We start from the raw sequence: 230,686 nt of genomic DNA, 5'->3' as shown, positions 1-230,686 counted from the left end.
TTTCTGAATATTTTAGCCAGTTTTGGATTAAAATTAAAAATTTTAATCCAAAACTGAAGTTAACTAATGATAATAAAGTAAATATTCTTTGCTAAATCCATTACAATTGTGCTACATTCCGTAGTGCATTTCTCAATTACTATAAAATCATAGTTTTGAGATAACCTAACGTAAGAAAATTATTGATGGAATTAATTTCTTTGATTATTAATTATTTTCCAACTATCTAAAATATAGTATAATTTACAAGAAAATTAAGTAAAAATGTTTAACATTGCATCAAAAGATAAACAACTAGATAGAACTACAGTATCTAGTGTTTTTTATAAATTAGGACAAAAAGAAAAAAAAGAAAAGACTAGAATTAGTGAGTTATTAGTTGATTTTCATGAAAACGGTCTTCTATTAACGATACTTTTTTTTGCAATACCAGTTGCAATTCCGCTGCCGTATCCTCCAGGTTTTACTACTATAGTAGGTATTCCTTTGATGATTCTATCTATGCAGATGTTGCTTGGCTTTAGACAAGTTTCTTTACCATCCAAAATTAATAACTATCAAATTAGCAATGATATACTTATTAATATAAGTGACAAGATTGTACCAAAGATTAAATTTGTAGAAAAATATATACGACCAAGATTTGGTTTCGCAGCCTCTATATATTGTGAACAATTTATTGGTTTAATATCGCTGATTTGCTCTATTGCTATATCAATACCTTTACCTCTAACTAACGCTGTACCTGCACTGGGCATTACAATAATGGCATTAGGTCTTTTAAACCGAGATGGATTAACTATAGTTCTTGGATTTATTACCTCTATAGTTGGACTTATTATAGCTTTTATAGCAATCTCTGCTAGCTGGATTAGTATTAAATATTTATTTAATCTATTCTTCTGATATAATAAATATTAAATTTGTACAAAAGGTGAAAGCCGCTACTATAGAATCTTTTTCAAATGAAACAAAAATTATATCAAGGCTCAAGTAAAGCTCTTTATCAGTCACAAGAAGATTTTGCTTTTATTATGGCGTTTACTGACAAAATTACTTTAGAAAACGGAGAGATTTTTGATATTTCGGGTAAGGGGGTGCTGAATAATAATATTTCGTCCTTCATAATGAGCAGACTTGATATGGTAGGAATAGATAACCACCTAATTGAAAAAATTAACATGCGTGAGCAATTAATACAATCTGTAGATATTTTCCCCGTTCAAATATTAGTTTCTACAGTAGCTTGCGGTAGGTTTGTAAAAGAATTCTCTATGGAAGAAGGATACGTATTTGATCATCCAATTATCGATTTTAGAGTTAGAAGTAGTGAGTTAAAGCATCCTATAATTAATGAACACCAAATACTAAATTTTGGTTGGTTAAGTAAACAAGAAATTGATGAAGTAAAACATAAAGCCATAAGAACATACGATTTTTTAAGTGGATTATTTACAGGTATTGGTATAAGGCTTGTTGAATGCAAACTAGAATTTGGCAGAGTGTTTAATGGTGAGGAATTTATGGTAATGTTGGCTGATGAAATTAGCCCGGATAATTGTCGTTTATGGAATATGAATAATAATGAGAAACTTGGAGCAGAAATGATTGCCAGTGATCCAGAAAAAGCTCTGAAATCTTATCAGGCAATAGCTGATTTATTAAAAGATAGAACTTTTTAAGTACACTCAAATGCTTTGAAGAATTGGATTTGAAAATGAATGGCGAGCATGCAAATCCATGATATTTTCAAAAAACAATTTGTAGGAGCAGAAGAGTGTATATAGTATACCTAAAACCTTCTCTAGGAAGAAAAAATAAATTGTAAACATGCTTAGTGCTACAAATTTTTGGTGTATAATAAAATGAAAATAATTAGTTACCTGAAGTCTTTTTTTTTATTTGAAATAATCTCAGGGCTTAGTCTAACTTTGAAGTATTTCTTTAAGCCTAAAGTAACTATAAATTATCCCTATGAGAAGGGGCGGATAAGCCCGAGATTTAAGGGCGAGCATGCATTAAGGCGTTACGCCAATGGTGAGGAACGTTGTATTGCTTGTAAGTTGTGCGAAGCAATTTGTCCAGCTCAGGCTATTATTATTGAGGCAGAAGAAAGAGTAGATGGTAGTAGGCGGACCACTAGATATGATATTGATATGACTAAATGCATTTATTGTGGTCTATGCCAAGAAGCATGTCCAGTTGATGCGATAGTGGAAGGTCCTAATTTTGAATTTGCTACTATTAGTCATGAAGAATTGCTTTATGACAAAGAAAAATTATTGAAGAATGGTGATATGTGGGAACAAGAATTAGCAATTAAGCTACATAATGATTATAAATATAGATAATTATGGAGATGTTTTTTTATTTATTTGCCGGGCTAATGGTTATAAGTAGTTGTTTGGTGGTCATTAGTAAAAACCCTGTTTATTCTGTATTATGGCTGATCTTTACTTTCTGTAACGGTTCGGGGCTAATGATTCTGCTAGGAGCAGAATTTTTAGCAATGATGTTGGTTGTGATATATGTTGGGGCAGTAGCAGTATTATTTTTGTTTGTTATCATGATGCTGAATGTTCGTTTTACGGATATTATTGCACAATTCAAAAGAAACTTGTTTATTAGTATTGCTGTAGCACTCGTTATGTTTGCTGATCTTGTCCTGATAATTTGCTTAGGGGCTAAAGATATAGTTTTAGATAACAGCCAATTTGAGGTAACATCAGGTGTCACTAATACTCATGCTATTGGACAGGTACTATATACTGACTATATTTTACCTTTTCAAATCTCGGGTATTATTTTATTTATGGCAATGATATCTTGTATTACCCTAACTATTAGGCATCGTAGTGGAGTTAAGAGGCAGGATATTGCCAAGCAACATGCTAAAAACAAAGATAATAGCATATTAGTGGTCAAACCACGTTTAAATGCAGGAGTAGGAGAAATACAATATGATTAGTACTATTACTTTGGAGCATTATTTAATTTTGTCAGCACTGATTTTTAGTATAGGAATGGTCGGTTTGTTTATGCATCGTAAGAATGTCATAACAATCCTGATGTCAATTGAATTGATGCTGCTCGCTGTAAACATAAATTTTGTAGCATTCTCTACTTATGCACATGAGATATCTGGTCAAATTTTTAGTATAATAATCTTAACAATAGCAGCTGCCGAAACCTCAATAGGTCTTGCTATATTACTAGTTTATTTTAGAAATAAAGGTTCGATAGAACTGAGTGATATGAATCAAATGGAAGGGTAATTTGGGAACTGGTATGGTAGGTGTAGCAGCAATATTCACGGTAATATTACCGTTGATCTCTGGTATGATCAATGGTTTGTTTTGTCAGTGTTTTAGCAAGAAGCAAGCAGCTTTTATTGCCACTATTCCAATAAGTTTATCGGCAATATTAGCTAGCGTGATATTTTATAATGTAGCAGTACACAAAGTCATTATTCATCTAATTTTAGCAAAATGGCTAGTGGTTGGTGAGATCAACATAAATTGGGCAATTTATGTTGATCAGCTGACTGCTATTATGTTCATAGTGGTTACTTGGATTTCAGCTGTAGTGCATATTTATTCTCTTGGCTATATGGCAGACGATGATGGATTACCTAAATTTCTATCATTTCTATCATTATTTACCTTCTTTATGCTAGCTTTGGTGTCAGCAGATAATTTTGTCCAATTATTTTTTGGTTGGGAAGGAGTTGGTTTATGTTCGTACTTATTAATTGGCTTTTGGTATCAAAAAGAAACGGCAAATAAAGCTGCAATTAAAGCCTTTATTGTCAATAGGGTAGGGGATTTTGCTTTTATAGTGGGGATTATTACCATTATTGTTTATTTTGGGGCAGTTGATTTTGCTAGTGTATTTGATAAAGCACAGTTATTGTCTAATATGCAATTAAGTATATTGGGTTTTACTGCATCAATAATTGACATAGTCTGTTTGCTATTATTTCTTGGGTGTATGGGTAAGTCGGCACAAATTGGCTTGCATATATGGCTACCTGATGCCATGGAAGGACCAACGCCGGTCTCGGCACTTATTCATGCTGCAACCATGGTAACAGCTGGGGTCTTTTTAGTAGCTAGGTGTTCTTATTTATTTGAGTATAGTGTAGGAGTACTGAGCTTTATTGCTATTATTGGTGGGGTTACCTGTATATTTGCTGCAACTATTGCCATAGTTCAGAATGATATAAAAAAAATTATTGCCTATTCCACTTGTAGCCAGCTTGGTTATATGTTTCTTGCTTGCGGTGTGTCAGCTTATAATGCCGGTATCTTTCATTTAGTTACTCATGCGTTTTTTAAAGCTTTATTATTTTTATCAGCTGGTAGTGTGATTCATGCTTGTCATGAGCAAGATATTTTTAAGATGGGTGGTTTGAAAGACAAAATGCCAATTACTTATTGTAATTTCTTAATCGGTTCACTGGCACTGATAGGTATTTATCCTTTAGCAGGATTTTATTCAAAAGATGCTATTTTAGAGCTAGCATATAGTAGTGGTGGTATTGGTACTATCGTGTTTATTCTTGGAATTGTTGCTGCAGTCCTGACTGCCATTTATTCTATGAAAATTATCTTATTAGTATTTCATGGAAAAACTAGACTAACTATTGACATCAATCATGTCCATGAGTCACCCAATATCATGAATGGACCACTTAGTATTTTAGTGGCAGGTAGTTTTTTTGCAGGAATGATAGGTTATTATATATTGTTTTTTGACAAACCAAATGGTTATTTCCTTGATAGTATATTTAACATTCATATTTACCAAATACTAGCAATTCATCCTCCTCTTTATATAAAATTATTACCAATGGTTTCGGGACTAATAGGTATTGTTTTGGGGCTTTATTTTTATAGAAGAATCAAAGAAAAAATAAAAATAGGATTTATAGAAAAGCTGTTGGTACATAAATATTATTTTGATGAGGTTTATGACTTTGTGATAGTAAGATTAGTAACTAACTTAAGTAAGTTATGCAATTTGATGGATCAAAGAGTGATAGATAGATTTGGTCCAAATAGCTTTGCCAAAACGGTAAATTACTTTGGTTTTTTGGTGAGTAGATCGCAGACAGGTTACGTATTTAATTACACTTTATATATAGTTTTATGTATAGTTGTTTATATTACTTTCTTTATAATAGGAATATTGCGAACTGATTCTTTTTGGTAAGTTTGAAGGAGGGATAGCCATGATTTTTCCATACAAAATTATTGATCTCACACACACTCTTGATGAGCAGACTCCTTCGTGGAGTGGAGGTTGTGGGTTTAATATTGATGTTAAATTGGATTATTCTGACTGCCGACAGAATGAAGAATTTCGTGTGCAGCAGTTCAAAATGCATGCAGGGATTGGTATACTGCTCGTAAATGAAGAGTTGGTAGACGAAGGTCAACTTCAAGAAGAGCTAGGAGTGTCAAAGTCGAGCAGCGGAGCGTACATTAGTACGTGAGCAGCGGATATCTTTAGACACGACGACGTCAATTCTTGAAGTTCACCGAGTATACACATATGGATGCACCAGCACACTGTATTCCAGGAGTACTATCATTGATCAAATACCATTATCGCAGCTGGTTGTTCCTTGTGTTGTTATTGATGTATCAAGCTCTTGTCATGAGCGTTATAGTCTAAGCCTAACGGACATTGAACATTTTGAAGAACAATACGGAATGATCAATGAGGGAAGTTTTGTGATGATCAAAACAGGATGGGAAAAGTTTTGGGGTGATCCGGGAAAGTATAGCTATAATCACGTTTTTCCTTCTATATCAATTGAAGCAGCGGAGATACTGACAAAACGAGGTGTGTGCGGACTTGGTATTGACACTTTGTCACTAGACGCCAGCAGATGGATTTCCCGTCCATAAATTGTTTTTGAGCAATGGCAAATATATTGTTGAAAATGTTGCTAATTTGGCAAATATACCTATAACAGGAAGCTGTATCTTAGCTTTGCCAATTAAGGTAAGAGGGGCAACAGAAGCTCCGATAAGGCTTATTGGTTTAATAAAAGAAGAAACAAACTTAAATTTTTAGAAGGTATAATGAAAAAACTTATTTTATATTTAAGCATTGGGTTATTGTTTAACACATCTTCACTGGCAGATACCAAATGCTTTTTGGCTAAAGAAAATGATAAAATTATCAAACAAGAAGGTGATTGTGCATCACGCTATGCACCTTGCTCAACGTTCAAAATCGCCATTAGTTTAATGGGATATGAAGAAGGATTGCTAGTTGATGAGACTCATCCTGAGTTACCATTTAAAGAAGGTTATGTAGATTGGCTTGACAGGTGGAAACAGCCCCACAATCCAACAACATGGATGCAAAATAGTTGTGTTTGGTATTCTCAAGTTTTGACGCAAAAGCTTGGGATGAGTAAATTCAAAGACTATGTTATAAAATTTAACTATGGGAATCAAAATGTTTCAGGCGATAAAGGTAAAAACAATGGATTAACGAATTCATGGCTATCCAGTTCGTTGGAAATTTCACCTGAAGAGCAAGTCGTGTTCTTACAGAATCTTATTGATAACAAATTACCAATAAGTCTTAAATCTCATGAAATGACAAAAAATATACTCTTTGTGGAGGAACTACCAAACGGCTGGAAACTTTATGGGAAAACAGGCAACGGTTCTCAACTTAATAAAAATAGAACTAAAAAGTTAGACCTCCAGCAAGGATGGTTTGTTGGTTGGATTCAAAGAGATAATAGGACTATTGTATTTGTGAACCATATTACAGATGATAGTAAGCAAGACACTTATGCAAGCCTACGTGCTAAAGCAGAAGCAAAAGAAAAATTACTACATTTGATTAAAGACTGAGCAAAAATGATTTGAAAAATTAGGTTTCGTGAAGATTTTGTTTTTATGAGTAACTCTCTATACTCGAATGATCCTACAAATTAGAGTCGAAAATGAGGGGCAAGCGAACTAGGTGTACATTTAGTATATGAGTACGCGAGTTCCTGATATTTTCAAAAAACAATTCTTCAAAGCATTCGAGTATACTCTTCCAATTAATTTTCAGGTTGGGTAGTATTAGGCACAGGATCATATCCACCTTGACAGAAAGGATTACACCTAATTATTCTCTTAATAAATAACCATAATCCTTTAATATTACCATGCATTATTATTGCTGATCTAGCATATTCTGAACATGATGGATTAAAACGACAATTATCACCAAGTAGGGGGGAAATAAAGAATTGATAAAATCTAATAAGTATGAGTAACAAATTAAAGCGATGTTTCATTTTGATCATGGTTAGCTCAAAAAGAGTATAATCAAATAATTTAAAGAATTGTTTTTTAAAAATATCATGGGTTTGCATGCTCACCATTCATTTTCAAATCCAATTCTTCAAATCATTTGAGTATATTACTTACTTTGCAGTTTTTGGTTTTGAGTCTTTACGTCCATTGCAGGCAGATTTTAGTTTTTCACCAGCAGAGAACTTAGGTTGAACGTAAGCTTCAATTTTAAGAGGCTGACCAGTTCTAGGATTTTTGCCAGCTCTAGCTGCTACTTTACTAGAGTAAAACTTACCAAAGCCAATCAGTATTACGTCTTTACCTTCAGCAAGAATAGAAGTAACTGCATTGGTAAATGTATTTATAATCTTTTCAGCTTCAACTTTAGTACAATTTTGTTGGTTTGCTATATAATCAATGAATTCACCTTTGTGCATAAATTTTTCCTTTAAGTGAGTTAGTTTAATTTAATTCAGCTAATGATAGCTTGTCTATCAGGTAAAGATATAGATATAGATGTTGCAAATCAATAATTATTAGCTATTAAAGTTATCTATATTATAAAATATTTTCACTTTACGTTTCTTTTTGATATTATTAACACATATCTCTATTTGTTGTTACTGGCTGTCAAGCATCATCATATAAGCATTCAAGCAGGGCAGTTTAAAAGTCACAGCTAATGATAGAAAAGTTTGTTTTTTAAAATGCATAAATGTCATATATGGACGCCAATAAAAACACAAGTAAAAAAACAAAAAATAGTAGAAAAAATGAAGCAGTCATATATTCGGCATCAAAGTGCCATAATGGTTTCTGCATTCTGCTAAGATCCTGGAGAGATACACTCATCGCGGCGGTATCAAAGTACCATGACGTTACAACGGATTTTATCCAAAATGCTTATTTATTATCTCCTCAACTTATCGTTTTTATTTTTTACTTTGTTTTATTCATATTACTTATCAATTTTTATAGCACGCCACTAACCACCTAGCAACTTTATAACGTAAATTTGCACCAAATAACTATTATAGTACCTGATAGTTGCTATTACTTATCAAACAACCATAAGTTATTCTAGCTAATTTATTTGCTATGGCTACTGCCATTACATTAAACGATTTCCCTTTTTCTTTTAACCTTTCGATAAATTCTGATAACTTCCCTTGAGGCGGATTCTTTTTATAACTTCTCATTAATAAAGACCTTGCTCCTTGTATTAGCATTGTTCTTGCATATCTATCACCTTGTTTGGTTATTCTACCTAAAATAATCTTACCACCAGTGGTATTTTGTTTCGGTACAAGCCCCAAAGATGCGGCAAAATCCTTAGCAGAATCATATGCTTCAACCGGTTTAATGCTTAAAATACTTGCATTAATTGTGCCAATTCCTGGAATAGTTTCTAAAATTTTTGCTTTCTCAGAACACCTATTTCTTTCTGCTATTTCTTTATCTAACATTTGTTCCCGTACTATCAATTGGCTAATCTCCTTACAATCAAGCAACATTTGAACAGCAATAGTTTTGTTAATAAATCCCTCTTCTAGTGCAAGATTTACAAAATTTTGACAAGTTTTGGCAAATGTAGATTTTCCACATGTTACCAAATAGCCAAGCTCAAATAATGAGGTAATCAGAGCATTACTGCGCTGAATCCTTTGTTGTATTATATTCTGCCTTGCTTTATGCAGGTAAGATATTTCTTGCTCTACCACTGTTTTAGCTTTGACATGCATTAAATCCGGATCACAGGATGCTTTGCAAATTGCAATTGAATCATTAATATCATTCTTTTGACGAATTTTTGCATATGCCTTTACATCTTTAGGTTTAAGTAATATTGCTTTATGCCCCATTGATTCAAGCCTCTGAGCCATATAATGAGCTCCACCACAAGCTTCAAATACAAAAGTTTCTGACTTTGGAAACATTATTGATAAATTTTCAAAAAAGCTTTTTCTATCCATTGCTTTTTTTAATACAACTTTATTTTCTAAATTTATTGCAGCAAAATGTAATTTTCTTTTTGCCAAATCAATTCCTATTACTTTATAATCATTCATGGTATGGACCTCATAAAATTATTAAAAAAATACAAACCTATTTTAGGTTTTGGTTCTTTGATATTTTAATATCATTTGAAACCGTTGATAAGTTTTTTTTCTTTCTTATCATTGGCGTCCATACCATCATTGCGAAGAGCCGCAAAGCGGCGACGCGGCAATCCAATAAATGTGGATTGCCACGACCACTACGTGGTCTCGTAATGATGTCTTGTACTTTTCTACAATTTTTAAATTGCCATAGGGGTTATGCGTAAGGTGTGAGTAACTAATACTTAAATACTTCTTGTAGCACTTTAAACTCGATAATCTCAAGGCAAGTTTACACCAAAAAGGTATAAGCTAAAGTAAGAAAGGTAAAAAATGCAAATGAATCAGTTATGGTGGTTAAGAATACACCTGAGCCAGTGGCGGGATCAATATTTAAATAATGTAGAGTAATTGGTATTACTGAGCCAAAAAGACCAGCTATGAGAAACGTTAGGATAACGGCTATGGAGAAAATCAAGCTAAGATTTGGATCAGAAAGCATTGCTAAGCTTAATAGTGCCCCAACTAAGGCCAATATAGAGCCGTTAAATCCGCATACAGCTATTTCTTTAAGAATCACTCTCAGCACATTATTATGGTGAATATCTTTGTTGGCAAGTGCTCTAACTGTCACTGTCATGGCTTGTGTGCCGGCATTCCCTCCCATAGAAGCAACAATAGGCATAATAGCTGCTAGTGTTATAAGTTTTGAGATTGTAATACTAAACTGGTTAATAATTATCGATGTCATACAAGCAGTAATTAAATTGACAAATAACCAAGGGAATCTGTGTCTCACAGTATAAAATAGATTGTAAAATGTATCTTGAGTATGAACGCCACCGAGTGACATTATATCTTTTTCGGTTTGTTGTTCAATGATGTAAAGCATACTATCTATTGAAACGGTACCTATTAACTTGCCGCTTTTATTCACCACTGGTACAATTGTTAGAGCATATTGTTTAAAAATAAAACTTAACTCACTTAAATTAGTGAATACATCGGTAATTTTAAATTCAGGATTCATAAGATCTTTTACTAACTTATCCCCTTTATGCTTCAGTAAAGTGCTTAGAAGTATACTACCTATAGGTCGGTATTTACTGTCGAGTACAATAGCAGCATGAAAATCTTGTGCTATATGTTTGTGTCTAATAAAATCTATAGCCGTGGCTACTGTCCAATCTTCTTGAAATGACACAAAATTTCTTTCGATTACCCTACCAACAGTATCTTCTGGGTAAGTACAGCCTTCTATAATTTGCTGTCTTTTTTCTGCTTTGAGATTATTTAAGATCATTTCTTTTGTTAGATCATCAAGATCCTCGATAACTTCAACAGCATCTTCTATAGCAAGTTGATTAATTAGCTGTACACTTTTCTGTACACCTAAAATTTGCATTATAAGTGGTTTACTGTTCACGCTAAGCTGTACTAAAGTTTCAGGCTTTAGTGTATCCTGTAACAAAGGAAGAATTGTTTTATAAGTTTTCTGATTTATATTATCTAAAACATCTGCAAGATCTGCATAGTGAAGATTACTCATAATCTCTATTGCTTTGTCAAATTCATCATTATTCAGAAGATTATTAATGTACTCAAATGTTTCGTCAAATTGGTTTTGATGAACCGACAACATATTTTTTGATTGATTTTGCATAACTCCTCGTTTGAGTATACTGCTATGATTTCAAGAGTTAGTACGAAGGTCAACTTCAAGAAGAGCTAGGCAGTAGCAAAGTCGAGCAGCAGAGCATACATGAGTAACGGAGCAGCTTCGATTTTTAGATACGACGACCTTAATTCTTGAAGTTCACCGAGTATACTCAAATGATTTGAGTATATATACTGAATTTTCTAAAAGTACCCTCAATAGCCAAGAAGGATGAGTCACTTGTATTCTAACATGTTAGGTTTTATAAGACAACTAAGTTGAGAGTATATAGAAAACTGGTGCGGTCGAGAAGACTTGAACTTCCACTCTGTTAAGAACAGCCCCCTCAAAGCTGTGCGTCTACCAATTTCGCCACGACCGCAATTAATAATAAGTTTTTAATAAAATTATTCCAGTAGCCTAAATAATTTTGGTTAATCCAAATAGTGTATATAACAAATTATTCTACTAATATCAATATATATACTCGAATGATCCTACGAATTGGATTTGAAAATACACGAGCATCCGTAATGGAAGTCAATAAGAAAATAATAACTTACCATAAATTTTCATTGCAAGAAGAATTATTTTTGACAATAGAGTGCATAAAAGCTAGTAATTTACGCATAACAGCAACAAGAGCAACTTTTGCTGGTTTATGTTTAGCAATTAAGTGGTCATAAAAATTACGTAAACGCTTATTACATCGTAAGGCAGCTACTGCAGCCATATAAAGAACTCTTCGAAGATTACCTCTACCGGCAAAGATGCTTCTTCTACCTTTATAACTACCGCTTTCTCTAGCAAAAGGAGCAAGACCTACTAAAGCAGTTAAGTTTCTAAAAGTAATATTACCAAGTTCTGGTGCTTCACATATTACAGTGCTAGCAAGAGTAATGCCATTATTATAGTGTTTATAAGTATTGAAGATTTGGTTGAACGATAGCAAGAAAATTATAATATCGAAAATTGAAATAATAAATCTTGGTTGTAACAATATCACGGTTCTATAAACAAATTAGAAGGGGGGAAAGAGGTATTTGGTAAAAATATAGCCTGAGATCAAAGAGATGTTGATTATCAAAGTTGTATCGCATACGAGTAGAATATTGTTTATATTATGAAAAATAATTAATTTTTTTATTAAAATAAGTTGACTATTATTTTAGAATTGATTCTAATTAAAATATGGCAACATAAATCAACCTAATAGCATGGCAAAATATAAAATGGTTGATGATTTTGATAATGGGGATAAAGGTAACGGGAAAGAAGACAAGGTAAGTCTCGATCTGTTTAAGAGTGCAGTTTAGGAATATTTAAGAAGGATGCTACACGAGTCTATACTGATGTTTCTTCAGAGGTAGGGCAATGGGTTAATGCTATTAAGGCAATCACCACAAAATATCCTAACAAGGATGAAGAAATTTCTGTGTCTGCTTCAAGTTGGGCTGATAGACAATTAGAATAGCATTGTCAACAATTTCACTCATATCAGGGAGCATCTTCTTCCCAGCATAATGCTTCGTACGAAACTTGTCCTGATACGTCTGACTCGGAAGCAGATACCGTACTAGCTGGAAACTCCATATGTGTTATGAAATTATGTAGTATCAAACCCTAAAATTATAGTCCCATATGTCAAATTGACATGTGGGGTTTTTAAAACAGTTATATATAATTATAATTCTAGATAATATATAAGTAAGATTTAAACAACTATGAGCAAATTTGTACAAGCAGATGGTAGAGTTATATATACTCAAACCAATCTAACTAAACAACAAAAAGAAGCTATTGGATTACTCTCAATTGGCACGTTCTTAGAGTATTTTGACCTAATGCTTTATGTACATATGGCTGTTTTACTCAATAGTCTGTTTTTTCCCCAAAATGATCCAGATTCTGCCTCTTTTTTTACTGCAATTGCATATAGTATCACTTTTGTTTTTAGACCATTTGGAGCATTGCTGTTTGGTTGGATAGGAGACACTATTGGTCGAAAAATAACTATCATTGTTACAACCTTTATGATGGCAGCCTCGTGTTTTGTTATGGCTACCTTACCAACTTATGAACAAATTGGAATTACGGCTTCATGGATTATTAGTATATGTCGTGCAGTACAAGGTATATCTTCCTTAGGTGAGAGGGTGGGAGCAGAGTTATATTTAATGGAAATAACAAAACCACCAATACAATATCCAGTTGTAACGTTGATTACGGTTTGTGCCTCCTTGGGGTCAATGGTTGCATTAGGTTTTGGTTTTTTGATTACTAACTATGGATTTAATTGGCGCTATCTTTTTTGGTTTGGGATGATAATTGCCACTATAGGTACAGTTGCTAGAACTAACTTAAGAGAAGCACAAGAATTTGCTAATGCAAAATTATGATTAAAAACATTTTTTGATAACCATTTTATTGATAGAAAAATATTAAAAGGTGATCCGATTTTAGAAGAGAAAGTACAGAAAAAAACAGTATTCTATTATTTTTTAATTCAATGTGCTGGTCCAGTACCAACATACTTTGTGTGTTTTTATTGTGGTAATATACTCAGGAATTCTTTTGGTTATGGTATTGGAGATATCATTTATCATAACTTTTTTATTTCAATAATACAGCTATTCACTACGCTATTATTAGCGTATTTAAGTTATAGAATATACCCTTTAAAGATTATTAAAGTCAGGTGGGTAATTTTCTCTACTTTTATAATATTTTGCCCTTATTTTCTTTATAGGGTCAGCACTCCTATACATTTATTTATAATACAACTATTGATCGTGTTATTTGCACCTGACCCAGCTCCAGCTAGTGCAATTTTTTATAAATATTTCCCTATTTTTAAACGCTTTACTTATAGTAGTATTGTATACGCCTTAGCACATGCCACAATTTCTATTGTTACATCTTTTGGTTTTATATATTGTACAAAATATATGGGGCAGATAGGAATACTATGTATTATGTTGCCTATAGTAATAAGTTATGGATTTGGGATATTTTACTTTGCAAAGTTGGAGAATATAACTGTAACTAATAGTTATTAGTTTTATAATAATTATGTATTACTTTAGAACATAATTCTGCAAAATTTTGCTCAATTGTTGGTGTATTAAAATACATACTAAGGCTCATAAACCTACTAAGGGTTTCTATTATAATTTTTTTTGCTTTCTCCGGTGATTTAGTTTCTGGAGTTTGTATATTATGAGTTCGATCAAATAATTTAATCAATGCCACATCATATTTTTCTTGTTGAAGTAATATATCTAATGTTTCTGCCGAGCTAATCTTCCCGTGAGACTTGTTCCTGCTTAAGTCTTCTACTTGACTAGCAACCTGCTCCCCAAAATATAAGCAATCATCTTTTTGGTAAGTGTTGTATCCTCGATGGTATCATGTAGTATGCTGGTAACAATAATGTCAGTGCGAAAAAGATAATCAGAGATCATATATGCCACCTCTAGTGGATGGGAGTAATAAGGCTCGCCTGACTGCCGCATTTGGCTGCCATGATATTTCTTGGCGTAATAAATAGCCTTTCTAACCTCATCAATATCTATTGGTCGGTTTACTTCCTCATTCATCTTACGTAATTTGTCCAGTAACCTAGTAGCATATTGACAAGGTGCATACTTTGAGTTGTCCCAATAATTGATTTCTTCTTCCATAAAAAACCCTAAATATTTTTATATTCAATTTATAGGTTAAACTAAAATATAAATTATTACTAAAGATTTTTTATCTATTTTTACAAAAGATGAATATTTTTGCATTTTGTTGTTGTATAAATAGACAGCTACTTCCTTTATATTCACATATCCTATAAATCGTTGGGTAAACTGTAAATGACTAGACAAAAAAGTACCAGTAAAATTTATATTGTTATAGAACTCTTGCTAGAAAAAACTAGAGTAATATTTTAATAAGGTTGCCTTGGTGTAAATTGTTATATATTTATTATTTATTTCAGAGTATTTTTAGTTTATTTTCTAATTTTACCTATACACCTGAGTTCGATATAGGAGATCAGTTTAATAGTCTCGGTGCTGCTACGGCGGGGACTAAAAATAGCCTGAAAGGCTATTAAGTATCATGGATTTCTGCTTTTAGTTAGGAATGACATCACTTTTGCAGGGGGAATAATTATTCTTATATCGAACTCAGGTTCAGGTTATACTAAATCTAAAATGAGAATGTAATATATTGCCTGAATTAAAATTTGACGAAAAGCAGTTGCTTTTGCTCAGCAGAATTAAAGAGTTTGCTAAACAAATTGAAGATAAGTCGTTTTTTAGATTCTTTAATAGCAGTTTATTAGCAAAAAAAGCTATATATTTATATGGTAATGTAGGTAATGGTAAAACTGTATTAATGCAACATTTTTTCCAAATATTGCAAATTAAGAAATTAATGGTACATTACCAAAACTTTATGCAATCGGTACATAAAGATATTTATCAGTTGCAAGATAAATCACAATCTAAAAATAATATTATCAAAAGAATTGCTGCAAATTATGCAAAGCAGGTGGAAGTAATATGCATAGATGAGTTTGAAATTAAAGACATAACTGATGCTATGATAATAGGACCGCTGCTCCTTGAACTCATAAGACATAAGGTGTTTATCTTCATTACTAGTAATATAGAGCCAAAAGATTTGTATAAAGATGGTTTACAAAGAAATTCTTTTTTGCCAATAATTAAAGAGATTTATCAAAAGTTTGAAGTTATGCATTTGGATAGTGAGCATGATTATCGATTAGATAAAATTATACACATGACTAATAGACGCATAATATACCCCATTAATGAAGATAATAAGCTTGAGATACAGAATATTATTAGCAAGTTAAATAGTAATAACCGATTAATTTCTAAGGATATCCTAGTTTTTGGGCGTAAAATATCTTTTAAAATGGCTAGTGAAAAAATATTAGTGACAGATTTTGAAGAGCTATTTGTAAGAGAATTAGGTTATGTTGATTATGTAAATATTTGCCAAAAATTTTCTATCATAATAGTAGAAAATATTCGTATAATAAGTTCTGATAACACAGACTTAGCTGTTAGGTTTATTAATTTTGTTGATAATGCTTATTTTTATAAGGTTGTATTATTCATGACATTACAAGATGAACCTATAAAAATATATCAGAATGGTTTTCGCAAAGGTGAATTTAACAGAACTATTTCAAGATTATATGAAATGAATAGTGATAGCTATGTCAATTAAAAAGGGTAAATTTATTACGTTTGAGGGTGGAGAAGGGTGCGGTAAATCCACCCAAAGTAATATGTTATACCAGTATTTACTATCACAAAATATTTCAGCAGATTTAACACGTGAAGTAGGGGGGACTATTTCTGCGGAGAAGATGCGTGACATTTTAGTTAATCAAGATTTGCTACCTATGTCAGAATTGCTGCAAATCATGGCAGCACGTTATGAACATGTTCATAAAAGGATTATTCCTAAACTAGATTGTGGGATATCAGTTATTTGTGATAGGTTTGTAGATTCTACTGCTTGTTATCAAGGGCAAGATATAGGGATTGATTTAGTTTATGATCTTCATAAGTCTTTAATATCTGATGTGATGCCTGATATTACATTTTTTATTGATATAGATCCAAATATTGCCTTACCAAGGGCATTAGTACGAGGGAATAATAACAAATTTGAAAGCAAAAATATTGAATTTCATCAAAAAGTCTATGACGGATTTCAATATATATCAGCTAAATTTCCAAATAGAATAGTAAAAATAAATGCCTCAACTCTTAGTGTACAAGAAATTCATGATATAATAGTTGCGATGCTCGTTACAAAGGTTTGGTGAATAAGATGGAAGATAAAATAGAGAAAATATGTGTTATTGGTTCTGGAGTAATGGGGCTAGCAATAGCTTCCTTGATAGCTAACTCCTCTCACCAAGTTGTTTTACTAGATGTAGTAAGCAACGACCCTAATGACAGGAATGCAATCCTTACAAAGGCTCTAGAAAATATAGAGAAACAACAACCAGCTCCTTTATCGCATCCAAGTAAATTAGCGTTTATTACCATTGGTAATTTAGAAGATGATCTAAAGCTGATTACAGAATGTGATTTGATCATTGAAGTTATTATTGAAAAAATTGCAATAAAACATCTTCTATATGAGAAGATTCTAGCCTACCTAAAAGAAGATGCTATTTTAGCTTCTAATACTTCAACCTTACCTTTAAGGAAATTAAAAGAGCAAATGCCTGATTCTATAAAATCTACCATCAGGTCTAGATTTGTCATTAGTCACTTTTTTAATCCTCCAAGATATATGGAATTACTTGAACTTGTCCTGGATTCAGAGGTTAGCTCAGGGGTTATAGAGAGGATATCAGATTTTCTAACACGAGATTTAGGGAAAACTATTATTAAATGTCACGATACTCCAGGTTTTATAGCAAATCGAGTTGGTTGTTATCTACTTGAGCTGGTTGTTCGTAGTAGCATAGATGAAAATTTAAGTCCAGTAATTATCGATAAAATTTTTACTGATTTATTTAAATTACCAAGTACAGGAATCTTTGGCTTATATGATTTGATAGGTCACGACGTAATGAGATTAATTTCTACATCACTAGTTAATTCCCTACCGAATAATGATGATTATCACCAAGTTTACTTAGCATCTTCTATCCTTGATAAGATGATAGAGAATAACTTGATTGGTCGTAAAGCTTTAGGAGGTTTTTACCGTATATCAAAGATAAATGGCATAAAAACTAAAGAAGTCATAGATTTTACAACTTTAACTTATGCGGCATTTGAAGAGTCAAAGATTGAGTATAGTTCTATTGATCAGTTGTTAAATAGCAACTCTAGCTATGGTAAATTTTTTCATGAGATCCTAGTGAAGTTTTACTTATATATAACATCTTTAATTCCATCGGTTACTGATAATATTTACGATATAGATACAGCTATGAGGCTTGGTTATAGTTGGAAAATTGGTCCTTTTGAGTTGTTAATTAATCACATAGGAGGAGGATTTGAGTGGCTTAAAAAACAAGCAATGCTAATGAATTTAACATTACCGGAATATATCGCTAATAGTTCCTATGAAACTATTGAACTAAGTCAATTTCATTTGACTAGAGTCAGATTAGAAGAAAGTAAGATTTTATTGAAGAATGATTCGGCTCAACTAGTTCTGTATAAAAATAGGTTGGTTTTTACTATTAACACTAAAATGAATTGCCTCAATGAAAATGTTTTTAAACTTTTGTTAGAATCTGTTGATATTGCAGAAAATGAGAAGCAAACACTATATATTATGCCATTAACCAATAATTTTTCAGCTGGTGCTGACTTAAAATTCATTGCTTCCTGTATAAAAAATCAAGATTTTGCTAAATTAGAAGATTTCTTAAAACTTGGTCAAAAAACCATGATAAGGTTAAAATACTCGCATATTAATATTGTTAGCTGTGCTTTAGGTGCTGCGTTAGGTGGGGGCTGTGAAATATTGTTACATTCTGATTTTATTGTAGCTAATCAGGAATTAAATGCTGGTCTTGTTGAGGTATCGGTTGGCTTAGTTCCAAGTTGGGGAGGCATTAAGGAAATGTTTTATCGTGCAAGTAGCGATAAAAGTAAGTTGGTAAAAAATTTAAGAAATATCCTATTACCAAATAAATCAAGTTCTGCTGATTATTTTATAGCTGATTATGATATTACTAACGTGCAAGTAAATATGAATAAACATTTAATACTGCAAGAGGCTTTTGCCTTGGATTTGCCAAAAAAAATAAAGAAAGTAAGCAAGCAAGTTATTTTATCTAAAGTTACTTTAGCTGAAGAATTTGCAGAAACCAATTTTTTAAAGCAGAAGAGTATAGCTGAGTATGATAATTTTCAAGGATGGCTATTGTCAAAGTTTCAAGATATCATTTCCATGCAACAAATTGATGAGCAAAAATTATTGCAATTTGAACGAGAGATGTTTTTAGAACTTGCCAAAAACCCTAGAAAGATTTTTGGTTTTTAGAACACAGTTTACTATACAATACTATATCTTCCAATGAATTCCAAAAATTATCTCTGCTAGAAGGTGCATAGTACCCTACATTTTTCTATAATCGTCATAGCAAGGCTCTTTAGATGCCGTGGCGATCCAGGTAAACAGCGAAGCTGTTTTTTTAGAGTAACGCTTCGCGTATCCTGTATCGCCGCTTCTCGCAATGACGCTCGGAAGACCCCTTAACAGTAGTGAAATAAAAATGTAGGGTACTATGGTGGCAAACTAGGTTCACAGAACCTAGCAAAATTCTCAATAAACTTAATATAATCACAAATTTTTTTATTAAAAACACTTTGCATATTATAATATCTATTGTATTATATAAAAATACACATCTCTAAAACTAAAGAGAATTCCTATGTACCCATAAAATTAGACCAAGAGAATGTTATATCCAAGAACTAGTAGGATAAAATAACAATAGACCTCCTTCGAAACTCTACTTCTGCTGGTGATTTGGACAATGATGCGGCACTCGAATCCGTAACGGAATTAGGAGTACGCTGCGGTTCGAGGTGAAGCGTCTCCTTCAAATCCCTTGTGCATAAGCGAGTTTCGAAAGAGGTCTATTACTAAGTAATAAACAATCAAAAAAGTATACTTGAATATGCTCTTCTGCTTTGAAGAATTGGTTCTTGCAAATACTATCGGGTAATTCACGTACTGCTTACGTTCGTTCACCCCTTGTTTGTTGTCTCCATTCTCCAAAGCATTTGAGTATACCTGATGAATTTCAAGAGTTGGCTAGGCGTACGAGTGGCAAAGCGAACGGAGCGTAGTCAAACCGTTGTTCCTAGGCGAAGTCCCATCGTGCCACAACGCCAACACTTGAAAGGCGAAGGGTATATACCAATCGAGTATTCGAATGTATAGCTTATCTCGTGGAAGGCAATAAAAGGAGGAATGAAATGATTCAACTATTAGCAATTTCTTCAAGTATTTTAATCATTATTGAAATGCTATTGATAGTAATTCGTATTAAGTGGTTATATAGTATTAGGCTGGCATGTACCAATATTTGGCTTATGAGTCAGGATTTCTCAAATAGTTTCATTACAGCCAAAGAAGAAGTAATTTTGTTACATAAAGAATTAAAAGAGATAACCACTCTAACTACCAAGAAAGAACAGCATATTTTGCACATGACCATTCATTTAGATGAAGTAGAAATGGGCGTAAAAATGTTACTTGATGAGTTTAGGAGAATTAGCATACCCAAAGAGAATAGTGCATTACAGAAGATACTGGAAAAAACAGTCTTGCACAAATAAGATGAAGGCAATATTATATTAAGATGCAGATTACAGCAAATTATCTATATCAAACTGAATCAGAAACTTTGAAGAGATATCAACAAAGGTTAGAAGATTTAGTACTAATACTTAACAATGAAAAAGAGAAATTACATCATAGCATTGATGGTATAGATAAAGATAGTATAGAAAAACACATTAAATTTTTACAAGATGAAATAGATGAGTTTGATACAAAATTGGGTGAAGTAATAGGTGGATTAGTAGAAGTAGAAGATAAGGTAAAGATATTAGAGACTGTACCTTTATTAGACTTGCTGCATAAGTCAATCTAGTTGGTGATTTTGTCGTCGAAACTCGCCTCCGATCCTCACGTACGTCTGTGTACGCGAAGGTAGCCGGCTTCGTTTCTCCTAAAAATCCCTCAACTATCTTTGATTTATGCAGCAAGTCTATTGATAACTACCCCAATTCAGGATAAGAATTAGTTAATTCTTATCCCGAATTCGCATGTAACTAGTATACTCGAATGATTTGAAGAACGGGAACAACAATAGACACGGGGTGATTGAACGTAGTATATACTCAGGTAGAACTTCAAGAATTGGCGTTCCCGCGACCAAAGATCGAAGCTGCCTAGTTACTCATGTACGCTACGCTGCTCGACTTTGCTACTGCCTAGCTCTTCTTGAAGTTATACTATCGTCTACCAACTCTTCATTTACGAGCAGTATATGGACGGAGTCCATGCCATCATTGCGGAAAAGACCATAAGCCGACTAAGTAATCCAAAAAAGTAACCATAAGTGAATTGCTTCGTTGGCTTACGCCTGCTCGCAATGACAGAGCTTATAAGCCCACAATTTTAAACTGCCCATTATGACTTCTAAAACCGTTTCCTCTTCTAACTTTCGACAGCTATAGTTCTCGTAGGTAGCCACGTACTAAATGTCACACTGACTGAACAAAAAGGTTAGGTTGGTTGCACAAAGTGTAACTTAAACAATTTTATGATTAAGAAATCAAAAAATTGCTTAGAACGACTATAAGCTTGTTTAATTGATCTTATACCTAACTGTAGTACAGAATAACTCCTACATCCTAGCATTTTCTTCATTTTTATCGGTTGCTCTTGCTCTCCAATTGCTCCTATTTTTATTGCCATTGCATAATAGAGTATCACAGATTTTTTTGTGTTCAATCTAAAATACTCTATTTACTAGCTCTTTCAACCATACCATCTCTTTTGTCCAGTAGTGTGACTATATGTACGCTCCGCTCTCTCCTCGACTTGCTAATTCCCGCTACTATCATGATTTTGATTCTATCAACTCTTCATTTACAAGCAGTATATATAGGCTTCGCTCCATCGTTCCTGCTATCCAATTCTCCTGAATTGACTATAAATTAGGACTCTACCTTTTCTATAGTAATGGTTGAATCTGGCAGCTTAGTGATTTTTTCAATCTTTAAGCGAGCGGCTTGTAGTTTCTTTTCACAGTGATCTTTTAGTAAGACCCCTCTTTCAAAACTATTAATTGATGAATCTAAACTTTCTTCTCCCGTATCAATTTTTTTTACAATTTCTTTTAGTTCAGCTAAGGCAGCTTCAAAGCTCATATTCTCAATAGATGTTAAGTCTGACATCATGACCTCCCTAGTTCCTAACATATTTCCTATCTAGTTCGCTATATAACCTATAAATTGCTATTTCACGATCTTTAATCTTTTTACTAGCAATTTTTAGTAATCTTTCTGATGACTTTTCAGTTAATTGGATTGATGAATGTAGCTGTTCAGCAAGCTTCTTCAGTGATTCCTGAATTTCTATAAAAGATTTTTGTAACTGCACTTTAACCGATATAGAAGAATTTTCAATCTCATTAAGTTTTACATACACACGTTCTACTAGTTGATTAATTTTATCTTGCAGTAAACTTAATTGTTGTTTTCTGCCCTCTATTAGGTATTTACTAGTCTCATTTACTTTTGCTTGTATTCTAACTTCAGGTGTAACTTCTAAATTCCAAGCTAGCCCTAATTTACTCATCAGGTATATTATCCATTTATGGACATCAAAATGATACCACTTAGCACCATTACGATAATCTGATGGGAATGCATGATGGAAATTATGCCAATTTTCACCTAATAAGAATAAAGCCATCCACCAAATATCTCCGGCAGTACCTTTGTAATATTTCTTACTACCAACGAAATGACATAGAGAATTAACGCAAAAAGTTGCATGTTGTTGCAGTGCTCTACCAATACCAATAAACAAGAAACCAGCATAGGCAGAGATAATAGTACCACCTATTAAGTAACCTATTAATGCTGGAAATACAATATTCATAAACGCAGCAATTTGCCAATAATATTTTAATTGCCATCTTAGCAATTTGTTTCTACCAAGTTTAACCATAGTAATTCGGTCAATGGACTTATAGCTTCCATCAATGATCATCCACCCAATATGTGACCATAAAAATCCTAAAATTCTATTATCAAACTTCAATGGGCTATGCGGATCTTGATCTTTATCAGTATAAGCATGGTGTTTGAAATGATTAGATGCCCAGGACAATACTGGTCCTTGTAACGTACCCGCTGACATCATAACAAGAATAAATTCCACCATCTTATTTGTTTTAAAGGCATGATGTGACCACAGCCGATGCAACCCAACACCAACAGCAATATTAGAACCATAATAGCCAGCTATAAACAAACTTATCTCAAATACACCTATTTTATGGCTAGCATAGTATTTTATACCCAAATATGAAAGTATAATAGGGTATATAACTAGCACAAAGAAAATAGACCAAACGATTCTTTTTAGCATATATCTAATTTTTAATTAAATAATAATTTCTGAACATTATTATAGCATATTATATTGTAATATACAATAATTGTTGTGTTACATTTTACGTTTCCATAATTTGTTAAACATCCGTTGTCCGAAATAGAAACTAATAATACCGGCAAAAATAGCCTGATCGTCTATATTCCATAAAACATCAAGATATTCTACAAGGATCGCCGTACTCTGTATGGTTCTATATTGTACATATTTGATGTAGGCATACATAATAAAAAAACTATAGGCAAGGACGGGGCGAACTGACCCATTCAACGCGTCAACCCAATTAACGCCTGATTTATATGTTGAATATAAAGTATTCTTTTCAGCAATGTCTTTTGAAGCATCAAGCTCTGTCAGTAGCTTTGTATGTCCTAGTTTATTGATTTCAATTTGTCGATCTAAAAGATTAAGTGCATGTTTTTTATCATTTTGATCCTTTAGAATTTTTAAAATCTCCGGAATAATTGAGCTAATAAAGCCCGTTATTGAAGCAAGTAGTGTAATCATAAAATGCTCATTAAGTTTTAGTATAATATAATTATAGTAAAGTTTTTCTCTGCACTAATACTCGTCATCCACTTTTTTTAAATATTTTTTTATTAATTCTTTGAATCACATATATATACTCGGTGAACTTCAAGAATTGGCGTTGTCGTGTCTAAAGATCGAAGCTGCTCACGTACTAATGTACGCTCCGCTGCTCGACTTTGACACTCCTAGCTCTTCTTGAAGTTATACTATCGTCTACCAACTCTTCATTTACGAGCAGTATACGTCAAATAAGTCACAATAGATAAAAATTTGTAATTTGTTTATCAACTGTTTAAAACCTTCTTGACTCTATAATTATAGTACAATATCCTAAAAATTCCATATAATCCCAAATTATCCCAATTATAACCAAAAATTAGTTATAACTTAATTATGGGATAATATTTAAGCAATTTTGCTGTCATCTCAGTGTAGGCTGGGATCTGATACCCCATGTGGTAATTATTGAAAGGTAAAGGGTAAATGAATATTTTTTTGTCAAAATATATAAATAATCTTGATAAGAAAGGTAGGGTTTCAGTGCCAGCTAGCTATAGAGTCGCTTTGTCTGGTCAGTCGTTTAACGGAGTCATTGTCTATCCGTCTTTTAGAAATAAGTGCATTGAAGGCTGTAGTTTGAAGAGGCTTGAGGAGCTAAGTCAAATAATCCAAACCTTAGATCCCTATTCTGAGGAGCGAGATGCTTTCGAAACGATCATTCTTGGTGAAGCTATCCAGCTTAGTTTTGATAGTGAGGGAAGGGTGATTCTACCTAAATCTTTAATAGATCACGCTGGTATATCAGATCAAGCTTGCTTTGTAGGGAAGGGATTGGTCTTTGAAATTTGGCAGCCACAAAATTTTGAAACGTATCTTTCTTCAGCTCGGCAAATTGCCCAAGATAACCGTTTAACTCTTAAGAATATCAATAAGGATATATGATACAAGAATCCGCATCATCTCATACAGCTGTTCTGTTAAATGAAGTTAAGGAAGTCTTGTGTCCTAAAGATGGGGGGAATTATCTGGACTGTACTTTTGGTTTTGGTGGTTATAGTCGGATGATACTTGATTGTTGTAATTGTCAATTAGTGGCAATTGATCGTGATCCAAATGTTATAACCTACGCCAATCAATTGATAAATGATTATCCTGGTAAAGTGAGATTTATTCAGACAGGTTTTGCTGAAAGCTTTTCAAAATTAGGTTCGTTGAAATTTGATGGGATAGTTATGGATTTAGGGGTTTCTTCTATGCAACTTGATTCTGGAGATAGAGGGTTTTCTTTTACTCATGATGGACCACTTGATATGAGAATGAGTGGAATAGGGGAGAGTGCTGCAGATTTTATAAATAAGGCTGATGAACAAGAAATAGCTGATGTGATTTATAAATATGGTGATGAATCTTATTCTCGAAGAATTGCCAAAAAAATTATAGAACATAGGCGGTTAGAGCCTATTACCAATACAGCAAGATTTGCTCATATTGTTCGTAGTAGTATAGGTTTTCGCAAAGGTAAAATTGATACCGCTACTAAGACTTTTCAAGCAATTCGTATTTACATCAATGATGAATTGGGGCAATTAGAAAGGTTTCTAAGTAATAGCAAGAATATTTTAGCGCCAAATGGTCGCCTAGTAATTGTCTCATTTCATTCATTAGAAGATCGAATTGTTAAGAATTTTTTTAAAGCAAATTCTGCTAAATTAGTTGCTAGGTCTAAATATGCAGCAAAAATTCTAGTTGAAGAAAATTCTAAGGAGTGGCTTAAAATTCTTACAAAAAAACCATTATGTCCATCGTCTAGGGAAGTTGCACTTAATCCAAGAGCAAGATCTGCAAAATTAAGGGCTGGACAAAAAATAGATGGTACTACATATGGTAGTTAGAATATTTAGTTGTATAACAGTATGCACTATAATTTTTTCTATTTATGGGTTATTTAGAGTTAAAGATCAGGTTATTGCCTTGCATTATCAGCTTGGTGAGGTTTCAAAACAATTGACTGATGAGAGTGATAGAATTCACGTGTTAAAAGTCGAACAATCATACCTTACTTCTCCTGCTAGACTAAGAAAATTAGCATCACTTTATTTACAATTAGATACTGTTAAAGTTAAGCAAATGATTAGTGATCCTTTGCTACCTGAGAGTAAGAAATATGCAAAGTCTAACGAGGTAGGTGGTTCATATTTTAGTAAAACCAATGTTAAGTGGCGTTATAAAACAATTGCTAATAAATACATAAAAACCGTTTCAACTAGAAAATCAGAGTATATTCGATGAAAATCAACATTAGTATAGTACTTACATGGCAAAAAAGATGTTATCTTGTTTCGGTGCGGAATCTGAAAAAGTACCTTGCAAGACTATTCAGTATTATATATCCGCTACTTTTGCAGAATGACATACTAGTAAGCAATTAGCAGCAGTATGTAGATGGATAATAATATATTTTTATTAGCATTTATAAAAAATATTCTAACTAAAATGAAAAGAAATTTTAGTAGTATTATTTTATGGGATGTAGGTGCTAACAATACCAAAATCAGATTATTAATAGTTAGCTGTTGTTTTGCTATATTTTTTTGTGGTTTATTATATCGCTTAATAATTGTTGCGACCAATGGCTATGTTAAGCTAGAATACCAAGTAAAAAATAGTGACTTTAGGAAAGAGATAGTAGATCGTAATGGTAACTTATTAGCAGTCAATTTACCTTCCTCCTCATTGTTTGCTAATCCACAGAAAGTAATTAATCCTTCGCAATGTTTAGAAAGATTATCCAATATCTTGCCTGAGATTGATAAAATGAAGTTACTTGCAGAGTTACAAAGTAACAAAAGTTTTGTATGGATCAAAAGGGATTTATTGCCAAAAGAGCAAGAAGCGATATCAAATTTGGGAATGCCAGGTTTTAGTTTTGAACAAGAACAAAAAAGAATCTATACTTTTTCCAATTTATTATCACATATTATAGGATATGTGGGTAGGGATTTGGTTGGTCTTGCTGGATTAGAAAAAACCTATGATAAGTTTCTAACTAATTCTGACTTTATACAGCCGGATCAACTTAAAAAACCTCTTGAACTATCTATAGACGTAAGATTACAAAATATTCTAAGTGAAGAAATAGATAGGACGTTAAAGGAGTTTAGTGCAATAGGAGCAGTAGGAATAATTGTCAACCCTAATAATGGTGAGATTTTAGCTATTGTTAGTAAGCCGGATTTTAACCCACATTATCCGAGTAGAGCAAAGCCAGAAGAGCTATTTAATATGGCAAGTCTTGGTATCTATGAGATGGGGTCTGTATTTAAAACTTTGACTATGGCCGTAGCTTTTGATACTGATGCTATAGCAATGAATGATGCTTATGATATTAGCTATATGAAGGTAGGGGGGTTTAATATCAAAGATTATCATCCAAGGCAAGGGTGGCACAGTGTTCCAGAAATTTTCTTGCATTCGTCGAATATTGGTGTTAGTCAAATTATGCTTGAAGTTGGAAAGAATGATTTTAAAAATTATTTAAAGAAATTAGGTTTACTAGATCAGCTTAAAATTGAGTTACCAGAGAGAGGTACTCCTTTGTTTCCATCTGACAAGAGGTGGAGTGATCTTACTACTGCTGTCATGGCCTATGGTTATGGCATTTCAATTAGCCCTTTACACTTTATGCAAGCAGTATTGCCAATAGTAAATGGAGGGATATTATATGATCTGACTTTAATCAAAAGGTGCGATGAGCGTCTTGTTGGCACGCGTGTTTTTAGTGAGAAAACCTCTAAACAAATGAGTGAGTTATTTCGTTTGGTGGTAAAAGAAGGGACAGGACGTAGAGCCGATGTTAAAGGATATCTTGTCGGTGGTAAAACTGGTACTGCTGAAAAATTAACTTCAGATGGGCATAGCAAGAAAAAATATCTTAAAAATAGCAGAATGTCATCATTTTTAGGTTTATTACCAGCCATTGATCCGCAATATATTATTTTTATAATGTTTGATGAACCAAAAGGAACAAAAGAATCCTTTGGCTTTGCTACTGCTGGCTGGACTGCAGCTCCTGCTGTTGGAAGAGTTCTTGAGCGAATGGTAGCACTATATGGAATAGAGCCAGTTGAAAAAGGAGAGGGGTTATAATATTTTTCCTACAATAGTATCAATTATCTAAACCATATTCCAACTGATGATATTTTTTCTTTGCTAAATATCTTTTGTTAATATATACTTTATATATTAAATTATATTGAGGAATTATGAAAAATATTATCTTTTTAATTTTAACAATAATTCTATCATCTTGTGGTAGTACATCAAGTATACGTAACGCACAACCATCAGAGAGTCGGGTGGATATTAGTAATTATGATTACATAATTATTAATGATTTTAAGGATGGTACTAGCAAATCTTCTAATAATCCACATGTTATATCAGAAGGTAAGAGATTTGCCGATATGATAGCAAGTTCAATTAAATCTAAAAAATTATTCGACAAAGTTCAACGGAATATTGACTCTACAGATAGGGCTATACTTATTGATGGGAAAATAACTAAGTATTCTGAGGGTAATGCTGTTATGCGTACACTAATTGGTTTTGGTGTTGGTATCTCTCACTTTAACGCAAAAATTAATATAAAAGATAACGAGACAAAAAAATTGTTAGGTAGCATAGATGCTAATAAAATGAGTTGGGCACTAGGAGGGGTAATCGCTGGTTCTCAAGATGTTAAATCACATATGAATTCTGTTGCTTCTAACATCGCTTGTGAGTGTGAAATTGCTAAGAAAAAGAAGAAATAAGGCAAAAAAATGGTAGCCTAGGATTAATCCTAGGCTACTTGACCTTCCATATTTCGTGTGTTTCCTTAGTCTTCTTCAAATTCAAAAGTTGTTTTAATAATTTGTGCAGTTAGTTGAGGATATATGTATTTAGCCAGTTATCTCCTACCTTGGTTTCAACAATAAGTGGAATGGCTAATTTAGGTGAGTTCTCCATAGTGGTTTTGATTAGGTGAGTAGCTACTTCTATTTCATCAATAGGAGACTCAAAAAGTAACTCATCATGGATTTGTAGAATTAGTTTGGTTCTTAATTTTAATTTCCACATCTTACGGTCAAGATCAATCATTGCCACTTTTATGATGTCTGAACTAGTTCCTTGAATTGGAGCGTTGATTGCTGCCCTTTCGGCAAATTGCTGTAGGGAGTGTTTCTTATCATGTATTAAGGGAACAAAACATTTCCGTCCGAATAGGTTTAGGACATAACCATGTTCTTTGGCGTAGTTTTTTGTATATTCCATATATCTCTGAATTTCTGGATATTCTTCGAAATATTTCTTTATATATTCAGCTGCTTGTGAAGAGCTAATATGTAGCTGTTTTGCTAGTCCAAAGCTACTGATACCATAAATAATACCAAAATTTATGGCTTTTGCTTTACGCCTATGTTCTAGTGTTAAATCTTTTTCAGTAATTTTAAATATATTACAAGCTGTTTTACTATGAATATCCTCACCATTGACAAAAGCTTGTTTTAAGGATGGTATATCTGCCATGGCGCTTAAGATTCGCAATTCAATTTGTGAGTAGTCAGCTGAAATTAATTTGTGCTTATCTTCTGCAATAAAAGCTTCTCTGATTTTATTGCCTTCTTTCGAGCGAATTGGTACATTCTGTAAGTTCGGATCTTGAGAACTAAGCCTACCAGTGCTAGTTGAAGTTTGTAAAAATGTGGTATGTACCCTATTAGTTATTGGATTTACTTGCAGGGGTAAGCTATCCGTATAAGTATTTTTTAATTTAGTTAAATGACGCCATTTTAATAATAAATCGGCAATAGCAAAACCACTCTCGCTAATTTTTTCAAGTATTTCTGCACTAGTAGAATAAGACTTAGCTTTCGATGACAATTTACCAAAGGGTAGTTGCATTTTCTCAAACAAAATTTCCCCCAGTTGCTTTGGCGAGGCAATGTTAAACTTTGTCCCAGTAATGGTAAAAACTTCCTGCTCTAATTTAGTAATTTCATTACCAAATTCACTTGATAGCTGTTTAAGATACTGTGAATCGATTTTAACTCCGGCTTTCTCCATTTTATCTATTATATAGCATAAAGGTAAATCAATTTCTTTGTATAGCGCTAAGGCATGATTATCCTTTAACTCTAATAATAGTTTTTGATAATCAGTACTGAAGTTGCTAACCACTTCTGCTACACTTTCCAAGCTATCCTTCTGTACTCCATCAAATGGATTTTTCTGAGGTTTGCCAGCAGATATCAGATATTGCATCAGTTCAAGATCCTCACATGAGTATACCTCACTATCGACAAAGAATTTTAATAATGATTTAAGTTTATAAGTGATCTTCTTAATAGATTTGTTTTTTAGCAATTGAAGAATATCAGCCATAAACCACTGATGCAGATAATTTTGGCAAGAATCATCAGAAAGTAAATCAGACATATCGCTAGGGGTTCTAGCTGTAAACTTAATGTTGTAGCACTTATCATCAATAGATAAAATTATAGAAAGATTTTGTCCTAGATGATCTGATAGATAAATACTGATGACACCATGCTCTTCAGCTTTAATCATCACAGAATCAAGCTGTTGTTTAGAAGATATCTCCTGAACTATGATTTGCTTAATAGGCAAGGATTCATTGGTAATTTGTATTTGAAATAAATTTTCCACCCTTTTCTTTAGAGATTTAAAACCATACTCTGCTAGAAAATCAGAGATTTGCTTACTATCAGGTGGAGTATATTGCAATACACTAAAGTCTAAATCGATATCAACATTATAATCTAAACCAACTAGTTGCCAGGAAATTAATGCTAGATCCTTTGAGGAATTAATAATTTCTCTCTGACGATCGTTACTGATTTGATCTAGTGAATTTAACAGCTCTGCTAATGAACCAAACTGTTTTATAAGTGTTGCAGCAGTTTTAGGACCAATGCTTGGAACACCTGGTATATTATCTGACTTATCCCCAATCAAAGCCATTACTTCCCTGAGCTTATTTGGTTCTACACCAAATTTTTCTATCACGTCATCTTCAGATATGTATTTTGCTTTTATAGGGTCATACATTTTAGTATGCGAATTAATTAACTGCATTAAATCCTTATCAGAAGAAATAATGATAGTATTCTGTTGTAATGCAGAGGCTTTATGGGCTAAAGTTGCGATTATATCATCTGCTTCATAACCGGCTCTCTCAATTATTGGGAAATTTAGGATACTTGCTGCTAGACGAATAAGTGGTAATTGAGCCTTTAAATCTTCCGGTATAGGTGGTCTATTTGCCTTATATTGCTCATAAATTTGGTGACGAAAATTCTTCCCCCCAGAATCAAAAACGACAATAGCATGTTCTGGTTTAAAATCATTCAATAGTTTTAACAACATTGAAGTAAAGCCATAAAGTGCCCCAACAGCTAAGCCATTCGGAGAAGTTAATGGTGGCTGAACATGGTATGCTCTGAAGACAAATCCGTAACCATCAATTAGTAATAAAGTATTTTTGTTAATTGTTTCGTTGGTCATTTTGTTATTAGGACAAATGGTTATGTTTATGTAGTATACAACAATTATAATGTACACTAAGCTTTATTAGTAATATTTTAAAAATAGACTTACTGCATAAGTCAATCTAGTTGGTGATTTTGTCGTCGAAACTCGCCTCCGCTCCTCACGTACGTCTGTGTACGCTGCGGTGCTCGGCTTCGTTTCTCCTAAAAATCCCTCAACTATCTTTGATTTATGCAGCAAGTCTAATATTACTATTTAAGCTTAAACAGTCTTTTCCACAGGTCTATAGATTGATATTTGAGTTTTTGACTTTTTGGACAAACAGTAAAAGCCGATGATTCCGACAAGGCAACAAATTGGAACTATAGAAATTGCCATAATAAAATCAAAGCGACTATAAATAGGTACAGATGATTCATTTACTAGACCATCCCAGTTGTAAGATATTAAATTACTCATAATTTTATGGAAGAAATGTCCGAATGACATATTAATGCAATTGACTATCGCAATAGCAAGTCCAGCAGATTTATCTGTAACAAGGTTACCTACAACAGTAAAAATTAGAACTTGATAACAACAAAAAACTCCTAATAAAAACATTAGAGTACTACTAATAAAGAAATTTAATGAAGGACAATATAATAGGATACTAAAAATTGCTATCGTTAGCAATCCAGTTATTATAATTATAAAATTAGATGATTTTGATAAATTAGCAATAAGTGCAAGTATTGGACCACCAAAACACATGCCTATATAAACGAATGAGGTAACCAAGTTACTTTCCATATCATTCATTTGATAAACTTGTTTGAAGAATGGAATAGCCCATACGTCAGCAAAACCTTCTAATGTTCCTACCATTAGACCACCACAAACTCCAATAAATAAAATAGTAGGGTTTAATAATAGTTTCAATATTGAAGATTCAGGATCGCTAGTATTAGAATTACTTCTTATATCATCAGTTTTTACTAATAAAATCATTAGTCCAATGATAAATCCAACTAGAGCTAGACTATTAAAAGTTACGTCATAACCAAAATGTGTAAATAATAGCTTCATTGGAGTAATGCCAAATACTGCTCCAAGTAAGCCAAAGGTAAAGGAGAAGCCAAGCATTAAGGAATGATATTTAGTTGGGAAAGAGCTTCTAGTAATCTTAGCTACTGATAAAAAACCTACAGCAGAACCAGCTCCAATCATAAATCTACCAATGAGTAAGTAATTAAAATCAGTGCTAGCAACAAAAGTTAGAGTACCAAGAGAGGTAACTAAGATAGATAAGAATGTGACAATCCTAAAATTAAATTTATCTAGCATTATACCAATTGGTAATTGCATTCCTGCATAACCTAGATAATAATATCCAGCAAACGTGCCAAATGCTATGGTATCAATGGCAAATTTTTGTATAATTTCTTCTCTAAGAATTCCAGTTGAGAGTCTTAATATAAATTGAAAAGCAAAAAACAGGGTGGCAAGAGACCATAGCAAAAGTGGTTTTTTTAAGGATAAAGCTTTATTCACAGGAAAATTTAAATTATAATTATGTTGTATTTTAAGGTAGCAAATTATAGTATCGATAATATTTTGTCAAACCTATTATTTTTATAAACCAGTTTGAATTATGGGTCAGTTTGAGGCATATTCGTTATTATTTATTGATAGTTTAGTAGGTAATTTAGTTGTAAGTTTAGATAGTGAATTAATCGTTCACTCTATGAGGATATTTGGTGTTTATAATAATTTAATAATAGTTACTGTCGCTACCATTGCTTCATTATTTGCTACTAGTATAAATTATTTCTTTGGTTTGATATTATTGAAAATTTTTTATTATTCTAAAAATGAACAGGTTCATACTAACCACCAATCATTTTCCCAATTTTTTTTAAAATATAACATATTTATACTTTGGTTTATGATAATACCGTTATGGGGCAAATTTATTCCTTTAATTGCCGGTTTTACTAAAACAAAATTTTTAAGAGTTTTAGCTATTAGTGGTGCTGTCAAGTTATGTTATTATATTTGTATGATATAATGAGGGAATTTAATGAACCTTTATAGAGTCAATCCGTCTTCATCGTTTTTGGATATAGTAGCTGATTTTATTCTAGATAATTTTGCTAAAGAATCTATTAGCAATCTTAAAATTATATTGCCGAGTGGCTTTGCTTGTTTAAATTTACAAAATATTTTGATTAAGAAGCAAAATATTGCGATTTTACCGAATATTATCCCTTTTTCCAATATTATGGCTGAAGGTGAGGAAATATTTGGTATTACATCAGAAAATCTAGAACCTATAACGCTAGAGCCTATAACGTTTTTGCAAGAGAGAATTATATTAGCAGAAATCATCCATAATTACCCTAAGCTACAATTCAGTATAACACAATCTTTACAGTTTTGTTCAACAATAGCAGAGTTATTTTATCAGCTAGATTGTAATGATTTATCAATAGATTCTGTAAATGAAATAGAAAAAATGAATCCATCAAAACATTGGAATGTTATTTATGAATTTCTTAAATATACTCATCAGCAATGGAGAAAACAGATAAAATTGTTAGGATTGCTAGATCGTGTAAATTATCAAATAACTATGATGGAAGCAGAGATAGCACGGTTGAAAAGAGCTGATACCAATTTAATAGTAGCGGGTATCATGGGTCACAATCTTATATCATGGAATTTCTTAAAGAATGTTGCTAATTCACCATGTGGTTTTATAATTTTACCGCCTATTAGTAATAGATCTCTATTAGAATATGATAATCCTGAAGAAGATTATTTATATAGCCTAAAAAAATTACTGACAATTCTAAATAAAGATTTATCAGATTTTCAGCCTTTAGGTCAGGAACAACAACATCATTCTATTCTAGATCAGATAATTTTTGAAGATAAAGATTTAACACTTGCTAAGCAGGAACATTTAAATATTGAAGGAAATAGGGATGACATTGGTCTAGTAAAATATTTTGAGCTTGAGGATATTTTTCAAGAAGCAGAACAAATAAGCCTGATCTGTAAACAGTATAGTGATAAGAAGATAGCTATTATTGTTAATAATCAAACAAGCAAAAGTTTTTACTGTAATTTTTTGACCAAATATTCTTTGGAATTCCAAGATTTACTAGGTGATAATTTAACAAAAACGCTAGTTAGTTCTCTAATAATTTCTGTTAGTGAAATATTATGTAATGATTTTGAGATAAAAAAGTTATTCTTACTATTAAAGAATCCTTTTATTAATTGTAAATTAGTAGCAAAATTAGAACTCTTAATGAGCGGCAAGAACCGTTTCATACGGCAGCCTAGTCAGATGCTGTCTTTGGTAGAAAAAACCAATGATGATGCATTAATAAATTGGTGTAAGAAACTAATAGACTTACTTTATACAAATAGTGGTAGTAGTTTTGTTAAAATATTAAAATCCTCGATTAAGATTGCCGAAAAACTTTATCCAAATATTTGGTATGAACAACCGGCTACTGAACTATCAATTTTTTTATCTAGCTTAATCAAAGATAATTGCGATCTAACATTAAGTAATAAAAAATGCTTTCCAGAGTTACTTAAATCTTTAATGTTTAGTTGTAAGTATTTTGCACATAATAATTATTCTAAAAATATAATTATTGGTAAAGCTGAAGATTTGATGTTACTTAAATTTGACTTAGTAATTTTATCTGACTTTAATCAAGGGAGCTTAGCTTCGTCATCAGCTGTGAATCAGTGGATTAATGAGCAGACGCTTAAAAAATTACATATTGTTACTGGCTCTACCATGGATCAATATTATTTCTATTTATTTTTGCATAATGCTCAAGTGATAATTACTAGAGCAAAAAGACAAGATAGTAAAGCTGGTTTGTTACCATCAAATTTATTATTAAAATTGCAATTTATTTTACAGAAAAGTTTGATTTCAGAAAATAACTTAGTGGATGTACCAAATAATGTTAATATGGTTGAGTCAATTATAACTAATCCTATTAATATTAGTTCCAATTTACAGGATGATTTAAAAATCGTAGGGGAAATAAACTCTAATCCTCATTGCAAGGAGGTCGTAGAATCGACAAAGCAATCCAAGAAAACTTATACTAATCTAGATTGCTTCTTTGCTGCTAAAACAGTTCCTCGCAATGATGGTATGGACGTTAATTTACTTAGTTACGTTAGTAGTCCAATTTTTCCTGAGATAATCTCAGTTACTGATATAGAAATGTTGGTACGGAATCCTTATAGTTTCTATGCTAAGAAGATTTTGAATTTGAGAAGCAAGGATATGATAGGGCAGGAGCCTAAAATATCTGAATTTGGTAGTTTTGTTCATAAGGTCTTAGAACAATACTCTAAAAATTATGATAAGTTAGAAAATAACAAAGTTGGATTAATATTGGAGATTAGTAATAATATTTTACAGAATACTATTCTGCCAGCCTATACACAAAAAATTTGGCAAATAAAATTTATTCCTATTGCTGAGTCTTTTATTGAGTTTGATGAAAAACGCAGAAGTGATTTCCAATATGTTTATTCAGAATGTAGAGGAGAAATTTTGTTAAATATTGGAGGGCAAGAATTAACAATAATTGGAGTTGCTGATAGAATTGAGGTAGATAAGCTTGGGGCAGCTGTCATTATCGATTATAAGACTGGTAGCTTACCGAGTAAAAAAGATGTAGAAGCTGGATTATCTCCGCAGTTAATCATTGAAGGCTTAATGTTACAGGAAGGTGGTTTTGCTATGAAAGTTCATAGCGTTAAACAGGTTACTTATGTAAAAATTTCTAGCTCGAAGCCAATAATCCAAACTTTGGAAATAGACTTAACGAAAGAAGACTTAGATCGTCATAAACAGGGGATGATGCGAGTACTAGAATATTATGTAACGAATAAAAACTTTCCATATGATATTGATTTACTAAAGTATGACGACTATGCACATTTGGCAAGGAGAGATTTATGAAGAAAATAGCTCGGCGTCATTGCAAGAAGCTACTTTTAGTAGTGACTAAGCAATCTAATTAATGTGGATTGCCACTACGCTCACATGGTTTCGCAATGACGGGTTTTAACTTTCGCAGTTATGGCATAACCTAGGCTATTAAACCGATGTCTTACATCAATATTTGAGGTTATAATACACTAATTGTCTATTTGTTCTTGAATTTATTAGTTTAAAATGCTTATATAAAATCATTTTCAAAACCCACTATCCAAATCAGTGTATCATTATGTTAGAAGAAGATAGTTTTATTACTAATCTAGTAGATCAGGAATTTTCAGTTACTGAAATTTCTAGTAAGATCAAGGAGTTGCTAGAGAATAATTTTGGTTATATTAGAGTAAAGGGAGAAATTTCTGGTCTTAAGATAGCAACTTCTGGTCATGGTTACTTTAATCTTAAAGAAAATACAGCTATTCTAGCCTGTACTTGTTGGCGTCCTGTACTGGCAAAAATTAAGTTTGTACCAATTGATGGTATGGAAGTAGTAGCTAGAGGTAAGCTTTCTGGGTATGCAGGAAATTCACGATATCAGCTATCGGTAGAAGTCCTTGAACCTGCAGGTCTTGGTGCTATCATGCAAATTCTCAAGGAGCGGCAAGAGAGATTAGAAAAAGAAGGTATATTCAATAAACAAAAAAAGCCACTACCTTTTCTGCCTAATAAGATTGGGGTGGTTACATCAATGACTGGGGCGGTAATTAAGGACATTATACACCGTATTAATGACCGCTGTCCATCTCATATACTAATATGGCCAGTTGTTGTTCAAGGCGAAAATGCTGCAAGTGAAATTGCTAGTGCTATTTCAGGATTTAATGAATTAGATAAAGATATAAAACCTGATGTTATAATTGTTGCAAGGGGAGGGGGGTCTATAGAAGATCTGTGGGCTTTCAATGAAGAGGTAGTAGTACGGAGCGTATTTAATTCAGCTATTCCTATTATTTCTGCAGTTGGACATGAAGTGGATAATACTTTAATCGATTTGGTAGCTGACAGGCGAGCCCCCACACCAACTGCTGCAGCTGAATTTGCTGTACCTGTGCTTTCTAATTTACATTATACAATCAGTTCGTATTATGATGCATTATGCAGTCGTATTAATCAGCTAGTTAAATATGAACAGCAAGCAGTTAACTCTAATACTGACATTTTTAGGAGTATAACTACTTATATAGACTATAATCAACAACTTCTTGATGAACTCAGTTTTAGATTAACAGATTCTTTGCCTAACCTACTCAGATTTAAAGTGGCAAAACTTGACTCACTTAATATAGAAATATTAAATCCTCTAAAAATAGTTAATTATCAGTCGTTGGAATTAGTGCATCAATCTAATTATATGCTAAAATCTGTTAGCACTAAGTTAAAAAATTATGAGCATCAATTAAATTTAAATAATTTGCTACTTACAAGTCTAGATTATAAAACTGTACTAAAACGTGGCTTTGCGGTAATTAAATCAGAAAATGGAGAATTTATAACATCAAAAGTTGTTGCAAGCAAAAAACAAGAATTTAATATTAAGTTCTTTGACGGTGATATTAATGTATGCTGCAAAAACTTGGAATAGACCTTAATTTAGGAGAACTAATGCAAAATGCAAGTACTTAAAATTATCATTCCGATTATTATTATTGTGCAAAACTTTTTTACCTTTGCTAGTCCTGAGGGTAGTAATCAATTATCTAATATTCAGGACAAATATTTTACTCAATGTACTGAAGAAATGTCTGATAAAGATAATCTGCTTGTTGATTGGTATCCACTAGAACCCTACCAATTTAGTCATATAGCTAAAAATGGTCACTATTGTGTTACTGGCTTAGATATTGAATTAATTAATAGTATTAGTAGCAAAATTAGCATTGGCGTACAATATGCTGATTCTGTGTGGGAGCGAGCAATATCAAATATAGGGCAGGGTAGCAGTGATATGGTGGCGGGAGCTACTTATACTGCTGAGAGAGCAGACTTTGCCAATTTTTCTCTTCCATATCGATTTGAAGAAATTTCCTTATTTACTTTACGTTCAGCAAAAAAACATTTGAGTTTTAGTAATATAAATGAATTTTTAGCTCAGATACGTTTACTAAATTTTCGTCTTGGTATAATTAAAAAAGCTGTTTATGGTGATGCAAGAACGACTGATTACCTGAATCAGGTGAGTAATAACGATATTATCATTAAATATGGAAGTAATCTAGAGTTATTTAATGGGCTGCTAAGTAATGAAATTGACGGGTTTCTTGCTGACAGAATTTCAGGGGTAGCTCTTTCATTAAACTATATTAAAAAAGATCAAATAGAAGAAATCCCTACTGGTATTAAAACCCCTGTACATTTAATGTTCAGTAAGAAAACTGTAACTCCTAACATAGTTGCACGGTTTAAGGATTCAATAAAAGAATTTGTCGATAGCGATGAATATAAAAAAATCGTTAAAAGCTATATATATCATATTTTATTGCCAAAATCTATTGATTCAGAATGGTGTTATATTATTGGAGTTATCGGGAGTATAGCATTCGCGATTTCTGCTATCACTATATCCTCTAAAACAAATGCCACGTTGTTTGGTACTTTTGTATTAGCAATGTTACCGTCTCTATTAGGATGTATTTTACTCGATATTATAATAGTACACCATGGTTATAATATAAATCTTGTTTTGACTCCATATTATACTTTCCGTGTTTTTATAACGGTACTTATTGGCTTCTTTACCGTTAAACTCCTAGCTTATTATAATAAGCAGTTATATGAGGATAGTTTTATCCAAAAAATATGGAGTAATACTCTTGTTATTTGTGATTCTTTAGGGCAGGCATCCTTTATGATAATTGGCGTTGTAACCGTAATTGTACAAAGAATTGAACCGTTAGAGTTTTGGGGACCATGTTTTGCGTGTTTGACTTCTAGTGCTGGTATAATATTGCGGAATTTAATTTGTAAGCATGACAAGAATATGGAGTATATACCTAGAGAAGTTAATTTTGAAATATTTATATTATGGGGTGGAATTTTTAGTATATTATTAGATGCTTATGCTTATAACCCTAATTATAGTACAATAAAATATTCTATGATTACAGTAATTGCAGGTGCTTTTGTCAGTAGGTTTTTAGTTCACTACTATAATATTCCAAACTTAACTTTTCGTTCGGATAATGGGAGTACAACTGTTGAAAGTTAAAAACCATCATTGCAAGGAGGCATGAACCGACGAAGCAATCCACAAAAATATAATAAGTAATTTGGATTGCCGCGTCAGCACTAAAGCGGCTTCTCGCAATGGCGTTTAACTAAAAGTTGTATACATCTTACTAATTTTGTGTGCATCGCCTAGGGTAGTGGGGTCTAAAATAACCTGATTCGATGTAACTTGTTATATCAAATTCAGGTTAAGCTAAGATTAACATATGGCTAAAACCTTCTTAGGTTAACTATAAATAAAGGAGAATTAGATATGAGTAAAACAAATGATAAGGTATCAATTTTTACTAAAGCCGTTAAGCAAGTTTTTAAATCGGCTAATCATACTTTGAAAAATCTACAAGAAAATATTTATAAAAAAGAAAAAGAAGTATTAGATATAAAGAACCTCAAAGATAAAGAAAGAATTGCCAAACAATCAGCAAAAATAGAAAAAAAGATAAAAAAAATAGAGGAATATAAAAAATTAGTTGAGCAAAGGCAAGCGAATTTATTAGCAGAAATTACTAAGTATAAAGAGTTAATTGAATTAGCAAGGCAAAAACCTCAAGAAAAAAAGACAAGAGAACAACTGAAGTCATGGGAAGAAAAACTTAATGCATGCAACAAAGAGATAGAGGATTATAACAAGTTAGTTAACTCACATGACAAACAGCAAGCAGTAAAGGAGACAAAACAGGAACAAAAGCAAGAAGAGCAACAGAAAAAGCAAGAAAAAAAGGAGATAAAGCAACAGCAAAAGCGAGAACTTTCCTATCAAGAAGAAAAAGAAAAATTTTTTAAAATATGTAGCGATATTTTAAAAGATCAAACTCGTTTAGAGAAAATATTATCTCCTTTAGCAGAGCCTAGAACAAAAGAAAAAGGTATTGGTAAAGGTCAGGCATTTAAAGCTGCCATAGAGGGTATACAATTCGCAGTAAGTCATGCTAAAACAACTGTTGGCGTTATAACTTCAGGAGGGTTTTATGCTAAGGAAATAGAGAAATTACAGAAAATATTAAATGGTGAAGAAAAATATGATCCATCTAACCTTCCTTTCTTTATAAAATTGTTACAAGATCCTGATACAAAAACATTTCTTACTCAAAATGTTGAAATAATTAATGGATTAGTGGAAAATCTTGCTCCAATTCTTACCAAGATTGCATTAAAAGAGTTGGGGAAAATAGATGAGATACAAAAAGATTTTAACTCTAAAAAAGATGATATACAGAAATTACCGGAACTAGACAAAGAATTACAAGAGCTAAAATCGTCTACAATAAGAAAAGAACCTAAAATTAAAGAATTAGAAGAAAAAATTGATTCTTTAAAATCTCTACAAGCCAAGTATGATAGGGCTATTTTATTACAAGAATTAAAGAAAGCTGGTTTTGATGAAAAATATATAAACAGTCAATTATTACCTATTGTCAAAAATATCGTTGTTGAGATACTTAAAACCCCTGAAAATATTATAGAAATTGTGCAGCTAACTGCTGACAGAGCTTTATCTGACGACCCTCAAGTAAAAAAAGATTTACTTGGTACAATATTAGATAAAATAGATATTAGTGTACTTATAAAAAATGATATACTATCTAAATTCTTAATTAATGATGGAGAAAATATAGCAAAAGCATCGCAAATAATCATTGAATCCAATACAGAATTGCAGGGAACGCTTAGTAGCTTAGGAATAGGAAAAGAATTATTACCAAAAATAGTACCTGTACTTTCAGAACTTATTGGTAACGTTTTAGCAGACCATGAAGGGGTTAGTAATATATATGAAGCTTTAAAGCCAGTTATATTGAATGATACTGATGATAAAGTGCAAGAGGCTAAAACTATTTCGGAAGTAAGTCACCTAGATAAACAAGGTGGAGCTAAAAAACTTGCTATTATTAAACAGTTACCTAATATTTTGTTACAAGATGCAACCTTAACAACATTAAAGGAAAAATTGCCAGATGTTTTAGCAAAAAATAAAACAGAGATTGCCAATATTGCTGTTCAAGTTCTGCCAAAATTACTTGAAACACTAAAGAGTAATGCTAAATCTTTGGCTCAAAGCAATACTCAAAATTTAGAAAAGGAGGATATTTATAAAGTAGTAGCATCACCTATTATTCCAATTCTAGCTAATGTAAACCCTGAATTTTATGGGAAGGTAATTCCTATAGCTATTGATGTGCTACAAAATACTATGAAAGCGGTAAGTCTAGAACAAATAAAGGAACTTTATCAAGATATACAAACAATAACTCAAGACACTAGCGATATTGAGTTAAAAGATCAAGCTACAGGAAGAGTAATTAAACAATTTATAGGACTACTTGAAAATGCAGATATCCAGCAAAATATAAAGGAGGATTTGCCAAATTTACTTAGAGAAAATACAGAAACTATCAAGGCTATAGTTAATAATATTAGCAATAATAATCCTCAAATTGCAAGATATGCTGTACCACAAGAATTGATAGATGCTACAGTACCATTAATGGTCGATATAGTATCAACTGGTCTTAGTACAGTGCCAGAGCTAGTTGGAATTAATAGTAATTTAGCTAAGTACCAAAATGAAGCTAGTAATGAGGCTTCGCTAGGAATTTTGTCTAATATAATTGATGATGTAGGTAGGGTTGCTCAAAATATTACTCCTCTATTAACTAAGAGCATCCCTGCTTATTTACAACAAAATAAAGCTACTATTTTAGCAGTTACAAAGAATGTAACTGAGCAACAAGAGATTAAAGCTAGCCTAGATCCCGCTGGAGTTAAACCTGAGCTGGTATTAAAGATGGCTGAGTTAGCTATTGATACTGTTCCACAAATATTACCAATAGCAACTGATTTGGTTAATGCTACTTTAAAAGATAAAGAGGGGGTAACAACTATTATTACTAAAATTCAAGACCTAGTAAATAGTCCTGAAGAAGAGAAAATTGCTCAAGCTGTTACAGTAGCAGATTCTATTTTAGATTTTATAAATAAACCAAAAAATGCAGATGTGAGGAAAATAATTGATAAAGATATTCCAAAGTTTCTTGGCGAGAATGCTGAGCGATTTGGTGCTGTAGTTGATGAATTTCTCAATACAACAGTTGTGGGTAGGAATTTAAAAGTAAAAGGTCAGGAAATTATTGAATTAGCTGGCAACAAGATACCAGATTTAACAAAGATAGCCGAACAATTTAAGACTGGTAATTATAACATGGGTATGTTCGGGATATTCAAATTATTATCTGACAGGAAATTACTAGGAATAGTATCAGAAACATTAGTTGAAGGGGCTAGATTCCTAATACAAAGAAGTTTTACCTCATTGAGAACACGTAGACAAAAATGGAGTGAATCTTTAGGCAAAGTTCATTTTAGTTTTTCTGATAAAGATTCTCAACAGAGTTCTCAGCAAATAGATGGACAGAAACTTGATTTAAGTGAGTTACTGCAACAACAAGCTGATGCCACTGATATTGGTACAATCTCAAAAACTGTAGAATATTCTCTAATAAGTAAAGATTTCAGAGGTTTTGTTTTTGACAAAGAAAATCCGATACCTACTAAAAATGTTATAGTTAATGGGTTTAATTTTGATAAGGCGATATTTAAAGAACGTTCTTTTCAAAATAGCGAAATTAGCAATTGTTCTTTTAAAGGAGCTATTTTTAAAGATAAAATTAGTTTCGAAGGGACAACTATTGATGCAAAATCTTTAAAAACTCTTTTGCCTGCAATTAATCAATATAATAAAAATCATGCAAATAATAAAATAACTTTAGATAATGTTAAAATTGTTGGCGATATAAGTGGGCTAACATTTAAAGATATTTCTATGAAAGGCACGGATTTGACTGAGGCACAATTTACTTCAGAAGACTCTAAGAGCAAGACAATTAGTAAAGCTACGTTTGATCAGGTTAGTTTTGACGAGAGGACGAAATTACCTGAACATAAAAAAGATGTTCAAAGTGAGGCTAGAAAAATAGGTCAAGAAGCAACTAGTTATGTGGCAAAGAGTACTAAAAGCAAGAATAGTGAAATGGTCATTAATGATATAAAGGATAGTGTATCTAAACATGTTGTGCCAAATAGGACATCTAAAAGCGATATAAAACATTTGCCATCTCCCAAGTCTAAACAAACAGCAATTACTGGAAGCGTAATATAAACCTCAAGTATCGATGTAAGACATTGGTTTAATAGCCTAGGATGTCCCTGCGTAGGTAGCGGGATATAAAAAAACTTGATTATCGAGTATTAAATTATAAAACTACTTGACATGGTTTTTTTTATAGTTTAGGTTGCTTGGAAATGAGCATGGGTATTAAATGGATGCAGTAAATTCTTCTTGCAATATGTGGAATAGGGCTAGAAATAGTAAATTTAGACACGTTGTTTGGCCTATTAGATCTAACGAGTTAGTAAAGTTTATACCTATGGCTTTACTAATGTTTTGTATTCTCCTTAACCAAAATCTAGTACGTAGTATCAAAGATAGCTTGGTAGTAACATTAATTAGTACGGAAGTTTTAAGCTTTATAAAACTTTGGGGTGAGATGCCTATGGGTGTCTTATTTGTCATTCTTTACTCCAAACTTTGTAATATTATGACAACTGAGCAAGTGTTTAGGATAGTAGTATCTTTTTTCTTGGGATTCTTCATATTATTTGCTTTTGTGTTGTTTCCATACCGGGAATATCTTCATCCAGATCCTGAAGTAATAGAATATTATGTTACCGTACTTCCACATTTAAAATGGTTTATCATCATTTGGGGAAAATGGAGTATTGTGTTATTTTATATAATGGGGGAGTTGTGGCCAGTAATTGTATTTACACTATTATACTGGCAACTTGCTAATAAGATTACCAGTATTGAAGAAGCTCCAAGATTTTATACGTTTTTTTCCTTATTTGGTCAAACTAACTTACTAATATCTGGCAGTATAATTATATATTTTGCCAAAGGTGAACATTTTTTGTTACCTCTATTTTCCCATCTTAACGACAAAACAGAAATTCTCCTTAAATCGTTTATGCTAATCATTATAATTTCCGGCCTAATGTGTTTAATCTTGCATAGATTTGTTGAATTGAAAATTATAGAAACTACTAAAAATATTAGATTCAAAAATAAAAGAACCGATATACTAAAATTGGGGTTAGTTGACAGCAGCAAAATAATTTTTACATCTAAATATTTAGGAATTATTTGTGTATTAATGATTTCATATTCCATGACAATCAACCTAATTGAAGGATTATGGATGTCTAAAACCAAGCAATTATACCCTAGTACCCAAGCATTTATATCTTATACTGGTGAGGTGTTTTTTTGGACAGGAGTACTTACTTTAATTTGTGCTTTTCTAGGTAGTAGTTTAGTTAGGGTTTGTGGTTGGTTTTGGGGAGCAGTGATCACCCCTATCGTAACACTGTTATCAGGTATGATGTTTTTTACCTTTGTTGTACTAGAAAAACCTTTATTGGCAATTATGACTGGTCTTAGTTATTTTTCTCCATTAATGATAATTGTTTTTGTAGGTGGTTTGTGGCATGTTTTAGGGAAAAGCGTAAAATATTCATTGTTTGATTCTACTAAAGAAATGGTATATATACCTCTTGATAATGAAATGAAAACTAAGGGAAAGGCAGCAGTAGATGTACTTGGATACAAAGTAGGAAAATCTTCTGGAGCAATTATTCAATTCGTCTCTTTCAGTATTTTCCCAAATGCTGTACATAACGATCTAGCTGGTTTTTTGATGGTTGTTTTTCTTGTTGTTTGTGTAGCTTGGATTTTGGGTGTAAAAGTCTTAAATCGATATTACAAAAACTTACTAAACCTGAATTCGATGTAACTTGTTACATCGAATTCAGTGATATATATAGAAACAATCAGGTTTGAAGCGGCTGCCTACCTGATTGTTAAATATTAATTTGCTAATAATTTTATTTTTATACTTATAAAAATAAAATTATTAGCGGTAATAGATTAAAATGCATTCGTGCCAGCCGCTTCAAGAATGCATTTTTCATTATAAGAAGCCAATTCGATATAAGAATTAATAATTCTTATATCGAATTAAGGTTACTAAGGTCTAACAATTATAATCCTTAAAATTGATTATTTGTGCTGTCTTAATATCTATATTAGAGTGGGAGGTGTCCACAATAACTCCACCATTATTTGCTTTCAAAATAATCAAGTTATATAGTAATTCTTTGTTTTCTTGATCTAGGTTTGCTTCTACTTCATCTAATAGCCATAAATTTGACTGGCAAGCAATGAGTTTTGCTAAGGCAACTTTCTTTTGGTTACCAGCAGACAGCTTGTAACATTTCTCATGCAAAATATTATGTAACTTGAAATAGTATATAGAAGATTCTAAAGCTTCAAGGGAATCATAAATTGTAGACCAAAATTTTAGATGCTCTAATACAGTTATTTGGGATTTTAATCCAAGATTATGTCCAATATAATTACAATAAGGTTTCTTTAAATATTTACAGTTCAATGATCTATACAAAACATTGCCACTTGTTGGATTTTGTATATTAGCTACAATTCTAAGTAGTGAAGTCTTCCCGCAACCATTTGCTCCCTGTAAATAAACTATAGATGATGGTAAAAAAGTCATACTAATATTAGTGAAGATAGTTTTTTCGTCTATAATAAGAGTGAGTTGTTCAAATGACAGCATTTATACGATTCTAAGAAATTTTTTATATAATTTACTTCAAATATTTATTTTTTCAAGTTAAGTTAAATGAAAGGCTTAGTGGTAGGTATTTTTAAGTGTATACTCAAAGTATGCCAATTCGGGATAAGAATTAGTTAATCCTTATCCCGAATTGCCTTTAATATAAGGAAAAATACATTCTTAAAGCGGTTTTGCAAATGCATTTTAAACCTTTCTAAAGCTAAAAACATGATTTTAATTTTTTAAAATCATGTTTTTAGCAAAATATTAATTTAACAATCAGATGCAGAGCCGTCTCAAATCTGATTGTTTCGATAATTTCACCGAATTTGGTATAAGAATTGACAAATTCTTATACCAAATTCGCGTAAACCCTAATGATTAAAAAAATTGGAGGAACGGGAATGAATCCTGATTATCTTAAAGAAATATCTGTAGGAGATAATCTTTATAAAATTTTTGATATAAATAAAGCGGCAAGTGATATTAATCTTGAGTTAAAGCGTCTACCTTATAGCTTAAGGATATTATTTGAAAATGTCCTTCGTCTAACTGGTAATAAAAAAAACTTGTTACTATTTAAAGAATGGCTTAAGGCTAGAAAATCTGACGCTGAGATACCGTTTATGCCGGCTAGGGTACTAATGCAGGATTTTACTGGAGTTCCTGCTATTGTTGATTTGGCTGCTATGCGTGATGCTATAAAAAAACTAGGGGGTAATCCATTAAAGATTAATCCTCTGATCCCGGTTGACCTTGTCATAGATCATTCTGTACAAGTTGATTATTATGGTACAAGTGATTCTTTTGATAAAAATGTTACAATGGAAGTAACTAGGAATCTAGAGCGTTATGAATTTTTGAAATGGGGGCAAGAAGCATTTGATAATTTTAGAGTAGTACCTCCAGGAACAGGAATCTGTCATCAAGTTAATTTGGAATATTTAGCCAATGTTGTGTGGACTAAACAACAAAATGGTGTAACTTTCGCTTATCCTGATACATTAGTTGGCACAGATAGTCATACTACGATGATTAATGGTCTAGCAGTTCTTGGCTGGGGAGTCGGGGGAATTGAGGCTGAGGCGGCAATGCTCGGTCAACCTTTATCAATGATTTTACCAGAGGTAATTGGCTTTAAGTTAACTGGCTCTTTAAAGGGAATGATTACTGCTACAGATTTGGTGCTAACAGTTACTCAAATGCTCAGAAAGAAAAATGTAGTCGGCAAATTTGTTGAATTTTATGGAGATGGGCTAGATTCGCTGACATTGGCAGATAGGGCGACTATATCAAATATGGCTCCTGAGTATGGTGCTACTTGTGGGTTCTTCCCAATTGATAATGAGACTATAAAATATCTTAATTTTACAGCTAGAGATCAAAATAGAATAAAGCTAGTAGAGCAATATGCTAAGCTACAGTCATTATGGTTTGATCCAATAATTACTCCGGAATATACTGATATATTAGAACTGGATTTATCTACTTTAGAACCTTCCTTAGCAGGACCAAGACGGCCGCAAGATAGGGTTAACCTAAAAAATGCTGCTAGTAATTTTAAAACTGAACTACCTTCTCTAACTAGAGGTGATGTTGATATTGATAAAAAGTACCCTGTTGATGAGCAATATAGTATAGGGCATGGCGATGTCGTAATAGCTGCAATCACAAGCTGTACAAATACTTCGAATCCTACTGTGATGATTGGAGCAGGCTTGCTTGCTAAGAAAGCAGTAGAACTTGGGTTGATGAAAAAACCGTGGGTTAAGAGTTCATTGGCCCCTGGTTCAAAAGTAGTAACGGAATATCTGAAAAAAAGTGGACTTGACCAGTACCTAAATCATTTAGGTTTTAATCTTGTCGGCTATGGTTGTACTACTTGTATAGGCAATTCCGGTCCGCTTGTGCAGGAAATAGAAGAGACTATTGCCGGGAACAATCTTGTTGTTGCTTCGGTATTATCTGGTAACAGAAATTTTGAGGGCAGGGTACACCCTTTAACAATAGCTAGTTATTTGGCTTCTCCTCCCTTAGTCGTTGCTTATGCCCTAGCAGGTACTATGAACATTGATCTTGAAACTGACGTGATAGGTAAAGGTCATAATGGTAAGGATATATATCTTAAGGATATTTGGCCAACCCACCAAGAAATAAAAGAGTTAATAGATCAATCTATTAACTCTAAAATGTTCAAAGACAAATATAGTGAGGTATTTTTAGGTGATAAAGAGTGGCAAGATATTAAAGTAACTAAAACTGATACTTATAATTGGAGTAAAGATAGTACTTATATCAACAATCCTCCTTATTTTGAAGGTATTGAACATATATCTAGTAACTTGCACAATATAGAATCTGCTAGAATATTATCTATTTTTGGCAATTCTATTACTACTGATCATATATCTCCAGCCGGCAATATTAGTAAAACAAGTCCTGCTGCTAAGTATTTAACTGAGCATGGCATTCTACCTATCGATTTCAATTCTTATGGATCACGGCGTGGCAATCATGAAGTAATGATGCGAGGTACTTTTGCCAATAATAGGATAAAAAATGCCATGTGTCCCGGAATTGAAGGAGGGGTAACTATAAACCAACTAGGTAATCAAGAGAGTATCTATGATGCTGCAATGGATTATAAAGCTCATTCTGTGCCTTTAGTAATTTTTGCAGGTAAAGAATATGGCTCTGGTTCATCAAGAGACTGGGCAGCAAAAGGTACTAGTTTACTTGGAATAAAAGCAGTAATTGCTGAAAGTTTTGAAAGAATTCATCGATCAAATTTAGTGGGTATGGGTGTTTTACCGCTTGCTCTTGCTTCTTCTACTGTAAATGACTTAAAACTTGATGGTTCTGAGTATGTCACCATTACCGGCTTGAGTAATGAAATAACGCCTTATGAGCAACTTAATTGTATCATAAAGAGAAAAAGTGGTATAGTTGAGACTATCAAAGTAATATTACAAGTTTTTACAGATAATGAGATAGACTATATAAAACATGGTAGTATAATGCATCTAGTAGTTAAAAATTTAAGAGATGAACATGGATAAGGAGATTAAGAAATATATAAATGCAGGGAAAACAAACCTTATAGTAATTTATATATTATTTCTGTGCGGAGTAGTTGCACCGTTATTACCTATTATTGGAGCAGTTTTTGCATATATTAATAAGGATATTAAAGATGGACTTTTAGCTAGCCATTACACTTTTATATTACGTACTTTTTGCATAGGATTTATTGGTATTATAATATCTATGATAACCACTATAATACTAATTGGTCCGGTGTTATACGCATGCTTGTTTGTTTGGTTTATATTAAGAATCGCTATAGGTCTCAAATATTTGTTGAATGATACAGGACATCCAAACTATATGACTTACTGGATAAAATAATGTTTCTTGAAACCGTACTTGGAAAGCAAACTAAATATGCAGATTTGTATGACAATAGTTTACTACACCCAATCAGTCGTAAATTTGCTAGAGATAGCTTACAGATAGTAGGTTCTTTGCCGTTTAATGGATTTGACATTTGGAATTGTTATGAAGTTTCTTGGCTAAACCCAAGTGGTAAACCTGAAGTAAAAATATTGGAGTTCATGGTAAGTTGTGAGTCGCCTAATATTGTAGAATCAAAATCACTAAAGCTTTATTTAAATTCTTTTAATAATACTAAGTTTGATAATAGAGAGCAAGTAAAAGAATTAATTGCAAAGGACTTAAGTTTGGTATTTCAAGCACCTGTAACTGTTTCTATAAAAGATTTAGAATCATATGAGGGAATAAAGCTGCAGTCCTTTTCAGGCATAAATTTGGATAAACTGGAGGTGACAATTACTAGTTTTGAGACTAGTCAAAATTTGCTAAAATTGTCTGAAGACAATACGCAAGTAGTAAATGAAATACTATATTCTCACTTGCTAAAATCGAATTGTTTAGTTACTAACCAGCCAGATTGGGCATCAGTACAAATTAGTTATAGAGGCAAGAAAATTGATCATAGTTCTTTGTTAAAATATTTAGTATCATTCCGTAATCATAATGAATTTCATGAACAATGCGTTGAGAGTATTTTTTGTGATATTAATAAGTTTTGTACTCCCGATCAATTAACTGTTTATGCGAGATATACAAGACGTGGTGGCATAGATATTAACCCTATACGCTCCAATTGCAACCTAGAGGTTACAAAACTTAATAATATAAGACATATTCGTCAATAATAATGCTTAGTGGTAGTATCAATTTAGAGTATATTTATATTAAAATGGAGAAAATATGGGCAAAAATAAGTTAAACTCAAATAAAAAACTACCCCCGGATATTCAATTAAAGGACAATTCAGATAGTTCTGAAATGAAATCTGAAACAATAGACAATTTGGTTAGTCAATTATCGAGATTATCAAAAGAGTATACTGATATAGTAAATTCTGCAATTTCTAAAAATTTAGCAGTTGTTAATAGTCGTATTAGAGTAACCGAAGATATATTTAATCAACTCTTATCATCGATGAGTAAAGGGATGCAGGAGAATGTTGTACTTACTAAAGATTTGTTAAAATGTAAGGGGTTACCAGATTTAGCTTTGTTACAGCAGAAAATGTTTGAAATATATTGTACTAATATGATGAATTCTTCCATTGAGGTTGCTCGTAATATACGAAAATTTGAATAGGTAGTAAGTTTGGAACAATTCCAAAATTGAGGTTATTTAAGAGTGTTAAATGTTTGAGCAATTACTTGATTTTTCTTCTATATATTTTATTATGCAAGGGATGGTAGTAACACTGAAATACAGTATAGTTTCAGTGTTATTAGGGTTGATTATTGGTATCTTACTAGCAATTTGTAAGGTAAGTAAAAGTTGTGCGTTAAGACTGTTTGCTAATTTCTATACATCTGTTTTTCGTGGTACTCCGTTACTTATACAACTTAGCATAATTTATTTTGGTTTACCTAGTGTAATTGGCATTAAGCTTGGTGTCTTCGTTGCTGGTAGCATAGCTTTCTCATTAAACTCCGGGGCATATGTTTCGGAAATAATTAGAGCTGGAATTAATAGTGTTGATAAAGGACAGATTGAGGCAGCTAAAGCATTAGCTATACCCGAGAGATTAATGATGAAAGATATTATCTTGCCCCAAGCCATAAGAAATATCTTACCTTCACTGGTTAATGAGCTTATTAATTTAATCAAAGAATCATCGATTATATCAATGATCGGTGAAATGGATTTAATGCGTAGAGCTCAGTTAGTATCGATTGAAAGTTATACTTATTTTACCCCTATGTTAATAGCAGGACTTTGTTACTATGTTATGGTAATAATTATCAGTAAATTAGCTAAAATTATTGAAAAAAGACTAGTAATTGGAGTGGAGTAACCCCAATTCGGGATAAGAATTGACAAATTCTTATCCCAAATTTGCATAAGTAGGATTTATTTATAATATGTACTTAAGTGAAATATGTATAAAACGTCCAGTATTTGCAACAGTATTGAGTCTAGTGGTTGTTATTTTAGGGGCGGTATTTCTTACTAAACTGCAAATTAGAGCTATTCCCGATATTTCTTCTCCTGTAATAACAGTATATGCAAATTACCCTGGGGCAGATGCTCTTTATATGGAGAAAGAGATAACAACTCGTATTGAGAAAGCACTAAAAACTGTCAAGAACCTTGATACTATCACTTCACAAAGCTCTACAGGTAGCAGTCATATTACTTTAATATTTCTATCATCGGCTGATATAGAAACAGCCTTAAACGATGTTAGGTCTAAAATTTCTAATATAAGTTCCATATTCCCCCAAGGTATGAGCATGCCTTATGTTGCTAAGATGGATGCAGATAATTTCCCTAGTTTGTATTTAAGTATCAGTAGTGATGTATATGATGATTTACAATTAACCCAAATTGTTCAAGATAGCGTAAAAACCATTTTAGAAAAACTTGAAACAATAGGTCAGGTTGAGATATATGGTGCTAAAGAGTACTCTATGCGTATAGAACCAGACCCGGTAAAATTATATCAGCATAAAATGTCAGTGTTAGAAATGGAGAGTGCTATAAAAAAACAAAATATCTATTATCCAGCAGGAACTATTAAAACAGCTGCACGTGATTTTACTGTAAGATTAGATGGCTCTTTAAGTAAACCGGAAGAGTTTGAAAAAATTATACTAAAAGTGAAAGATGCTAATATATTAAAGTTACGAGATATTGCTAAAATATATTTAGCCCCTCCAGATACTGAGGTAATTTTTAGATATAACGGAAAAAACTCGATAGCACTTGGTCTTATAAAACAATCGAAGGCAAACATACTTGATTTATCCAAAGAGGTTAGATATTCACTAGATAAAATAAAAAAAAATCTACCTAAAGGTATAACAATTGATATAGCCCATGATTCATCAATTCCAGTTAGGGCTTCAATCAGATCAGTATTCTTCACTATCATGGAAGCATTAGTTTTGGTTATGGTAGTAATATATCTGTTCTTGGCATCAGTAAAAATCACCCTCATACCATTTGTAACTGTTCCGATATCATTAATTGGTACATTTATTGTTATGTATTATTTAGGATTTTCTATCAATATATTTACCCTTTTAGCAATGATATTAGCTATTGGCTTGGTAGTAGATGATGCAATAGTAATGTTAGAAAACATTTTTAGGTACAATGAGATGGGGCATTCTCCTATAGAAGCTGCCTTTCTTGCATCTAAGGAAATTGGTTTTGCCATTGTAGCGATGACTATAACACTTGTTTCAGTATTCTTACCAATAGGTTTGATAGATGGATTTATTGGTAAGTTATTCATTGAATTTGCTTGGACCTTAGCATTCTGCGTTTTATTTTCCGGTTTTGTGGCGATTACTTTAACGCCAATGATGGCAAGTCGCATGATTGGTAAAAATGATCGACCTCCTTTAGGGTTTTTAGTTAAATTTGATCAGTTCATTAAATTAGTACAAAGCAAGTATTTGTACTATTTAAATCTTGCTCTTGATCATAAAAAGAAATTCTCACTTATTATTGCACTATCTTTAGTTGTACTAGTTGTTAGTTTGATCTTTGTCAAAAAAGTTTTTATTCCCCAGGAAGATGATGGGTTTTTACAAGTTTTCTTCACTGGCCTTCAAGGTTCTAGTATTAAACAATCAGAGAAAACAGTAGTGGAAGCTGAAAAAATACTTAGTTCTCATAAAGATATAGCAGGTTATTTGACAATAATTGGCTCTGGAGCTAGTAACAGTGCTTTTGCTTTCGTACCTCTTAAAGATTGGAAAGAAAGATCAAAGTCACAAGAAGCTATAAAAAATATGCTTAATAAGCAATTTCAACAAATAGCAGGAATGTCAATTTTTGTTCAAAATCCACCTTCATTGGTTAGTGGTAATGCTAGAAATGCTGTCGAATTTACTTTACAGACCTCACTTGAATATGATGAGTTAGATCAAATATCACAGAAATTTGTTAATAGAATGAAGAAATATCCAGTTTTTATCAATGTAGGTAGTGATTTAAATTCTTCTATGCCGACAATTGACGTAATTGTTAACCGAGATAAAGCTTATCTGCTTGGTGTGAGTTTAGAAAATATAGGGATAACATTGCAATATTTGCTGGCAGGAAGAAAAATTGGTGATTTCAGAATGGGCAATAATCTGTATGATATAACTATGCAATATAACCTAAAATACCGTAATAGTACCGATCATTTTAGTAAGATACTGATACCAACCAATAAACCAACTAATAATTTGCTGCCATTAAGTGTAGTTGCTAATATGGTTGAGAAAGTGTCTATTGAGTCTTATAACCACTATAATAATTCTAGATCGGTAACGATTTCGTCAGGTTTAGCTCCAAACCAAAAAATTACCGATGCCATAAATTCGATAAATACTATAGCTGATGAATTATTGGATAGTAGAACAACTATATTAGAATATATTGGAGAGATTAAAAGAATGACAGAATCACAAAGTAATCTTATTGTTACTTTCTTATTTGCTTTGTTGTTTATTTATTTAGTGCTTTCAGCCCAATTTGAAAGTTTTACTGATCCTATATTAATACTTATTGCTGTACCATTCTCAATTACTGGAGGGGTATTAATGCTCTTAATATGTGGTAATACGCTTAATATGTATAGTAATATTGGTTTGATCACTTTAATTGGTTTGATAACAAAAAATTCTATTATGATAGTAGAATTTGCTAATAACTTAAGAGACCAAGGACTAAGTGTTAGAGAAGCTGTAACTAGAGCCTCTAGCTTAAGACTTAGACCTATTCTAATGACTACTCTAGCAACCATTTTTGGGGCAATGTCATTAGTGATTAGTTCTGGAGCAGGAGCAGCCGCTCAAAATTCTATTGGTTTAGTAATAGTTGGTGGAATGAGTATAGGAACTCTTTTCACTATATTTGTTATTCCAGTTTTATATCAAAGTTTTAAAAAAGGATGATTTAAGTGAAATATCTTAGGTATACAAAATGGTTTGCAGACATAGACAAACCTAACACATATTTAAGTTTGATTACATGAAAAAAATTAACATAGCAACCGTATTTAGTGGAATTGGTGCAATAGAACACGCATTGCAAAGATTGCAAATAGATCACCATATTGTTTTTGCTTGTGATATTGATAAATATTGCAAACAAACATATTTTGCTAATTATAAAATCAACGAAAATCAATGGTACAATGACATAAAAGTACTCGATGGCAATAAATATAAAAATAAAATAGATTTATTTGTTGGGGGAAGTCCTTGCCAATCTTTTTCAATGGTTGGAAAAAGGAAAGGGCTTGAGGACGATAGAGGAAATTTGTTCTTTGAGTTTGCAAGATTAGTTGACGAAATAAAGCCCAAGATTTTTATTTTTGAGAATGTAAAAGGTCTATTATCTCATAATAGTGGTAAGACTTGGGAAACAATTGAAGAAACCATAAAAGGACTAGGTTATACATATTATAAACAAGTTTTGAATTCAAGAGATTATGGCATACCACAAAATAGAGAAAGACTATTTGTTATTGGTTTTTTAGAAGAACAAAGTTTTGAATTCCCAAAACCGATCCCCCTTGAAATAACAATGCAAAATTTATTAGTTGATAACCCTGAGGTAAAATATTTTTTACCTGAAAAGGGTATTAAATTTGTTTCAGATAACAAGAACTTAAATAAGAAATATACACAAATTGACGGTAAAATTGCATTATGTCAAAAAGCCAATCAACAATTTAATTGGCACGGGGATTTTGTAATGGATAAATATTATCTTTCTGAGAAAGTAAAAAACTACGTTTTATCAAGTGGTACAAGGGATTTTTATTCAAAACCTGTAATAGATTTATCAATTGCAAGACCTCTTTTATCAACAATGGCAAAAATGCATAGGGCAGGAGTTGATAATTACATTACACGAGGCGATAAATTACGAAAACTAACCCCTAGAGAATGTTTAAGATTAATGGGTTTTTCTGATGAATTCAAAATTGTTGTTAGCGATACGCAAGCATATAAACAAACTGGTAATAGCATTGTTGTTGATGTATTAGTAAATTTACTTAAGTCTATTTATGGAAAATGAACTAACATTATTGGGGCAGAAATACATTAATATTAATACATTTGATAGTATTGTAATACCTGATTGTTTTGTGCATAGACGAAATAAACTTGATTATTCAAGAGGTAATGGAGAAGCAAAATTATACATCGGTTCAAGAAAAAGCATAGAAATACAATCGTTTTTTAAAAAAACCTCAATGACGGGATTTTTATTAAAAAGAGATTTATTAGAGTATTTGCAAGACGCAAAATTTGAATATGAGAATAAAGAACAAGTTTATCGAGAGAATATAACTGATTATTGGCTTGAAAATAACAAAATGCTTGAAAGAAAAGAACAGGTACTGTTTTTTGAATTTACTGAATCACCGGCAGGTGGAGATTCAAGATATTAAATCAGTTCAATGCGTGGAGACGTATTTTATAAAGAATTTAGAAAAATTGTTTTACCTGAAATTACTTATATATCAATCTTGAAACTGAAAAATATTGATAATAAAGAGGTTTTTTATTTTAGACCATATTTAAATTATTTTTATGATCCAAGGCATCATAGTGCAATTATAGCAGAAAAAGAAAAGGAAATTCAAGAAGATAAAACACTAGGACAAGATAAAAAGAAAGAAATTATTTATGCAAGAAAAGGACAAGGTAAATATCGTACTAGTGTTATTGATGAAATGGGTGAATGCTTAATAACAAGAGTAAATGATGAGAGAATGCTGATTGCAAGCCATATAAAACCTTGGGCGGTTTGCGAAAATGACAGAGAACGTATTGATAAATACAATGGATTACTTTTAACACCAACTTATGATAGGTTATTTGACCAAGGGTTTATAACTTTTTCAAATGAAGGTAAAATTTTTGTTTCACCTTATTTATCACCGTTGAATACAAAAAGATTGGGGTTGATTCCAAATAAGCAATATGATTTATCGTTGCATGCAAGACGTTCGGATTATTTAGAATATCACAGACAATGTATTTTTAAAAAAGGTTAATGAATAGATAATAAAAGATGTAAAACTTTATTATTCTGAAGTAATTTTACAAAAAATCTATTAGTGGGGGAATAATTTTGATTATACTAGGAATTGACCCATCTTTAGCTGGTATGGGATGGGGGGTAATCGATACCGATCCTCTGAAATATTTAGATAGTGGGGTCATAAAGACTAAATCAAGCGAAGCAATGCATAAAAGGCTAGCTTTCATTAGCTCGTCCTTGCAAAAGATAATAGTACAATATAAACCTGCTATTGTTGCTATGGAGGAGACATTTGTTAATATGAATAGTGTTTCATCGTTAAAATTGGGATATGCTAGAGGAGCAGTCATGTCACTTATAGGAGGATATGATATTGCTTTTCAAGAATTTAAACCTAATGTTATCAAAAAATCTGTAGTGGGTTATGGTCATGCTGAAAAAAATCAGGTTCTGCAAATGATTAAACTTTTACTACCAGGAGCAATTGCAATCAGTAACTTTGATGAAGCAGATGCCCTTGCAGTGGCTTATGTTTGTTGGGCTTATACCTCAGAACCTCCTATAATTGAATTATAGCAATTCTTTACCTTTTGCTTTTTTCGCTTTTTCTTCTTCTTTTTGCTTACCTTTAAATTTTGTCAGAAACTCATCTGTTATGTATATAAGACTCATACTAAAGCTAAGGAATGGAGAATCTAATATAATAGTACAACTACCATCGGCAAATCTAATCTCCTTATTACCTAAATTAGGGTTTTGGCTATGGGTGAGTTTGTATTTTTCTGCAAGTAACTCATAAAACTCTGTAAATTTATCGTTATTTATCGTTAAGATGATTGCTTGGATAATATTATCATCATTACATATTACTAATAATTCAGTCAGTCCCTCTAATTTGACCTCTCTAACATTAACATAATAATTATATCCATCCCAATGATTCCTCTCTTTTTTAGTAATCTGATATACTCGCTCTACATCTGCTATACTTGCTTTATTTAATTCAAAACCCAATGGAGCTGGATTGGTACTAGTATTTAAACTAAAAATTGAAATACATAATATGTAGAATAGTCTAGTGATCATAAAAGTTCCCTTTTTATATATTAAATAAGAAAGCTATAATATATAAACTATTATGATTTTCAACTAATTATTTCATTTAAGCAAAAATAATATACTATCCTCCTAACTACAGGATAAGAAACTAATTTGATGTAAAATAGATACAATTTTATTGAAATTAGATTATAAAATAATATATTCAAAAGTTCTAAAGAAGTCTCAGTTGCAGTCAATTTAGTGTTTGCTATAATCTAGCCAACGAGATATAACAAATCTTGCTGGTATGTTAGTATATATTCTTCTGCTTTGAAGAATTGTTTTTTTAATATCAAGGACGAACGTAACAACGTATCTTATGTACGCACCGCTTGTTCTTCATTTTCAAATCCAATTCTCTAAATCATTTGAGTATACTAAATACATTAATGTCTGAAATGTTAACAATTTATTTGGAGAGTTGAGCATATGAATAAAGGAGAATTAGTAGCATTAATGGCTGAAGCAGGTCATTCAAAAAGTGATGCAGAAAAGGCCCTTACTTGGGTTGTAGACAGTGTACTTAAAGCACTTAGTCGTGGTGAGGACGTTAACCTAGTGGGGTTTGGTTCTTTCCATATACAAAGTAGAGCTGCACGTGAAGGTCGTAATCCAAAAACTGGTGAGAAAATGCATATTGCTGCCTATAAACAACCAGTCTTTAGAGCCGGTAAGAAAATGAAGGAAGCTTGTAATAATTCGTAAGTTCGTATTTTACTTAGAACCTGCTTCTGTAAAATATTATAGTTTTTACCAAGGGTGCAAGTTTAAGTAACCTGAGTTCAATACAACAAAGCTAGTGTCATCCCTGCCTACGTAGGGATGACACTAGCTTTTGCCATACAAGTATCATTACTTACGTTGGCATTTCTGCCCCACAACTGTCGAAAGTCGAAAGTAGAGCGGGTTTTAGGCAGGGCAGTTTAAAAGTTGTATATGGTCAACGTCATTGCGAGAAGACCGTAGGTCGACGAAGCGATCCATAAAAGTAACCAAAAATGGATTGCTTCGTCGGCTTATACCTCCTCGCAATGACCTTGGTTATTTTTTTGTAACTTTTAAACTGCCATTATGACTTCTAAAACCGCTTCCTCTTCTAACTTTCGACAGATGTGGTTTCTGACCCATGTTGGCAAAGCCTAGAAACCTATTTTTTATTATACCATTAGCAGAATGATCAAAGAATATCTTGAATGTAGATTCAAACAGGCTAGGCTTTATAATAGTTGGCTGATTGATGTTGATGATACCGCAAAAGCTTTAGAAGATTTGCTTATATTTATAGAAAGCAGTTTGATTGTAGATAAAATTCAATTAATAAATCATCCAGATTATCGTTTAGTAGCTAGGGATAATTCTGTGACGAGCAGTGTCAAAGACATATCTATTGACCAAATTAGAGATTTACAGCAATTTTTTTATAGAACATCATCAATATCTAAATATAGAGTAGCTGTTATTTATCAAGCAGATTTAATGAATCTCAATGCAGCAAATTCCTGTCTTAAGCTTTTAGAAGATACGCCAAAGGATAGTTTTATTTTCTTGATTACCTCAAGGGCTGCCGGAATAATAAGTACTATAAGATCTAGATGTGCTAAAATTAACATAAAATCACAAAATCGCTTAGTGGGAAGCGATATATATGTTAAATTTACGACGTACATTGCTAACTATGCAAATCCTAAAGTGAAGTTAGATCTTATCGAAGAATTTACCAGTAAAAACAAGGAATTATGGGGAGATTTTGCTTGTAGCATGCTATATCTAGTTAATAGAATTACTAAAAAATCTCTCAATATCAATATTGAATTCAATGAATTAGAGAATAAAATATTTAATCAATTGCGTTCTAATTCCCCTGATTATTTGATAACAAAATTTGCAAATATCAAACGAATAATAAATAATACCATAGATTATGACCTAGATCTAAGGGTTAATACCATAGCATTAATAGAAGAGTTATGGTAATTTTGTCGTCAAAATTTGCTTCCGTTCTTATTCAGGATCACTAGTATGTCATTCCCGCTTTGGTGGGGAATCTAAAAAAATAGCCTATAGTAAGCTACTTTCGCAGGGGGTGATGACATCCTTAATAGTTAATACTACTACATATGCCAACTCTTGATTGTGGCTTTGAAACTGCCCTGAGAAGCAGAAGATATATTTTTATCTTGCATTGTTTGAATAAGTATGTTATAATCCGTCGCAATCGTAATATCCGTTTGATACGGAGGTAAGTTTTTTTAATTTTATAGAAAAATATAAGAACATGTCCCAAGATATTTTAACAGTAAATACAGTTACACTTGTTCAGGAAGCTTTTCCTTTAACAAAGGAAGTAGATAACACAGAATCTTCAAGCGAATTAGGTGTATCTAAAACGCCACAACAAGTGGATGATATTATTAGTAAGCTGAGGGAAAATAGTCTGCATGTTTTTGAGAAATATTTACGTAAAGAGTTTTTTAGCACAGTAGCTGGCAATCAAGGTGAAGTTGATATAACAAAGGATATTTTTCAGATAATGTGTCACTCATTATTATATAATGAGCAGAAAGGTGCACTAAGTCTATTTATGACGATAAAAGATATAAAGAAAAGACTTGATGAAATAGAGACAACATCAGAGGGTGCAAAAAAAATTAATAAGTTTAAAGAGGAAATTGAGCAATATAGAGCAGATGTAATTAAAAAATTATCAACTAATGAAGGAATCGCAGATATTGTTACTGGACGTTTACAAGATGATCTTGTTAGTATGATAGTTTTAAGAGACTCGAATGAAGAGGCTAGATTTAGTACAAAAGATATTGCTTCGGAAGTTACGAAATATATAACAATCCCTGATAAAGTGCAAACTTATATGTTAAAAAATGGTTATGGTGTGTCTCCATCTTTTAAGACAGTCATTAATAGAACCGGACTTAAGCATTTTGCAGTAGAAATAAACCAAGGCAAAAAGGGGGGAGAGTGGGGTTATTTTGATCAGGAGAAGTTCACTTCAAAGAATATTCATAAATTTGCTGATTCTGTGAATAGTATTGTTACCTCTATGGAAATAATATTATTATCAATTCAGAAGTTAAAAATAACCAAAACAACACAAAGTAAAAAACTGATAGCTAAATTATTGCCAGTATTAGCTGATTTTAATGATACATATTTAGAGAACAATAAGGATAAAATTGTAGTACAACTTACTGCAAATCTTACTAGGAAGTATAGTAAATGGGTCGATACTTCTACTAAAAAGTTAGAAAAGATATCTAAAGGAATAACTGAATCATATAATAAGGAAAAAGGGATTTATATTAAAGAAGAAAATACGGATTCTATAGATATTAATGATGAGTCAAGTGATATATCAATAACTTTCCTTGAAGCAATGGAGTCTCAACATGAAGACCATATTACAGATATTGATGAGCCAATAAATCAACTAGATTATGATATAGAACAGCAACCTGTGCCTACTGAGATATTTCATGTAGTAGAAAATTATGAAGAAACGATAGAAGAAGAAAAGATAGAGTCTATTACTGATGTTGAGGAGCTAAAAAATATAACAATAACTTATCCTGAAACAAGAGAGTTTCAAATGGACATAGCTACTGATCAATTAAGTTGTGATGTAGAAGCGGTAGAACAACATGATGTAGAACAGCAATCTAGCCCTATGCAAGAATCCCTAACTGAGTTTCAAGATTGTAATGATCAACAAGAAAAAACTAGCTCTATTAATATAGCAAGCGATAATCTTGATAATACAGAGGTAACAGTTTTAAATGAACAACATACTGTTGATAGTAATCAATCTGATATATCACCAAATGATAGAGGTTGTGATGTGCCTACAGAAGCATCTTATATAAATAGTACGGAAGCTACTACTACAGTGATTGATAGCACTAAATCTGAGATTGAGTCTTTAGAAGCTAATAATACAGAATTAGTAGAAAGCCCCATGGTTATAAGTCACATGTCTAGTTGGAATATATGGGCTATGTGGACTGCAGTTAAATCATATGTTAGTAGTACATTACATGAAATTAGTGATACCGTACTAACTTCTATAAAGCAGTGGGATCATCATCACTATGGAAGTTATGACTTAGGTCATCCTTATAAAAGTCATGGTCTAGGAGAAGAGGCAAGCCTAATAGGGGAGAATCCAGCCTTATTAGAAAGTGTAAAATATTTCAGCAATCTTGTAATTTAAAGACTATATAGCTAACTGTAGTTACTACACAGTAGCTGTCATTCTAAGCAATGGCGGGAATCTAAAAAAATAGCCTAAAAGACTATTAAACATTTTGAAACCCCAGCTATACTAAATGGTTGACACGGGAATCCTGCACATAAAATATCGTGAGGGGGTACATTTTGTTCGTGTACTTGTGTTATATAGTCAATTGATGAGAAGTTGGTGACGTCGTCACTCGTCGCTCGCCTATTACATATAGGCGTTGCTCCATCGCTCCTAGCACCAAATCCTCCTGAATTGACTATATATCCACCATCAATTTTATGATCACAGCTAAAATTAGCTCTATATGTTTTTAATGCCGATGTATCAATCTCGCTAGTGTAAACGCAGTTACCACCAACAGACTCAAATGATCTTCTTACACCACTAATCCCAGCAAATAAGTCAATAAAAGTAAAGTTATTATACATAAACCTCATTATAATGCAATTAACCACAATATTACAAATATATTCAATAGATATTTTTCGAAATTCTACTTCTGCTGGTAATTTATTTGTGCTACCGGTACTCTGCTTCTCACGTGCATCATAGTCCGCTGCGGGCTGAGGTTTCGTGGTTTCTTTAAATTCCTCAGCATAAGCAAGTTTGCTAAAGATATCTATTATTCATAGATATCTCAAGCGTATCTTTTGAAACATCTATTCCCATAAATATCTTGCTTTTTTTAGTCATTTGCTTTACCTATAATTAGTGGTTGTTTTGCAAAGTTTTGATACATGATTATAAATTCGATCTCTAAAGGATTCTGCTACCGTTCGTATCATACTTTGTGATTCAAGGGAGGAGGTCATCAAGATACCTTCGGTCTTTAAGGACCTATCTAATTTAAACTGTGTCATTCCTTCCTGACCATATTAACTCCATAAAGAGCTAATATTCAAGATACAATCCAAAAAATAACCTGCAAAGGTCGTTAGATAATATGGATTCCTCTACCTACGCGGGAATGACATTGAGTTAGATTACCTGCGTATGACATAAAACGATGTAGACCAACTACTTTTGTTATAAACAAAAAATAAGAGCAATTTCTATGCTAATTAGAAAAATTAAATTTAAAACATATAAACTCCTCTCTTACATAATATTGCTACTACCTTTAATAGCAAATGGTAAGATTATTGATGTTAATAGTTTAGACCAAATAAATAAGGACTACGAAGAATTATGCAATAATTATTCCCCTAAAGATATCTTAGTGGTCTTGGGTAGAGAAAAAGTTATATTCAAATCATTTTTCCCCCCAATTATCCAATTGAATAAAAATGAATTATCTAAGCTACATGAAATATTCAAAGCAGTTAGACCCTCAAAGGATGCTTATTTTGATACAATACTGCTTACAGAGTATAAAAATGAGTTATTAGATGTCAATTTGCCTAATTTTATAAAGAATATAATGGATAAAGGTAGCCCCGTAATTGTGAGTGATTATGGTTTAACTGGTAACTTTAACAATATAAAGAAGCTAGAAATATGGGAGGCTGAGTATTTAGAGAAATTTAATATTGATTTGTCCAACAGTTTCCCACAACATAATTATCTTATTTTTAATAATATGAAGCCTTTTGATAATACTTATCCGACATTTTATCAGGGTATATTAAGTAGTAATAATAATGCTTCATTTCAGTTGATATTAAATTTTTTAATAGAAGTGAAGTTTATGCCAAAAGTTTTAATAATGGTTGATGGAAATTCCAGTGAGTTGACTGCAATGGAAAGTCAACTAAGAAATTATGACGATAATGTGATGTTTATTGGCTATAATTATAAATTATCTGACCAAAAAGAATCAATATTCAATTCTCGTGATTTAAAAAAATCACTTAATGAATTGGTTAATAAGGTAAATGCAGTAAAGAGAAGCAACGACAAAATCAAAGTTAAGAATCAAGAGAGTGTAAATCCATATGATAATAAAAAATAACTTTTTATTAAAATTATTATTAATTTTTATCATGTTACCACATACAGGTTATGCAATAATTATTCCCACTTATTCTATAGATTCTGTTACGGTAAAAAATTTACTTGAAAAAATTGATGCATCTAGCTTAGTGCTAATCAATATTGATGATACAATAGTTACGCCTAAGTCTAAGATGTTTCGTTATGCTAATCCTTATAGAGGGTTTGTTGAAGAGCTGGCAAGTTTGGCAAAATATCATCCTAATGTGGATGAGATAATTGCTAAGTTGCTATTGCAAAGACAAGTTATGTTAGTAGAAGCTAGTTGGCCAAAATTTATCGATAAATTGAAAAGTTCAGGGGCTTTGGTTTTTGGGTTTACTAAAATTAACCCAGCATGTAGACTGATTAAAAATTATGAGGAATGGCAATATGAGCAGCTAAGTAGACTCGGTATTAAATTTACTGATAAAGTTAATAATAAAGAAATATTAAAATTTGATGAAACTGATAAAAGGTCACCAATTTTTCATAAAGGTATAATATTTACCGACTATCTAAATAAAGCTCAGGCACTACGTGAGTTTATGAGTATCACAAATATTTTACCTAATAATATTATAATCTTTGAGAATAAAAAAAGTGAATTAGATAACATAGATAATTTTCTAAGAACAATTGATCTAGATTGTTATGGGGTAGAATATTTAGCCGTTACAGAATTACAAGGTACTCCACAGGAGGATATAGTGAAATTTCAACAGGAAATATTATTAAAAACAGGAAAGTGGTTAGAAGATGATGAGGCTAAACAATTTATAACAAATAGCAAATGATAAATAACAAATGATGCTTAATTTAATTAAGTCTTTAAAAAGTTTAATTACTGAAGCTGGTGGGATTGCTTTAATTAGAAGAGATTTAGGGTTAATAGTTTCTTATAAAGATGATAATTCTCCCGTGACAAATGCTGATAAGGAAGTTAGTAGCTTTATATATAATGGTTTAAAGAACCTAGCACCTAATATTCCTGTAGTTTGTGAAGAAAGAGATATAATTGCTCTGAATGACAATCAATTTTGGTTGATTGATCCGATTGATGGCACAAAAAGTTATATAAAAGGTGAGGATACGTATACAGTAAATATTGCATTGATAAAAAATGGTATGCCTATTATTGGTTTTATCTATCAACCATCTGTGCAGAAATTATATTATACAGATGCTAATAATGCTTTAAGAATTGAACAAAATGGCGTAGAAACAAACTTCGATGCCTTACCTAAAACTCATTATAGGGCTGTTGTTAGCTCACGTTCGTCAAATTCAGATATCAAGGAATTCCTAAAGAAACATCTAATTACTGAAATAGTTACTATACCAAGTTCAATTAAATTATGTTTAGTAGCAGAAGGGAAGGCGGATATTTATCCTAAGTTTGGTCCAACTATGGAATGGGATATTGCAGCGGGACATGCGTTAATTAAAGCTAGTGGTGGAAATATTGTGGATATAGATGGAAATGAATTAGTTTATCAAAAGAAGAACTTCCAAAATCCTCATTTCTATGCTTATAGTCGATATTTCCCTATCTTTACTTCGTTTTGATATTGATTTATAATCTCAAGTATTGATGTAATAAATTAATAGTAGGCTCAAGTAATCATCGCCATTAGGGGTGATGTCACCCCTACGTAGGCAGGGGGCTAAAATAACTCAACACAAGCTATCTTGGTCATTTTTCTAGATTCCTGCTTACGCAGGAATGACATAACGCTTGCAAGGACGACACCGTAGGCTATTAAACCGATGTCTTACATCAAACTGATTTGTTTTAGGTTGAAAATCTTTACAGAAATCTAAAGCACTCTAGCGTAAATATAATAATCCCTATGTACTCCTTGAACAATTTCATATTTCTTAAGCAAACCCTCTTTGACAAAATTACATCGTTCTAAAACATTAATTGAACGTATATTGTCATTTATTACAGTAGCTTGGGTTCGAACAATACCAGCATATTCTATAAATCTTAAAATAGCTTTGATTGATTTTAGCATAATTCCTTTACCCCAAAATGCAGGATCAAGATCGTAGCTTATTTCTGCTTTGAGGTGCATTGTAGAAACAGTATTAAACCCAGCCGTACCTATAAGTTTATTATTATCTTTAAGGGAAATACCCCAGTAAAACCCTCTTTGGTGATGAAATAAGCTAGACCAATATTTTAGTTCATCAGCAGCTTGTGGAATAGTTGATGGAATGTTGTTATCTGTCAAGAAAGGACTCATCTCTAATTTATTCATATAACCAAAATAGTCTTCTGAATCATCACTAGTTAATTCTCTCAGTACTATGTTGTCTAGGTCTAACATAGGAAATTGATGATATATAAAACTGTTAAGCATGTGTAGAAGCGAATTTACTTTTATAATTAATCGGGTCAATTGTATTATTTTCTTCAAAGGCCTTAAGTCTAAGTAAGCAGGCATGACATGTTCCACAAGATAACCCATTATCTAATGGATCATAGCAAGAAATTGTTTTAGAGTAATCTACTCCTAATTCTAGACCAGTTTTGATAATTTGCCCTTTTGTCATATTTATTAAGGGAGCATGAATGGTAATTCGTGTACCCAATACTCCTACCGCAGTTGCAAGATTAGCAAGCTTCTCAAAAGCGTCTAGGTACTCTGGACGGCAATCTGGGTAATTAGCATAATCAGTTGCGTGTACCCCCATAAAAATATCAAAGGCTCCTATTATTTCACTAAATCCCAAAGCATAACTTAAAAATATAGTATTACGTGCCGGGACATAAGTGATTGGTATATTATCCCCTAAATCACTATGATCTTTATATTTTGGTACTTCTATGGCATCATCAGTAAGAGCTGATCCGCCAAAGCTACGTAAATCAATATTTACAATTTTATGTTGTTTAATATTATAGTTCTTAACTAACTCTTTAACTTTCTCAAGTTCAATATTATTATGTTGAGAATAGTTAAAACTTATGGCATGAATTTCGTAATTCATTTTTTCTATCATTGCTAGTACTGTAGCTGAATCTGCACCGCCACTAACTAAAACTACTGCCTTCTGCATAAAAATCTCCTATAAGTAAGCTTAATTCTTATATCGAATTGGCTTTGTTATTTTACGTCCCAATTTTCTTGTTATACCCACAGGTAAGATTAATTTTTAACACCTCCTGCCACACCTTATCCCAGCCTTTGGTATGAGTAATATTGGGGAAAATCTTTTGCTGTACACAATTTGAAGAACTAGCTTTTACATAGCCATGCATAATTTTACTCGGCACTATTTTATCCTTGCTTCCCGAAATATGCAATTGCGGAATATTATTGATTTTTATGGCATAATCTATGGGATTTAATGATTTTTTTAATGCATATATTCCATGATGTTTACTAAAATTCTCAATATCAAGATTACCCGCTACAGTTATTATATCATTAATATGCTTATTTCTTGCTGCCACCAAGATAGCAACTCCACCACCACCAGAAAAACCAACCAAACTAGCTGGATTACCATTATTTATACTATTTATTACTATATTTGTTGATTCTATCACCTCTTCAGCCATTCTTTTGTCTGTCCAATAGGCTTGATTACAGTTGGGATTAAGCTCCACTGGTGTATATTGGCATGGACGAGCTATATAAACTATATTAGGTCTAGTATCAAGGGTAGCAAGCTTAAATAACATAACCTTAGAAGGAGTTGGATTGTCTGCAATGGCATAGTGTCCTATACTAATACTCCCATCACCTTCAATATAAAATACGTAAGGACTATCTTTATCCGAAACACGTTGGTAAGTTGTAATAACAAAATCCCCTGCCTTAACAAGTTTCTTCTCAAACTTGTTTATTGAAGCTACCTTTTCTGCTTCCTTAACCCTTGTCTCTATAGACGAAGCACAAGAAGAAAGCAGAAGAGGGATAAAAAGTAGAGCAATTCTAGGCTTAGTGACTATGTTAACAAGATTAGCCACAGACAAACTTAGTCCATAAAAAGCATTTGTGCAGATTGATGTAACATCAAAAAATGTTAACATTTTCTTTATATCCTTTACTCAGGGTAATTTAAAGGTCACAATTATAGCACTTAACATATATGTTCATATATCATTTTAAACGTTCTACAACTTGCCTCAAATAAAGAATCTCTTTTATCTAATACTACAGTTGTAGATTTCAAAAACTAGAAACCATTATGACTAAAACTATGATACAGTTGCATATTTATACCTGAATTTTAGTAACAATTGTAAAGAAAACCCTCAAATTTTCTATAATTTATTCAATCTACAACTGTAGTGCTAGTTTATAAGAACGAACAACCGTCATCGCGAGCCACGAAGTGGCGTGGCGATCCAAATAAACAGCGTACTGTTGCAACTTTTGGATTGCTTCGTCGACCTACGGTCTTCCTCGCAATGACATCTCCTTGCCTAAAACAGCTTCCTCTTCTAACTTTCGGCAGCTGCACATCGATGTCATTCTTAGCAATGGCGGGAATGAATCGAGTGCATATTAAGCACTTTTTCCTTTCTCTACCAGTCTTGCAGCCCTACTTTTAAATTACCCTGCTTACTATCCCTCTAAAACGTCTCCTACTACCCCAACATGATCAACAGGAGGAAGAATTTCCCATACTGCTTCAACAAGACGAAGGGGAGCCTCATTAATGTGATTTACACCTTTTGTCCAGTATGGACCAAGTTTAATTACACAATTAGTCAATGGTCCGGCTATTTCCAATAGTTGTTCACTAGTATAAGCAGAAGAGAATAAATCAACCTTAGTAAGGGTGTTACTATGTGCTTCAACTACTCCTTTAAATACATTAAAACTTATGTTATTGCCATAAGGAATAGTAATCTCCTTGATTTTCTTAAAGCATTTAATTTTATCTGCTCCTGTATCAGATATACCATTGCATGACGCATTTAAAGATAAAAGATTAGGAAGATGTTTAGCTATTGCACCTACTCCTATATCAGTTATGGAATTGTTTTCCACATTAAGAGTTGCAATATTACAGAGCTTTTCAGCTATTTTTGCTATTTTTTCATCATCAATGTCACAGCCACCTAGATTGAGCTCAGTAAGCTTAGAAAGCTTAGATATTTCCTCCGCCATTTCAGGGCTTAAGGTATTGTTTTCAAAATTAAGAGCAGTAATATCACTATTACCTATTGCATCCATTAGTGACCGAAAATCATTTATGCCCATCTTACCAATACCCCACAGAGTTGCCTTAAATTCCGTAATATCTGGGGTAGTTTGTATAAATTTAACTAACTGTTTTATATCAAATATGTCTTCAAAACGGTTGAGCTTCACTTCTTCACTTTTGCTCTGCTCTTCTTTATTTTTGCTCTGCCCTTCCCTAATGGAGAATATGTTACCCTCTTGATTTAAATCTAGCACTCCATCTTTTAAATATGGAGAAAAATTTGTTAATGGCATAATCTATTACCTATATTAAAATTGTTGCTAACAATAAGAACGATACCGTTCATTAGATCATATTATATACTTTTTCTCTTCATAAAGCAATATTGTATTTATAGTAATCACAGGACGATTTAAAAGTTGCAACTAATGATAGAAAAATTTATTTTAGAAAATACATAAACGTCATTGCGAGGAGCAGCAAAGCTGTGACGTGGCAATCCAAAAGTTGCAGCAGAAAATAAAACTAGCCTGCTGTTTATTTGGATCGCCACGCCACTTCGTGGCTCGCGATGATGGTATGGACGCCAATGATAAGAAAGAAAAAAAACTTATCAACGGTTTCAAATGATATTAAAATATCAAAGAACCAAAACCTAAAATAGGTTTGTATTTTTTTAATAATTTTATGAGGTCCATACCATGAATGATTATAAAGTAATAGGAATTGATTTGGCAAAAAGAAAATTACATTTTGCTGCAATAAATTTAGAAAATAAAGTTGTATTAAAAAAAGCAATGGATAGAAAAAGCTTTTTTGAAAATTTATCAATAATGTTTCCAAAGTCAGAAACTTTTGTATTTGAAGCTTGTGGTGGAGCTCATTATATGGCTCAGAGGCTTGAATCAATGGGGCATAAAGCAATATTACTTAAACCTAAAGATGTAAAGGCATATGCAAAAATTCGTCAAAAGAATGATATTAATGATTCAATTGCAATTTGCAAAGCATCCTGTGATCCGGATTTAATGCATGTCAAAGCTAAAACAGTGGTAGAGCAAGAAATATCTTACCTGCATAAAGCAAGGCAGAATATAATACAACAAAGGATTCAGCGCAGTAATGCTCTGATTACCTCATTATTTGAGCTTGGCTATTTGGTAACATGTGGAAAATCTACATTTGCCAAAACTTGTCAAAATTTTGTAAATCTTGCACTAGAAGAGGGATTTATTAACAAAACTATTGCTGTTCAAATGTTGCTTGATTGTAAGGAGATTAGCCAATTGATAGTACGGGAACAAATGTTAGATAAAGAAATAGCAGAAAGAAATAGGTGTTCTGAGAAAGCAAAAATTTTAGAAACTATTCCAGGAATTGGCACAATTAATGCAAGTATTTTAAGCATTAAACCGGTTGAAGCATATGATTCTGCTAAGGATTTTGCCGCATCTTTGGGGCTTGTACCGAAACAAAATACCACTGGTGGTAAGATTATTTTAGGTAGAATAACCAAACAAGGTGATAGATATGCAAGAACAATGCTAATACAAGGAGCAAGGTCTTTATTAATGAGAAGTTATAAAAAGAATCCGCCTCAAGGGAAGTTATCAGAATTTATCGAAAGGTTAAAAGAAAAAGGGAAATCGTTTAATGTAATGGCAGTAGCCATAGCAAATAAATTAGCTAGAATAACTTATGGTTGTTTGATAAGTAATAGCAACTATCAGGTACTATAATAGTTATTTGGTGCAAATTTACGTTATAAAGTTGCTAGGTGGTTAGTGGCGTGCTATAAAAATTGATAAGTAATATGAATAAAACAAAGTAAAAAATAAAAACGATAAGTTGAGGAGATAATAAATAAGCATTTTGGATAAAATCCGTTGTAACGTCATGGTACTTTGATACCGCCGCGATGAGTGTATCTCTCCAGGATCTTAGCAGAATGCAGAAACCATTATGGCACTTTGATGCCGAATATATGACTGCTTCATTTTTTCTACTATTTTTTGTTTTTTTACTTGTGTTTTTATTGGCGTCCATATATGACAACCATTCGTTTCTGTAATTTAGCACTGACGAAGAAGCACTTAGAAAGGTATTTCATCATCTAGATCACTATGGTCAAAATTAGTAACCATATTTTTGGGTGCAACAGAATCTGGTGCTTGAGTACCACCCCCTTTAGAATCCAACAATATAAATTGTGAGTTAAAATTCTGTAGCACTATTTCCGTTGTATATTTTTCTTGCCCAAGGTTATCCACCCATTTTCTAGTTTGTAAATTACCTTCCAAGTAAACTTTAGTTCCTTTTTTGGCATAATTTTTTACAACAGATACCAACCCCTCATTAAATATTACTACTCTATGCCATTCGGTTTTTTCTTTCTTTTCTCCAGTAGCACGATCTTTCCACGTCTCAGAAGTAGCAACACTAAAGCTTGCTATCTCTTTACCATCAGCCGTGTGCCTAATTTCTGGATCACGTCCTAAATTACCTATTAATATTGCTTTATTTAAACTACCAGCCACAAATCATTACCTAACTTATTTAAAACTTTATTATTGCAATAGTAATTCAAAACAACTTATAATGCTACAAGTTTTTTGACAGTTCCTTAAAAATTTATAACAAAATCATTATGCAAGAATATATTAAAGTTCGTGGTGCTAAGGAGCATAATTTAAAGAATGTAAATGTTGATATTCCTAGAAATAAGTTTGTTGTCATTACAGGTCTTAGTGGTTCTGGTAAATCTTCACTAGCTTTTGATACTATTTATGCTGAAGGACAACGCAGATATGTTGAAAGTCTATCTTCCTATGCTAGGCAGTTCTTGCATCTTCAGGATAAGCCTGATGTTGAGTCAGTCTCTGGGTTGTCGCCGGCTATAGCTATTGATCAAAAAACTACATCTAAAAATCCACGCTCTACAGTTGGTACTATAACTGAGATTTATGATTATTTGAGATTACTATATGCACGGGTAGGAGTGCCATATTCTCCAGCAACGGGTTTACCAATAAAGAATCAGACTATATCGGAGATGATAGATGCTATTCGTGACCTTCCTAAGGGAAGTAAATTATACATTTTAGCACCCATTATAAGAGGGCAGAAAGGTGAATTCAGACGTGAAATGCTTGATCTTAAAAAACAGGGTTTTGGGCGATTATTTATTAACAATGAAATTTATGAGATTGATAATCTGCCAAAATTTGATAAGAATAAAAAACATAATATTGAAGTAATTGTTGATAGGATTTCTCTAGAAGATGATTTAGGTAACAGGCTTGCAGATAGTTTAGAAATAGCTCTTAAACTAGCAGATGGTATAGTATATATTGAAATTGTTGACTTGCCAAATGGATTAGAAACCAACCTTACTAAAGGTTCAAAAATCATTTTCTCAGAAAAATATTCTTGTCCAGTTTCTGGTTTTCAAATTACTGAAATAGAACCAAGAATTTTTTCCTTTAATAGCCCATTTGGTGCTTGTCCTAAATGTGAGGGTATCGGCACAGAATTGTGTCTTGATAAAGAATTAATTGTTCCAGATAAAAGAATTAGTATTAAAGATGGAGCTATAGCACCTTGGGGAAAAATATCCTCAAAGTTTTTTTTAGAAACATTAAAAGCTTTAGCGAGTCATTACGAATTTTCATTAGACACTCCTTTTGTAGAACTACCAAATATTATACAGCAAGTATTATTCCATGGATCAGGTGACGATGTTATAAAATTTCAATATCATGATGGTTCTAAATCTCAGGTGGTACAGCAACCTTTTGCTGGAATAATACCTAGCTTACAAGAAAAGGAGCGTAAGGCTGATTCTTCCTTAGTAAAAGAAGAATTATTAAAATACAAAGCAGAGTACAAATGCACATCTTGTGAAGGTTATAGACTAAAAATGGAATCTCTTTGTATTAAAATCGCTGATATGCATATTGGACAAGTATCTACCATGAGTATTTTACAATTACAAAAATGGTTTAATCAATTAGACAAACAGCTCAATAAAAGACAAATGACTATTGCTGAACGTATATTAAAGGAAATCAAGGAAAGATTACAATTTCTTATGAATGTTGGTCTTGATTATCTTGCCTTGTCTAGAGAATCAGGAACTCTGTCTGGTGGAGAAAGTCAGCGTATTCGCTTGGCATCACAAATTGGTTCAGGTCTTAGTGGTGTGTTGTATGTACTTGATGAACCCTCAATTGGTTTGCATCAACGTGATAATGCTAGATTAATAGAGACTCTAAAGAATCTTCGAGACCTTGGTAATACAGTGCTGGTTGTTGAACATGATGAAGAAACAATGTACGAATCGGATCACATCATAGATGTCGGACCAGGTGCTGGTATTCACGGTGGACATATAATAGCACAAGGAACAATTGAGGAAATTAAACAATGTCCCAATAGTATAACGGGTAGCTATTTAAGCGGTAAACAATCTATTGAAGTACCAACAAATACTAGAGTATCACCTGCGGGTAAGGTAATAGCATTAACTGGGGCTATTTCTAATAATTTACAGGATGTTAACATTACAATTCCTCTGAGCAGTTTTACAGCAATAACAGGGGTATCAGGTAGCGGTAAATCAAGTTTAATAATTCACACTTTATATAAAGCAGCTTTAAAATTTTTAGAACCCTCTTCAAAAAACTCTCCAGGAGAATATAAGTCAATTAAAGGTCTTGAATATATTGATAAGGTTATTGATATAAACCAATCACCAATAGGTCGCACACCAAGATCAAATCCAGCAACTTATACTGGTGCGTTTACCCATATTAGAGACTGGTTTGCTGAACTACCAACTGCAAAAGCACGGGGTTATAAAGTTGGTAGGTTTTCATTCAATGTTAAAGGTGGAAGATGTGAATTATGCCAAGGTGATGGTCTGATTAAAATAGAAATGCATTTTTTACCTGATATTTATGTAAAATGTGATGTTTGTAATGGAGACAGGTATAATAGAGAGACTCTTGAAATAAAATATAAAGATAAATCTATATCTGACGTCCTTAGGATGACAGTTGAGGATGCAATGAGTTTCTTTGCTAAAGTACCCCTAATTTACGAAAAACTTGTTACTTTAAATGAGGTAGGACTTGGTTATATAAAAATTGGACAATCTGCTACTACTTTGTCTGGAGGCGAAGCACAAAGAATAAAGTTAGCTAAAGAGTTATCAAAACGCTCAACCGGTAAAACTTTATATATACTTGATGAACCAACAACAGGGTTGCACATAGATGATATTAATAAATTGCTTAAAGTGCTGCATAAGTTAGTTGATATGGGTAATACTGTTATAGTTATTGAGCATAACCTAGATGTTATTAAAACAGCGGATTACGTTATAGATGTTGGACCTGAGGGTGGAGATAAAGGTGGTAGTATAGTAGCTACTGGGACTCCGAAGGATATCGCTGCTTGTAGTGAGAGCTATACTGGACAATATTTAAAGCATTATCTAGACCAGTGTTAAGGTAGCTACGATGAGCCGCCACTTTCATTAGCTAAGATTATTAGCGATAATAGATTAAAATGCATTCGTGCCAGTCGCTTCAAGAATGCATTTTTTTGATATTCTAGTCAGTTTTAACGCATTCGTAAAATGCACTAAAATCGAAGAATGGTGGGCAGTAGTGGACAATTTCAGAACCACGATAGACGTAAAATTACTGATTATTCAAACGCTTACAGTCTATTACTAAAGCTCTGTAACCTGATATTGTAAATCCATACTCTTACCGAAAAAAGCCATCGAAAGTTTAATGATTTTTTTGACGTGAGAATGTTCTTTAACCTTTACATCATATTGCTTATCTATAATTTGCTTTAATCCCATTTGGGCTACCAAGGCTAAATCTTCTGCATTTTTAGCTATCTTATACTCAATAATAATTGCCTTATCTCCTTTACCAGCTTTGGGGATCATGATAATATCAGCTCGTCCACTGCCTGACTCTTGTTCACTGGTTATGATGTAGGCAGAAGATAACATGTTAACAAGTCCTAGCATAAAACCACTATAAAATAACTCAGCTTTTTTATTTCCTGTTTGGTGAAAACTAGTAGCATTTAATAACAATTCCTGAAGCCGTTCTTTAAATGCTTCTATTTTACCTACTGGTAACAAGCTAACAAACGAATAATATCTAGAACTATCAATTTTTAACTGATCAGTTACCCATTGTAGCATCCGTACCTTATATATGTGCCTTACTTCCCGATTTGGTGCTGACAATTCATAAATATTTTCTTCTATATCTTGTCTATGTACTGGGTTTAAATATCCACTAAATAATAACAAACTAAATAGTCCTATTGGCTTATTGATGTCAGCAAAACTAATTTGTTTAGTAATAGGCGAAATAATACTTTTCCCGGCAGCTAGGCTCTGTAAATCTTCCTGCATTTCATCTGATAATAATACTTTATCTATCAAACCTGTCCCACCACTATCTAGCCAGTAATGATCAAGCTTACCTTTGCGTGCTAAACATTGCATTATTGACCACGGATTGTAAATGACCTCTCCACCAAATGTATAACCATTATACCAATTTTTAATTTCTTCAGGATTCGTTTCAATTGGAACGACGGTTAGTAACTCATCAACTTCTGCTTGGGTGAAGCCATAAAACTTAGAAAACTCATCATCTAGTAAGCTATATTCACTAACATTATTCAAACCAGAAAATAATTCAGCTTTGGCAATTCGTAAAATCCCGGTAATAACTCCCCGTTCAACTGGCAATTCTTGATCGCCACTTTCCCTTTTAAAGGTAGATTTCATGATTCCACGAAAAATGTCTAGTACATTTTGAAATTCTGTTTCATTAGTACCAAAACGCCTGTAAGCACTATTAATTGGCGTATCATATTCATCAATCAATACCCAAGGCTTTTTCTTGTAATGTTTGTACAGCAAGTGGCTTAAAATAGCCAAACTATTTTTGATATTGTCTAGAGTTACTTCCTCAAATAAATAGTGGTTGAAATCTGCTCGTTCATCTGATGCAAGCTTATCACTATTAGCTAAATACCTATGTGACTGAAATAATTTCCGTAACTGGCTTTTTACTCCTTGTTCGATATCGTGATAGCTTGAGCCTTCTACGCTTTTAAAAGTGATAAATATTACTGGAAATTGACCTTGACGCTTTATTATATTTTTATGAATGGATATTTTTAAAGGCTGTAGCTCTTTGGTTTCATCAAACCCCAAATCTACTTCTCCACCAGCAAATAATTTGATATTGTTCTGATACTCTAATGCTAACGGATTTCCCTGTTCATCTATTTCGATTTCTAAGAACCTCCTAATCATATCCATGTTCAAGCTCTTACCCCAACGCCTTGGTCTAGTGATTAGAACTACTTCACCATTGTCTTCTAGCAATTCTTTAATCATCAAGCTTTTATCAACAAACACATCACTATTTAACAATAATGTTTTAAAATCATCAGTACCTACCCTCATTCTAGGTGGATTACTATTATCCTTAACAGGATCAGTATCTTTAAATTGTATATTAGTATCAGAAAGTTTAACTATCATACTAGTTGATTATATTTGAAAATTACCATAAAGCCTTATATCTAACAAATTGTAGCACAAATAAGCTAGCATCACTAGTAATTTAAGCAAATACAGAATTACATCTCGTGACAACATCGCCTAATTTATCCATAATAAACGTCATATTGTACTCATTTTAAAAAAAATATTGGATAAGGATTAATATCTTTTTCTAAAGTAGGCTGCTTAATCCATCCCATTTTTACAGGCACGTCAAATAAACGACCCGGTGAAAAACTTCTGCCAAAATGCCGCAAGCCCGATACTATAACTTTATCAGACAAAACATCAGTAGAGCGTTCCGATAAAAACACTACTCCAAATAACTTTTAAATATTGGTATGAGAATCATTATATATTTTTATTAAATTATAAAACAAGACCATCGTAACATAATTATAACTTGCACTAAGTGTTTTATAAAAAAATAATTGTAGTAAAAATTAGCGTCCATGAACTACAATGGTTATCTTGTTCAAAAGTATTAGGCAGAAAGCAACTTAATTAAATGGTAAAATCGGTTAAACCTATAATAGTTGCTTCAAACTCGCTAAGTGGTGGCAAGTTCTCCGGGTGTTCAAGCCAGGCTAAAGCTTCAGGGAAATTATCTTTTGCTAAATCAATGGCACTTTTACCTTCTTTATTCTTGATAGTAGCAGAAGCTGAATGCTCTAGTAGATATTTTACCGCTGTTAGCCTTTTATCTGCTTCAGCTGTGTTTTCTGCATTAACTAAAAAATGCAAAGGAGTATTACCATCATTGTTAACTTCATTTATTGAGGCTCCATAATCAAGTAACAACTTCATCGCACTTACATCAGCTAAGTTGCTCGCCCGATGTATAGGTTGATCTCCAAAGATTGTTTTTGCATGAACATTAGCATTATGTTCTAGTAAAAATTTTGTAATCGCAAGTTTATAAGCTTGATGCCAATAACCCAAGGAATAATATAATGGTGATGCTCCATCTAGATTTGTCTTATTAATATCTGCCTTACATTCTTCTACTAAAACCTTTATTACTGGTAGATGGTTGTTGACTATTGCTGTTTGTAAAGCAGTAGTCCCATCACTCTGTCTTGTAATATTAACATCAGCACCAAGTTCTGCCAACCACTTGACTGTTTCAATATGTCCCTGTTGTGATGCTAACCACAAAGCAGTATATTGCCCAGCATCAGCTGTTTTTAAGTTTATGTCAGGATTTTTTAGGAAAAGTAATTGCATTATGTCTAAGAAGCCTTGATAACTAAGCCCGTGCCATAGATACCAACCCTCTTCACTCGGGATATTAACATCAGCTCCTCTAGCTAATAATTCTTTTACCACCGCTATCTGCTTTTTCTGCATCGCTACATACATAGGTGATGTACCATCCGTCGCTCGAATAATATTTAAGTCAGCTCCTAGATCTGCTAGCATTTTAACTATCTCTAACTTACCATCTTGAGATGCCAGCCATAAAGCAGTAATCTGATGTTCATCAGTAGTTCTAGCATTTATATCGCCATACTTAACTAATAAGTTAATTAGTTCTAATGAATTGTTATTAACAGCCAAATGTAATGGATGGCTACCATTTTTGGTTGAAATATTAGCATCGGCTCCTTTATTTAATAGAAATTCTACTGCAACCTTATTATTCTCATAAACGGCACTATATAAGGGTGTTCCACCACCACTATTTCTGCTATTAATATCAACACCCTTGTTTAAAATTAATTGTAAAATACTAGTATCTTCTAGAAGGGTAGCATAATGTAAAGCTGTCTGATCATTGAAATCTTTTATGCTAAAATCCAACCGAAATTGACTGACAAAGCAAGAAGCCAAATAGTTAAATTTATGAGTACAAGCCATAAAAAATGGTGTAAGTCCCTTATCGTTCTGTGCATTAATATCAGCTCCTCTGTCGGTTAGGAATTTGGTTATTCTTAAGGTTTTTTCTTGAGGAATAGGATAATCATTAGGATTTTGACCAACACCTGTTAATGTCACACCGCCACTCATAATATCAATATTTGTCATATTAGGTCCTACTAAAGAGCCAAGTATTAACTTTTCGTCATCACAAACTATTAATTTTGGATCCTCAGTTTTGGTAGAATCTCTGAAATCATTATTTAATTCACTAGAAAACATTATTTCCTTTGTATGGGATACAACAAGATGAAGAGCTGTACCACCTTCAAAGAGAGCGGCTTTATGATTAATATCAACGGTTTTCTCAGCAATTTGTTTTATATATTTTATATGAGGAATCTGAGCACAATATATCAAAGCATTCGCACCTTGCTTATCTATTAAATTAACATCCGCTCCTCGTTGTAATTGTAAAAGTTTATCAACCCCATAATAAAACCCATTAATAATCGCATGAATCAAAACGGTTTTGCCATCGCTATCTTGATAATCTAAATCTGTAATTTTGGCAAGTGCTAGATCAAAAGCGGCTGTGTGTTTAGATTTACTTGCTTCTTTAAGTACATCAGTATGAGCTAATTCTTCTGCAGAAATAGTTTTAGTTATTACTATCAAGGGGTTTAAAGCAATATTCTTTAATTCTCGATATGAATTGAATAAATACTTAAAAGTCTCATAAATACTTACTTGCTTTTGTAGTTGACTATTTAAAGTAGCCTGTTGTGTTAGAGCCTGACTTAATTGATTAGATAAATTCTCTAGGTTACTCTTACTCATAAATTATCACCTATATTCAACATTGTGCTAAATACATTTTATCACTATAATCACCCTAATCACCCTAATCACCCTAATAGTATCAGTAGGGTTCATTTAATTATTATGAATCCATACATAATCATTGCATCATCGTGTAATTCTAAAGATGCTTTATAGCCCACTATCTCAAAAGTTGTTAAAATGATTTTTGAGATAGTGAATAAATTATAAATTCAAAGAATCTTTAAACTATCCGTCATGATGTGAACTATCCCCTATCAAACTCTGAATGGCAGTTGGATCTGTTATATTTTCCGTATAGAGATGAGATGGAACTGAAACTGATTTGTTACCAATTGATACTGTACCGCCACCACCCCCAAAAAGATCTCCATCAACAACACAATTACCATCATGTTTATAATATACTTTAGCTATAGTTTGGTATTAGAACGTTGTTTGATAACCACACATTTTTCATATTCACTTCCTTATTTTCATAAAATTACTCCCATATTTTATTGTGTTAATCTAGCTGATCTATTTCTTCAGAGTTAGGTTGTTTGTTTCAACATCCATTACTACTGTGGTATTAATTATCTTTACACACTTCTAGCTTTAATAATAATAATTTGTATACTATTTATCATAATATTTATTTTATAGGTTGTAAATCTATCACAGTAAAAGTTTTTCTAGATACCTGTAGCCAATTAGATAAAATTTTGTAAAAAAATGTCATAAGTGCTAATATTAGCAAGCAGCAAAAAACTAATTTTGATATGTTTCAATCACTTAATAGCAAATATTTGTTAATCTCTTTGAGATGTATAAGGTTGGCAAGCTCTATGGGATTGAACTGTGTTATCTTATCTATAACAAGGTACTTTCAAGCTACTAGGAAAGCTTTACCTTTATCTCTAAAATAATATACTTTTTATAATACAAGGCATATCTTATATGTAAAGTATTTTTGATAAGAAAAGTAGAAAATGTTATTAATGATACTCTTACTATTCTGTTACATTTATTGTAGATAGCATAACAATAGGCTATAATGGTGCAAGAAAGTATAGACAGGCCGTTTCATTTTCTTCCAAAAAGTTACTATCTCTAGTATAGAAAATATATCGTATGCTAATGATAATGTTTCTATTTTTAAGAATTTCCCCTTGTAGATAACCCGATCCCTTCTAGAATCTAAGATTCTAATTAATAGGTCATTATTTTTTATCAAAAGTACTTTACATATAAAAATATTATATTATTTTATATAATATTAGATCGCTGCTTTTGTGTATACTCGATGAATTTTAAGAGTTAGCTAGAAGTGCAAGTGGCAGGCGGAATCCTAGGCGTACATATAAGTAATTTCTGATCTAGACTGAAAGGTACAAGAATATTTAATCTTCTATTAAATAGGAGGCTATTTTGACAAAACAACATATACAAGAGCTTTGTAACCAAAGAGCAGAAGCGGTTAATCATAGAAACAATATTAATAAGGAATCGTATTATTATTATGACACAATAGCAACAAAACATTATCACCATTGGTTGAGGGTATGGGAAAGTAATTATTGGACTTACGATAAGATAAGAAGATTTAGGCAAGGGGACTATGATCGGGATATAACAGCGGCAAATGAGAGAATTAACAACCTAGAAACACGAATTAATAGTTTAAGACAACAAGAAGCTGCTGAGGAACAGGTAAGGCAACAAGCATTGGCAGTTGAACAGGCAAGGCAACGAGCAATAGCTGAAGAGAAAGCAAGATTAGAATCTATTGAAAGGGCAAGATTAGATGCTATTGAGCAGGAGAAACAGCAAAAAATAGCTGCTGAAAAAGCAATATTGGCTGCTGAAGCTGCTGAAAGAGCAAGATTAGATGCAGTAAAACATGGCAATGATGTAATAAGTGCTAATATTAGCAAGCAGCAAAAAGCTAATTTTGATATGTTTCAATCACTTAATAGCAAACAACGGGCATTTTTCTTATCTGAACTATTTAGTAAGTCTGATAATGAATCAATGACGATGATTAGTATAATAAAATCTCTAGGTGTTGATGCTGATGCATTAGCATATTACGCCATCAAGAAAACACATAATGAGTTATTTGAATTAGCTCTACATTATGGGGCTAATTGTTGTAATTATCAGATTGAAGGTAAAACATTATTACAACAATTAGTACATAGTGGTAACGAAAGCTTTATTAAAAAGGTTCTAGCAACAGGACAGGATTTAACTTGTACGGTAGTGGATGCGATAAATCAAAATGATGTTGTTACTATTAGTAAATTATCATCTTATGATAGTAACCTTCTATCACAAAAATTTGTTGGGTACACATTGCTACAAATTGCCATATCTGCTCAAAAAACAGAAATAGTGTAGAAGATTTTACAACTAGGTAGTAACAGTGTAGAAATTTTAACTAATAACGCTGAATCAGCTCTAAAAATTGCTGTTAGATCAGGTAATGCAGAGATTTTAGAAATGGTAACTCGGCATAGCAATTTACAGACAGAAATAGCACAGCTTGGTCCAAAAGTTGAGCAGGCTCTAAAAGATAAGATATTAGAATACCAAGATATTGAAACTGTAATTAAACTGTTGAGAGGTGAAGAAATATCATTGCAGCAATATCTGCTTACCAAACAGAACCATAGCAGAACTACTGAGGAAGGAGTTGTTACAGTTGGAGAAGAAGCAAAGCTAGAAACAATGAAGCAGGCAAAACAACAAAAACAAGATTGTAATGATGAACAGCTAGTAAACAGTACAGCTTGCAAGAAGTAATACATATTGAATCCTTAGAATCCCAATTTGATAAAATACATCTAATAGGTGATAATGCAGATTGATTGCTGTCATAATTTTATAACCCAGGGTAAGTGTGTCTTCAGTAGTACCACAGGTGATCTAAAGGATTTTTAAAACCTTTAGATTATCTTATCATCTACATAAAGGCTTACATTTCAAACATTTAACTTCAGAAATATTAATTTTAACTATGCCAAATAGTTTACAAGGCACAGCAGTAACAAACCATGAAGGAGAAAGTGCAGAAGTAATAGGAATATTACCTTTAAATATTACTGAATCAACTATACTTGTTACTGATTGTAATAACGCAGCAATTGATAATGGGGTAATAGAGAATCCTTATGCTGGTTTATCCATAGAAGAAAGAGAATTATTAGATCCAGTTAAAAGGCAATTAGCCAGCAGCAATATATTAGAGTCTGTCAAAAATGGAAGTAAATTATCCTTACCAGTTATTAATATTTTTAGTCACCTGTTCGAAGATACAAATATTGAAGCAACTACCCGTGTTAATTCAGCTAGAGTTCTGTCTATTGCCAGTCAAGATCACTCATCATTAATGGCAAAATTAGATTATCATCTAGACGATGAAAATATAACGATTCAAAAAATAATAATGAATAGGTTTATATTGTCTGGCTATCCTTTTCAAAATATTCAGGCGATAGAAAAAGCATTATATATCCCAGCATTGAAGGATTCTGCATTACATGTATTAAATAGATCGGCTGATTGTAAAAACATAATGCACTTACAAAATTCAACAATCTCTCATTTGAATCAATTATTAGATGATACTGGGGAACGTGGAAATTTAAGTATGAGAATTCTGGCGAATAGACCACAGGATTTGATTACTAATTTTGAAGGTTTACATCAAATATTATTGACCGGAGACAATGAAACAAAATGCTGGATTTATAAAATCTTAGAAAATGTTGCGAATGCTGGCAAACCGATAGCAAGTAAAATATTAGATGAGTTCAGTAAGGTAAGTGGCAACCATTATGCTGCTTTGAAAGATCGTGAAGCTGGTTTAAGAATTTTAGAGCGACAAATAGCTAACAATATATCAGAGCTTGGTTGGTTTGATTATTCAAGTAATAATCTTCAGGATGAAAATCAATCTATCGCCGGCAAAAGCTTGAAGATATTAAAGATTAGTTTAGGGAGAGGGATTAAATTACAAAATAATATATTAGACAGTTTAGTAAGTTCATCGCCTATATTCTTACAAAATAGACAAACTAAAGATGATATTAATTATTGTTTAAACTTTATTGATAGATTAAAGCAACAACAATCTAATAGTGAATTAACAGAATATGATACCTCTACTGAAGGTGTCAACCAACAACCTGATAATCTGAGTACTGAGAATTTAAGTCAAGAGAAAGATTTAGAAAGCTTTTTAGGCGAGATAGAAACTCTTAATAAAAATAATCCGACAATAGCAGATTCTCTACTGACTAATAAACTATTAGAGACTAAATTTCTTGAAATTTTATCTGCCTATGATCATGATTCTAATTTAACTCCATTAGGTAAGAAGATCAGCCAATGGCAAAGAGATGATATTACTAATTGGTCTAATAATTTACTGCAAAACCACAGTAAAGCAGTAGATGATAATTTTTTGCCTGAGATGATGGCAGTGATTAAAAGAGCCAATCTGATAGACACCAATAACGATCCACGTCTTGCCCAAATTTTATCTGTTTTAATGTTGCTATTACATCAACCAGATAAAGGGTGCTTAATTCAAGTAGCTACTGGTGAAGGTAAATCAACTACTAGTGCCATGTTAGCCGTAGTTTTAGCTTTAAGAGGAGAGGAAGTTGATATTATCACTAGTTCGCAAGTTCTAGCTCAAAGAGATGCCTTAGAGAGAAAAGAATTTTTTGCCATGTTTAATTTAAAAGTTGATCATAATACTGGTGAAGAGAAAGGTAAACTTCCTCGGTATTGTTACTCAGCTAATGTAGTTTATGGAGATGTTGCTAATTTTCAAGCTGACTTATTAAGAGATGAGTATAAAGCTTACCAGACTAGAGGAGGTAGACCTTTTAACAGTGTGATCATCGATGAAGTAGATTCAATGCTGATTGACGATAATAGCAAGCTAGTGAGGTTAGCTGGTCATATAGCTGGTATGGAATATTTAGAGACTTTACTAGCTGCCATCTGGTCAGAGTTAGGACGACTAGATAATCATTTAATATATTCGGCAGAACAACAATCACATTACTTTATTCAAGGAGCTTTTAAATATGAGAATGGCGAGCTAACATTATTTAATAACGAGGATGGTGAAGAGTCGGTAGCATATCCAATTAATGATGCTAGTTTATTTTGCACAGAACATATTGAGTATTATATTCGTCAAATAATCGAACAAAAATCAGTTTTCATTCCTGAATATTTACAAGAGTTTGCTATAAGCCAAATAGAGAACTGGGCAAAGGCAGCGATTAATGCTAAGAATATGACGGAGAACAAAGATTATGTTATTAAAGACAAATCTGGTTATTCAGTTATAGCACCAGTAGATTACTACAATACTGGCATTGTACAGGATAAAACAAGTTGGCAAAATGGTCTACAGCAATTCTTGCAGTTAAAACATGTTTTAAGATTGACGGCTGAAAACTTCACTACCTGTTTTATCTCAAATATGGAGTATTTTCTGCGTTATGGTTGTAAAATCTATGGTATGACTGGTACATTAGGTTCACACGATGCCCAAGATTTGCTCAGCTCAATCTATCCAGTTGATTTAGCTGTTGTACCAACTTATAAGCCAAAACAATTTGTTGAACTAACTGGAATATTAGCACATAACTCAGAAGAATGGTTAGCCAAAATCGGTAATTCTATTATTGAAGAAACTAGCAAAAGTAGAGCTGTATTGGTCATTTGCCAAACAATTAGCGATGTATACAAAGTCAAAGAGAATTTGCTGAAATTTGGTTATCCAAGCAATAAAATTAAACTTTACTCAAGAAATGATAATGATGAATATTTAGCCGTTGGAACTAGTATTGAGGCTGGACAAGTTATTATCGCGACTAATTTAGCTGGTAGAGGTACTGATGTTAGAACTACTAAAGAAGTTGAAGCTGCTGGAGGGTTACATGTTTGCCTGACATTCTTACCAGATAACTTGCGGGTAGAAGAGCAAGCTTTTGGTAGAACATCGAGGCAAGGTAACCATGGCAGTGGTCAACTAATCATTGATCAATCAGAACTTGAGACAAAATTTGGCTCAGAAGCTAATTGTATTGATAATATCACAGACCTAAAGAATTTACGTGATGTCATTGAACATAATAAATTAGAGAAAGTCAAGACTAGCGGAGCAGATAAGATTCGAAGGAATGATAGACTATTTAGCGATTTTTGTAAATTCACTAATGAGTTGCGGAATAGCAATGATAATGAATTTAAATTAGCTCAATTAGAAGAATTATGGGGGATTAAGCTACAGCAAATTAGTGAGCAATGTAGAAAATTAGAGAAGACTGGTTGTAACAGTGCTATAGAGGAATATGCCTTTAGGGAACTAAACAACTTCAAAGCCGAGATGAGGGTACAATATTCTAATGGCCATAGTATCATGCGGAATCCAGCCTATTTGGTTAGGGAAGGCGTTAACAAACTTGGTGAGGGTAATCGCTATCAACAATCGAACGATTTATTTGATATGGCGATTAATCTGGATGCATCCTATAGTTTTGCTGGTTATTACAACAGAGCTTATGCCAAAATCAGTCAAGGTTATACTTTATCGATGCAAAGTGGTAAATTTGATACTAGCTGGCAGGCAAGTGCTTATTCTGATTTAATGGTGGCTAAAGCTCAAATTGAATCAGTTATTATTCCAGGATTAGTATCTATCCAAGTAATCTCAAATCATAAGCCAGATAGCGAATTATCTAAGCAAATACGAACCAAAATCAATCTGCTAAAAGAGCAGATTAACTATATTGAATCAGCTGCCAAGACCATTGAAAATTGTAAGAATGGTTGTGTTACCCAAGTTTCCAATCGAATATTATTGCCAGACTTATTTACTAGCGACGTACCAGATGATGAGATTCTTGAACTCAACATGTTTGGTATTCTGCAATTATTTGAGTTGGATACAGTTGAACCAGAATCATCGATATTTGATGGCTTGTTAGTTGCGGCACTTGGTGTGGCTCAAATTTTTGTTGGAGCATTATGTGTCGTTGCTGGTAACTATAAATGGGGCGTAGCTTTTATTACCGAAGGGCTGCAGGATTTATATAAATCAATAAACGCTATTCAATCGGGACATTTTAACTGGAGTAATTATTGGACTGAAAAAGGCATTACTTTAGCAGTAACCTTAGCGATGATGGGATGTGAGAATCTAGCTGGTAAACTTGGTGCAACTAAAACGCTGACTAAAGAAGGAATAAAAATAGGGGTCAAAGAAGAAGTAAAAAAACTAACAACTCAGGAACTAGTCAAGAAAGCTATAAAAGAATCTGCCATAAAGACTGTAGTGAATATTGGTCTTGATTACGCCGCAACAGGTCTCTCTAAAGCAGCAGTTAACGAATTTAAAGATGAAATACGTGATATTGTTAACAACAAAATCAGCAATTGCCTATTATCTGAGTACATGGTACGCAGCATAAGTCACATCATGATGGTCGATGATTTCAATCATAATGCTAAGGGGCAAAATGCCATTAATCAAGGAGTAGCAGATATATTGACCAGTAAACGCAATATTATTGGTGAGATTGCCAGCAAGCTATTAACTAGTTTAAGTCATAGTAATTATACTACAGTCAAAGTAGTGGCTTACGCAGCTAGAACAACTAATACGGCATATGATGTGTCAAAGCTACAAGATTTTGCCGATAGTTTTTGCCAGAGTTTAGAAGAGAAAATACGCTATATTGAGAGTAATCTGCCTAGCCTAGTTGAGCTACTATATAGTTCCTCAAACCCTCTAATCTCTATGGATGATGCTGCTGATATAGTAAAAACATTAGAACGAATTGGGGCAATCAACAATAATCAGTTTTGCTCAAATGCGGTAGAAATTATTAAGCAAAACCAACTTGGAGTAGGTGAAAAATATCGAGCTAAAATCAGCTCATTTGCCAGTAGAATGATTGCAAGTAGTGCGAAAGATTACAAATCAGCGATTAATCATTTAATTACTCAACAATCAGCACTGGTTAGTAAGAGTTTGATGGGTCATTACCAACATCAGCTAGCTAATCCGATAATACAGGAAGGAATGCATCAAGTATCTTTATCTGACAAAATCAGTGATACACTTCTTGGCGATTCTTATCGTTTGAATGATGCTATAAGAGACATACAAAGCCGAAATGGTCATAAAGTGATAAATCTAGCTGGTTCAAAAAGAGTAGCAATAGCAGCTGGTGATGATGATGGCACTATAATGATGCATGGTAAAAATAAGAACAGCAATAGAGAGCATGCTTTAAAACTTGATCCGCACAACACTAATGTTCAGCCTGGACTAACCATCGGGCAGCCGCAGAAACTAGATAAACGTCTTTTCGGCACAGGTGAGGAGTCAGCACAAGGAACATCTAGACAATTAGGTACGGTAGATTCCATTCTTCGCAGGAAGGATGACATTGAGTCGTTAGATTATGACAGATATTCTTTGTTAACTACCTCTATCATTCAGCCACCAAAAGTACCAATGTCTCTAGATACTCTCAATTACCTAAACAATGTACTGCAAATAAATCCGCCACAAAAAAATATGTTAAGCATTAACCCAAAATCACCAAGTGGCTCGGCATCAGGTGGGCAACCTATCTATAGCTTTAACACAGTTGGTAGTGGTGAGATAGTTCTACCACCAGAATTATTAGGAAAACCCGTACCATCCATTACTGTCCCCAAAGATGTAATACCTAGCAACAAGGCAACTGCTGACCCAAGCGAGTTTAAATGGACTGAAGAAGGCGTGGCACACTTGCTTGCCGCTAGTAAAAGCAAGGATAATACATTAATGCAGCAAGCTTATGCTATCGGTGGGGATATGGGGTCTATACCTAGACTTGTTGCACCAATGGAGGGACGTAAAACCACTGCAGATACTGATCGAAATATTTCTGAGTATTTTGATAATCCAAATAATAAATATGCTAACAACCAAATAATTAAAGGTATAGCACAAGCTGGAGAGGCAATAGAATTGGCAGGCAGTAATCTTGCTTATGGGATATCATGTGTGGAAGGTGGGCTGGAAACATTGCTAGCTGTAGGTACGGTTGTTGGTGGTGTAGTTGATGGGGTCAAGGATGTAGCTAAGGGTGTTGCAAAATCTGTATTGTCTAACGATGCATATGAAAATGCAGCAAAGAACTACAATAAATTGCCACGCGGAGCAAAAATAGCAACAGAATTTGTTGGAGATTGTGGTATTTTAGGTGGAGTAGGTAAGGTTGCAAAGCTCGCGGGTGGTGAAGTTATTAATGCTTTTAAAGGGGCAGCTGCCGAAGGTAGCATTTTAAGGAGTGTGGCTGGAGCTAGTGAAATATCTACTGGGCTTGGTGAGAATGTCCCAACCAAACCAATCCCACTGGAAATTAAGCCTACAGCATCGATACTATCCGAAGTTGGTGATTTGGGATTGGCTGAATTTGAGAGTAATGCTATAATACAAGAGATAGTAGGTACTAAACCTATGATTTCTGGTACCTCTCGTGAATTAGCAGCTCTTTATGCAAAACTAGCATCACAAGAACAAGGTACTGTAATAGCTGGTGTAGGACATGCTAGACCCATAAATGACATAAATAGATATAATGGACTGAAGAAAATGGACAAGAAAATAGAGTAAAAAGTTTCCTAATTAAGATAAAATAATAAGAAAAAATTAGGAGGAAAAATGACAAAAGAAAAAGCAAGAGTTTTTAGTGCTGAAGAAAAAACTAGGATAGTATTAGAAGTGCTGAAAGAAGAGAGTCCATTATCAGTGATAGCATCAAAATATGAGATAAACTCCAAGACAATTAGTAATTGGAAGAAACAATTTATATCAAATGCAGCATTGGCTTTTGAACCAGCAAAACTGGTAAGTAAATATCAGGAACAAATTAATATGCTGAAAGAACAAAATGATGAATTAGCGAAAACGCTTGGAAAAACAATAGTAGAGAGAGATTGGGCTGTGGGAAAGCTACAAAGCTTGGACTTATCAAATAGAAAAGAACTTGTCGATTTCAAGCTAGCAATGTTACCAAAGACAAGGCAATATGAATTATTAAAGATTAATCGTTCTTCAATGTACTATAAAGCAAAACCATTTAGTGGGTATAACTTAAATATTTTAAATAAAATAGATGAAATATATACTGATAATCCTGAATTTGGTTATCGTTATATCCATAGACAATTATTAGAAGATGGCTTGTTTATTGGTAAGGATCGGGTTCTAAAATATATGAATATGATTGGCATAGAGGCTATTTATCCAAAGAGGAAAAAGTTAACATTTGGAAAAGATAAACAGCATAAAATTTATAGTTATTTGCTTGATAAATATTGGACTAATCTAGGTACAACTAGGACTGTACACGTACCTAACGCTAACGAGGTTTGGAGCGGAGATATCAGTGTGCCGTGCCAAGAGGCTTGAGAGATGAAGGTAGGTCCTTCGCAGTCGATTTACAGGAATAGGCTGCAAACCACTGCATGCGGCAATTGTTTAAGGGCATTGTCGTGAGCGATGCAGAAAAGGCATCCTTGAGGTGTCAGGTATAGACTTAAGAAGACGAACAACAGTGAACCACCGTTCAAGTGTCGAAAGTGCTTCAGATGATGTCAAAACCAAGGAGGTGATGTTGCTTTGGGATAAATTTAGCGGGAACCTGTTTACTGGCTAGGTGGCATCCGGCATAGAGGTGGCGTGAGCTTAAGTCAAGGCTTTCAAGCTGAACACGGGAACCTGTGCAACGATGTTAAAGGAAAGGTACAAGCGGAAATAAAACCGTGAGGCTGATAGTACTGATGCGTATACACAGGGGCGGACAGACATGTAGTAATGATGAAGTTGCTGTAATGGCAATGGAGTGAAGGTGTCTGACCATTTTAGCTGTTCATCACAGTGTCAACTAAATTTATTTAGGAGGAGCTTATGAAGACAGTAAAGCCTTTTGAAATTTCTAAGCAATATGTATGGCAAGCATACCAATGTGTTAAGAATAATAAAGGTGCAGCAGGAGTTGAACAACAAACTATGGAAGAATTTGAGCGAAACCTAAAAGATAATTTGTATAAGATATGGAATCGTATGTCCTCAGGCAGCTATTTTCCTCCTGCAGTAAAAGCTGTGCCTATTCCAAAGAAATCAGGTGGAGAACGAATCCTTGGGATTCCAACTATTTCGGATAGAATAGCACAAACTGTAGTGAAGATGGTACTTGAGCCATTAGTTGAGTCCATATTTGACGAAGATTCATATGGTTATCGCCCAAAGAAATCTGCACATGATGCCATAGCAGTTACAAGAGCAAGATGCTGGAAATATGACTTTGTTGTTGAATTTGATATCAAAGGTTTGTTTGATAATATCGATCACAAACTATTAATGAAAGCATTGGAGAAACATTGTAAGTGCAAATGGGTACTACTTTACGTACAAAGGTGGCTTAAAGCACCATTGCAAGATAAAGATGGAAATATTATTATGCGCGATAAGGGAACACCTCAAGGAGGAGTGATAAGTCCAATATTAGCAAATTTATTTTTACATTATGTATTTGATGCATGGGTAAGAAGAGAAATGCCAAGTGTAGCATTTTGTCGTTATGCTGATGATGGTTTACTCCATTGTCAGAGTCAAGAACAGGCAGAATATGTGTTACAAGTTATTAGACAACGATTCCAGGAATGTGGCCTTACGATACATCCTGATAAGTCGGGTATTATATATTGTAAGGACAATAATCGTCGTGATGAATATGAACGAATCAGCTTTGACTTTCTCGGATATAGTTTTAGACCAAGAAGATGTGTAAACAAACAAGGCATGGTTCATCCAAATTTCTTACCTGCGATAAGTAATAACTCTAAGAAAGCAATCATACAAACCATAAGGAGTTGGCACATTCAGCTTAAGAATGACAAGTCCTTATCTGAACTTTCGGAAATGTTTAAAGCTGAGTTAAGAGGTTGGTATAACTATTATGGGCAGTTTTATCCATCGGCAATGCACAACATATGGAAGCACCTGAATTGGTATTTGGAGCGGTGGGTTAGAAGAAAATATAAGAAACTTGCATGGCATAAAAGACGTGCAAGAGAATATCTAAATAGATTAGCAAATCTTAATCCTGAAGCTTTTATACATTGGAAATTAGGAATATATCCAAAGGCTAAAATGGTGGGAGCGGTGTGAGCTGAGAGGTTCACGCACCGTTCTGAGAGGGGCTGAAGCTGCAATGCTTCAGTCTACTCACCCTTATGTTCGAACTAATTCGGGATTTATGTACATGGCGGCAATTATAGATTGGCATAGTAGAGCTGTGTTGAGTTATAAATTGTCAAATAGTATGGATGTAAGTTTGGTAACTGAAGTATTGCGGGATGCACTTAACAAATATCCTGCACCGCAGATATTTAATAGTGATCAGGGCAGTCAATATACTAGTCATGAACACATTGAAATTTTACAAGAGCATAACATTAAAGTTTCGATGAATGGTAAAGGAAGAAGTATTGATAATATAATAATGGAGAGATTTTTCCGAACTTTAAAATATAATTGTATATTTATTAATGATTTTAAAGATGTTAAAGAGCTAGAGCGTGGTATTGATGATTACATCAATCACTATAATTATAGAAGATTTCATTCAAGTATTGGTTACAAAAAGCCCATGAATGTCTATCTAAATTCTATGCAAAATTATGAACAAATTGCAGCTTGAAAAATGCAAAAATGGGAAACAAAATTATTATTTTTTTTGTCTTGATTTTTCAGTCCAGTATCGTCATCAAGGTTATTTGTGTCATTCTCATCTTCATTCTATTATTACCAATCCATTTTATTACGGAGTAATGCGAGTACTAAAAACTAAAAAAGAATACCCGCATATTTATCCACCAATCATTAGTAAGGAGTTATTTGATGCTTGTCAAGCAATACGCCTTGGTTGGAATAAAAAACCGTTTAAATATGGAGGAAAAGAGTATATATTTAGGGGGTTAATAAAATGTGCTGCTACTGACCGAATAGTCACTGCTGCTACTAAAAAGAAAACCTACATTAATTGTCAGATTGGAGAATGGACATATTTACGAACTTGGGATTCCACTAATTCTAATAAGATAATATACGTAAAAGAAGAAAAAGTATTAGAAGAAGTAGAAAAAGTCTTTGAATCTATGCATTTGAAACCACAGGTGTTAGCTAATGTGATATCACATATTAAAAGCGGTGTCAATGCGGAGCAAGAATATTATCAACAACGTATTAAGGAACTTAATTGTGAACATGCAAAGATTACGACACGTGTGGATAAATTGACTGATTTATTTTTAGATGGTGATATTGACAAAAATACTTATGAAGCAAAACATAAACAATTAATACAAAAACGTAAAGATATTATTAGAGAAATAGAGAATCATACAAATGCTGATGATAAATTTTCAGAACTCTTGATTAACCTAGTAGAACTGGCTTCTGGAGGGTTCGTAGCCTTCAAAGGTGCTACTATTGAGAGAAAACGTAAATTGATAAATTTAGTGTTTGGTAACCTAGAATTAAAAGACGGAAAGCTAGACTTTATGCTACGTTCACCATTTGATACATTCGTGAAATGCACTAAAATCGAAGAATGGTGGGCCCGGCAGGACTTGAACCTGCGACAACACCGTTATGAGCGGTGGGTTCTAACCAACTGAACTACAGGCCCTTTTATAATGGTCGTTAAGGTTTATATAATTATTAGCTTTCTAAGTCTAGTAAAAATTTTATAACACTTGAAAAAGTTTTAATTAATTTAGGACTTTTTGGTCCAATTTTTCTGATTATTTATTTTGTTTGCATAGCTATAACAATATATTGCTTTAAAAAACATGATCCCCAGCACCCAACTTGATATTATTAATTCCATTATTTTATATTTTGGGGCTAGTTCTAGATTTACAGCTCTCATATATCCAAAAAAATATTTTATTGAAAAAATGATAAGTATCAATATAAGAGGTTGCCATGAACCTGGAATAATTATTTAATTATTATTAACCTGTATAAGAGGTTTGTCACAAAATCGCCAATTAATAATAATTGAGATAATTAGCAATATACAAAATAATATTAAGTCTTGTACATTATTAGAAAATCCTTTTATATAAAGTAACAAGAAAATAACAGGAGCAATAAATAATCTTGATGGCAATATAACTGTTTGCTTAGTTGCTCTAATCCCTCTAAAAATTAAGTAACCAAATAATAAGTATACCCAAAATGGTGTAGCCTTTAAAAAATATAAGATTTGCATTGTATATAACCTAAACTTCTGAAAGTTTTCTTGCTTCATCAGCCGATATCAAAGCTTCAATAAAGTCATCTAATTGCCCGTTTTTTACAATATCTTCTATTTTATAAAGAGTTAAGTTAATTCTATGGTCAGAAACTCGACCTTGTGGAAAGTTATAGGTGCGAATTCTTTCTGACCTATCACCAGAACCAACTTGACCTTTACGCACTTCGGCTCTTTCCATATCTTTTTTATATCGCTCTGCTTCATAAACTCTAGAACGAAGAATTTTCATAGCCTTAGCTTTATTTTTATGCTGTGATTTTTCATCTTGTAAGGCAACAACAATACCAGTTGGTAAATGGGTAATCCTTACGGCTGATTCGGTGGTATTGACATGTTGTCCGCCAGCACCCGATGCCCGATATGTATCAATTCGTAAATCTTTGTCATCGATCTTAATGTCTACATCTTCTGCTTCAGGTAAGACAGCAACGGTAGCCGCAGAAGTATGTATTCTCCCACTTGACTCAGTCTCAGGAACTCTTTGTACTCGGTGTACACCTGATTCGAATTTAAGTTTGGAAAACACATCTCGTCCTTGAATTAGTGCTGACGCTTCTTTATACCCACCAATACCAGTATCTGAGATTGATAATATTTCAAAACGCCAGCTTTTTAATTCGGCGTATCTGTGATACATATTAAATAAAGTTGCAGCAAATAACGCTGCTTCTTCTCCACCACTACCAGCTCTTACCTCAATAATAGCATTTTTTTTATCAGCTTCATCTTTTGGCAACAAAGAGAGTTTTACTGCCCTTTCTAATTTAGGCATCAGTATCTCTAAACGATGCACCTCATCATATATCATCGTCTGTGTATCATTGTCCAAATTTGCTTCTTGAGCCATCTCTTTGATGTCATGCAATTCAGATACAGATTTATTATATTCATTAATTGTTTGAACAATAGGCTCTAGCTCGGCATATTCCTTCGATGCTTTTATAAACTCATCTCCGACTATACCAGTGGCCAACTTTTTCGATAATTCTTCATGTTTATTCAAGATTTTTGCTAGATTATCGGAAAAACTCATAATTTATTCTATGATTTAAGTTTTAAGTTATGGTGAGGGTAGGCTGTCAATCAAACGTTATATGAGCATTAACACAGGACTCTCCATAAATTTTTTAAATGAAGCTAAAAATTTAGCTCCAACAGCACCGTCAACGACTCTATGATCAGAAGAAAGAGTAACATCCATGATAGTAGCGACTTTTATCTGATTATTTTCAACTATTGCACGTTTTGAGCTTGCTCCTATTGCTAGGATACAGCTTTGTGGCGGATTTATTATAGCACTGAAGTTCTTAATACCGTACATACCTAAGTTAGAGACAGAAAAACTTCCACCCTGAAATTCTTCAGGAGTTAGTTTATTATCTCGAGCCTTTTTTATAAGAGTTTGTAATTCTTGCGATAATGTAATTATATCTTTTTGTTCGGCATTTCTGACTATAGGCGTTATAAGACCATTATCAATTGCCACAGCAACCGATACATCAACATTATTATAATACCGAATAGCAGACTCATCCCAGCTAACATTTGCTTCCGGTACAGCTTTTAAAGCTTTTGCCACTGCTAAAATAACAAAATCATTAACTGTAATTTTAATTTTCCTCTCTTCTACAAGTGATTTATTTATATCTTCTCTAATGTCCAATAACTTATCCATGTTACATTCTATTGAGAGATAGAAATGTGGGATGGTTTGTTTGGATTCAAGCAAACGTTTAGCGATGATTTTACGGATATTATTATTGGGGACTGATCTGTACTCCTCGTGATTTCTGTTCACCGCCCTAATCTTACCACTATTTGTTGGTTGCACTAAGTATGATAACACATCTTTTTTTATTATTCTGCCATGAGGTCCACTACCTTGAATATTTGACAGATCGATATTATCAATAGCAGCTAGTCTTTTAGCCAAAGGCGAAGCATATATCCTGCCTAAAGCTTTCACATTCATTGTTTGTGGTTGCTGATCGTACTTAACCGGCTTAGTTTCTTCTATAGATATTACTGCTCCTGTAGATGGTTTAGCAGAATTATCACTACTTGCTATAAAACTATCCAATAAGTTTGCATCTTCACCATCTTCAAGTAATACAGCGATAAGCGAACCCACCGGCACATTGTCTGTACCTTGCGGCACAATTATTTTAGCAAAAATTCCCTCTTCTACAGCTTCCACTTCCATAGTAGCTTTATCTGTTTCTATTTCTGCTACAACATCTCCTGGAACAACTTTATCCCCTTCTTTTTTAAGCCATTTTGCAATATTTCCTTCAGTCATAGTTGGAGATAAAGCAGGCATTAGAATTTTAATTGGCATAAATAGTTCTAATTAGTTGGTATTTTACTTGGATCAGGGCTGACTAACATAATTATCTGTTTACCTTCCATTTTAGGAGCGGAATCAATCTTAGCTAAGCCCTCTAGTTCTAACGATATGCGGTCAAATAACTTCATACCAATATCGTTATGGATAATCTCTCTGCCTTTAAACCATAGAGAAATTTTTACTTTGTCACCTTCCTTCAAAAAATCTTTGATCTTGCGAAGTTTCACATTAAAATCACCTTGACTAATGTTTGGCTTAAACTTCATTTCTTTAAGGACAACAACCCTTTGTTTTTTCCTACTGTCTTGGACACGCTTTTTACTCTCATATTTAAATTTACCAAAATCCAAAATCTTACAAACAGGTGGTTCGGCATTTGGTGAAATTTCTACCAAATCTAAACCAGCTTTTTCAGCTTGTTCTAGAGCATTCTTGATGCTAACGATGCCAAGCATCTCACCATTCTCATCGACTAAACGAACTTGACTAGCCCTAATTTCCCTATTAGCCTTCGGAAAATTACTATTCTTAATTCCAGAAATGATATTTTCTCCATAAAAATTGTTATTAGTTATTGTTGTGTTTTTGTGTACTTTTTACACGTACGACACAGTTGCTTCCATTATACCCCTGGGATAAGAATTGACAAATTCTTATCCCAAATTCGCGTATTTATGTTAAATAGCGAATATTCTGATCTTTTACAAGCTTTACTAGATTTTGTAGAGAAATAATTTCCTGCTGATCTGATCCTAGTTGTCTTATAGTCACAGTATTATTTAGCATTTCTTGTTTACCAACAACGGCTATTATAGGTACTTTATTATTAGAAAAATAGCGTATTTTATAATTAATCTTTTCAGGCGAAATATCGACATCTGACCGTATTCTTTCACTAATCAACAATTTGTGTACTTCCAATGCATAGTCATTTAAGTCACTTGTAATGGTGGCAATAGCTACTTGTACAGGGGCTAACCATAAAGGAAAACGTCCAGCATATTCTTCAATTAATATGCCAATGAACCGTTCAAAAGAACCAAGCACAGCTCTATGCAACATTACGGGTATTTTTTTCTCACCGTTCGCTGCAATATAGTAAGCATCAAGACGTTCTGGTAAGACAAAATCAACTTGTAGAGTACCACATTGCCATTCTCTACCTATTGAGTCTTTAAGGCAAAAATCTAGTTTTGGTCCATAAAATGCACCATCACCGGGATTTAATATGTAAGAATAACCGGCTTCTTTTACTGCTTCTTTCAGAGCATTTTCTGCTTTATCCCAAACTTCATCGCTGCCAGCCCGTACTTTAGGACGATCTGAGAATTTAATTTTAATATCAGAAAAACCAAAATCTTTATAAATCTCGGTTAAGAGACCACAAAATTTTACTGTCTCACTGTTAATTTGTTCCTCAGTACAAAAAATATGTGCATCATCTTGTCGAAAAGCCTTTACTCTCATCAGACCATGCAATGCACCAGATGCTTCATTTCTATGACATAAACCAAATTCAGACATACGTAGTGGTAAGTCTCGATAACTTTTGATACCCTGCTTAAAAATCTGCACATGACATGGGCAATTCATTGGTTTCATGGCTAATGTTTTATCATCAGCAAGATTTAGAGCAAACATGTCCTCCCTAAATTTTTCCCAGTGACCAGAAGCTTCCCACAGGCTTTTATCAACAAGCACAGGAGTTTTCACCTCGATATATCCAGTTTTTCTGATTTTATTTCTGATATATTGCTCGATAATGCGATATATACTCCAACCTTTATCATGCCAAAATACCATACCTTGAGCTTCTTCCTGAAAGTGAAACAATCCAAGCTCTCGACCTAATTTTCTATGATCACGCTTTTCTGCCTCTTCAATCATATAAAGGTAGTTGTCTAACTGTTCTTTTGTTGCCCAAGCTGTCCCATAGATTCTTTGTAACATAGGATTTTTACTATCACCACGCCAATACGCTCCAGCCACTTTCATTAGTTTAAAATGTTTGATGAAGCCAGTTGACGGGCTATGCGGACCACGGCAAAGATCAACAAAGTTACCTTGGCGGTATAATGTAATCTCCTCACTTGCTGGAATCTCTGAAATTATCTCGGCTTTATAATGCTCACCTATTGACTTAAAGAATTCTATGGCTTGATCGCGATTCCATACTTCTCTAGTGATATTTTCGTTTCTCTTGACGATTTCATGCATTTTTGCTTCTATCATCACTAAATCTTCCGGGGTAAACGGTTTATCTTTAGCAAAATCATAAAAAAAGCCATTTTCGATAGCTGGACCTATGGTCACTTGGACATTTGGAAATAATTCTTTAACTGCTTCTGCCGTTATATGAGCAGCATCATGGCGTATTACCTCTAAACATTCAGAATCTTTATAGGTTAGAATCCTCAAATTACAATCAGATTCTATAGGTAAACTTAAGTCCTTTAGCTCGTTATTTACTTCAACAACCAAAGCATTCTTTGCTAGAGAAGTAGAAATTTGACTAGCTATCTCCAATCCCGTAATATTTTTTTCAAATTGTTTTTGCGTTCTATCTGGAAAAGTAATAGTAATCATTTTATTTTATCTAATATTGTATCTAATTTTTAGTACCTTGCATATTAGCTTGTTAATAGTTTATATTCAACTTAATTTTTAGGTTGTGAAGGTTTCTATATTAATGATCGATTTCGTCTTGCCTATTTTTTTGTTTAAAGAATTGATAGTTTTTTTGTGGTCGTATTTCGGCAACTTTGGTGTAAGAGCAATAGAAAACCAATAGAAAAGTAACAGAAAAGTTTTTGTGCAGAGTCACACAGCATTTAAATCTAAAAATCTAAAATCAAACGTTAAAAACAACTATCAATTAGCAACAAGTTGAAGCTGATGGGCTGAACACATCAATCTATTCTGCAGTCTAGTTCTCTGAATACTCCTGTTTCTTTCCATAAACTCTTATTTCCTATAACATAGATAACTTCTTTAGCACGTGTAACTGCCACATTTAAGATATTAGGAGATTTACCTGCCCATATCCGAGTTTTATTTTGGTTTGGTGCTTGAGTCCCTAATACTAGAATTACTGCTTCAGCTTCTCGTCCTTGTACAGTGTGTATTGTTCCAATTCGTTCATTAAGCCAAAGATTCGTATCCGTAGTTATCCAAGAATCTAAAACATGATGATCTTTTATAATTTTGCGTAAATTACCTGCAACAAGTTTAAAAGGGCTTATAATATATAGGTTTGGGAATATTGAGGCACTCTTTAATTTATATAATAGTTCAACTACCTTTTTTCCTTCTTCTAGACACCATGTATCTAGTGCTTGACCTTGAACATCAAACCACATAGAAGGACCAAGACAGTTACGTATTGGAGAATTGTTGGGACTCTTTGCTTGTACCATTGAATTTCCGTAGGCAATTGCATTGGAAATACTAAACATAGGATCTGCACAACGCCTATGAACCAATAAAGGTACACCGACTAAACGAATTCCGTCTTCGGTATTAAATTCCGAAAAATATGAAGTTACAGTATCTGATAGGGTTTGAACTGATGCTTTTGGTGCATTAAAACGATTTGGGTCTACCAAAAATTGTTCACAGATACTTTTTGTTAAATTGTTAGGCAACGTAACCACTGGTTCTATCTGTAAAGGATCACCCGTAACTATAGCACGTTTTGTTCTCATTATAGCTCCTACAGCGGCTTGCGGTAAAGCCTGCCCAGCTTCGTCAATAAGAAGCCATCCAAGAGAATTTGTAGGGAGATCCTTTAACATTCTTCCTACAGATGCAAAAGTTGTTGATACACTAGGTACTACAAGGAAAAAAGATGACCATAAATCTGGCAAAAGTTCCACGGTTTTTTTATCCATTTCACTAGAAGAGCCACCAAAATTTCTCATCAGAACTCCAAGATTGTGACGTAAAGGTTTTGCTGCTGCATCTATAAAAGCTTTATGCAGCTTTATAGCAGAAATAAATACCTCATCGCGTAAGGATTGTGTTTGCGTGTCACACCATGGGGAAACTATATGCCTTTCTTCATGGGATTTTGAAAATAAATTATTATCAATAAAATGAGATCCAAGTTTGTTAGAAAATCTAGGTACAGTTCTTTTTACATGATCAAAATGAACAAGCTTTTGGCTTTCTTTATGGGCGATCCTTTGCCCTTCTTTTTGCCAAGCACGAAATGAAGGAGTATTTAGAATACGCCAAATAACATGTGGTTTTGATTTATAATGTTCTAATAAAAGTTCTTCTAACGTTTGCCCCTGTTCTGATTCGCTTTCTAGATTTGCTAAATCTTGAACTAGATTTTTTATTTCCTGTAATTCAGCAAGTCTAGTTCGGCTTGCTTGTAATACATGTTTAAAATCTGTACTAGCTTGTCTCCAACGTCTTAAAGCATCACTATGATTATGTGGGGGATCACTTTCTTCAATAATTCTCGGTTTTCTACGTTCAAGGATTTTGCCGGTTTTTGGTTCTGTAATTTCAAATATCTGTGGTATTCCGCTTGCTTCTGCTAAATATGTTAAAAGCCCAAGATCATTATTCCACCAAAAATTTTTACTAAAATTATTACAATTAGCAATATTTCCAAGTACTGCTGAAATCAAACCCCAACTTTTGCATCCAAATACTAAATCAGATAGAACTGTAAAATAACGCAAATCATTCGCATCGTTTGCAATAGCTTTTAAACTAGGTAATTCAGCACTAATATTTTCAACAGCCTTATTGTTAGAAGATGCAATTAATATTTCAAAACCTTTTAGACTCTTATCTAATTTATAAAAATTTAACCAACTCTGTCCCGTTTTTATTTTGTGTCCTGAATCGGTAAAAGCTTTTTCAGGATCAGCAAACTTCAGTAACGCTTCTGCTCGCTCTGTAACTAATTTTGCAACAATATCACGTAATAAAGTTGTTTTTCCTGTTCCTGGTGGTCCATTAATTGCAAGAATTCCACTGTCTTTTAGTTCAGTCATGGATAAATTAACTACAGCCTGTTGAAGTAATACTAAAGGATATCGTCCTAATCCAGGCCACCTTGCTGTAGGAATGTTTTTGGGAGAAAGAATATTTTGTAAAACAGAAGTATCTAGGATATTATAACGCTTTAATGGGATATTCACACCTAAATACTGCAAGAGGTTTGTTTGAACATTTGGCTTTTGAATTAAACTACTAGCTTTAATTAGATCATTTAGGTAAAAGCTGTTAAGTAGTAAAGTTTTAGTAGGGGTATCTTTTTTACTTGATTCATAAGTTTTGATAGCAAATTGTTTATTTACTAGTATTTCTGCTGGCATCTCAAAAGTATTAGTAAGGTAATTAAGAGCCTCATCTATTACTATTTTATTCAAGGGAAGCTTTTGACCATTTTTATCTCTTTTACACAAGATTGTTTCAAGAGCTATTTCGGTATCTTTTTCAGTTGATGACCATTTACCTAAGTTTTTAAGATTGCGAACTTTCTCAACTCTTGTCCGTCAACTTTTATCATTTTAGGAGCTTGTGGATGAAATGGAATATGCCTATCTGTTGCTAAAATAGTAAATGATTGCTCATCCCAACCTCGCACTCGATTTCTCGACATAAAAATTGGGGAATAACCAGAATCAATTAGCTCATGATTTTTAACTTTTCTAGTTGTTCCAACTTTTAGATCAGCTAGGTCACCTATCACCTGTTTTAAAGTAACTTTGTTTCCCAAAGGTTTAGGAAACTCAAATTTTTTGTTCAAAGATTTGTGATAGCCAATTATAAAAACACGCTCTCGATCTTGTGCCACACCATAGTCACTTGCTTTTAACAATTTCCAACTAACCTCATAGTTTTCTTTTTTGAACATATCTATGATATTCATAAAGGATTTAATATTTCTTGAATGGATTATTCCATGAACATTTTCTGCAACAAAAAACTTTGGTTGTACATGTCTAATAATCCTTATATATTCATGAAATAATTGACCTCTTAAATCGTCAATTCCACGCCTAGCACCAGCTTCTGACCATGATTGACATGGCGGGCCACCAATGACACCCGTTGCACCAAATGGAATATCTTCATTTGGAATATCCAAAATAGAACGCCCATCAAACTTTGATTCAGGAAAGTAGTTTTGATAAGAAGGAGCAATTGTTTTGTCATATTCATTTGCCCAAATTGTCTTGAACCCAGCTTTTGCAAAACCAATATCCATACCACCTGCACCGGCAAATAACGAAACAAGCGTACTGTCTAACGCAGATTCTTTTTGTTTCGGTGTTTTAACAGTAGCATCTTTTATTAACATTTTCTTTCATCCTTATTCACACCACGATATTTACTATTTTCGAGGGTATTATGATAATTTTCTTAGGCTCTTTACCGCTTAAATGTTTCTGTATCTCGGGTAATTGCATTACCATATTCTGAATTTCAATATTGCTCGTTACATTAGCAAATTCGTGCGTAGCCCTCAGTTTACCATTAATTTGGATAGCCATAGTATAAGATTCTAGTTCTAAGAATGATTCGTTGAAAGAAGGCCAAGAAGTTTGATATAATCTTTCCTTATTGCCTAATTTTTGCCAAATTTCCTCTGTAATATGTGGAATAAATGGGTTAAGTAACTTAATCAAGATACTAAACCCCTCTTTAACGCTAGTAATATTGGCTTCCTTGCCCCTAGATATTTCATCTGACAAAGCATTAAATAGTTCCCGCATCCTTGCTATGGCTTTATTTAGCTTAAAATCTCTTATTTCTTCGGTAACATGTTTGATAGTGTAATGGATAATCTTTGTTAGTTTATTATTAGCACCCCCCGTTATTTCACTATTAATTAGTATCTCAGCCATATTTTCTAACTTACTGATAAAACGGCTGCACCCTTCAAGACCATTTGCCGACCATTCAAAATCTTTCTCTGGCGGACTATCGGAGAGAACAAATAGCCTAATAGCATCAGCACTATGGTTGGTCAATATTGACTCTAAATCCACGACATTCTTTTTGGATTTACTCATTTTTTCTATTCGCCCTTGAAATACTTCTTCCCCTGTATTCTTATGAACCCACTTATTAGATTGTTTTGTTACCTCATTTGGATACAACCAATTATTATTGGCGTCTTTATAGGTAGCATGTAACACCATACCTTGAGTCAGCAAACTAGTAAAGGGTTCACGAATATTAAGATAGCCTTGTTCGTTCATTACTTTAGTGAAAAACCTTGCATAAAGAAGATGCATTACTGCATGTTCAATTCCACCAATATACTGATCAACAGGTAACCAATAATCACAGGCTTGTTTGTCAGTCATATCTTTTGCATCTACATTACAATAACGGGTAAAATACCAAGAAGACTCAAAAAATGTATCTAACGTGTCAGTTTCACGAATAGCTGGTTTCTGACATTTTGGGCAATTAGTATGTTTCCAAGTAGGGTGTGAATCAAGAGGATTGCCATGGCCATCAAATGTAACATCGTTTGGCAGGGTTATAGGCAATTGTTCTTTAGGTACTGGTGTGATTCCACAAGTCAAACAATATATTATCGGAATAGGGCAGCCCCAAAATCTTTGCCTAGACACTCCCCAGTCTTTCAGGCGGTAGTTAATGGTACGTTTGCCTAAACCACGTTTTTCAAGTTCTTCTATAGATTTTTGTTTAGCATCTTGGATAGCAAGATTATTCAAAAAATCTGAGTTGATCATGATACCATCACCAGTGTAAGATTCCGAGTGTACGTCTATTGGAACATCCTTATTAATTACTACTTGCTTTATTGGTAATCCCATTTTCTTGGCTAATGCATGATCTCTTTCATCATGGGCTGGGCATCCAAAAACTGCTCCAGTCCCATAATCCATTAGTACAAAATTTGTTATTATCACAGGAATAATAATTGTAGGATCAAATGGGTGAATAGCAAAAAGGTCAGTAAATACCCCTTCTTTTTCAGCTTTATCTACTACAACATTAGTGTCTAATTGCGAACATTTTTCAATGAAAGATATTATAGCATCATTTTTATCTACTAATTGCTCAATTATTGGGTGATTATAGGCTATCGCAACAAAGCTTGCTCCAAAGATAGTTTCTAGTCTAGTAGAAAATACTTCAATACTAGCTTGATGATCTTTAATTTTAAAACTAAAATTTACTCCTTCCGATTTGCCTATCCATTTTTCCTGCATAGATTTAACAGAATCAGGCCAAAAATCCAATTTCGAAATTTCATTTAATAGCTCCTCAGCATAATTAGTTATTTTTAAAAACCATTGTTTTAAATATTTCTTCTCAACTAAAGCGCCTGAACGCCATCCACGACCATCTACTACTTGCTCGTTAGCTAACACAGTATTATCCACAGGATCCCAATTGACCAAAGATTCTTTTTGATAAGCTAAGCCTCTCTCATAGAGTTCTAAAAAGAATTTTTGTTCATGCTTATAATAATCCGGATCACAAGTTGTTATTTCTCGTGACCAATCATATGAAAAGCCAATGGATTTTAGCTGATCTCGCATAGTTGCGATGTTTGAATAAGTCCAATCTTTAGGATTAGAGTTATTGTTAATGGCAGCATTCTCTGCTGGCAAGCCGAAAGCATCCCAACCCATAGGATGTAATACGTTATAGCCTTGCGATTTCATAAAACGAGCTATGCAATCTCCGATAGAATAGTTACGTAAATGCCCGACATGAATCTTTCCAGAAGGGTAGGGTAACATTTCAAGTACATAATATTTAGGCTTGTCGCTATCGTTTGTTGCAGCAAAAGCTTTTTCCTCAAGCCAAATTCTTTGCCATTTCTTTTCAATATCTCTCATAATTTGTATCGTAAACTATCCTTATTGTAGCAAGTATATCATTCTTTTCTTTCAGCACTAATATATAATTCTCTAGATTTTCTTAAAATTTTATCTTCTATGCTATTAGCTAGGTCCGAAGTAGTATGATTGTCTAGCCAATTACCATTTTTAAGTGTTTGTTCAAATATTTTTACTTGGATGGCATCCGGACTAATAACGTTATCTTTAATAAAAATATTTATTTTAAATCGAAAATTTGTTTGTCCTTTTGGACTATACCATTCAGTAATAATGACTCCACCGACTGAATCGGTTGAAGCAAGAGGCACAAAACTTAAAGTTTCTATAGAAGCTTGCCATAAATATTTATTAACGTTACAGCCTACAGTTTTGGTAGATTCATTTTTGATTCTACTTGGTCTAAACACCAAGCCTTCTCCTCCAACTATTGACCCCATTTCATCCATCTTTCTTTCTTGCACAGTTTTGGGATAGTCTCTATTCTTTGCAATTGTGGCAGTTGGAAAAAGAAATAAAGCTGACATTGTGCCAATAATAGTTTGTTTTAAGTGTGTTTTCATAAATGATTTTATTTTTTTACTATTTCAAGTAGTTTAGCTTTAGTGTACCATAAGAACCACGTGATGTAAAGGATAGCCCTGTTCTTTAAATTAACAAAATAAATATAATGTAACCTCAATTTCGGATTAATTTTATTAATCCGAAATTGGAATGAGAATGTAAACAATCAGGCTTAAAGCGGTTTGACGCCTGATTGTTAAATATTTTATTAGCGATAATAGATTAAAATGTATTTATAGTAAGTGCTTCAAGAATGTATTTTTCTGATATTATAGCCAGTTTTGGATTAAAATTTTTAATTTTAATCCAAAACTGAGGTTAATATAGTTGTAAAAGAATAAAGGATACGATAATTTAAATCTCTATAAGAAAATGTAGAATATCCATCTTCTAATAGAAGTTACGTGAATTTGGGATAAGAATGAACTAATTCTTATCCCAAATGGGGTAAGTTATTAAACATAAATGGTAAAAAATGAAAAATTTGTTATTTTTAATCTGTTTGTATTCCACTATTGCTATAGCCAGTGAATCTAAGTTTTACCCTAATAAGCTTAATTGTTGTAAGATCAGTAAGAGTGCAATGAATGATTACGAACCGGAAGAATTCCAATTATCCAATAACTTACTTAGAAAGACAGGACAACAAGCAGTCTATCGTGGTACAAAAATTATAGTAAAGGGTAGATTATTAGACCAAGATTGCGTTCCAGTAGCAGATGCAAAAATATATTTATGGCAGGTTGGAAGTGACGGAAAATATCCATACATACCACTTCGTACTCGTATCAATAAAAAGATGCTAAACCTTGTAAGTAAATCAAGTTTTACCGGATCTGGCATTGCTACTACTAATAATAAAGGAGAATTTTATTTTATTACTATATATCCTAGTGGAATTTTGCGTAAAACATCTAATGTAAACATTAGAGTCGACCACCTAGTTCTTGGACAGCTACAAACAAAGCTATATTTATCTGATTCAAGAGCTAATTTAGAAAATTGCGGAGAAGTTAGTCATGTTTTGTTCACTGCACTAGATGGCATTAAAACGTACGAATTTGACGTAGTAATGCCGGGACGAACTTTAAAAAGATATTAATGTTTTTAGTTTTCACATCCTCCGCAACAATCTTGTGCAATTGGATTTTCTGAAGGTGGGTTTTCTAATGGTTTTTTTAATCCACAAGAAGTTAAGATTAAGCAGCTTAATAATATTAGAGATAAAAAAATATTGTTTTTCATTATGATCAATAAATTAATTGGAAATATATTTGTTATTTATATGCATATTAGAAAATATAGTAAACGATTTTTTTTGATTGTAACATGTTTGTTGATTGGCACTAATAGTTTTGCATTAGATCAGATCAAATCAGGTGTTAAAATGCTTGATTTATCTAGTGTTCCTGATACGGTGGTTTTCTTTGATGATAAAGGAGAAAAATATTCTCTTGATAATTTTGAAGGAAAAACGATATTATTGGTGTTTTGGGCAACATGGTGTGCATCTTGTATTAAAGAAATGCCGGATTTAGATGTACTGCAAAAAGATTTTAGAAAATTGCCATTTGCAATAATCCCTGTATCACAAGACTACCAAGGAATAGAAATTATCCAAAAATATTATAAAGATTATGAGATAAGATATTTGCCAATTTACCATGATTTTAAGAATCAACTGTTTAAAGCTTTTTCAATAGTTGGTTTACCAACTGCTATTCTAATTAATCCAGATGGAAAAATGTTAGTAAGTTTTGTTGGTGCTATTAATTGGTATGATGAAGGAATTCGCAATATTATTTTGTCAAATATTCCTGGAAACCACCCAGAACCTAAAAATAGTTACCATGAACAAACGCTTAATCAATCGGTTAATAAACAGTTAAAGCCTAAAGAGCAGGAAGACAAAGATGAAAAAACACAAATATCACAGAATAATGAGGAAAATAATGCTTCTAAAAACAATAATAAGTGAGTAACTAATGTACATAGAACACAATAAAAGTTTAATTGCTGAGGCAAAATTTGATCAGGTAATTGCTAAACGTCAAATAGGTAAGTTAGAGCAATTACTTTCATTACTACCTGGAATAGGTTCTAAGGCATCAAAGCCGGTAATTGCTGTTCTTCGCCTTAGTGGGGTTATAGGTAAAGTAAGCTCAGTAAAATCAGGGCTTAGCATAGAATCGCTACATGAGTTAATTGACAAAGCTTTTGAGATCAAAAATCTTAAAGCTTTGTGTTTAACTATCAATTCTCCGGGTGGTTCACCTGTACAATCTGAACTGATTAGTAAACGTATAAGGTCATTAGCTGGGGAAAAGAAAATACCAATTTATAGTTTTGTAGAAGATGTAGCAGCATCTGGTGGATATTGGCTGGCTTGTATTGGTGACCAAATATATGCATCTAAGAGTTCAATTATTGGTAGTATAGGGGTGGTTTCGGCTGGTTTTGGCTTTCCTGTTGCTATCAATAAGCTTGGAGTAGAAAGGAGGGTTTATACAGAAGGTAAAAATAAATCTATTCTCGATCCATTTCAACCAGTGCAAGAAGAAGATATTGAAATTATTAAGCATATACAAAAACAGATTCACGAGCATTTTATAGATCATGTTAAGGAGCGTCGTATTGGTAAGTTAACACAAGAAGATGATATTTTATTTAATGGAGCATTTTGGTCTGGGGAAACTGCTGTTGATTTTGGTTTAATTGATGGTATAGATGATATGTATAGTTTCATAAAACAGAAATATGGTGATGTAACTATTAAATATATATCTGCTAAACAATCGTGGCTTAAGAAGAGGTTGGGTATGGTAAGGCAAGATTTCGTGCAAGAATTCTCTGATACATTGATTGAATCGGTAGAGAATAAGATTACTTATGATAGGTTTAATATGCGGTAATTTACGCGAATTCAGGATAACTAGGTTCTTATATCTTAAAACATGTTATAACTACTTATAACATGTTTTAAGATATAAGAACCTAAAGATTTGTTATTTATACTCTTCTGTTTCTAGATTCTTCCAAATTCTATTTTTAGAGATATAGAAGAAAATTATAAAAATTACTAAGAACATCGTCACTTTCAAACCCATGGATTTACGGTTTTCCATTTCAGGTTCAGCAGCCCATTGTAAAAATATCGTAACATCCATAGCCATTTGTTCGACTGATGAATTTGTTCCGTCCATATACTTTACTTGTCCATCTGACAAAGGAGCTGGCATGGCAATCTGACTATGTGGAAAATATGGGTTGTAATTTAATCCTGGCATTAGTTTAAAATTTTCAGGAGGATCACTATAACCAGTGAGTATAGAATATAAATAATTTGCTCCATCAGGTCTTGCTTTGATAATCAACGATAAATCAGGTGGGTCTGCTCCATTGTTAGCAGCTCTTGCTGCTGGTTCATTAGGGTAGGGACGAACAAATGGATCGGAGGGTAGGGCAGGTCTTTCAAACATTTCTCCTGCATCATTTGGACCATCTTGTACAGTATAATTTTTGGCTATTTCTTTAATTTCTTCATCTGAAAATCCTAGCTCTTTAAGATTACGGTAATATAAATTATAAAGACCATGACACACGCTACATACTTCTTTATAGACTTGGAAGCCACGCTGTGCAGCTTTCCTATCAACGCTAGCAAAAACTCCATCAAATGGCCAAGCAATCTTTTTTGTAGGTAGTGCATCGTTATTGGCAGTGACAATATTTGATATTAACAAAATTAATAAACACAGGAAAAACTTAATACTAATGTCATTGCGAGTAGGCATAAGCCAACGAAGCAATCCATTCCTAATCATTCCTTTGGATTGCTTCATCGCTACTAAAGTAGCTCCTCGCAATGACGGAGTAATGTTAATTGGGTTAGCCATAATTTTCTGATCTTTCATATAGAATCCGGTAATGGCAGAGTTTTTTCATACTTGCTAATTAGTGGCACTGCAATGAGAAAATGAAAGAAATAGTAAGTAGCAGCAAATCGACTTAAGGTAATATAAGGTTCTTCTGCTGGTTGTCCTCCAAGATATCCAAGTACCAAACAATCAAATATGAACAGCCAAAAAGCTATGCGGAACATTGGTCTATAATTGCTACTCCTAACTTTTGAGCTATCAAGCCAAGGTAAGACAAATAATAGCAAAATACTAGAAAACATCAATATTACCCCGCCTAGCTTTGATGGTACTGCCCGTAAAATGGCATAAAATGGCAGAAAATACCATTCTGGAACTATATGAGCCGGAGTAACTAAAGGGTTAGCTGGTATGTAATTGTCAGGATGCCCTAGATAATTTGGTTGGTAAAAGACAAAAAAGGCAAATATTAAAAAGTAAACACCGAATCCAACAAAATCTTTTACAGTATAATATGGATGGAAAGGAATAGTATCTTTAGGTGATTTAACATCGATACCCTTGGGATTATTTGATCCATGAATATGTAATGCTACTAAATGGAGTAGTACTAAAGCTACTATAATAAAAGGTAATAAATAATGCAAAGCAAAAAACCTATTAAGTGTAGGGTTATCAACTGAAAACCCTCCCCAAAGCCAGGTAACTATCGATTTGCCAATAATAGGTATAGCTGAAAATAAATTGGTGATTACAGTTGCTCCCCAGTAGCTCATTTGTCCCCAAGGTAACACATATCCCATGAAGGCAGTAGCCATCATGGTAAGAAAAATTATTATACCTATATGCCACAATAATTCTCTAGGTTTTTTATATGAGCCATAATACAATCCTCTACAGATGTGTAGATAAACTGCAGCAAAAAACATTGATGCTCCAACTGAGTGTATATAACGTATTAACCAGCCGTAATTGACATTACGCATAATTTTCTCGACACTCTCGAAGGCGTAATCGACATGGGGAGTATAATGCATAGCCAAAATAATGCCAGTGATTATCTGAATTACTAAAGCGATACCAGCTATTGACCCTAAGTTCCATAGGTAACTTAAATTTTTGGGTGTTTGGTATTCGCCTAAATGTTTAAGGAACGAGAAAACAGGTAGTCTATAGTCTATCCATTCTATAACGGGATTTGATTTTTTAGGATCATTAGTTTCATTCATAAATAACTATCCGATTTTAATTTTTGTATCGGAAATAAACTCATATGGTGGGACAGCCAAATTTAAAGGAGCTGGTCCTTTACGAACACGACCAGATGAGTCGTATTGAGAGCCGTGGCATGGACAAAACCAACCATCATAATCTCCTTGGTTTGCAAGTGGTACACAACCTAAATGTGTACAAATGCCAATAGTTACTAACCATTTATCATGTCCAGCTTTAACTCGTACTTGATCAAGTTCGGGATCTATTAACTCGGAAAGGTTTACATTTCTTGCTTCAGCAATTTTTTCGGGAGTCCTGTTAGTAATAAAAACCGGTTTACCTTGCCATTTAACAGTAAGAGTTTGACCTGGTTGTATGTGAGATAAATCCACTTCTATTGAAGATAGGGCAAGAACATCCGCTGAAGGGTTGAATGAATCAACAAGAGGGTAGGTAGCACATGCAGCTCCAACCACAACCATACTGCTGGCAGTTAAGGTTATAAAATCCCTACGAGTTGCCTTATCGTAATCATTAGTATTTGACATAAACTGACTAGTATACCTCTTCTACTTCAATAGTTGTTTTCACAACTACTTGAAGTAGGGAATTATTTTATAATGAGTGCAACTATAGAAGCTAGGTTCTATAGTAGTGGCTTTCACTTTTTGCACAAATTTGATATTTATTATTATATTTAATATAATAGACTACTGGAAAAGTAACAAAAAATCAAGGGCAGCTTCAACAATTAACAGTGAAGTATTACCCTAATTTTGCTTATAAGGAAAAATGCATTCTTAAAGCGGCTAACACGAATGCATTTTAAACCTTTCTAAAGCTAAAAACATGATTTTAGCCAAATATTAATTTGGTTTATTTACCATCACTATCTGTAGAATCGCTAGGAGAATCATAAGGATTGCGATATGGAAGCATTTCCGGTACAGTTCCGTCTTTAGGTAGTAACTTATTTAATCCCTCCTCTAAAGCTTTTTCACCTGTTTCTTCTTCTTTAATCTCGTATTTTGGCGGGTCTCCTAAACATTTCCAAAAATTGGTTAAGCTCTCAAAGTTGGGACCTAATTTTGTAGTACAGTTTTGTGCAATTGATTTAGATGTATCAAGAATTTCAATTGTAGCATTGGTCATATATTTTATAAATCCAATTTTTTCAAGACCCTTGGCTACCCAAAATAATACTATCAAAGAGGCAACTGCTATCATAAAGTACCATTTAGCTATGATACTCCATAAAAACACCCCCATAGGGTTAGCTGCTATTAGTCTTCTTAAAGCTTGCCACATATATAACTACCAAAAAATGGTTAAAAAACTACGACTAAATTACATGAATAATAAAAAAATAACAATTTTTTTATTAGTGCAGGGGTCAGTATGGTGTATAATATAAATTAAATGTTGTAAATATTCTTAATTAGATATGATGAGAGATAAAATATGGTTGGTAAAAGAAGCATATTGATACCAATCATAACAAAAATTAGACTTATATTCTCAAGATTTTGTAAAACAAGACCGGTAAGTATTATGTTGGGTATTAATAGTGGCATGATTAATATTGCTAGCAGGTTAGTATTTGACCTAAAATAGCTTTGAATAGATCCAATTAAAACTAGTAGGCTACTGGACAAAGTTAATAGCAAAGTTAGAGTGATAAAAAGATAGGTTACTGTTGTTAGATCAAGATCGAAAATAATATAAATTATCGGGATATTTAATAAAGAGCTAGTAAGCGAACTAAAAAATATAGCAAATAATTTAGATGTAACAATCTCACTCTCACTGAAACTGGATAATAGTAGCTCTAAACTTCCATCCTCCACATCTTGCTTTAATATTAGACTAGAGAAGCCAATTAGGGCTATTGGTAAAAAAATTACTGAAAAAATAACCCCAAATTTCTTAATATCTGCTTGGTCATTGATTAAAGCCGTGCTGAAAATACAAAATAAAAAAAATATAAATAGATATTTGCTAAGATTATTAATACGATTTTGAATTAAATATTCCCATTTTATTAGCTGTACTAGTTTATGCATATACTACTCGTAAATGAAGAGTTGATAGACGATAGAATCAAAATCATGAAGAAGACAACGCCAATTCTTGATTTTCATCGAGTATATACTGCTCGTAAATGAAGAGTTGGTAGACGAAGGTCAACTTCAAGAAGAGCTAGGAGTGTCAAAGTCGAGCAGCGGAGCGTACATTAGTACGTGAGCAGCGGAGATCTTTAGACACGACGACGCCAATTCTTGAAGTTCACCGAGTATATCTCATTATGGAATATATTAAACACATAACCGATGCAACGCAAAGTCCAACGCCAATTTCAATGATAAAGATACCAATATGTTGAGCTAATAATTTATCATTTGCAAGAGAATAGTAGTTTAAGTAATTATCATCAAATAATATTGATACCATACCGGTCATGGCATAGATAAGTACCCCGATAGTAGCCATACCAACTAGTAAATCAGTAGAAAAATATTGTTTTAATTTGAACTGACCATGAACTAAATCAAAAGCAATTATCATAGAAGCAAATATAGCCCCAGCTTGGAATCCACCTCCTGGTGATGCATCACCATTAATTTGAATATATAGACAATATAAAAATATATAAGGTAACATAAAAAGAGTAGAATGTTTTATAATGATAAAATCTTTAAGCATGTTCATTACTTTTTTGTGAAAATAGCAATAATACCGATATTCCAGCAATTAAAATAACTGCCGTTTCTCCAAGAGTATCATAACATCTGTAACTAGCTAGTAGTGCTGCTACAAAAGAGGGAATACCAATATCACTTTTAGTATTTTCAATATAATATTTGGTTAAGTGACTTTGCATAGGAGAATCTATAGATCCATATTCTAGTAAATCAAGTCCTGCAAAGCTAAATGTTACTATGAACATTAAACATATAATTGATGAACTTATTACTCGTGTTGGTTTAAGATCACATTTTTGTATGTCTTGCAATCTAGTGAGAAAGCTTAGGAAAACACAGCTAGACAAACAGCTACCTAGAGCTACTTCAGTCATTGCCACGTCTGGAGCGTCCATAAGAAGATAAGATAAACCAATAAGTAGGCTAAATACAGAGCTTATGCTCACTGTTTCTAATAAAGAATTACAAAATATAATCTTAATTGATACGATGGCAAGCATTATAAGGATTACCATAAGCAACCAGCTAGCTAGTTGAAAATTTATTATTTCTGGTATCATAAATAAACAATCAATTATTTTAGGTTAGTTTTTCCTAATAAAGCAGCCTTGCCAATTGCATGAGTAGATACCGGGTTTAATATTAAAATCAATATAGAGGCAAAAACTAATTTAAAAGAGCTAGTAAAATCATGTTGTAAAAAGGCAAGACCAACAAGTGATAAAGGTACTCCACAACATTCAATTACACTGGCAGCATGAATTTTTGTATAAAAGTCAGGAAATCTGAACAGTCCAACAATGCCAGAAAATATTGCTATAATTCCAAGTAGGATTAATCCATAACCAATAACAAAAAACATAAATATTCTATTCTCCTTGAGCAAGCGAGTAACCCGCTTTCCTATCAAATTCAAAGAGATTCTCAATTTTAATAAAATCTATTTTTGCCTGGCTTAGCGATTCAAGTAAATGGACTATAGATGAATGTGTTATTTTTTCTCCATCCTTCTTTGCCATAAAACGGCAACACCAATGATCAGATAATAATTCAAATCTCTCATCCCTGGGCCATAATTTAAGTCCCATGGAAGATACGGTTTTTAATTCTAAGTCACCTAAACTAATAATTTGAATTTTTTCTGCTACCTCATGAGCAGTCAACGCTGCCATTTGGATGAATACATCACTACCTACCAATTCTTTAACTTCTTCACTATTAATCGAATATATCTGCTCAGTAGTTTGTTGTTGGGTAACTGGTGATGAATATGCCGCTACTCTGAGGGTAGAAGGTTTGATCCCTAGTCTTTTTACTACTTCATCAGCAAATTCCTTAGTACCAACTTTTTTGCTAGATATTTCTTCATTGTAAATGTCTCCAGTATGGACTCCATCCTCAATGGTTTTTTTCCAGGCATTTTCTATTAGTGTAGCAATATCCTGTTGCCCGATATGAATTAGCATGATAATTGCTGCGTTAAGTAAACCAGAAGGATTAGCTAGGTTGCGACCGGCAATATCTGGGGCAGAGCCATGTACAGCTTCAAATAAAGCATAATTTTGCCCTATATTAGCAGAGCCAGCGAGTCCTACCGAACCAGAAATTTCTGCAGATACGTCCGATATAATATCACCATACAGATTTGAAGTTACAACGACGTCAAATAATTCCGGCTGAGCTGCTAGTCTTGCAGTGCCGATGTCTATAAGGTAATAATCACTTTGAATTTGCTTATATTCATTAGCAATTTCCTCAAAAACTTTATGAAAAATCCCATCAGACAGTTTCATAATATTATCTTTACTGAAACATGTAACCTTTTTACGATTGTTCTTTATCGCATACTCAAAAGCATATCTAATAATTCTTTCACTACCAACCCGGCTAATTAGTTTAAGAGATTCATAGACATTGTGAGTCTGACGATATTCGATGCCTGCATATAAATCTTCAACATTTTCCCGTACTATAACCACGTTTAAATTTGGATGCAGTGTTTTAACAAAAGGAGCATAAGAAATAGCAGGGCGAATATTGGCATAAAGAGATAGGGCTTTTCTAAGAGTTACATTTAAGCTTTTATACCCACCACCTAGAGGAGTGGTAATAGGAGCTTTTAGAAGCACCTTAGTTCTTGCTAATGATTGCCAAGTATCTTCTGCTATCCCTGAGGTATAGTGCTTTTGGTATAATTTTTCTCCTACTTCCACTACCTCTATACGTATTCTTGCTTCAGCTTCTTTTAAAATATACAGTACTGCTTGCATTATTTCTGGACCTATACCATCACCATAAGCTACTGTAATAGGAGTAAATTCTGTCATTGATAAACCTCTATAACAAATTATTCGTATTTAATTGTAACATGTTTTAATTTATTATTTAGTTCTGCTATCACTTCTTGCGTAATATTTAGACTATTTTTAGCAAATAAAATTTGAGTACTAGGTATAACTAGATCAAGATTATACTTTTCTGCTAAAGTACTTATAATTTTTGTTATAGCTTCTTGTACTTTCCCTATACCCTCAGCATGGGCTTGTTCAAGGCGTACTTTTCTATCTCGTATTTCTTTTTGTGCTATATTTATTTTCTTTTCAAAAAGACTAAATTCTTGTTCAAAAGCTGATTCACTTAAAGAATTACGTTTTCCCATTAATAGATTTTCTATTTCTTTTAGTTCTCCATCCTTCTTTGATAGATCTTGTCGAATTTTTTTGCTTATTTGGTCTACAGATTTTCTTATAGACTGGATTGCTACAGAATGTTCTAGAATAGAGTGTATATCTACAATAGCAATCCTTGTTGCAAATCTATTTTCAATATTTGTATTGGAAGCATGAATAGTTGAATAGCTGTTAATTATTAAACAAAATATTATTGTTAACCAACTATGACATCGTTTTGACCACATAACTATCATACTAATGTTAGTGTTTTTGATCCACATAGAATTTTCTCTTCTAAATTCTTCAATTTTTTGCAGTATATACCAAAAATTTCTTCCACTAATATGTTTTTACAAAAATAATATCTTTTTTAACTTTCAACAGTTATGAACAACGGTCGTTCTATTTTTCCAATACAGCAATTCAATACCCTTCCTATTTAATTTTCGTCAAGTACAGTAGTTGTGTCCTCAGCCAAATTCTTACGTAGCCATTCTATTTCTTCTATGGATAGTTCTATTATTCTACTTATAGTTTCTATAGAAAAATTTTCTTTTAGCATTTTTTTTGCCATTGCTATTTTTTCTTCAGCTCTACCTTCAGTTCTAGCTGCAACTATATAATCACGTTCTTTTAGCGATTCATTGACATAATTCTGATAGTGCTGACGTTCTTCTGGAGTCATTTTTAGAACACTCAGACGTTCTGCTACTTTCTTCATATAAGGCGACTTAAAATCATCTTTAACCTCAGAATGTTTGGCAAAATATAACCACTCATCCAACTCATCTTTTATAATACCATCAAAAAGCGGTACGGAAATAACAAAATATTCAGGAAATACATTGTGAACATCAAAAAACCTACAACCCATATCAGCAAGATGTAAGTCTACTGGATGTTCCCTGTCCATTTTTCTAAATATAGTTTGACCGTGATATAATGGAGAGCTTATATCGCTCAACACAAAATATATTAAGTTGATATGAAATATTTTTTGATATCACTATAATCCTGATCTGAGCTGATATTATCAACAATCAACCGATAACTATTAAAGCAAGCTTTGTGGAGAAAAGTGTGGGTAGTTGAACGATCTATTTCCACAATATATTTATGACCTTGCTGGTCTTCAACGATAACGTCAGCTATGCTTTTCTTTAAGTCTTTACGTTCTTTATTACTCTTACTCTCTAGTAAAGCGGTGATTTTTACTGGTAAGTAACCAGCATCTTTAAGGATAGCCGAAATAAAGCCTTCGATTATTTCATAATCACCTTTATCTTTGAGTAGATATTTAATCGCATAGTCTAACGATACCAATGTTTTACTATTCGTACTCATAAGCTATCCTCATTATAAATTTCCTTCAATATCATCAACTCCATCATCTCTAGACGCATGCAAGCATATGTACAAAAACAAAGCTTGCATGCCTTCATTGAAAGCGGTGTAGTTGCTTTCTTGCCGCATGAAATTGCTGCGATACACACCACTCATGTAGGCTAAATCTTCTAAGACTATACTAGCATTTTCTCCACTGAAAAGCTGCAAATAAATTGATTTTAATTGCTCTTTTGAGAGTAAAGTAGGAGGAGCTTGGGTTACTGAAGAATTACTTTAATCCCAATTTAATCCTTGACTCTTAAGACAGTATCAGAATCATCATTGGAGTATACCTAGTTTCCTACAAATTTTGTTCCACGTTATTCTAAAACCATCTACACGTAGCGATCTAATTAACTTCACTACTATATTAGGGTTACGTTTCTCAGATGGCCAGTCATCAAATTTTATTAATTTATCTAATGGCAAGCTAGATATATTTGTTGCAGAAAATAGTAACAACTGAACTTGCTTATCAAATTGACTTAAATATTCATCGTTCATAACAAATGATGCAATATTGATTAATCCTATTATTGTTTTCTTAGTATTTAAGCATGTAGTAGTACTGTAATTAATTCTAACCTTCGATAATGCAATGTCAATCGCTCCTATCTCATATTTGCTTGCTATAGATATCCATAAGCATACATCTTCATCAATTCCTATATTTTCAGGGAATTTGTTTGACATAAAAAGGGAGGTTTTTCCCATCACACTACACATTGTTATTGGACATTTAGTAATAATGTTTGGAAAGACTTGCTTGCTAAAAGTACCAGAGCTTATATATTTTATCAAATTTCCAGCCCAATCTATTCTATGGTAAGAAGTATGCGAGAATAACAAACTATTATCCTCCATAAACTTCAATTGAACCTCAAGTTTATTGTCATAAAACAAATCATTAGAATCAATGAACGCTATGTACTGCCCAAATGCATGTTTAATACCTAGATTACGTGCCGCTGCTGGTCCTGCATTTTCCTTACGAATGTATTTAATTCTACTATCTTTATTGCACTCCTCAATCAACCTAGATACATCATCTTTAGAACCATCATCTACTATAATCAATTCAAAACACTGATGAGTTTGGGCAATAACACTTTTTATAGACTCAATTGCCAAATCAACTCTATTATAAATTGGCATAATTACACTAATCTTAATATCGGTTAAGATATCCTTAGCCATTGACTTAGCTAGTTCGGATGCTTGATAACAAGAAGCATTTGCAAGAAAAACACTAGTACGATGCAGGAATAAATAAGGTGATCCTTCCATTATAGTCATTTCTTCTAAAGTTAACCTTCTGAGAAACCTAGACCATAATTCATTACATTCATTCATGTGGCTAGCAATTTTATGGGTTCCTTGATCTAGATGAGTGCGACTTTTAATTAAAATACGATCATCAAAATGAATAGGTGCTATCCGTAAAAACTCAAACCAAAGTGCATAATCCTGGGTAGTTAATAATGTTTCATCAAAAGTACCAATTTCACAAAAATATTTTATAGGTATTAAAAGAGCACATCCATGAATTAATCCTCGCATAAGAGGGAATAATGGGATATTACATTTTTTTGCTGATAATATTTTATCTGGTCTTATAAAAGACAGTGACTTAGAGTTATGATCTATAACCTCATACCCTCCGTAAATAATCGTATTACGGTTGGGAAGAGTGTTAAGTATATTAATTTGATGTTCAATTTTATTTGGATTGTAAACATCATCATGACTAAGCCACGAAAAATACTCTCCTTTCATTTCCTTAATTGCCAAATTTAAGGTTGAAGCTACCCCACCGTTTGGTTTGGAAAAATAACGAATCTTGTTACCATAAGATAAAGCTATACGTTCCGTTTCACCATTATCATTTGATCCATCATTAACAACTAAAATTTCTAAATTTTTATAAGTCTGAGCAACTGCACTATCTATTGCTTCACGCATATAATTAGCACCGTTGTAAACGGGAATAACAAGCGAAACCTTTGGGTAAAAGATGCTATTGCTCATTGAAACACCTCACATAACTTGTCTAAACTGTATTTATTCATCATGGTAATTTACGCGAAATTATAGATCAACTATGTTTGCAATAAAAATTGCAATAAATTTGGTTTAAATTTTCTAATAATCTTTGGTATCTCGTTTCTAACAATTTCCGTCTGTAATAGATCAGACCCTTCGCCAGAACGTGATACAGAGCCTCCAAAAATATTCTTATCATATACTTCAGAGAATTTATTCTTTAAGTTATTTTTTGATGCACTATCTAATCCTAAAAACTCAAAAAATGTTTTCTGCATATGCTCTAAAGTAAAGTCCATCAAAAAACAAGCAGTAGCATTTTTTGTAACTATTGCATATGAAGTTGTATTTAGGATAGCATGTTCTAGTTTTTGCAAAACAACTAGAGAATCCATAGATGTACACAAAATCCCTGCATTATGCTTGGCTATATATCTAGTAGGTGATGCATAATATGGTGCATGACAAAAAACAGGACGACCAGCGGCAAAATAGGAGACCAATTTTCCAGGAAAACTATTGCTAGCCTCAAGACGATACTCTTCTGAAAACCAGTACGGCATGTACAGAAGATCTGAATCTTCTAAGAAATTAATGGTTTCTTCTTGTGACTGCCATCCTAGATATTCGAAATTGTTTGGCGACTGAGTATATACCTGAAAGTAAGCCCCAAGAACTCTAAGACGAATTCGCCTTCCTGCTATAGACCAATTAACTTGATTCAGAGTATTAATAAGGCATTGCCATGCATCTTGTGCATATAATTGTCCTGCTATAGCAATGATAAATTCATTCCTATTCTCATGTGGTTTTGTTGCGGGGATCTTGGCAAATTTATCAGGTAAACTAGCAATTATAGGTATACTACGCACACCGTATTTATGCGAATAAGTCTTTGACATTGCCCATGAAGCAGATGCACATGACTTACTATGTTTTATGACCTCATCGAACTCTGCTAGAAGTCGTCGTCTAGTATATGCATCAATATTATTCTCACGCAACCACCACTCTAAAGGATTCCATACTTGAGTGAATAATGGTAATGCTAACTTACAAGAAAGAGGTTTTGCTAAACGTATAATAGTTTGTCCTTCCAACACCACCCATAATGCGTCAACTTGCTGTTGTTTTGCAAAATTAACAATTTTTGGTAATATTGAGTATTTTACCCGTATTGCTTGAATTAACTCAAAGACAAATGCTAGTAATCTACCTGCTTTGCCCCATAATCTCCTCGGAGCCATTTCCCGAGGTTTTATCAATTTAAGGTGAGGAATTATCTCTAATTCTTTAGGTATGATTGGTTTAAAGTGGGGATGTACAATTGAGCAAATTGCAATTTGTTCAACCGGTAAAAACCGTACCAAACGGTCTAGCGTTAATCCTGCAGTAAAATTATGACAAGGAGGCATATCTGTTAAAAGTAAAATTTTCATTTAGCAACAACCATATTATAAATATCAGCTAACTTTTTAGCTTGGGTTTCATCTCGATAATGCAATTCAGTCATCATTCTACCTTTTTGTCCTCGCCGTTTACATTCATCCGGATTATCAATTAAGTGTTGTAGTGCTAAGTACAAAGCCTCTCCATCACGCATAGGTACTGCCAAACCAACATCTGGAGCAAAAGTAACATCAGGCAATGAAGTGCCTTCAAAAACAATTACAGGTTTACCGCAGGCCATTGCTTCAACTGCCATCATACCAAATGCTTCTGCAACTGATGGCATTAAAAAAATATCTGCAGCTACCAATGCCTCCCGCACTAATTCTTCATCATTAGTCCAACCAAGATTTACCAGCTGGAATCGGTCGGCAAATTGCTGTAATAATACTCCCCCGCTACTCAAAGTCAACAAGCAAATGGGCTGCTTTGACTTAATACGTTCGAGTGCCTGAATAATATAAGGTACTCCTTTAAACTCATTTTGTTCTACCCGGAAGCATATTACCAAAGTATCTTCAGGAATATCAAATAGCCTTCGTGCATTTGGACAAGCAGCAGCAGAAAAGAAGTTTATATCTAATCCAAATGGCACTAAATGAACTAGTTTATTCTCAAACATTGGTGAATTATTAACCATATCTTGCATCCATTTTGAGGCTACAATAATATCGAAATTAGATATCTTGTAAGCTGCACGCTTATAATTAAATAAAAATCTAGTATTATCCCTAGCAAGTGGCATATGGCTAGTCAGGTCAGGACAATTACCACAACCAGTCATCCAACGTTTACAATCAAACGGATGAATACAATGTCCTGTCATAGCCCAAGGATCATGTAAAGTCCAAACCGTTGGCTTTAGCTTGGTAATCTTTGATAAATCTGATATGGAAAAATATCCTGAACTTATAATATGAAGGTGAATAAGATCAGCTTCTTTAAAGACCGGCATTTTGATCATTTGCGAAACGTTCAAATGCAGTACCGACTGTAAAGAAGCAATTCGTTCTATTTTATTAATTACCCGATTAATTTTTCGAGCTATTGATCCTTCAAAAGTAAGTATTTCTGGATTTTGAGTATCCTTATCCCAAACTAAATGACGAGATTCAACACCATATTTTTTGAGAAGTGGTGTTATAGATAATCCACTAAATCTACGACCTGGTGATTCGTATCCATGCACTTGCAGTATCTTCATTAAACTAACTACCCATAAAATCTTAGCTATATTCTCTAATAATATTACCATCCTTATCAGTAAAATTACGTTTTTTCCATAGAGCTCTATGAGGTTTGTCAATAATATTATTAATAGATTCCCGAGGGGCTTTTGTATAGTAATATAAAATGATCGATTTACGATATTCACCTTCTGGAAATTTACATGCATCTGGTAAACCATGATAGCTTTTATCATGCGTATCAAATGCAACAAGACGATTAAATAATGGAGCAATCTTTTTTAAACAATTCTCGCCATTATTATTATAGATTCCAAATTCTCCTCCCCATCCTTCTTGCCATTTTGGGTTCAAATATATAATAACATTCATACGACGATTAAGTCCCGTTGCGTCATGATAATTACCATCAATATGTACATCTAATAAACCATTTGGCATTGTGATATTAAGCCCCCCCACCAGTAAAATATGGATCAGGCACAAGTTTTTTAATATTAAAAGTTTCTGATAAGGCTAAAAGAAATATAGACGAATTGAGTAAACGAATAGTATCAACAATAGCTTCCGGTATATCAAATTCTGATTTCTATATAGTCCTTTGTTTTATCTCAATATTTTCATCATAGCTTCTATCCCATATATCTTCATTAGGGGAAGGAAAATTATCCAAACAACTTTGAGCTAAATCAGCATGTAAAAAATTATCAATTACTAGGTGTTTAAATGGCTCAAGATAATACATACCATTATTTTTTGCATCAATAATCTTATTGCTTGCAAGTAGTACAAACTCTTTCATTTGAGATTGAGAGAACCTACAGGGAAAATTAGCCTGAGATATTCTAGTCATACAAACCTTTATGTACATTTAACAATTCAATTTAGGAGGGTGGTACTAATTCACTTAAACCACACAACTCTATTAATATAATCCACGTAGCTCAAAACGATACGGAGTATTTTTTGAGATACTAAGCCAGCATTATAATCTGAAACGATTGTTTGTAAATGACTATATTTACTATGTTGTTTGGTTACAATGCGTACAGCATCTAGAACCTTTTCTACTTTAAGACCACTCATTATTAAAACACCTTCATCCATACCCTCAGGTCTTTCGTGAGTATTACGAATGGTAATTGCTGGTAATTTAAGAAGAGAAGCTTCCTCAGTAATTGTACCACTATCAGATAAAATGCAAAAAGCCTCCATTTGCAATTTTATGTAATCTAGAAAACCGAATGGTTTTAAAAAGTGAATTTGTTTATCCAAACCTTTAATACCTAATTTTTCTAACAGCTGACGTGTACGAGGATGTGTTGATACAACCACGGGCATATCATATTCTTTAACCAACATCTGTAAAGTATTAAGTAAGTCCTGTAAATTGGCTGACACATCTACATTCTCTTCACGATGAATACTGACTAAAAAATATTGATGGGCTTGAAGTTTTAGTTTATCTAGCACATTTGATAGACGCACTTTAGGCATAAAATAACCCAACACTTCTTGCATATGCGAACCAGACTTGATAATTCGCTCTGGCGATACTCCTTCGGCAATAAGATAACGACGAGCATGTTCAGTCAGAACTATATTGATATCACTTAAATGGTCAACTACTTTACGATTTAGCTCTTCTGGTACTCTTTGATCAAAACAACGGTTGCCGGCTTCCATATGAAAAACTGGTATCTTTCGTCTTTTGGCTGCGATAACCGAAAGGCAGGAATTCGTATCACCATAAAGCAATAATGCATTTGGTTGTTCTTTTTCTAAAACCTCATCAGTTTTCTCAATAATGCGTGCAATGGTTTGTGTTGCATTACCACTAACAGCAGCTTCTAAAAAATAATTTGGCTTACGAATGTTAAGATCATCAAAGAAAATCTGATTCAGTTCATAATCAAAATTTTGCCCTGTATGAACCAAAATATGGTTCGTATACTCATCAAACTCAGAAATTACTCTAGACATTTTAATAAGTTCTGGGCGAGTACCAATAATGGTCATTACTTTAAGCATTAAGTTGCTCTTTAATGAAGTCAAGTGTTAATAAAAGCTTTTTAACTTGTTCTATATTTAATCTTTCTGTATTGGCTGATGTATAGTCACTTAGAGTAGCAACGTTTATATCTCCTTCTACAAAAAACTTTGAATAATTGAGATCACGATTATCGGCAGGAATCCTGTAATAATTTCCTAAATCTTCAGCTTTGACCATCTCCTCACAAGAAATCAAAGATTCATAGATCTTTTCTCCATGACGTACACCAATTAAACGAATTTCATTATTAGCATTAAATAATTCTTTTATAGCATGAGCTAATACTTCAATTGTTGAAGCTGGAGATTTCTGCACAAAAATATCACCTTGTTGCCCATGTTCAAAGGCATATAACACTAAGTTTACAGAATCTTCAAGTGACATTAAGAAACGTGTCATATTTGGGTCGGTAATAGTTAGAGGTTTTCCCTCTTTAATTTGATTAACAAAAAGAGGTATTACCGAGCCACGGGAAGCCATTACATTACCATAACGAGTACAACACAGAACGGTATCTCCTTTAGAACTCATTCGAGCTTTAGCTATCAACAGTTTTTCCATCATTGCTTTTGATAAACCCATGGCATTGATAGGATATACCGCCTTATCAGTACTGAGTACCACAACCCGCTCAACACCATTGGCAATAGCTGCATTCATCATATTTTCAGCTCCCAGTACATTAGTCCGCACTGCTTCCATCGGATAAAATTCACATGATGGAACTTGCTTCAAGGCTGCAGCATGGAACACATAATTAACATTTTTCATAGCATAGTAAATACTATCATAATTTCTTACGTCCCCAATATAAAACTTAAGCTTTGGGTTATTGAAAGCAATCCTCATATCTTCTTGTTTTTTTTCATCTCGACTGAATATGCGAATTTCTTTAATATCACTTTCTAGTAATCGTTTCATCACTGTGTTACCAAATGACCCCGTACCTCCAGTAATCATTAAAATTTTATTAACAAACATTCTTACCTTTTATTGAAATTTATACATACGTTGAATTAACTCTGGCCACTCAGGCGGTGCATATCCCGTTGCTTTATTAAAAAGCTCGGCATTAAGTGAGCGATCAATGACCAGTTCATTAGATGGAATTATTTCGATTGTTTTTTTATAAGTACTAGCCACAAGTTTTAACAAATCATATTTATTGATCGGTTTTGCTGCGACATGATAAAGTCCACACATATCGGGTCGCGGTATAACGATGTCACGAACTATTCTTGCTAATTCAATAGTTGGAAGTCCAGAGAACACGGCTTGAACAAATCCTCTAACTTGTTTTTTTTGTGCAAGAAACCAGCCAATGAGACTCTTACCTCCTGATAACTCATGCCCGATAATTGAAGTACGAAGTGTTATAGTGTTAGGATAACTTACTTCCCCTAAAAACTTTGAGCGACCATAGAGATCATTAGCATCTGCAAAATCACTCTCTGTATAGTTACCCTTAGACCCGGAAAATACACAATCTGTACTAACATGTATAAAACGAGAGCCTATAGCTTGACATATTATACTAAGTCTATGAGGAAGCAAAGCATTAATTGATAGTGCTTGTAGGTAATCATTTACATCCTCTAGTTGTTTAATTAGCCCAATACAATTTACTACCACATCAGGTCGAATTGTTGCAAATAATTTAATAAGAGAATCATGATTTTCTATATTTACTGGGGCAATGAGTTGTTTAGATGACTCTTCAGAAAAATAACGGCAAGCACCATTATTCCTAGCTGTCCCGTAAACGTTAAGGTTATGATCTTCAGCCATAAACCTAAACATGGCATTGCCAAGCATACCTGTTATACCAAGGATTAATATTTTCATAGATTATTCTTCAAGCTTTTATTCAGTTTTTGCTAGGATTCATGAGGTTACGTTATTATATCACTAAACTCACTATAATATGGCATCAACTCTCTTGTTTGATACATCCCCATAATCTATATTTCTTATTATACCAGCTTTTTTTAAAGCACTAATAGTTGTTGCACCAATATTATAAAAATTCCAAGTCCCTATTTTTTGGGGATTCTTGATTAAATCTCGTTGCAGAAGTTCTTCGCTCATAATTAAATCACACAATTATTCAATAACAATTCAAAAATAATATTATTACTCTTTTAGTTATATCCAAAATAAAACTCATCGACAATAGATACTTAAGATATTTTTTACTAACCTTATGAAATTGTGCAATAACGCGAATTCGGGTAAACTGTGATTTATACAACAAGATTAGAAAATATGCATCTTTTTAAAAATAAAAAGCAGTAAATGCTTTAAATAGTCAAAATTTTAGTTTATTATAACTTTATAATTAAAATATCATGGTTTCTTATGGAAGATGTTAATAACTATTGGGATAATTCAAAATACCAGTATTGTGCATATGCTGAGAGGTTGCTTAAGGAGTTAATTTTGCTAAATGAAAAAGTAAAGCAACCAATAAACATGTATGAAGTCAAAAAAGGCATCTACTATGCTAAAAAATATCATGGCAGCCAAATGAGGCAGTCCGGCGAGCCGTATTATTCACATCCGATTGAAGTGGCGTATATGCTTGCCCAGTACACAGCCTTAGAAATTCCACGATTGTTTAGAACCGACATGATTGTGACTGCATTACTACACGACACCATTGAGGATACACACCTGACCGAAAAGATGATTGCTTACATCTTTGGCAGTCAAGTGGCTAGTCAAGTAGAAGACCTGACTAGGGTCAAGCCTCATGGCAAGATTAGCTCGGCAGAAACACTAGATTTATTAATTCAGCAAAAAAAACATGATGTAGCACTGATTAAACTTTTTGATAGAATACACAATTTAGAAACTCTAGGAGCTAAATCGCTGGAAAAAGCTAAAAAGATAGTAGAAGAAACTGTAATACATTTTTTAACTTTATCTATGTATTTAAAAATACCAACAGTAACAAAACGAATTATTATATTATGTTGTCAACATTTATCTATACCTCTACATGAGGCTTTTGTGGATAATTCCCAGCCTCTTTCTCCAACTTTTCAAAATGAAATAGTCCGAATGCAAAACCTATACAAACTGGAAGCAATATAATAATTATCCCCCAATGATGCAAATATTCAGTTAAGTAAACAACTGAAAAAGAGGTAACTACATACATTAAGGCACGAGATATGGCAAAGGTAAGACTAGCACAGCTAAACCGTTTAAAGACAGGAAAATGTTTATAATAGATTGACCATCCTAAGTCAGGACCGGTAGGTACAAATAACGTAACGAATAATTGCATTAAAAATACATCAAACGAGCTATTAACATTATTTAATAAATAAGGGCAAGCTAAAGCAAATAGACAAAATATCAATAATAAGGTTTTTACAATTTTTAATGGGTATATTCTATAACTTAAATATGCTAATATTAAACTGGTTAAGAAACCAAATATTGAAACAATAAAATTTTGATGAATGACCTGTTCAGCACTATAGCCACAAGAAGTTTTTAACATATTTCCACAATAAATATAAGTAAAATAAAAATATATAGGACACATACATTCCATTAAGAACAACGCTAAAATTGTTGTTTTATTAGCTCTTTCCTGCCATATTGGATTATTTTCTAGTTTCTTGAGATCTATGCTATCAACATTTGAAGGTTGCTCAAAAGTTTTTTTTAGTTGACGCCTGGCATCAGCAAATTCTGGTGTTTCTCTAAGACTCCTTCGAGCTACTGTGCCAACCAGTGCTACGCCTGCTCCCATCCAAAAGGCTATACGCCAATTAAATCCATAGGAGGTCACTAACGATGCTATGCCTAAAGCAGCGACTGCTCCTAAAGCAGCAAAAACCGAAACTAACGAAACAGCTGGATATTGGGCTGGTGGATTTATAGATTCAGTTAAATAAAGTGCTGCTCCTACTGTCTCTCCCATAGAGGACATTCCTTGGAGTATACGGCATATGGTGAGCAACCAAGAGGCTGTAATACCTATTTGGGCATAAGTAGGGAGATTAGCCATCATAATACATGATAAAGCCATGATAAAAGTCGTGATGATAACGGTAGTCTTACGCCCTATATTATCACCTAACCATCCAAATATTACTGCACCAACAGGTCTAAAAACAAGGCTAGAACAGAAAGCTGTAGCTGCATAAAGAGCGGTAGTATGAGGATCAGATTTTGGAAAAAACAACTCATTAAGAAATACTGCCATATGGACATAAAGCATCAGATCAAAATATTCTAAAAAAGTCCCAATCGATAATAAGCCAACAGCTGATTTTTGTTCTTTCGTTAGGCTTCTTTGTTCTTGCTGATATCCTATCATTTATTCACCTTAATATATTTATTAATACTAATAGATAGTGATGATTTGGTTGAACGATAGCAAGAAAAAATAATATAGAAAATTGAAATAATAAATCTTGGTTGTAACAATATCACGGTTCTATAAACAAATTTAGAAGAGAGAAAAGAGATATTGCGAAAATACCAGTTGAGATTAGGGATGTATTAACCATCATCCATATATCCCATGCTAGCGAATTATTGGATATTATTTTTCTTGATAAGAAACTGTGATTTATACAACAAGATTAGAAAATATGCATCTTTTTAAAAATAAAAAGCAGCAAATGCTTTAAATAGTCAAAATTTTAGTTTATAATAACTTTATAATTAAAATATAATGGTTTATTATGGAAGATGTTAATAACTATTGGGATAATTCAAAATACCAGTATTGTGCATATGCTGAGAGGTTGCTTAATGAATTAATTTTGCTAAATACAAAAGTAAAGCAACCAATAGACATGTATGAAGTCAAAAAAGGCATCTACTATGCTAAAAAATATCATGGTAGTCAAATTAGGCAGTCTGGTGAGCCTTATTACTTGCATCCCATTGAAGTGGCTTATATGCTTGCCCAGTACACAGCACTAGAACTTCCACAATATTTCAGAACAGACATGATTGTGACTGCATTACTACACGACACCATTGAGGATACACCACTTACCGAAAAGATGATTGCCTATATTTTTGGTAGTCAAGTGGCTAGTCAAGTGCAAGATTTGACTAGGGTTAAGCCTCATGGCAAGATTAGTTCGGCGGAAACATTAAATATATTATTTCAACAAAAAAAACATGATGTAGCATTAATTAAAATTCTTGACAGAAAGCATAACTTGCAAACTCTAGGAGCTAAATCACCGGAAAAAGCTAAAAAGATAGTAGAAGAAACTATAATTACTTTCCTTTCAATTGTTACTCATCTTACTGGGCTAGAATTAGAGAAAGAATTAACTATGCTTTGCTTAAATAATATAACTATTGAAGAAAAACTAACTAATAACTATCAACGTTTTAATGGTAATTTCCAGCTGCCACCTCTAGATTTTTAAAGTAACGTAATCCAAACATAAATCCTATTTGTATTGGAATAACAATAATTAATAAGCCCCAATTACCAAAATATTTTTCAGATATACAAAACCAAAAGCAGTGGTAACGTACATCGCCGCCTTTGATAGAGCTGCAAGAAAAATAGAAGCAGTAAAACGTTTAAACACTGGAAAATACATGTACAATATAGCTCTAGCTGGAAAATCTACAGGAGCAAATAACACAATAAAACACTGAACAACAAGTAACTCAAATGGGCTTGTTAGGTTATTAAGTACTATTGGAAAAAGAATAACAAAAGGAGTGAATATGATTAGTTTAACTTTAAGAATTTTTAAAGGATGGTTTTTACGAACAAGATAAACAAGAATTACTGCTGCTGCTAAATCTACTATTGAGACAATAAAGTTTTGATAAATAACTTGTTCTGCAGTAAAATGAAATGAGTTTTTAAGAATATTACCACAATAAATATAACCAAGATAAAGCCACGCTGGCCAAGCAGAACCAAGAATAAAATAGGCCACTGCTGTTTTTTTATTTATTTTTTCTTGCCAAGCTGTATTATCTGCTAATTTTTTGGGATCGATATTGGATTGTTCAGCTACAACTTTTATACGTCTTTTGGCATCAGCAAAATCTGGAGTTTCTCTAAGGTTCGTTCTAGCAACCGCACCAATTAATGCTATACCAGCACCAAACCAAAAAGCTAGACGCCAATTAAAACCGTAAGAAGTGACAAGAGAAGCAATTCCCAAGGCTACCATTATACCAATTGATGCAAAGATTCCTACTATTCCTACAGCCACATTTCTAAAAGGAGGTTTTATCAATTCTGATAAGTATAGTTCTGCTCCAATTTGTTCTCCCATAGAACTCATACCTTGAACGATACGACACACTGTTACTATGCAAGAGGCACTAATACCTATTTGTTCATAAGTTGATAATTTGGCCATAACGAGACAAGATCCTGACATCATAAAAGTTGTGATGATAACGGTAGTCTTACGCCCTATATTATCACCTATCCAACCAAAAATTAATGCTCCAATTGGTCTAAAAACAAAAATTGAACAAAAAGCAAGAGAGCTAAGAAGAGTAGTAGTATGAGGATCATATTTTGGAAAAAACAACTCATTCAACAATACCGCCATATGTACGTAGAGGAATAGATCAAAATACTCCAAGAACGTCCCGATCGAAAGCAACCCAACAGCTTCTTTTTGCCCTTTAGTTAGGCTTCTTTGTTCTTTTTGAGACCCTATCATTTATTCACCTTAATATATTTATTAATACTAATAGATATTGAAGATTTGGTTAATTAATAGCAAGATAAAATAATATAGAAAATTGAAATAATAAATCTTGGTTGTAACAATATCACAATTCTATAAACAAATTAGAAAGGGGAAAAGAGAGTGTGGTAAAAATATAGGCTTAAGATCAAAGAATGTTAAATATCAGAACTAATATAGTTATGTAAGTAGAATATTGGATATTGTTTACATTAATAAAAAATAATTAATTTTCATTAAAAATAAGTTGACTATTATTTTAGAATTGATTCTAATTAAATTATGGTAATATAAATAAACTTATTAATACAAATGAAAAATAACATGGCTGATGATTCTGATGACGGGAATATGGGCAAAGAATACTCTGCTTATGTTACTCAGTTTGAGAATGTTATTAATGATATCAAATCTCAGCTGCATACTACTAACCCAGCTGAGCTAGCGAGACTCAATAGTGCTATAAGTAGTTTGTTAGCTAGTAATCTTCCAGCAAAAATACTAAAAAGTTTGGAAGCTTTACAAGCTGCTGTTGCCAAAGAAGAGCAGCGTGCTGAACAAAATATTACTTACAGGCAAGAAGCGGAAGCCGCAACTAAGATGCAAGAACAAATAGAGTTTTTAGAAAAGGAGGCTGAGAAGTTAGAAGCTGAGCGGTCAGCACAATTTCACCAAGAAAGCATAAAATTCAAAGAACAACATACAGAGTTTAACAAAAATGCTGATGCATATTTGACCGCAAGGAAAAGCGAGACCAATCAATTGCGTGATGTGGTTAAAGATCTTAAAGATGGCAAAGATGTAGAAAGTGAACTGCAGAAACTGGTAAAAAGCGAAGAACAGATTAAAAAACAAAATACAGAATATAAAAATTTACTTGAACATCGTGATAAAGTACATGAACATTATGATGGAGTAATGAAGCACGATGAAAAATTAAGAGCAGAGAAGGTAAGGTTAGAAAAGGAAGCTGAGAAAGAGAAACAAAAACCGAAAGAAATCCATTCGCCAAGTGTGTTTGAAGCAGTAACGCAAAAAATAAAACATCAGGATAAGAAAATTACAGATTTTGCTCCAGTTGTGGCACAAGCTCAGCAGCAGAAAGATGAAGTTGATGCTAAGGTTCAGGAGATAGAGGAGGAGAATAAAAATGAAGAGAAGAAAATTAATGATCTTGATGAGTTAGTTAAACAATTGCAACAGACAGATCCTACTAAATATCAAAAGTTAAATAAGTTTACTACTTTACTTAAAAATCAAGAAGAGGCTATTGCTGGCAATGGAATAGTTAATGACACATTGCTTCGTAGTAAAGTTACCGATAAAACTAAAAATGCAGAAAATTTAGAACCTGAAATAGCAGGAACTAACGCACCATCTTCCCCCTCTAAGCTAACTGAAGTAGCAAATGATAAAACACCACAAGATTCTAAAGCTATTGACCAAGAACAAGATAAAACACCAACAACCAATCTTAATAAAACTCTTAAAGACGAATCACATAAGCTTGGGGATAAAATAATACAAAAATTAGGATATGATGACCAAGTGGCAGTAATGAATCAACTATCAGAAAAACACTTAGATCAGCATATTACTAAGGGATTATCTGAGACAAAGCCTGCTTCTCTAAAACCTGTGTCAACTCCTAATCCCAAATTTACTACTCTACACAAAGATGACAAACAAAGGTAATCATTAAATAATAGGTAAATTATGGCAAAATCACAAAACTACCCAAAAAGATATTTAGACTCAAATAAAACTATATTACGTACGAGTAATAATTTATATGATTATGCTTCTGAACAATTTGATAAGGCGGAAGGTGCAAAAGAACAGGTTGGTTTAGTACCTCAAGTGATTGGTGGCTACAAAGTAGTTGCTGGATATTGGCATGAATCCTTACTTTTTGGAAAAGCAGAATCTGCTGCTGGGCTTGCTTATCTTTATCGCGAAGGCTTAGGAGTAGAAAAGAGTGAATATAAGGACAAGCTTTACGTATCTGTTGGAGCTAAATTAGGTGATCCATCTTGCAAAGAATTACTGCCTCAACGAGATCATAAAGATGTTGCTTCGGAAGCTGCAAAATGGCTTAAAGCTATTCAAGTCATCACCACAAGATACCCAAACAAGGATGGAGAAATTACTGCAGCAGACAGAGTTTGGGCTAACGGACAATTAGAATTCCATTGTCAACAATCTTACTCATATCAGGGAGCGTCTTCTTCTCAGCTTAATGATTCGTACGAAACTTGTCCTGATTCTGACTCGGAAGCAGATATTGCACTAGCTGGAAGTACTAAGCTTCATGTCTGTTGTGAAATTATGTAGTATCAAAGTCTATAACCCCTATGCCAATTGGTATAGGGGTTTTTTAACACAATTATATACAACTCTAGACAATATAACTTAAGGGTTTAAACACTAATATGAGCAAATTTGTACGAGAAGATGGCATGGTTATCTATCCCCAAACTCATCTCACTAAAGAACAAAAACAAGTTATAGGGTTACTTTCTATAGGTACTTTCTTAGAATTTTTTGACTTTATGCTATATGTTCATATGGCAGTACTTCTTAATGAGATTTTTTTTGAAAACACTGATTCTCATACAAGCTATTTAATAACATCTTTTGCCTTTTGTACTACATTTGTTTTTCTGCCTGTAGGTGCATTAATATTTGGTTGGTTAGGTGATAATATAGGACGTAAATCTACCGTTATCATCACAACTTTTATGATGGCTGCATCATGTCTTGTCATGGCTAATATTCCTACCTATGCCCAAATAGGGGTTGCAGCTTCTTGGATAGTAACCATCTGCCGCATTGTGCAAGGTATGTCTTCTATGGGCGAAGTAGTAGGGGCTGAACTTTATATAACGGAAACAATCAAACCGCCAGCCCAATATGCAAGTGTGGAATTAATAGTAGCTTTTTCTGCCTTAGGAGGTATGGCTGCTTTAGGTGTGGCAACACTTGTTACCTCTTTTGGTTTTAATTGGCGTATAGCATTTTGGATTGGGGCAATAGTAGCGTTGATTGGTTCTATTGCTAGAACAACCTTGCGAGAAACGCCTGAATTTGTTGATGCTAAACGTCGAATAAAAACAATATTTGCACGAACTAATACAGATACCAATACTTTAGACAAAAATCCTATTTGGAAAGAAAAGGTTAGTAAGAAAACATTTATAGCCCTCCTTTTATTACAATGTGCATTGCCAGTAAGTTTTTATTTTATCTATGTGCATTGTGGTGCTATTCTCAGGACTAACTTTGGTTATACAGCATCCGAAGTTATTCATCATAATTTCATTGTTTCTATAATACAGTTTTTAGGTTTGTTGATATCAACATATATAAGTTATAAGGTGTATCCATTATTAATTCTTAAAATTAAACTGGTAATATTTTCTATTTTTGTTTTATTTTATCCATATTTGCTGACTAATCTTCATTCTCCATTTGAGTTACTTTTAATTCAGTCCTTTGTTGTTTTATTTTGGCATGATATCGGACCTGCTATTCCCATTTTTTTTGCAAATTTTCCAGTGTTCAAACGTTTCACTAGTGTTAGTTTTATTTATGCTTTGTCACGTGCAATGGTTTATGGTATTAGTGCTTTTGGATTCACTTATCTTATTGGATACTTTGGAAATTGGGGGGTATTGATTATTATGATCCCTATAAATATAGGGTTCGCATACGGGTTATTACATTTTGAAAAGTTGGAGAAGAAGAGAGAAAATTACTTCCAACCAAAAATTGATCTAGCAACAAAGGCTGGATAATATATAGGTAAATGTTAATAACATAAAGTAAGGGTTTAAACACTAATATGAGTAAATTTGTACGAGCAGATGGCAGGGTTATCTATCCCCAAACCAGTCTCACTAGAGAACAAAAACAAGCTGTGGGATTACTTTCACAATAGGGACGTTCCTAGAGTATTTTGATCTGATGTTATATGTTCATATGGCTGTATTGTTGAATGATCTGTTTTTTCCTAAAACTGATCCTGATACGGCAGCTTTTGTATCTGCTGCTGCTTTTTGTTCTACCTATCTATTTAGACCTCTTGGTGCTTTTATTTTTGGTTGGCTGGGCGATCATATAGGGCGAAAATCTACGGTTATCATCACCACCGTGTTAATGTCACTCTCTTGTATAATTATGGCTAGTATACCAACTTATGAGGAAATTGGGATTAGGGCTGTTTGGATAGTTACAGCATGTAGAATATTGCAGGGTATTAGCTCAATGGGAGAAAAAGTAGGAGCTAGTATTTATGTTGCCGAAATAACCAAACCACCAATACAATATCCAGCTGTAACCTTAATTGGGTGTTTATCTGCTGCAGGAGGAACTTTTGCTTTAGCTATTGCGTCATTGGTTACTTCACAAGGTTTTAATTGGCGTATAGCATTTTGGATCGGTGCTGGTATAGCAATTATTGGTGTTCTTGCAAGAACAGCTCTTCGAGAAACCCCAGAATTTGCGGATGCCAAACGTCAAATAAAATATATTTTAGAAAAAAATAAATTAGATGCTTCTTTAAAAACTAATACTCTTGTACAAGAAAAGGTTAAGGTGTTGACTACTCTTGCTAATTTTTTTACACTATGTGGATGGCCAATATGTTTTTATTTTTCTTATATACATTGTGGTAATATTTTAAAAAATTCTTTTCACTATAGTGCTGAACAAGTTATTCATCAAAATTTTATTGTTTCCATAATCGGATTAATTTGCTACTTTATATTAGTGTATTTAAGTTACATAATATATCCATTAATAATTCTTAGAGTTAAATTAATAATATTCTCTATAGCAATATTAATATCTCCTTATTTATTAGATAATATCACAAGTCCTTTCGTGCTACTATTAATTCAATTGATACCTATAGTATTTGGGCCTTCTCAAACACCAGCGATGGCAATATTTTTTAAACATTTTCCAGTCTTTAAACGCTTTACCTACGCCAACGTAACCTATGCTATAGCACATACTTCTATGTATATTGTTACATCTTTTGGCACTGTGTATCTTGTAAAGACTTTTGGTAATTATGGGTTATTAGTTATAATGATACCATTAATTGTAGGGTACACTTTTGGTCTGCATCATTTTGAAAAATTGGAAAAAGAGGCTGGAAATTATCCATAGACAACAACGAATATAAATCCAAAGTTGAAGGGTATGTAACTGTCGAGTATTTAGAACATAATTCCATAAGTTGATATTTTATTTCTGACAATACTAAATATGTAGAGAGAACTAAGAATTCTTGTATGGTTTCCTCAATAATCTTCCTAGCTTTTTCAGGTGATTTAACTCCTAGAGTTTGTAAGTTGTGAATTCGGTCAAATAATTTAATCAAAGCCACATCATATTTCTTCTGTTTATATAAGATTTCTACCATCTCTGCCGAGCTAATCTTCCCGTGAGGCTTGTTCCTGCTTAAGTCTTCTACTTGACTAGCAACCTGCTCCCCAAAAATATAAGCAATCATCTTTTCGGTAAGTTCTGTATCCTCAATGGTGTCATGTAGTATACTGGTAACAATAATGTCAGTGCGATAAAGGTAATCAGAAACCATATATGCTACCTCTAGTGGATGGGAGTGATAAGGCTCACCAGACTGCCGCATTTGGCTGCCATGATATTTCTTGGCGTAATAAATAGCCTTTATAACCTCATCAATATTTATTGGGCGTTTTACTTCCTCATTCATCTTACGTAATTTGTCCAGTAACCTAGTAGCATATTGACAAGGTGCATACTTTGAGTTGTCCCAATAATTGATTTCTTCTTCCATAAAAAAACATACTCTATATTTAAAATATATAAGTTAAACTAAAAATTAGAATATTACTAGGAATTTATTATATTTTTTTTGAAAAAGATGAATGTTTTTGCATTTTGTTGTTGTATAAATAGACAGCTACTTATCTTTATATTCACATATCCTATAATAGGATAAACAAAAAAAAATGTAGAAAACATTTTGAAAAATAATAATATTATGCTATTATGTTATAATACTAGGTAACTAATGCGATTTTTAGATTATAGAAATGTCAAAATTAAGGTGCATGATACCTGATGATCATTTATTAGTGAGAATTCATGAAAGTAAAGAATTAGACTTGTCTTTTATCTATGAAAGATTGTGTAAGTATGATGTCAGAGTTAGTCCATCTTTGATCGACATTTGCCCATTTTTGGTCATCAGTACCACAAAGTATGGCAAATTGATTCAAGGCAACTGACCAATCTTTAATTATTTGCCGATTGGCTGATTCAATAGTATTAGTAGTATATATTGCCTTTCTAATCCCTTCAGGGAAGCTAAAAAGCGGGGCTATACCTGACCAAAGACGTTGCCACATGTCAGAAATTACTGGATATTTTTCGTCCCATTTTTTACTAAAGTTTTGTAGCTCTCTAATCCCTTCCGCCTCGTTTATTGCTGTATAAATTTTCTTTAAATCAGCTGTTACCGATTTTAAATCTTTATATGACACGTACTTGGTAGAATTCCTAACCATATGCACGATACATAATTGTACAATAGTTTTAGGAAAAACACTATTTATAGCTTCAGGAAAGCCTTTTAGACCATCTACACAAGCAACATATATCTTTTCAATTCCCCTATTCTTTAGCTCAGTTACCACTTGCATCCAAAATTTAGAACCTTCATTCTTGCCAACCCAAATACCAAGTAACTCTTTCTTACCTTCCATATTAACACCTATAGCTATATAAACTGCTTTATTTATTATAGTGTGGTTGTCTCTTCCTTTAACATCTATGCAGTCAAGATATATTATCGGATATATACTATCAAGGGGACGATTCTGCCAATTTATAATATCCTCCAAAACTCCGTCAGTTACTTTAGATATTAATTCTGCAGATACTTTGGTAGAATAGATTTCCTCTAAATGTCCTTGTATCTCCCTTGTAGTCATACCTCTTGCATACAGAGATATTACCTTCTCATCAAACACTTTAAATTGTCGAACTCCCTTAGGAATTAATAGGGGTTCAAATTCTCCTTCTCTATCTCTTGGAACATCTACTGTTATATTCCGACCATCTTCATCTATTATAGTCTTTTCATAACTACCATTGCGTCTGTTTTCAGATTCTTTCTCATCCTTGGAATGCTTCTCATATCCAATATAAGATTCCATCTCTTTTTCTAGAATCTTATTAACTAGTTGTTTTTTTAACTCTTGCAATATCCCATCTTTGCCAAAAATTTTTTAAATATTGGAAACCATTCTTACCAGCTAATACTGCCATGTATAAAGCATCTCTAGGTATTTTCCTGCCTCCTCGAATAAATCTTCGTCCTTGCTTATTACCACTATCACGAGCATATGGAGCTATACCAACAATTGATGACAATTCATTGCTACTATAATTTTTATCCCCTAATTCAGGTACAAAACTAATTAGTTTTGTACCTAAACATTTACCAATACTAGGTACAGTCTCTAATATTTTTACCTTCTCTTTTAACTCTTCTGACTCATCTATTGTTTTGTTTAACTTTTTATCAAGCTCAGCTATTTCATTTTATAAAAATTTATAGATATCTTTCGAAACTCGCTTATGCTAGGGAATTTGTAGGAGACACGGAACGCAGAACCGCAGCGTACTAAATGTACGTGAGGATTCGAGTACCGGATCGACTCACAAATTACCAGCAGAAGTAGAGCTTCGAAAGATATCTAATGTGTTTTTCTATACTCTCTTTATCAATACCATCAATGCTATGATGTAGTCTTTTCTTTTCATTGCTAAGCATTAATACTAAATTTTCTTGTCTTTGCTGACATCTCTTCAAAGCCTCTGATTCAACTTGATATATATAATTCGCTGAAAGCTGCATCTTATCCGCATAATATGCTAATTTAAATGCATCCTTCCTATCAGTTTTACACAAATTCACCGATTTACTAAAAGAATTAAAACTATATGTATTGACCTTATGTATTTGTTGGTTATTATTATCCAGCTTTTGACAAATCTCAGCTTCGTATCCTCCAGTAGGTTCACATATTATTAGCTTAATCTCTTGCTCTTTTGCTAATTTAATCATCTCTTCATGACCAGCTGCATCATTGGCAAAATGAAGAGTTGATAGACGAAGATCAAAATTATGATAGTAGCAGGAGTCGAAGGGTCAAGGAGCGGAGAGTACATTTAGTACGTGGCTACCTACTATCCCTGAAGACGACAAAGCAATTCTTGATTTTCATCGAGTATATTTACTAGGATGGCATCCTGATAACCCTAATAAAAGGATATATGTGAAAGAAGAAATAATACTACAAGAAGTTGAGAAAGTACTAGCAACACTCTATTTAGAGCCTGAATTGTTAGCTGAAGTAATTGGTTATATTAAAGCTTCAGCAAAAATAGAGCAAGGTTTTTATAAAATGCTTATAGGAGAGCTACATACTGAGCATACTAAGATTAAAACTCGTATGGATAGGTTAACTGATTTATTTTTAGATTCAGCAATTAATACAAAAACGTGAAGATATCATGAGAGAAATAGAAAACCATAATTATGCTGATGATAAATTTTCAGAACTATTGATTAACCTAGTAGAACTGGCTTCCGGAGCGTTAGAAACCTTTAAAGGTTCGAATATTGAGAAAAAACGCAAATTGTTAAATCTTGTATTTTCGAACCTAGAATTGAATGGCTGTAAGCTAGATTATACCTTGCGTCCACCGTTTGACGCATTCGTAAAATGCACTAAAATCGAAGAATGGCTGGGGCGGATGGATTCGAACCACCGAATGACGATACCAAAAACCGTTGCCTTACCACTTGGCTACGCCCCATCATTAAATACTAGTGTATAAGTGTACACTTAATATATACAGAGCTTATAACAACAAACATTTCTTGAGTCAAATATTCTTTTTAATTTGACTATTCTTAATACCAATTTTTATTGGTATTGTAGACACAAAATTAGCTTTTTGAACAGGCTAAAAGAATAATTTTTATAAAAAATTATAACATCTTTTCTAATATGTGTTAGAATCCGATATAGGTAAGCAATTATTTAAAACTAATGGATAAGCTGTTAAATTCTGTTCAAGAATATATTAAGTCTGGTGAATATTTTGTTGATGCGAAAAGATGGTATAATTTTGAATATATATATCCACTTGTACACAGAACATTTTTGTTGATATTTAGTGTAGTTCTTTTTGTATTATTTCTAAGTGTGGTGATTAATTTTGAGACTTTATTACCAGTAAAGCGTCAGGTGAGATACGCAATTAGTGCTAAATCCCTTAAAAGTGCAACAATAACTAACGCTAATCATATTAAGCATAATGCAATTAATTCTATTGCAGATATTATGATTAGAAATTACGTTATACATAGAGAATCATATGACTATGACTTACTTCGTCCTCAGTATATATTTATGCAAAATAATTCTACGCGTATAATATTTAGACAATTTGCCAATTTTATGAATATTGACAATCCATTGTCTCCAGTTATGCGTTACCAAAAGTCCTTAAAGCGTTCTGTTAATATATCATCAGTGGTTTATCATAAAAATAATAAGGCTGAAGTTACATTTACATCTTTGGCAGAAAACGCTTCTAATGATATTTTAGAAAATATGGTGTGGCAAGCTACAATAAATTTTGAAATAGATGCAATTAATATACATCTACCGCCTAACTCAAGATTTAATTTTGCTGTCACTGGTTACAAACTTAAGTTAATAGAAGATAAAAGTAAAAAAATAAGATGAAGCAACTAATAATATTTTTTGTAGCAGTATTTTTTGTAAATACTGCGTTAGCCGTTAGGGAATCTAGACCAATGCCGATTGATAGTAGAATCAGGGTAATGGTTTATAGTCCTGATGATGTATTTAAGTTTACTGGATATTATGGTTATCAGGCTAGTATAGAGCTAGCAAAAGATGAAGAAATAGTTAGTATTTCCATGGGAGATACCACTTCTTGGCAAATAGTACCAGCGGGGCATAGGATATTCATTAAACCGATGGAACAAGATGCTACAACTAATATGACGCTTATTACTAATAAGCGAACTTACTTTTTTGAACTATATGCTACAGAAGCCTTAGATATGAGAGATCCAGATATGGTTTTTAATTTAAGGTTTATTTATCCTGATGATGAAAATTCTGGAGATCACTTACAAAATTACGTTACATCTTCAGCTAACCTTGATTTATCGCATCCTGAAAAATATAATTTTAATTATTCCATAAGTGGTAATGAATCGATTGCACCAATTAAAATTTTTGATGATGGAGTGTATACTTACCTACAATTCAGAGATAAAAATGCTGAGTTACCAGCTATTTTTGCAGTTGATGAAGCTCTTAGAGAGTCGATGGTAAATTATAGACTCTCACAAGATAATGCTAATATGGTGATTATTGAACAAGTATTTCACAAGCTGTCAATACGTCATGGTAAAAAAATAGTATGTGTGTTTAATGAAGCATTTAAGCCGTATTAATTAAGTTAAGTAACAATGTTTTTAGAAACTATATATATCTCAAAAATTTTATATTTTTTTACACTACTAGTGTTAGTTAGTGGTTTGTTTATAATGCTAACCAGTGATAATTATGTTCGTAAAATTATTGGGCTTAGTGTAATGCAAAGTTCGGTGCTAATTTTTTACCTGATGCTTGGTAAGGTAAGTGGAGGTATTGTACCAATTGAACGTACAACACTACATAGCTATTCAAGTCCACTCCCTCAGGTGTTAATGCTCACGGCTATTGTTGTTGGATTTGCTACTTTATCATTGGGTCTTAGCTTGATTTACCGTATTTCTAAGCAATTTAATACTATATCAGAAAGTGAGATTAATTTTAGTGAAACGACTAATGATCGAAGTGAATGACATTAATTAAACATTTCCCAGCTTTACAAGTATTGCTGCCATTTTTTGGGGCATTATTTTCAATACTCACTTTTCGTTATGTGATTGCCACTCGAATTATAGCAGTTATTTCGATTGCACTAAGTTTATTTTTAAGTATTTGTGGTTTATCAGCAATTAATAAAGGTACCGTGTCATATGATTTTGGTAATTGGCATGCCCCTATAGGTATTGAATATAAGCTAGATTATCTGAACCAACCTATAATCATCTATATTAATAGTGTATTATTATTTTTTCTAATTTTTTGTAACAAGTTGCTTACAACTACCGTACTTAAATTCATTGATAACAAAAGGCAATCGCTATTTTACGCAGTTTTATTATTCGCCCATAGCGGTTATCTCGGTATATTAAGTACTAATGACCTTTTTAATCTTTATGTATTTATTGAAATATCTTCATTAAGTACCTATGTATTAATGGTGCAGGGTAATAACCCCAAGGCTGTCATCGGTGCTTTTGATTATCTGATGCTCGGTACGGTTGGGGCAACTTTGATATTAATAGGCATTGGATTTTTATTAAGCAGCACAGGCAGCCTTAATATGTTAGACGTTTCAATGCTGCTTAAGACGCATTATGACTCCAAAATAGTGATGCTAGGCATTAGTTTTTTTCTGATTGGCTCTATACTAAAAACAGCTTTTTTTCCTATGCATTTTTGGATGATCAGAGCCTATAGTTCAGCTGCTCCGGTTATTCTGACATATCTTGCTAGTATATCCAGTATAATTGGTATTTATATAATCTTGAGGTTCATTCATTTTACTATTGATTACAATGTGATCATTAAGTATCTATCAAATTTTATCAGCTTAATCGCTTTGATAACTATTACTTTATGTACATATTTTGCTTACAGAAGTCAAAAAGTTAGAAATATTGTTATCTATTCTTCGGCGGTGCAAATTGGTTATATGTTTTTGCTTTTAGTTATTCCTAGAGGTGAATCACTGTTATTTCCCTTTTTGTTTGCTGATAGCATTAACAAGATTGCTTTATTTCTGATCATTGCTTATTCTGATATTTCGAAACCGTTTAATATGTTATGGCGGGTCTTGGTAGTTTTTAGCCTAATTTGCAGTTGTGGTTTGCCAATAAGTAGTATGTTTTTCATTAAGCTTAGTATTTTTGAGTTGTTGGTTGTGGAAGATATGTGGCTAGAGTTTGTTATTATTGTCATAAGTTCTGCTATGTCGTTACTTTATCATTATAAAATTGCCAAAAAACTATGTTGGGATCACTATGATTATACACAATTAAAATCGAACACTAAGTATGGTGGACTAATTTTTATTAGTATAATGCAATTTTTTCTACCAATATTCTTAAACCAATTACAAATATCAGGGGGACAGTAATGTACCCTTATATTACCCCTAGTTTTTTGATTTTATCAACTTTACTTCTAGCTATGCTAAATTTAGTTACTCCCTTTATTAGTAATAGTGATAATAATACGCGTAACTCCTTATTAATTACTATTAGCAGCTTCTTTTTTGTCAATATTTTAATTATTGATTGGTTATTCCTGAAAGGAGTAAGAGCAAATATATCAATAAATATATTCAGTAATTTTGCTATTGGGTTGCATTTAGAAGCGTTAAGCCTCATTTTCTTAACTTTACTGAGTTTCTTATGGATTTGTGCGTTAATTTACACCACCAAATATTTGGCAATCAATAATATTGATAATTCCAGTCGTTTTCTATTCTTCATTAATCTAAGTGTGTTATCTGGTGGGATGGTAGCATTATCTTCAAATCTTTTTACTATGTTTATTTTTTATGAAATATTAACATTATCAACTGCTCCATTAATTGGTCATAGTGGTGGAGATAAAGTTATGGCCGGGGTCTATAAATATTTAAAAATATTGATGATCTCGGGGATATTACTATTCTTGCCAGCCTTAATAATTATTTATGCTAAAGCAGGGCATGGTGATTTTACATCACAAGGTTTTATCGAACATTATTTTTCTAGGAGTCAAATAATAATTTTATTATTAATGTTTATTTTTGGCATATCGAAGGCAGCCTTATACCCTTTGCATCAATGGTTACCAGCAGCAATGGTAGCACATTACCCAGTAAGTGCCTTACTACACGCGGTGGTAGTTGTTAAAACTGGGCTTTTTTGTATCTATAAGATTCTGATATATATTTTTGGTCTTAAATATTTACAATCTATTTTTGCAGAATTTAATTGGATTCTTTTCTTTCCTATTATCACCATATTTTATAGTTCCTTTAAAGCCTTAACTAGCGATAATATTAAGAAGATTCTAGCCTATTCTACGATTAACCAGTTAGGGATAGCTTTATTGAGTAGCTTCATGTTTACCTCAAAATCTATAGGAGCAGCTATCCTACATTTATCCTCACATTCATTCACTAAAATCTGTTTGTTTTATGGGATGGGAAGTATTTATAGCTTAAAGAAAACTAACCAAGTTTCTGATCTTATAGCTACTGCTAAAGAAATGCCTAAAACCAGCTTTATGGTACTTATTGCCAGTTTATCCTTAATAGGCATTCCTCCTTTTGGTGGTTTTATTAGTAAATTTTATATTATGTTAGCTGCTGCAGAACAAAATCAAATATTAGTTATGGTAGTACTAGCTTTAAGTACGCTGTTCTCTGCACTGTATTTAGTAAAGCTGATAATATTTATTTATAAGCCTATTGATAATAATTCAAAAATATTTTCTATAGAAAATAAATTACCTAATTCTATGCTATTGAGTTTAGTTATATGCTCGTGCATGGTGGTATTATTTTATTTTATACAGATTTTTATTAAGAAGTTTTTTATATTTATAACTTGAATTCGTGGTGATAGAATTGATATTATTCTCGCATATGCGGGAATCTAAATAAATAGACAGGAAGGGTGTTTTAGACATTCTATATCTAGCACCAAAACAGGGGTGCTAAAATAACTTAACACAAATATACTGCTCGTAAATGAAGAGTTGGTAGACGATAGTATAACTTCAAGAAGAGCTAGGCAGTAGCAAAGTCGAGCAGCGTAGCGTACATGAGTAACTAGGCAGCTTCGATCTTTAGACACGACAACGCCAATTCTTGAAGTTCACCGAGTATATAAAGGAATCAGATGAACATAACTTATATTTTATTAATTATTACAGTAATTATTGCATTGTTTCATAGAGATAAAAAGTTTTTATACATAAGCATCATTATAACAAATATTGTAGGATTATCTCAGGGCGTAATAAATATCGTTGGACTAACTTTGTTGTGTTGCTTTAGTATAATGACATACTTATATTTCCACCTTAATAATGTCAATAAAGTTTTAAAAATTCTATTCTTTATAGGAGTATCCTCTTTCATAGCTGGATTTGCTTTTCATTTAATACCAGGCTTCTTTAATATATTAGTTTTGAATAAAGTCCAGCTTTCTGAGTTGTCATGTCCATTTTCTATGTTTTTAAATTTTGACAAGACTATGTCTGCACTAATACTCTATTCTATAAGTAATTTTTATATTTTAGAGAAAACTATAGATGTAAAATCTTTAAAACAAACAGCTTGTTTTCTTTTACTTTGTATTGCAGGAGTTTTAATCCCTGCTTTTATTAGTGGATATGTAAAATTCGATCCGAAGATACCAAATGTGTTATTGATTTGGGCAATTAATAACTTATTCTTTGTATGTATGGCAGAGGAAGTAATTTTTCGTGGATTCTTACAGAATACCTTAAAAACTTTATTAGAACCACTTGCAGGATTTAATATTTTAGGGATAGGAGGTAAAAATGCTCATATTATTATTGCATCTTTTATATTTGGTTTAGCTCATTTTCAAGGGGGTAGCATTTATATAATATTAGCCACGATTTGTGCTTTATGTTACGGATATACTTACGATAAAACAAATAGGATCATATGTGCAATGATGGTGCATTTTGGATTAAATTTATTCCACTTAATGTTATTTAGCTATCCTGCTGCAAATATATAAGTCAGGTTAACCTATCTCTTCATCAAATTGAGGCTAAATAATGAGAAATGCATTTTATAAAATATTTTATATTATTGCAACAATCTATCCTATAGTTGTTGGCATATTATTAATTAACAACAAAGATGAGATGGTAGTTAATCTATACAATAATAGTTTTGTTATTAATTTTAGTAGTGAAAATAAGTTAATAGCACTTGCTTTTATTGTTGTAACGCTGGCTACTAACTTATATGCCATAAGTAAAAACAGAAAATTTGAGGTAGTTATAGGTAGCCTATATTCAGCTAGTTCTTTGGTCTGTTTATTTGCTGGGGATTTTGTTTCGATGTTTGCTTCTCTAGAAATGATGATGATATTTGCTGCTTTGTTGATTTTTTATGGCAATTACAAAAATAGTGTTAGAGCAGCAAGACAATATTTGCTTACCCATCTTATAAGTGGTAGTCTTATTTTAATAGGGATTAGTTATATAATTACTCACACCTCTAGTTCACAAATTATTTCTCTTACCTCATTGACAGAAAATCAAGAGGCTGGTTTTATATTTTATGCTCTAATACTTTGTGGTTGTTTGATTAATGTAGCTAGCATACCTTTTTCTGGATGGATTGTTAATTGCTATCCATTTGCTTCAAGCTCAGGGATGATATATTTAACTAGCTTTACTAGTAAAATATCGATAATTATACTCCTTAAACTATTTAGTGGCTTAGAAATACTTAAATTCTTTGGATTATTAATGATTATATATGGCGGGGTTTATGCTTGCCTAGAAGATAACATCAAAAGATTAGTAGGTTATCTTACTGTTTCTCAGCTTGGATTCATGCTGATTGCCATTGGCACAAAATCTCAACAAGCAAATTTAGGAATCATAGTTTTTCTTTTTGTCCATATACTGTATAAAGCTTTATTTTGTTTATACGTTGCTATATTAATAGACAAAGAAAATATAGAAAATTGTTCTGAAATAAAAGGACTTTACTCATGGAGAAGCCCTTTATTGCTTGGTAGTTTAATAGTTAGTGTATTGTTCATTATAGCCTTGCCTCCTTTTGCTAGTTTTGTTACCAAAATTGTTGTAACCAATGCTTTGGAGCAAGATATTAATTATTATGCTATTTTCCTACTCAAGATTGTCACATGCATTGCTTTATTTTCTGCGGTTAAATACAAATCTTTGATTAGTGGTTTTTACCTTAAGTTAAATATTCTAACTAAAGTTAGTTTATTTGTCATGCTATCGTTTTTATTAGCAACTAGCTTTTGTTTAGAAGAAGGTTTGAAACTAGTATGGTCATCTTATCCTATTGAAATAATTGATACAAATTGGTTGGATTTAGTAAAACAAATGGTAATAATAGTAATAGGTATAATATTCGCCTTAGTTCTTAGTAAAACGATTTCTAGGCGTTCAACTGCCAACATAAATTTAGACTTATTTCAGTTTATTGAAAATAATATTCGTCGTATTTATTCTAAATATCACTTAGTGGGGCAGGGGTTTCATGATAGACTAGGGGCGGAGTACCCTGTTTTTAACAGAATAGAAAAAAGTACTTTACGTAAGATGAAATCTTGGCATAATCAGTCAACCGGTTTGTTGGTAGTAATTATATCATTAATTACTTTTATAATAATCAGCACTAGATGAGGATAAAATGAAGCCACCCATAGCTAATAAGATCGATTATAGCTTTACATTGCACGGTCAGAAAATTACAGATGAATATCACTGGCTTAGAGATATCAAATGGCCTAATGTGAACGATAAAGAAATCATAGAATATTTACAGGCAGAAAATAAATATTCCGAGCAATTTTTTCAGCCGTTACAAGAAGAAAAAGATAAAATCTTTGAAGAATTAAAAGGCAGGATTAAGCTTGCTGATCAGTCAACTTATGTAAAAAAAGATAATAATTATTATTATATTATAACTGAAGAAAATACCGAATATCCGATATATTGCCGAAAGATAGGGTCAGTGGATGCTTCGGAAGAAATTATATTAGATATCAATGTTCTTGCCAAAGATAATAAATTTACTGATGTAGGTCTAGTAGCCGTTTCTCCTGATCATACGTTACTAGCTTATAGTGTTGATTTTACCGGTGATGAGAAATATACAATTAAAGTCTATAATTTAAAGACCAAACAATATCTACCAGATGAAATACATAACGTTAGTCGCAATATAATTTGGCATGAAGATTTGAAAGGATTCTTTTATATGCCGATTAATGAGAATTCTCGTTGTGATAAATTAATGTTCCACTCTTTAGGGGATGTAATTTCCAATGATAAGTTAATACATCATATAACAAATCCATTATATCAGTTGAATGCAGGCAAGTCATCTAGTCGACAATATATTTTTATTGATATTTCTGGTCATAATGAAAATGAAATATATGCTATAGAAATGAGTGATCATAGCTTCCAGCCTAAACTTATTAGAGCTGCAAAGGATGGGATTTTTTATAATGTTAAGCATAATGGTGATAATTTTTATATTAATACCAACGAGGGGGCAAAGAACTTTCGTATAGTATTAGTAAATGTACATAATTTTCAAAATGATTTATGGAAAAATGATTATATACCGGAAGACTCGGGTAAATATTTGTCAAGCTTTGCCATCACTAGAAATTATTTGATAGTTAATTATCGTGATCAAGGATTACCAGTTATTAAAATAAAACATCTTAAAGAACAGGATGAGAAAATTATCCACTTCCCGGATGCTGCTTTTACTGCCTCAGCCATGTCTACTAATTTTGATGAAGATGATATTCGAGTAAATTATTCTTCACTTGCTAGACCAAACACCACTTATAGTTATGATTTTGATAGTGACCAATTGTCAATATTGAAAGTGCAAGAAATACCAAGTGGTTTCAACCCTGAAGAATATAGGGTAGAAAGGATATTTGCTGATAATGATGGGGTTAAAGTACCAGTTACCTTATTATATAAAAAATCGTTATTTAACAAGGATGGAAAGAATCCTTTATATTTATATGGCTATGGTTCATATGGTGTTAGCATACCAGTATCTTTTCGGAATACAGCTATTTCTCTTGTAGATCGTGGGTTTGTCTACGCTCTTGCCCATATTAGAGGGGGAGATGATCTCGGGCATGATTGGTATGAGGCTGCCAAGTTCCTCAATAAAAAAAGAACTTTCGATGACTTTATTGCGGTTAGTAAAGAGCTAATTAAAGAAAAATATACTAGCCAAGGTAATATAGTAATCTGTGGCGGAAGTGCAGGGGGGATGTTAATTGGTGCGGTCATTAATAAACAGCCAGAATTATTTAAAGCAGCACTTGCCCATGTACCTTTTGTTGATGTATTAAATACTATGCTCGATGAACAATTGCCATTAACCCCTAGTGAATTTAAGGAATGGGGTAATCCTAAAGAATTAGAGTATTTTAACTATATTAAGTCTTATTCTCCGTACGATAATATAAAAGCCCAAAATTATCCAAGTCTATTTATTACTGCTGGAATCTCTGACCCTAGAGTTGGCTATTGGGAAGCGGCTAAATGGGTAGCAAAGATTCGAGCAACAAAACTCGACGATAATATATTATTGCTAAAAACTAATATGGATTCAGGGCATAAAGGTTCTTCTGGTCGTTTCGATTATCTAAAAGAAGCAGCTGATGATATAATATTTATATTTAGGGTTTTTGGTATAATCAATTGACTATATTAAGATTATTATTAACCAGCTATTGACTCGTATTTTTATAAATGGTAACATGAGATTTATGATTTACACAATAAATAGATCACTTAATTTAGAGGATTTACAATGACTAATAGTACTGCCCAATTTGTAGATTTTATGAAATCTTTTATGAATCCAGAAGTTTACATAAATTCCGTAAAAAACTTACCTGTTATGGATTTTTCTGCTATGTCAGATACTATCAAGAAAAGTACTAAAATACTTACTACAACAAATCAGATTGTTACTGAATCACTGCAGTCTATGATCCAAAAAAATTCAGAGGATTTTCAAAACAATGCTATGAATATGCTGAATTCTACAAAAGATGCAATAACTTCTGGAGATTTAAACCAAATAGCCGAATGTCAGCAAAAATACCTTAAGTCGACTTGCGAAACTTCAATCAATAACATTAAAGAGTTTGTCAGTATGGCATCTGATACTTCAATGAAAATGTTTGATGCCATAAATAGTATGACAGGAGAGATGACTAAGACTTGTGATAACATAAAAAACAAAGCTTAAGAATTATTAAAGGGTATATTTTATAACTTAAATACGCATAAATTAAAGAGCTAACTAAAGATAGCATTACAATACAACTAACGAGAACCTTAGATTATAGAAATGTCAAAAGATAATTTAGATACTGACAGAAATACCGATAATAAATTTGTTGAAACAGAAGAAGAAAGAGAAAAACGACTGGATCGTGAAGAATCAGCTAGGAAACTAAAAGCAATTCTTTTTGTATTTATACCGCTTTTAGTTGGTTTCCTAACCTTCACTTATTTCTTTCTTAATTCAATAGAAGAAAAAAGTAAACTACTAAAAGAATAAACAATTCAAAATATATCAACACCAAATAGCTCAGCAAAATAGGTAGATTTGGCTAAAGAAATTAGTTTATTGGTTGAAAGGACAACATAAGGCTGGTTTAAGAAGTGATACAGATTCCACGGGATCTAAAGAGCCTTGCCATGACGATTATAGAAAAATGTAGGGTACTATGATACAGAAGTACGACTAATGGTTAATTCAAAAGCTACCCCCTATTCTTCTATAGTTTAGTGCTTCAGCAATGTGTATCCTGTAGACGTTGGAAGAAGCGTCTAGATCCGCTATAGTTCTTGCAACCCGTAAGATACGGTTATAAGCACGCATGGATATAGGAAATTTTGTCGCGGCTTCATTAAGTAAATCCTTACCGTCATCTACTGGCAATGCATGTTCGATAAGCAACTGTCCGTCCAAACGGTTATTTGTTTTGATATTATATCCTTCATATCTAGTTTGTTGAATATTACGAGCCATTTCGACCCTGTATGCTATCTGCCCCGACTCTTCTTCTGTATCATCTTCTATTAAATCATAGTTATATGAGTCGATAGATCCTACCTCTATATGTAGATCAAATCGATCCATGATAGGACCAGAAATTCGCATCTGATAATCGCTCCCACATTTTGGGGCTTTAGAACATGCTTTGTGAGGATCGCTTAAATAACCACATTTACAAGGATTCATTGCTGCTATTAACTGAAAGTTAGCAGGATATTTTATATGCGAATTTGCTCTAGCAATTAGTATTTCTCCGGTTTCAATTGGCTGCCTTAAAGATTCGATAACGTTAGGTGGAAACTCTGGTAATTCATCTAAAAACAACACTCCGTTATGTGCTAACGAGATCTCTCCAGGTTTTACTCTTTTACCAACCCCACCGCCGACCATCGCTGCTATCGAGCATGAGTGGTGGGGGGTACGAAAAGGTCTAGCTCTTGATAGTTTCCCGTTTGCTAGCTTGCCTGCAACGCTTGCTATAGTACTGCACTCCAATATTTCTTCAGGTTGCATTTTGGGTAATATACCAGGTATACATTGTGCCAACATAGATTTGCCAGTACCAGGTGGACCAAGCATTAATAGATTGTGACCACCAGAGGCTGCTATTTCTAAAGCTCGCTTAGCGGCCTTTTGTCCTTTGATATCTTTAAAATTAGGGTAATTTATTATAGTAGTGTCAATTTCTAATTCAGGTGATGATAATATTTGTGAGCCTTTAAAATGGTTAACTAACTCTATTAAATTTCCTGCTACCAAAATATTATTATTGCCAAACCATGCAGCTTCCTGACCATTAGATTTTGAACAAATTAGCCCTTTATTTCTAGCCAAAGCACCAATAGCAGCAGGCAAAGCCCCGCTGACAGGTAGAATAGAACCATCTAGAGATAATTCGCCTATTACTAGATATTCTTGTATTTCCTCAGCTGGTAAAATTTTCATGCTGCTAAGTATAGCACAAGCAATAGCAAGGTCAAAATGACTACCTTCTTTAACCAAATCAGCTGGAGCTAAATTTATCAGTATTTTTTGAGCAGGCAAGGCAAGACCTATTGAAGAAAGTGCTGCTCTAACTCGTTCTTTAGACTCGCCAATAGTTTTATCAGCAAGTCCTACTATAGTAAAATTAGGTATACCTGGCGATATCTGTACTTGCACATCAACATCGATAATATCTATACCGCTAAAAGTTAAACTACCAAGGTGAACTATCATTTTTATAAAATAAATTTTACTAGATCAAGATTCTTGATAATTTTTGATAATTGCTGGTCGACAAAATGTTCGTCAATAACTATCTCTTTTTCTTTCGTATCACTTGCATTGAAGCTTATCTCCTCCAATAAATTTTCTAGAATAGTATGTAATCTTCTTGCTCCAATATCTTCAACTTCTAAGTTAACATTTGCTGCATAAGTAGCAATTTTATCTATTGCATTATCAGTAAATTTTAATTTTACCCCTTCGGTTGCAATTAAGGCTGAATATTGTTTTATTAAACTTGATTCTGGTTCAATTAAAATTTTTATCATATCGTCCTTAGTAAGTGAGCTTAACTCTACTCTAATAGGTAGCCTTCCTTGCAATTCAGGTAACAAATCAGATGGTTTTGATAAATGAAAAGCACCTGATGCTATAAATAATATATGTGCAGTTTCTATAGGTCCATGTTTTGTATTAACAGTTGTACCCTCAATAATAGGTAATAAATCTCTTTGCACTCCTTCTCTACTAATTTCTGAACTTTTTCCCTCAGCTCTTGAGGTGATTTTATCTATTTCATCCAAAAATACTATACCATCATTTTGTACTAGCACTAAGGCATCTTGAATAATTTTTTCTTGATCGATCAATTTTTCTGACTCTTCGGCAGAAATAATTAAACGAGCATCTTTAACCAGCATTTTCTTAGTTTTTGTTTTGTTAGTACCAATAGCTTTGCCGATCATATCAGAAATATTTAATACGCCCATGGCAGCTCCTGGCATACCAGGAATCTCAAAATTACTACTACCAAATAAGCCACCTGAATCTGTTATACTTATTTCAATTTCAGTATTGTCAAGTTCACCTTTTTCAAGCTTGCGACAAAATTTTTCTCTAGTTTCAGTTGATGCTGATTTGCCGACTAAAGCATCCAAAATCCTCTCTACAGTTTTTAAATGTGCATTAGCAATCACTGCTTTTTTAGCATTAGCTTTTTGTGTGTTAACAGCTATTTCCACTAAGTCTCGTATTATTGACTCAACATCTCGTCCAACATATCCTACTTCAGTGAATTTTGTTGCTTCTACTTTAAGAAATGGTGAGCTGCTAAGCTTAGCAAGTCGCCTAGCGATTTCAGTCTTACCTACGCCAGTTGGTCCTATCATTAAAATATTTTTTGGCACTATTTCTTGACGAAGTGGTTCGTCTACATTTCTACGTCTACAGCGATTCCGCAACGCTATCGCAACAGCTTTTTTAGCTTTATATTGCCCAACAATGAATCTATCAAGTTCAGCTACGATTTTAGCGGGAGTTAATCCCATAGATTTAGCGGGAGTTAATCCCACTGATTTTTTCTTAATATTAGTACTCATATAACTTTTTCTAAAATAATATTATGATTGGAGAAAACACAGATGTCGGCTGCAATATTCATTGATTTTAAAGCAATCTCTTCTGCAGTTAGGTCATTGTCAAAAGACATTAAACCTCTAGCAGCAGACAGTGCATATAATCCACCAGAGCCAATGGCAGCAACGTCACCATCAGGTTCAACTACATCACCATTACCAGTTAAAATTAATATATTTTTTTGATCTGCAACGATCATCATTGCTTCAAGTTTACGTAAATATTTATCGCTACGCCAATCTTTTGCCAGTTCTACAGCACTTCTCAGTAACTGATACGAATATTTCTCCAACTTTAATTCTAATTTTTCAAATAAAGTTAGAGCATCTGCAGTAGATCCAGCGAAGCCAGCAATAATACTATTATTGAACATGACTCTTAATTTTCTTGCTGTAGATTTTAAAATTGTATTACCATGGGAGACCTGACCATCCGCTGCGATTACAACATTCTCACCTTTTCTTAAGCAAAGTATAGTAGTCCCGTGTAATGTGACAGGACCGGGCGAGTTATCTAACATAAAGAATCTTTTAAATATTGATGTTTGGCTATTTGTTTATTATTATGCTATTTAAGTAATCATTTAATATCGTAATTACAAGACTTTCCTATGAATATTTATTCAATATATGTTAATCCTCAAAAAAAAGATAATGATTTTATTCTTATCAAGCAAGGTTTTTCATTATTTGCTGCGTTTTTAAGCGTGTTTTGGGCATTATATCATAGAATGTGGTTACCACTAATAACTACTTTAATATTAAGTATTTTTATATCAAGTTTAGGTTGTACTAATTTTATTTCTGTAAGTCAACTCGCCATTATGTTGATATTTGGTTTTTTCAGCGATGATATGAGAGAATATGATTTGCAAAAAAAGAAATACCAACTTACAGACATAATATTAGCAAAATCTGAGATAGAAGCTGAATTAAAATTTTTAGAACGCTTAGTGGATGAAAAAAATGTGTTATAGTAATCTCAAATATTGACATTTGGGAGTAGATAATAAAAATGAGAGTATAATATGTATGACAAGAATAATGTTTTTGTAAAAATTATTGGTAAAGATATTCCAGCAGAGATAATATATGAAGATGATAATCTAATAGCATTTAATGATATAAATCCTGTAGCTCCAGTACATATAATAATTATACCAAAAAAAGAGTATATTGACTATAGTGATTTTATCCTTAAAGCTTCTAGCGATGAAATTAAAGATTATTTCACCAAACTAGCCTATATTGCATCGCTAGTTGGTTTAGATCAAGATGGCTATCGTTTGATTACTAATAAAGGGGTAAAGTCTGGACAGAGTGTGTTCCATTTTCATTTCCATATTATAGGGGGAAAAACTATTTCTAAGCTGATATAGTCAATTGATAAAAAGATAAATGTAGATGACAAAACAATATAATATTGCGGTAATTGGTGCGTCGGGTAATGTTGGGCGAGAAACTTTAGAAATTTTGTTTGAGAGAAATTTTCCAATTAATAATATCCACGCTATAGCTTCGAGTGAGTCTAATGGTAAAGAGGTTAGCTTTGGAGATGGCACTATAAAAATATCTGACATAGACAGTGTAGATTTTAGCAAAATAGATATTGCTTTTTTTGCAGCTGGATCAGAAATATCAATGAAATATATACCCAAGGTTGTCGAGCAAGGTTGCATAGTTATCGATAAATCGTCATTTTTCAGACTTGATTCTGATGTTCCTTTGATAGTTCCAGAAGCCAATCTAGCGAGCCTTAAAGATTATACTATTAAAAATATTATAGCTAATCCGAATTGTTGTACTGCTCCTATAGCTACTGTATTAAAGCCTTTGGATAATGCAGTAAAGATTAAGAGAATGGTGATATCGACTTATCAATCGACTTCAGGAGCAGGAAAGAGAGGAATGGATGAGCTTTATGAGCAAACCAAGGCAAAATATGTTTTTAAGGACATCGAGCCTAAAGTTTTCCCGCAACAAATAGCTTTTAATTTATTCCCACATATAGGTAGTTTTAATGAAGATGGTTCTACTAGTGAAGAATCTAAGATTGCTTTGGAGTTAGAAAAAATTATAGGATCACATGCTAAATTTAGTGTAACTTGCGTAAGAGTGCCAGTGTTTGTTGGTCATTCTATTTCAGTGAATGTTGAGTTTAGCGGAGAGATAGATGCTAAAGAAATAGAAGAAATACTAAAAGAATCAGACTCTATTGTAGTTAATTCTCATTTGGATAAAACACAATATGTTTCTCCCATAGATGTTGTTGGTAAAGATCTTGTTTATGTTTCGCGAATTAGAAATGATCATAGTCAAAAAAATACCATTAATTTATGGATTACAGTAGATAATTTACGTAAAGGAGCAGCTTTAAACGCTGTACAAATTGCTGAGGAGTTGATAAAAGGATATTTGTCGAAAAAGTAATTAGGTTATATTTCAGGCTCTAAGTCTAATAAAGAGGTTGCCATATTATTTATTTTGCGTATAGTGTAGAGTCAAATAAAAAATATTACAAATAGTATAATTTTTACCAATTAGCAGTAAAAAATATAATAGAGCCAGGAAGCCATCAGGTTCGGATAACTACTATTATCAGGACAGGCTAATTTAATTTGTGTTAGATGATATAGATTATTAATTCAGAAAAATATAATATAACAATGGTAATATGAGAAATAATAGTGCATTAGTATCTCAAGTAATAAATCCCCTAACTACTGCTCTTGAGAAGTGCAAAATTGCGTTTTGGATAGTTTTTAGTTTTGCGTTTGTTATTAACTTGTTAATGTTGATAACACCTCTTTATTCCTTGCAAGTTCTTGATCGGGTTATAGGAAGTGGTAACTTATTTACATTAATGTGGTTGTCTATTATTATTGGTACGATCTATTTTATTTATGGGTTATTGCAAATTGCTAGATCATTCACCCTAATTAAAGTTGGTGAATGGTTGGATAAAACAATTGCTCCTGTAATTTTTGGTCACTCTATTTCAGCCTCTGCAACTCGTACTAATATGGGTGCTAGTCAGTTACTTCGTGATTTCCAAACAGTAAAAACCTTTCTAACTAGCACTGGTATTAATACTTTATTTGATGCTCCTTGGAGTGTTGTCTATATAATAGTAATTTTCTTAATTCATCCATATATTGGAATCCTTACATTAGCTGGGGCTATTATTATTGTATCTACGGCTTTCTTTAATGCAGCTGCAACTAATAAAACTCTCGGTGAAGCTACTGAATTTTCTATAAAGGGTATGACGCAAGCTGACATCGCCAATAGAAATTCAGAAGTTGTAGAAGCTATGGGCATGATGAAAAATGTTACGGCAAATTGGCATCAATTTAATATTGCTTCTTTGGAGAAGCAATCAACTGCTAGCTACCGTAATGGTGCTATTTCTAATTTTTCAAGATTTATCCGTAATGTTATGCAGATGCTGGTAACTGGGATTGGGGCTTATGTTGTTGTTAGTACTTCAGGAAGAGAGATGACTACTGGTGGTATGATTATGAGTTCCATTATAGTTGGTAGAGCTTTAGCCCCTTTTGATAACGCTATTGAGTTATGGAAAAGTATGAGCGGAGCTATAAAATCTTATAAAAATATCAATCAATTATTTGCTTCGTATAAATCAAGAGAAGAAGCAATGCCAATTCCAAATGTTGAAGGACATTTAACTGTGGAAAATATTTATTATTCGATACCAATTCCTCCACATATACCACAACCGCCAGTACCAAGATATATTTTAAAAGGAGTGTCCTTTGCGGTGCAGCCTGGTGAGATATTAGCAATTATAGGACCTTCTGCAGCAGGTAAGTCAACTTTAGCAAAAGTTTTAGTTGGGGTATGGAAAGCATCGTCAGGGACTGTTAGGCTTGATAGTGGGGAAATTTATCGTTGGAACAGGGAAGATTTTGGTAAACATGTAGGGTATTTGCCGCAAGGAATAGAGTTATTTAGTGGTAGTATAAAGCAGAATATAGCTAGGATGGCTGAAAATGCTGATCCGGAAAAAGTAATTGAGGCAGCTAAAATTGCTGGAGCTCATGAAATGATCTTAAGATTACCGGATGGCTATGATTCAGATATTGGAACAGCAGGCTCTAATCTTTCTGGTGGACAAAAACAACGGGTTGGTCTTGCTAGAGCATTTTATGGTAATCCTAAACTACTTATTTTAGATGAACCTAATGCAAATCTTGACGAAGCGGGTGAAATAGCCCTATCAAATTGCTTAAAGCAAGCAAAATCTAAGGGTATTGCTGTAGTTGTTATCTCTCATAGACCTTCTGTATTATCGGTGGTAGATAAGATTTTGGTATTACAAGAGGGGGCGGTAGCTCTTTATGGCACTCAAGAAGAAATGCAAAATCGAGTTAAACTGTTGCAAAATGGTGTAATCCACATTAATGAATAAGTTTTAAATATGGAAGAAAAGTCAAATAACAATAAGCCGGCATTTACAGCGGAGCAACTTAAACAGCTTTTGTCGCTACAAAATGATTTAACACACACAAAAAAAACAAAGGGAGCTATTGTATCACAAAAGGTAATAGTAAAGATTTCTAATGCCATTAAAAATACATTATATTATCTTGATCGTTTCGTCAATTTTATTACTAAAAATAATGATGTTGATCGCAATGATGTAGTGCAAATTGCTAGATCCCCAATTCTTTTTGGGGTATATGTAATAATCTTTTTTGTATTAGTTGGAGGGGTATGGGGCAGTTTTGCTCCTCTTGATAGTGCTGCTACAGCATTGGGTGTTGTTATAACGAGTGGTAATAAGAAGACAATTAATCACCAAGAAGGTGGAATTATAGCTAATATTTTTGTTAAACAAGGTGATCAAGTTAAAGAAGGTGATAAATTAATAGAGCTAGAAGATACAAGAATTAAGTCAGCATATGAAAGTAATTTAAGCCAATATAGACATGCTTTAGCAACGGAAAGTCGTTTAATTGCCGAGAGAGATAATCAAGCTCAGATTGAATTTCCAGAATTATTAACCAAAGATATCAATTTACCTGAAGTAGCAAGGATTATACATACCCAAGAAAATTTATTTCAGTCTAAAAAAGAAGTGTATAAAAGTGAAAAAAATGCCTTACATCAAAGGATCGAGCAATTAAATAAAAAAATCGAAGGTACGCAGGCTAAAAAAGTTGCAAATGTAAAAACTCTAGAGGTTGTTAAGGACCGTTTAAAGGCAATGGGTACATTGCATGGAAAAGGTTTTGCCAATAAAGCCGCTTTATTAGACTTAGAAGCTAAGGAAGCACAGTACAAAAGTGAGATAGCTATGGCAGAAGCTGAGATTGCATCTATTAAGCATTCGATTACAGAGTGTGAGATTAGCATTATTAACTTACAGAATAAATATACAGAGAAAACTCTGACTGAACTAAAAGAGGCACAAGAGCTAGTAGCTCGTTTTAAAGAAGCATTTAATGCACATCAGGACTCTTTAAATCGAGTGGTTATTAAATCACCAGTTGATGGTATTATAAATGTATTGAACTATCATACAATAGGACAGGTGATTTCACCAAGTTATCCGATTCTAGAGATTTCTCCAACTGATGATAATTTAATAATAGAAGCAAAAGTTCCAAGCAAGAATATAGATTCAGTGCATGAAGGCTTGGTAGCAAAAATTCGCTTCAGTGCTTTTAAATCTAGAACAACGCCGTTATTTACTGGCAAAGTTGTTAAAATATCTCCTGATATTGTACAAGACAGAAATACTCCAACTCAAGATCCTACCACTTATTATATCGCTAGAATTGAGATTGATATGGATGAGTTTAATAAGATTGCAAAAGCTAGAAAGTTAGAGTTACATCCTGGTATGCAAGCGGAAGTTCAAATTGTTACTGGCACAAGGACTCTCCTGAAATATTTACTTGATCCTATTACTGATACGATGTTTAGAGCATTTAAAGAGAAATGATATAGCTAACCAGAGAAGGTTTTAGCCAAAAACGATGTCATCCTAGTACTATAACTATAGTACTATAGTCAAAACGCTGTCATTCTAAGCAATGGCGGGAATCTAACATAATACTCTACTTTTTTTATATAACCACCATTAAAATAGCTGCTGATCGTCTATTAGCGAGGAGTCGCGAAAAAGCGGCGACGCAACAATCCAAGATCAGGATACGCGAAGCGTTACTCTAAAAAAACAGCTTCGCTGTTTACCTAGATCGCCACGGCATCTAAAGAGCCTTGCTACGACGATTATAGAAAAATGTAGGGTACTATGGTTAACTTGTTACATCGATAGTTGAGATTAAGTAAGTGTATTAATTTTCGGATTTGATACTAGAGTTTTCTAACGTTTTATCAATTACCCTAGAAAGGATTTCTAAACTATATCCATTTGTTAGTATGCCATTAACAAAAAATGCGGGTGTACCAACAAAACCTTGTGAACTAGCAGCAAGGTTAGTATTAGCAAGTAATGTTTCGACAATTTTATTATCATTAAGACATTTAGCATAAGTTTCTGCGGATACTCCACCAATTTGAGCTATATTTGTTAGTAATTCACGATATCTATTGCTACTACCCCATTTATCTTGTTGTGCTAGTATTACACTTTGGAATTTAAGAAAACTATCTAGATCATTTGGACAACGTGCCAAAATTGCTGCATCTAAATCTTGCTTATTACCGATAAATTCACGAATTATGTAAGCAATTTTATTGGTATCAATATATTTCTTTTTAAGCTCAGGTAGAATTTTTTCATGATAATAAGCACAATGTGGGCAAGTTGGAGAAAAATACTCAACTACCACTACAGTTGCCTTAACATTACCAAGAACTATATCATTTTGGCTAACATTGAAAGTTGGTTTATAAGGCATCTGTTTCAAGCTAACATTATCAGTAGAGTTAGTAGCAGAATCCTCTACCGTATCTAGAGGTTCTTCCGTATTAGTTGAAGCCGTACTGTCTTGAGGATTTACTATTGTATTCCATTTATCATTGGCAAGGTTGTCATTATTTTCTTCTTGTGGAGCTTTTTCCTGCGTCACTTGAACCTTATTATCAGGTTGTTCGTTTTTATTATTAGATTTATCACTTTCTTCCGAACATGATATTAACAATAATGAAATTATAATGATAAGGATATTATGCATAAGTTTTGATATAGTTTTAAGTTAAATTAAATACTTTACTCTTCAGGATTTTATATTCCTTATGAGAAGTCCTTATAAAAATAAGGTTTTACTGATATTTAAGCAATAAAAATTTTTACTTATTCGTAACAAAATAATTAATTTATATACTATAAATATTTTTTCTAATAAATACAAAAATACTATTAGTTAAAATAAAAATACTGTTATAATGATTTGAACCCCCTTGTAACTTTCGTGATAATTAAGTCTTATTTGCAAATAAGGTAACACAACCCAAGAAGAAGTGAAAAATATATTGGGATACCATGATGATACTGATATAATGCTTGATGGAAGCATGAAATGGGTATACATCCGTAAATTTATGTTCTGATTAGTTAATTGATTCTCCTCCCTAGATACTGAATAACACGATAAGAAAATTAATTATGAAAGATTTTAATACTAAGGTTATTAGTAAGTATGAAGAAAGATTAAAAGGCTGTTTTGTCTCTTTAAGCTTTGAATGCATCGTGTCTTGTAAATATCCTAGTACTTTAAAAAGGTCTTTACGTACTTTTAATATTATAAAGATTCTACAACAGAATAGTGACTTGCTTGATTATCTTAGTCTAGATAGTCAAAAGAACTTGCTCTCTGTTCTTGAGCATTACGGACCTCTCTCTATTGAAACGTTAAAGCAACAAAAATATCAAATGGAAGAGGTAACAAATTTTGTTACCTCTCTTAATCAATTGGTTGATTGCTTAAAAAGTTCTTCCACTTTACATCATGAAGAAAATAATAAGGCACTAAAACCTGTAATGGATTTAGCTAGAAACTTTGTACAACATTGTTGTATATTAATAACTGAAGATGTTAAAAATCAAGATGTTATAAATAATCTACAGGCAACTGCAATTGTTTTGAATTTAGATAATTTATCGCTTGAACAACAAAATCTACTTTTAGATCAATTGTTGCTCATTAAAGAATTATGGCAGATTGATTCTACTATTGACATAAAGAAAGAATCTGTTCCATTGTTATTTCATGCCAATATATTATTAACACTGAAAGAAGAAAACACTGTAGATTACACATACATTTTAAAAAAAATTACTAATTTTTTAATAGATGATCACAATGTATTGATGGAGTTAACCAATGCTAAGTTAATTTGCTTATATAATAGGCTAAAAGATTTATCTATTAAATCTCAGACCATAAACCATATTTTGCTAAGAATACATGATGAATCAAAATTTAGGAAGAGTTTCAGTAAACTTAATAATTCAGGGTATGAGCTTTCAGTATTATTTGAAAATTATAATGCAATAATACATCAGATAGAAAATGCAGAGTTCGCTATAATAGAAAGATTCTTACTCCGGCAAAATGTCTTTATGCATGAAATTTTAATTAATATTACAAAGCATATAGATGCTATCAGGATGCTCAATATAACAGAAGATTCTGATCTGAATTATATATTAGCTCAGATTAGAAAAAGGTTAACTCAAAATATCCAAAGTGGTCATACTATTTCTTTAATGATTTCTTCTATTGAGTCTAAATTTTCTGCAAAACTTGAAGTTAAAATTATTAAACGATATGCTTCTTTAGATAGTTTTACTAAAAATGCTTTAAAAACTAGGTATCAGTTGTTATTTAAAAATATTACTTCATTATTAAAAAAAGAGCTAAATTATGCAGAGTTTGTACAACAGGTAATAACATGTAAAATTGCAGCTGATTATAAGATAAATAGCAATGTTACTTCAGTTAAAACGTTAAGACTAATTGAACAAGAAAGGTTAGAAGTAAAAAAACAATTATGTGAAATAAATTTTGTAGAAATTTTTAGTGACAAATATTTAAATAAAACATCTAGTTTAAGTTTTAAAAAACATGTCAGGAAAACTAATATAACAACTCCTGCAGGTTATGTTACGGTAATTATTAGAATATTACTAACAAATTTTAGTGTTGAACAGCTTCAACTTTTATCACAATTTTTAATGAATGGTAATCTAACTACAATTCGAACAATCGTTCAACAAGAGTTGGTTATACAAGTTAAAAAACGCACCACTATAAGTAAAGTAATATATTGTGTATTTACTAGAAAGAAAAATGAACTTACCATGCTCAATAATATCAAGAGAATTCTAAATGAATATACTAACCTCAATTAGATATAAGAACCCTTTTTTAGAGGGCATTTCTCCTTATATTAAAGCCAATTCAGAAGAATTTGATGCTAGGATGGAGCAAAGCCTATAGATAATAGGCGATCGATCGAAGACGACGTTACCAAATTCTCATCAATTGATTATATCAAAAATTTTTGTAAGCTTTGCTAACATACGTACGTCAGAATCATCTTCTAAAGCCCAAACCCAAGAAAGTACAGATTGGACAAAACACCAATCGCTAATTCGCTCCGTATCTAAATCCAAGAGAGTTGCAAACTTAATGATGCGATTTGCAATAATACTTTCAACATCTTCTAAAGCAAGGAGTTCATGGAGAGGATTACGAATAAATGCTGCTACCTCATATGCTTTTTCACCGATAACTCCTTTGGGATCAATAACCACCCAATTATCACCACTTTGCAGAATATTATCATGATGTAAATCACCATGAAGTAAAACTAACATTGACGATGTGCCTAGTAATTTATCTCGCAATTGTCTAGCTTTTTCTAAGTAGTAATTTGGCACATCCCATTCTTTATCTAATACTGCCAACCAATCTGTGACATAAGGAAAACCTTCTGATGGCAAAGGTGCATAGTGTAATCTTTTCATTACATTACATGCTATTTTAATAGCCTCGTAATCTTTTACAGGAAAATAGGATTTTAATGATATATTAGAAATAGCCTGTTCAACTAGCAGTAAGCCGGTGCTTTCACCTAAAACCTTCACACCTCCAAATTTAGAAAAAACTTTTAAAGCTGTTGATTCTCTCTTAAGATCATCAATGTCTAGCCCTAACTTTAAGATAATTGGCTGATAACCTTGGAAGCCTGCTAGGACATAATGGTAACTCAAGTTCTTAACTGGATTTAAGCTAGATAAACCGTACTCCTTAGCCAATTTATGGACAATTTTTGGCAAATCATCTAACCAAACCTTACCTTGAACGCCATAGATATTAGTAATGTTAGTTTCAAATGTTTTCATGATGACCTCAGAAAGATACATTATTGAAGCGGCTGGCACAAATGCATTTTAATCTATTATCGCTAATAATCTTATTTTTATACCAATAAAAATAAGATTATTAGCAAATGAAATATTTAACAATTATGCGTCAAACCGCTTTAAGCCTGATTGTTTATATTCTCATTCCAATTTCGGATTAATCAAATTAATCCGAAATTGATGTTGATGATAAATTTGTATTTTTTTATGCTAGATCAAATTAACTATTTGCTATAATATTATAGGTAATTCTAACTTAAAACTTATAAAATTGATATTATGGGAATGAGCTTCAGCCACTTATTAGTGATCTTATTAATCATCTTAGTGTTGTTTGGAGCTGGTAAGTTGCCTCAAGTGATGTCAGATCTTGCAAAAGGTCTTAAAGCTTTCAAGGAAGGAATGAAAGACATTGATAAGAAAAAAGATGAATAACCTGTTTTGCTAGGTGATGTGAAGATTTCTATCTAATGGTCTTATCGAACGTTATTTTTGTTCTCGAATCCGTAACACCCCAATACGACAATTTGAAATCTAGAGAATCCCAGTTCGAGCATTCACATCGAAGGGGTTCATTTGCCTAAGAGATGACGTCTACTTAAACCAAGCACTAGTATACTGAAGCGAGAATGCCCTTACCTTGACAGCAAGGGATAATTATAATAGATATCTTTCGAAACTCTACTTCTGCTGGTAATTTGTGCGTCGATCCGGTACTCGAATCCTCACGTACATTTAGTACGCTGCGGTTCAAGGTGAAGTGTCTCCTACAAATTCCCTAGCATAAGCGAGTTTCGAAAGATATCTATTCATTCAATAATTATCGCTGCTCGCTCAAATTTATTTTCTAAGTTGCTTTTAAGGTTTTTATATTGAGGAGTTTTTAACTCTTTATTGGTAATCAAACTTTTTCTTATGGAGATTATATCTGTAAATTCAGTATCTTTATTTTGATATTTACATGATCTATTGACATATACCCACGGAGTATCAACTTCAAAGTTTAATTTTTTACAATCTTTAATTATAATATTTTTTATAATTACATGTCTTGTGTTAGTGTTAGGTATACCTATAAAAAGGTCTGATACTTGGTCAAAAGCTGTATTTGTAATATCCTCCATTCCATATAATCTTAACCTTAAACCAAACCCCTTATTGGTTTTAAAAATTCGGTTTTTTTGCTGATATGCGTACTTAATTGTAAGATCCTTAACAATACGAGAAGTAAGATCAGGTAATTCTAACAATTTCTTGTCTTCTTTATCAAGATATACTCCTGTTAACATGTGGAAAGTAAAATCCCTTAGCTGTTCATTTGATTGATATAACCCAGCACCTGTTATATTTACTGCTACTTCTCCTTTCAAATCAAGCTGACCATGCACATCTACAATATTATCTCTTATTACCAACTCATTGTGTATTATAGCTTGTGAATTTTGATGATCTATTTCAGGAATTTTGGTATAACCTGCTTGTTGAAGATCTAATACCAAGGCTAACTTACCTGCAACATCCGGAAAAATTCCTTGTGCCATACTGACAAAGTTTGTTGGGTCAATCCAATATATTTTTCCATTTTTATTAGCTACTTTAAGCATCACATGATTAAAATTTCCTATAGTAGGTAGTGCTTTTGGATTAGAAAAATTAGTAATACCTCGCATTACTAAAATGGGTTGAACCTTAAACCCAAGCTTTTGCAAGATAGCAGCAGTACTTGCAGAAAAATCTTTGCAATCACCAATTTGAGAAGTAGCAATCTTTTCTAAATCTCTAGGAAAATACCGACCTGATACTGTTCGCCAATCACCCATATATTGGATTTTTTCAGCTAATGAAGAAGTAACAAAATTAATTTTTTCTTCATCGGTATTTTTATTTAGAGCAGATTCTGCTATACTCATGAGAGTTGTAGGAAGTGGTTGATTGATTACCTTAGAATAGTCAGGAGCTAGTTGCTTGGCAAAATCTTGCCATTTAGTTAAGCTTGATAAAGATACCCAAGTTTTTTGCTTAACATTTAATATCCCCTCACTTGATTCATTAGTCAATTGATTATAAACAGGTTTCTCTAGGATAATCTCTGCCGAATGAAAGTCACTTTCAGCATCAGTAATAACTTTTAATACACCTTTTGGGTCGTTTACTTTGATATTTAGGGGCAATTTAGAATTGATCTTAGTACTACTTGCTTGCAAGTAACCTTCCCTACCATAGAATATGGTATCACCATAAAAATTGTCTATGGCAACTTTTGTTTCAACATACTTATATTTTAAGTATATTTCTGCACCAAGTTCAACTTTAGGGAATGAGATAGTTATCTGATTTAGTTGATCAAAACCTTGTCCAAAACTAGCTAGTGGTTTATCCTCAATCATATCTTTAGAAACTACATATTCTTGCCCATTATAAATAGTCTTGGCTTCTAATATAGAGATTTGGGAACTATAGTTATTATAAGTTAATCTATATTGAGAGAAATCACTACGTCCTGATTCTTTTAGTATTTTTGCGTGCATTTCCGTTATTTCTTCAGAAGTGCCATCTTGATTAATACTAATATCGTTGTTATAAAATTTAATTTCAACAGGAGCATCTTCGTACTTACTCCATCTAGCTTGAGCGGAATGGTTTATTAAAAATACCAATAATATTAAACGAATACAAAATTTTAAATAAGTCATTATAAATAATCCTAAAAATAAAAAAATACCACTTAGTTATACTCAAATGATTTGAAGAATTGGATTTGAAAATGAATAGTGAGCATGCTAGGTGTACATATAGTATAATTACGCATGCGAATCCATGATATTTTCAAAAAACAATTCTTTAAAGCAGAAGAATATACCAACATTATAAGATTTTATACACTAAAAAATAGAGACCACTAAGTAAAAATGATCTTTTTTCTTGGAGGAATATAAACAATTTTTTCTTGGTCATTTATATTATTGTCATAATTCATTTTTTCCATGACACCAATAAAATAATTACCATGTGGCATTAGTTTTACTATTGCCCAACCGTCCATAATAAATTGAGTAATTTTATCTAAATCAGATTTGTTTTCAGCGAAAGATATAATTTTTTGATGGGGTTTTACCCTTGTCATAATCTTATTTTTTATTAATTTTAATTTCTTATATTTATTATTACTAAATCTTTTGATTTTGAAAATGAATGCTGAGAAGGCGTAGCGTACATATAGTATAGTTACGCATACGAATCGATGATATTTTCAAAAAACAATTCGTAGGAGCAGAAGAGTATATGTATTTTTTGAAATACACTAACATTATCCCAAAAGTTAACTAATTTGATTGACCTTTCTTTTTCTTACATAAAATTAGAACCTCTAATGATAAATTATATAGTCAAATACATTGAATTAGGTGGTAAAAACATAGCAGTAGTTTTTACCATCAACTGTTACAATCAACTGATTTTATCAATTATCTTTCCACCTAATTCAATGTATTTAACTATAATTGTATTTTTATCTGTTCCTAGAATTCACAGTTCGGCATCACGGTGTCAGTATCTTTTAACACCAATTTATCCTAGATAACTAATTATTGCAACATTTTCTTTTATTTTAAATACATAATAATTGACAAATTCTTATCCCGAATTCGCATATAATATGTATACATTGCTTTTCAGTACTTCAAGTGGCGGCAAAACAACTCATTCTTAATACTAGCACAATTTCTGCATTAGATATCTTTCGAAATTCGCTTATGTGCAAGGATTTAAAGAAGCCACGAAACCTCGACTCACAGTGGACGATGATGTACGTGAGGAGCAGAGTACCGGTAGCACGAATAAATTACCAGCAGAAGGAGAGTTTGCCAAAGATATCTATTATATTTTCCACATTATATTACTTAGTGCTTTATAATTTCTGTGCTATACTAACTTTATAATTGATAACTACTAATAGCAGCATATATATGGAAAAAATAACTCCTCGCGTGGATTTAGCTTTCAAAAAGATATTTGGTGTTGAAGAGAATAAGGACTTGCTGATATCCTTGATTAATTCTATCGTTGGACAAGAGGATCAAGTGGCAGAGGTAACGCTGCTTAATCCATATAATCCAAAGAGCTTTAAGAGTGATAAACTCTCAATATTAGATGTTAAAGCCAAATCCGTTGATGGCAAAAGATTCAATATTGAAATTCAAATTAGCGATGAAGCTGATTATGATAAGCAAGCTTTATATTATTGGGCTAAATTATATACTGAGCAATTAAAGGTAGCCCAGGACTATTCTACCCTAAGCAAAGCCATTGGTATTCATATTCTAAACTTTACTTCTATTACGAATGTAACTAAGTATCACAATGTTTTTCATATAGTAGAAAAAGATAGTGGCTTGTTATATTTCAAAGACCTCGAATTACATACTATTGAGCTTAATAAGTTTACTGATAATTCTTATGAGGAATTACCTGATATACTGAAAAAAGTAAAAAACTCTCTAGACATGTGGACAGCTTTTCTAACAAGACATGACCTACTTAACAAAGATAATTTACCTAAAGAATTAGACAATGTTGCCTTAAAAAAAGCTCTAACAGTGCTAGATGTTATGAACTTTACTGACGAAGAAAGAGAAGCCTATGAAGACCATCTTAAATGGCTGCGTATCGAAGCTAATACTCTGAAAAAACAACTAGAAAAAGGTATAGCGAAAGGTAGAGAGGAAGGTATAGCGAAAGGTAGATATGAAGAAAGAATATCTATGGCAAAAGAAATGCTATTAAACGATGAGTCGATGGAAAAAATTATTAAATACACTAAGTTAAGTAAATCTCAAATAGAGAATCTAAAATAATGACTTACGATCCTCAAATTTATGATTTACTAACATATTCCATTATTGTTATATAATGGTTAGCTATAGCAGAAGAGGAAATTATGATTAAGAGTATTTGGGCAAAGGTTAAATATGTAGTATACTTGCTTATATATATAGTGATTACTTGGATTGCTGCGAAAATTATACTTATATCAACATTTTCTGATGATGGTCAATGCCATTGCACTGAAACTCCAACGTTACTGCATTATATTTTAGCTTCGATAGTAACTATATTACCAGTAATAGCACATATATGTACAAAAAATCGTAAACCAAAAGTAAAATCTGATACTAAATAAATTATGATTGGCAAACTAAAAGGTAAAATAGACGCCTGTTTTAATGATTATGTCATTATTGATGTTAGTGGTGTTGGATATTTAGTGTATTGTTCTAGTAAAACTTTAAATAAGTTAGTGGTTAATGAGTTTTGTCAATTATTTATTGAAACACATGTAAGAGAAGATCATATTAATCTTTACGGATTTTTATCTCTCGAAGAGAAGGCTTTTTTTAATTTATTACAATCGGTAAACGGTATTGGTACAAGAATGGCTTTAGCTATTTTATCAAATTTATCACCCGAACAAATCCAATCAGCGATAGCAAGAAGGGATAAAGAAGCTTTTAAAGCCATTTCTGGTGTTGGGCTAAAACTAGCTGAACGAATTATCATAGAGTTAAAGGATAAAGCCTTAACTAATTTTACTAACAACCTTACCATGGATAACAATGATACTGACTTAGCTAAGATATCATCTGATGCCACATTAGTGTTAACCTCGCTTGGTATTGGTAAAACTGAAGCACAAAATTTAGTACAGGGAATTATTGCAGAAAATTCTAATCTCTCTATTAATGAACTAATTAAACTTGCATTAAAAGCACGTGGATCCAATGTCTAAAAATATTTTGTCAGCTGATATACTTCCGAGCGATCAAGAATTTTCTCTACGACCTAGCTATTTAAGAGAATTTGTCGGACAACAACAAATTAAGGAGAATCTATCCATTTTTATCCAAGCAGCTAAAAATAGGTCTGAACATTTAGATCATACATTATTTTACGGTCCTCCTGGACTTGGTAAAACCACTCTTGCACAAATTATTTCTAAGGAAATGGGAGTAAATTTTAAATCCACCTCAGGACCTGCTATATCAAAAGCAGCTGACCTAGCTGCTATACTTACTAATTTGCAAGATAATGATGTGTTATTTATTGATGAAATTCACCGTCTTAGTACAAATATTGAAGAAGTATTGTACCAAGCAATGGAAGATTTTGCTTTAGACATAGTTATTGGTGAAGGGCCTTCAGCAAGGTCAGTAAAAATCAATCTACCCAATTTCACTTTAGTTGGAGCAACTACTAGGCTCGGTTTACTCAGCAACCCTTTGAGAGATAGATTTGGTATACCATTGCGTTTGCATTTTTATAACGTGGCTGAATTAAAACTTGTTTTGAGTAGAGCTAGTAAATTGTTAGCAATTAATTTAACCGATGAGGCATTAGAAGAGATAGCGGGGCGTAGTAGAGGAACTCCAAGAATTGCCCTTAGGCTAGTTAGACGAGTGAGAGATTTTGCTTCTGTCGATGATAAGCTAGAAATTGATAAAAATATTGCCAATATCTCCCTAAATCGATTAGAAGTTGACAAAATAGGTTTAGATAGTAATGATTATAGATACTTAAAATTTATAGCTGATAATTATGCTGGTGGTCCGGTTGGTATAGAGACAATTGCAGCAGCTCTATCAGAACAACGTGATGCTGTTGAAGAGACTATAGAACCATATTTAATACAAATAGGGTTATTACAACGTACTCCAAGAGGTAGAGTTATTACTAAAAATGCCTTTGATCATCTTGGAATATCGTAATTTATAGTTACAAAGAGGTAGTTTGTGAAAATAATTAATTAGTTATCTCCAACAGCTTCCTAGAAAAAAACATTAAAAATTAGAGAATATATAGCTAACCCGAGTAACATTACTCCGTCTATTAGCGAGGAGCTACTTTAGTGGCGATGAAGCAATCCAAAAAAGTGATTAGAAATGGATTGCTTCGTCGGCTCATGCCTCCTCGCAATGACACTAGGATTTATGTACTCCTCGATAATAGTCGGAGTAATGCTAGTCAAGGTTAGCTATATATTTTAAAAACAAACTAAGAAATACTTAAGAAAGAAATATTATATGCAAAAAGCTTTAAGTCTTATAATTGCTGCAGCAATTATTTACTCTATTGTCCAAATGAAGATGCTCTCTCCTCCCGAGGACAAAGACCCTAAAGTTCAGACAACTAATGATGCTGAAAATAATAAAAATACTACCGCTGCTCCTGAACAAGCAAATATACCATTAACTGGTAATTTTCTTGAAAAAACTGTTTCAAAGGTTTTGATAAATGCTCTTAAGACAGAAGAAGGTCGACTATTTTTTGAGCATTTACTACAACCAACAAACAAACCTATTACTGATGGTAAATATACTATAGAGGTTAATAGAGACTTAATACAACCAATGTTTAAGATTAATAGCTTTGGTAACGGGACTGTTGGACCAGCTACTTGTGGTCACGTAGTCACATTACGTTATCAATTATTGGATATTAACAATAATTTACTTAGCGAAAATACCAAAACCTTTACACTTGGTTCTAGAGCGATCATGCTAGGTCTTGATGCTGTAGTAGTAGGTATGATGGTTGGACAAACAAGACAAGCGGTGCTTCCTGCAAAATATGCATATTATAACCAGCAATATAAAGAAGAAGATAGAGAGCATGATGCACCTTATAGAGTTAATATTGTCTTAAATTCAATATTACCTAATAATTTTGTTGATAGTAATGAAGTAAAGATATTTGATGATGAAATAGCTTATAGAATACCATTATTATGCGGAGATAAAGTAGGGGTTGACGTAAAGATTACTAAATTATCAAATGGTCAGGTAATTTATGATTCAGTACAGAAAGGTAAGAAATTAGATATAAAAATTGGTGATATTAATTATCCATTAATCGTTTCATATGCTCTACATGGTAAAGTGCCAGTTGGCACTAGAACAGTAATTGCCAAAGGTAAGTCATTTAAGGCACTTGGTTCTAATATCAACAAAATGCTTAATCAAGATAAGATTCCTATGGATGAATATTTGATGCTGGAATTAACAAATTTTCAAACAGAATAATAGAGAAAAGAATGCACGACAATAATTACAAGACAAAAAGAGCTACAGTACCAGCTCTAGAAGAATTATTATTTGAACCTATAAAAATACTAGATCATGGTTTTATCAGAATTATTGATTATATGGGTGATGATAGTAGCATCGTCCAAGCAGCACGAGTATCATATGGTAAAGGTACAAAACAACTAAGCCAAGATAAAGGTTTAATCAATTACCTAATGCGTCACCACCATACAACACCATTTGAAATGTGTGATATCAAATTTCATATTAAACTGCCTATTTTCGTTGCAAGACAATGGATACGTCACAGAACTGCTAGTGTTAATGAATATTCAGCTAGATATTCTATATTAGGAAATGAATTTTATTTACCAGAAAAACAGAATCTTGCTGCTCAATCCACAATAAATAAACAAGGAAGAAGTGATGAAGAAATCCCAAAAGAAATTGCAGATAAAGTCTTAGTGCTACTAGAAAAAGATGCTAAACTATGTTATCAGCATTATACTGAAATGATGAACCAGGATGAACATGGCAATATTATCGATGAAAATACCATAGGTATTACTAGGGAACTTGCGAGAATGAATTTAACCTTAAACTATTATACAGAATGGTATTGGAAGATTAATTTGCATAATCTATTACATTTTCTACTGTTACGTGGGGATTCTCATGCCCAGTATGAAATCAGAGTATATGCAGAGAAGATGCTAGAAATAGTAAAAGCTTGGGTACCTTTTACTTATGATGCTTTTAAGGAATATAGGATAGAAGGTAGTAATATTTCTAAAAAAGGACTGGCTGTTATAAAAAAACTACTCAATAATGAAGAAATTACTCAAGAATCTAGTGGCATAAATAAAAGAGAATGGGATGAATTAATGCAACTTATAAAATAGGTATTATAAAATGATTACAATTGATAGAACAACCTACCGAGCCCCATCTTTTAATGAGAGAGTTAGATTTTTGGTGCTGCATTACACTAACGAAAACTTAGAAGGATCCCTAAGAGACCTACTAGGTCCAAAAGTTAGTGTACACTATCTAGTTTCTGACTCTAATCCGAATCATATATTCCAATTAGTGGAAGAGTCTAGACGAGCTTGGGATGTTGGTGTTAGTGGTTGGCAGGGGCGTCAGAATCTCAATGATACTTCTATAGGTATTGAAATAGTAAATCTTGGCGATACTAAAGATTCTCAAGGAAAGATTCATTGGTATCCTTATCCCGAAGACCAAATTATAGCAGTAATGGAACTTTGTCAGAATATTATAGCTCGCTATGATATTGACCCCACTTGTGTAATCGGTCATTCTGATGCTGCTCCGGGAAGGAAACAAGACCCAGGTCCTCTATTTCCATGGAAACAATTATATGATAATAATATCGGAGCTTGGTATGATCAAGATACTGTTAATGCTCTAATACCTAAGGTAGATCTGTCTAATGTAAAGTTAATCCAAGAACAATTTAGCAAATATGGTTATGTGTTGCAGCCGACAGGAATAATTGATCAACAGACAACGGATGTTGTAGTATCGTTCCAAATGCATTTCCGCCCAAAGAATTTTTCTGGAATATTAGATATCGAGACCGTGGCAATTTTAGAAGCATTATTACAAAAATATCTTATGTAAAAAAGCTGTCCCTGCGAAACCTTTGCCCGTGTGGAGCAAAAAACCAACGTAAGTAATGGTACTTACATAACCAAAAACGTTGTCATTCAGCTAAAAGCTGGAATGACAACGAAGGCTTATTAAAGGTTAAAATTTAAGCTTTGCACCAATAAGAGCAACTGTACCTTTGGTTTTTTTCTTAGGTGCTTCAATAAGGTAAACTGGCTTACCCTTAGCTTGGAAATAAGAGATTTCAGCATAAGGCAACAAGCCTGGTGTTATCTTATATTCAGTACCTAAGCTTACTGTATCCACCGTATTTTTATACTTTAGTGATTTAAAATAAGAAAGACTTGTTTTTATAGGACCTTGCCCATAAGCAATTGTGCCATTATAATATTTCGTATCACGACCAACTTTATGGTAAGTTTTTGAAGTCAAACTTTTACCTAAACTACCATAAGAACCAGCACAAGAAATATTACCATAGGTTAAGACTGCACCTAAATTGTAAGCGTTTAGATCTGATAGCTTGTTGCTAGATAGCATCTTTCCATCAGGATCTAATACTATAAGTTTGCGAGCTGGCTTAGCATGTTCTCCTGTAACACCAACTTCTACTGCCATATCATCTAAAATCTCATACTTATAGGATATCCCTGCAGAAATCGCATCTTTGACATTGTAATTATAAATTACTGTATCACCTTTACCACCATCTATACCAGGTAGTTCTACTTCAGTTATACCAGTCTTTAATGTACTACGACCTGTTTTACTATCTAAATTTTTTATATTACGATGACCACCAGTATTTGCTGAATCAGGAATATAAGAAATACCAAACTGAAAACCTTGCATCTCTGGTGTATAATAAGATACTTTTCTAGCTGGCTCTGTTCCTTTATTTATGTCATCGAAGCCATTGGTAAATGAGTCTATGACAGAGGGTGGGACTACCTCAAATTGTGGCTTCATACCTTTATATTGCATACCGCTATCGTCTAGTGAGACATACTTACTCCAACCAAAACCACAACTAGCTGCTGCAACTTTAGCACCACTAACACCCATCTTATTTGCAGCATCATAAGGAGAGCCTAGCTCTACTTTACCATAATCTGTCTCTAAGAATATGAAAGAGCCATTGACACTTGCAGAACCCTTTGGTTTAGTTGTTGGTAGTAAAACCATTTTAACTCCAGCTATTACATCATTAAATTCTTGCTTAGCAGTGGCAGAGAAAGCTGCTTCACTATAAAATCCAAGCTTTTTCTTATTATCAGTAATATATTTACTTTGTTCTGACGACAATTTGCCTTGAGTACTATAACCAGCTTGGAAACCAAAAAATCCTTCTAATTTTATTTCAGTATCTGAAGCAGCTTCAGCTGAAGGAGTAGAACTGCTAAAGGCTGTGCTAGACAAACAAGAGACACAAAGCAACATTATTAATTTTTTCATAGTAATACCAAAACTCTTTATTCATTATTATGTAGTCGAGTTCATTGAACATAATACATTTCTATTTAAGTATTTATAGCAGAAGATAAACCATAATGTAACAAATTTTCGTAAATAACTATGATTAGTCAGACAAATTTTATTATTTTAATGGTAAAATTACAACTAAATATAACATTTTTTTAATTGTTGCTAATATCATAAAAATATTGTATTCTAGCTTTGCGGGTTGAAATTTTTGTAAATAAAGTTGAAAAAACAAAGGTGGGGTTAACCCCACCTTTTTTATTAAAATCTTTAAATATTTATGTTGTAATGCAAACTATAGAGCAACAAATTATTGATACGGTGCAAGATAACCTGAAAGATATTGGTTTCGACTTAGTAAAAGTAACTTTAAAGGGTTCAACCCATAAAGTACTTGAAATACTAATAGATAGGTTGGATGGTAAAAAGGTTACTATAATAGATTGTCGGAATAGCAGTAGAATTATCTCAGCCCTTTTAGATGTTGAAGATATAATTAGTGATAAATATTTTTTAGAAGTTTCTTCAGCAGGTATTGAACGCCCATTAATAAAATTTGAAGATTATACTAGATTCCTTGGTAGAGAGGCTACCATAAAATTAAAAGAATTATTAAATGGTCAAACTCGATATCAGGGAAAGATAGTTAAAGCTGAAGATAATAAAATTCATCTGAATAACCATGGTGAAGACATAGTGTTTTCATTTGATATGATAAAAAAAGCCTCTTTGGTATTAACAGATGAAATGTTTAGGAATTTAATGAATAAAAAATAGACTTCTTGGATAATTTGCTTCTGCTAGGGAATTTGTAGGAGGATCAAAACCTCGACCCACAGCGTACTCAAATTCCGTTACAGATTCGAGTCTAGTATACTCAAATGATCCTACGAATTAGATTTGAAAATAGACCTCTTTCGAAACTCGCTTATGCGCAAGGGATTTGAAGGAGACGCGGAACGCAGAACCGCAGCGTACTTAAATGTACGTGAGGATTCGAGTACCGCATCGACGTACAAATCACTAGCAGAAGTAGAGTTTCGAAAGAGGTCTAATGAATGGTGAGCATGCTAGGTCATAGAGTACCATACATTTTTCTATAATCGTCATAGCAAGGCATCTTTAGATGCTGTGGTGATCTAGGTAAACAGCGAAGCTGTTTTTTTAGAGTAACGCTTCGTGTATCCTAGATTGCCGCGTCGCTGCTTTTTCGCGGCTCCTCGCTAATAGACGATCAGCAGCCATTTTAATAGTGGTTATATAGAAAATGTAGGGTACTATGATGCTAGGTGTACATATAATACATGAGCATGCGAATCCATGATATTTTCAAAAAATAATTCGTAGGAGCAGAAGGAGTATACCGACGCACAAATTATCAGTAGCAAGTAGATGCAAGAAGTTTAATATTAAAAGGCAGTGAATTTATGATTAATATTGGTAACATAGAAATTCTGCAGATCATAGATTCTGTAGCTAGAGAAAAGAATCTTCCTAAGGAAGCACTACTTTCGGCAATGGAACAGGCTGTACAGATTGCAGGACGCAGAAAATATGGAAATGAACATAATATAAAAGCTGAGATTGATAGGAAAAATGGTAATATTAATCTTTTTAGAATCCTTGATGTAGTAGATGATGTGGAGAATTATTTTACTCAAATTTCTTTAAAGGATGCTGTTGAAAAGAAAGTCGATGCTAAAATTGGTGATGAGATTTATGAATTCTTACCGCCTATTGATCTTGGACGTGTTGCAGCTCAGGCAGCTAAGCAAATAATAATACAACGCGTTGGTGAAGTGGAAAGAGAAAAACAATATGAAGATTTTAAAGATAAGAAAGGTGAGATTTTAAACGGCACTGTTAAGAGAGTAGAGTTTAATAATATCATAGTTGACCTTGGTGGTCGTGCTGAAGCAATGATTAAAAAGGAGCAGCTCATTAGAGGAGAAAGCTTTAAGGTTAATGATCGTATTAAAGCTTATGTACAAGACGTAAGATTATCGTCTAAAGGACCACAAATTTTTCTATCTAGAACTGACGACCAAATGCTAATAAAATTATTTGAATTAGAGATTCCAGAGATTTATGATAATATAATTGAATTACGAGCTATAGCTCGTGATCCTGGATCAAAGGCAAAAGTTGCAGTCTTTGCTTCTGACTCTAGTGTTGATCCTATAGGTTCATGTGTAGGAATTAGAGGCAATAGGATTAAGGCTATTACTAATGAGCTTAATGGCGAAAAAATAGATGTAATATTATGGAGCAAGAATATTGCCCAATTTATTATGAATGCACTTGCTCCTGCAGAAATTGCAAAAATTGTTATTGATGAAGATAAGAATATAGTTGATGTAGTTGTGTCTCAAGATAATTTGAGTCTTGCAATTGGTAGAAGAGGTCAAAATGTTCGTTTAGCCTCTAAACTTACTGGCTGGAATATTAATGTAATGACGGAAGATCAAGAATCCAAACGGAGAAATGATGAGTTTTGCTCTGCTACTGAGTTATTTATGGAGACCTTAGATGTTGAAGAAGTGATAGCACAACTGTTATCTGCACAAAGTTTTACCTCTCTAGAACAGTTAGCTTCCAGTAAAATTGAAACTTTAATGAATATTGAAGGCTTTGAAGAAGAATTAGCAACTGAGATAAGAGAACGAGCAATAAATTATGTAAATGCTAAAAATGAAAAAATTATTATTAAACTCGAAGCTTTAGGTGTTGAACAAGAATTAATTGATGTATTGGATTTACAACCAGAATTCATATTAAAATTAGCTGAGTATGGTGTAAAGACTATAGAAGATTTGGGAGAGTTGACAGTTAATGAATTTAAATCATTAGCTCCTAATTCTAACATGGTAGATGATGATATAGAATTACTGATTCGTACAGCTCGTACTCGTGAAGATGAATAAATTTAAGCAACCTCAGTATCAATCCTGACAGGGGATGCTACCTAAACTACTTAAGTTGACACCCATGTGCGTAGACGGAGTTCTAAAATGTTTAATTAGTTGTCAGTCAAAGCAAGAAAATTTTAAAAAATTTAGCATTAAGTATTAGTGCTAAGAATTTTATTGATATACTGAAGAACTACTAGCAAAATTAGCCATTTCTAATAACAGAAACTTGGTAATTTAATTTTGGGTAAAGAAAAAATTAACAATTCCCTTAAAAAAAATGGTATTATAGTGTAAGCATGAGATGCAAGTCAAGTGCAAGAGAAAATCTAATAGACCTCTTGCATAATTCTACTTCTACTGGTAATTTGTGTGTGATACTGGTACTCTGCTCCTCACGTACTCTAGAGTACGTTGCGGGTCGAGGTTTCGTGTCTCCTACAAATTCCCTAGCAGGGGTGAATTCTACAAAAGGTCTAACGGTAAATTAGAAATTTGTAAATTATTCGATATACTCAAATGATTTGAAGAATGGAGACAATAAACAAGGGGTGAGTGTACCTTACTATTCCCCACAAATATTTGCAGAAGCCAATTCTTTAAAGCAGAAGAGTATATCTGTTAATCATTAATCACATAGCAAAATTATTTAAAAAACTTTATCACAAATATAATTGCTATTTAAAGGTTTAATATTTATGACGAATAACCAAGAACCTAAACCAAAAAAACTAACACTTGCTGGTCCTAAACTATCGCTTAGTAAGCCAGCCCAACCCACCAATGTTACTAGAGGTTTTGTTAGTTCTGCAAAAACAATTGTAGAAGTTAGGAAGAGTAGCACTCCAGCTAATACTTTGTCTTTTAACAAACTTTGGTCTAGTGGTTCTACTTCTCAAGGCGGCGAATCTAGTGCTGGAGAAGAATTTAACAGACGCTTAACTATTTTAAAAAAAGCAGCAGAAGATGCAAAATCTCAGAGTACTGATAGTAAGATTAGCACTCTGAGTAAACTTGCAACTATCAATCAACCTGTGAAAAAAGACAATATTGAAGAAAATGTTCAGGATGAGTTACAAGATATCGAAAATGATTCTGAAATACCACCTACTACATTAGCACCTACATCTTCACAGGATAACAACCCCTCCAAGTCTTTTGTTAGATCAACACTGATTGGTTCTCAGAGCCATTTTGGTGTTGCACTTGAAGAGATTTCTTCAATAGACAAGGCTGGTGATAATAAAGCAGTAGTGCCAAAGGTTAAAATTGAAGAACCTAAAAAATTAAAAAAGGCAGATATCTTCAATATGCTTGATGCAGATGGAAGCGATAATACTGGTAGAACTAGAAGCCTTGCATCAATAAAAAGAGCTAGAGAAAAAGAAAAACGTAAAGCCGAGCAACAAACACCAGATAAAGTATATAGGGAAGTTATTATTCCGGAAGCTATTTCTGTAGGAGATCTAGCCAATAAAATGTCTGAACGAGCCACAGATGTTATAAAAGAATTGATGAAGCTCGGTATCATGGCTACGACCGTCCAAACAATTGATGCAGATACAGCAGAGCTTGTTGCTACGACCTTAGGGCATACAGTAAAAAGGGTTCAAGAGTCCGATGTTGAAAATATATTGATTAGTGAAGCTGATAAAGAAGAAGATTTAAAGCATAGGGCTCCTATTGTAACGATTATGGGACATGTCGACCACGGTAAAACTTCGTTACTTGATGCTTTAAAGTCAACTGATTTGGCAAGTCAGGAAACAGGTGGGATCACCCAGCATATTGGTGCTTATCGAGTAACCTTGGCTGATGGTAGGGCTATTACTTTCATTGATACTCCAGGACATGAAGCGTTTTCAGATATGAGAACTAGAGGGGCAAAGGTAACAGATATAGTGGTTATAATAGTTGCTGCAGATGATGGAATAAAGCCGCAAACGATTGAAGCAATTAATCACGCTAAAGCGGCAAATGTTCCTATAATCGTTGCAATAAATAAGATAGATAAACCGGATATTAATCTTGACCGAATTAAAAATGACCTATTAATTTATGGTTTAGTTAGTGAAGAGTTGGGAGGTGATACTATAGTTGTACCAATTTCAGCTTTAAAGAAAACTAATTTAGATAAGTTAGAAGAGGCTATATTATTGGTTGCAGAAATGCAGGATCTTAAGGCTAACTTTAGCGGACTCACTGCTGGGGTAGTCATAGAGGCAAGAGTTGATAAAGGTAAAGGAGCGGTGGCTACTATATTGGTACAACGTGGTATTTTACAAATTGGGGACATAGTAGTTGCCGGAACGAAATATGGCAGAATTAAAAGAATGAATAATGATAAAGGCGTGGATATCACCGAAGCAGAACCAACTTTACCAGTAGAGATTTACGGCTTAAATGAAGCTCCGCGAGCAGGAGATCAGTTTAATGTAGTGCAGAATGAAAAACAGGCTAGAGATATTGTAGAGTATCGTGAACGCCTTGCAAAAGAAAAGAAAATTTCTGTTACCCAAAGATCAAGTCTAGAAGAATTATTCCTAAAAGCCTCCGGTAATAGTGGTATGGTAAAAGAATTACCGATAATTGTTAAAGGCGATGTGCAAGGTTCAATTGAAGCAATTATCACTAGTCTATTAAAGTTGCCAAATGATGAAGTTCGTTTAAAGATTTTACACCATGCAGTAGGTGGAATATTGGAGTCAGATGTTACTTTAGCTAAAGCATCCAACGCTATTATTGTTGGTTTTAACGTTAGAACTAATAATAATGCTTTGGTTATGGCAGAAAGAGAAAAAGTGGATATTAGATATTATTCCATTATCTATAATTTGTTAGATGATATTAAATCAATAATGAGTGGTATGCTTTCACCAATTATTCGTGAACAATATATTGGCACAGCAGAGATTAGACAGCTATTCACTGTCTCAAAAGTTGGTAAAGTTGCAGGTAGTTATGTTACCAAGGGTACTATTAAAAGAGGTGTTGGAGTTCGCTTGTTACGAGATAATATTGTTATTCACGAAGGAAAACTTAAGACTCTAAAACGTTTTAAAGATGATGTCAAAGAAGTTCACGAGAATTTTGAATGTGGTATCGCTTTTGAAAATTATGATGATATAAAAGAAGGTGATATAGTAGAAGTCTTTGAAATTATTGAAGAAAAAAAACAGTTATTGTAAATGCAAAAACTTTCTGATAAAGACAAGTCACAAAATAGGTCACAAAGGCAAAAAAAAGTGGCAATATTAATAAATGAAGCATTAGTGGAAGTACTAAGGCGTGGTAAGATGTTAGATGAACGTCTGATTAATTGTCCAGTAACTATTACTAAAGTCTTAGTTACCTCTGATTTAAAAATAGCAGATTGTTACTTTTTACCATTTAATACTACTTTTAATGAGATACAACTTACTGAGTCTTTAAATAATTCAAAATATGCTATAAGAAACTTTATAACTGCTAAAATTAATTTAAAATACTCACCGGAAATTCGTTTTCATTATGATCACGGATTTGATAATGCTTACAAAGTTGAGGAATTATTGAAGCAAGTTGAAACTAATCGAGAGAACTAGGATTACAATGAATCAAAACCTTACCCATCGCAAAGCCACAATTGCTGACTTAAGAACAATTGTTAACCTTCTTTTAGAAGATGAACTTGGACAAACAAGAGAACAGTTTTCAGCAGAATTGGATCAAGCTTATATTGATGCGTTCTACAAGATAGATAGTGATCCACATCAATATTTGATGATAGTTGAAATGAATAAAGAAATAGTTGGCACTTGCCACCTGACTATCATGCCATCGCTAACTTTCATAGGTTCAACTAGGATGCAAATTGAAGCTGTTCGTATCTCAGAAAAGTATAGAGGAAAACATTTCGGTGAATGGATGATGAGTATTGCAATGAAATATGGCAAATCAAAAGGTGTCTCCATTGTTCAACTCACAACTAATAAAAAACGTCCAAGAGCCAAACAGTTCTATGAAAAACTTGGTTTTGAAGCAACACATGAAGGAATGAAATTATATAGTTCTAATGAATAATAGCGTTATTATTTTAAATCACTTAAAAATCTCATGATTCCATAATTTTTTTTAAAACTCTTCTATTGGCAGTATATTTATTTCTCGATTATCTAGGCATATTTTCCTTGAATTATCTTCTAAGCAAACTACATATACTGCTCGTAAATGAAGAGTTGAAGGAAGAGAAGAAAGAAGCTAGAATATGATAATGGGAAATATTTTAACATCTGAACAAAGAACGGTACTGAAGTCAAGTCATGGTAATGAACGAGATAGGAGAGTATGTGACCGAATTAAGGCAGTTTTGCTGTATGATAAAGGTTGGAGCTATGGAGAAATAGCAGAAGCATTGCTGTTAAGTGAAGAAGCTATAAGAAAGCATGTAAGAGATTATCAAAAATTTAATAAATTAGAGACAGCTACCGGTGTTAGTGCAAGTAAGCTAAGTGAGCTAGAAGAGAAAGAGTTAATAGAGCATTTAGAAATATGTAATTATGTTTATGCCAAAGATATCAGCAATTACATAGAAGAAAAATACGGTGTTACCTATACAATAGCAGGAGTAACAAAACTATTAATCAGATTAGGCTTTGTATATAAGAAGCCAAAGATCGTACCCGGCAAGCTTGATATAGATAAGCAAGAACTATTTAAGCTAGAATATAGTTTGTTAAAAGGTACTCTCAAGGCTAAAGAAGCTATATATTTTATGGATAGCGTTCATCCTCAGTATCAAACAAAAGCCCGTTATGGTTGGATCAGAAAGAATCAAAATAAAACTTTACCAACATTTAGTGGCTGGAAAAGGAAGCATTTAATAGGAGCAATTAATTTATCTGATTTGCAATTAGTTAGCACAGATAATCCTAAAGTAAACGGTGATTATATAATCAATTTTCTACAAAAATTAGAAGCAGAAAATCCTAATAAAGAGAAGATATATTTGATTTGTTATAATGCTGGGTATCATAAGTCAAAGAAAGTAAAGGAGTATCTAGTAAATAGCAAAATAGAATTAGTATTTTTACCTTCCTATAGCCCTAATCTTAATCCGATTGAACGATTATGGAAATTTATGCATAGAATTGTAACAAATAATAAATTTTACCATAATTTTGCTCAATTCTCAGAAGCTATAGATAGATTTTTTGCTAATATTGATAAATACAAAGGTAATTTGATTACTCTTATAACTGACCAATTTCAGACTATAACTTTTAATCATTTTGCCAACTCTTCAGGTTAATTGAGTATACAACTAGGACTGTACACGTACCTAACGCTAACGAGGTTTGGAGCGGAGATATCAGTGTGCCGTGCCAAGAGGCTTGAGAGATGAAGGTAGGTCCTTCGCAGTCGATTTACAGGAATAGGCTGCAAACCACTGCATGCGGCAATTGTTTAAGGGCATTGTCGTGAGCGATGCAGAAAAGGCATCCTTGAGGTGTCAGGTATAGACTTAAGAAGACGAACAACAGTGAACCACCGTTCAAGTGTCGAAAGTGCTTCAGATGATGTCAAAACCAAGGAGGTGATGTTGCTTTGGGATAAATTTAGCGGGAACCTGTTTACTGGCTAGGTGGCATCCGGCATAGAGGTGGCGTGAGCTTAAGTCAAGGCTTTCAAGCTGAACACGGGAACCTGTGCAACGATGTTAAAGGAAAGGTACAAGCGGAAATAAAACCGTGAGGCTGATAGTACTGATGCGTATACACAGGGGCGGACAGACATGTAGTAATGATGAAGTTGCTGTAATGGCAATGGAGTGAAGGTGTCTGACCATTTTAGCTGTTCATCACAGTGTCAACTAAATTTATTTAGGAGGAGCTTATGAAGACAGTAAAGCCTTTTGAAATTTCTAAGCAATATGTATGGCAAGCATACCAATGTGTTAAGAATAATAAAGGTGCAGCAGGAGTTGAACAACAAACTATGGAAGAATTTGAGCGAAACCTAAAAGATAATTTGTATAAGATATGGAATCGTATGTCCTCAGGCAGCTATTTTCCTCCTGCAGTAAAAGCTGTGCCTATTCCAAAGAAATCAGGTGGAGAACGAATCCTTGGGATTCCAACTATTTCGGATAGAATAGCACAAACTGTAGTGAAGATGGTACTTGAGCCATTAGTTGAGTCCATATTTGACGAAGATTCATATGGTTATCGCCCAAAGAAATCTGCACATGATGCCATAGCAGTTACAAGAGCAAGATGCTGGAAATATGACTTTGTTGTTGAATTTGATATCAAAGGTTTGTTTGATAATATCGATCACAAACTATTAATGAAAGCATTGGAGAAACATTGTAAGTGCAAATGGGTACTACTTTACGTACAAAGGTGGCTTAAAGCACCATTGCAAGATAAAGATGGAAATATTATTATGCGCGATAAGGGAACACCTCAAGGAGGAGTGATAAGTCCAATATTAGCAAATTTATTTTTACATTATGTATTTGATGCATGGGTAAGAAGAGAAATGCCAAGTGTAGCATTTTGTCGTTATGCTGATGATGGTTTACTCCATTGTCAGAGTCAAGAACAGGCAGAATATGTGTTACAAGTTATTAGACAACGATTCCAGGAATGTGGCCTTACGATACATCCTGATAAGTCGGGTATTATATATTGTAAGGACAATAATCGTCGTGATGAATATGAACGAATCAGCTTTGACTTTCTCGGATATAGTTTTAGACCAAGAAGATGTGTAAACAAACAAGGCATGGTTCATCCAAATTTCTTACCTGCGATAAGTAATAACTCTAAGAAAGCAATCATACAAACCATAAGGAGTTGGCACATTCAGCTTAAGAATGACAAGTCCTTATCTGAACTTTCGGAAATGTTTAAAGCTGAGTTAAGAGGTTGGTATAACTATTATGGGCAGTTTTATCCATCGGCAATGCACAACATATGGAAGCACCTGAATTGGTATTTGGAGCGGTGGGTTAGAAGAAAATATAAGAAACTTGCATGGCATAAAAGACGTGCAAGAGAATATCTAAATAGATTAGCAAATCTTAATCCTGAAGCTTTTATACATTGGAAATTAGGAATATATCCAAAGGCTAAAATGGTGGGAGCGGTGTGAGCTGAGAGGTTCACGCACCGTTCTGAGAGGGGCTGAAGCTGCAATGCTTCAGTCTACTCACCCTTATGTTCGAACTAATTCGGGATTTATGTACATGGCGGCAATTATAGATTGGCATAGTAGAGCTGTGTTGAGTTATAAATTGTCAAATAGTATGGATGTAAGTTTGGTAACTGAAGTATTGCGGGATGCACTTAACAAATATCCTGCACCGCAGATATTTAATAGTGATCAGGGCAGTCAATATACTAGTCATGAACACATTGAAATTTTACAAGAGCATAACATTAAAGTTTCGATGAATGGTAGTTGGTGCAGGACCTAATAATTCTTGTTTTAAAGATTCCTGCATAATAGGATCATTAAGCATTGTTTTAACAATTTCCGATTTACCTTGTGATGTAGCGTAATATAAAGGTTTTATTGCATGAAACTCTTTACGAGTATTGATCCCTGAATCTAATAATTTTTGCATAGATTCCGGATTGCCAGAATTCAAAACAGAAACTACTGTGTCTGATATATTATATGTACTAACTTTACCTTCTGAGTTTCTTATAGATATACTCATCATGGGTGTTTTTAATCCTGTTGTTAACTGTTGTTGTTTTTCTTTAGTGAAATTAGCTATAGAATTTGGTAAATCATTATCACTATCAATTTTTATAGAAATAGCATTCTTTAAATTTTCTCTATATTGTTGAGATTCCTGTACTCTTTGATCTCTAAGAGTCTGATGCAGTGGTTTGTCATTAGTATCAGATTCCTCCATCATTTCTGTAAATTCGCTAATTTCCATATTATGAAAAGTTGTATCGTAATATTTAATTTGAGCGTTTGGAGTAAAAATATCTGGCATTAATTCTTGTAGTCGTTTAATACCTCGGTACGTATCCAAGGCTTCAGGAGCATAATGACCACTATCACTACTAAGCATGTCTATCTTACCATTTGCATTAATACTTATCATACCAGCCATTTCTACCGGTCTACCTCCTAAAAATGAGGCATGAGTAAGTGTTGGATGCATGAGGTCATAGTGTCCTTTATGATTACCAATATATAAAGAACCATCTTTAGCTAATATGAAAGCTTGAATATCTTTAGTGTGTTTGCTTTCTTTACCTACAGTAGTTGCTGTTTTATTATTATTATCAATTAAAACTCTAAAGGTCTTGTCATAAAACAATTGATGATTTTTCAATTCATCCGCCCCCATTCTTAAAATTGGGTATTCATAACCATTAATAGTTTGTTTAGCTCTAGCAATTTCTTCAAGGTAAGGTGTAGTTTTATCAGACTCTATAGAGCCTACCACTCTGACTCTTACACTGTCAATAAGGTCTTCTGATAATTTACCAAGGTCATTCTGTTCTAGAACTACTGCTCGTTTAAATTTAGATACAGCATCTTTCCATCGTTGTTTTGAATCAACTTTAACAAAGTTATCTGCCATATAGATTTACTTGTTGCTATTAAATATCAGTATATAACATTCCTGCATACAATTTTATAAAATGAAACTTTTTTAGAAATTTATTTTCAATAGATACCTTTCAAAACTAATCATTTGAGTTCCAAGTTATCTAGGATAGATTGGTGTCAAAAGATACCGACACCGTGAAAAAAAGAAATTAATAAACAAGCAATTTCTAAATTAATTGAATGCTCCACATCAACACTTTACTTATGACTAAAAAGACGGAAATTATATAATAAGAAATAAATTTACACAACAACTTTAATAGTTGCAAATAAAGTTAGCCAAGCTGATTTATAGAATCATTTAATCTTAGTCACAAATTGTCCTTGATTGCTGGAATTCGTGTTTATTATTGCAAGCCGATACACTTAGCTTTTGCAGGCAATTCTCTAAAAAGCAAATCTATTGATTAGAAGTATATTTTATTATAACTTACTTCTTTTGGTATCGGCATCTTAATGATGATATCTTAAATCCCAATATAATGCAAATCAAACAATTTGATTATTCATTATTTCTTTATGCTTGTTGGTTTTGAGATTTTATGGCTATTACAAGCAGATTTTAGCTTTTCTCCAGCAGAGAATTTAGGTTGCACATAAGCTACAATATTAATTGTTTCACCAGTTCTTGGGTTTTTTCCAGCTCTAGCTGCAACTTTACTAGAGTAAAACTTACCAAAACCTACTAGCATTATTTCTTTACCTTCGGCAAGTATAGAAGTCACTGATTTAGTAAAGATATTAATAACCTTTTCAGCTTCACTTTTAGTACAACCTTCTCTATTTGCTATATACTCAATTAGTTCTATTTTGTGCATGGAAACCTCCTTGAGATTATAATCTAGTGTGATTACTCTCACTAAAAACTTAATAATAGTCGAAATCTAGAATTTTTAATACCTTAAATCAATAAATTTTTGTTATTTGACTGTAAGTTACCTAATTGAATGGCGTAATTTTAGTCATTAATGATAGAATAATGACTAAAACAAGTTAAAAATATATAATAAAGTAGAAAACTATTTAATATCGATGCCACAAAAATTAGGAAAGCCGTTAATTGGTAAATACAAAGGTCTTTATCGATATAGATACGGTGACTACAGAATACTTTATGAAATTTAGATAAAAGATAATTGCTCTTTCGAAACTCGCTTGTGCTGAGGGATTTGAAGGAGACGCGGAACGCAGAACCGCAGCGTACTTAAATGTACGTGAGGATTCGAGTACCGCATCGACGTACAAATCACCAGTAGAAGTAGAGTTTCGAAAGAAGTCTATTGATTTGTATTATCAGTAATAGGTAGTAGGCTACTTATAACAGTTGGTAAGAAAATAAAAAATCTAATAATTGTCGGTGGTGATAGATGCCAATTTTATTTTTAGCATTTGTTATATGTTTTTCTGCAGTTCTGTACGATATGCCTAGTCTAGCTGCTATGTGCTTTTTAGGAAAGCCAAGAGCTGCAAGTGTAAGACATTCCATAGCTCTTTGAGTAAGAATGAAAGACTTGCCTAAATATTTTACGTTAATTTTAGTTGTTTGCATAATATGGTTATTTTAGTTAGTTGCTTAAAACCCTTTCAGGAAATAATTCTGCCAAGCTATTGGGGCTAAAAATTTTTACGTATAAGTTATTGTTGTGTAAGTTTTGGCAGTATGAATTACTGCATCTTATACTACCTAGAACTAGGCTAACATAAAGACTTACAAGACTAATAAACTGTTCAAAAGATTCAAAGTGCCTAAGGTAATAGCTAATAATTTCCGGACTATTAGTTGATGGCAAAAAATAAAACCCTTCAATTTTATCTTTGGTTCTTTGGTAAATGACAAAACTGTTACATGCTTGCTGACTGTAGAATTGTATTAGAGATTGGTAGCTAAGATTTTTGTTTTGGCTATTGTCAATATTTTTGGTGCAAAAATTCCGGGTACAGAAGCCCATAGTTGTGCCATTGCTTAAAAATTGACGATAGCCAAATTCTTGAATCTGTAAGTTAAACGTACCAGTTAATTGGTCAATCAGTTTTGCTTGTAGTACATTTTTTACTAAACCAGTAAACACAACTTCATTGATTAAACACTGGTTCATTAGCCGCTCACTCATTGGATATTTAATCATTTTTTTACCATTTTGTTCATGCTTACTCTCACTATTTTTGTAAATTTCATTAGACTTCTCGCATAATACTACTTCTGCTGGTGATTTAGACAATGAGTCTAGACTCAAATCCGTAACAGAATTTGAGTACGCTGCGGATTGAGGTTCTGAGTCTCCGTCAAATCCTTGCACAGAAGCAAATTCTGCAAGAAGTCCATTAACTGGCTTCATTGAAGCAAGCTGAGGTTGAGATTTTTCTAAGGTAGTTTTGTTCATAATTTTTACTATAATTGCCTTTATTAATCACAGTATGACAAGGTTTTTTTATAAAACAATAGGCTTTTCATTGCATGAAATGGTCTTTTGTATAAAAAAGAAAGACTAAAACAAAAAAATAATTTAAATTATTTCATATTGTGAAATTTATTTTATCAAATGCACCTTTAACTTCCACTTACTACTACCCTGCCTAACAGTAACGTTTTATCTCTGGGGTGAAATAAGCAAATGATCTTGGGTGTTGAAGTTGATGCAGGCAAATGCGAGCTACTACTTGCTCGATTTTTTGGTAGATAAAATCTTTGCTAATACCACTTTCTAGCCATTCTATAAGCAACGACGCATCTACTGGTAAAACCATATCGTGCTTATTGAACAACCCTTGTAGCTTTTGAGTTAGTTCTGCTATTTCGGTTTTTGCTAATTTGGCAATCACTGGTGACTTATCCACAAGCCTATCATCATCCTCTAATCTTATATCAATATAATTATCTTTAGACGCGCGTGCGCGTAGGTAATACGATCGTATTACGGTCGTATATACGTTCGTATATACGGTCGTATCATTAGAGGGGGTATCTTTTTCCCCTGCAGATTCGATCAGTTGACTACGATATTTCTCCCATCTCTTTGCTATATTCAAGGAATTTTGTTGTGATACTTTTATAAGTTTTTGGCATTCGTTTTTCAACCCCAAATGTGTAAAGGTTTTATCAGAAAAAATGAAAAATTTTTGCAAAATTTTTTTATAATTTTGCCATTTTTTTAGCGAAATATTTAGAAAATGTGCTAATTTTTGGTCATTATTTGGCAATTTTCCACCACTTATCCACATATGTTCAAGTAGTCTAATGTAAATTCCTAATTCATCATGTCTAAGTAAATTAGTGCCATGAAGAAAAGATGATAGAGAAAAGGGTTTGCTCTTAGATTTTAACATAATAATCTCCTATAATTTTAGATAATTTAGCTGTAAAAACTCATAAAGAAACTCTCAAAAAATGGCAAAAAAAAACTATACGAGCGTATAGATCAAAAAAAAACCTAAAAAAATGCAAAAAAAATCCCAAAAAAGTTATAAAAAAATCCAAATTTCACCTCTTATCCACAGGGTAAAAAAACTTATCCACGTGATATCCACATATTATACACATATTCATCCACAAATTAATGCACGGATTTTGTGGATAACTTTTATCACTTAATACCTATAATTAAGAAGATTTTATTGATATTTACAACTAATAATAACCTTGCTATTTCGCTTAGCTATAAAACATATAATCAACTTAAATGATTATATGTAATAAAAATAACAACCTAGAAGTACAATGTTATAGATAAGCTAGTAAATATAAGATTATTCTCTACCACTTAACTAGCTTAAGTAATTGGTCGATAAAAATAGAGATTTATAACGAACTGATAGTATTAATAGCTAAAATCTATTTCAGGTTTGGGAGGGTTCTTTTTATTTTTTAATTCTTCTTCAAATATTTGGTCAGAAAGCTTAAAAAAAATGTTGGCATCAACTGCTCCCTTAGTAACCGTGTAAATTTTGATCATAGCTTTAGGTCCAGGTATTGTTTCTTCGTAGACATATTTATGTACTAAACTTTGATTCTTACCTATCATTTTAGCAAATTCTCGTACGGACACTTTAGACAGTTCTAACCATGTGAGTAATTTCATAACGATTAGCATTAATATTTAATCCTTACTAACAAAACACTATTAGTTGTCTAAATACAAAGAATTTAAGAAAATTTTTCAAATCATGAAATTTTTTTATATATAAAACCAAATAAGACAGGAATTTATCAGTTATAGATCATTTCACGTTATGAAATGGCTATTGTAAATCAAAAAAAAATAGTTAACAGTAATATAAAAACAGTAGGACTAAAAGCTTAACAACAGGGGAATATTATGCAAAATGCTTATATACAGCAGATGATAAAAGAAATAGACAGAGATAAACGTTCGTCTGAAGAAATTTACACAGCAATTGTTAGCAAACTAACAATTATGTCTAAAGGTAAACTTACAGACCAAGAACTTCACACAGCAGCTAGAAACCTAATAGGTTTTTGTCAGGAGATTACCGATTATAAGATAAAAAAGCAAAGGGATGAGCAAAGTAAGATGAAATATGATTTAAAAAAAGCCCCTATTTAGACTTAGAGCGTAATAATTTAAAAAACTGATTTTCCTACCATAAGAACACTAAAAAGCCGTGTAATAGCCTTAAAAGAGCTAAAATAATAGTTTAATAACAAACCAACTGATGTAGCACACTACTAAGTGTCAGAACAATTTATTTACAATAACCAAAAATTATTAATACTAAAAAAATGTTACACTTGGCTCTAATACTTAGGTTACTTGGATAATTTAATGCAAACTCAACTTGACTCGTCCAGTATTTAATCTATCTCTGAATGCATAATACTTTTATCTAAGGAAAAAATATGCCAGACAAAGCAACAAAATCAATAATTTTAGTTCGTGTTTCAACAAGGGAGCAAGAAGAAGGGTATTCAATTGAAGCTCAAAAATATAGATTAGTAGAATATTGCCAACGTAAAAATCTTGAAGTTATCGAAACTTTTGAAATTATCGAATCTTCCAGCAGAGGTGATCGCAAACAATTTAAAGAGATGATCAAATTTGCTAAAAGCCATAGAGAAACAATTGCTATAGTTGCTGATAAAGTAGATCGAGTACAAAGAAGAATCTCAGAAATTTCATTACTAGAAGAACCAATAAAAGCTGGTAAGATAGAATTACATTTTAGAACAGAAGGTTACATAATAGATAAAGATTCTCAGTCTCATGCAAAGCTAATGTGGGGGATGAACGTATTGATGGCACAATCTTACGTTGATAGTTTAAGTGATAACGTTAAAAGAAGCCTAGATCATAAATTGCGTAAAGGAGAGTGGATAGGACCAGCCCATCTTGGTTACCTAAATAGCCGAGATGAAAAAGGAAAGTTTAGGGTGGAAGAAGAAGCCTTTTAAATATGGTGGTAAGGATTTTCTTTTTAGAGGATTAATCACCTGTGCAGTAACTGGTAAAGTTGTAACAGCTGAAACTCACAGCAAAACATATTCAGATGGCAAAGTGGACGAATGGACTTATTTAGGTACATGGGATCCAAAGAATCCAAACAAAAAGATTTATGTAAGAGAAGATGAGGTTTTAAAGCAGGTAGAAGAGGTTTTTAAAAGAATAGGTATAAGAGACCCAGAAATGCTAAAAGAGACTCTAGCCTATTTAAAAAACACAAATGAACTAAAGAAAGATGAGCATGGGCAAGCAACAGCTGCTTTAAAGAAAGAACATACCGAAAATGAGAATAGATTAAATTCATTAATAGATTTGCGACTCAATGGAGAACTTAGCACAGAAGAATTTCAAAGAAAAAAACAACAATTAAAAGATCGCCAATATGAAATTGCTCGTTTAATTAAAGTTTATGAGGAAGCAGACGATAAATTTACTGATACCGCTACAACGCTAATAACTCTAGCATCTGAAGCCTATGAAACCTTCAAAGGTTCTGAAATGCCCCAAAAACGCAAAATGATAAATTTCGTATTTCAGAACCTCAAGCTGAGGGGCAAAAAACTTGAGACCTCTCTACGTTTCCCGTTCGATATTTTTGAAAAAACGACAACTTGTACCGAATGGCGGAGAGAGAGGGATTCGAACCCTCGATACGGTTAACCCGTATAACGGTTTAGCAAACCGTCGCCTTCAGCCTCTCGGCCACCTCTCCAAATCATAACATGATTATATTATGAGTCACTTATAGCATTGAATCGTTTATATTTCTATAATTATTTTATATAAGTTCAATAGGGTAATTTAAAAGTCACAATCAATAGTTGATGCGCATAGTGTATACTAGGGTTCTAATACTGTCTTAAGAGTCAAGGATTAAAATAGGATTAAAGATAGAATTATTTTTAATTACTCCAAAGACAATATGTAATAATTTACGGGTCTATCATAAAGATTGTGTAAGTTGAAAAAAGTAGTAAAAATAAGATTACGAAAAAACACTTACATGAGGTTAATATGAAGAAGAAAACAAAAACAATAAATCAATCTGTAGAAAAAGTAGTATCAGAACTCTTGTCACAAAGCAATCCATCAGAAATTTTTGGCAAAGATGGGATATTGCAAGAGTTAAAAAAACAACTAGTTAATAAGATTCTAGAAAAAGAGATGGAATCTTATATTGGATATGAGAAGCATTCCAAGGATGAGAAAGAATCTGAAAACAGACGCAATGGTAGTTATGAAAAGACTATAATAGATGAAGATGGTCGGAATATAACAGTAGATGTTCCAAGAGATAGAGAAGGAGAATTTGAACCCCTATTAATTCCTAAGGGAGTTCGACAATTTAAAGTGTTTGATGAGAAGGTAATATCTCTGTATGCAAGAGGTATGACTACAAGGGAGATACAAGGACATTTAGAGGAAATCTATTCTACCAAAGTATCTGCAGAATTAATATCTAAAGTAACTGACGGAGTTTTGGAGGATATTATAAATTGGCAGAATCGTCCCCTTGATAGTATATATCCGATAATATATCTTGACTGCATAGATGTTAAAGGAAGAGACAACCACACTATAATAAATAAAGCAGTTTATATAGCTATAGGTGTTAATATGGAAGGTAAGAAAGAGTTACTTGGTATTTGGGTTGGCAAGAATGAAGGTTCTAAATTTTGGATGCAAGTGGTAACTGAGCTAAAGAATAGGGGAATTGAAAAGATATATGTTGCTTGTGTAGATGGTCTAAAAGGCTTTCCTGAAGCTATAAATAGTGTTTTTCCTAAAACTATTGTACAATTATGTATCGTGCATATGGTTAGGAATTCTACCAAGTACGTGTCATATAAAGATTTAAAATCGGTAACAGCTGATTTAAAGAAAATTTATACAGCAATAAACGAGGCGGAAGGGATTAGAGAGCTACAAAACTTTAGTAAAAAATGGGACGAAAAATATCCAGTAATTTCTGACATGTGGCAACGTCTTTGGTCAGGTATAGCCCCGCTTTTTAGCTTCCCTGAAGGGATTAGAAAGGCAATATATACTACTAATACTATTGAATCAGCCAATCGGCAAATAATTAAAGATTGGTCAGTTGCCTTGAATCAATTTGCCATACTTTGTGGTACTGATGACCAAAAATGGGCAAATGTCGATCAAAGATGGACTAACTCTGACATCATACTTACACAATCTTTCTGATAGACCCGTGGGATTCACAATTTGTCTTCCTCATACTTACATTTTATCTTCTCGAAATCGTGTTAGGTGGCTTTAATGTTTTAACAAAACTATTTATAGGCATATTATTATTCTGATCTCCTACCACCACGTAGCTAGCTAATGCTTCAGTTGCTGCTTGGAGCTTAGAATCTTGTGCTACACTTGATAATTTAATACGATTCAGTGGTGGGCTTAATGCAGGATTATCTTTAGCTAATTGTTCTAAAGTAGTTATTAGATATTTTTTTGTTTCTTCAGGATCATTGTTTGCCCCTTTATTAGTGATTTCTCGAGAAATGGCTAATTTGTCAACAAATTCATTAATTGCTTTATCAAACTTTGGATTATTATCAGGATATTTTTTTGCTATAGCTTTGACGCATTCCTCTATTTGCCGTTTATCAGCTTCGACAGGATTGGTATTATAAAGTGCTTGTAATTGCTGACCTTCTTCTAGACCATAATATTTTAAAAAAGTAAAGGTAACTCCTTTATCATAAAGTATTATAGCATTCTGTGACGTTAAATCAATGATTTTTTCTATGCTAAGATTTTGCATATCAGAAAATGTAGCATTTTTACTGTTACATACAGAGAGTACATTTTTAGATGTTAGAGCTTCTATTTTCTCCACTTCAAAATTCATCAGTTGGTCAAATGCGGTATATTCTTTGTCATACATAAACTGTGCCGCAGGTGATATCAGCGCTTTAATTTTTTCTGTCTCTAGACCTTTCATCTAGTCAAATGTGGCATATGTATTGCCATAGTAAAACTGTTGTCCAGACCATGTCTTTTTGACATACTTTTTACCATACATAAATTGTGCATCAGATGAAGTAAGAGCTTTGATTTTTTCTACTTCTAGACCTTTCAGTTGATCAAATGTAACATATTCCTTATATACTTCATGTGCATCAGATGAAGTAAGGGCTTTGATTTTTTCTACTTCTAGACCTTTCAGTTGATCAAATGTAACATATCGCTTATATACTTCATGTGCATCAGATGAAGTAAGGGCTTTGATTTTTTCTACTTCTAGACTTTTCAGTTGATCAAATGTAACATATCGCTTATATACTTCATGTGCATCATATGAAATAAGGGCTTTGATTTTTTCTGCTTCTAGACCTTTCAGTTGATCAAATGTAACATATCCCTTATATACTTCATGTGCATCATATGATGTTAGATATTCAATTTTCTTTGCTTCTAAATCCTTTAACTCATCAAATGTGATATATTTTTCCTTATATGCAGTCATGGCAGCCTGTGAAGTAAGAGCCTTGATTTTCTCTACTTCTAAATCCTTTAACTCATCAAATGCAATATATTGTTCCTTATATGCGGTCATAGCATTATTTGAAGTAAGAACTTGGTTCTTTTCCGTTGTTAAAATTGTCTTTCCTTCTTTAAGGATACTAATTATTCTCTTAGTTTCTTTACCTTGATTTATAGATATAATTTGATTGGTTTGTTCTGCTAAATATACCTTTAATTCTTCCTGTAGTTCAGTTAATTGTATGCTTTGTCCTACTACTGACTGACAATCTGCATCACCATAATCATATCCTTCCAGCATGAATTCTCTAGACGTAGTATTTGCTGTTTTGAAATATTCAGGGGTTTTCCCACCTGTTCCGATAGTTACTCTTGAAACCTTGTTGTCTTGAGTCACTTGTTTAGCAAATTCTTGTAACATAGGTACAACAACCGCATCGTCTCTTAAATTTCCGGATTCTTTATTACGTAGATTCTCCCATGAATCAAATGTAAAATTACCTTCTTTGCTCAGCCAAGCATAACCTTGTCCTACTATATCATAGTGATTATAATCTATTTTTCCCTTTGCATTAATAGGCTTACCTGAAATTTTTGTATTTTTATCTTTCAATAATACATAAAAACCATTATTCTCCTTTGTAATACCATCAATTACACACTTCTCAGAATTTCCGCCTATTGATTGACAACAATTAGTGATGTTACCCAAAATATAAGCTCTTGGATCATCAATGGGTAATTTAACTAAATGATATCCTTTAGTATTAACCTGAGTGCTATTATCTGTCTGCTGAATCTTATCACCACTAATGACTATATTTGGCAAATTATCTTTGGTTTTACGTTTTGGTGCAACCTGCAGACATTTATTAAAAGTATCTTCTGACAACCTATATTGATCACAAAGTGCTGCTAATTCTTTATATTCAGTCGCACGTTTATAGGTAATCTGTGATCTTATTTCTATCGCATCATCAATAGTTATAGGAGGAATATGCCCCTCTCTATTCATTAACTCAGCCTTCTTTAATTCAATTTTATCGGCTGATGCAAAGAGATTCATTGCCTTCTTGCCGCTTACTTTAATCAAACTTTGCCATGCATCTAAAGTGATGTTTTTCCCATCTTGAGGTAAATGAAAAGTAGAAAAACTATCATGTACTGGTTTTCTTACTTTGTCTAAACCTTTGTCATGTAAGAAGTTGTTAAAAACTGTTACTATATCCTGTGGAATAATAGCGTTATTTTGCTTTTCAACATTGCCTCCAAAACAAACCACCATATCGTAGGCATGTTTATTGACTAAATTATTATTGAATGTATTATTTTGTTCTACATGATCAGCCACTAACTTACTAAACTTGAAGGCTTCTATAAATTGTTTCCTAGCAACTTCGTGTCTAGATAATCGTACTACTTGTTGCATTTCTAGGGTTTGTAATTTTTGTTCTAATGAGGTAGTCTCTCTCTCAAACTTCATCTTTTTTAAACAAGATAATTCACTATTAGTTTGACTAGATGGCTTGATACTACTAGCAGCAAGCTTGTCTTTTACTTCGTTTAATTTATTATTAAGCTCTACTAATATGTTACTTTGTTCAGTATTTTGTAATTTTAGTCGTCCTGCAATTTGCTCTAAACTATCTTTTTTATTCTCTAAAATCTTTTCTTGATTAACTAAATGTTCTAGACGTTTTGCATCAGAGTTTACTATTTTTTGTTTTAGATTTTTAATCTGTTCATTTATCTTTTCAATTGCTTCCTTTTGCTGTCCTGCATCTTTTTCACAAAAATCTATTTGCTCTTGAATAATGTTCTGTTGTTGCTCTAAATCTTTCTTCTCTTGTGAAGATGGTCTTTTAGGCTTTGACTCTTGTGTAATTTTCTTTATCCTTTGAGTAATATCTTGGTCATTCAAAGATACATTGTCTTGCTGAAATTTCGTAAATTCTTTATCATCTATCTTAAGGTTGGCAATTTGTTGTTTATTTGCTATAATCTTTTCATGGTACTCCAAAGACTTTCTCAGCATATTCTCTTTTTGCGATAGATTAACAGTGTTTAACTGTTGCTCAAATTCTTCTGAACTGGTAAAACCAAAAAAATTATACTTGGCTTCTTGTTTATAAAATTCTGTTGTAATATCTGCATCACTTTTAGTGATTATTTGCCTTGAACTTGCTTCCTGTCCAATAACGTTTATAACTAATTCTTTTGTCAGATTGGGATTATATTGTAGACAATAACTCAAAATGTTACTAAGTTGCTGTTGTTGTAAGGGGTGCTCCCCTTCTTGCAGCTTATTAAGTTCCTCTATAGATTTTGTTAGAACATCTGCATTTGTATTGAATAATAAGTTATGTATTAATTCTAATTTCATATTTGTAGCCTTTTTATAGCAGTTTTAATATTCTAGTCATTTGGCACTTATTAAATCTCAATGATCTAAATTTTTACTTTTATATTCGCTTGTCATTCTTATGCATATCTTTTTCATCATACCACAACTAATCATAACTTCATGATCCTGCATTAAATATCCTTCCTCTATCTTACATTCCTTTTGACCCGCTAAACGATGAAACACTTCTTTTAACTCTTTCCTAATTAATCCAAATATCGTTTTCTTGCGATATTTAGGTGTAAAAACAACATGGTACTTACATTCCCATGTACAGTGGTTTAAACTATTATAGTTTGGCATATACTTTATCCTTCCTGATTTTGCTTTGAACGGCAAAATCATTTAGGGATATCTTTAGTATATGTCAAACACTATGATTCCACCGCTGAAAGCGGTGGCTTAGCATTTGGGATAGTTATTATTAATCATCTCTTCTGTAGGTATATTTACCTGAGGATTAATTGTAACATCTGTTAATAATGTAGGATTAAGCTTAGAATGTTGGGTGTTTTTATTGGCTTGCTCTCTAAATGCATCATTAATAAACCATGCAGTAAGATTTGGATTACATTCTACAGCGTAAGATAAAATTTCGCTAACTTGCTCTTTCGTTAAGTTTCCTTGCCTAGGATCATTAGGATTATTAAGCAAGTTAACAGCTTTTTCTAAGTTCTTTTTGTTATCACTAAACAACAAAGTATTTAACAATTGCAAATATATCATAAAGTCCCATCAATTATTTTAGTAGTTTGTTGATTTCTTCAATAATTAAACCAGTAATATTAGCTATATGCTCAGATGTCATATTTTCTTTAAGTAATTTTCTAGCTATAGTTATTCTTTCTTCATATCTACCTTCCTCTCTACCTTTCGCTATACCTTTTTCCAGTTGTTTCTTTAGAGTATTAGCTTCGATACGTAACCATTTAAGATGGTCTTCATAGGCTTCTCTTTCTTCGTCAGTAAAGTTCATAACATCTAGCACTGTTAGAGCTTTTTTTAAGGCAACATTGTCTAATTCTTTAGGTAAATTATCTTTGTTAAGTAGGTCATGTCTTGTTAGAAAAGCTGTCCACATGTCTAGAGAGTTTTTTACTTTTTTCAGTATATCAGGTAATTCCTCATAAGAATTATCAGTAAACTTATTAAGCTCAATAGTATGTAATTCGAGGTCTTTGAAATATAACAAGCCACTATCTTTTTCTACTATATGAAAAACATTGTGATACTTAGTTACATTCGTAATAGAAGTAAAGTTTAGAATATGAATACCAATGGCTTTGCTTAGGGTAGAATAGTCCTGGGCTACCTTTAATTGCTCAGTATATAATTTAGCCCAATAATATAAAGCTTGCTTATCATAATCAGCTTCATCGCTAATTTGAATTTCAATATTGAACCTTTTGCCATCAACGGATTTGGCTTTAACATCTAATATTGAGAGTTTATCATTCTTAAAGTTCTTTGGATTATATGGATTAAGCAGCGTTACCTCTGCCACTTGATCCTCTTGTCCAACGATAGAATTAATCAAGGATATCAGCAAGTCCTTATTCTCTTCTACACCAAAGATTTTCTTAAATGCCAAATCAACTCGAGGAGTTATTTTATCCATATATGTTGCTATTAGTAGTTGTCAATTATAAAGCTAGTATAGCACAGAAATTATAAAGCACTAAGTAATATACTGCTCGTAAATGAAGAGTTGAAGGAAGAGAAGAAAGAAGCTAGAATATGATAATGGGAAATATTTTAACATCTGAACAAAGAACGGTACTGAAGTCAGGTCATGGTAATGAACGAGATAGGAGAGTATGTGACCGAATTAAGGCAGTTTTGCTGTATGATAAAGGTTGGAGCTATGGAGAAATAGCAGAAGCATTGCTGTTAAGTGAAGAAGCTATAAGAAAGCATGTAAGAGATTATCAAAAATTTAATAAATTAGAGACAGCTACCGGTGTTAGTGCAAGTAAGCTAAGTGAGCTAGAAGAGAAAGAGTTAATAGAGCATTTAGAAATATGTAATTATGTTTATGCCAAAGATATCAGCAATTACATAGAAGAAAAATACGGTGTTACCTATACAATAGCAGGAGTAACAAAACTATTAATCAGATTAGGCTTTGTATATAAGAAGCCAAAGATCGTACCCGGCAAGCTTGATATAGATAAGCAAGAACTATTTAAGCTAGAATATAGTTTGTTAAAAGGTACTCTCAAGGCTAAAGAAGCTATATATTTTATGGATAGCGTTCATCCTCAGTATCAAACAAAAGCCCGTTATGGTTGGATCAGAAAGAATCAAAATAAAACTTTACCAACATTTAGTGGCTGGAAAAGGAAGCATTTAATAGGAGCAATTAATTTATCTGATTTGCAATTAGTTAGCACAGATAATCCTAAAGTAAACGGTGATTATATAATCAATTTTCTACAAAAATTAGAAGCAGAAAATCCTAATAAAGAGAAGATATATTTGATTTGTTATAATGCTGGGTATCATAAGTCAAAGAAAGTAAAGGAGTATCTAGTAAATAGCAAAATAGAATTAGTATTTTTACCTCCCTATAGCCCTAATCTTAATCCGATTGAACGATTATGGAAATTTATGCATAGAATTGTAACAAATAATAAATTTTACCATAATTTTGCTCAATTCTCAGAAGCTATAGATAGATTTTTTGCTAATATTGATAAATACAAAGGTAATTTGCTTACTCTTATAACTGACCAATTTCAGACTATAACTTTTAATCATTTTGCCAACTCTTCAGGTTAATTGAGTATACCATTTAGCTGTAGTGAAAGATGATTCAAAATCATGGAGAATGCACAATCCGCCACCTTTAAGAGTCCTTTTACATGATTGTACAAATTGGACTCTTTCCGTAACTTGTAAATGGTGTAATCCATAAGCCACTATTACTATATCTGCTATTCCCTTTTTAAAATAATTATTATCATGACTACCACAAAAAACTATTTCGTTGTTATGGAAAGCGGCTTCACACATTTTATACGAAACGTCAATTCCTATAACATTAGGTGAGCGATTCTTCCAAAGCTGCTTAGCTTTTCTTGCTAATGTACCGCTACCCGCTAAAAAATCTAAAATTAACAGATTTTCATTGGTAAGTAAGTTTCTTGGTATTAAAGAAAATAGTTGTTTCCAACCTTTTAGCCTAGTATTTTTATACCTTACATCAGTTTGGAATTTATTATATAATTGGCTCATGTTACGGTGGTCAAAGCCACCTATATCTAATTTTGGTAGATGACGTAAAAATTCTGATTCTTTAAAAGGGTAATTATCTTTATCAAAATACTTATCTACCGCTTCTTTACTTTTACTGTGTAATCTACATAACATTTTATCATTTATGTTTCTTACACTTACATTAATAATCTTTTCTGATTCTTTAAATGCTGTGTAAATACTTGCATCGGATAAATCTACATAGTTATTTTTCATTTCTACCTCTTTGACTTAATATCAACTTTTAGATTTAATTAATTTTAAGTATAACAAAACTAATATTTTAAGTATAATGATATAGTGGACATGAAAAATCAAGACAAAAATATAATAATTTTATTTTATAACGATCTGAAAAAACTGAACAAAAAAATAGAGTGAGTTGTTTCTTAATTAAAAATAAAATAAAAGATAGAAAATTAGGAAGAAATATGAACGCCAGCTTAGGATAAGGTCAAAGCATGATGGAAAGAATTTAGTCCTTTCAAGTTAAATTTTGAAATAGCATAACCTGTAATACAAGCCAAAATATGGACTAAGAAATTAACAGGGTATCTATTTTGTAAATTGTAATGAACTATTGACCCACTATTGTAACAAATTCTGACCCCATTGATAAGTTGTATAAAAGCTATATCTTCAGGGGTTTTACTGTTATGATAAGAGGGTCACTTATAATTACAATAGAGGGGCAAAAACACATTACAATTTACAGTCTGTAAAGCTGAATTACCTGATCATGCCAAGATTGCAGAGTTAATAACGGCTTGCTATACTAAGGTAGCAGAAAATCTTGAGTGCCAAGTTAGCAGTTTGCCTATTGATGAAGACAAACTTGATCAAGTTTATTATCACAAAGCTATAAAGTATCTAGAGGATTATCAGGACTCTCCTGCCTGTAAGAATCTTAAGGCTATAGCCTATAGTTGCTTAGCTAATATAGTTGAGCAGAATGGTGAAAATGGGGCATTGGCTTACTATGTAAAAGCTATAGAGGCGAATAGCCATTTACCAAAGATATATGAGAAACTTGGTCAGCTATTTTTTAACAAAGGTGAATATGCTAAAGCGATTGACTGCTATAAAGTAGTTAATAATGAATTTGAGATAAAAACATGTTTTAAAGCATGGTTAGAACAAGATAAAAGAAATCCTGATATAATGCTAAAGCAGGCTGAGTATTTTGAGTCTATAGGTTTATTTGAGAAAGCTAAAACATATTATCACGACGCATTCAGCCTAAGTCATGATGAAAATTTTAAGGCTGCAGCTCTTAAGAAAATTGGTAATATTATGGCTAATGTTGCTGCTCAGGGGCAGGATTTTATCACTAGAGCAGATGAGCATGATTTTTATAATTATGAGCTGGTAAATGAAGAATTTACCAACAATTTACTTGGCGACTCAGGTTCAGAATGTGATTTGTAATGCTAAAAGATTGCAAAGCAGTTTTGCTGCAAATATACGTTTTACCAAGTCCGTTGGGTTTTTTAATTAATATCTGTTAAAACCCTAGTTTAGAAAAAGACCTTAATTAGTTATCCAATATTTTTTTCAATGAACACAATTATGATAATTAGGCGATGTTGTCACGAGATGTAATTCTATATTGAATCAAACTTATCTATACTATATCATATTTTTATTGAAACAGCATATTACCACATTTTATTAAAACTTAATCGGTAAAATAATTTATTAAAATTTAACTAAAAACTTTGGTATAAGAATATAAATATAATTGAATAATATGATAATTGAACTTTCAAACACTAACACACATGTCAAGGGAACTGACATTGTTAAGGAGAGTAATAAGCTGCCTAAAATGCTAGTAGGTACGGATGAATTCTATGACTTAGTAGTTAATAGTGATGTATTTGTTGATAAAAGTCTAATGATCAAAGAATTATTAGAAGATAGCGGTAAGGTTATCCTAATCACTCGACCAAGACGTTGGGGTAAAAGCTTGAACATGGATATGATCAAGAAGTTCTTTGAAATAGAGGTGGATGAGAGAGGTAAGCCTTTAGCTCAAGAAAAGAGAGTAAATTATAAACTCTTTACTGGAGGCATAGTAGATTTGGGCTTTGATGAAACCAAAGAGCTACAGCCTTTAAAAATATCCATTCATAAAAATATAATAAAGCGTCAAGGCCAATTTCCAGTAATATATATAAATTTTAAAGAAGTGAAGGGGAGTAATTATAAGGAAATTGTTAGTAGCATTATAGATCAAATAATAGAATTATACGAAAGATTTAATTATTTAGAACAATATATTCAAGAAGATAATAAATTTTTCAGTATTCCGCAAAAAGTAAAGTTAAAAAATTATCTAAGTGGTGATATTAATATAAGCTATTTAAAAAATAGCCTGAAGTTTTTAAGTCAAATATTGTATAAACATTTTAAACAAAAAGTATACATATTAATAGATGAATATGATACACCAATTAATAATGCGTATTTAGAATTTGGTCATAAAACAAAAGAATTTGAGCAGATTCTTAAGTTATTTAGAGGAATATTTGGGAGCAGCTTAAAAACGAATCCCTACTTAGAGAAAGGAGTAATTACTGGCATATTACGGGTTGCTAAAGCTAACTTGTTCTCAGACTTGAATAATGTTACTGAATATACTTTACTTGATGATGATTTCTCTAAGTCTTATGGCTTTACCCAAGCAGAAGTGGATGAATTATTAACCAAGGTGTCAACTAATACTGATCCAGAGAAGATTAAAGATTGGTATAATGGTTACACCTTTGGTGGAGAGGTAATTTATAATCCATGGTCAATCATGCAATGTTTAGCACACAAAGGTAAGCTCGATCACTATTGGCTAGATAGTGGCGGAACAGCTTTAATAGATAAAATACTGCTATCCGATGAAATGCAACAAGATTTACAGAACTTAGCTGCTGGAAAAAGTATTATCTCACCTATTACTAAACAAATTAGTTTTGCTGACATCAATAAGCCAATAGGACTATTTAGTTTGTTATTATTTAGTGGATATTTAAACCCTACAGTTCAAAATTCAGAAGAAAATATATATGAATTGTCAGCACCAAATCGGGAAGTAAGGCACATATATAAGGCACGGATGCTCCAATGGGTTGCTAGCCAGTTAAAAATTGATAGCTCTAGATATTATTCGTTTATTAGTTTATTGCCAACAGGTAAAGTAGAGGAATTTAAAGAGCGTTTACAAGAATTGTTGCTAAATTCTACTAGTTTTCATCAAACAGGAGAGAAAAAGGCAGAATTATTTTATAGCGGCTTTATGCTTGGTTTAATTAATATGTTAGCACCTAGTTACATAATAGCAAGTGAACAGGAGTCGGGAAGTGGCAGAGCTGATGTGATCATGATCCCAAAAGATGGTAAAGGAGATAAAGCAATTATTATTGAGTATAAGATAGCTAAAAATACAGAAGATTTAGTCTCAGTAGCTAAAATAGGATTGAACCAGATTATAGATAAACAATATGATGTAAAAATAAGGCAGTATCAATATGTTAAGCAAATACTCAAAATTTCTATAGCTTTTTGCGGTAAGAATATGGAGTTACAATACCAAGTTACAGAGCTTTAGTAATAGACTGTAAGCGTTTGAATAACTAATAATTTTACGTCTATCGTGGTTCTGAAATTGTCCACTACGCCCCGCCAATCCCTATCAGGGTTTCAGGATTTTCTTACTTTACTAAAAATTTCATATGTAACTTCTCAGACAAATTTCCTGAAATTTGACCTACAAAAAAATCTATTCGTAGAAAATACCAGTGTAATATAGATCAGCTCTTTAAAGACTTTTTCCCATAACCCTTTTATATAGGATTAGCTATATTGCCATTGCTATTACCGCTATAAGCTGTAAGTTTTTGGGTAATAGTAATCACCAATAAAAAAACTGAATCTTTGAGCGTAGGCAAACTAGGTTTACCTAGTTTGCCCAAGTGCGGGTAGAGGGATTCTAAAAGCAAATTCTAAAACCTAACTTGTAACTACATAGTTTATTTTATTGGCAAGCTTTATATAGGCAGCAGAATGCTCCTTAAGTGGGTTGTTTAGGTAGGGTAGGGGGGTGAAGAAAAGAGAGGTAAAAAAAGAAAATGGTTTATCTAAAAAATAGCTATAGGTGGAAAATATTAATTGATTGTAAAATAAACGAACTGTATAAATTTAAGAAAAAGTAGCTATAATTTTATTGAACTGGTAGTAAGTTAAACGTATTACAAATTACTTTATTAAAAGTAATTTTTTTGTAATAATAACTGCAAGCGTGAAAATTGGTACTCCTAATTAACAAGTTGTTTCTGAATTTTACAAAGATTATTTTTATGCATTTATTACTATTTCAATTATGGAAATTTTAGTGGGAGCTGAGATAGATTTATTTGTTCCATGTAAGCTTTTTGCTTGGTTGGAGAGGTAATTTTTCTATATTTGTTGCTACTGGGATTAATTTGTTTGGTACTGGGAATATTATTCATTCCTAAAAGTCAAGTAAACTATAATGTTAAAATATCACTAAGAGAATATAATGTAATTTTTAAATCAAAGAAGACTATCTATTATTTAATAATCGCAATTTTTATTTTGCAGAGTTATTGGGTTTTTATTGCTATTTCTCCTATATACTATATGCGAGACCTAGGAGTACCTATTCAACAATTTGGTTTTTATCAAGGAGTTATGGCGGCAGTATGTTGCATTGGCAATTTTTCTAGTAGTTATTTTTTGAAAAGATTTGGACAAAAAAAATGTTATAAGAGGGTACTTAATTTTGTCTTAGACTCTTTCACCTATCAAGTTACCCTCTTATAACTACTTATAACATGTTTTTAAGATGTAAGAACCTTAATGTTTAATTGTTCTTGCTCCACAAATCCATGTTATATTGTGTGCAATATTCAAACATATCAACTGTGTTAGGATGGTGTATGCCAAATTCCTTAATTTGTGGCTTGCCAAAAAATTTATAATTATATAAATCTTTGCTTTTACAAGCGGCCTTTGATCCATGATTATACAAATCACTTACTTGGGCAATATTCTTGCTTTTGTCTTTATATAAGTAATGATATATGGTAAAAGCTTGCTTGTAAGATTCTATTGCTTGTTTAATATTATTTTGAGCAAACAAAATATCTCCTTGTACTAAATAACTTTTTGCTAAATTTAAATCTTGCAAATAATATGCTGTCTGAGTTTTTTTATATTCATTTGTTGAAAATATTGCCATAGCTTTATTAATGTGTTTAAATGCTTTATCTACTTTACCTAAGCCTAGCTCACTTTTTGCCATTTGTGTATAAATACGGCTAAACACATAGCTCCCTTTTTGTATAGATTTTTGAATGTCATATAATTGTCTAATTTGATCATAAGCTTCTTGATATCTACCAAGACAATTTAGTATTACTGCTTTACTTAAATAACTACTAGTAAAATATGCACTATTAGGAGATGTGCCATTTTTTATGCCAAGTTTAATAATTTTATTATAATAATCTAAAGCTTCATCGTATTTGCCGTGCAAAAAAGATAAATAGCCTTTTAAATTATACATAACCGATATATTCGATTCATTCACTCCTAGTTGATCCATTTGCTTTATATATTGTCCAGTAATTTCAGTATTGCCTAAAGATGCATGAGATCCTGCTATATTTGAAATAAGACTAAGTTTTGTGAAACTGTTGTCATCATTAATTTGATCTAAAACTTTTAATGCTCTAGTACTATATGAAATAGTTTCTTCATAATTTGTCAGTAAAGCATTATATACTGATATGATATGCAAGTACCTAGCATAACGCTCTTTTTGGTATTCAGACATTTTATGTAGCTTAAATTCTTTCTTTTGATCTTTATGCTCAAACCAATCGACCATTTGTTTTGCTTTATAGAAATTATGAGAATTTACATATATAGAAGATAATTTAGTTCTCAAATCAAGCATTGAATATAAATCTATATGGTATTTTCTAGAATTATTTAAAAGAATAGTTAAATTCTCGACTATAGTATTTGCCGTCATCCAAGAATATTGGAAATGTATATTGTTTGATTTGGGAAGTTTAATAATAATATTTTCTAAATATATTTTATTACGTTTATTACCATTTAACTCCATTATTTTATTACTAATTATATCATGCATCTCAAAAACAGGGTTATCTTCGTTAGAGTCAATATTGCTAATTAACATGAATTTGGATAATTGATATATATCATCATTGAGAGTATCAGGATTATCAGTGATAGCAGTAAGTAATTGTTTTGAGAAACTTTGATTGTTCAGTAAGGCTATTTTGTTAAGTAACTGGACTGTACTAGGTTTTAGCTCCTTAATGACCATGTTAATATTGGTTGTTATTTTGTCAGTTGATTGGTAAATTTTCTTTTTATACTCCTCTTTATCTAATCCTTTGATTTTATTAAGTAATTGGACTCCTTGCACAATAAGTATTGGATACCCTTCAAAAGATTTGATTAAAAATTCCATGGTATAGTCATCTTTATTATCCAATAAATTACTAGCTAAAGCTATAATAGTCCTCTTATCAAATAAAGTCATCTCTATCGCATAAGGTAAAAGTTCTATATCTTGAGAGCAGAATATCACATTTCCATTATGTTCCCAATCAACAAAATCTTGCACTTTTGCATTTTCATTCACTTTTAGATTATCAAATATTAACAACCAATTATTAATAGAAGTTAAATATGATAATACCTCCTTCTTAGCTGAATCAGCATTCTCGGATATATTAGTCTGCCTAGTACTATTTAGCTGCTTAGCTAACTTAACAAATTGTTCGTTAAGATCAAGGTTGCAATCAAAAAACCAAATAAGGTCGTAATTATTTTTATTTTCATAACTATACATCCTAACTAGCTGAGTTTTACCTATTCCACTGATACCTACTATACTTGTTTGCTTATATTTACTTAAATTTTCCTTAAGAGTCTTAAGTTGTTGCACATGATTTACGAAATAACTAACAGGAGTAATCAAATTACTCACTTGTTCTTGAGCAAAAATATTACTATAAATAATTAGTAATACGAATAATGTTAAAAATTTTTTCATCCACTAAGCCTCTGTGTAATCTATTTTATTAATTTCCTTGTAGTATACTCTATTTTATAGAGCCACTAATAGATATAGTATAATTTTATAGCAAAAATTTTACTATTTTCTGCATAAATTAAGATATTTTTTATTCACATGGTTAAAGCAACAGGAGATAGAGGGTGTCTTAATACATCTATATTCAGGGAATGAAAGTAGGTGGTTTTTAGAAATATATCTAAAATTATCAATATCCGACGCTCATAAAGAATATGAAAATGTAATTAAGAAATTCCCAATTTAAAGTAAAGTAGGTGGCTGGTTGTTCATTTTCTGACACTCTATCTAGTCCCAAGGGTATCTATTAATTTATAATATGATTGATACTATAAAAGATTCAATTTGCTGTATACTCCTTTCTAACAAAAGAGCAATTAAAATCAATTTATTGCAAGCTTTTTAGTGGAGAAGATGGTAAAATAATATTAGAGGATTTAGCTCAAATGAGTGGCATATATCGCAGCAATTTTGTTCGGCAAGAAAGTGAGTACACTGCCTTTTTGAAGGACATCGGGCGTTGTTCCTATATATATGCTCGCAGGTTTCAGAAGATGATGGAGTTGATAATATCGATGGTGCTAAAAATACTAATGAATTAGATAAGTAATAACGATATTTAGTAACAATTAAGAGGTTATGTTATATGTTTTTATCAAAGTTTCTTGATCCTAAAAATGATTTTTGTTTTCGTAAAATCTTTGGTACGGAAAAGAACAAAGATATACTTGTACATTTTTTAAACGATGTTCTTAAGTGTAAAGAAAATGAGCAAATAATTGAGGTGACGTTTTTACCAACTATCCAAGACCCTGATATTGCTATTTACAGAAAGTCTATTGTTGATGTGTTATGTAAAGATCAACACGGTAATCAATTCATAGTAGAGATGCAGGTAAGTAAGCATCCAGGATTTGAAAAAAGAGCCCAATATTATGCAGCTAAAGCATATTCTCAGCAAAGAATTGAGGAAGATGAGAAACACAAGAAACTGGCAGTATACGCTAAATTAAAAGGAGTAATATTTTTAGCTATAGCTGATTTTGTGATGTTTGAAGATAAAAAACATTGGAAATCAGAACATCGTCTTTTAGATACAGAGAGCTATGCCCATGATTTAAAAGATTTTTACTTTGTTTTTTTAGAGCTTGAAAAATTTAAGAAAACTATAGATGAGCTAAAGACTATTGAAGAAAAGTGGATGTATTTTTTAAAGCATGCAGGAGATAGTAAATTAACATTAACAGAAATAGAGCATTTAATAGGTAAGGATGAAATTATTAGAAGAGCCTTTGAGGCAGTAGACCAAGCTAGCTGGTCAGAGGCAGAACTTAACACCTATGAGCAAATGACCAAAGCTCGTCTTGATAATTTAGCGGTAGAACAGCAGAAAATTGTAGATGCTGAGGCTAGAGGTGAAGCTAGAGGTAAAATTGAAGAAAAAATAGATACAGCAAAAGAAATGTTAATTGATAATGAGCCAATAGAAAAAATAGTTAAATATACAAAACTAACCATTGAAAAAATAAAACAGTTAAAAAAAGAAATAGAAAAGTCAAAAGAAGAGTAAGTCGATAAGCAAAGAAGTAACTGCTAATAATTATGAAGCTAGCCCTATTTCCTCTAGTAATGACTGGCTAGCTAAATAACCTTGAGGAAATATAGTTGAGCCCATAGGATTGGGTGATAAAGAACATAACGATTGTAAGTTGTCATTATTCCTAGCCGCAGCGGGAATCCAAATACCTGCTTTCGCAGGTATGACACAAAGTTTGTATCACCTAATTCAATAGACCTCCTTCGAAACTCTACTTCTGCTGGTGATTTGAACAATGATGCGGCACTCGAATCCGTAACGGAATTAGAGTCCGCTGCGGTTCGAGGTGAAGCGTCTCCTTCACACCCTTGCGCACAAGCGAGTTTCGAAAGAAGTCTATTATTGTTATAGTTCGGGGCTAAATAGCTATAGTAAAACTTAATTAACTTTTCTATAACAAAATTTAATAGTTTTCTCCTTATGATGAATGTGATTTAGTTCTTGTTCAAGATGTAGTTTTTCTGCTTGTTGTTTTGCCTTGTTGCAATAATTAAAGGCTGTTAAAAAGCGTGCAATAATGACCCGTTAAATGGATTAATGACGTACTACTTTTCCCACTTCTTAGGTGGGTCATTTTTCAACGCTTATTGACACACCTCAACCCTTATATCTTTATATAATCCTTCTACACTTATAGCGAACTCAGGTTAAGTAATTGATTTTAGCACCTCTGATAATTGCCATTTCTTCTAACTAGTTATAGGATTTTGTCAAAACTTCAGATTTTAGAATGTTATCGACATCGTAGAAAATAATACTTGCAATCCAAATTTAAGTTAGTATAACCCTGGCTAGAAGCAAAATAACCGTTGCAAACGGTTATTTATTTTATAAATAAAATCTATAAGGTTGTCTATGGCAAATAATTAGTTAATAAGATTTTTATAAGAACAACGTAATAAATTTATGAAACAGGCGTGATTTATGACTAAAACAACATTGAAAGATATCCAAAATAGTGGAGTTTCTTTAAGTAAAACAATCCCTCAATATCCTAATGAAGTGAAGAAAGCAGCTATTATGTATGGAAACAAAGCTGCTAACTTAATGTATTTAAAAGAGAAATTACTTCCAGAATTCTTAATACAAGCTGATAATAATGACAGTTTTGGTATAAAAATTCAAATACCAGAATTTCTAAAATTTTCACATGATACAATATTTAATTATTTGAAATCTCATAACGTAGATATTGAACAAAACTGGTCAAAGTTTGTTGAATTTTTTAACAAACAGTCTAACAAGGAGACTATAGACGATAACGCTAAACAAACTCTACAGGATATTAAGGACAGTATTAAACAATGTTTCTCTGAAAACACTATAAATTTGGATGGATTAAATAGTTTTATATCAGATTTAGGACCAAACTCTTATGTAATGTTCAGAAGTACAGGGCACGAAGATTCAGAGGAATTTGCAAACCCAGGTGGAAACATAAGCTCTATATCTAGCTCTGTTTTTAGTGAAATAAATCAACCTATTGCTGATGTAATAGCAGGTTATTTTGATGAAAAATCTCTATCACAGCGGTTAAAAGCTGGTGATGATATTACAAAATTGCCATTTGTACCTTTATTAGCCCAATTGATGATTCATGAAGAAGATGAATCTATTGTTGTTTCGGGAGTAGCGTATAGTGGTCGTGGTACTACTACGATTAATGCAGCTTTTGGTCATGGAGAATATGTTGTAAATAGCAAAGGTCCTTCACACAGTTTTTATATTACTGAAAACAATATGGTCTATCCAACAAAGAGTCCTCAAGATTATCGATTACAAGCTAAAATTAACAATGGAAAACTGTCTTTAGACACAATAACTAATACTAATAATACAAAATATGCTGATAGTTTACCTGCGCCAGTTTCATTATATTTGCACAAATTTGCACAGTTTGTCAAAGAAAAATATAGTGGTATGGAAGTGGATGTAGAATTTGTTTATGATCCTAAAGATAACAAAATATCTATAGTGCAAGTACGATCAAAACCTGATGGAGATCGCACCCTACAACAGCCCTCAGCATTAAGTCCAGAATTTCTAATAGAAATTGCTGAAGATGGTGGTAAAATACTAAAGGGTAGCACAATCACACAGGATATCAATAATTGTCAATTAATTAAAGAAGCTAAAGAAATTTTAGTTTTCAACAATATAAATGAGGCTTTAGGTGCATATCTTTCTTCAGCTAATGAGGTTAAGGCTGTTATTATACGAAATGACGCTTCACCTAATTCTCATGAAGCAGGAGAATTTGCTTTCAAGGGAATACCAGTAATTAGAATTAAGGATCTCGATAAGGTTAAGGAGCTAGTACAAGAGTTGAATGTAGGGAAGCCACTAGTTGTAGATCCACAGCATAAATATATTGTTCAATTACCAAGAGCATATGAAACACTTACATACAAGAATCTACAAAAGGACGGGTTTATAGTACCTGGTATCTTTTCTTCTACTTTATCACCTCATGTAAGCCCATATTCGTATAAGCTTAAGCATGTTGACACTACTAATGATGATGTTATTAACACTGATAATGATAAACTAGGTGATCTAGTGGTAATGTCAAACAGCCCGGATGAGAGCCTTGCACAACAAGCTTCAACTAACTTATTTCAATTATTGAAGACATTAATTTTTAAAAACAACACTACAAAAAGTGCTGGTACATACGCAGAAATTCTTGAAAAGCTAGACTGTTTAAGTAACCCAACATCAGCAAATATTAACGAGGTTCAAGAAATATTTAATACTGCTTATAAATTGAAGAACAAAGGATTGATCTCTCAAGAATTGTTTATACAGATATCACTATCCAGTGCTGAATTAATTATGTCTATTAATACATATAATAGCACCAAGAATGCAAAAACATCAAATGCAGAACAACAAGATCTTATAACAAACTATTTAAACATTCATCAAAAATTCCAAGGGCTAATTATCACAACATTAGGTGATAATGATGTATTATCTAGTTCTTTGCTACAAGACTTAACCACAACTCACCATCAACGAGAAACTGCAAAAATTCTAGAAGGTTTGGGATTAAATTTATCTACTAATCAAAAAGCTTATTTTAACGAAGTAACTAAATTAGCAAAATTTTTTATAACCGATAATGATAAGAAAAATTGGCGAGAATTTTGTATAGACTTGGCTAAAGATAAAGAAATTTTCTTACAAGCTCTTGGAACACTGGTAAAAGAAATAACAATCCTAGATATTCCTGGAGCATGGTGTAATACTGAATTTGTTGATAGTTATAAGGTAGAGAAAAATTCTAGAAAGCTTTTAAAAAATCTATGGTCAAAGTTAGCTCATATTGTTGAAAACAATACTAACAGTATAGAAAAAATTAATAGTTTGATCCAAGAAATGAAAGAAAAAGTCGTTGATTTCCGCGATCCAAGTAAATTTGACACTATATATGAACACTTTAAGTCTACAAGAGAAAAGATTGAAGAGCTATTGCCAAGACATGAGGATTCTAAGGATTCTATAATGAATCTTATACTTGCAAAACAAATGAATGATTTTGTGAATGTTTTAGACCTGAGCATAAAATCTATGTCAACATCCTCAATATATCAGGACAAGAACCAACAAGTATCTAATTTTAAGCAAATGCTACAGGACATGTTTGAGGTGGCAAAAAGTTACAAATGGATCGTCAATACTAATTCAGATGATTTGAAATTGATTACGATGCATATAAGAAAAATGTTGCACGGTTCAAAAGAATACAACTCATCAGATCTCTCTCCATCAAATAAATTTAATGTTAATATAGCTATGATTAGTAGTGGGTCAGAGCTACAAAATGTATTAAAGTTATGCACAACCTTAGTAGATGTTTTTACCTTACTTCATCAAGTATTAATAGACTTAAGCAGTAAAGCAACAAAATGGCATGATAATATAGATTCTCCAAATCTACTGAAACATATACATGAAGAACTATTGTCTATAAGTAACTTTGGCTATATTACTAAATTATATTATTCTAATATAGTTGGAAAAAAATATATAAATCATTACAATATTGTCTTAGATAATCATTCTGCCTCAGTATCAGTGGTATACAATATCGATACTAAAGCTACTACATTAAAATTTACTATAACAGGGATGAATGCTTTCAAGAACCGTTGGGATGAAACAGCCTTGTTTAGTGCATTCAGTCTAGATGTACTTTCAGAAATAGAAATACTAGACTATCCAAAATCAGACGATGACTCATCTGAGTTTAAAGTATCATTACAAGATCAGAATGAAGTACATTATGTTAAAGAAATAATCGTTGCTGGATTAGAACGTTCTTGTGAAGGACGTAATGGAGGCGTTACAAAACATAATGAAGAAAGTATATTAATACATTATTTAAAGGAGTTCACCTCACTACAAAATTTAGAAAGCATTAAAGCTCAAGAAGATAGTAAGATAAAAGAATTCCAAAAGAAATATATAAAAAACCTATGGTGTAATATTTACAAATCAGAATTAGCCTATTGGCTTGAAGAACAAGGGTTAGGCCTAATAAATTACTTAACTCACAATTCTAAACTACTAGACGACAATCTCACAAGCCTGTTACAATATCTTATAAAATACAGTCCAAGAAAATTTACACCAATAATACAACAAAAAATTAAAGAAATTTTAATCAACAATAATATTGTTAAAGATTGGAGTGAAGAATATATATATAATATGTCTGAAGTTCCGTCTGATCAATTAGTAGAATATATTACAAAACGTCCAAATTCAATATGCAGTGCTACTGTTAAAAAAGATTTAAAAGACTATATAACAAATAATCTTGAAAAAACAAATAATCTTGTAGTTTTGTTATCATTATGCCAAATACCTCAAATAAATAACGATGAGCAACTTGCGAATCATCTTCAAACTCTACTATTTAAAACCCAAGAACACAATATAGATGATTTGGTAAAGTATGCTATTGATAATCCATATTCCATACAGAGTTATCATTTTCGTAATACTTTAATTAAACATTTAAAGAATAACCTGGAAGATATTCCTAAATGTGCGGAAGTATTTAAGTCCAATAAGGTTTTATCACGCGAATGCGAGCTTAAAGAGTTCCATGAAATATATATAAGTTATTTATCGCAAAAAGAAAATGGTTTGTTGGATTATATCAGACTATATCCGAAAGATTTAGAAAGCTATAACTTACGCGACTTGATTTTGCAAGAACTAGACAATAATTCGGTAGAATTAAGTACAGTAAAAAGATACCTGGATAATAATGAAAATACAAATCCATTTTTCAAGATAGAGGTAAATAGCAAGTACAATAAAAACCAATTTCAAGCATTAAAAAACAGCGGGTTAGGACCTGAAGAGATTTTAATTAAATGCCCAAAATTGTTAGCAGAACCGTACATTGATCCAATAGATTTTTGCAAGTTGCGATCATTATTAGAACGATCGTCTCTTGATACTCAAAAACAGTTTACTAGTCAAATATCAGTATTAACAATATCAGTATTAACAAAATTATTTGTTAGAAAAGCAGAGCTAGATTTCTTTACATGGCTTACCTCTACTTTTATACCAGAACTAGAGGAAAAAGCTATTATAGAGCAGCGTTCTGATATTAATCATGAGGACTCTTCTGACAATAACCTGGTGTTACCTTTATCAGGCGAAGAAAGTTTTTTCCCCACAGAACCATGGTAATTTAAAAGTCACAATTAATAACTGAGAAACTATACAAGATTAAATGAAACCAATATTATTTTTGTATAGAATAAAGAGCTTAAATGCTACAATCAAAAGTTGTCAGGTCACGATTGTTAAAAAGTGTGCAATAATGACCCGGTAAATGGATTAATGTGCGTTGAAAAATGACCCATCTAGCGGGTAATTTTTAAATGAAGATTAATCCATTATTATCAATCTATACTCCTATTATTAATAATAGGAGTATACTGCAAGTAAACCCAAAATAAATGGAGAATATATAATAGACCTCTTTTAAAACTGGTTAACGTAGTTCAAAATTATAAATGTCAGAGAGCAAATTAAATCTAAGACCGAATCTTTTACGTCTATTTCGATATTTGTCAGCAATAATTTTGAACCGTTTTAGCATACCAATAACGTTTTCATTCACAACTCTTTCTCCTGCTAACCTACGATTATTCTTTTTATCATTTTTAGTTAAAGGATTTTTCTTGCTTTTTTTCTTTGGTAATTCAGTTCGTAGGAGCAGAAGAGTATATCTGAATAATATAGCTGAACAAGAGTACCGCTTTATCAAGAAACGAGCTAAGCCAATGCTTGGTTTAAAATTTTTCGTTCTGCTGTGGTTACTATCACTGATATAGAAAATATTCGTATGATTCAAAAAAGACAAATTACTGGAGCTAATAATAACCTCAGCATCCGTAATGGAAGTCAATAAAAAAATAATAACTTAACATAAATTTTCATTCCAAGAGGAATTATTTTTGTTCCCTGGTCTGTGGCGTAGTATTGCTAGAGCTAGCAAATACTTTACACTCGTCAAGTAGTGTTTTAAGATTGACATTTATGTCTTCTAACTGAAAGGTAGCATGTAATATATGATGTTCTTTCTTAACTGTACTATTAGCTAGCTCTGTACTCTTTTGATATAGAGCTACTATTTCATCTTGTGCTTTGATGTAGACGTTAGAAAAATTATTGCAAATAACCTTGATGTCACTACAGGTTGATCTGATTTGATTAAGCCATTTGACCGAGAGTAGTATTAATCATATCTGTCCAATGATTAGGCTAAATACTCCAATGACCAAGGCTAATATTTGGTAATTCATGTTCTACTTCCTTTATTTGCTAATGTTATGTTTGTCTGCATAGCCTGTTGTAAGCCTAGATAAGGTCGGCTGATTGATTGCTGCTATAAATATTTATTTTAATCATTTAGTAAATCCTATTTATTACTTTACTTAATATTCAAAAAAATATTATTATAACTTACTAACGTGTTAATTACCACGGTATTTTTTACGGTATTGATATAAGTTGATTCTTTACATATTATTTATGCATAAAGTTATTTATCCGATAATAAAAAAAATGGTTTTGAGATATAAATTATGGAATTTCAAATACAGGATTTATTAGGAAAATGCTCTATGTCACATGCAACTGTTAGGAGTGTAATTAAAAAGTCATTCTTCTTTTTTGTTATAGTTTGGTTTGTATTTGCTTATAGTAGTGGGACATTAGCAGCAGGAAAGAATAATAATATAAAAGAATACGGGATTGTTATATTACTAGAAGAAAAATGTGTAAGAGTAGCTGAAAAACTAAATCAGGATATTGCAAAAATATTAAGTCATTTAACTAATGTTAAAAATTATTGGCATGTTACCTTAATATCACGGGGCATATGAAACAAAAGATATACAACAAATATATAACAAAATTAAAGGACTAAAACTCCAACCTTTTACCTTAAACTTTAGTAAAATTTACTCTACTGCAGATAGGTGGGTAGACTTAGGGGCAGAAAAAAATAAATATCTTCAAGAATTACACGCATCAATCGTTCATTTAGCTAGCCCTTTCCACAAACATCCGTTAGCTCGCTCTAAAGATGTTTATAAAGATATGTCAAATGTTCAACGTGAACAAGTCGATAATTATGGTGTTAGTGGAGTTTTGGAGTTATATAATCCTCATATGACGTTGTTTTACCAATACCCCACCAAGGCTTGAATTACAGGATACTGCAAAGAGAGTAGCAGTTTCTTTCAAAGAAAATATGGTATGTAAAGCCTCCAAGATTATTATAGGAGAACTAGGATATAATGGTAATATTGAAAAAATAGTTTATAGTGTAGAGGTGTCCAACTAAGTATCCAGCTAATTATAACAACAAAATATTCGTGTAACAAATTATGTTGAAGCCTGTCCAAGATAAAAGCTCAGTACAAAATACATCAATCATTTGTACTAAACAAAACGATTTAAAATCTGAATTTGCTTCTATAGTAAATGTACCTGGCTTTGTTATCGCTAAAGACATCAATTCTAAGTATTCCGTTATTAGTAAAGATTATGCTCTACTACTGGGTTAGAAGAGTCCAGACCACTGCGTTGATTTAACAGATTTTGACATACCTTGTGAAGCCGTAAAAGCAGCTGAGCAATTTATAACCCTTGATCAGAAAGTTATCGATACTACTAAGGCGATATTAAGCTTATATATTTGCAATTATTCATCTGGCTGGAAAACCTTAATGAGTCATAAGATCCCCATACAACAAGAAGATGGGAAAATCACTGGAATATTTGGTCAAGTTATGGACATATCTAACACTAATATGTTTAATTGGTATCTAGCATTAAATCAATTTGATAAAAAATTTATAAATTCGCAGGATAAACCTATAATTTATATTTTAAATCAGGAGCATTCTCCTCTTCCTTTAAGCAAAAAACAACAAGAATGTGTATTTTTATTGTTACGTGGTAAATCCATGAAAGAAATCGCCACTATATTAAACCTGTCAGTACGTACTGTGGAATCATACTTTGCGATAATCAAATTAAAGTTAGGGTGCAGTAATAAATCTCAACTTATAGAAAAAGCAATTAATAGTGGTTTCCTACATTACATTCCAAATAGTATTATTCCTGTGTCTACAAAATAGGTTTTTATGAAAAAAATTGTTTTGACCTGTATGATTGGCAATGCATTGGAATGGTATGATTTTATTTTATATGCTCAGTTTGCTTATATACTTAAACAAAAATTTTTGCCAGATAGCTCTATTAGTGAAATACTGACTTTTGCAATATTTGCAGCTGGGTTTGTGGTAAGACCTCTTGGAGGAATTATTTTTGGTAATATTGATGACAAATTTGGGAGACGTATTTCCTTGGTTATAGGTATTTTGACAATGGTAGTTCCTACTACCATAATAGGATTACTACCCAGTTATAATTCAATTGGTTTAGTTGCTCCAATAATTTTAACTCTAGTACGATTAGTTCAGGGATTTTCATTAGGTGGGGAATTTAGTGGTTGCGTTATTTACCTTACAGAACATGCACCAGCAAATAACAGGGGTATAATTGGAAGTATTGTATATATTAGTCAATGCTTAGGGATGTTGTTAGGGATAATAATTGCTTATTTACTCAGTTCCTTGTTATCAAAAGAAGATTTATGGTCTTTTGGGTGGCGATTACCTTTTATTAGTAGTTTTTTTGTTGGTATGATAGGAATGTACATAAGAAATAGCATATCAGAAACCCCAATATATGCCAAGGTAAGAGATTGTGGACTAGTCTTACAATACCCTTTGCGAGAACTACTATTAAACTATAAGAAAAAACTTTGGTTAGCAATAGGTCTTTATATTAATGTTACAGCACCTTTCTATGCTGCAACTATTTTCATTCCAAACTACATGTTAACCCTTGGATATAGCCAAGCTGAATGCTCAACATTAGGAAGCTTAACTTTAGTTACCATGATCATTACTTTTCCTATTACTGCCTACATCTCAGATAAGATAGGACGCAAACCTGTAATTCTTTTCAGTTGCCTAGCACTTATAATACTCACCTACCCAATTTTTCTCATGATAAATACTAAATCTTATTATCTTGCAACTACAGCACAAATTTTATTTGCTGTAATAGTAGCATTTCATATGGGTGCAATACCAACGATTCTAGTAGAACTATTTCCAACTAGTGTTCGTTTTACAGGAGTAGCACTATCATGCAACATAAGTGCAGCAATATTTGGAGGGACAGTCCCTATGATTGGTGCTTGGATATATCAGGTTACAGGAGATAGATTAGCGATGTCTTATTATTTAACCTTCCTAGCTATTTTAGCTATTTTTATAATATTTTTTTACAAAGAAACATATAAAAATATAATATAAGTTTTAACGACACCGTCAAATTAACTGAAAAACGCCTAATTTTAACAAAATTTTCGGTCTGTAAGCAGCATAGTATCGTTTACAAAATACTCATTTTTTGTTAAACTCAAGTTTAAAGGAATACCAATGCCGAATTGGTATAACTTGCCACATGAGATTTAGCTGATTCAATATGAGCTATAATATTATCAAGGAGTTTCTTTGACAACTTGCTTTCTAGTATAGTATTGTTTTTTATAATTTGATTTGTATCTATCACTGTGCGTCCTAGTATTTAGTTCTCATAATGATTGGAGGCGGAACTTTTGCTGTCAAAAAATAGTAAAAGTTAGAACTATTATAGGAAATATAATAGCATCAAAACGATAAAGTGACAACTACAAGAATGAAAAGAGAACGAGTTTCCACAAAATCTATCCAACCATTACCGATAGCCCTATTGAGTATATTTTAATTCACGATATATTGTAGACTGCCCCATTTGTAATTGTTTTGCAGCGTTAGTAGGGGATATTCCGGTTTTAATTAATCTTAATGCTGCATCAAGTTTTTCTTTATCTAAGTTAGGACGCCCGGGAGTTTTACCTTTTAAACGTGCAGCATTGATTCCTTCCTTAGTGCGTTCTGAAATTAGTCGTCTCAAAATGGGCAATAGCACCGAATACATGGAATACAAGTTCTCCAGCAGCAGAAGAGGTATCAATCTTTTCTTCAAGAGACATCAAACCAATCTTATTTTTCTTAAGATACTCTACTGTTTCAAGCAATTCTTTTAAACTGCATCCCAAACGATCGAGTCGTACTATACAAAGTAAATCATTGGGTCTAGCATAAGCAATTAATTCCTCCAATCCCGGACGTTCAAATATTCTACCACTGATAACATCTTCAAATATTTTAATAGCTCCCGCTTTTTTAAGACGGTGTCTCTGAGAATCTAAGTCTTGTTGTTGCGTTGATACACGTGCATATCCCAAAATATCAGTCATTACCTTGCCATTATGAATTCAATATCAAGGTCAACTTTTTGCCATATCTTATCACAAGTAAGTATAGGGTAATTTTTAAACATTGCTAAAGCAATACACCCCCTATCTCCTAAGGATAGACCATACTGTTTTGTCTTTTTGATTATTTTTGCTGTTATTAATGCTTGTTCTTCGCAAAAATCTATAATTTTGATACCGGAAAGCTTTATCAGGTTTCTACAGTCGTCTTCTGTTAAATTTTGTACTTCAATACAGTACTTGTATACTTCCGCAATATTTACACTTGAGATTATTGCATATTTCATATGCTGCCTTATGGATTCATATCCAAGTTCTTTTGCAAATAGCATTATAAGAGCAGAAGAATCAAACACTATTTTTTTAGCCATTTTTTACACTTCTATTTTCTTCTATTTGGTATTCTTCATGCTTTCTGTTTATAAAATCATCTAGCACTGAATCTTTTCTATTATTTTGGTTTTTTGTAAAGATTGCATGCATCTCATCTATTATTTGGTTAGCATTAATTATCTTCACCTCATTTTCATAAACTTCTAGATTAACTTTATCACCCGGTTGTATATTAAGCCTTTCTCTTATTTCTGATGGAATCAATACTCTGCCATGTTGATCCATATTTGTTATTAATTTTTCCATATTCTATACCAAATACTTGTTTAGGTCACTTTATCATTTATTACTATATGTCATTTAGATAAATTACGCAATAAATTTATAGATTATGTCATAAACTATATTCTTAGCACCTCTTAAAAACGACCATTTTTTAGGAGACCATTCAAAATCAGGGGCAAAGCTAAATTTTGCTAAAAATATGCCTAGCTTTTTATAAAAATATATTACAAAATGAATCTATAATACCTGAAACATATTTTATCCTATTTGATGTAACTGATAAATTGCTTTTATATGTCTGACAATACTAAGATTTACCAATTTAAAGTACATCTTAAAGATATAACGCCAATGATTTGGCGTAGTTTTCTAATTCAAATTTAGTTTTGCCCCTGCTTTTAAATGGTCTGTAAGGAATGAGGATATAGAAAGATATGTATAAAAAATTGAAGCGTCTTATTAGTGGAGAAAAAAAATCATCTCTAAGAGAACAGTTGTTAAATGCAATTCAGGCAGAAGATAAAACACAATGTATAGAAATTGTTAGTAACAACGAACAAAATCTAGAAAATTTAGATTTGTCAAAATGTCAACTAGCTTTACTTAAGAATCTAACTGACAACCAAAATCAAGAGAGTCACATATTTTCTGATTTCAAACAATCATTTGTAGATAGATTATCTGTAGAGCATATACCATCAACATTTTCAAGACAGATAAGCACCCCTTCTGGAGTATCTGTTGTACCAAAGAAAGTTGTTACCCAAAAAAGTGTACCTTCTAGTATTCCTATTGTAGATACATCACTGTCAGAGCTGGTAAGTATAAGCTCTAGAGCATCTTCTGTGCAAGAACCATCTTTAAATCATGACTTTATAGATTCTATGATATTGTATAAACTTATACAAAAGAATGATACTCATGCACTAAATGTATGTTTAGGACGTAATATTGATCATAATATTGTAAGGAGTATATTAGATACAGCAATAAAGCAAGGTAATGTAGAAATAGTAGAATTATTATTAGGGTACTACATTGATGTTAATGCTAGAAATTCTTCAGGTAACACTTTATTACATGTAGCAACACAGAATAACCAAAAATCAATAGTAAAGTTATTATTAAATATTGGTGCTGATGTTAACGCTAAAAGAACTTCTGGGGAGACTTCATTACATATAGCAGTAAAATCAAATAGTAATGAAATAGTAGAGTTATTATTAAATGGTGGTGCTGATGTTAATATTGCGTTCTTACACAATTCTCCCTTGTATACAGCAATATCTAATAATTCTACTGAGATAGTAGAATTATTATTAACAAAATTGCAAACAGTAACTAAAGAAGAATTATTTAAAGCAGTAAAAAATGATAATACTCAAATAGTACAATTGTTATTACCCAAGATTACTAATATTGATATTAATGCTATAAATTATAGTGGACGAACTGAATTACACATAGCATCATCTGATGGTAATATTAACATGGTTAAGTTTCTGTTACAACACCAAGCTAACCCTAATACTAAAGATAATAGGCAAAAAACACCGTTGGAATCAGCAATATATCATGGTCATTTAAATATAGTGAAGTTGTTGTTTGATTACAAAGCTCATGATGACCTCACACATTTATTAGTTACAGCAGTAGTGAATGATCACAATGAGATTGTAAAATTTTTGTTAGAAGAAAAAAATGCTAACCCAAGAAATGCAGAGTGCAACGCAACGCCCTTATTACATGTTATGATAACAAAGGGTAAGATTGATATTGTAAAGATGCTAATAAAACATGATGATAATGTTAATGTTGCATATCATAATGAATATCCAATAGATGTTGCAATAAGAGAAGAACAATATCAAATACTGGAGTACTTGTTAGAACATAAGGATAAGATGGATGGATATTTTTATGCGGTTGACTTTTCTGATCTCTTATTATCTAAGGCAATACATAATGACTGTCCTGAATTACTAGATATTTTATTGGAGAAACAGCACCAAGAGGTTAATTCTTTATGCAAATATAAAGGTGGTCCATTTAATTATTCCTCTTCTCTGATACATATAGCTGTGTACTATGGAAATTTAGTACAACATCTATTAAATAAAGGAGTTAATATTGATTTAGTAGACGAAAATGGCAATACTGCGGCACACATTGCAGTAATGAGAGATAATATTGAGATATTTAAGATTTTGCTAAACAAAGGAGCTAATATTGATATAAAAAACAATAATAATATATCTGTTCTAGATTTAGTTAATAGTAGTAACAATCAAAATTTTGTTGATTATAGACAAGCACTTGACGAACTATCTGCATGTGTTATTCCTATTATAGTTGATGAAACACTGTCATTAAATACTTCACATAGAAATATTTTGCAACAATATCAAGAGGTGAGAGAAAATTTATTATTTATACATTATATAAAACAAGGACTAAAAGCTAGTGAAATTGATAATACAAGTGATATTAATAATTTATTGGTAAAACTAAATAATCGTATTAGTGATTCTTATTTTCAGATTACTAACGTAGTACAGACAAAATGTGTTTTTGAAGAAGGATTCGAGATGCCTACGGATGTACTAGTTAAGGTTTGTAGATATTTAAAATTAACTGATATAATTAAGTATACAAAGGCTGTTTGTACAAGTGATGTAAGTAACTTAGGAGCATGCTCAGACTTGATATTATTTGATTCGTGAAAATTGAAGTTATAAGCACCAAACAAACTGCTGTGCATTTGTAATAACATAAACTTTAAAAGTTGGCAAAACCAAACTTCTATCTGTAGAAAATCTGGCATTAGAGGTTCTACTTTGTATGATACTTTAAATCGCTTAGATTCTTTAAATAGTAAATCCTAATAGTCTAGTTGTTTTATGGACATTTTAAGTCAAAAACCTTTGCTCATGCTTGCAAAGAAATTAACGCTAACTATGACATAGCTATATCTTTTTTGACTATACCTAATTTTTCTAACATTTACAACTGATGTGAACCGTTTTATTTTTAATTTGATATTTTAGATTTTTCTTGTTCTACTAACAACTTAAGACATTTTTGTATATATTGCTTATAATCATCTTTAGTTTTTAATCCTAATTTAGAGTAACCATTAAGCTTCAAATCTTGATTAGATATTAACTCAGAATGTAAAGATTGAGCTAGTGTAACTTGCAGATCGTAAGGTACATCAGGTAAATTATCAGAATAGTCCTGAGAAACAAGTGGAGTAATACCAGCAAGAGCATCATCTGTACGTGGAATCTCTAAAGACAGTATATCACCAATATCTTCTGCATCAGCATCACGCTTTGTTAACGACGGTAAGTTCCATCTTTTTTGAATAGTTTTTAAAATGCTAGTATGATCAAATGGTATATTTCCTTTAGCTCGACATACTGTACCAGGTTGAATTCTAGGAGAAATGGCAATAGTTGGTACTCGCACTCCAAATCTGTTAAAATAAAAATTAAATTCCGCATTATAACCTATATAATGATCTGGAGGAGTAGCATTATTTGTTGGAGCTACATGATCATAACACCCGCCATGTTCATCATATGTGATGATTAATAAAGTATCATTCCAAATTGGGCTATTACGTAGCGTATAATAAACATCATACATTAATTTTTCTCCTCGAGATACATCAAAAGTACCAGGATGCTGATCATTAGCTGATTTTCCAAAACCTAGATCTGGTTCCAACCATACATAAGATGCTAAAGTCCCATTATTAACAGCTTGTTGAAAATCTTCAAAAACTCCAAAATGATCTGGTGAAGCACTTTTAGTATCAGGATACATGGATCTTGCAAGTGGATAATCAGAATCATACCCGTATATACTCCAACTAATGTTATTCTTTGATAATAATCCAAAAATAGTAGGAGCATTAAGTATAAACTTGGTATTATCTAAATAACCGTTAGTAGTACCAGCACAAGCAAAGTTCCTATTAGGAAAGGTCTGAGATGGAGCAGAAGCAAACCAATGATCAAAAACTACATATTTTGTTGCAAGAGTAGAGATAACTGGTAGAGTTTCAGGGGTAAACATGCCCATAATATTTGCTTCAACTGTTCCAGCTATATGCGAATAGCCATCTACTGCAGATTCTAAGATAGCAACACCAAAATCCTTAACAAAGCCACTATTGTTGATATTTATATTCTTAGTAGAAGATTTACCAAATAATTGTACATTTGTATGCCAATATCCTTCTCCCGGATCAGATCCAGGCATAGTATGCCATTGATTACGGTCAGGAGTAATTTTAAATACATTTACTTTATTACCTTTTGTATCATAGTTAAACTCATTACCAGTTAATCCTTCAAATGCTTGACCACTAGGAGATTTATTTCCTTGATCAGTATAGAGAAAACCTAACATATGATCAAAAGAACGATTTTCCATCATTAAAACTATAATGTGTTTTATTTCATTTAAAAAATTATTACTCATAGTAATCCTACATTGTTTAATTTATATTTCTTACTTAAGATCAAGAATTATTTCGAAAAAATAATAAAATCCTTGTCAATGCCTGTAATAGTAGAGATAAAGGCAAGTCTGACCCACTAGCTAACATTTTTTTGGCTATTTCAATAGTTTTATTTTTTACTCATAGCGTCCTATAACTTTTTAAAGAGAGAGGGAAATGAGATGTAAAAGGCATAGTGAAGTAGTATAAACTGTTGGCTAAACTTTGCGTAGATTGGATTCCCACCAACTGTAATTTACCCACTTTGCCTAGCACCATCATCTTCTAACTCTTTAATCTGATCGAATTTCATTACTACTCCAAATCAGATATTTATAACAGCATTCTACATCATTGTCTAGTTTCGAAAGAAGTCTAATGAATCATCCACCTAACCCTCATATCCTAAAACTAAACACTTAGTTAAGTCTATCCATTAAAAATTATAAACAAAATTGCTGCTATTAAAATGCAATATAAATATATCTGTATTCAATTCATATTATAACTGACAAAATTCTTAAATTAACGCAAGTTGCCAATTAATTGCTAAGCACAAACCTGAATTTCATCAAACCTTTGAAGCTAACTTATAGCATTAAAATGTTCAAAATTAGCTATATTTTGAAATATAGCTAATTATAATAAACATTTTAACTACGACTCCTACTTGTAAACCGCTTTAAATAAGGGCTTACCTGTATAATTAATTGGCAACTCGCGTTAAATTAGATATATTTCTAAAAATCACCTACTTTCATTTCCTGAATATGGATGTATTAAAGAGTCCTCTATTTCCTGTTGTTTTAACCATGTGAATAAAAAATATCTTAATTTATGCGAAGAATAGTAGAATTTTTGCTATAAAATTATAGTATATCTATTAGTGGTTCTATTAAAATATAGTATACTAAGCATTTACAATTATTAAAGAATAATTACGGAATAATTATGCAGAAGCTCAGTGTATGAAAAAATTTTTAACATTATTCATATTACTAATTATTTATAGTAATACTTTTGCTCAAGAACAAGTATCTAATTTAATCACCCCAGTTAGTTATTTTGTCAATCATGAGCAACAACTTAAAATTCTTGATGAACATTTAAGTAGATATAGACAAGCAAGTATAGTTGGTACTAGCGGTATAGGCAAAACTCAACTGATTAGGATGTATGGTTATGGGAATAAAAATAATTACGATATAATTTGGTTTTTTGATTGTAACTTAGACCTTAATGAACAATTTGTAAAATTAGCCAAGCAACTTAATATGGTTAAACAAACTAATATATCTGAAAAAGTTGCTTTGGCAAAAAAAGCAGTAATATCATATTTAACCCCTACTGATAAATGGTTATTAGTGTTTGATAATTTAAAAATTAATGAAAATAAGCAAGTGCAAGATTTAGTTGAATGGGAACATAATGGTCATGTCGTGTTTTGTTCGCAAGATAATGAAAAGTTACCTAATATTATAGCAATGCCCATACTTGATGAGTCTACTACTATAGCTTTAGCTAATAACTTATTGGATAATAAAGATAAAAACAGTATCGAATTTTTAACGCAATCTTTTAGTGGTTATCCAATATTGATAGTCCAAGGAACTCAATTACTTAACAAAATTAAAGGTTTAGATAAAGAGGAATATAAAAAGAAAATTTATCAATTGACTGATAAAATAGCAACAAATATTAGCATGGCTATTCAACAATTAAATCCTAGTGCAGTAAAATTACTTAATAAAATAGCTTTACTAAATAACCAAAGCTTCTCGAAACAGCTGCTTACCATTATTACTGATAATAAAGATACTCTTGATGATGATATATATCAATTATCTAAATTTATGCTAATCAGTAATATTAATCCTAACGAGGATAATCCTATTTTTGAAATGCATGATATAGTCAGTAATAAAATAATGGAACTAAATGGTGATAATAATAAAATATATTTAGAAAATATTATTAGCAAATTACCTAAATTTAAAGGGTCTTATTCAGGATATTTATGGAAAACCTCACAGACTATACTAGAAAATTTAGAAATTCTTCTCAAAAATGTCGAGAAATATAATATTAACATATATGAGATGCTTAGTTTAAGAAGTGAATTATTTTCTCTATATGTAAATATTTGTAATATTAGCAAAGCCGAACAAATGCTTGATTGGTTTAATCAAAAAGATAAAGAATTTAAATTGTGGCAAATGTCTGAATCCCAAAAATTGTGTTATGCTAGGTATTTAGGAATGATAGGAGCATATTATCATAGAATATTAAAAAATTTTGAAACCTCTATTATTTATTATACTAAATCATTAAAGGTTTTAGATAAACTTGGTGAAGAAGTGAATTATTATATTAAATTGAATGTTCTCTATAATATATCTATGGCTTATATAGTTTTAGGTGAAATTAAATTAGCTGAAGAATTTATTAAAAAGATAGAAAAACTAGTAAAATTAGGAGGAGTAATACAAGAAGATGAAATATATACAATATATATTGTAAAAGGTATATTATTTGGAAGGCAAGGTCAATATCAAGAAGCTTTAAAGTGTATAGATAAAGTTATTGAAATGTTTATAAAAAATGGATTGCATATTAATGACCCATATGCTGTTACAGTTTATGTGTATAGAACAGAGATATTGAGTTTTCTTGGTAGATATCAAGAAGCTTATACTCAAGCCCAACAGATATATGATATGTATAAACCTCTCAAGCATAAGGATAATGAAGTATTTGCATATATTTACATAGAAATGGCAAGAAGTGCATTAGGTTTAGATAAAGTAGATAAAGCTTCTGAATACATCAATAAACCTATCCACATGTTGTTAGCACTGGAAAACATAACCCCTGAGAAAACAAATTATTCTAAAAATCCAAGCTTAGCAGCTGGTTATATAGTACAAGGTGATATTTTGTTTGCTCAAGATAGGCTTGAACAAGCCATAGAATCTTATAAAAAAGCGTTTGTTATATATCATTATTTATATGGGGATAGAAGTAAAAATATTGCTCAAGTAAGTAAGTTATACAAGAAAGGAGCAAAAGCTGCCTGTAAAAGCAAAGATTTATATAATTATAAATTTTTTGGCAAGCCACAAATTAATGAGTTTGGCATACACCACCCTAATACAGTTGATATGTTTGAATATTGCAAACAATATGACATGGATTTGTGGAGCAAAAATCATTAAGGATATCTAAGCTGTGTGATTTATATAGGACTAAGGATTAGATTTTAAATAACTTACTAAAGATGGGTTGCTATTTTTAGCCTTACCACAATTACGATTATAAATTTGGAGGAATTATGACAAACAACAAATTAGTTATATATCAAAGAAAAAAATAAGGTTACTTTTTATAATAATAAATTAAATTATTGACACGCTAAGTAACTTGTCGTAGCATAATCTAGAAAACTTGAAGAGTATAATGAAGGCTTTTAAGATATGATATAATCAATGTTAAAAAAATGATATCAAGAAAAAATGATTGTTTACAGAAGATCGATCAACTTATTGGAGAAAAGATTTATTCTCTAAGACTTGCTAAAGGGGTGTCACGACAACAACTAGCGGATATAGTAGAAGTAAAAGGGCAGCAGTTATAAAAATACGAAAGGGGCATTAATAGAATATCAATAAGTAGATTAGTTCTTGTTGCTAAAGCACTAGATAAAAATATAGAGTATTTTTATAAAGATTTAGAAGATGCTGATACTATACAACCAGTATTTTTTGAAAATCAGCATATGTACATAGAGGTTTCAAGGAATTTTATAAAAATTCGCAGTTCAGAGCAGCAGCAAGCGGTTAATGCATTGATACGATCTTTAATTACTAAAGAAGTTGAAACATCATAAATTTATAATAGACTTGCTGCATAAATCAAAGATAGTTGAGGGATTTTTAGGAGAAACGAAGCCGGCTACCTTCGCGTACACAGACGTACGTGAGGAGCGGAGGCGAGTTTCGACGACAAAATCACCAACTAGATTGACTTATGCAGTAAGTCTAATTAGTAATAGTGCTTGAAAAACAAGATATGGAATAAGAGAAAGCGATAAACAGACACAAGATTTACAACAACTAAGTATTTTTATAAAATTAGGCAGTGTAAAGGCATGGTTAGCTGCGTAACATCAGTTAATAATTTATTTCTGAGTATACCACTTTGGAATAGAACGATTTGTCCATTTTGGTTTTATTATATCGTTATTCCATTTTACAGTTAAGTATTGCTGATATGCTTTAAAAATATTAGAGTGATTAG

The 230,686-nt window shown here is 32.5% G+C and carries 196 protein-coding genes, 4 tRNA genes and 9 pseudogenes (1 of these 209 running past the window's edge); 115 read left to right on the top strand and 94 right to left on the bottom strand.

The genetic code is table 11. From position 1 onward, the window contains the following. The first annotated feature begins 264 nt into the window (after positions 1-264). The 10 genes from AAGD26_RS02415 (at position 265) to blaOXA (ending at position 6,881) form a co-directional block, all read left to right on the top strand. Positions 265-906, top strand: a complete 642-nt coding sequence (locus tag AAGD26_RS02415) for an exopolysaccharide biosynthesis protein (RefSeq protein ID WP_341752080.1) — start codon at positions 265-267, stop codon at positions 904-906. A 59-nt stretch (positions 907-965) separates the two neighbouring features. After that, positions 966-1,682, top strand: coding sequence for a phosphoribosylaminoimidazolesuccinocarboxamide synthase (locus AAGD26_RS02410; protein WP_341747414.1), 717 nt, complete (start codon positions 966-968; stop codon positions 1,680-1,682). Between the two features lie 189 nt (positions 1,683-1,871). After that, complete coding sequence (gene nuoI / locus AAGD26_RS02405; protein WP_341752294.1) at positions 1,872-2,351, top strand: NADH-quinone oxidoreductase subunit NuoI; 480 nt, start codon at positions 1,872-1,874, stop codon at positions 2,349-2,351. A 2-nt stretch (positions 2,352-2,353) separates the two neighbouring features. Next, complete coding sequence (locus AAGD26_RS02400; RefSeq protein WP_341752079.1) at positions 2,354-2,968, top strand: NADH-quinone oxidoreductase subunit J; 615 nt, start codon at positions 2,354-2,356, stop codon at positions 2,966-2,968. Further along, a complete protein-coding gene (gene nuoK / locus AAGD26_RS02395) occupies positions 2,961-3,275 on the top strand; it encodes an NADH-quinone oxidoreductase subunit NuoK (protein WP_341752078.1) in 315 nt (104 codons plus the stop codon). The genes AAGD26_RS02400 and nuoK overlap by 8 nt, the downstream gene beginning before the upstream one ends. A gap of 13 nt (positions 3,276-3,288) precedes the next feature. Further along, positions 3,289-5,214, top strand: a complete 1,926-nt coding sequence (gene nuoL, locus AAGD26_RS02390; protein ID WP_341752293.1) for an NADH-quinone oxidoreductase subunit L — start codon at positions 3,289-3,291, stop codon at positions 5,212-5,214. A 19-nt stretch (positions 5,215-5,233) separates the two neighbouring features. After that, the gene (locus tag AAGD26_RS02385) at positions 5,234-5,497 is read left to right on the top strand and encodes a hypothetical protein (RefSeq protein WP_341752077.1); all 264 of its coding nucleotides are present in this window, start codon (positions 5,234-5,236) and stop codon (positions 5,495-5,497) included. A gap of 7 nt (positions 5,498-5,504) precedes the next feature. Next, positions 5,505-5,915 (top strand): cyclase family protein, encoded by a 411-nt coding sequence (locus AAGD26_RS07275; RefSeq protein ID WP_410520633.1) that lies wholly within the window; start codon positions 5,505-5,507, stop codon positions 5,913-5,915. Positions 5,916-5,922: 7 nt separating this feature from the next. Next, on the top strand, positions 5,923-6,084 hold the full coding sequence (locus AAGD26_RS02380; RefSeq protein WP_341752076.1) for a hypothetical protein: 162 nt from the start codon (positions 5,923-5,925) through the stop codon (positions 6,082-6,084). 8 nt (positions 6,085-6,092) lie between these two features. Then, positions 6,093-6,881, top strand: a complete 789-nt coding sequence (gene blaOXA / locus AAGD26_RS02375; RefSeq protein ID WP_341752075.1) for a class D beta-lactamase — start codon at positions 6,093-6,095, stop codon at positions 6,879-6,881. A gap of 194 nt (positions 6,882-7,075) precedes the next feature. On the opposite strand, the gene yidD is transcribed toward blaOXA, so the two are convergent. The 6 genes from yidD to AAGD26_RS02345 all read right to left on the bottom strand — a co-directional run bounded on the left by yidD (position 7,076) and on the right by AAGD26_RS02345 (position 12,075). Continuing rightward, positions 7,076-7,315, bottom strand: a complete 240-nt coding sequence (yidD, locus tag AAGD26_RS02370; protein WP_341748468.1) for a membrane protein insertion efficiency factor YidD — start codon at positions 7,313-7,315, stop codon at positions 7,076-7,078. A 129-nt stretch (positions 7,316-7,444) separates the two neighbouring features. Further along, positions 7,445-7,750, bottom strand: a complete 306-nt coding sequence (locus tag AAGD26_RS02365; RefSeq protein ID WP_341752074.1) for an HU family DNA-binding protein — start codon at positions 7,748-7,750, stop codon at positions 7,445-7,447. Positions 7,751-8,344: 594 nt separating this feature from the next. Next, complete coding sequence (locus AAGD26_RS02360; protein ID WP_341751256.1) at positions 8,345-9,382, bottom strand: IS110 family transposase; 1,038 nt, start codon at positions 9,380-9,382, stop codon at positions 8,345-8,347. A 322-nt stretch (positions 9,383-9,704) separates the two neighbouring features. Beyond that, on the bottom strand, positions 9,705-11,075 hold the full coding sequence (gene mgtE / locus AAGD26_RS02355; RefSeq protein WP_341752073.1) for a magnesium transporter: 1,371 nt from the start codon (positions 11,073-11,075) through the stop codon (positions 9,705-9,707). A 291-nt stretch (positions 11,076-11,366) separates the two neighbouring features. Further along, positions 11,367-11,451 (bottom strand) — tRNA-Leu (locus AAGD26_RS02350). Between the two features lie 177 nt (positions 11,452-11,628). Further along, positions 11,629-12,075, bottom strand: coding sequence for a transposase (locus tag AAGD26_RS02345; RefSeq protein WP_341752072.1), 447 nt, complete (start codon positions 12,073-12,075; stop codon positions 11,629-11,631). Between the two features lie 718 nt (positions 12,076-12,793). Here AAGD26_RS02345 and AAGD26_RS02340 point away from each other — a divergent pair. Together AAGD26_RS02340 and AAGD26_RS02335 are read left to right on the top strand one after the other, a co-directional pair. Next, the gene (locus AAGD26_RS02340) at positions 12,794-13,468 is read left to right on the top strand and encodes an MFS transporter (RefSeq protein WP_341752071.1); all 675 of its coding nucleotides are present in this window, start codon (positions 12,794-12,796) and stop codon (positions 13,466-13,468) included. 393 nt (positions 13,469-13,861) lie between these two features. Continuing rightward, positions 13,862-14,128: a hypothetical protein gene (locus tag AAGD26_RS02335; RefSeq protein ID WP_341752070.1), complete on the top strand. Its 267-nt coding sequence runs from the start codon at positions 13,862-13,864 to the stop codon at positions 14,126-14,128. On the opposite strand, the gene AAGD26_RS02330 is transcribed toward AAGD26_RS02335, so the two are convergent. Both AAGD26_RS02330 and AAGD26_RS02325 read right to left on the bottom strand, forming a co-directional pair. After that, positions 14,115-14,321, bottom strand: a complete 207-nt coding sequence (locus tag AAGD26_RS02330; RefSeq protein ID WP_341752069.1) for a hypothetical protein — start codon at positions 14,319-14,321, stop codon at positions 14,115-14,117. The two genes, AAGD26_RS02335 and AAGD26_RS02330, sit on opposite strands and share 14 nt — an antisense overlap. A gap of 83 nt (positions 14,322-14,404) precedes the next feature. Next, on the bottom strand, positions 14,405-14,752 hold the full coding sequence (locus AAGD26_RS02325; protein WP_341752068.1) for an HD domain-containing protein: 348 nt from the start codon (positions 14,750-14,752) through the stop codon (positions 14,405-14,407). Between the two features lie 535 nt (positions 14,753-15,287). Here AAGD26_RS02325 and zapE point away from each other — a divergent pair. From zapE to AAGD26_RS02300, 5 genes are all read left to right on the top strand, one after another. Continuing rightward, entirely contained in the window at positions 15,288-16,319 is a 1,032-nt protein-coding gene (gene zapE, locus AAGD26_RS02320; protein WP_341752067.1) for a cell division protein ZapE, read from the top strand. Beyond that, positions 16,309-16,926: a dTMP kinase gene (gene tmk, locus AAGD26_RS02315; RefSeq protein WP_341747428.1), complete on the top strand. Its 618-nt coding sequence runs from the start codon at positions 16,309-16,311 to the stop codon at positions 16,924-16,926. The genes zapE and tmk overlap by 11 nt, the downstream gene beginning before the upstream one ends. Before the next feature lie 5 nt (positions 16,927-16,931). Continuing rightward, a complete protein-coding gene (locus AAGD26_RS02310; RefSeq protein WP_341752066.1) occupies positions 16,932-19,115 on the top strand; it encodes a 3-hydroxyacyl-CoA dehydrogenase/enoyl-CoA hydratase family protein in 2,184 nt (727 codons plus the stop codon). A gap of 941 nt (positions 19,116-20,056) precedes the next feature. Beyond that, on the top strand, positions 20,057-20,419 hold the full coding sequence (locus tag AAGD26_RS02305) for a hypothetical protein (RefSeq protein WP_341752065.1): 363 nt from the start codon (positions 20,057-20,059) through the stop codon (positions 20,417-20,419). Positions 20,420-20,442: 23 nt separating this feature from the next. Continuing rightward, on the top strand, positions 20,443-20,736 hold the full coding sequence (locus AAGD26_RS02300) for a hypothetical protein (protein WP_341752064.1): 294 nt from the start codon (positions 20,443-20,445) through the stop codon (positions 20,734-20,736). Positions 20,737-21,374: 638 nt separating this feature from the next. Here AAGD26_RS02300 and AAGD26_RS02295 read toward each other — a convergent pair. From AAGD26_RS02295 to AAGD26_RS02280, 4 genes are all read right to left on the bottom strand, one after another. Beyond that, the gene (locus tag AAGD26_RS02295; protein ID WP_341752063.1) at positions 21,375-21,602 is read right to left on the bottom strand and encodes a hypothetical protein; all 228 of its coding nucleotides are present in this window, start codon (positions 21,600-21,602) and stop codon (positions 21,375-21,377) included. A 206-nt stretch (positions 21,603-21,808) separates the two neighbouring features. Next, entirely contained in the window at positions 21,809-22,051 is a 243-nt protein-coding gene (locus AAGD26_RS02290) for an exodeoxyribonuclease VII small subunit (protein ID WP_410520632.1), read from the bottom strand. 7 nt (positions 22,052-22,058) lie between these two features. After that, positions 22,059-23,249 carry an acyl-CoA desaturase gene (locus tag AAGD26_RS02285; RefSeq protein WP_341752062.1) on the bottom strand — a complete coding sequence of 397 codons (1,191 nt, stop codon included), beginning with the start codon at positions 23,247-23,249 and terminating at the stop codon, positions 22,059-22,061. Positions 23,250-23,327: 78 nt separating this feature from the next. Continuing rightward, a complete protein-coding gene (locus AAGD26_RS02280) occupies positions 23,328-23,780 on the bottom strand; it encodes a hypothetical protein (protein ID WP_341752061.1) in 453 nt (150 codons plus the stop codon). Positions 23,781-24,287: 507 nt separating this feature from the next. Here AAGD26_RS02280 and AAGD26_RS02275 point away from each other — a divergent pair. The 5 genes from AAGD26_RS02275 to AAGD26_RS02255 all read left to right on the top strand — a co-directional run bounded on the left by AAGD26_RS02275 (position 24,288) and on the right by AAGD26_RS02255 (position 28,615). Next, positions 24,288-24,746 (top strand): division/cell wall cluster transcriptional repressor MraZ, encoded by a 459-nt coding sequence (locus AAGD26_RS02275; protein ID WP_341752060.1) that lies wholly within the window; start codon positions 24,288-24,290, stop codon positions 24,744-24,746. Then, complete coding sequence (rsmH, locus tag AAGD26_RS02270) at positions 24,743-25,696, top strand: 16S rRNA (cytosine(1402)-N(4))-methyltransferase RsmH (protein ID WP_341752059.1); 954 nt, start codon at positions 24,743-24,745, stop codon at positions 25,694-25,696. The genes AAGD26_RS02275 and rsmH overlap by 4 nt, the downstream gene beginning before the upstream one ends. Continuing rightward, positions 25,686-26,093 (top strand): hypothetical protein, encoded by a 408-nt coding sequence (locus AAGD26_RS02265; RefSeq protein WP_341752058.1) that lies wholly within the window; start codon positions 25,686-25,688, stop codon positions 26,091-26,093. The genes rsmH and AAGD26_RS02265 overlap by 11 nt, the downstream gene beginning before the upstream one ends. 183 nt (positions 26,094-26,276) lie before the next feature. Next, a complete protein-coding gene (locus AAGD26_RS02260) occupies positions 26,277-27,950 on the top strand; it encodes a peptidoglycan D,D-transpeptidase FtsI family protein (RefSeq protein WP_375332380.1) in 1,674 nt (557 codons plus the stop codon). 116 nt (positions 27,951-28,066) lie between these two features. Next, a complete protein-coding gene (locus AAGD26_RS02255) occupies positions 28,067-28,615 on the top strand; it encodes a DUF4410 domain-containing protein (protein ID WP_341752057.1) in 549 nt (182 codons plus the stop codon). Between the two features lie 109 nt (positions 28,616-28,724). Here AAGD26_RS02255 and polA read toward each other — a convergent pair whose 3' ends face one another. Together polA and AAGD26_RS02245 are read right to left on the bottom strand one after the other, a co-directional pair. Further along, entirely contained in the window at positions 28,725-31,370 is a 2,646-nt protein-coding gene (polA, locus tag AAGD26_RS02250) for a DNA polymerase I (protein ID WP_341752056.1), read from the bottom strand. Positions 31,371-31,616: 246 nt separating this feature from the next. Continuing rightward, positions 31,617-32,888, bottom strand: a complete 1,272-nt coding sequence (locus AAGD26_RS02245; RefSeq protein ID WP_341752055.1) for an MFS transporter — start codon at positions 32,886-32,888, stop codon at positions 31,617-31,619. 100 nt (positions 32,889-32,988) lie between these two features. On the opposite strand from AAGD26_RS02245, the gene AAGD26_RS02240 reads away from it, so the two are divergent. The 6 genes and pseudogenes from AAGD26_RS02240 to AAGD26_RS02215 all read left to right on the top strand — a co-directional run bounded on the left by AAGD26_RS02240 (position 32,989) and on the right by AAGD26_RS02215 (position 45,455). Continuing rightward, positions 32,989-33,405, top strand: coding sequence for a DedA family protein (locus AAGD26_RS02240; RefSeq protein ID WP_341752054.1), 417 nt, complete (start codon positions 32,989-32,991; stop codon positions 33,403-33,405). Between the two features lie 12 nt (positions 33,406-33,417). Next, a pseudogene (locus tag AAGD26_RS02235) lies at positions 33,418-36,189 on the top strand (PD-(D/E)XK nuclease family protein); the annotation flags it as partial. A gap of 424 nt (positions 36,190-36,613) precedes the next feature. After that, positions 36,614-37,963: an exodeoxyribonuclease VII large subunit gene (gene xseA / locus AAGD26_RS02230; RefSeq protein ID WP_341752052.1), complete on the top strand. Its 1,350-nt coding sequence runs from the start codon at positions 36,614-36,616 to the stop codon at positions 37,961-37,963. 27 nt (positions 37,964-37,990) lie between these two features. Next, on the top strand, positions 37,991-39,586 hold the full coding sequence (locus AAGD26_RS02225; protein ID WP_341752051.1) for a transporter substrate-binding domain-containing protein: 1,596 nt from the start codon (positions 37,991-37,993) through the stop codon (positions 39,584-39,586). 273 nt (positions 39,587-39,859) lie between these two features. Next, positions 39,860-43,762: a hypothetical protein gene (locus AAGD26_RS02220; RefSeq protein ID WP_341752050.1), complete on the top strand. Its 3,903-nt coding sequence runs from the start codon at positions 39,860-39,862 to the stop codon at positions 43,760-43,762. 160 nt (positions 43,763-43,922) lie between these two features. Next, the gene (locus AAGD26_RS02215; RefSeq protein ID WP_341752049.1) at positions 43,923-45,455 is read left to right on the top strand and encodes an NTP/NDP exchange transporter; all 1,533 of its coding nucleotides are present in this window, start codon (positions 43,923-43,925) and stop codon (positions 45,453-45,455) included. A gap of 240 nt (positions 45,456-45,695) precedes the next feature. Here AAGD26_RS02215 and ccmA read toward each other — a convergent pair whose 3' ends face one another. Continuing rightward, complete coding sequence (gene ccmA / locus AAGD26_RS02210) at positions 45,696-46,298, bottom strand: heme ABC exporter ATP-binding protein CcmA (protein ID WP_341752048.1); 603 nt, start codon at positions 46,296-46,298, stop codon at positions 45,696-45,698. 404 nt (positions 46,299-46,702) lie between these two features. Here ccmA and acnA point away from each other — a divergent pair, with 404 nt between their 5' ends. The 10 genes from acnA to ruvC all read left to right on the top strand — a co-directional run bounded on the left by acnA (position 46,703) and on the right by ruvC (position 57,479). Continuing rightward, the gene (gene acnA, locus AAGD26_RS02205) at positions 46,703-49,357 is read left to right on the top strand and encodes an aconitate hydratase AcnA (RefSeq protein ID WP_341752290.1); all 2,655 of its coding nucleotides are present in this window, start codon (positions 46,703-46,705) and stop codon (positions 49,355-49,357) included. After that, the gene (locus tag AAGD26_RS02200) at positions 49,350-49,706 is read left to right on the top strand and encodes a hypothetical protein (protein WP_341748473.1); all 357 of its coding nucleotides are present in this window, start codon (positions 49,350-49,352) and stop codon (positions 49,704-49,706) included. The genes acnA and AAGD26_RS02200 overlap by 8 nt, the downstream gene beginning before the upstream one ends. Next, complete coding sequence (queF, locus tag AAGD26_RS02195) at positions 49,703-50,536, top strand: NADPH-dependent 7-cyano-7-deazaguanine reductase QueF (RefSeq protein ID WP_410520631.1); 834 nt, start codon at positions 49,703-49,705, stop codon at positions 50,534-50,536. The genes AAGD26_RS02200 and queF overlap by 4 nt, the downstream gene beginning before the upstream one ends. A 55-nt stretch (positions 50,537-50,591) precedes the next feature. Next, positions 50,592-50,990 carry a hypothetical protein gene (locus tag AAGD26_RS02190; protein ID WP_341752046.1) on the top strand — a complete coding sequence of 133 codons (399 nt, stop codon included), beginning with the start codon at positions 50,592-50,594 and terminating at the stop codon, positions 50,988-50,990. Positions 50,991-51,039: 49 nt separating this feature from the next. After that, the gene (locus AAGD26_RS02185; protein WP_341752045.1) at positions 51,040-51,699 is read left to right on the top strand and encodes an amino acid ABC transporter permease; all 660 of its coding nucleotides are present in this window, start codon (positions 51,040-51,042) and stop codon (positions 51,697-51,699) included. A 67-nt stretch (positions 51,700-51,766) separates the two neighbouring features. After that, on the top strand, positions 51,767-54,799 hold the full coding sequence (locus tag AAGD26_RS02180; RefSeq protein WP_341752044.1) for an efflux RND transporter permease subunit: 3,033 nt from the start codon (positions 51,767-51,769) through the stop codon (positions 54,797-54,799). A 76-nt stretch (positions 54,800-54,875) separates the two neighbouring features. Then, the gene (locus AAGD26_RS02175; RefSeq protein WP_341752043.1) at positions 54,876-55,931 is read left to right on the top strand and encodes a DNA cytosine methyltransferase; all 1,056 of its coding nucleotides are present in this window, start codon (positions 54,876-54,878) and stop codon (positions 55,929-55,931) included. Continuing rightward, positions 55,921-56,307, top strand: coding sequence for a hypothetical protein (locus tag AAGD26_RS02170; RefSeq protein WP_341752042.1), 387 nt, complete (start codon positions 55,921-55,923; stop codon positions 56,305-56,307). The genes AAGD26_RS02175 and AAGD26_RS02170 overlap by 11 nt, the downstream gene beginning before the upstream one ends. A gap of 9 nt (positions 56,308-56,316) precedes the next feature. Then, a complete protein-coding gene (locus tag AAGD26_RS02165) occupies positions 56,317-56,916 on the top strand; it encodes an HNH endonuclease (protein ID WP_341752041.1) in 600 nt (199 codons plus the stop codon). Between the two features lie 77 nt (positions 56,917-56,993). Further along, positions 56,994-57,479, top strand: a complete 486-nt coding sequence (gene ruvC / locus AAGD26_RS02160; RefSeq protein ID WP_341752040.1) for a crossover junction endodeoxyribonuclease RuvC — start codon at positions 56,994-56,996, stop codon at positions 57,477-57,479. Here ruvC and AAGD26_RS02155 read toward each other — a convergent pair. Beyond that, a complete protein-coding gene (locus tag AAGD26_RS02155) occupies positions 57,474-57,989 on the bottom strand; it encodes a hypothetical protein (RefSeq protein WP_341752039.1) in 516 nt (171 codons plus the stop codon). The genes ruvC and AAGD26_RS02155 overlap by 6 nt on opposite strands. Before the next feature lie 444 nt (positions 57,990-58,433). On the opposite strand from AAGD26_RS02155, the gene AAGD26_RS02150 reads away from it, so the two are divergent. The 3 genes from AAGD26_RS02150 (at position 58,434) to AAGD26_RS02140 (ending at position 62,229) form a co-directional block, all read left to right on the top strand. Further along, the gene (locus AAGD26_RS02150; RefSeq protein WP_341752038.1) at positions 58,434-58,709 is read left to right on the top strand and encodes an HU family DNA-binding protein; all 276 of its coding nucleotides are present in this window, start codon (positions 58,434-58,436) and stop codon (positions 58,707-58,709) included. A gap of 468 nt (positions 58,710-59,177) precedes the next feature. Beyond that, the gene (locus AAGD26_RS02145) at positions 59,178-59,978 is read left to right on the top strand and encodes a DNA polymerase III subunit delta' (protein ID WP_341752037.1); all 801 of its coding nucleotides are present in this window, start codon (positions 59,178-59,180) and stop codon (positions 59,976-59,978) included. Between the two features lie 301 nt (positions 59,979-60,279). Further along, positions 60,280-62,229 carry a hypothetical protein gene (locus tag AAGD26_RS02140; RefSeq protein ID WP_341752036.1) on the top strand — a complete coding sequence of 650 codons (1,950 nt, stop codon included), beginning with the start codon at positions 60,280-60,282 and terminating at the stop codon, positions 62,227-62,229. A 74-nt stretch (positions 62,230-62,303) separates the two neighbouring features. Here AAGD26_RS02140 and AAGD26_RS02135 read toward each other — a convergent pair whose 3' ends face one another. Beyond that, positions 62,304-62,687 carry a DNA cytosine methyltransferase gene (locus AAGD26_RS02135; protein WP_341752035.1) on the bottom strand — a complete coding sequence of 128 codons (384 nt, stop codon included), beginning with the start codon at positions 62,685-62,687 and terminating at the stop codon, positions 62,304-62,306. Between the two features lie 626 nt (positions 62,688-63,313). Between AAGD26_RS02135 and AAGD26_RS02125 the strand changes: the two genes are divergently transcribed. From AAGD26_RS02125 to cysQ, 3 genes are read left to right on the top strand one after another with little or no spacing between them, the layout of a single operon-like run. Then, on the top strand, positions 63,314-64,210 hold the full coding sequence (locus AAGD26_RS02125) for a DUF2608 domain-containing protein (protein WP_341752034.1): 897 nt from the start codon (positions 63,314-63,316) through the stop codon (positions 64,208-64,210). A gap of 31 nt (positions 64,211-64,241) precedes the next feature. Beyond that, a complete protein-coding gene (locus AAGD26_RS02120; RefSeq protein WP_341752033.1) occupies positions 64,242-65,027 on the top strand; it encodes a DUF2608 domain-containing protein in 786 nt (261 codons plus the stop codon). A 10-nt stretch (positions 65,028-65,037) separates the two neighbouring features. Continuing rightward, entirely contained in the window at positions 65,038-65,799 is a 762-nt protein-coding gene (cysQ, locus tag AAGD26_RS02115; protein ID WP_341752032.1) for a 3'(2'),5'-bisphosphate nucleotidase CysQ, read from the top strand. Between the two features lie 251 nt (positions 65,800-66,050). On the opposite strand, the gene AAGD26_RS02110 is transcribed toward cysQ, so the two are convergent. From AAGD26_RS02110 to AAGD26_RS02095, 4 genes are all read right to left on the bottom strand, one after another. Further along, positions 66,051-66,599, bottom strand: coding sequence for a GNAT family N-acetyltransferase (locus AAGD26_RS02110; RefSeq protein WP_341752031.1), 549 nt, complete (start codon positions 66,597-66,599; stop codon positions 66,051-66,053). Beyond that, a complete protein-coding gene (gene queC / locus AAGD26_RS02105) occupies positions 66,592-67,299 on the bottom strand; it encodes a 7-cyano-7-deazaguanine synthase QueC (protein ID WP_341752030.1) in 708 nt (235 codons plus the stop codon). Before queC ends, AAGD26_RS02110 begins: the two co-directional genes overlap by 8 nt. 52 nt (positions 67,300-67,351) lie before the next feature. Next, positions 67,352-68,278, bottom strand: coding sequence for an alpha/beta hydrolase (locus AAGD26_RS02100; RefSeq protein ID WP_341752029.1), 927 nt, complete (start codon positions 68,276-68,278; stop codon positions 67,352-67,354). Between the two features lie 538 nt (positions 68,279-68,816). After that, the gene (locus AAGD26_RS02095) at positions 68,817-69,695 is read right to left on the bottom strand and encodes a hypothetical protein (protein ID WP_341752028.1); all 879 of its coding nucleotides are present in this window, start codon (positions 69,693-69,695) and stop codon (positions 68,817-68,819) included. Between the two features lie 408 nt (positions 69,696-70,103). Here AAGD26_RS02095 and AAGD26_RS02090 point away from each other — a divergent pair, with 408 nt between their 5' ends. Then, the gene (locus AAGD26_RS02090) at positions 70,104-71,141 is read left to right on the top strand and encodes an IS110 family transposase (RefSeq protein ID WP_341751256.1); all 1,038 of its coding nucleotides are present in this window, start codon (positions 70,104-70,106) and stop codon (positions 71,139-71,141) included. A gap of 354 nt (positions 71,142-71,495) precedes the next feature. On the opposite strand, the gene ssb is transcribed toward AAGD26_RS02090, so the two are convergent. Continuing rightward, positions 71,496-71,939, bottom strand: a complete 444-nt coding sequence (ssb, locus tag AAGD26_RS02085) for a single-stranded DNA-binding protein (protein ID WP_341752027.1) — start codon at positions 71,937-71,939, stop codon at positions 71,496-71,498. A 110-nt stretch (positions 71,940-72,049) separates the two neighbouring features. On the opposite strand from ssb, the gene uvrA reads away from it, so the two are divergent. After that, the gene (gene uvrA / locus AAGD26_RS02080) at positions 72,050-74,914 is read left to right on the top strand and encodes an excinuclease ABC subunit UvrA (RefSeq protein WP_410520625.1); all 2,865 of its coding nucleotides are present in this window, start codon (positions 72,050-72,052) and stop codon (positions 74,912-74,914) included. Between the two features lie 225 nt (positions 74,915-75,139). On the opposite strand, the gene AAGD26_RS02075 is transcribed toward uvrA, so the two are convergent. The 3 genes from AAGD26_RS02075 to AAGD26_RS02065 form a co-directional block, all read right to left on the bottom strand. Beyond that, positions 75,140-76,993 (bottom strand): AAA family ATPase, encoded by a 1,854-nt coding sequence (locus tag AAGD26_RS02075; protein WP_341752026.1) that lies wholly within the window; start codon positions 76,991-76,993, stop codon positions 75,140-75,142. 152 nt (positions 76,994-77,145) lie between these two features. Beyond that, the gene (locus AAGD26_RS02070) at positions 77,146-77,328 is read right to left on the bottom strand and encodes a hypothetical protein (protein ID WP_341752025.1); all 183 of its coding nucleotides are present in this window, start codon (positions 77,326-77,328) and stop codon (positions 77,146-77,148) included. Positions 77,329-77,518: 190 nt separating this feature from the next. Then, positions 77,519-79,714 carry an ankyrin repeat domain-containing protein gene (locus AAGD26_RS02065; RefSeq protein WP_341752024.1) on the bottom strand — a complete coding sequence of 732 codons (2,196 nt, stop codon included), beginning with the start codon at positions 79,712-79,714 and terminating at the stop codon, positions 77,519-77,521. Between the two features lie 1,413 nt (positions 79,715-81,127). Here AAGD26_RS02065 and AAGD26_RS02060 point away from each other — a divergent pair. The 7 genes and pseudogenes from AAGD26_RS02060 to AAGD26_RS07270 form a co-directional block, all read left to right on the top strand. After that, entirely contained in the window at positions 81,128-82,099 is a 972-nt protein-coding gene (locus AAGD26_RS02060) for a hypothetical protein (RefSeq protein ID WP_341752023.1), read from the top strand. Positions 82,100-82,201: 102 nt separating this feature from the next. Then, a complete protein-coding gene (locus AAGD26_RS02055) occupies positions 82,202-82,504 on the top strand; it encodes a hypothetical protein (protein WP_341752022.1) in 303 nt (100 codons plus the stop codon). 214 nt (positions 82,505-82,718) lie between these two features. Beyond that, positions 82,719-89,399: a hypothetical protein gene (locus AAGD26_RS02050; RefSeq protein ID WP_341752021.1), complete on the top strand. Its 6,681-nt coding sequence runs from the start codon at positions 82,719-82,721 to the stop codon at positions 89,397-89,399. A 48-nt stretch (positions 89,400-89,447) separates the two neighbouring features. Further along, complete coding sequence (locus AAGD26_RS02045; protein ID WP_341751142.1) at positions 89,448-90,197, top strand: IS3 family transposase; 750 nt, start codon at positions 89,448-89,450, stop codon at positions 90,195-90,197. Positions 90,198-90,695: 498 nt separating this feature from the next. Continuing rightward, the gene (gene ltrA, locus AAGD26_RS02040) at positions 90,696-91,958 is read left to right on the top strand and encodes a group II intron reverse transcriptase/maturase (protein ID WP_341751141.1); all 1,263 of its coding nucleotides are present in this window, start codon (positions 90,696-90,698) and stop codon (positions 91,956-91,958) included. A gap of 64 nt (positions 91,959-92,022) precedes the next feature. After that, positions 92,023-92,490: pseudogene (locus tag AAGD26_RS02035) on the top strand (IS3 family transposase); the annotation flags it as partial. Next, positions 92,471-92,650: pseudogene (locus tag AAGD26_RS07270) on the top strand (hypothetical protein); the annotation flags it as partial. The pseudogenes AAGD26_RS02035 and AAGD26_RS07270, both read left to right, overlap by 20 nt. 753 nt (positions 92,651-93,403) lie before the next feature. Here AAGD26_RS07270 and AAGD26_RS02030 read toward each other — a convergent pair. From AAGD26_RS02030 to AAGD26_RS01985, 11 genes and pseudogenes are all read right to left on the bottom strand, one after another. After that, positions 93,404-93,480 (bottom strand) — tRNA-Ile (locus AAGD26_RS02030). A gap of 318 nt (positions 93,481-93,798) precedes the next feature. Beyond that, positions 93,799-94,068: a hypothetical protein gene (locus AAGD26_RS02025; RefSeq protein WP_341752020.1), complete on the bottom strand. Its 270-nt coding sequence runs from the start codon at positions 94,066-94,068 to the stop codon at positions 93,799-93,801. A gap of 10 nt (positions 94,069-94,078) precedes the next feature. Beyond that, a complete protein-coding gene (prfA, locus tag AAGD26_RS02020; RefSeq protein ID WP_341752019.1) occupies positions 94,079-95,146 on the bottom strand; it encodes a peptide chain release factor 1 in 1,068 nt (355 codons plus the stop codon). Positions 95,147-95,203: 57 nt separating this feature from the next. Continuing rightward, positions 95,204-96,451: a pyruvate dehydrogenase complex dihydrolipoamide acetyltransferase gene (locus AAGD26_RS02015; RefSeq protein ID WP_341752018.1), complete on the bottom strand. Its 1,248-nt coding sequence runs from the start codon at positions 96,449-96,451 to the stop codon at positions 95,204-95,206. Between the two features lie 8 nt (positions 96,452-96,459). After that, the gene (gene infC, locus AAGD26_RS02010; protein WP_341752017.1) at positions 96,460-96,915 is read right to left on the bottom strand and encodes a translation initiation factor IF-3; all 456 of its coding nucleotides are present in this window, start codon (positions 96,913-96,915) and stop codon (positions 96,460-96,462) included. A 217-nt stretch (positions 96,916-97,132) separates the two neighbouring features. Continuing rightward, complete coding sequence (thrS, locus tag AAGD26_RS02005; RefSeq protein WP_341752016.1) at positions 97,133-99,046, bottom strand: threonine--tRNA ligase; 1,914 nt, start codon at positions 99,044-99,046, stop codon at positions 97,133-97,135. A gap of 323 nt (positions 99,047-99,369) precedes the next feature. Next, the gene (locus tag AAGD26_RS07265) at positions 99,370-99,915 is read right to left on the bottom strand and encodes an AAA domain-containing protein (protein ID WP_410520630.1); all 546 of its coding nucleotides are present in this window, start codon (positions 99,913-99,915) and stop codon (positions 99,370-99,372) included. 1,416 nt (positions 99,916-101,331) lie between these two features. Then, positions 101,332-101,445 (bottom strand): annotated as a pseudogene (locus AAGD26_RS07260) (AAA family ATPase); the annotation flags it as partial. A 491-nt stretch (positions 101,446-101,936) separates the two neighbouring features. Then, on the bottom strand, positions 101,937-102,785 hold the full coding sequence (locus AAGD26_RS01995) for a DNA cytosine methyltransferase (protein ID WP_341752014.1): 849 nt from the start codon (positions 102,783-102,785) through the stop codon (positions 101,937-101,939). 16 nt (positions 102,786-102,801) lie between these two features. Beyond that, positions 102,802-105,312 (bottom strand): leucine--tRNA ligase, encoded by a 2,511-nt coding sequence (gene leuS / locus AAGD26_RS01990; RefSeq protein ID WP_341752013.1) that lies wholly within the window; start codon positions 105,310-105,312, stop codon positions 102,802-102,804. 38 nt (positions 105,313-105,350) lie between these two features. Continuing rightward, positions 105,351-105,875: a DUF3576 domain-containing protein gene (locus tag AAGD26_RS01985; protein ID WP_375332339.1), complete on the bottom strand. Its 525-nt coding sequence runs from the start codon at positions 105,873-105,875 to the stop codon at positions 105,351-105,353. A gap of 476 nt (positions 105,876-106,351) precedes the next feature. Here AAGD26_RS01985 and AAGD26_RS01980 point away from each other — a divergent pair, with 476 nt between their 5' ends. The 3 genes from AAGD26_RS01980 (at position 106,352) to AAGD26_RS01970 (ending at position 108,788) form a co-directional block, all read left to right on the top strand. Beyond that, positions 106,352-106,978: a dioxygenase gene (locus AAGD26_RS01980; RefSeq protein WP_341752012.1), complete on the top strand. Its 627-nt coding sequence runs from the start codon at positions 106,352-106,354 to the stop codon at positions 106,976-106,978. Positions 106,979-107,161: 183 nt separating this feature from the next. Next, the gene (locus tag AAGD26_RS01975) at positions 107,162-107,854 is read left to right on the top strand and encodes a TlpA family protein disulfide reductase (protein WP_410520629.1); all 693 of its coding nucleotides are present in this window, start codon (positions 107,162-107,164) and stop codon (positions 107,852-107,854) included. A gap of 7 nt (positions 107,855-107,861) precedes the next feature. After that, positions 107,862-108,788: a S49 family peptidase gene (locus AAGD26_RS01970; RefSeq protein ID WP_341752010.1), complete on the top strand. Its 927-nt coding sequence runs from the start codon at positions 107,862-107,864 to the stop codon at positions 108,786-108,788. 93 nt (positions 108,789-108,881) lie between these two features. Here the strand turns inward: AAGD26_RS01970 and AAGD26_RS01965 are convergent, their stop codons facing one another. The 21 genes and pseudogenes from AAGD26_RS01965 to AAGD26_RS01865 all read right to left on the bottom strand — a co-directional run bounded on the left by AAGD26_RS01965 (position 108,882) and on the right by AAGD26_RS01865 (position 126,549). Continuing rightward, positions 108,882-109,652 carry a cytochrome c1 gene (locus AAGD26_RS01965; RefSeq protein WP_410520628.1) on the bottom strand — a complete coding sequence of 257 codons (771 nt, stop codon included), beginning with the start codon at positions 109,650-109,652 and terminating at the stop codon, positions 108,882-108,884. A gap of 134 nt (positions 109,653-109,786) precedes the next feature. Beyond that, the gene (locus AAGD26_RS01960; RefSeq protein ID WP_341752009.1) at positions 109,787-110,983 is read right to left on the bottom strand and encodes a cytochrome b/b6; all 1,197 of its coding nucleotides are present in this window, start codon (positions 110,981-110,983) and stop codon (positions 109,787-109,789) included. Positions 110,984-110,989: 6 nt separating this feature from the next. Next, positions 110,990-111,517, bottom strand: coding sequence for a ubiquinol-cytochrome c reductase iron-sulfur subunit (petA, locus tag AAGD26_RS01955; protein WP_341752008.1), 528 nt, complete (start codon positions 111,515-111,517; stop codon positions 110,990-110,992). Positions 111,518-111,845: 328 nt separating this feature from the next. Beyond that, a complete protein-coding gene (locus AAGD26_RS01950) occupies positions 111,846-112,277 on the bottom strand; it encodes a DUF2670 domain-containing protein (RefSeq protein WP_341752007.1) in 432 nt (143 codons plus the stop codon). 107 nt (positions 112,278-112,384) lie between these two features. Beyond that, the gene (locus AAGD26_RS01945) at positions 112,385-113,032 is read right to left on the bottom strand and encodes a heme exporter protein CcmB (RefSeq protein ID WP_341752006.1); all 648 of its coding nucleotides are present in this window, start codon (positions 113,030-113,032) and stop codon (positions 112,385-112,387) included. Positions 113,033-113,255: 223 nt separating this feature from the next. After that, positions 113,256-114,231, bottom strand: a pseudogene (locus AAGD26_RS01940) (DUF4040 domain-containing protein). A 14-nt stretch (positions 114,232-114,245) separates the two neighbouring features. Then, positions 114,246-114,533 (bottom strand): Na+/H+ antiporter subunit G, encoded by a 288-nt coding sequence (locus tag AAGD26_RS01935; protein WP_341752005.1) that lies wholly within the window; start codon positions 114,531-114,533, stop codon positions 114,246-114,248. 7 nt (positions 114,534-114,540) lie between these two features. Continuing rightward, on the bottom strand, positions 114,541-115,998 hold the full coding sequence (locus AAGD26_RS01930) for an NADP-dependent isocitrate dehydrogenase (protein WP_341752004.1): 1,458 nt from the start codon (positions 115,996-115,998) through the stop codon (positions 114,541-114,543). A gap of 20 nt (positions 115,999-116,018) precedes the next feature. Next, positions 116,019-116,588 carry an OmpH family outer membrane protein gene (locus tag AAGD26_RS01925; protein WP_341752003.1) on the bottom strand — a complete coding sequence of 190 codons (570 nt, stop codon included), beginning with the start codon at positions 116,586-116,588 and terminating at the stop codon, positions 116,019-116,021. Between the two features lie 194 nt (positions 116,589-116,782). Continuing rightward, complete coding sequence (locus AAGD26_RS01920; RefSeq protein ID WP_341752002.1) at positions 116,783-117,256, bottom strand: hypothetical protein; 474 nt, start codon at positions 117,254-117,256, stop codon at positions 116,783-116,785. 62 nt (positions 117,257-117,318) lie between these two features. Beyond that, the gene (locus AAGD26_RS01915) at positions 117,319-117,687 is read right to left on the bottom strand and encodes a PD-(D/E)XK nuclease family transposase (RefSeq protein ID WP_341752001.1); all 369 of its coding nucleotides are present in this window, start codon (positions 117,685-117,687) and stop codon (positions 117,319-117,321) included. A gap of 12 nt (positions 117,688-117,699) precedes the next feature. Further along, positions 117,700-117,897: a hypothetical protein gene (locus AAGD26_RS01910; protein WP_341752000.1), complete on the bottom strand. Its 198-nt coding sequence runs from the start codon at positions 117,895-117,897 to the stop codon at positions 117,700-117,702. Positions 117,898-118,008: 111 nt separating this feature from the next. Next, positions 118,009-119,757 (bottom strand): glycosyltransferase family 2 protein, encoded by a 1,749-nt coding sequence (locus tag AAGD26_RS01905; protein ID WP_341751999.1) that lies wholly within the window; start codon positions 119,755-119,757, stop codon positions 118,009-118,011. A 71-nt stretch (positions 119,758-119,828) separates the two neighbouring features. Next, positions 119,829-121,211 (bottom strand): glycosyl transferase, encoded by a 1,383-nt coding sequence (locus AAGD26_RS01900; RefSeq protein WP_341751998.1) that lies wholly within the window; start codon positions 121,209-121,211, stop codon positions 119,829-119,831. Then, entirely contained in the window at positions 121,208-122,425 is a 1,218-nt protein-coding gene (locus AAGD26_RS01895) for a glycosyltransferase family 4 protein (protein ID WP_341751997.1), read from the bottom strand. Before AAGD26_RS01895 ends, AAGD26_RS01900 begins: the two co-directional genes overlap by 4 nt. 22 nt (positions 122,426-122,447) lie before the next feature. Continuing rightward, complete coding sequence (locus AAGD26_RS01890; RefSeq protein ID WP_341751996.1) at positions 122,448-122,849, bottom strand: 2OG-Fe(II) oxygenase; 402 nt, start codon at positions 122,847-122,849, stop codon at positions 122,448-122,450. Between the two features lie 148 nt (positions 122,850-122,997). Beyond that, the gene (locus tag AAGD26_RS01885; protein ID WP_341751995.1) at positions 122,998-123,261 is read right to left on the bottom strand and encodes a hypothetical protein; all 264 of its coding nucleotides are present in this window, start codon (positions 123,259-123,261) and stop codon (positions 122,998-123,000) included. Between the two features lie 50 nt (positions 123,262-123,311). Continuing rightward, positions 123,312-124,439: a non-hydrolyzing UDP-N-acetylglucosamine 2-epimerase gene (gene wecB, locus AAGD26_RS01880; RefSeq protein WP_341752286.1), complete on the bottom strand. Its 1,128-nt coding sequence runs from the start codon at positions 124,437-124,439 to the stop codon at positions 123,312-123,314. Beyond that, positions 124,432-125,442 (bottom strand): polysaccharide biosynthesis protein, encoded by a 1,011-nt coding sequence (locus AAGD26_RS01875; protein ID WP_341751994.1) that lies wholly within the window; start codon positions 125,440-125,442, stop codon positions 124,432-124,434. Before AAGD26_RS01875 ends, wecB begins: the two co-directional genes overlap by 8 nt. A 9-nt stretch (positions 125,443-125,451) precedes the next feature. Continuing rightward, positions 125,452-126,306: an SDR family oxidoreductase gene (locus AAGD26_RS01870; protein ID WP_341751993.1), complete on the bottom strand. Its 855-nt coding sequence runs from the start codon at positions 126,304-126,306 to the stop codon at positions 125,452-125,454. A gap of 72 nt (positions 126,307-126,378) precedes the next feature. After that, positions 126,379-126,549, bottom strand: a complete 171-nt coding sequence (locus tag AAGD26_RS01865) for a hypothetical protein (protein ID WP_341751992.1) — start codon at positions 126,547-126,549, stop codon at positions 126,379-126,381. Between the two features lie 270 nt (positions 126,550-126,819). Here AAGD26_RS01865 and AAGD26_RS01860 point away from each other — a divergent pair, with 270 nt between their 5' ends. After that, positions 126,820-127,557 (top strand): HD domain-containing protein, encoded by a 738-nt coding sequence (locus tag AAGD26_RS01860; RefSeq protein ID WP_341751991.1) that lies wholly within the window; start codon positions 126,820-126,822, stop codon positions 127,555-127,557. Here AAGD26_RS01860 and AAGD26_RS01855 read toward each other — a convergent pair. Beyond that, positions 127,451-128,797, bottom strand: coding sequence for an MFS transporter (locus tag AAGD26_RS01855; RefSeq protein WP_341751990.1), 1,347 nt, complete (start codon positions 128,795-128,797; stop codon positions 127,451-127,453). The two genes, AAGD26_RS01860 and AAGD26_RS01855, sit on opposite strands and share 107 nt — an antisense overlap. 370 nt (positions 128,798-129,167) lie before the next feature. On the opposite strand from AAGD26_RS01855, the gene AAGD26_RS01850 reads away from it, so the two are divergent. Further along, positions 129,168-129,872 carry an HD domain-containing protein gene (locus tag AAGD26_RS01850; protein ID WP_341751989.1) on the top strand — a complete coding sequence of 235 codons (705 nt, stop codon included), beginning with the start codon at positions 129,168-129,170 and terminating at the stop codon, positions 129,870-129,872. Between the two features lie 48 nt (positions 129,873-129,920). Here AAGD26_RS01850 and AAGD26_RS01845 read toward each other — a convergent pair whose 3' ends face one another. Continuing rightward, positions 129,921-131,144: an MFS transporter gene (locus AAGD26_RS01845; protein WP_341751988.1), complete on the bottom strand. Its 1,224-nt coding sequence runs from the start codon at positions 131,142-131,144 to the stop codon at positions 129,921-129,923. Positions 131,145-131,483: 339 nt separating this feature from the next. Here AAGD26_RS01845 and AAGD26_RS01840 point away from each other — a divergent pair, with 339 nt between their 5' ends. From AAGD26_RS01840 to AAGD26_RS01825, 4 genes are all read left to right on the top strand, one after another. Continuing rightward, entirely contained in the window at positions 131,484-132,866 is a 1,383-nt protein-coding gene (locus AAGD26_RS01840) for a hypothetical protein (RefSeq protein WP_341751987.1), read from the top strand. 21 nt (positions 132,867-132,887) lie between these two features. Next, positions 132,888-133,505 (top strand): hypothetical protein, encoded by a 618-nt coding sequence (locus AAGD26_RS01835; protein ID WP_341751986.1) that lies wholly within the window; start codon positions 132,888-132,890, stop codon positions 133,503-133,505. Between the two features lie 98 nt (positions 133,506-133,603). After that, on the top strand, positions 133,604-134,968 hold the full coding sequence (locus AAGD26_RS01830; protein WP_341751985.1) for an MFS transporter: 1,365 nt from the start codon (positions 133,604-133,606) through the stop codon (positions 134,966-134,968). Positions 134,969-135,137: 169 nt separating this feature from the next. Further along, positions 135,138-136,346, top strand: coding sequence for an MFS transporter (locus tag AAGD26_RS01825; RefSeq protein WP_341751984.1), 1,209 nt, complete (start codon positions 135,138-135,140; stop codon positions 136,344-136,346). On the opposite strand, the gene AAGD26_RS01820 is transcribed toward AAGD26_RS01825, so the two are convergent. The 4 genes from AAGD26_RS01820 to AAGD26_RS01800 all read right to left on the bottom strand — a co-directional run bounded on the left by AAGD26_RS01820 (position 136,261) and on the right by AAGD26_RS01800 (position 139,296). Next, positions 136,261-136,998: an HD domain-containing protein gene (locus tag AAGD26_RS01820; RefSeq protein ID WP_341751983.1), complete on the bottom strand. Its 738-nt coding sequence runs from the start codon at positions 136,996-136,998 to the stop codon at positions 136,261-136,263. The two genes, AAGD26_RS01825 and AAGD26_RS01820, sit on opposite strands and share 86 nt — an antisense overlap. A 325-nt stretch (positions 136,999-137,323) precedes the next feature. Continuing rightward, positions 137,324-138,430: an IS256 family transposase gene (locus AAGD26_RS01815; protein WP_410520624.1), complete on the bottom strand. Its 1,107-nt coding sequence runs from the start codon at positions 138,428-138,430 to the stop codon at positions 137,324-137,326. Beyond that, on the bottom strand, positions 138,402-138,647 hold the full coding sequence (locus AAGD26_RS01810) for a transposase (protein ID WP_341752285.1): 246 nt from the start codon (positions 138,645-138,647) through the stop codon (positions 138,402-138,404). Before AAGD26_RS01810 ends, AAGD26_RS01815 begins: the two co-directional genes overlap by 29 nt. 247 nt (positions 138,648-138,894) lie before the next feature. Continuing rightward, positions 138,895-139,296, bottom strand: coding sequence for an IS110 family transposase (locus AAGD26_RS01800; protein ID WP_341751982.1), 402 nt, complete (start codon positions 139,294-139,296; stop codon positions 138,895-138,897). A 211-nt stretch (positions 139,297-139,507) separates the two neighbouring features. Here AAGD26_RS01800 and AAGD26_RS01795 point away from each other — a divergent pair, with 211 nt between their 5' ends. Continuing rightward, positions 139,508-139,738: a hypothetical protein gene (locus tag AAGD26_RS01795; protein ID WP_341751981.1), complete on the top strand. Its 231-nt coding sequence runs from the start codon at positions 139,508-139,510 to the stop codon at positions 139,736-139,738. A 238-nt stretch (positions 139,739-139,976) separates the two neighbouring features. On the opposite strand, the gene AAGD26_RS01790 is transcribed toward AAGD26_RS01795, so the two are convergent. Then, positions 139,977-140,051: transfer RNA gene (locus tag AAGD26_RS01790), tRNA-Gln, on the bottom strand. Between the two features lie 236 nt (positions 140,052-140,287). Between AAGD26_RS01790 and AAGD26_RS01785 the strand changes: the two genes are divergently transcribed. From AAGD26_RS01785 to AAGD26_RS01740, 10 genes are all read left to right on the top strand, one after another. Continuing rightward, entirely contained in the window at positions 140,288-140,989 is a 702-nt protein-coding gene (locus AAGD26_RS01785; RefSeq protein ID WP_341751980.1) for a VirB8/TrbF family protein, read from the top strand. Beyond that, entirely contained in the window at positions 140,986-141,732 is a 747-nt protein-coding gene (gene virB9 / locus AAGD26_RS01780) for a P-type conjugative transfer protein VirB9 (protein ID WP_341751979.1), read from the top strand. Before AAGD26_RS01785 ends, virB9 begins: the two co-directional genes overlap by 4 nt. A 36-nt stretch (positions 141,733-141,768) precedes the next feature. After that, positions 141,769-142,125, top strand: a complete 357-nt coding sequence (locus AAGD26_RS01775; RefSeq protein WP_341752284.1) for a Na+/H+ antiporter subunit C — start codon at positions 141,769-141,771, stop codon at positions 142,123-142,125. Continuing rightward, entirely contained in the window at positions 142,122-143,528 is a 1,407-nt protein-coding gene (locus AAGD26_RS01770) for a proton-conducting transporter membrane subunit (RefSeq protein WP_341751978.1), read from the top strand. Before AAGD26_RS01775 ends, AAGD26_RS01770 begins: the two co-directional genes overlap by 4 nt. After that, positions 143,528-144,997: a proton-conducting transporter membrane subunit gene (locus AAGD26_RS01765; protein WP_341751977.1), complete on the top strand. Its 1,470-nt coding sequence runs from the start codon at positions 143,528-143,530 to the stop codon at positions 144,995-144,997. Before AAGD26_RS01770 ends, AAGD26_RS01765 begins: the two co-directional genes overlap by 1 nt. Before the next feature lie 290 nt (positions 144,998-145,287). Further along, positions 145,288-146,160 (top strand): CPBP family intramembrane glutamic endopeptidase, encoded by an 873-nt coding sequence (locus tag AAGD26_RS01760; protein WP_341751976.1) that lies wholly within the window; start codon positions 145,288-145,290, stop codon positions 146,158-146,160. Between the two features lie 40 nt (positions 146,161-146,200). Beyond that, positions 146,201-147,817, top strand: a complete 1,617-nt coding sequence (locus AAGD26_RS01755) for a proton-conducting transporter membrane subunit (protein WP_341751975.1) — start codon at positions 146,201-146,203, stop codon at positions 147,815-147,817. A gap of 7 nt (positions 147,818-147,824) precedes the next feature. Beyond that, positions 147,825-149,879, top strand: coding sequence for a S9 family peptidase (locus tag AAGD26_RS01750; protein ID WP_341751974.1), 2,055 nt, complete (start codon positions 147,825-147,827; stop codon positions 149,877-149,879). A 108-nt stretch (positions 149,880-149,987) separates the two neighbouring features. Continuing rightward, entirely contained in the window at positions 149,988-150,431 is a 444-nt protein-coding gene (locus tag AAGD26_RS01745) for a phasin family protein (RefSeq protein ID WP_341747707.1), read from the top strand. A gap of 102 nt (positions 150,432-150,533) precedes the next feature. After that, a complete protein-coding gene (locus AAGD26_RS01740) occupies positions 150,534-150,746 on the top strand; it encodes a hypothetical protein (protein ID WP_341751973.1) in 213 nt (70 codons plus the stop codon). 198 nt (positions 150,747-150,944) lie between these two features. Here the strand turns inward: AAGD26_RS01740 and AAGD26_RS01735 are convergent, their stop codons facing one another. The 3 genes from AAGD26_RS01735 to hslV are packed head-to-tail and all read right to left on the bottom strand — an operon-like array spanning position 150,945 to position 154,389. Beyond that, the gene (locus AAGD26_RS01735; protein ID WP_341751972.1) at positions 150,945-152,465 is read right to left on the bottom strand and encodes a YifB family Mg chelatase-like AAA ATPase; all 1,521 of its coding nucleotides are present in this window, start codon (positions 152,463-152,465) and stop codon (positions 150,945-150,947) included. 2 nt (positions 152,466-152,467) lie between these two features. After that, positions 152,468-153,832 (bottom strand): ATP-dependent protease ATPase subunit HslU, encoded by a 1,365-nt coding sequence (hslU, locus tag AAGD26_RS01730; protein ID WP_341751971.1) that lies wholly within the window; start codon positions 153,830-153,832, stop codon positions 152,468-152,470. Next, positions 153,829-154,389 (bottom strand): ATP-dependent protease subunit HslV, encoded by a 561-nt coding sequence (gene hslV, locus AAGD26_RS01725; RefSeq protein WP_341751970.1) that lies wholly within the window; start codon positions 154,387-154,389, stop codon positions 153,829-153,831. Before hslV ends, hslU begins: the two co-directional genes overlap by 4 nt. A 90-nt stretch (positions 154,390-154,479) precedes the next feature. Between hslV and AAGD26_RS01720 the strand changes: the two genes are divergently transcribed. The 5 genes from AAGD26_RS01720 (at position 154,480) to AAGD26_RS01700 (ending at position 159,839) form a co-directional block, all read left to right on the top strand. Next, a complete protein-coding gene (locus AAGD26_RS01720; RefSeq protein WP_341751969.1) occupies positions 154,480-154,845 on the top strand; it encodes a DUF2628 domain-containing protein in 366 nt (121 codons plus the stop codon). A 51-nt stretch (positions 154,846-154,896) separates the two neighbouring features. Beyond that, positions 154,897-155,247: an HIT domain-containing protein gene (locus tag AAGD26_RS01715; protein ID WP_341747712.1), complete on the top strand. Its 351-nt coding sequence runs from the start codon at positions 154,897-154,899 to the stop codon at positions 155,245-155,247. 25 nt (positions 155,248-155,272) lie between these two features. Next, positions 155,273-156,298, top strand: coding sequence for an aspartate-semialdehyde dehydrogenase (asd, locus tag AAGD26_RS01710; RefSeq protein ID WP_341751968.1), 1,026 nt, complete (start codon positions 155,273-155,275; stop codon positions 156,296-156,298). 244 nt (positions 156,299-156,542) lie between these two features. Then, the gene (locus tag AAGD26_RS01705; RefSeq protein WP_341751967.1) at positions 156,543-158,300 is read left to right on the top strand and encodes a type I secretion system permease/ATPase; all 1,758 of its coding nucleotides are present in this window, start codon (positions 156,543-156,545) and stop codon (positions 158,298-158,300) included. 9 nt (positions 158,301-158,309) lie between these two features. Then, entirely contained in the window at positions 158,310-159,839 is a 1,530-nt protein-coding gene (locus AAGD26_RS01700; RefSeq protein WP_341751966.1) for an HlyD family type I secretion periplasmic adaptor subunit, read from the top strand. Positions 159,840-160,194: 355 nt separating this feature from the next. Here AAGD26_RS01700 and AAGD26_RS01695 read toward each other — a convergent pair whose 3' ends face one another. Next, entirely contained in the window at positions 160,195-161,037 is an 843-nt protein-coding gene (locus AAGD26_RS01695; protein ID WP_341751965.1) for a DsbA family protein, read from the bottom strand. A gap of 431 nt (positions 161,038-161,468) precedes the next feature. Here AAGD26_RS01695 and AAGD26_RS01690 point away from each other — a divergent pair, with 431 nt between their 5' ends. Then, positions 161,469-163,217: a hypothetical protein gene (locus AAGD26_RS01690; RefSeq protein ID WP_341751964.1), complete on the top strand. Its 1,749-nt coding sequence runs from the start codon at positions 161,469-161,471 to the stop codon at positions 163,215-163,217. 129 nt (positions 163,218-163,346) lie between these two features. Here the strand turns inward: AAGD26_RS01690 and AAGD26_RS01685 are convergent, their stop codons facing one another. Further along, positions 163,347-164,213, bottom strand: coding sequence for an aminoglycoside phosphotransferase family protein (locus AAGD26_RS01685; RefSeq protein WP_341751963.1), 867 nt, complete (start codon positions 164,211-164,213; stop codon positions 163,347-163,349). Positions 164,214-164,513: 300 nt separating this feature from the next. On the opposite strand from AAGD26_RS01685, the gene AAGD26_RS01680 reads away from it, so the two are divergent. Continuing rightward, positions 164,514-164,669, top strand: coding sequence for a Sec-independent protein translocase subunit TatA (locus AAGD26_RS01680; RefSeq protein WP_341747719.1), 156 nt, complete (start codon positions 164,514-164,516; stop codon positions 164,667-164,669). A gap of 374 nt (positions 164,670-165,043) precedes the next feature. Here the strand turns inward: AAGD26_RS01680 and AAGD26_RS01670 are convergent, their stop codons facing one another. Both AAGD26_RS01670 and AAGD26_RS01665 read right to left on the bottom strand, forming a co-directional pair. Then, the gene (locus AAGD26_RS01670; RefSeq protein WP_341751961.1) at positions 165,044-166,927 is read right to left on the bottom strand and encodes a DUF3857 domain-containing protein; all 1,884 of its coding nucleotides are present in this window, start codon (positions 166,925-166,927) and stop codon (positions 165,044-165,046) included. Between the two features lie 206 nt (positions 166,928-167,133). Further along, positions 167,134-167,358 (bottom strand): DUF2674 domain-containing protein, encoded by a 225-nt coding sequence (locus tag AAGD26_RS01665; RefSeq protein WP_341751960.1) that lies wholly within the window; start codon positions 167,356-167,358, stop codon positions 167,134-167,136. 630 nt (positions 167,359-167,988) lie between these two features. Between AAGD26_RS01665 and AAGD26_RS01660 the strand changes: the two genes are divergently transcribed. The 8 genes from AAGD26_RS01660 (at position 167,989) to AAGD26_RS01625 (ending at position 173,956) form a co-directional block, all read left to right on the top strand. Beyond that, positions 167,989-168,147 (top strand): hypothetical protein, encoded by a 159-nt coding sequence (locus AAGD26_RS01660; RefSeq protein WP_341751959.1) that lies wholly within the window; start codon positions 167,989-167,991, stop codon positions 168,145-168,147. 52 nt (positions 168,148-168,199) lie between these two features. Beyond that, positions 168,200-169,087 (top strand): Rpn family recombination-promoting nuclease/putative transposase, encoded by an 888-nt coding sequence (locus AAGD26_RS01655; protein WP_341751958.1) that lies wholly within the window; start codon positions 168,200-168,202, stop codon positions 169,085-169,087. A gap of 83 nt (positions 169,088-169,170) precedes the next feature. Continuing rightward, the gene (locus AAGD26_RS01650; RefSeq protein ID WP_341751957.1) at positions 169,171-169,413 is read left to right on the top strand and encodes a Holliday junction ATP-dependent DNA helicase RuvA; all 243 of its coding nucleotides are present in this window, start codon (positions 169,171-169,173) and stop codon (positions 169,411-169,413) included. Positions 169,414-169,416: 3 nt separating this feature from the next. Continuing rightward, entirely contained in the window at positions 169,417-170,019 is a 603-nt protein-coding gene (gene ruvA / locus AAGD26_RS01645) for a Holliday junction branch migration protein RuvA (protein WP_341751956.1), read from the top strand. Next, positions 170,012-170,995, top strand: coding sequence for a Holliday junction branch migration DNA helicase RuvB (gene ruvB, locus AAGD26_RS01640; RefSeq protein WP_341751955.1), 984 nt, complete (start codon positions 170,012-170,014; stop codon positions 170,993-170,995). Before ruvA ends, ruvB begins: the two co-directional genes overlap by 8 nt. Positions 170,996-171,310: 315 nt before the next feature. Then, entirely contained in the window at positions 171,311-172,309 is a 999-nt protein-coding gene (locus tag AAGD26_RS01635; RefSeq protein ID WP_341751954.1) for an FKBP-type peptidyl-prolyl cis-trans isomerase, read from the top strand. An 11-nt stretch (positions 172,310-172,320) separates the two neighbouring features. Then, complete coding sequence (thyX, locus tag AAGD26_RS01630; RefSeq protein WP_341751953.1) at positions 172,321-173,214, top strand: FAD-dependent thymidylate synthase; 894 nt, start codon at positions 172,321-172,323, stop codon at positions 173,212-173,214. Between the two features lie 10 nt (positions 173,215-173,224). Continuing rightward, the gene (locus AAGD26_RS01625) at positions 173,225-173,956 is read left to right on the top strand and encodes an N-acetylmuramoyl-L-alanine amidase (protein ID WP_341751952.1); all 732 of its coding nucleotides are present in this window, start codon (positions 173,225-173,227) and stop codon (positions 173,954-173,956) included. A 126-nt stretch (positions 173,957-174,082) separates the two neighbouring features. Here the strand turns inward: AAGD26_RS01625 and AAGD26_RS01620 are convergent, their stop codons facing one another. Then, positions 174,083-175,399, bottom strand: coding sequence for a porin (locus AAGD26_RS01620; protein WP_341751951.1), 1,317 nt, complete (start codon positions 175,397-175,399; stop codon positions 174,083-174,085). A 315-nt stretch (positions 175,400-175,714) separates the two neighbouring features. Here AAGD26_RS01620 and rimP point away from each other — a divergent pair, with 315 nt between their 5' ends. From rimP to AAGD26_RS01570, 9 genes and pseudogenes are all read left to right on the top strand, one after another. Beyond that, positions 175,715-176,203 (top strand): ribosome maturation factor RimP, encoded by a 489-nt coding sequence (gene rimP, locus AAGD26_RS01615; RefSeq protein WP_341752283.1) that lies wholly within the window; start codon positions 175,715-175,717, stop codon positions 176,201-176,203. Between the two features lie 153 nt (positions 176,204-176,356). Beyond that, positions 176,357-176,491 (top strand): palindromic element RPE1 domain-containing protein, encoded by a 135-nt coding sequence (locus AAGD26_RS01610; RefSeq protein ID WP_341751950.1) that lies wholly within the window; start codon positions 176,357-176,359, stop codon positions 176,489-176,491. Between the two features lie 362 nt (positions 176,492-176,853). Next, positions 176,854-178,350, top strand: coding sequence for a transcription termination factor NusA (gene nusA, locus AAGD26_RS01605; protein ID WP_341747730.1), 1,497 nt, complete (start codon positions 176,854-176,856; stop codon positions 178,348-178,350). Positions 178,351-179,033: 683 nt separating this feature from the next. Next, positions 179,034-181,523, top strand: a complete 2,490-nt coding sequence (infB, locus tag AAGD26_RS01595) for a translation initiation factor IF-2 (RefSeq protein ID WP_341751949.1) — start codon at positions 179,034-179,036, stop codon at positions 181,521-181,523. Next, positions 181,524-181,919: a 30S ribosome-binding factor RbfA gene (rbfA, locus tag AAGD26_RS01590; protein ID WP_341751948.1), complete on the top strand. Its 396-nt coding sequence runs from the start codon at positions 181,524-181,526 to the stop codon at positions 181,917-181,919. A gap of 7 nt (positions 181,920-181,926) precedes the next feature. Continuing rightward, the gene (locus tag AAGD26_RS01585; protein ID WP_341751947.1) at positions 181,927-182,397 is read left to right on the top strand and encodes a GNAT family N-acetyltransferase; all 471 of its coding nucleotides are present in this window, start codon (positions 181,927-181,929) and stop codon (positions 182,395-182,397) included. A gap of 190 nt (positions 182,398-182,587) precedes the next feature. Beyond that, positions 182,588-183,625 (top strand): IS630 family transposase, encoded by a 1,038-nt coding sequence (locus tag AAGD26_RS01580; RefSeq protein WP_341751946.1) that lies wholly within the window; start codon positions 182,588-182,590, stop codon positions 183,623-183,625. Positions 183,626-184,209: 584 nt separating this feature from the next. Beyond that, on the top strand, positions 184,210-185,472 hold the full coding sequence (ltrA, locus tag AAGD26_RS01575; RefSeq protein WP_341751141.1) for a group II intron reverse transcriptase/maturase: 1,263 nt from the start codon (positions 184,210-184,212) through the stop codon (positions 185,470-185,472). An 82-nt stretch (positions 185,473-185,554) separates the two neighbouring features. Beyond that, positions 185,555-185,779: pseudogene (locus tag AAGD26_RS01570) on the top strand (DDE-type integrase/transposase/recombinase); the annotation flags it as partial. On the opposite strand, the gene AAGD26_RS01565 reads toward AAGD26_RS01570, so the two are convergent. The 6 genes from AAGD26_RS01565 to AAGD26_RS01535 all read right to left on the bottom strand — a co-directional run bounded on the left by AAGD26_RS01565 (position 185,744) and on the right by AAGD26_RS01535 (position 191,033). Further along, on the bottom strand, positions 185,744-186,928 hold the full coding sequence (locus AAGD26_RS01565; RefSeq protein WP_341751945.1) for a hypothetical protein: 1,185 nt from the start codon (positions 186,926-186,928) through the stop codon (positions 185,744-185,746). The pseudogene AAGD26_RS01570 and the gene AAGD26_RS01565 sit on opposite strands and share 36 nt — an antisense overlap. Before the next feature lie 538 nt (positions 186,929-187,466). Beyond that, the gene (locus AAGD26_RS01560) at positions 187,467-187,775 is read right to left on the bottom strand and encodes an HU family DNA-binding protein (protein WP_341751944.1); all 309 of its coding nucleotides are present in this window, start codon (positions 187,773-187,775) and stop codon (positions 187,467-187,469) included. Positions 187,776-188,272: 497 nt separating this feature from the next. Further along, positions 188,273-188,506 (bottom strand): helix-turn-helix transcriptional regulator, encoded by a 234-nt coding sequence (locus AAGD26_RS01550; RefSeq protein WP_341751283.1) that lies wholly within the window; start codon positions 188,504-188,506, stop codon positions 188,273-188,275. Positions 188,507-188,522: 16 nt separating this feature from the next. Beyond that, complete coding sequence (locus AAGD26_RS01545) at positions 188,523-189,338, bottom strand: hypothetical protein (RefSeq protein ID WP_341751284.1); 816 nt, start codon at positions 189,336-189,338, stop codon at positions 188,523-188,525. 193 nt (positions 189,339-189,531) lie between these two features. Next, positions 189,532-190,281, bottom strand: coding sequence for a DUF1376 domain-containing protein (locus AAGD26_RS01540; protein WP_341751285.1), 750 nt, complete (start codon positions 190,279-190,281; stop codon positions 189,532-189,534). Positions 190,282-190,772: 491 nt separating this feature from the next. After that, positions 190,773-191,033 (bottom strand): hypothetical protein, encoded by a 261-nt coding sequence (locus AAGD26_RS01535; RefSeq protein WP_341751286.1) that lies wholly within the window; start codon positions 191,031-191,033, stop codon positions 190,773-190,775. A 237-nt stretch (positions 191,034-191,270) separates the two neighbouring features. Here AAGD26_RS01535 and AAGD26_RS01530 point away from each other — a divergent pair, with 237 nt between their 5' ends. From AAGD26_RS01530 to AAGD26_RS01520, 3 genes are all read left to right on the top strand, one after another. After that, on the top strand, positions 191,271-191,519 hold the full coding sequence (locus AAGD26_RS01530) for a hypothetical protein (protein ID WP_341751287.1): 249 nt from the start codon (positions 191,271-191,273) through the stop codon (positions 191,517-191,519). A 293-nt stretch (positions 191,520-191,812) separates the two neighbouring features. Continuing rightward, complete coding sequence (locus AAGD26_RS01525; protein ID WP_341751183.1) at positions 191,813-192,364, top strand: recombinase family protein; 552 nt, start codon at positions 191,813-191,815, stop codon at positions 192,362-192,364. Next, positions 192,324-193,073, top strand: coding sequence for a hypothetical protein (locus tag AAGD26_RS01520; protein WP_341751943.1), 750 nt, complete (start codon positions 192,324-192,326; stop codon positions 193,071-193,073). The genes AAGD26_RS01525 and AAGD26_RS01520 overlap by 41 nt, the downstream gene beginning before the upstream one ends. Here AAGD26_RS01520 and AAGD26_RS01515 read toward each other — a convergent pair. Continuing rightward, positions 193,035-193,125, bottom strand: a tRNA-Ser gene (locus AAGD26_RS01515). The two genes, AAGD26_RS01520 and AAGD26_RS01515, sit on opposite strands and share 39 nt — an antisense overlap. A 302-nt stretch (positions 193,126-193,427) precedes the next feature. Between AAGD26_RS01515 and AAGD26_RS01510 the strand changes: the two genes are divergently transcribed. Further along, positions 193,428-194,618, top strand: a complete 1,191-nt coding sequence (locus AAGD26_RS01510; protein ID WP_341751942.1) for an IS256 family transposase — start codon at positions 193,428-193,430, stop codon at positions 194,616-194,618. Positions 194,619-194,661: 43 nt separating this feature from the next. Here AAGD26_RS01510 and AAGD26_RS01505 read toward each other — a convergent pair whose 3' ends face one another. The 5 genes from AAGD26_RS01505 to AAGD26_RS01485 form a co-directional block, all read right to left on the bottom strand. Continuing rightward, positions 194,662-195,321, bottom strand: coding sequence for a hypothetical protein (locus tag AAGD26_RS01505; RefSeq protein ID WP_341751941.1), 660 nt, complete (start codon positions 195,319-195,321; stop codon positions 194,662-194,664). Between the two features lie 57 nt (positions 195,322-195,378). Next, positions 195,379-198,303 (bottom strand): hypothetical protein, encoded by a 2,925-nt coding sequence (locus AAGD26_RS01500; RefSeq protein WP_341751940.1) that lies wholly within the window; start codon positions 198,301-198,303, stop codon positions 195,379-195,381. Positions 198,304-198,360: 57 nt separating this feature from the next. After that, the gene (tnpA, locus tag AAGD26_RS01495; protein ID WP_375331720.1) at positions 198,361-198,627 is read right to left on the bottom strand and encodes an IS200/IS605 family transposase; all 267 of its coding nucleotides are present in this window, start codon (positions 198,625-198,627) and stop codon (positions 198,361-198,363) included. A gap of 99 nt (positions 198,628-198,726) precedes the next feature. Continuing rightward, positions 198,727-199,050 carry a hypothetical protein gene (locus tag AAGD26_RS01490; protein WP_341751939.1) on the bottom strand — a complete coding sequence of 108 codons (324 nt, stop codon included), beginning with the start codon at positions 199,048-199,050 and terminating at the stop codon, positions 198,727-198,729. A 13-nt stretch (positions 199,051-199,063) separates the two neighbouring features. Continuing rightward, positions 199,064-199,942 carry an Rpn family recombination-promoting nuclease/putative transposase gene (locus AAGD26_RS01485; RefSeq protein ID WP_341751938.1) on the bottom strand — a complete coding sequence of 293 codons (879 nt, stop codon included), beginning with the start codon at positions 199,940-199,942 and terminating at the stop codon, positions 199,064-199,066. Positions 199,943-200,067: 125 nt separating this feature from the next. Here AAGD26_RS01485 and AAGD26_RS01480 point away from each other — a divergent pair, with 125 nt between their 5' ends. Further along, complete coding sequence (locus AAGD26_RS01480) at positions 200,068-201,105, top strand: IS630 family transposase (RefSeq protein ID WP_341751937.1); 1,038 nt, start codon at positions 200,068-200,070, stop codon at positions 201,103-201,105. Here the strand turns inward: AAGD26_RS01480 and AAGD26_RS01475 are convergent. Next, complete coding sequence (locus tag AAGD26_RS01475) at positions 201,097-201,798, bottom strand: class I SAM-dependent methyltransferase (protein ID WP_341751936.1); 702 nt, start codon at positions 201,796-201,798, stop codon at positions 201,097-201,099. The two genes, AAGD26_RS01480 and AAGD26_RS01475, sit on opposite strands and share 9 nt — an antisense overlap. Before the next feature lie 597 nt (positions 201,799-202,395). Between AAGD26_RS01475 and AAGD26_RS01470 the strand changes: the two genes are divergently transcribed. The 3 genes from AAGD26_RS01470 to AAGD26_RS07255 all read left to right on the top strand — a co-directional run bounded on the left by AAGD26_RS01470 (position 202,396) and on the right by AAGD26_RS07255 (position 206,418). Then, positions 202,396-203,010 (top strand): tetratricopeptide repeat protein, encoded by a 615-nt coding sequence (locus tag AAGD26_RS01470; protein WP_341751935.1) that lies wholly within the window; start codon positions 202,396-202,398, stop codon positions 203,008-203,010. Positions 203,011-203,332: 322 nt separating this feature from the next. After that, on the top strand, positions 203,333-205,183 hold the full coding sequence (locus AAGD26_RS01465; RefSeq protein ID WP_341751934.1) for an AAA family ATPase: 1,851 nt from the start codon (positions 203,333-203,335) through the stop codon (positions 205,181-205,183). Between the two features lie 827 nt (positions 205,184-206,010). Then, complete coding sequence (locus AAGD26_RS07255; RefSeq protein WP_410520623.1) at positions 206,011-206,418, top strand: MFS transporter; 408 nt, start codon at positions 206,011-206,013, stop codon at positions 206,416-206,418. Between the two features lie 40 nt (positions 206,419-206,458). On the opposite strand, the gene AAGD26_RS01460 is transcribed toward AAGD26_RS07255, so the two are convergent. Beyond that, the gene (locus AAGD26_RS01460; RefSeq protein WP_341751933.1) at positions 206,459-208,690 is read right to left on the bottom strand and encodes a tetratricopeptide repeat protein; all 2,232 of its coding nucleotides are present in this window, start codon (positions 208,688-208,690) and stop codon (positions 206,459-206,461) included. A 685-nt stretch (positions 208,691-209,375) separates the two neighbouring features. Between AAGD26_RS01460 and AAGD26_RS01455 the strand changes: the two genes are divergently transcribed. After that, on the top strand, positions 209,376-210,299 hold the full coding sequence (locus AAGD26_RS01455; RefSeq protein ID WP_341751932.1) for an Rpn family recombination-promoting nuclease/putative transposase: 924 nt from the start codon (positions 209,376-209,378) through the stop codon (positions 210,297-210,299). A 951-nt stretch (positions 210,300-211,250) separates the two neighbouring features. Then, on the top strand, positions 211,251-216,041 hold the full coding sequence (locus tag AAGD26_RS01450; protein WP_341751931.1) for a PEP/pyruvate-binding domain-containing protein: 4,791 nt from the start codon (positions 211,251-211,253) through the stop codon (positions 216,039-216,041). A gap of 307 nt (positions 216,042-216,348) precedes the next feature. On the opposite strand, the pseudogene AAGD26_RS01445 reads toward AAGD26_RS01450, so the two are convergent. Further along, a pseudogene (locus AAGD26_RS01445) lies at positions 216,349-216,558 on the bottom strand (transposase family protein); the annotation flags it as partial. 25 nt (positions 216,559-216,583) lie between these two features. On the opposite strand from AAGD26_RS01445, the pseudogene AAGD26_RS01440 reads away from it, so the two are divergent. The 5 genes and pseudogenes from AAGD26_RS01440 to AAGD26_RS01420 form a co-directional block, all read left to right on the top strand. Then, positions 216,584-216,768, top strand: a pseudogene (locus AAGD26_RS01440) (DDE-type integrase/transposase/recombinase); the annotation flags it as partial. Positions 216,769-217,444: 676 nt separating this feature from the next. Further along, entirely contained in the window at positions 217,445-217,744 is a 300-nt protein-coding gene (locus AAGD26_RS01435) for a hypothetical protein (protein WP_341751930.1), read from the top strand. 507 nt (positions 217,745-218,251) lie between these two features. After that, positions 218,252-218,431 (top strand): hypothetical protein, encoded by a 180-nt coding sequence (locus AAGD26_RS01430; RefSeq protein ID WP_341751929.1) that lies wholly within the window; start codon positions 218,252-218,254, stop codon positions 218,429-218,431. 162 nt (positions 218,432-218,593) lie between these two features. Further along, complete coding sequence (locus AAGD26_RS01425) at positions 218,594-219,007, top strand: helix-turn-helix transcriptional regulator (RefSeq protein WP_341751928.1); 414 nt, start codon at positions 218,594-218,596, stop codon at positions 219,005-219,007. A gap of 6 nt (positions 219,008-219,013) precedes the next feature. Further along, the gene (locus tag AAGD26_RS01420; RefSeq protein ID WP_341751927.1) at positions 219,014-220,255 is read left to right on the top strand and encodes an MFS transporter; all 1,242 of its coding nucleotides are present in this window, start codon (positions 219,014-219,016) and stop codon (positions 220,253-220,255) included. A gap of 112 nt (positions 220,256-220,367) precedes the next feature. On the opposite strand, the gene AAGD26_RS01415 is transcribed toward AAGD26_RS01420, so the two are convergent. The 5 genes from AAGD26_RS01415 to AAGD26_RS01395 form a co-directional block, all read right to left on the bottom strand. Then, positions 220,368-220,514, bottom strand: a complete 147-nt coding sequence (locus AAGD26_RS01415; RefSeq protein ID WP_341751926.1) for a hypothetical protein — start codon at positions 220,512-220,514, stop codon at positions 220,368-220,370. Positions 220,515-220,691: 177 nt separating this feature from the next. Then, a complete protein-coding gene (locus AAGD26_RS01410) occupies positions 220,692-220,898 on the bottom strand; it encodes a helix-turn-helix domain-containing protein (RefSeq protein WP_341751925.1) in 207 nt (68 codons plus the stop codon). Then, positions 220,870-221,244, bottom strand: coding sequence for a recombinase family protein (locus tag AAGD26_RS01405; protein ID WP_341751924.1), 375 nt, complete (start codon positions 221,242-221,244; stop codon positions 220,870-220,872). Before AAGD26_RS01405 ends, AAGD26_RS01410 begins: the two co-directional genes overlap by 29 nt. Then, positions 221,244-221,633: a type II toxin-antitoxin system VapC family toxin gene (locus tag AAGD26_RS01400; protein ID WP_341747761.1), complete on the bottom strand. Its 390-nt coding sequence runs from the start codon at positions 221,631-221,633 to the stop codon at positions 221,244-221,246. The genes AAGD26_RS01405 and AAGD26_RS01400 overlap by 1 nt, the downstream gene beginning before the upstream one ends. Further along, the gene (locus tag AAGD26_RS01395; protein ID WP_341747762.1) at positions 221,626-221,901 is read right to left on the bottom strand and encodes an AbrB/MazE/SpoVT family DNA-binding domain-containing protein; all 276 of its coding nucleotides are present in this window, start codon (positions 221,899-221,901) and stop codon (positions 221,626-221,628) included. Before AAGD26_RS01395 ends, AAGD26_RS01400 begins: the two co-directional genes overlap by 8 nt. A 413-nt stretch (positions 221,902-222,314) precedes the next feature. On the opposite strand from AAGD26_RS01395, the gene AAGD26_RS01390 reads away from it, so the two are divergent. Beyond that, positions 222,315-224,603 (top strand): ankyrin repeat domain-containing protein, encoded by a 2,289-nt coding sequence (locus AAGD26_RS01390; RefSeq protein ID WP_341751923.1) that lies wholly within the window; start codon positions 222,315-222,317, stop codon positions 224,601-224,603. A gap of 307 nt (positions 224,604-224,910) precedes the next feature. Here AAGD26_RS01390 and AAGD26_RS01385 read toward each other — a convergent pair whose 3' ends face one another. After that, positions 224,911-226,371 (bottom strand): alkaline phosphatase family protein, encoded by a 1,461-nt coding sequence (locus AAGD26_RS01385; RefSeq protein WP_341751922.1) that lies wholly within the window; start codon positions 226,369-226,371, stop codon positions 224,911-224,913. Between the two features lie 987 nt (positions 226,372-227,358). On the opposite strand from AAGD26_RS01385, the gene AAGD26_RS01380 reads away from it, so the two are divergent. Continuing rightward, entirely contained in the window at positions 227,359-229,605 is a 2,247-nt protein-coding gene (locus tag AAGD26_RS01380) for a tetratricopeptide repeat protein (protein WP_341751921.1), read from the top strand. 284 nt (positions 229,606-229,889) lie between these two features. After that, positions 229,890-230,276: pseudogene (locus tag AAGD26_RS01375) on the top strand (helix-turn-helix domain-containing protein). Between the two features lie 291 nt (positions 230,277-230,567). On the opposite strand, the gene AAGD26_RS01370 reads toward AAGD26_RS01375, so the two are convergent. Beyond that, positions 230,568-230,686 carry the end of a pyrimidine dimer DNA glycosylase/endonuclease V gene (locus AAGD26_RS01370; protein ID WP_341751920.1) on the bottom strand. The gene runs 388 nt beyond the window's last position, so only the last 119 of its 507 coding nucleotides appear in the window; its start codon lies off the right edge, out of view — the gene reads right to left on this strand; the stop codon is at positions 230,568-230,570.

It is taken from the genome of Candidatus Tisiphia endosymbiont of Piscicola geometra (assembly GCF_964026415.1).
In the GTDB taxonomy this organism is placed as follows: Bacteria; Pseudomonadota; Alphaproteobacteria; order Rickettsiales; family Rickettsiaceae; genus Tisiphia.
This window is presented reverse-complemented; position numbering and strand designations above follow the sequence as displayed.

Coding starts and splice junctions, on each gene's coding strand:
- ccmA (WP_341752048.1), bottom strand. CDS start 46,298: ATGCTGTCATTTGAACAACTCACTCTTATTATAGACGAAAAAACTATC.
- AAGD26_RS02075 (WP_341752026.1), bottom strand. CDS start 76,993: ATGATAGTTAAACTTTCTGATACTAATATACAATTTAAAGATACTGAT.
- AAGD26_RS02090 (WP_341751256.1), top strand. CDS start 70,104: ATGAATGATTATAAAGTAATAGGAATTGATTTGGCAAAAAGAAAATTA.
- AAGD26_RS02275 (WP_341752060.1), top strand. CDS start 24,288: ATGAATATTTTTTTGTCAAAATATATAAATAATCTTGATAAGAAAGGT.
- AAGD26_RS01830 (WP_341751985.1), top strand. CDS start 133,604: ATGAGCAAATTTGTACGAGAAGATGGCATGGTTATCTATCCCCAAACT.
- AAGD26_RS01760 (WP_341751976.1), top strand. CDS start 145,288: ATGAACATAACTTATATTTTATTAATTATTACAGTAATTATTGCATTG.
- AAGD26_RS01740 (WP_341751973.1), top strand. CDS start 150,534: ATGTCAAAAGATAATTTAGATACTGACAGAAATACCGATAATAAATTT.
- AAGD26_RS01840 (WP_341751987.1), top strand. CDS start 131,484: ATGAAAAATAACATGGCTGATGATTCTGATGACGGGAATATGGGCAAA.
- AAGD26_RS01690 (WP_341751964.1), top strand. CDS start 161,469: ATGAAAGATTTTAATACTAAGGTTATTAGTAAGTATGAAGAAAGATTA.
- AAGD26_RS02050 (WP_341752021.1), top strand. CDS start 82,719: ATGCCAAATAGTTTACAAGGCACAGCAGTAACAAACCATGAAGGAGAA.
- AAGD26_RS02280 (WP_341752061.1), bottom strand. CDS start 23,780: ATGATTACACTACTTGCTTCAATAACGGGCTTTATTAGCTCAATTATT.
- AAGD26_RS02290 (WP_410520632.1), bottom strand. CDS start 22,051: ATGATGTCAGACTTAACATCTATTGAGAATATGAGCTTTGAAGCTGCC.
- AAGD26_RS02145 (WP_341752037.1), top strand. CDS start 59,178: ATGATCAAAGAATATCTTGAATGTAGATTCAAACAGGCTAGGCTTTAT.
- AAGD26_RS02410 (WP_341747414.1), top strand. CDS start 966: ATGAAACAAAAATTATATCAAGGCTCAAGTAAAGCTCTTTATCAGTCA.
- AAGD26_RS01670 (WP_341751961.1), bottom strand. CDS start 166,927: ATGACTTATTTAAAATTTTGTATTCGTTTAATATTATTGGTATTTTTA.
- AAGD26_RS01905 (WP_341751999.1), bottom strand. CDS start 119,757: ATGAGCAATAGCATCTTTTACCCAAAGGTTTCGCTTGTTATTCCCGTT.
- AAGD26_RS01685 (WP_341751963.1), bottom strand. CDS start 164,213: ATGAAAACATTTGAAACTAACATTACTAATATCTATGGCGTTCAAGGT.
- AAGD26_RS01915 (WP_341752001.1), bottom strand. CDS start 117,687: ATGAGTACGAATAGTAAAACATTGGTATCGTTAGACTATGCGATTAAA.
- AAGD26_RS02365 (WP_341752074.1), bottom strand. CDS start 7,750: ATGCACAAAGGTGAATTCATTGATTATATAGCAAACCAACAAAATTGT.
- AAGD26_RS02140 (WP_341752036.1), top strand. CDS start 60,280: ATGTCCCAAGATATTTTAACAGTAAATACAGTTACACTTGTTCAGGAA.
- AAGD26_RS02170 (WP_341752042.1), top strand. CDS start 55,921: ATGGAAAATGAACTAACATTATTGGGGCAGAAATACATTAATATTAAT.
- AAGD26_RS01510 (WP_341751942.1), top strand. CDS start 193,428: ATGAAGAAGAAAACAAAAACAATAAATCAATCTGTAGAAAAAGTAGTA.
- queC (WP_341752030.1), bottom strand. CDS start 67,299: ATGCAGAAGGCAGTAGTTTTAGTTAGTGGCGGTGCAGATTCAGCTACA.
- AAGD26_RS02150 (WP_341752038.1), top strand. CDS start 58,434: ATGAATAAAGGAGAATTAGTAGCATTAATGGCTGAAGCAGGTCATTCA.
- AAGD26_RS01875 (WP_341751994.1), bottom strand. CDS start 125,442: ATGTTTGTTAATAAAATTTTAATGATTACTGGAGGTACGGGGTCATTT.
- AAGD26_RS02175 (WP_341752043.1), top strand. CDS start 54,876: ATGAAAAAAATTAACATAGCAACCGTATTTAGTGGAATTGGTGCAATA.
- wecB (WP_341752286.1), bottom strand. CDS start 124,439: ATGCTTAAAGTAATGACCATTATTGGTACTCGCCCAGAACTTATTAAA.
- infC (WP_341752017.1), bottom strand. CDS start 96,915: ATGCTTGGCATCGTTAGCATCAAGAATGCTCTAGAACAAGCTGAAAAA.
- ltrA (WP_341751141.1), top strand. CDS start 90,696: ATGAAGACAGTAAAGCCTTTTGAAATTTCTAAGCAATATGTATGGCAA.
- AAGD26_RS01540 (WP_341751285.1), bottom strand. CDS start 190,281: ATGTTAAAATCTAAGAGCAAACCCTTTTCTCTATCATCTTTTCTTCAT.
- AAGD26_RS01895 (WP_341751997.1), bottom strand. CDS start 122,425: ATGAAGATACTGCAAGTGCATGGATACGAATCACCAGGTCGTAGATTT.
- AAGD26_RS01525 (WP_341751183.1), top strand. CDS start 191,813: ATGCCAGACAAAGCAACAAAATCAATAATTTTAGTTCGTGTTTCAACA.
- AAGD26_RS02110 (WP_341752031.1), bottom strand. CDS start 66,599: ATGCTTAACAGTTTTATATATCATCAATTTCCTATGTTAGACCTAGAC.
- AAGD26_RS01475 (WP_341751936.1), bottom strand. CDS start 201,798: ATGAAAAATAACTATGTAGATTTATCCGATGCAAGTATTTACACAGCA.
- AAGD26_RS01825 (WP_341751984.1), top strand. CDS start 135,138: ATGTTATATGTTCATATGGCTGTATTGTTGAATGATCTGTTTTTTCCT.
- AAGD26_RS01450 (WP_341751931.1), top strand. CDS start 211,251: ATGACTAAAACAACATTGAAAGATATCCAAAATAGTGGAGTTTCTTTA.
- AAGD26_RS01505 (WP_341751941.1), bottom strand. CDS start 195,321: ATGTATGACAAAGAATATACCGCATTTGACCAACTGATGAATTTTGAA.
- AAGD26_RS01975 (WP_410520629.1), top strand. CDS start 107,162: ATGCATATTAGAAAATATAGTAAACGATTTTTTTTGATTGTAACATGT.
- rimP (WP_341752283.1), top strand. CDS start 175,715: ATGCAAACTATAGAGCAACAAATTATTGATACGGTGCAAGATAACCTG.
- AAGD26_RS02225 (WP_341752051.1), top strand. CDS start 37,991: ATGCAAGTACTTAAAATTATCATTCCGATTATTATTATTGTGCAAAAC.
- AAGD26_RS01560 (WP_341751944.1), bottom strand. CDS start 187,775: ATGCACAAAATAGAACTAATTGAGTATATAGCAAATAGAGAAGGTTGT.
- AAGD26_RS01700 (WP_341751966.1), top strand. CDS start 158,310: ATGGAAGAAAAGTCAAATAACAATAAGCCGGCATTTACAGCGGAGCAA.
- AAGD26_RS01460 (WP_341751933.1), bottom strand. CDS start 208,690: ATGAAAAAATTTTTAACATTATTCGTATTACTAATTATTTATAGTAAT.
- AAGD26_RS01715 (WP_341747712.1), top strand. CDS start 154,897: ATGTATGACAAGAATAATGTTTTTGTAAAAATTATTGGTAAAGATATT.
- AAGD26_RS01970 (WP_341752010.1), top strand. CDS start 107,862: ATGTACATAGAACACAATAAAAGTTTAATTGCTGAGGCAAAATTTGAT.
- AAGD26_RS01870 (WP_341751993.1), bottom strand. CDS start 126,306: ATGAAAATATTAATCCTTGGTATAACAGGTATGCTTGGCAATGCCATG.
- AAGD26_RS02190 (WP_341752046.1), top strand. CDS start 50,592: ATGGGCAAAAATAAGTTAAACTCAAATAAAAAACTACCCCCGGATATT.
- AAGD26_RS02220 (WP_341752050.1), top strand. CDS start 39,860: ATGAGTAAAACAAATGATAAGGTATCAATTTTTACTAAAGCCGTTAAG.
- tnpA (WP_375331720.1), bottom strand. CDS start 198,627: ATGCCAAACTATAATAGTTTAAACCACTGTACATGGGAATGTAAGTAC.
- AAGD26_RS01820 (WP_341751983.1), bottom strand. CDS start 136,998: ATGGAAGAAGAAATCAATTATTGGGACAACTCAAAGTATGCACCTTGT.
- AAGD26_RS01405 (WP_341751924.1), bottom strand. CDS start 221,244: ATGACTGATATTTTGGGATATGCACGTGTATCAACGCAACAACAAGAC.
- AAGD26_RS01385 (WP_341751922.1), bottom strand. CDS start 226,371: ATGAGTAATAATTTTTTAAATGAAATAAAACACATTATAGTTTTAATG.
- AAGD26_RS02135 (WP_341752035.1), bottom strand. CDS start 62,687: ATGTATAATAACTTTACTTTTATTGACTTATTTGCTGGGATTAGTGGT.
- petA (WP_341752008.1), bottom strand. CDS start 111,517: ATGTCAAATACTAATGATTACGATAAGGCAACTCGTAGGGATTTTATA.
- AAGD26_RS01625 (WP_341751952.1), top strand. CDS start 173,225: ATGATTACAATTGATAGAACAACCTACCGAGCCCCATCTTTTAATGAG.
- AAGD26_RS01930 (WP_341752004.1), bottom strand. CDS start 115,998: ATGACAGAATTTACTCCTATTACAGTAGCTTATGGTGATGGTATAGGT.
- AAGD26_RS02310 (WP_341752066.1), top strand. CDS start 16,932: ATGGAAGATAAAATAGAGAAAATATGTGTTATTGGTTCTGGAGTAATG.
- AAGD26_RS01845 (WP_341751988.1), bottom strand. CDS start 131,144: ATGATAGGGTCTCAAAAAGAACAAAGAAGCCTAACTAAAGGGCAAAAA.
- AAGD26_RS02400 (WP_341752079.1), top strand. CDS start 2,354: ATGGAGATGTTTTTTTATTTATTTGCCGGGCTAATGGTTATAAGTAGT.
- AAGD26_RS02180 (WP_341752044.1), top strand. CDS start 51,767: ATGTACTTAAGTGAAATATGTATAAAACGTCCAGTATTTGCAACAGTA.
- nuoL (WP_341752293.1), top strand. CDS start 3,289: ATGGTAGGTGTAGCAGCAATATTCACGGTAATATTACCGTTGATCTCT.
- virB9 (WP_341751979.1), top strand. CDS start 140,986: ATGAAGCAACTAATAATATTTTTTGTAGCAGTATTTTTTGTAAATACT.
- hslU (WP_341751971.1), bottom strand. CDS start 153,832: ATGAGTACTAATATTAAGAAAAAATCAGTGGGATTAACTCCCGCTAAA.
- AAGD26_RS01950 (WP_341752007.1), bottom strand. CDS start 112,277: ATGTGGCAAGCTTTAAGAAGACTAATAGCAGCTAACCCTATGGGGGTG.
- AAGD26_RS01425 (WP_341751928.1), top strand. CDS start 218,594: ATGAGTCATAAGATCCCCATACAACAAGAAGATGGGAAAATCACTGGA.
- AAGD26_RS01735 (WP_341751972.1), bottom strand. CDS start 152,465: ATGATAGTTCACCTTGGTAGTTTAACTTTTAGCGGTATAGATATTATC.
- mgtE (WP_341752073.1), bottom strand. CDS start 11,075: ATGCAAAATCAATCAAAAAATATGTTGTCGGTTCATCAAAACCAATTT.
- AAGD26_RS02325 (WP_341752068.1), bottom strand. CDS start 14,752: ATGGAAGAAGAAATCAATTATTGGGACAACTCAAAGTATGCACCTTGT.
- AAGD26_RS02095 (WP_341752028.1), bottom strand. CDS start 69,695: ATGCCATTAACAAATTTTTCTCCATATTTAAAAGATGGAGTGCTAGAT.
- AAGD26_RS02065 (WP_341752024.1), bottom strand. CDS start 79,714: ATGAGTAAGAGTAACCTAGAGAATTTATCTAATCAATTAAGTCAGGCT.
- AAGD26_RS01395 (WP_341747762.1), bottom strand. CDS start 221,901: ATGGAAAAATTAATAACAAATATGGATCAACATGGCAGAGTATTGATT.
- AAGD26_RS01620 (WP_341751951.1), bottom strand. CDS start 175,399: ATGAAAAAATTAATAATGTTGCTTTGTGTCTCTTGTTTGTCTAGCACA.
- AAGD26_RS02340 (WP_341752071.1), top strand. CDS start 12,794: ATGAGCAAATTTGTACAAGCAGATGGTAGAGTTATATATACTCAAACC.
- nusA (WP_341747730.1), top strand. CDS start 176,854: ATGATTAATATTGGTAACATAGAAATTCTGCAGATCATAGATTCTGTA.
- AAGD26_RS01565 (WP_341751945.1), bottom strand. CDS start 186,928: ATGGCAGATAACTTTGTTAAAGTTGATTCAAAACAACGATGGAAAGAT.
- rsmH (WP_341752059.1), top strand. CDS start 24,743: ATGATACAAGAATCCGCATCATCTCATACAGCTGTTCTGTTAAATGAA.
- AAGD26_RS01655 (WP_341751958.1), top strand. CDS start 168,200: ATGGAAAAAATAACTCCTCGCGTGGATTTAGCTTTCAAAAAGATATTT.
- AAGD26_RS02045 (WP_341751142.1), top strand. CDS start 89,448: ATGACAAAAGAAAAAGCAAGAGTTTTTAGTGCTGAAGAAAAAACTAGG.
- uvrA (WP_410520625.1), top strand. CDS start 72,050: ATGCAAGAATATATTAAAGTTCGTGGTGCTAAGGAGCATAATTTAAAG.
- AAGD26_RS01835 (WP_341751986.1), top strand. CDS start 132,888: ATGGCAAAATCACAAAACTACCCAAAAAGATATTTAGACTCAAATAAA.
- AAGD26_RS01485 (WP_341751938.1), bottom strand. CDS start 199,942: ATGGATAAAATAACTCCTCGAGTTGATTTGGCATTTAAGAAAATCTTT.
- ruvA (WP_341751956.1), top strand. CDS start 169,417: ATGATTGGCAAACTAAAAGGTAAAATAGACGCCTGTTTTAATGATTAT.
- AAGD26_RS02265 (WP_341752058.1), top strand. CDS start 25,686: ATGGTAGTTAGAATATTTAGTTGTATAACAGTATGCACTATAATTTTT.
- AAGD26_RS02055 (WP_341752022.1), top strand. CDS start 82,202: ATGGTAACTCGGCATAGCAATTTACAGACAGAAATAGCACAGCTTGGT.
- AAGD26_RS01750 (WP_341751974.1), top strand. CDS start 147,825: ATGAAGCCACCCATAGCTAATAAGATCGATTATAGCTTTACATTGCAC.
- AAGD26_RS01520 (WP_341751943.1), top strand. CDS start 192,324: ATGAAAAAGGAAAGTTTAGGGTGGAAGAAGAAGCCTTTTAAATATGGT.
- AAGD26_RS01610 (WP_341751950.1), top strand. CDS start 176,357: ATGCGCAAGGGATTTGAAGGAGACGCGGAACGCAGAACCGCAGCGTAC.
- AAGD26_RS02155 (WP_341752039.1), bottom strand. CDS start 57,989: ATGATCACTAGACTATTCTACATATTATGTATTTCAATTTTTAGTTTA.
- rbfA (WP_341751948.1), top strand. CDS start 181,524: ATGCAAAAACTTTCTGATAAAGACAAGTCACAAAATAGGTCACAAAGG.
- AAGD26_RS01695 (WP_341751965.1), bottom strand. CDS start 161,037: ATGCATAATATCCTTATCATTATAATTTCATTATTGTTAATATCATGT.
- tmk (WP_341747428.1), top strand. CDS start 16,309: ATGTCAATTAAAAAGGGTAAATTTATTACGTTTGAGGGTGGAGAAGGG.
- AAGD26_RS01650 (WP_341751957.1), top strand. CDS start 169,171: ATGATTAAGAGTATTTGGGCAAAGGTTAAATATGTAGTATACTTGCTT.
- AAGD26_RS01935 (WP_341752005.1), bottom strand. CDS start 114,533: ATGTTTTTTGTTATTGGTTATGGATTAATCCTACTTGGAATTATAGCA.
- thrS (WP_341752016.1), bottom strand. CDS start 99,046: ATGATTACTATTACTTTTCCAGATAGAACGCAAAAACAATTTGAAAAA.
- AAGD26_RS02200 (WP_341748473.1), top strand. CDS start 49,350: ATGGATAAGGAGATTAAGAAATATATAAATGCAGGGAAAACAAACCTT.
- asd (WP_341751968.1), top strand. CDS start 155,273: ATGACAAAACAATATAATATTGCGGTAATTGGTGCGTCGGGTAATGTT.
- AAGD26_RS01945 (WP_341752006.1), bottom strand. CDS start 113,032: ATGCATAAACTAGTACAGCTAATAAAATGGGAATATTTAATTCAAAAT.
- ltrA (WP_341751141.1), top strand. CDS start 184,210: ATGAAGACAGTAAAGCCTTTTGAAATTTCTAAGCAATATGTATGGCAA.
- AAGD26_RS01855 (WP_341751990.1), bottom strand. CDS start 128,797: ATGATAGGATATCAGCAAGAACAAAGAAGCCTAACGAAAGAACAAAAA.
- AAGD26_RS01995 (WP_341752014.1), bottom strand. CDS start 102,785: ATGTTAATAAAAGATGCTACTGTTAAAACACCGAAACAAAAAGAATCT.
- thyX (WP_341751953.1), top strand. CDS start 172,321: ATGCACGACAATAATTACAAGACAAAAAGAGCTACAGTACCAGCTCTA.
- AAGD26_RS02240 (WP_341752054.1), top strand. CDS start 32,989: ATGGGTCAGTTTGAGGCATATTCGTTATTATTTATTGATAGTTTAGTA.
- AAGD26_RS02385 (WP_341752077.1), top strand. CDS start 5,234: ATGATTTTTCCATACAAAATTATTGATCTCACACACACTCTTGATGAG.
- AAGD26_RS01580 (WP_341751946.1), top strand. CDS start 182,588: ATGGGAAATATTTTAACATCTGAACAAAGAACGGTACTGAAGTCAAGT.
- hslV (WP_341751970.1), bottom strand. CDS start 154,389: ATGTTAGATAACTCGCCCGGTCCTGTCACATTACACGGGACTACTATA.
- xseA (WP_341752052.1), top strand. CDS start 36,614: ATGTTAGAAGAAGATAGTTTTATTACTAATCTAGTAGATCAGGAATTT.
- AAGD26_RS01420 (WP_341751927.1), top strand. CDS start 219,014: ATGAAAAAAATTGTTTTGACCTGTATGATTGGCAATGCATTGGAATGG.
- AAGD26_RS01500 (WP_341751940.1), bottom strand. CDS start 198,303: ATGAAATTAGAATTAATACATAACTTATTATTCAATACAAATGCAGAT.
- AAGD26_RS02125 (WP_341752034.1), top strand. CDS start 63,314: ATGCTAATTAGAAAAATTAAATTTAAAACATATAAACTCCTCTCTTAC.
- AAGD26_RS01380 (WP_341751921.1), top strand. CDS start 227,359: ATGAAAAAATTTTTAACATTATTCATATTACTAATTATTTATAGTAAT.
- AAGD26_RS01490 (WP_341751939.1), bottom strand. CDS start 199,050: ATGATATATTTGCAATTGTTAAATACTTTGTTGTTTAGTGATAACAAA.
- AAGD26_RS02185 (WP_341752045.1), top strand. CDS start 51,040: ATGTTTGAGCAATTACTTGATTTTTCTTCTATATATTTTATTATGCAA.
- AAGD26_RS01885 (WP_341751995.1), bottom strand. CDS start 123,261: ATGACTAGAATATCTCAGGCTAATTTTCCCTGTAGGTTCTCTCAATCT.
- AAGD26_RS02415 (WP_341752080.1), top strand. CDS start 265: ATGTTTAACATTGCATCAAAAGATAAACAACTAGATAGAACTACAGTA.
- AAGD26_RS01545 (WP_341751284.1), bottom strand. CDS start 189,338: ATGAACAAAACTACCTTAGAAAAATCTCAACCTCAGCTTGCTTCAATG.
- AAGD26_RS01390 (WP_341751923.1), top strand. CDS start 222,315: ATGTATAAAAAATTGAAGCGTCTTATTAGTGGAGAAAAAAAATCATCT.
- AAGD26_RS01890 (WP_341751996.1), bottom strand. CDS start 122,849: ATGCCAAATGGTTTATTAGATGTACATATTGATGGTAATTATCATGAC.
- infB (WP_341751949.1), top strand. CDS start 179,034: ATGACGAATAACCAAGAACCTAAACCAAAAAAACTAACACTTGCTGGT.
- AAGD26_RS01785 (WP_341751980.1), top strand. CDS start 140,288: ATGGATAAGCTGTTAAATTCTGTTCAAGAATATATTAAGTCTGGTGAA.
- prfA (WP_341752019.1), bottom strand. CDS start 95,146: ATGAGTTTTTCCGATAATCTAGCAAAAATCTTGAATAAACATGAAGAA.
- AAGD26_RS01925 (WP_341752003.1), bottom strand. CDS start 116,588: ATGTGGTCAAAACGATGTCATAGTTGGTTAACAATAATATTTTGTTTA.
- AAGD26_RS01435 (WP_341751930.1), top strand. CDS start 217,445: ATGGAATTTCAAATACAGGATTTATTAGGAAAATGCTCTATGTCACAT.
- AAGD26_RS02255 (WP_341752057.1), top strand. CDS start 28,067: ATGAAAAATATTATCTTTTTAATTTTAACAATAATTCTATCATCTTGT.
- nuoK (WP_341752078.1), top strand. CDS start 2,961: ATGATTAGTACTATTACTTTGGAGCATTATTTAATTTTGTCAGCACTG.
- AAGD26_RS02100 (WP_341752029.1), bottom strand. CDS start 68,278: ATGTTAACATTTTTTGATGTTACATCAATCTGCACAAATGCTTTTTAT.
- AAGD26_RS02015 (WP_341752018.1), bottom strand. CDS start 96,451: ATGCCAATTAAAATTCTAATGCCTGCTTTATCTCCAACTATGACTGAA.
- AAGD26_RS01755 (WP_341751975.1), top strand. CDS start 146,201: ATGAGAAATGCATTTTATAAAATATTTTATATTATTGCAACAATCTAT.
- polA (WP_341752056.1), bottom strand. CDS start 31,370: ATGACCAACGAAACAATTAACAAAAATACTTTATTACTAATTGATGGT.
- ruvB (WP_341751955.1), top strand. CDS start 170,012: ATGTCTAAAAATATTTTGTCAGCTGATATACTTCCGAGCGATCAAGAA.
- AAGD26_RS01850 (WP_341751989.1), top strand. CDS start 129,168: ATGGAAGATGTTAATAACTATTGGGATAATTCAAAATACCAGTATTGT.
- AAGD26_RS02120 (WP_341752033.1), top strand. CDS start 64,242: ATGTTACCACATACAGGTTATGCAATAATTATTCCCACTTATTCTATA.
- AAGD26_RS01465 (WP_341751934.1), top strand. CDS start 203,333: ATGATAATTGAACTTTCAAACACTAACACACATGTCAAGGGAACTGAC.
- AAGD26_RS01635 (WP_341751954.1), top strand. CDS start 171,311: ATGCAAAAAGCTTTAAGTCTTATAATTGCTGCAGCAATTATTTACTCT.
- AAGD26_RS02360 (WP_341751256.1), bottom strand. CDS start 9,382: ATGAATGATTATAAAGTAATAGGAATTGATTTGGCAAAAAGAAAATTA.
- AAGD26_RS02305 (WP_341752065.1), top strand. CDS start 20,057: ATGATTCAACTATTAGCAATTTCTTCAAGTATTTTAATCATTATTGAA.
- AAGD26_RS01745 (WP_341747707.1), top strand. CDS start 149,988: ATGACTAATAGTACTGCCCAATTTGTAGATTTTATGAAATCTTTTATG.
- AAGD26_RS01665 (WP_341751960.1), bottom strand. CDS start 167,358: ATGACAAGGGTAAAACCCCATCAAAAAATTATATCTTTCGCTGAAAAC.
- blaOXA (WP_341752075.1), top strand. CDS start 6,093: ATGAAAAAACTTATTTTATATTTAAGCATTGGGTTATTGTTTAACACA.
- AAGD26_RS01480 (WP_341751937.1), top strand. CDS start 200,068: ATGGGAAATATTTTAACATCTGAACAAAGAACGGTACTGAAGTCAGGT.
- AAGD26_RS02300 (WP_341752064.1), top strand. CDS start 20,443: ATGCAGATTACAGCAAATTATCTATATCAAACTGAATCAGAAACTTTG.
- AAGD26_RS01720 (WP_341751969.1), top strand. CDS start 154,480: ATGAATATTTATTCAATATATGTTAATCCTCAAAAAAAAGATAATGAT.
- AAGD26_RS02215 (WP_341752049.1), top strand. CDS start 43,923: ATGGATGCAGTAAATTCTTCTTGCAATATGTGGAATAGGGCTAGAAAT.
- AAGD26_RS01400 (WP_341747761.1), bottom strand. CDS start 221,633: ATGGCTAAAAAAATAGTGTTTGATTCTTCTGCTCTTATAATGCTATTT.
- AAGD26_RS01530 (WP_341751287.1), top strand. CDS start 191,271: ATGCAAAATGCTTATATACAGCAGATGATAAAAGAAATAGACAGAGAT.
- AAGD26_RS01920 (WP_341752002.1), bottom strand. CDS start 117,256: ATGGACAGGGAACATCCAGTAGACTTACATCTTGCTGATATGGGTTGT.
- AAGD26_RS02025 (WP_341752020.1), bottom strand. CDS start 94,068: ATGCAAATCTTATATTTTTTAAAGGCTACACCATTTTGGGTATACTTA.
- AAGD26_RS07265 (WP_410520630.1), bottom strand. CDS start 99,915: ATGTTTAGTATTTCCAATGCAATTGCCTACGGAAATTCAATGGTACAA.
- AAGD26_RS01980 (WP_341752012.1), top strand. CDS start 106,352: ATGAAAAATTTGTTATTTTTAATCTGTTTGTATTCCACTATTGCTATA.
- AAGD26_RS01860 (WP_341751991.1), top strand. CDS start 126,820: ATGGAAGATGTTAATAACTATTGGGATAATTCAAAATACCAGTATTGT.
- AAGD26_RS01455 (WP_341751932.1), top strand. CDS start 209,376: ATGTTTTTATCAAAGTTTCTTGATCCTAAAAATGATTTTTGTTTTCGT.
- AAGD26_RS01585 (WP_341751947.1), top strand. CDS start 181,927: ATGAATCAAAACCTTACCCATCGCAAAGCCACAATTGCTGACTTAAGA.
- AAGD26_RS01800 (WP_341751982.1), bottom strand. CDS start 139,296: ATGATTAAATTAGCAAAAGAGCAAGAGATTAAGCTAATAATATGTGAA.
- AAGD26_RS01765 (WP_341751977.1), top strand. CDS start 143,528: ATGTACCCTTATATTACCCCTAGTTTTTTGATTTTATCAACTTTACTT.
- AAGD26_RS01430 (WP_341751929.1), top strand. CDS start 218,252: ATGTTGAAGCCTGTCCAAGATAAAAGCTCAGTACAAAATACATCAATC.
- AAGD26_RS01535 (WP_341751286.1), bottom strand. CDS start 191,033: ATGAAATTACTCACATGGTTAGAACTGTCTAAAGTGTCCGTACGAGAA.
- cysQ (WP_341752032.1), top strand. CDS start 65,038: ATGATGCTTAATTTAATTAAGTCTTTAAAAAGTTTAATTACTGAAGCT.
- AAGD26_RS01960 (WP_341752009.1), bottom strand. CDS start 110,983: ATGAATGAAACTAATGATCCTAAAAAATCAAATCCCGTTATAGAATGG.
- AAGD26_RS01985 (WP_375332339.1), bottom strand. CDS start 105,875: ATGAAAACACACTTAAAACAAACTATTATTGGCACAATGTCAGCTTTA.
- AAGD26_RS01705 (WP_341751967.1), top strand. CDS start 156,543: ATGAGAAATAATAGTGCATTAGTATCTCAAGTAATAAATCCCCTAACT.
- leuS (WP_341752013.1), bottom strand. CDS start 105,312: ATGAGAGATATTGAAAAGAAATGGCAAAGAATTTGGCTTGAGGAAAAA.
- yidD (WP_341748468.1), bottom strand. CDS start 7,315: ATGAAACATCGCTTTAATTTGTTACTCATACTTATTAGATTTTATCAA.
- AAGD26_RS01680 (WP_341747719.1), top strand. CDS start 164,514: ATGGGAATGAGCTTCAGCCACTTATTAGTGATCTTATTAATCATCTTA.
- AAGD26_RS01865 (WP_341751992.1), bottom strand. CDS start 126,549: ATGAGCGAAGAACTTCTGCAACGAGATTTAATCAAGAATCCCCAAAAA.
- acnA (WP_341752290.1), top strand. CDS start 46,703: ATGAATCCTGATTATCTTAAAGAAATATCTGTAGGAGATAATCTTTAT.
- AAGD26_RS02285 (WP_341752062.1), bottom strand. CDS start 23,249: ATGCTAAAAAGAATCGTTTGGTCTATTTTCTTTGTGCTAGTTATATAC.
- AAGD26_RS01550 (WP_341751283.1), bottom strand. CDS start 188,506: ATGCAAACAACTAAAATTAACGTAAAATATTTAGGCAAGTCTTTCATT.
- AAGD26_RS01900 (WP_341751998.1), bottom strand. CDS start 121,211: ATGAAAATTTTACTTTTAACAGATATGCCTCCTTGTCATAATTTTACT.
- AAGD26_RS02165 (WP_341752041.1), top strand. CDS start 56,317: ATGCGTGGAGACGTATTTTATAAAGAATTTAGAAAAATTGTTTTACCT.
- AAGD26_RS01770 (WP_341751978.1), top strand. CDS start 142,122: ATGACATTAATTAAACATTTCCCAGCTTTACAAGTATTGCTGCCATTT.